Annotated in this window: 197 protein-coding genes and 3 tRNA genes (2 of these 200 running past the window's edge); 135 read left to right on the forward strand and 65 right to left on the reverse strand. The window is 63.1% G+C overall.

Translation table 11 applies throughout. The features are described from left to right. The 3 genes from IRI77_RS26890 to IRI77_RS26900 form a co-directional block, all read left to right on the forward strand. Window positions 1–269 carry the final stretch of a hypothetical protein gene (locus IRI77_RS26890; protein ID WP_194448075.1) on the forward strand. The gene continues 352 nt to the left of window position 1, outside the view, so only the last 269 of its 621 coding nucleotides appear in the window; its start codon lies off the left edge, out of view; it ends in the stop codon at window positions 267–269. 504 nt (window positions 270–773) lie between these two features. Beyond that, window positions 774–1,931, forward strand: coding sequence for a DUF6531 domain-containing protein (locus IRI77_RS26895; RefSeq protein WP_194448076.1), 1,158 nt, complete (start codon window positions 774–776; stop codon window positions 1,929–1,931). A gap of 313 nt (window positions 1,932–2,244) precedes the next feature. After that, on the forward strand, window positions 2,245–2,952 hold the full coding sequence (locus IRI77_RS26900; protein ID WP_194448077.1) for a hypothetical protein: 708 nt from the start codon (window positions 2,245–2,247) through the stop codon (window positions 2,950–2,952). A gap of 341 nt (window positions 2,953–3,293) precedes the next feature. On the opposite strand, the gene IRI77_RS26905 is transcribed toward IRI77_RS26900, so the two are convergent. The 9 genes from IRI77_RS26905 to IRI77_RS26945 form a co-directional block, all read right to left on the reverse strand. Further along, a complete protein-coding gene (locus IRI77_RS26905) occupies window positions 3,294–4,046 on the reverse strand; it encodes an SDR family NAD(P)-dependent oxidoreductase (protein ID WP_194448078.1) in 753 nt (250 codons plus the stop codon). Between the two features lie 98 nt (window positions 4,047–4,144). Beyond that, window positions 4,145–4,291, reverse strand: coding sequence for a hypothetical protein (locus IRI77_RS26910; RefSeq protein ID WP_194448079.1), 147 nt, complete (start codon window positions 4,289–4,291; stop codon window positions 4,145–4,147). 5 nt (window positions 4,292–4,296) lie between these two features. After that, a complete protein-coding gene (locus IRI77_RS26915) occupies window positions 4,297–4,686 on the reverse strand; it encodes a cupin domain-containing protein (protein ID WP_194448080.1) in 390 nt (129 codons plus the stop codon). Beyond that, a complete protein-coding gene (locus IRI77_RS26920; RefSeq protein ID WP_194448081.1) occupies window positions 4,683–5,486 on the reverse strand; it encodes an SDR family oxidoreductase in 804 nt (267 codons plus the stop codon). Before IRI77_RS26920 ends, IRI77_RS26915 begins: the two co-directional genes overlap by 4 nt. A 987-nt stretch (window positions 5,487–6,473) precedes the next feature. Then, complete coding sequence (locus IRI77_RS26925) at window positions 6,474–8,006, reverse strand: MFS transporter (protein ID WP_194448082.1); 1,533 nt, start codon at window positions 8,004–8,006, stop codon at window positions 6,474–6,476. Between the two features lie 11 nt (window positions 8,007–8,017). Continuing rightward, window positions 8,018–9,067 (reverse strand): peroxidase family protein, encoded by a 1,050-nt coding sequence (locus tag IRI77_RS26930; RefSeq protein WP_194448083.1) that lies wholly within the window; start codon window positions 9,065–9,067, stop codon window positions 8,018–8,020. 342 nt (window positions 9,068–9,409) lie between these two features. Further along, entirely contained in the window at window positions 9,410–9,997 is a 588-nt protein-coding gene (locus IRI77_RS26935) for a TMEM175 family protein (protein WP_228486335.1), read from the reverse strand. Window positions 9,998–10,174: 177 nt separating this feature from the next. Beyond that, entirely contained in the window at window positions 10,175–10,930 is a 756-nt protein-coding gene (locus IRI77_RS26940) for an SDR family oxidoreductase (protein ID WP_194453805.1), read from the reverse strand. A 79-nt stretch (window positions 10,931–11,009) separates the two neighbouring features. Continuing rightward, window positions 11,010–11,861 carry an alpha/beta fold hydrolase gene (locus IRI77_RS26945; RefSeq protein ID WP_407674001.1) on the reverse strand — a complete coding sequence of 284 codons (852 nt, stop codon included), beginning with the start codon at window positions 11,859–11,861 and terminating at the stop codon, window positions 11,010–11,012. A 590-nt stretch (window positions 11,862–12,451) separates the two neighbouring features. Here IRI77_RS26945 and IRI77_RS26950 point away from each other — a divergent pair. Then, a complete protein-coding gene (locus IRI77_RS26950; protein WP_228486337.1) occupies window positions 12,452–13,417 on the forward strand; it encodes an MBL fold metallo-hydrolase in 966 nt (321 codons plus the stop codon). A 283-nt stretch (window positions 13,418–13,700) separates the two neighbouring features. Here IRI77_RS26950 and IRI77_RS26955 read toward each other — a convergent pair whose 3' ends face one another. After that, a complete protein-coding gene (locus tag IRI77_RS26955) occupies window positions 13,701–15,548 on the reverse strand; it encodes a sigma 54-interacting transcriptional regulator (protein ID WP_194448085.1) in 1,848 nt (615 codons plus the stop codon). A 302-nt stretch (window positions 15,549–15,850) separates the two neighbouring features. On the opposite strand from IRI77_RS26955, the gene IRI77_RS26960 reads away from it, so the two are divergent. Beyond that, window positions 15,851–16,198: a hypothetical protein gene (locus IRI77_RS26960; RefSeq protein ID WP_194448086.1), complete on the forward strand. Its 348-nt coding sequence runs from the start codon at window positions 15,851–15,853 to the stop codon at window positions 16,196–16,198. 83 nt (window positions 16,199–16,281) lie between these two features. On the opposite strand, the gene IRI77_RS26965 is transcribed toward IRI77_RS26960, so the two are convergent. After that, a complete protein-coding gene (locus IRI77_RS26965) occupies window positions 16,282–17,844 on the reverse strand; it encodes an acetate--CoA ligase family protein (RefSeq protein WP_194448087.1) in 1,563 nt (520 codons plus the stop codon). Window positions 17,845–17,945: 101 nt separating this feature from the next. Next, window positions 17,946–20,567 carry a cyanophycin synthetase gene (gene cphA / locus IRI77_RS26970; protein WP_194448088.1) on the reverse strand — a complete coding sequence of 874 codons (2,622 nt, stop codon included), beginning with the start codon at window positions 20,565–20,567 and terminating at the stop codon, window positions 17,946–17,948. A 107-nt stretch (window positions 20,568–20,674) separates the two neighbouring features. Between cphA and IRI77_RS26975 the strand changes: the two genes are divergently transcribed. Continuing rightward, window positions 20,675–22,960 carry a cyanophycin metabolism-associated ABC transporter gene (locus IRI77_RS26975; protein WP_194448089.1) on the forward strand — a complete coding sequence of 762 codons (2,286 nt, stop codon included), beginning with the start codon at window positions 20,675–20,677 and terminating at the stop codon, window positions 22,958–22,960. Beyond that, entirely contained in the window at window positions 22,957–23,418 is a 462-nt protein-coding gene (locus IRI77_RS26980) for a cyanophycin metabolism-associated DUF1854 family protein (RefSeq protein WP_194448090.1), read from the forward strand. Before IRI77_RS26975 ends, IRI77_RS26980 begins: the two co-directional genes overlap by 4 nt. 6 nt (window positions 23,419–23,424) lie before the next feature. Here the strand turns inward: IRI77_RS26980 and IRI77_RS26985 are convergent, their stop codons facing one another. Continuing rightward, window positions 23,425–25,656 (reverse strand): cyanophycin synthetase family protein, encoded by a 2,232-nt coding sequence (locus IRI77_RS26985; RefSeq protein WP_194448091.1) that lies wholly within the window; start codon window positions 25,654–25,656, stop codon window positions 23,425–23,427. Between the two features lie 357 nt (window positions 25,657–26,013). Between IRI77_RS26985 and IRI77_RS26990 the strand changes: the two genes are divergently transcribed. Beyond that, complete coding sequence (locus IRI77_RS26990) at window positions 26,014–26,493, forward strand: hypothetical protein (RefSeq protein WP_194448092.1); 480 nt, start codon at window positions 26,014–26,016, stop codon at window positions 26,491–26,493. A 60-nt stretch (window positions 26,494–26,553) separates the two neighbouring features. Further along, window positions 26,554–27,483 (forward strand): hypothetical protein, encoded by a 930-nt coding sequence (locus tag IRI77_RS26995; RefSeq protein ID WP_194448093.1) that lies wholly within the window; start codon window positions 26,554–26,556, stop codon window positions 27,481–27,483. A gap of 229 nt (window positions 27,484–27,712) precedes the next feature. Here the strand turns inward: IRI77_RS26995 and IRI77_RS27000 are convergent, their stop codons facing one another. From IRI77_RS27000 to IRI77_RS27055, 12 genes are all read right to left on the reverse strand, one after another. Beyond that, complete coding sequence (locus IRI77_RS27000) at window positions 27,713–28,630, reverse strand: glycoside hydrolase family 130 protein (protein WP_194448094.1); 918 nt, start codon at window positions 28,628–28,630, stop codon at window positions 27,713–27,715. Continuing rightward, window positions 28,627–29,664, reverse strand: coding sequence for a glycosyltransferase family 4 protein (locus IRI77_RS27005; RefSeq protein ID WP_194448095.1), 1,038 nt, complete (start codon window positions 29,662–29,664; stop codon window positions 28,627–28,629). Before IRI77_RS27005 ends, IRI77_RS27000 begins: the two co-directional genes overlap by 4 nt. After that, complete coding sequence (locus IRI77_RS27010; protein ID WP_194448096.1) at window positions 29,661–30,515, reverse strand: transglutaminase family protein; 855 nt, start codon at window positions 30,513–30,515, stop codon at window positions 29,661–29,663. The genes IRI77_RS27005 and IRI77_RS27010 overlap by 4 nt, the downstream gene beginning before the upstream one ends. A 16-nt stretch (window positions 30,516–30,531) precedes the next feature. Next, a complete protein-coding gene (locus IRI77_RS27015) occupies window positions 30,532–32,016 on the reverse strand; it encodes a glycoside hydrolase family 130 protein (RefSeq protein ID WP_194448097.1) in 1,485 nt (494 codons plus the stop codon). Window positions 32,017–32,024: 8 nt separating this feature from the next. Next, window positions 32,025–34,313 carry a glycosyltransferase family 4 protein gene (locus IRI77_RS27020; RefSeq protein ID WP_194448098.1) on the reverse strand — a complete coding sequence of 763 codons (2,289 nt, stop codon included), beginning with the start codon at window positions 34,311–34,313 and terminating at the stop codon, window positions 32,025–32,027. A 51-nt stretch (window positions 34,314–34,364) separates the two neighbouring features. Continuing rightward, entirely contained in the window at window positions 34,365–34,997 is a 633-nt protein-coding gene (locus IRI77_RS27025; protein ID WP_194448099.1) for a class D sortase, read from the reverse strand. After that, window positions 34,994–35,992 (reverse strand): VWA domain-containing protein, encoded by a 999-nt coding sequence (locus IRI77_RS27030; protein ID WP_194448100.1) that lies wholly within the window; start codon window positions 35,990–35,992, stop codon window positions 34,994–34,996. Before IRI77_RS27030 ends, IRI77_RS27025 begins: the two co-directional genes overlap by 4 nt. Beyond that, window positions 35,989–36,330 (reverse strand): TraR/DksA C4-type zinc finger protein, encoded by a 342-nt coding sequence (locus IRI77_RS27035; RefSeq protein WP_194448101.1) that lies wholly within the window; start codon window positions 36,328–36,330, stop codon window positions 35,989–35,991. The genes IRI77_RS27030 and IRI77_RS27035 overlap by 4 nt, the downstream gene beginning before the upstream one ends. 10 nt (window positions 36,331–36,340) lie before the next feature. Continuing rightward, the gene (locus tag IRI77_RS27040; protein ID WP_194453807.1) at window positions 36,341–38,044 is read right to left on the reverse strand and encodes an NAD-dependent malic enzyme; all 1,704 of its coding nucleotides are present in this window, start codon (window positions 38,042–38,044) and stop codon (window positions 36,341–36,343) included. 113 nt (window positions 38,045–38,157) lie between these two features. Next, window positions 38,158–38,916, reverse strand: a complete 759-nt coding sequence (locus IRI77_RS27045; protein ID WP_194448102.1) for a hypothetical protein — start codon at window positions 38,914–38,916, stop codon at window positions 38,158–38,160. 287 nt (window positions 38,917–39,203) lie between these two features. After that, entirely contained in the window at window positions 39,204–39,395 is a 192-nt protein-coding gene (locus IRI77_RS27050; protein WP_194448103.1) for a Thivi_2564 family membrane protein, read from the reverse strand. A 182-nt stretch (window positions 39,396–39,577) separates the two neighbouring features. Further along, a complete protein-coding gene (locus IRI77_RS27055; RefSeq protein WP_194448104.1) occupies window positions 39,578–43,372 on the reverse strand; it encodes a chemotaxis protein CheB in 3,795 nt (1,264 codons plus the stop codon). 796 nt (window positions 43,373–44,168) lie between these two features. On the opposite strand from IRI77_RS27055, the gene IRI77_RS27060 reads away from it, so the two are divergent. Then, entirely contained in the window at window positions 44,169–46,289 is a 2,121-nt protein-coding gene (locus IRI77_RS27060) for a sigma 54-interacting transcriptional regulator (RefSeq protein WP_228486338.1), read from the forward strand. Between the two features lie 250 nt (window positions 46,290–46,539). Continuing rightward, entirely contained in the window at window positions 46,540–47,583 is a 1,044-nt protein-coding gene (locus IRI77_RS27065; RefSeq protein WP_194448105.1) for a hypothetical protein, read from the forward strand. Window positions 47,584–47,756: 173 nt separating this feature from the next. Here the strand turns inward: IRI77_RS27065 and IRI77_RS27070 are convergent, their stop codons facing one another. Then, complete coding sequence (locus tag IRI77_RS27070; protein ID WP_194448106.1) at window positions 47,757–47,984, reverse strand: CsbD family protein; 228 nt, start codon at window positions 47,982–47,984, stop codon at window positions 47,757–47,759. A gap of 602 nt (window positions 47,985–48,586) precedes the next feature. On the opposite strand from IRI77_RS27070, the gene IRI77_RS27075 reads away from it, so the two are divergent. The 8 genes from IRI77_RS27075 to groL all read left to right on the forward strand — a co-directional run bounded on the left by IRI77_RS27075 (window position 48,587) and on the right by groL (window position 55,831). Further along, window positions 48,587–49,282, forward strand: a complete 696-nt coding sequence (locus IRI77_RS27075) for a lipid-binding SYLF domain-containing protein (RefSeq protein ID WP_194448107.1) — start codon at window positions 48,587–48,589, stop codon at window positions 49,280–49,282. A 30-nt stretch (window positions 49,283–49,312) separates the two neighbouring features. Beyond that, the gene (locus IRI77_RS27080; RefSeq protein ID WP_194448108.1) at window positions 49,313–51,046 is read left to right on the forward strand and encodes an OmpA family protein; all 1,734 of its coding nucleotides are present in this window, start codon (window positions 49,313–49,315) and stop codon (window positions 51,044–51,046) included. 76 nt (window positions 51,047–51,122) lie between these two features. Next, window positions 51,123–51,902 carry a slipin family protein gene (locus tag IRI77_RS27085; RefSeq protein ID WP_194448109.1) on the forward strand — a complete coding sequence of 260 codons (780 nt, stop codon included), beginning with the start codon at window positions 51,123–51,125 and terminating at the stop codon, window positions 51,900–51,902. An 81-nt stretch (window positions 51,903–51,983) separates the two neighbouring features. Next, window positions 51,984–52,430, forward strand: a complete 447-nt coding sequence (locus IRI77_RS27090; RefSeq protein ID WP_194448110.1) for a DUF6804 family protein — start codon at window positions 51,984–51,986, stop codon at window positions 52,428–52,430. After that, on the forward strand, window positions 52,423–53,118 hold the full coding sequence (locus IRI77_RS27095) for a hypothetical protein (protein ID WP_194448111.1): 696 nt from the start codon (window positions 52,423–52,425) through the stop codon (window positions 53,116–53,118). The genes IRI77_RS27090 and IRI77_RS27095 overlap by 8 nt, the downstream gene beginning before the upstream one ends. Before the next feature lie 332 nt (window positions 53,119–53,450). Continuing rightward, window positions 53,451–53,858 (forward strand): hypothetical protein, encoded by a 408-nt coding sequence (locus IRI77_RS27100; RefSeq protein ID WP_194448112.1) that lies wholly within the window; start codon window positions 53,451–53,453, stop codon window positions 53,856–53,858. A gap of 39 nt (window positions 53,859–53,897) precedes the next feature. Beyond that, window positions 53,898–54,215 carry a co-chaperone GroES gene (locus tag IRI77_RS27105; protein ID WP_194448113.1) on the forward strand — a complete coding sequence of 106 codons (318 nt, stop codon included), beginning with the start codon at window positions 53,898–53,900 and terminating at the stop codon, window positions 54,213–54,215. Between the two features lie 29 nt (window positions 54,216–54,244). Next, complete coding sequence (groL, locus tag IRI77_RS27110; protein WP_194448114.1) at window positions 54,245–55,831, forward strand: chaperonin GroEL; 1,587 nt, start codon at window positions 54,245–54,247, stop codon at window positions 55,829–55,831. A 534-nt stretch (window positions 55,832–56,365) separates the two neighbouring features. Here groL and IRI77_RS27115 read toward each other — a convergent pair. Beyond that, on the reverse strand, window positions 56,366–57,064 hold the full coding sequence (locus tag IRI77_RS27115; RefSeq protein WP_194448115.1) for a GntR family transcriptional regulator: 699 nt from the start codon (window positions 57,062–57,064) through the stop codon (window positions 56,366–56,368). A gap of 164 nt (window positions 57,065–57,228) precedes the next feature. Here IRI77_RS27115 and IRI77_RS27120 point away from each other — a divergent pair, with 164 nt between their 5' ends. The 4 genes from IRI77_RS27120 to IRI77_RS27135 are packed head-to-tail and all read left to right on the forward strand — an operon-like array spanning window position 57,229 to window position 63,408. Next, window positions 57,229–60,246: a TonB-dependent receptor gene (locus IRI77_RS27120; RefSeq protein WP_194448116.1), complete on the forward strand. Its 3,018-nt coding sequence runs from the start codon at window positions 57,229–57,231 to the stop codon at window positions 60,244–60,246. Next, a complete protein-coding gene (locus IRI77_RS27125) occupies window positions 60,236–61,480 on the forward strand; it encodes a sialidase family protein (protein ID WP_194448117.1) in 1,245 nt (414 codons plus the stop codon). Before IRI77_RS27120 ends, IRI77_RS27125 begins: the two co-directional genes overlap by 11 nt. A gap of 45 nt (window positions 61,481–61,525) precedes the next feature. Next, the gene (locus IRI77_RS27130) at window positions 61,526–62,404 is read left to right on the forward strand and encodes a dihydrodipicolinate synthase family protein (RefSeq protein WP_194448118.1); all 879 of its coding nucleotides are present in this window, start codon (window positions 61,526–61,528) and stop codon (window positions 62,402–62,404) included. Continuing rightward, entirely contained in the window at window positions 62,401–63,408 is a 1,008-nt protein-coding gene (locus IRI77_RS27135) for a Kelch repeat-containing protein (RefSeq protein ID WP_194448119.1), read from the forward strand. The genes IRI77_RS27130 and IRI77_RS27135 overlap by 4 nt, the downstream gene beginning before the upstream one ends. A gap of 192 nt (window positions 63,409–63,600) precedes the next feature. Here IRI77_RS27135 and IRI77_RS27140 read toward each other — a convergent pair whose 3' ends face one another. From IRI77_RS27140 to IRI77_RS27160, 5 genes are all read right to left on the reverse strand, one after another. After that, on the reverse strand, window positions 63,601–63,828 hold the full coding sequence (locus tag IRI77_RS27140; protein ID WP_194448120.1) for a hypothetical protein: 228 nt from the start codon (window positions 63,826–63,828) through the stop codon (window positions 63,601–63,603). 363 nt (window positions 63,829–64,191) lie between these two features. Continuing rightward, window positions 64,192–65,325, reverse strand: a complete 1,134-nt coding sequence (locus IRI77_RS27145; RefSeq protein WP_194448121.1) for a GNAT family N-acetyltransferase — start codon at window positions 65,323–65,325, stop codon at window positions 64,192–64,194. After that, entirely contained in the window at window positions 65,322–66,587 is a 1,266-nt protein-coding gene (locus IRI77_RS27150; RefSeq protein WP_194448122.1) for a cytochrome P450, read from the reverse strand. The genes IRI77_RS27145 and IRI77_RS27150 overlap by 4 nt, the downstream gene beginning before the upstream one ends. 2 nt (window positions 66,588–66,589) lie before the next feature. Next, window positions 66,590–68,278 carry a non-ribosomal peptide synthetase gene (locus IRI77_RS27155; RefSeq protein ID WP_194448123.1) on the reverse strand — a complete coding sequence of 563 codons (1,689 nt, stop codon included), beginning with the start codon at window positions 68,276–68,278 and terminating at the stop codon, window positions 66,590–66,592. 10 nt (window positions 68,279–68,288) lie between these two features. Further along, entirely contained in the window at window positions 68,289–69,449 is a 1,161-nt protein-coding gene (locus IRI77_RS27160) for a glycosyltransferase (RefSeq protein WP_194448124.1), read from the reverse strand. A 61-nt stretch (window positions 69,450–69,510) separates the two neighbouring features. Here IRI77_RS27160 and IRI77_RS27165 point away from each other — a divergent pair, with 61 nt between their 5' ends. From IRI77_RS27165 to IRI77_RS27225, 13 genes are all read left to right on the forward strand, one after another. Further along, window positions 69,511–70,212 carry a 4'-phosphopantetheinyl transferase family protein gene (locus IRI77_RS27165; RefSeq protein WP_194448125.1) on the forward strand — a complete coding sequence of 234 codons (702 nt, stop codon included), beginning with the start codon at window positions 69,511–69,513 and terminating at the stop codon, window positions 70,210–70,212. Window positions 70,213–70,247: 35 nt separating this feature from the next. Further along, on the forward strand, window positions 70,248–71,741 hold the full coding sequence (locus IRI77_RS27170; protein ID WP_194448126.1) for a tetratricopeptide repeat protein: 1,494 nt from the start codon (window positions 70,248–70,250) through the stop codon (window positions 71,739–71,741). A 162-nt stretch (window positions 71,742–71,903) separates the two neighbouring features. Then, complete coding sequence (locus IRI77_RS27175; protein ID WP_194448127.1) at window positions 71,904–72,341, forward strand: hypothetical protein; 438 nt, start codon at window positions 71,904–71,906, stop codon at window positions 72,339–72,341. A gap of 7 nt (window positions 72,342–72,348) precedes the next feature. Then, window positions 72,349–73,176 carry a PEP-CTERM sorting domain-containing protein gene (locus IRI77_RS27180; protein ID WP_194448128.1) on the forward strand — a complete coding sequence of 276 codons (828 nt, stop codon included), beginning with the start codon at window positions 72,349–72,351 and terminating at the stop codon, window positions 73,174–73,176. 12 nt (window positions 73,177–73,188) lie between these two features. Then, window positions 73,189–73,608 (forward strand): globin family protein, encoded by a 420-nt coding sequence (locus tag IRI77_RS27185; RefSeq protein ID WP_194448129.1) that lies wholly within the window; start codon window positions 73,189–73,191, stop codon window positions 73,606–73,608. 816 nt (window positions 73,609–74,424) lie between these two features. Next, entirely contained in the window at window positions 74,425–74,568 is a 144-nt protein-coding gene (locus tag IRI77_RS27190; RefSeq protein ID WP_194448130.1) for a hypothetical protein, read from the forward strand. 181 nt (window positions 74,569–74,749) lie between these two features. Beyond that, on the forward strand, window positions 74,750–76,030 hold the full coding sequence (locus tag IRI77_RS27195) for a glycosyltransferase family 4 protein (RefSeq protein WP_194448131.1): 1,281 nt from the start codon (window positions 74,750–74,752) through the stop codon (window positions 76,028–76,030). 102 nt (window positions 76,031–76,132) lie between these two features. Beyond that, the gene (locus tag IRI77_RS27200) at window positions 76,133–76,810 is read left to right on the forward strand and encodes a PIG-L deacetylase family protein (protein WP_194448132.1); all 678 of its coding nucleotides are present in this window, start codon (window positions 76,133–76,135) and stop codon (window positions 76,808–76,810) included. Beyond that, window positions 76,807–77,949, forward strand: coding sequence for a glycosyltransferase family 4 protein (locus IRI77_RS27205; protein WP_194448133.1), 1,143 nt, complete (start codon window positions 76,807–76,809; stop codon window positions 77,947–77,949). The genes IRI77_RS27200 and IRI77_RS27205 overlap by 4 nt, the downstream gene beginning before the upstream one ends. Window positions 77,950–78,006: 57 nt before the next feature. Further along, on the forward strand, window positions 78,007–79,179 hold the full coding sequence (locus IRI77_RS27210; protein ID WP_228486339.1) for a glycoside hydrolase 100 family protein: 1,173 nt from the start codon (window positions 78,007–78,009) through the stop codon (window positions 79,177–79,179). 91 nt (window positions 79,180–79,270) lie between these two features. After that, window positions 79,271–80,041, forward strand: a complete 771-nt coding sequence (locus IRI77_RS27215) for an HAD-IIB family hydrolase (RefSeq protein WP_194448135.1) — start codon at window positions 79,271–79,273, stop codon at window positions 80,039–80,041. A gap of 466 nt (window positions 80,042–80,507) precedes the next feature. Beyond that, on the forward strand, window positions 80,508–81,302 hold the full coding sequence (locus IRI77_RS27220; RefSeq protein WP_228486340.1) for a PRC-barrel domain-containing protein: 795 nt from the start codon (window positions 80,508–80,510) through the stop codon (window positions 81,300–81,302). Between the two features lie 107 nt (window positions 81,303–81,409). After that, on the forward strand, window positions 81,410–83,092 hold the full coding sequence (locus IRI77_RS27225; RefSeq protein ID WP_194448137.1) for a translocation/assembly module TamB domain-containing protein: 1,683 nt from the start codon (window positions 81,410–81,412) through the stop codon (window positions 83,090–83,092). A 59-nt stretch (window positions 83,093–83,151) separates the two neighbouring features. On the opposite strand, the gene IRI77_RS27230 is transcribed toward IRI77_RS27225, so the two are convergent. Then, window positions 83,152–84,573 carry an aldo/keto reductase gene (locus IRI77_RS27230; protein WP_194448138.1) on the reverse strand — a complete coding sequence of 474 codons (1,422 nt, stop codon included), beginning with the start codon at window positions 84,571–84,573 and terminating at the stop codon, window positions 83,152–83,154. Window positions 84,574–84,815: 242 nt separating this feature from the next. Here IRI77_RS27230 and IRI77_RS27235 point away from each other — a divergent pair, with 242 nt between their 5' ends. Both IRI77_RS27235 and IRI77_RS27240 read left to right on the forward strand, forming a co-directional pair. Beyond that, on the forward strand, window positions 84,816–86,297 hold the full coding sequence (locus IRI77_RS27235) for an alpha-L-fucosidase (protein WP_194448139.1): 1,482 nt from the start codon (window positions 84,816–84,818) through the stop codon (window positions 86,295–86,297). 75 nt (window positions 86,298–86,372) lie between these two features. After that, window positions 86,373–87,956: an alpha-L-fucosidase gene (locus IRI77_RS27240; protein ID WP_194448140.1), complete on the forward strand. Its 1,584-nt coding sequence runs from the start codon at window positions 86,373–86,375 to the stop codon at window positions 87,954–87,956. A 328-nt stretch (window positions 87,957–88,284) separates the two neighbouring features. Here the strand turns inward: IRI77_RS27240 and IRI77_RS27245 are convergent, their stop codons facing one another. Together IRI77_RS27245 and IRI77_RS27250 are read right to left on the reverse strand one after the other, a co-directional pair. Beyond that, window positions 88,285–89,529, reverse strand: coding sequence for an alpha/beta hydrolase (locus tag IRI77_RS27245; RefSeq protein ID WP_228486341.1), 1,245 nt, complete (start codon window positions 89,527–89,529; stop codon window positions 88,285–88,287). A 283-nt stretch (window positions 89,530–89,812) separates the two neighbouring features. Beyond that, entirely contained in the window at window positions 89,813–91,411 is a 1,599-nt protein-coding gene (locus tag IRI77_RS27250; protein WP_194448141.1) for a family 43 glycosylhydrolase, read from the reverse strand. A gap of 763 nt (window positions 91,412–92,174) precedes the next feature. Between IRI77_RS27250 and IRI77_RS27260 the strand changes: the two genes are divergently transcribed. Next, complete coding sequence (locus IRI77_RS27260) at window positions 92,175–93,401, forward strand: MFS transporter (protein WP_194448142.1); 1,227 nt, start codon at window positions 92,175–92,177, stop codon at window positions 93,399–93,401. A gap of 358 nt (window positions 93,402–93,759) precedes the next feature. Here IRI77_RS27260 and IRI77_RS27265 read toward each other — a convergent pair. Then, window positions 93,760–93,835: transfer RNA gene (locus tag IRI77_RS27265), tRNA-Thr, on the reverse strand. A 237-nt stretch (window positions 93,836–94,072) separates the two neighbouring features. On the opposite strand from IRI77_RS27265, the gene IRI77_RS27270 reads away from it, so the two are divergent. From IRI77_RS27270 to mutM, 4 genes are read left to right on the forward strand one after another with little or no spacing between them, the layout of a single operon-like run. Next, window positions 94,073–94,834, forward strand: a complete 762-nt coding sequence (locus tag IRI77_RS27270) for an SEC-C domain-containing protein (protein ID WP_194448143.1) — start codon at window positions 94,073–94,075, stop codon at window positions 94,832–94,834. Window positions 94,835–94,843: 9 nt separating this feature from the next. Beyond that, entirely contained in the window at window positions 94,844–96,424 is a 1,581-nt protein-coding gene (locus IRI77_RS27275) for a rhamnogalacturonidase (RefSeq protein WP_194448144.1), read from the forward strand. Window positions 96,425–96,478: 54 nt separating this feature from the next. Beyond that, window positions 96,479–96,775 carry a Rieske (2Fe-2S) protein gene (locus tag IRI77_RS27280; RefSeq protein ID WP_194448145.1) on the forward strand — a complete coding sequence of 99 codons (297 nt, stop codon included), beginning with the start codon at window positions 96,479–96,481 and terminating at the stop codon, window positions 96,773–96,775. Further along, complete coding sequence (gene mutM, locus IRI77_RS27285; protein ID WP_194448146.1) at window positions 96,768–97,559, forward strand: bifunctional DNA-formamidopyrimidine glycosylase/DNA-(apurinic or apyrimidinic site) lyase; 792 nt, start codon at window positions 96,768–96,770, stop codon at window positions 97,557–97,559. Before IRI77_RS27280 ends, mutM begins: the two co-directional genes overlap by 8 nt. Window positions 97,560–97,661: 102 nt before the next feature. On the opposite strand, the gene IRI77_RS27290 is transcribed toward mutM, so the two are convergent. From IRI77_RS27290 to IRI77_RS27325, 8 genes are all read right to left on the reverse strand, one after another. Beyond that, entirely contained in the window at window positions 97,662–98,117 is a 456-nt protein-coding gene (locus IRI77_RS27290) for a CBS domain-containing protein (RefSeq protein WP_194448147.1), read from the reverse strand. 2 nt (window positions 98,118–98,119) lie between these two features. Continuing rightward, complete coding sequence (locus IRI77_RS27295; RefSeq protein ID WP_194448148.1) at window positions 98,120–99,160, reverse strand: 2-oxoacid:ferredoxin oxidoreductase subunit beta; 1,041 nt, start codon at window positions 99,158–99,160, stop codon at window positions 98,120–98,122. Further along, window positions 99,157–101,013, reverse strand: coding sequence for a 2-oxoacid:acceptor oxidoreductase subunit alpha (locus IRI77_RS27300; RefSeq protein WP_194448149.1), 1,857 nt, complete (start codon window positions 101,011–101,013; stop codon window positions 99,157–99,159). Before IRI77_RS27300 ends, IRI77_RS27295 begins: the two co-directional genes overlap by 4 nt. Window positions 101,014–101,123: 110 nt before the next feature. Continuing rightward, window positions 101,124–102,299, reverse strand: coding sequence for a pyridoxal phosphate-dependent aminotransferase (locus tag IRI77_RS27305; RefSeq protein ID WP_194448150.1), 1,176 nt, complete (start codon window positions 102,297–102,299; stop codon window positions 101,124–101,126). Window positions 102,300–102,305: 6 nt separating this feature from the next. Next, the gene (gene purF / locus IRI77_RS27310; RefSeq protein WP_194448151.1) at window positions 102,306–103,739 is read right to left on the reverse strand and encodes an amidophosphoribosyltransferase; all 1,434 of its coding nucleotides are present in this window, start codon (window positions 103,737–103,739) and stop codon (window positions 102,306–102,308) included. Then, window positions 103,720–105,960: a phosphoribosylformylglycinamidine synthase subunit PurL gene (gene purL, locus IRI77_RS27315; protein WP_194448152.1), complete on the reverse strand. Its 2,241-nt coding sequence runs from the start codon at window positions 105,958–105,960 to the stop codon at window positions 103,720–103,722. The genes purF and purL overlap by 20 nt, the downstream gene beginning before the upstream one ends. A gap of 8 nt (window positions 105,961–105,968) precedes the next feature. After that, complete coding sequence (gene purQ / locus IRI77_RS27320; protein ID WP_194448153.1) at window positions 105,969–106,640, reverse strand: phosphoribosylformylglycinamidine synthase subunit PurQ; 672 nt, start codon at window positions 106,638–106,640, stop codon at window positions 105,969–105,971. An 83-nt stretch (window positions 106,641–106,723) separates the two neighbouring features. Continuing rightward, window positions 106,724–106,969 carry a hypothetical protein gene (locus IRI77_RS27325; RefSeq protein ID WP_194448154.1) on the reverse strand — a complete coding sequence of 82 codons (246 nt, stop codon included), beginning with the start codon at window positions 106,967–106,969 and terminating at the stop codon, window positions 106,724–106,726. Window positions 106,970–107,046: 77 nt separating this feature from the next. On the opposite strand from IRI77_RS27325, the gene IRI77_RS27330 reads away from it, so the two are divergent. The 14 genes from IRI77_RS27330 (at window position 107,047) to IRI77_RS27395 (ending at window position 119,729) form a co-directional block, all read left to right on the forward strand. Further along, window positions 107,047–107,964 (forward strand): small ribosomal subunit Rsm22 family protein, encoded by a 918-nt coding sequence (locus IRI77_RS27330; RefSeq protein WP_194448155.1) that lies wholly within the window; start codon window positions 107,047–107,049, stop codon window positions 107,962–107,964. Beyond that, complete coding sequence (gene pdxH, locus IRI77_RS27335; protein WP_228486342.1) at window positions 107,957–108,607, forward strand: pyridoxamine 5'-phosphate oxidase; 651 nt, start codon at window positions 107,957–107,959, stop codon at window positions 108,605–108,607. The genes IRI77_RS27330 and pdxH overlap by 8 nt, the downstream gene beginning before the upstream one ends. A 134-nt stretch (window positions 108,608–108,741) precedes the next feature. Further along, window positions 108,742–109,113 (forward strand): PEP-CTERM sorting domain-containing protein, encoded by a 372-nt coding sequence (locus tag IRI77_RS27340; RefSeq protein ID WP_194448156.1) that lies wholly within the window; start codon window positions 108,742–108,744, stop codon window positions 109,111–109,113. A 233-nt stretch (window positions 109,114–109,346) separates the two neighbouring features. Further along, window positions 109,347–109,949, forward strand: a complete 603-nt coding sequence (gene lolA / locus IRI77_RS27345) for an outer membrane lipoprotein chaperone LolA (protein ID WP_194448157.1) — start codon at window positions 109,347–109,349, stop codon at window positions 109,947–109,949. A gap of 2 nt (window positions 109,950–109,951) precedes the next feature. Further along, complete coding sequence (locus IRI77_RS27350; protein ID WP_194448158.1) at window positions 109,952–111,163, forward strand: type II secretion system F family protein; 1,212 nt, start codon at window positions 109,952–109,954, stop codon at window positions 111,161–111,163. Between the two features lie 10 nt (window positions 111,164–111,173). After that, window positions 111,174–112,796: a GspE/PulE family protein gene (locus IRI77_RS27355; protein WP_194448159.1), complete on the forward strand. Its 1,623-nt coding sequence runs from the start codon at window positions 111,174–111,176 to the stop codon at window positions 112,794–112,796. Continuing rightward, entirely contained in the window at window positions 112,797–113,711 is a 915-nt protein-coding gene (locus tag IRI77_RS27360) for a type IV pilus biogenesis protein PilM (RefSeq protein WP_194448160.1), read from the forward strand. A gap of 3 nt (window positions 113,712–113,714) precedes the next feature. Further along, window positions 113,715–114,290, forward strand: a complete 576-nt coding sequence (locus IRI77_RS27365; protein ID WP_194448161.1) for a PilN domain-containing protein — start codon at window positions 113,715–113,717, stop codon at window positions 114,288–114,290. Continuing rightward, window positions 114,274–115,113 carry a hypothetical protein gene (locus tag IRI77_RS27370; RefSeq protein WP_194448162.1) on the forward strand — a complete coding sequence of 280 codons (840 nt, stop codon included), beginning with the start codon at window positions 114,274–114,276 and terminating at the stop codon, window positions 115,111–115,113. The genes IRI77_RS27365 and IRI77_RS27370 overlap by 17 nt, the downstream gene beginning before the upstream one ends. Beyond that, window positions 115,110–115,862, forward strand: a complete 753-nt coding sequence (locus IRI77_RS27375) for a hypothetical protein (RefSeq protein ID WP_194448163.1) — start codon at window positions 115,110–115,112, stop codon at window positions 115,860–115,862. Before IRI77_RS27370 ends, IRI77_RS27375 begins: the two co-directional genes overlap by 4 nt. After that, window positions 115,859–117,349, forward strand: coding sequence for a hypothetical protein (locus IRI77_RS27380; RefSeq protein WP_194448164.1), 1,491 nt, complete (start codon window positions 115,859–115,861; stop codon window positions 117,347–117,349). Before IRI77_RS27375 ends, IRI77_RS27380 begins: the two co-directional genes overlap by 4 nt. 102 nt (window positions 117,350–117,451) lie before the next feature. Beyond that, on the forward strand, window positions 117,452–117,940 hold the full coding sequence (locus IRI77_RS27385; RefSeq protein WP_194448165.1) for a hypothetical protein: 489 nt from the start codon (window positions 117,452–117,454) through the stop codon (window positions 117,938–117,940). A gap of 12 nt (window positions 117,941–117,952) precedes the next feature. Continuing rightward, the gene (locus IRI77_RS27390; RefSeq protein ID WP_194448166.1) at window positions 117,953–118,312 is read left to right on the forward strand and encodes a hypothetical protein; all 360 of its coding nucleotides are present in this window, start codon (window positions 117,953–117,955) and stop codon (window positions 118,310–118,312) included. Window positions 118,313–118,322: 10 nt separating this feature from the next. Next, a complete protein-coding gene (locus IRI77_RS27395; RefSeq protein WP_194448167.1) occupies window positions 118,323–119,729 on the forward strand; it encodes a sigma-54-dependent transcriptional regulator in 1,407 nt (468 codons plus the stop codon). 136 nt (window positions 119,730–119,865) lie between these two features. Here the strand turns inward: IRI77_RS27395 and IRI77_RS27400 are convergent, their stop codons facing one another. Both IRI77_RS27400 and IRI77_RS27405 read right to left on the reverse strand, forming a co-directional pair. Then, window positions 119,866–121,167: an alpha-L-fucosidase gene (locus IRI77_RS27400; protein ID WP_194448168.1), complete on the reverse strand. Its 1,302-nt coding sequence runs from the start codon at window positions 121,165–121,167 to the stop codon at window positions 119,866–119,868. 47 nt (window positions 121,168–121,214) lie between these two features. Further along, the gene (locus IRI77_RS27405; protein WP_194448169.1) at window positions 121,215–122,879 is read right to left on the reverse strand and encodes a VWA domain-containing protein; all 1,665 of its coding nucleotides are present in this window, start codon (window positions 122,877–122,879) and stop codon (window positions 121,215–121,217) included. A 110-nt stretch (window positions 122,880–122,989) separates the two neighbouring features. On the opposite strand from IRI77_RS27405, the gene IRI77_RS27410 reads away from it, so the two are divergent. The 14 genes from IRI77_RS27410 (at window position 122,990) to folP (IRI77_RS27475) (ending at window position 138,860) form a co-directional block, all read left to right on the forward strand. Continuing rightward, complete coding sequence (locus tag IRI77_RS27410) at window positions 122,990–126,535, forward strand: hybrid sensor histidine kinase/response regulator (protein ID WP_194448170.1); 3,546 nt, start codon at window positions 122,990–122,992, stop codon at window positions 126,533–126,535. A 175-nt stretch (window positions 126,536–126,710) separates the two neighbouring features. After that, window positions 126,711–127,547: a M12 family metallopeptidase gene (locus tag IRI77_RS27415; protein ID WP_228486343.1), complete on the forward strand. Its 837-nt coding sequence runs from the start codon at window positions 126,711–126,713 to the stop codon at window positions 127,545–127,547. A 61-nt stretch (window positions 127,548–127,608) separates the two neighbouring features. Further along, the gene (locus IRI77_RS27420; RefSeq protein ID WP_194448171.1) at window positions 127,609–128,670 is read left to right on the forward strand and encodes a hypothetical protein; all 1,062 of its coding nucleotides are present in this window, start codon (window positions 127,609–127,611) and stop codon (window positions 128,668–128,670) included. Between the two features lie 36 nt (window positions 128,671–128,706). Beyond that, window positions 128,707–129,492 (forward strand): dihydropteroate synthase, encoded by a 786-nt coding sequence (gene folP, locus IRI77_RS27425; protein ID WP_228486344.1) that lies wholly within the window; start codon window positions 128,707–128,709, stop codon window positions 129,490–129,492. Window positions 129,493–129,494: 2 nt separating this feature from the next. Further along, window positions 129,495–129,857, forward strand: a complete 363-nt coding sequence (folB, locus tag IRI77_RS27430) for a dihydroneopterin aldolase (protein ID WP_194448172.1) — start codon at window positions 129,495–129,497, stop codon at window positions 129,855–129,857. Continuing rightward, window positions 129,850–130,314 carry a 2-amino-4-hydroxy-6-hydroxymethyldihydropteridine diphosphokinase gene (gene folK / locus IRI77_RS27435; protein WP_194448173.1) on the forward strand — a complete coding sequence of 155 codons (465 nt, stop codon included), beginning with the start codon at window positions 129,850–129,852 and terminating at the stop codon, window positions 130,312–130,314. Before folB ends, folK begins: the two co-directional genes overlap by 8 nt. Before the next feature lie 117 nt (window positions 130,315–130,431). Next, window positions 130,432–131,139, forward strand: coding sequence for a protein phosphatase 2C domain-containing protein (locus tag IRI77_RS27440; RefSeq protein WP_194448174.1), 708 nt, complete (start codon window positions 130,432–130,434; stop codon window positions 131,137–131,139). Window positions 131,140–131,219: 80 nt separating this feature from the next. Next, window positions 131,220–131,738, forward strand: a complete 519-nt coding sequence (locus IRI77_RS27445; RefSeq protein WP_194448175.1) for a hypothetical protein — start codon at window positions 131,220–131,222, stop codon at window positions 131,736–131,738. Further along, on the forward strand, window positions 131,738–133,474 hold the full coding sequence (locus tag IRI77_RS27450; protein WP_194448176.1) for a hypothetical protein: 1,737 nt from the start codon (window positions 131,738–131,740) through the stop codon (window positions 133,472–133,474). The genes IRI77_RS27445 and IRI77_RS27450 overlap by 1 nt, the downstream gene beginning before the upstream one ends. A 13-nt stretch (window positions 133,475–133,487) precedes the next feature. Beyond that, window positions 133,488–134,285 (forward strand): bifunctional hydroxymethylpyrimidine kinase/phosphomethylpyrimidine kinase, encoded by a 798-nt coding sequence (gene thiD / locus IRI77_RS27455; protein ID WP_228486345.1) that lies wholly within the window; start codon window positions 133,488–133,490, stop codon window positions 134,283–134,285. Beyond that, window positions 134,286–135,473 carry a tyrosine--tRNA ligase gene (gene tyrS / locus IRI77_RS27460; protein WP_194448178.1) on the forward strand — a complete coding sequence of 396 codons (1,188 nt, stop codon included), beginning with the start codon at window positions 134,286–134,288 and terminating at the stop codon, window positions 135,471–135,473. A gap of 7 nt (window positions 135,474–135,480) precedes the next feature. Beyond that, window positions 135,481–136,707, forward strand: coding sequence for an ABC transporter permease (locus IRI77_RS27465; RefSeq protein ID WP_194448179.1), 1,227 nt, complete (start codon window positions 135,481–135,483; stop codon window positions 136,705–136,707). Then, entirely contained in the window at window positions 136,708–137,964 is a 1,257-nt protein-coding gene (locus IRI77_RS27470) for an ABC transporter permease (protein ID WP_194448180.1), read from the forward strand. A 56-nt stretch (window positions 137,965–138,020) separates the two neighbouring features. Further along, the gene (folP, locus tag IRI77_RS27475; RefSeq protein ID WP_194448181.1) at window positions 138,021–138,860 is read left to right on the forward strand and encodes a dihydropteroate synthase; all 840 of its coding nucleotides are present in this window, start codon (window positions 138,021–138,023) and stop codon (window positions 138,858–138,860) included. Between the two features lie 67 nt (window positions 138,861–138,927). On the opposite strand, the gene IRI77_RS27480 is transcribed toward folP (IRI77_RS27475), so the two are convergent. Next, window positions 138,928–139,923 (reverse strand): hypothetical protein, encoded by a 996-nt coding sequence (locus IRI77_RS27480; RefSeq protein ID WP_194448182.1) that lies wholly within the window; start codon window positions 139,921–139,923, stop codon window positions 138,928–138,930. Between the two features lie 214 nt (window positions 139,924–140,137). On the opposite strand from IRI77_RS27480, the gene IRI77_RS27485 reads away from it, so the two are divergent. Together IRI77_RS27485 and IRI77_RS27490 are read left to right on the forward strand one after the other, a co-directional pair. Further along, window positions 140,138–140,455, forward strand: coding sequence for a PadR family transcriptional regulator (locus tag IRI77_RS27485; RefSeq protein ID WP_228486346.1), 318 nt, complete (start codon window positions 140,138–140,140; stop codon window positions 140,453–140,455). A gap of 9 nt (window positions 140,456–140,464) precedes the next feature. Further along, window positions 140,465–143,137: an ADOP family duplicated permease gene (locus IRI77_RS27490; protein ID WP_194448184.1), complete on the forward strand. Its 2,673-nt coding sequence runs from the start codon at window positions 140,465–140,467 to the stop codon at window positions 143,135–143,137. A 36-nt stretch (window positions 143,138–143,173) separates the two neighbouring features. Here IRI77_RS27490 and IRI77_RS27495 read toward each other — a convergent pair whose 3' ends face one another. The 6 genes from IRI77_RS27495 to IRI77_RS27520 all read right to left on the reverse strand — a co-directional run bounded on the left by IRI77_RS27495 (window position 143,174) and on the right by IRI77_RS27520 (window position 148,582). Beyond that, a complete protein-coding gene (locus IRI77_RS27495; RefSeq protein WP_194448185.1) occupies window positions 143,174–144,577 on the reverse strand; it encodes a hypothetical protein in 1,404 nt (467 codons plus the stop codon). Then, window positions 144,574–144,813 (reverse strand): hypothetical protein, encoded by a 240-nt coding sequence (locus IRI77_RS27500; protein WP_194448186.1) that lies wholly within the window; start codon window positions 144,811–144,813, stop codon window positions 144,574–144,576. The genes IRI77_RS27495 and IRI77_RS27500 overlap by 4 nt, the downstream gene beginning before the upstream one ends. Before the next feature lie 73 nt (window positions 144,814–144,886). Next, complete coding sequence (locus IRI77_RS27505; RefSeq protein WP_194448187.1) at window positions 144,887–145,978, reverse strand: amidohydrolase family protein; 1,092 nt, start codon at window positions 145,976–145,978, stop codon at window positions 144,887–144,889. A gap of 2 nt (window positions 145,979–145,980) precedes the next feature. After that, window positions 145,981–146,709, reverse strand: coding sequence for a lysophospholipid acyltransferase family protein (locus IRI77_RS27510; protein WP_228486347.1), 729 nt, complete (start codon window positions 146,707–146,709; stop codon window positions 145,981–145,983). Between the two features lie 39 nt (window positions 146,710–146,748). Then, on the reverse strand, window positions 146,749–148,026 hold the full coding sequence (locus tag IRI77_RS27515) for a bifunctional folylpolyglutamate synthase/dihydrofolate synthase (RefSeq protein ID WP_323745381.1): 1,278 nt from the start codon (window positions 148,024–148,026) through the stop codon (window positions 146,749–146,751). A 46-nt stretch (window positions 148,027–148,072) separates the two neighbouring features. Beyond that, window positions 148,073–148,582 carry a DinB family protein gene (locus IRI77_RS27520; protein WP_194448188.1) on the reverse strand — a complete coding sequence of 170 codons (510 nt, stop codon included), beginning with the start codon at window positions 148,580–148,582 and terminating at the stop codon, window positions 148,073–148,075. A gap of 80 nt (window positions 148,583–148,662) precedes the next feature. Between IRI77_RS27520 and IRI77_RS27525 the strand changes: the two genes are divergently transcribed. The 19 genes from IRI77_RS27525 to IRI77_RS27615 all read left to right on the forward strand — a co-directional run bounded on the left by IRI77_RS27525 (window position 148,663) and on the right by IRI77_RS27615 (window position 169,476). Further along, window positions 148,663–149,616, forward strand: coding sequence for a helix-turn-helix transcriptional regulator (locus tag IRI77_RS27525; RefSeq protein ID WP_194448189.1), 954 nt, complete (start codon window positions 148,663–148,665; stop codon window positions 149,614–149,616). A 537-nt stretch (window positions 149,617–150,153) separates the two neighbouring features. Next, window positions 150,154–150,711, forward strand: a complete 558-nt coding sequence (locus IRI77_RS27530) for an RNA polymerase sigma factor (protein WP_194448190.1) — start codon at window positions 150,154–150,156, stop codon at window positions 150,709–150,711. 25 nt (window positions 150,712–150,736) lie between these two features. Further along, window positions 150,737–151,333 (forward strand): zf-HC2 domain-containing protein, encoded by a 597-nt coding sequence (locus IRI77_RS27535; RefSeq protein WP_194448191.1) that lies wholly within the window; start codon window positions 150,737–150,739, stop codon window positions 151,331–151,333. Further along, window positions 151,333–151,872, forward strand: coding sequence for a hypothetical protein (locus tag IRI77_RS27540; RefSeq protein WP_194448192.1), 540 nt, complete (start codon window positions 151,333–151,335; stop codon window positions 151,870–151,872). The genes IRI77_RS27535 and IRI77_RS27540 overlap by 1 nt, the downstream gene beginning before the upstream one ends. A gap of 2 nt (window positions 151,873–151,874) precedes the next feature. Further along, window positions 151,875–153,512 carry a type II secretion system ATPase GspE gene (gspE, locus tag IRI77_RS27545; protein WP_194448193.1) on the forward strand — a complete coding sequence of 546 codons (1,638 nt, stop codon included), beginning with the start codon at window positions 151,875–151,877 and terminating at the stop codon, window positions 153,510–153,512. A 9-nt stretch (window positions 153,513–153,521) separates the two neighbouring features. Further along, entirely contained in the window at window positions 153,522–154,730 is a 1,209-nt protein-coding gene (locus IRI77_RS27550) for a type II secretion system F family protein (RefSeq protein WP_194448194.1), read from the forward strand. A 36-nt stretch (window positions 154,731–154,766) separates the two neighbouring features. Then, the gene (gene gspG / locus IRI77_RS27555) at window positions 154,767–155,213 is read left to right on the forward strand and encodes a type II secretion system major pseudopilin GspG (RefSeq protein WP_194448195.1); all 447 of its coding nucleotides are present in this window, start codon (window positions 154,767–154,769) and stop codon (window positions 155,211–155,213) included. A 5-nt stretch (window positions 155,214–155,218) separates the two neighbouring features. Beyond that, window positions 155,219–155,713 carry a pilus assembly FimT family protein gene (locus IRI77_RS27560; protein WP_194448196.1) on the forward strand — a complete coding sequence of 165 codons (495 nt, stop codon included), beginning with the start codon at window positions 155,219–155,221 and terminating at the stop codon, window positions 155,711–155,713. A gap of 4 nt (window positions 155,714–155,717) precedes the next feature. After that, on the forward strand, window positions 155,718–156,188 hold the full coding sequence (locus IRI77_RS27565) for a type IV pilus modification PilV family protein (protein WP_194448197.1): 471 nt from the start codon (window positions 155,718–155,720) through the stop codon (window positions 156,186–156,188). Continuing rightward, on the forward strand, window positions 156,185–156,916 hold the full coding sequence (locus IRI77_RS27570) for a PulJ/GspJ family protein (RefSeq protein ID WP_194448198.1): 732 nt from the start codon (window positions 156,185–156,187) through the stop codon (window positions 156,914–156,916). Before IRI77_RS27565 ends, IRI77_RS27570 begins: the two co-directional genes overlap by 4 nt. After that, window positions 156,906–157,919, forward strand: a complete 1,014-nt coding sequence (locus IRI77_RS27575) for a type II secretion system minor pseudopilin (protein ID WP_194448199.1) — start codon at window positions 156,906–156,908, stop codon at window positions 157,917–157,919. The genes IRI77_RS27570 and IRI77_RS27575 overlap by 11 nt, the downstream gene beginning before the upstream one ends. Next, window positions 157,907–159,250 (forward strand): hypothetical protein, encoded by a 1,344-nt coding sequence (locus IRI77_RS27580; RefSeq protein WP_194448200.1) that lies wholly within the window; start codon window positions 157,907–157,909, stop codon window positions 159,248–159,250. Before IRI77_RS27575 ends, IRI77_RS27580 begins: the two co-directional genes overlap by 13 nt. Continuing rightward, window positions 159,247–159,837 (forward strand): type II secretion system protein GspM, encoded by a 591-nt coding sequence (gene gspM / locus IRI77_RS27585; protein ID WP_194448201.1) that lies wholly within the window; start codon window positions 159,247–159,249, stop codon window positions 159,835–159,837. The genes IRI77_RS27580 and gspM overlap by 4 nt, the downstream gene beginning before the upstream one ends. After that, entirely contained in the window at window positions 159,834–160,619 is a 786-nt protein-coding gene (locus tag IRI77_RS27590) for a hypothetical protein (protein ID WP_194448202.1), read from the forward strand. Before gspM ends, IRI77_RS27590 begins: the two co-directional genes overlap by 4 nt. A 30-nt stretch (window positions 160,620–160,649) precedes the next feature. Then, on the forward strand, window positions 160,650–161,102 hold the full coding sequence (locus IRI77_RS27595; RefSeq protein WP_194448203.1) for a hypothetical protein: 453 nt from the start codon (window positions 160,650–160,652) through the stop codon (window positions 161,100–161,102). Window positions 161,103–161,118: 16 nt separating this feature from the next. Then, entirely contained in the window at window positions 161,119–162,315 is a 1,197-nt protein-coding gene (locus IRI77_RS27600; protein ID WP_194448204.1) for a secretin N-terminal domain-containing protein, read from the forward strand. A gap of 11 nt (window positions 162,316–162,326) precedes the next feature. Further along, a complete protein-coding gene (locus IRI77_RS27605) occupies window positions 162,327–163,421 on the forward strand; it encodes a type II secretion system protein GspD (RefSeq protein WP_194448205.1) in 1,095 nt (364 codons plus the stop codon). A 655-nt stretch (window positions 163,422–164,076) separates the two neighbouring features. Then, entirely contained in the window at window positions 164,077–165,801 is a 1,725-nt protein-coding gene (locus tag IRI77_RS27610) for a hypothetical protein (RefSeq protein ID WP_194448206.1), read from the forward strand. A gap of 171 nt (window positions 165,802–165,972) precedes the next feature. After that, a complete protein-coding gene (locus tag IRI77_RS27615; RefSeq protein WP_194448207.1) occupies window positions 165,973–169,476 on the forward strand; it encodes an Ig-like domain-containing protein in 3,504 nt (1,167 codons plus the stop codon). Between the two features lie 87 nt (window positions 169,477–169,563). On the opposite strand, the gene IRI77_RS27620 is transcribed toward IRI77_RS27615, so the two are convergent. The 5 genes from IRI77_RS27620 to IRI77_RS27640 all read right to left on the reverse strand — a co-directional run bounded on the left by IRI77_RS27620 (window position 169,564) and on the right by IRI77_RS27640 (window position 177,941). After that, entirely contained in the window at window positions 169,564–169,935 is a 372-nt protein-coding gene (locus IRI77_RS27620) for a YciI family protein (RefSeq protein WP_194448208.1), read from the reverse strand. A 127-nt stretch (window positions 169,936–170,062) separates the two neighbouring features. Continuing rightward, window positions 170,063–172,645: a family 78 glycoside hydrolase catalytic domain gene (locus tag IRI77_RS27625; RefSeq protein WP_194448209.1), complete on the reverse strand. Its 2,583-nt coding sequence runs from the start codon at window positions 172,643–172,645 to the stop codon at window positions 170,063–170,065. 65 nt (window positions 172,646–172,710) lie between these two features. After that, a complete protein-coding gene (locus tag IRI77_RS27630; RefSeq protein ID WP_194448210.1) occupies window positions 172,711–175,791 on the reverse strand; it encodes a TonB-dependent receptor in 3,081 nt (1,026 codons plus the stop codon). After that, window positions 175,778–177,337 (reverse strand): anti-sigma factor family protein, encoded by a 1,560-nt coding sequence (locus tag IRI77_RS27635; RefSeq protein ID WP_194448211.1) that lies wholly within the window; start codon window positions 177,335–177,337, stop codon window positions 175,778–175,780. Before IRI77_RS27635 ends, IRI77_RS27630 begins: the two co-directional genes overlap by 14 nt. Window positions 177,338–177,341: 4 nt before the next feature. Further along, a complete protein-coding gene (locus tag IRI77_RS27640) occupies window positions 177,342–177,941 on the reverse strand; it encodes an RNA polymerase sigma factor (RefSeq protein ID WP_194448212.1) in 600 nt (199 codons plus the stop codon). 72 nt (window positions 177,942–178,013) lie between these two features. Between IRI77_RS27640 and IRI77_RS27645 the strand changes: the two genes are divergently transcribed. From IRI77_RS27645 to IRI77_RS27695, 11 genes are all read left to right on the forward strand, one after another. Then, the gene (locus IRI77_RS27645; RefSeq protein ID WP_194448213.1) at window positions 178,014–178,628 is read left to right on the forward strand and encodes an outer membrane protein; all 615 of its coding nucleotides are present in this window, start codon (window positions 178,014–178,016) and stop codon (window positions 178,626–178,628) included. 85 nt (window positions 178,629–178,713) lie between these two features. Beyond that, a complete protein-coding gene (locus IRI77_RS27650; protein ID WP_194448214.1) occupies window positions 178,714–179,202 on the forward strand; it encodes a hypothetical protein in 489 nt (162 codons plus the stop codon). Between the two features lie 280 nt (window positions 179,203–179,482). Continuing rightward, window positions 179,483–180,118: a DinB family protein gene (locus IRI77_RS27655; protein ID WP_194448215.1), complete on the forward strand. Its 636-nt coding sequence runs from the start codon at window positions 179,483–179,485 to the stop codon at window positions 180,116–180,118. 49 nt (window positions 180,119–180,167) lie between these two features. Then, complete coding sequence (locus tag IRI77_RS27660; RefSeq protein ID WP_194448216.1) at window positions 180,168–180,650, forward strand: DUF1579 domain-containing protein; 483 nt, start codon at window positions 180,168–180,170, stop codon at window positions 180,648–180,650. 174 nt (window positions 180,651–180,824) lie between these two features. After that, the gene (locus IRI77_RS27665) at window positions 180,825–181,514 is read left to right on the forward strand and encodes a TetR/AcrR family transcriptional regulator (protein ID WP_194448217.1); all 690 of its coding nucleotides are present in this window, start codon (window positions 180,825–180,827) and stop codon (window positions 181,512–181,514) included. Next, window positions 181,511–182,839 (forward strand): TolC family protein, encoded by a 1,329-nt coding sequence (locus IRI77_RS27670; protein WP_194448218.1) that lies wholly within the window; start codon window positions 181,511–181,513, stop codon window positions 182,837–182,839. Before IRI77_RS27665 ends, IRI77_RS27670 begins: the two co-directional genes overlap by 4 nt. A 21-nt stretch (window positions 182,840–182,860) precedes the next feature. Continuing rightward, window positions 182,861–184,039, forward strand: coding sequence for an HlyD family efflux transporter periplasmic adaptor subunit (locus IRI77_RS27675; RefSeq protein WP_194448219.1), 1,179 nt, complete (start codon window positions 182,861–182,863; stop codon window positions 184,037–184,039). An 11-nt stretch (window positions 184,040–184,050) separates the two neighbouring features. Continuing rightward, window positions 184,051–184,962, forward strand: a complete 912-nt coding sequence (locus IRI77_RS27680) for an ABC transporter ATP-binding protein (RefSeq protein WP_194448220.1) — start codon at window positions 184,051–184,053, stop codon at window positions 184,960–184,962. After that, a complete protein-coding gene (locus IRI77_RS27685; RefSeq protein ID WP_194448221.1) occupies window positions 184,949–185,704 on the forward strand; it encodes an ABC transporter ATP-binding protein in 756 nt (251 codons plus the stop codon). Before IRI77_RS27680 ends, IRI77_RS27685 begins: the two co-directional genes overlap by 14 nt. Then, a complete protein-coding gene (locus IRI77_RS27690) occupies window positions 185,701–186,834 on the forward strand; it encodes an ABC transporter permease (protein ID WP_194448222.1) in 1,134 nt (377 codons plus the stop codon). The genes IRI77_RS27685 and IRI77_RS27690 overlap by 4 nt, the downstream gene beginning before the upstream one ends. A gap of 13 nt (window positions 186,835–186,847) precedes the next feature. After that, complete coding sequence (locus IRI77_RS27695; protein WP_194448223.1) at window positions 186,848–187,999, forward strand: ABC transporter permease; 1,152 nt, start codon at window positions 186,848–186,850, stop codon at window positions 187,997–187,999. Window positions 188,000–188,132: 133 nt separating this feature from the next. On the opposite strand, the gene IRI77_RS27700 is transcribed toward IRI77_RS27695, so the two are convergent. Next, window positions 188,133–191,843, reverse strand: coding sequence for a TonB-dependent receptor (locus tag IRI77_RS27700; protein ID WP_194448224.1), 3,711 nt, complete (start codon window positions 191,841–191,843; stop codon window positions 188,133–188,135). A 285-nt stretch (window positions 191,844–192,128) separates the two neighbouring features. On the opposite strand from IRI77_RS27700, the gene IRI77_RS27705 reads away from it, so the two are divergent. Both IRI77_RS27705 and IRI77_RS27710 read left to right on the forward strand, forming a co-directional pair. Further along, the gene (locus IRI77_RS27705; protein ID WP_194448225.1) at window positions 192,129–193,469 is read left to right on the forward strand and encodes a M20/M25/M40 family metallo-hydrolase; all 1,341 of its coding nucleotides are present in this window, start codon (window positions 192,129–192,131) and stop codon (window positions 193,467–193,469) included. A 74-nt stretch (window positions 193,470–193,543) separates the two neighbouring features. After that, the gene (locus tag IRI77_RS27710) at window positions 193,544–194,800 is read left to right on the forward strand and encodes a cation:proton antiporter domain-containing protein (RefSeq protein ID WP_194448226.1); all 1,257 of its coding nucleotides are present in this window, start codon (window positions 193,544–193,546) and stop codon (window positions 194,798–194,800) included. A 7-nt stretch (window positions 194,801–194,807) separates the two neighbouring features. Here the strand turns inward: IRI77_RS27710 and IRI77_RS27715 are convergent. Further along, window positions 194,808–194,883: transfer RNA gene (locus tag IRI77_RS27715), tRNA-Ile, on the reverse strand. A 195-nt stretch (window positions 194,884–195,078) separates the two neighbouring features. On the opposite strand from IRI77_RS27715, the gene IRI77_RS27720 reads away from it, so the two are divergent. Together IRI77_RS27720 and IRI77_RS27725 are read left to right on the forward strand one after the other, a co-directional pair. Beyond that, on the forward strand, window positions 195,079–195,939 hold the full coding sequence (locus IRI77_RS27720) for a hypothetical protein (protein ID WP_194448227.1): 861 nt from the start codon (window positions 195,079–195,081) through the stop codon (window positions 195,937–195,939). 126 nt (window positions 195,940–196,065) lie between these two features. Then, entirely contained in the window at window positions 196,066–196,842 is a 777-nt protein-coding gene (locus IRI77_RS27725) for a thiazole synthase (RefSeq protein ID WP_194448228.1), read from the forward strand. A 33-nt stretch (window positions 196,843–196,875) separates the two neighbouring features. On the opposite strand, the gene IRI77_RS27730 is transcribed toward IRI77_RS27725, so the two are convergent. Next, window positions 196,876–197,439, reverse strand: a complete 564-nt coding sequence (locus IRI77_RS27730; protein WP_194448229.1) for an outer membrane beta-barrel protein — start codon at window positions 197,437–197,439, stop codon at window positions 196,876–196,878. 73 nt (window positions 197,440–197,512) lie between these two features. Continuing rightward, window positions 197,513–198,640: a Gfo/Idh/MocA family protein gene (locus IRI77_RS27735; protein ID WP_194448230.1), complete on the reverse strand. Its 1,128-nt coding sequence runs from the start codon at window positions 198,638–198,640 to the stop codon at window positions 197,513–197,515. A gap of 129 nt (window positions 198,641–198,769) precedes the next feature. Between IRI77_RS27735 and IRI77_RS27740 the strand changes: the two genes are divergently transcribed. The 3 genes from IRI77_RS27740 (at window position 198,770) to IRI77_RS27750 (ending at window position 200,441) form a co-directional block, all read left to right on the forward strand. Then, a tRNA-Gln gene (locus IRI77_RS27740) sits at window positions 198,770–198,843 on the forward strand. Between the two features lie 35 nt (window positions 198,844–198,878). Next, window positions 198,879–199,730: a hypothetical protein gene (locus tag IRI77_RS27745; protein WP_194448231.1), complete on the forward strand. Its 852-nt coding sequence runs from the start codon at window positions 198,879–198,881 to the stop codon at window positions 199,728–199,730. Window positions 199,731–199,964: 234 nt separating this feature from the next. After that, window positions 199,965–200,441 carry a hypothetical protein gene (locus tag IRI77_RS27750; RefSeq protein ID WP_194448232.1) on the forward strand — a complete coding sequence of 159 codons (477 nt, stop codon included), beginning with the start codon at window positions 199,965–199,967 and terminating at the stop codon, window positions 200,439–200,441. A 17-nt stretch (window positions 200,442–200,458) separates the two neighbouring features. Here the strand turns inward: IRI77_RS27750 and IRI77_RS27755 are convergent, their stop codons facing one another. Next, window positions 200,459–200,971: a hypothetical protein gene (locus tag IRI77_RS27755; RefSeq protein WP_194448233.1), complete on the reverse strand. Its 513-nt coding sequence runs from the start codon at window positions 200,969–200,971 to the stop codon at window positions 200,459–200,461. Between the two features lie 871 nt (window positions 200,972–201,842). Between IRI77_RS27755 and IRI77_RS27760 the strand changes: the two genes are divergently transcribed. Beyond that, the gene (locus IRI77_RS27760) at window positions 201,843–202,208 is read left to right on the forward strand and encodes a hypothetical protein (protein WP_194448234.1); all 366 of its coding nucleotides are present in this window, start codon (window positions 201,843–201,845) and stop codon (window positions 202,206–202,208) included. Between the two features lie 123 nt (window positions 202,209–202,331). Here the strand turns inward: IRI77_RS27760 and IRI77_RS27765 are convergent, their stop codons facing one another. Next, window positions 202,332–202,556, reverse strand: coding sequence for a hypothetical protein (locus IRI77_RS27765; protein ID WP_194448235.1), 225 nt, complete (start codon window positions 202,554–202,556; stop codon window positions 202,332–202,334). 1,418 nt (window positions 202,557–203,974) lie between these two features. Between IRI77_RS27765 and IRI77_RS27770 the strand changes: the two genes are divergently transcribed. Both IRI77_RS27770 and IRI77_RS27775 read left to right on the forward strand, forming a co-directional pair. Beyond that, the gene (locus tag IRI77_RS27770) at window positions 203,975–205,465 is read left to right on the forward strand and encodes a hybrid sensor histidine kinase/response regulator (RefSeq protein ID WP_194448236.1); all 1,491 of its coding nucleotides are present in this window, start codon (window positions 203,975–203,977) and stop codon (window positions 205,463–205,465) included. Then, window positions 205,437–206,090, forward strand: a complete 654-nt coding sequence (locus IRI77_RS27775; protein WP_194448237.1) for a response regulator — start codon at window positions 205,437–205,439, stop codon at window positions 206,088–206,090. The genes IRI77_RS27770 and IRI77_RS27775 overlap by 29 nt, the downstream gene beginning before the upstream one ends. A gap of 319 nt (window positions 206,091–206,409) precedes the next feature. Here IRI77_RS27775 and IRI77_RS27780 read toward each other — a convergent pair whose 3' ends face one another. Then, complete coding sequence (locus IRI77_RS27780; protein ID WP_194448238.1) at window positions 206,410–206,829, reverse strand: hypothetical protein; 420 nt, start codon at window positions 206,827–206,829, stop codon at window positions 206,410–206,412. A 379-nt stretch (window positions 206,830–207,208) separates the two neighbouring features. Between IRI77_RS27780 and IRI77_RS27785 the strand changes: the two genes are divergently transcribed. The 22 genes from IRI77_RS27785 to IRI77_RS38180 all read left to right on the forward strand — a co-directional run. Continuing rightward, window positions 207,209–207,751 (forward strand): hypothetical protein, encoded by a 543-nt coding sequence (locus tag IRI77_RS27785; RefSeq protein WP_194448239.1) that lies wholly within the window; start codon window positions 207,209–207,211, stop codon window positions 207,749–207,751. Between the two features lie 104 nt (window positions 207,752–207,855). Continuing rightward, on the forward strand, window positions 207,856–208,386 hold the full coding sequence (locus IRI77_RS27790; RefSeq protein WP_194448240.1) for a hypothetical protein: 531 nt from the start codon (window positions 207,856–207,858) through the stop codon (window positions 208,384–208,386). Between the two features lie 20 nt (window positions 208,387–208,406). Beyond that, window positions 208,407–209,231, forward strand: a complete 825-nt coding sequence (locus IRI77_RS27795; RefSeq protein WP_194448241.1) for a hypothetical protein — start codon at window positions 208,407–208,409, stop codon at window positions 209,229–209,231. 61 nt (window positions 209,232–209,292) lie between these two features. Next, complete coding sequence (locus tag IRI77_RS27800) at window positions 209,293–212,322, forward strand: carboxypeptidase regulatory-like domain-containing protein (protein WP_194448242.1); 3,030 nt, start codon at window positions 209,293–209,295, stop codon at window positions 212,320–212,322. 91 nt (window positions 212,323–212,413) lie between these two features. After that, window positions 212,414–212,947 carry a hypothetical protein gene (locus IRI77_RS27805; RefSeq protein WP_194448243.1) on the forward strand — a complete coding sequence of 178 codons (534 nt, stop codon included), beginning with the start codon at window positions 212,414–212,416 and terminating at the stop codon, window positions 212,945–212,947. A 751-nt stretch (window positions 212,948–213,698) separates the two neighbouring features. Then, window positions 213,699–214,226, forward strand: a complete 528-nt coding sequence (locus IRI77_RS27810) for a hypothetical protein (RefSeq protein WP_194448244.1) — start codon at window positions 213,699–213,701, stop codon at window positions 214,224–214,226. 18 nt (window positions 214,227–214,244) lie between these two features. After that, window positions 214,245–214,898: an isochorismatase family cysteine hydrolase gene (locus IRI77_RS27815; RefSeq protein WP_194448245.1), complete on the forward strand. Its 654-nt coding sequence runs from the start codon at window positions 214,245–214,247 to the stop codon at window positions 214,896–214,898. A gap of 204 nt (window positions 214,899–215,102) precedes the next feature. Next, entirely contained in the window at window positions 215,103–216,374 is a 1,272-nt protein-coding gene (locus IRI77_RS27820) for an epoxide hydrolase family protein (RefSeq protein WP_194448246.1), read from the forward strand. A gap of 68 nt (window positions 216,375–216,442) precedes the next feature. Next, on the forward strand, window positions 216,443–217,255 hold the full coding sequence (locus IRI77_RS27825) for an enoyl-CoA hydratase/isomerase family protein (protein WP_194448247.1): 813 nt from the start codon (window positions 216,443–216,445) through the stop codon (window positions 217,253–217,255). 34 nt (window positions 217,256–217,289) lie between these two features. Further along, window positions 217,290–217,748, forward strand: a complete 459-nt coding sequence (locus IRI77_RS27830) for an organic hydroperoxide resistance protein (protein WP_194448248.1) — start codon at window positions 217,290–217,292, stop codon at window positions 217,746–217,748. Window positions 217,749–217,768: 20 nt separating this feature from the next. After that, window positions 217,769–218,806 (forward strand): redoxin domain-containing protein, encoded by a 1,038-nt coding sequence (locus IRI77_RS27835; protein ID WP_194448249.1) that lies wholly within the window; start codon window positions 217,769–217,771, stop codon window positions 218,804–218,806. 96 nt (window positions 218,807–218,902) lie between these two features. Then, on the forward strand, window positions 218,903–219,913 hold the full coding sequence (locus tag IRI77_RS27840) for an alpha/beta fold hydrolase (protein WP_194448250.1): 1,011 nt from the start codon (window positions 218,903–218,905) through the stop codon (window positions 219,911–219,913). Window positions 219,914–220,259: 346 nt separating this feature from the next. Beyond that, on the forward strand, window positions 220,260–220,580 hold the full coding sequence (locus IRI77_RS27845) for a hypothetical protein (RefSeq protein WP_194448251.1): 321 nt from the start codon (window positions 220,260–220,262) through the stop codon (window positions 220,578–220,580). A 495-nt stretch (window positions 220,581–221,075) separates the two neighbouring features. Beyond that, window positions 221,076–222,560, forward strand: a complete 1,485-nt coding sequence (locus IRI77_RS27850) for a glycoside hydrolase family 30 protein (RefSeq protein ID WP_228486348.1) — start codon at window positions 221,076–221,078, stop codon at window positions 222,558–222,560. Between the two features lie 162 nt (window positions 222,561–222,722). Further along, a complete protein-coding gene (locus IRI77_RS27855) occupies window positions 222,723–223,085 on the forward strand; it encodes an ArsR/SmtB family transcription factor (RefSeq protein ID WP_194448253.1) in 363 nt (120 codons plus the stop codon). Beyond that, window positions 223,082–223,651, forward strand: coding sequence for an SRPBCC family protein (locus IRI77_RS27860; RefSeq protein ID WP_194448254.1), 570 nt, complete (start codon window positions 223,082–223,084; stop codon window positions 223,649–223,651). The genes IRI77_RS27855 and IRI77_RS27860 overlap by 4 nt, the downstream gene beginning before the upstream one ends. Window positions 223,652–223,670: 19 nt before the next feature. Further along, window positions 223,671–224,126, forward strand: a complete 456-nt coding sequence (locus IRI77_RS27865) for a DoxX family protein (protein ID WP_194448255.1) — start codon at window positions 223,671–223,673, stop codon at window positions 224,124–224,126. A gap of 25 nt (window positions 224,127–224,151) precedes the next feature. Continuing rightward, the gene (locus IRI77_RS27870; RefSeq protein WP_194448256.1) at window positions 224,152–224,592 is read left to right on the forward strand and encodes a DUF1801 domain-containing protein; all 441 of its coding nucleotides are present in this window, start codon (window positions 224,152–224,154) and stop codon (window positions 224,590–224,592) included. A gap of 97 nt (window positions 224,593–224,689) precedes the next feature. Further along, entirely contained in the window at window positions 224,690–225,202 is a 513-nt protein-coding gene (locus tag IRI77_RS27875) for a YgjV family protein (RefSeq protein WP_194448257.1), read from the forward strand. 163 nt (window positions 225,203–225,365) lie between these two features. After that, complete coding sequence (locus IRI77_RS27880) at window positions 225,366–226,061, forward strand: VIT1/CCC1 transporter family protein (protein ID WP_194453816.1); 696 nt, start codon at window positions 225,366–225,368, stop codon at window positions 226,059–226,061. Window positions 226,062–226,204: 143 nt separating this feature from the next. Continuing rightward, window positions 226,205–228,670 (forward strand): ABC transporter permease, encoded by a 2,466-nt coding sequence (locus tag IRI77_RS27885; protein ID WP_194448258.1) that lies wholly within the window; start codon window positions 226,205–226,207, stop codon window positions 228,668–228,670. A gap of 241 nt (window positions 228,671–228,911) precedes the next feature. Beyond that, window positions 228,912–230,686, forward strand: the beginning of a protein-coding gene (locus IRI77_RS38180) for an RCC1 domain-containing protein (protein WP_228486350.1). The gene runs 7,546 nt beyond the window's last position; only the first 1,775 of its 9,321 coding nucleotides appear in the window; the start codon lies at window positions 228,912–228,914; the stop codon falls past the right edge of the window.

Raw genomic sequence — 230,686 nt, forward strand, 5'->3', positions numbered from 1 at the left:
GCAATCGACAAGTGTTAAACAAACTTGTTCGAATGTGCATGAGGCATTGCGATCAGGGTGTGAAATGGCCATGCGATGTGCTATTTGATCTATTGTTGGCCATGTCGGATGCAAACATACCGTTGCTCTCGATTCCTGCTCTCGATGGGGTTGCGATGACTGATTACATTGACAAGTGCATGTTGTGCGTAGGTGACGATATGGAGTTTATATCAAAAGGTATAAGGATAAAACATGCGCTGAAAGCGAAAGACACTTATCCAAAGTAGGCGATCGGTGCAAGAGGTGCCCGTTTGTCTGGTGTTAAGTATTCCGCCGATCCGGGGCCTCGCGTCAAACTGCAAACACTGCGATCATAGACTGCGGCCGCTGGCTCTTTCGCAAAGCTGATTGAAGGATGCGGATTTCCCGACCGGCAAGCACTCCATAATCGACGGGGCAGAAATGCGCCAATCTATTACACATCTCTCGCAATACTCGAATAGGCGCTTGAACGTCGGAATCGATACGATATCCTCGCCCGAACATGGAGTAAAGATGTATGATTTCGATGTCGTTGATATCTGTGATCTCAGAGAACTGCATTCGATAAGGTAACACGATCAACTTGCTGAGAGACTCGAGCCAGTCCCGTCGCCGCTCTTCAATGAATGGAAGCACTCCAGCTTGCCCTCTCCAAACACCCTTGTAGATCTCGCCGGTATCACCGTGCAAAGCTGCGACAGCATCGGCCCGCCACCACAGCGGGCTTCAGTGAACCGGGCACCTACCAATTGAAGCTGTCCGCGACGGACGGAGCACTGACTTCCGAAGCGACCGTCAACATCCTGGTGAATCCGCCCGCCGCTGTTTCCGGCGGCTGGATCCTCAGCCCGGCCTTCGACGGGAAAGTGACCGGTCAGGCGCCGGTGACCCTGGTGGCTGGCATCACTCTACAGAGCGGTGTGCTGACCATGTGGCCGGCGTCGGACGAGAATTCGGTCACCACGCTGAATGCGAACACCGTGGGCACGGGCCCGCTGGCGACCATCGACGCCACGCTCCTGCCCAACGGCGAATACTGGCTCCGCCTGCAGGCCGTGAACTCCACGGGCGCCGCGCAGGTGAGCCTGGTGCGGTTCTATGCGACCGGGGAATACAAGCCCGGCCGTGTCACCGCGACCGTCACCGACTTCACAGTCCCCTTGGCCGGCCTGCCCATTCAGATCCAGCGCACCTACGACAGCCTGGAGCGCCAGTTCCAAGGCGACTTTGGCTACGGCTGGAAGCTGGGTGTGAGTGCGTTGCGGTTCGAGGTGGGCCCCAGCAGCGATGTGACGCTCACCATCAACGGCCAGCGCAAGACGTTCTACTTCACACCGGAAGGCTCGATCTTTGCCTGGTACACGCCGAAGTACACGGGCGAGCCGGGTTTCTATGGCAGCCTGACTTCGACCGGCGACACCTGCAGCGGCGTACTGCTGCGGACCGGGAATCAATGGATCTGCGGTCTGGCCGACGACACTTACAAGTCCACGGGCTGGAAGTACACGGATCCGGCGGGCCGGGAATACACGATCGCCGCCGACAAAACGCTGACGTCGCTGAAGGATCTGAACGGCAACACGCTCACGATCGCCGCCGACGGCATCACGTCTTCGGCCGGGAACCTGAAGGTGGCGTTTGTCCGCGACGCGCAGGGGCGGATCACGAAGATCACTGATCCCTTGGGCAAGCAGTATCTGTACGGCTACAACACGACGGGCGAGTTGACCAGTGTCACCTACCCATCGCTGACGACGCCCTCGGGCTACACGTACGATCCGGGCCATCTGCTGAAGACCGAAACCGACCCGCGAGGCAATGTGGCGGGGACCACGATCTACGACGCGGCGGGCCGGCTGCAGTCGGTGACCGATGCGGCGGGCAACACGACGCAGTACGCCTACTAGTAGAGATCTCTCTCTAGGTCTGGATTCTGTCCCCCGGTCATCTCCATACGAGACGCCCGGAACCGCCCCGCGAAAGTCTAGTCCTGATCTTCCTGACGAAGCCCTAAGCCGCGCCAAACCACCGCCCCGACCTCACTTCTCCCCAAATTCCCTCATTAAGGATTCTTCAGTCACCACGGCTGCAACTCTTTTTGCTCTTTCTTTTCAACGTCCGCCTCTCCAAAACAGCCCCTTTCCCCTTGACACTCCCCTTACCCTGGAATCGCGCCGGCCATTGTGCCGGCATTTTTTATGGAAGAAGGAGATTGACATCATGGCTACCGTTGCTCAGATCACCGCCAACCAGGCGAACGCGAAACACTCCACCGGCCCCGTCACCATTGAGGGCAAGGCTCGGTCATCCCAGAACGCCCGCAGCCACGGCTTCACCGCCCAGCACCTCACCATCACGCCCGAAGAGCGCGCCGCCTTCACGGCACTCGAGGCGTCCCTCCGCCTCGACACGAGGCCCGCGAATTGCATCGAGGAGGAGATCTTCCACCGCATCCTCACCCACACCTGGAACCTCCGCCGCATCGAATCCTTCGAATGCATCATCCTCTCCGAAACGGACCCATTGGCTGAAACCAACACCCACGACGGGCAACTCGAGCGCTACGCCCGCTACCGCCGCGACCTCGAACGCGGCCTCTATCGCGCCATCAAGGAGCTCGGCAAACTCCAAACCGAACGCGCCGCCCTCGCCCAGCAACACCCTGACGTCGTCAAAGCCGTCCGCGAAAACGTTCCCCTGGCCGAAGTCACCCGCCTGACCAGCAACACCGACGAACTCTTCTTCTACGAAGGCTTTGGCCGGCCCCGCCGCGCCCTCGAACACCTCACCACCGGCATCGCTACGAACCACCCCGACAACCAGGACCTGATCGCCGACCTCCAGTCGCTCCGCATTCCACGAAACGAAACCAACCCGATGTGCGAAGACGGGCTACCCAACCTGAACTACAACTTCTCGGCCCGCTGAGCACCGCATCCGGACAACGTCGCCGCGTGTCAACGAAACGAAGCCACGGACGGCCTCCACCGCCATTCGCGGCCCAAGCCGGATCGCCCTCCGCGGCAGTTCCTTACCTCGCAAATAGCCTGGCTCACGGCCTACACCAGGCCGGGCGTGTTCTTTGAAATTCGTATATTGACTTCACCGCGCGCGGACACCTCGCTCGGACACCAAGTGTGGATACCAAGTGATCCGAGGCGCTGGGGCGTTCCAGGGCAGGTGGTGACGGTCACCATCTCGCGCTGGCTTCGCGGTTCAGTCGAACCCTTTCCATCGACTGCGCCGCTCCGCCAATCCGGCGCCCGTCCTCAGGTGATGCTGAGCCCGCCGTCAACCGTGATCACTTGCCCGGTGATCCAGTTTGCTACGTCTGACGCCAGCAACACGATCCAGGCCGCCACGTCATCGGGCAATCCCCGGCGTTCCAAGGGAATGCGCCTCCGCTCCTGGGCTTTGACAGACTCTGCCTGTTCCTCGGAAAGCCCCATCCTCTCCCTGAGGAATTCCGTTTCCGTCGGGCCCGCCGCCACCGCATTGACTCGAATCCGATCCTTAGCGAATTCCAGTGCCCAGCAGCGGGTCATGTGCTCGAGAGCCGCTTTACTGGCCGCATAGTGGGAAAGGGCTGCGGCGGCCTTATGCCCGAAGGTGCTGGAAACGTTGACAATGTTGCCGCCCGTCGCCTTGAGATGGGGGACCGCTGCCTTTACCAATAGAGAGGGGCCGAACACATTGACCGCGAATACTTCGGCGATTGCGGCTAAGGATGCCTGCTCAATCGGCAAAATGGCTCCGGCTCCGGCGTTATTGACTAATACATCCAAGCGTCCCCAACGCTCGATCACCGTATCGATCAGTCTCGTTGCGTCATCGGGATTTGCGGCATCCGCCACAACGAAATCCAAACGCGTCCGGCCCTCCACCAGGACCTTGAGTGGTTCCGCACGGCGGCCCGTCACGACCACTCTTGCTTCGGACTCAGCCAGTCGAAGCGCCGCTGCTCGTCCGATTCCGGCGCCGGCCCCGGTAATAATCACCACTTTGTCTTTCAGGGAATTCATAGGCCACCCTCTTGAACCTGGAAGCTGCCATCAAGGAACGCGGACCCACGTGGGAGGGTGGGCCCGCAGCCGAATACAGCCCGAACACCGTAGCCTCATCAGGAGGACGCCTCGGTGGAGGTCAGGCCCTCGATCAGCCGTGCCTCCACTTCGTCAAGATACGTCTGCTCCTGGCTGGCCAGTTGTTCGGAATACTCATCCGTCTGAAATTGCGTGAATTCGTCGATATTCTCTGTGGCTGGCATGATGATCACTTCTCCACAACCAACACTGGAGCGCTCTTGTCCTTTACCAGGAACACGACGAACCGCGCCGCCTTCGTTTTGCTGGCGTTCCGCCCGACAACGTGAATATCGTTGGGGCCTTCATAGAAGGTCTGGCCCGGCGTCAGGGTGGTCTCCTTGCCTCCTTTCACCTGCATCACGATTGAACCCTCCAGTACGTAAATGAACCCGTGCGCATGATGGCGATGAACCGGGTCCGAAGCGCCAGGCGGATACTCAACGGCGATCATCAGCCCTTCCTTGCCGGGGAATTCCACCAGGTCCTTCGACAGCAGCGGACTCACCTTGGCATCCTGCGCCATCACGCCGCTGCCGAGCAGCAGGGCCAGCGCCAACCGTGATCGTGAGCTCGTCATACTTTCATCGCTCCCGTTTCTGTCGTCGGCTGCAGTTTCGCGGCCGTCACCTGTGGCGCGGACTCGCTCAGCCAGTTTGCGAAATAGGTCGTGCCGAACCGCGCGCCTGGGTCGGGGACCAGGGAGTTGTCCGTGACGGCCACACCGTAGTAGCGCGACGTAGGGTCGGCGATCACCTTGCGCGGATCGTTGCGGGCAGCCAGTCCGGTCCGGACAAGCTGATCGAGCCGGAAGCGCTCCGGCCCGCCCACTTCAACGGTGCCATTCACCGGTGTACCAACCACGACGCGCCCCACCGCGCTGGCAACATCGTCCGCCGCCATGGGCTGGATAAACACAGGGGGCAGGCGGATCTCGTTGCCCACCGTGGACAGATCGGCAATACCTCGAACGAACTCGAAGAACTGCGTCGCGCGGACGATCGAATAAGGAATCGATGCGGCCTTGATCAAGTTCTCCTGGGCCAACTTCGCGCGGAAGTAGCCGCTCTCCAGCAGGCGGTCCGTTCCCACAACAGACAGGGCCACGTGGTGTCCCACCCCGGCGGCCGCTTCATAGGAGAGGAGGTTGCGCGTTGACGTCTCGAAGAACCTCATCACCGCGCCGTCTTCCCAGTTAGGGGAATTCGAGACATCGACTACAACCGATGCCCCTTTCAGTGCGTCTGCGAGCCCCTTGCCCGTCAGGGTGTCGACACCGGTGTTTGGGGAGGCCGCCACCGCTTCATGTCCATGCTCACGAAGCTTGGTCACAAGCTTCGATCCAATCAATCCAGTACCACCAATTACCACGATCTTCATGACTGTCCTTTCTATTCAGGCGGAGCATCTTGTTGCTCCGGTCTCGTTTGCACTCACATCTTCAAAGAGGCTTCCGCTTCCGATGCCCGGCAGCCGTGCCCAGGGGCAACAACACGACCCCCCGCCGCGCGGATACGGCCTTTCCCGGCAGCATCCTGTGTTCACCCGTTGCCTTCCTTGCCCGTTCTCCTTCGGTCGGCAATGCACGAAGGGAGACAATAGGAACCGCTACGGCACAGGGCGGATACCACGAAAACATCGTTCTGCCTGATTGAAATACTGCACGCAGGGTGCCAACACGGATGGCGCACCGGATGGTTCCGGCGATCTAGAGAATTGACAGGTACTTCCATGAACCTGCCGGCGGAACCGGGATGATCAACGCCGACGCCATTTCGTGACTCACGGAACGAGCCGCTCGAACCCTCACGAGATGCAGTGACTGGAGTCTCCGTCATGCTGGAAGCCGGCCATCACCACCCGCCTGGCGGATCCTCCGCAGAGGGGACGACGCAACAGTCCGGCCGTTCTGAACGAAGGACTCATTCCTCGGAAGGCCGCGCGACGGATTGGAAGGAGTCCCCATGGCCCAACGAGCCGCCGAAGCGCACGAAGCCGCAAATTGAGCCGCGAACGTGAGTGAGCGGATAGCCCGCTGAAGAGCTGCAACGACCCCATCCCGACGACCCTTTGCCAGCGCATCTTCAACGCAGCGGCCACAAGTCCTCTGCGGACGGCGCACCCGCAGGCGGATCGAAGTCCTCGAGGCTGCCGGTTGATTCCGGACCCGGGCACTGACGCCGCGATGACGCCTCATCGAACAGGCCCGAAAGAACGGATTGCTCCTGTTCATGTCCAGGGGGTGTGGCGGTCAACTCGAAGTCGCCGATCTGCCCGCCATCCGGATCCTGCCACCGGCCGCCGCGATCAGGCTTGCCGCACCGCGGAGAACTCCCGGCCAGGCGGGGCTCCCAGCCTCGTCCCCGCCTATTGGCTGGGACCGGGCGAACGCCGCTCGCTTGAGAGGAATGCCGCCGCGCTGAGCGAACTGGCGGCCGCCAGCGCGACAGCCAGCCACAGCACTGTGCGATAGCCCGACACAAACGACTCCTTGACAGCTTGTTGCGTCGGGATGTCGTCGCTTTCGATGGCAGCGAGCTTCGTGCGCTGGGACTCGATCTTCGCCTGTAACGCCGGTGCCAGCGCAAGCCTGTCCAGCTTCTGGGTGAGAGTGGTCTGAAAGACCGCGTTCAGCAGCATTCCAAAAAGCGCCACGGCCAGCAACGCGGCAATCCGCGAGACAGCATTATTGATGCCCGACGCAACGCCAGCCCGGGCTTGGTCTACGGAATTCATGACGGTCGTCGTCAAGGGGGCAACGCTCGCGGCCATCCCCAGCCCCAGAACGACCACCGCCGGGAAAAACGTCGTCCAATAGGATCCGCCCACCCCGGGGATTGCAAACAGCGCGAACCCCACGGCTGCCACTAACGGGCCGATCACAAGAGGCTTCTTGGCGCCATATCGAGCGACGAGCCCGCCAGACCAACGCGACAACAGGAACATCAGCAATATGAATGGCAGCAACGCCGCGCCTGCCTCAGTGGGTGAGTAGCCTTGTACCTGAATCAAATTCATGGGGAAGAAGATGAGAACCCCGCCCAGCGCCGCATACAGCAACAGCGTGAGCAGGTTGGCGCCGGCGAAATTCCTGGACCGAAACAACTCGAACGGGAGCATCGGCGACGCGGATCGGGCTTCCCAATAGGACAAGGCAATCAAAGCCAAAGCGCCAAGTACGGCCGCCCAGGGCTCCGCTTGAATGAGAGCGAAGACGATCCCGCCGAATCCCAGCGCCGCAAGCAGGCCGCCCAGCCAATCGGGACGCGCTCCCCTCTGGCCGGTCCGGCTCTCCGGGACCTTCCACAACGTCAGGCCGAGGACCGCAAGACCTAGCGGGATGTTGATGAAGAACACCCATCTCCACGATCCGTGTTCGATGAACCATCCGCCCAGGACGGGGCCGATCGCGGCGGTGATCGACGTGAAGCCTGACCAGGTACCAATCGCGCGCCCGCGCCGCTCCTCTGAGAAGTTGGCGCTGATCAGGGCCAGGCTGCCCGGAACAAGCAAAGCGCCGCCCACGCCTTGAAGGCCCCTCGCGAGAATCAACTGCCGGATATCGGGTGCGAATCCACACCACATGGAGGCCAGGGAGAAAACAACAACACCAATGGCGAACAGCCTCCGGCGGCCATAGAGGTCACCGAGAGACCCGCCGGTGAGCAGCAGGGCCGCGAGAAAGAGCGCATAGGCCTCCACCACCCATTGAACCTCCGCAATCGTTGCGGCCATGGCGGACTGCAGCGCCGGCAGTGCGACGTTCACCACGGTGCCGTCGACAAACACCATGCTGGATCCGAGAATCGTAGCGGCGATGATCCAGCCGCCGTTGGCCGGAGCCGGCGCAGCGCACGGACTCGCAAGCATCACTGCTTCATCGCAAGGAGGCTTCATCATGGACCTTGCCTTTAGGAGGCGAGCAGCTCACTGAGTGTCCTGCGCGGGCGCCATTCCTGGTTGTTCCGGCGATACGATGCAGGATCACTATCGATGAGTCCAACCAGTACGTCGGCCACGATTCGGCCGCCGACGGGGCCAAGGCCATCACCGCCCGTACAGGCGTCTGCCTCGCGGAGAATGTAGTACCACAGTGGAGTCTCGCCATGCCAACCTGCGGAGGCAAGGCCCACCTGTTCCTCGGTGAGTGGGGTGGCTCCAATGTGACGCGCCAATGCCTCACCCGATGGCAGCCCGACTCCATGACCCCGCTGGAGATCACGGACAGCCAGTGAATGATAGTCTTCCATCTCGCACTCTCCGGTGATGGCCACCGGTAGTTCGATGAGTGCTCGCACAATCGTTCCGTCGATCTTCTTGCACCGCTGCGCCGGTCGCGCGCCTGGAGCGTCAAAGAAAAGTGTCCAGTCGACCCTCCGCGCGTCCGGCACCGGCCGGAATCCCAGGAGATCAGGAAAGAGGGGCACCGGTTCAGTGTGCGGATTCAATTGGTAGCGGTGGCGAATCTGAGCGTGGCCGTACCGATAGGCAGCATCGGCAAACTCAAGAGGTATGAATCCCGAGGCGCCAGGACGAAACCATTGCGGACCTTCTCGAAGCACCTGGTCAGCGAGCGGCTGCCCGACCAGCCCGGGCAGGAAGTCGTTCAGCACAATCCACTGATAGTGCCACCGCAACTGCGTGGTCGCGGCGTGGAACAGGTCATCGTTCGCGGCTCCGCCGAGCCGGGCTTCATCGACGAACCAGTTGTGAGCTCTGAGCAGGGCCAGATGCAGTTGCGACATCAACATGTGGGAGTCATTGCGCGGGTCCCCAATGATCGCGATGCCCTCTGCATTTCGTTGAAGGTCCGCTCCGTCCGCCCCAAGCAGGAACTTGGCCGGGTCGTCACGCTGGTAGAGGAACGGATGGCCCGTGGGTCCGTCGCCGTAAAGGCATTCAAGATTGAGACGCGGGCTTCGCGCATTGCGCAGTTCCGCCGTATTCGTGTGCGATCGCAAAGCGGATCGGTCAGCCGTTATGTCGTGCGCGAGAAATTGGCCGAATATCGGCCAGCCGGCCGCGGTGTTCCCCAGGCAGTTGGGAGAGTCATCAATCTCTCCGCAATCACACGGGCCGCCTGCACGCCCAATCGCGTGCAGGAGTTTCTCGTCGGCCGTAAATGGTGGGAGGTCCGGAAACATCCGTGCGTAAGTAGCGGGGCCGATGGGGGCATCGCTTGGCCTTTGGGTTTGCGCGGGGAACGGGCAGTGGCTCCGGGCCGCATTGGTGGGCTGATCCATGAGCTCCTCTCTTCTTTGAACTATTGTCGCCTCTGTGGTTGCCCTCTTGCGCCACAGCCTCTATTGATGTTCACTCCTGCGGCCGACTGACCCGGCAAGATGTCTTTCAATGCGCGGGTCCGGAATGAACCAGATCAGCGCGGCGACCACAAACACCGCCTGTGCGATCCACGAGGACCGCAGGGTGGCACAGATCGCGACGATATACAGAACCGGCGATAGCCGGCCCTTCCAATCGCGCCCGATCGCTTCCTTCAGCAGCGAGCCCGGCCCTTGCCTGCGAATGATCGCTGCCTGGAGCAGATAGTACGCGACGCCCGCCATGAGAAGCACCACTCCGTAAAACGCCGTAGGCACCGCCGTGAAATGGTTCTCGCCCATCCACCCCGTCGCGAACGGAAATAGCGAGAGCCAGAACAACAGGTGCAGGTTTGCCCAAAGGATCGCACCCGTCACCGACGTGCAGGCGTGCAGCATGTGATGGTGATTGTTCCAGTAGATCCCGACATAGACAAAACTCAGGACGTAGCTGAGAAACACCGGCACAAGGGCGCCTAGGTCTTCCATGCCGTCCCCATGAGGCACCTTCATCTCCAGCTCCATGATGGTAATGATGATTGCGATGACGGCATCGCTGCATGATTCCAATCGCCCTTTGGGCGTCGACCCTCCAGTGTGCTCCTGCCGAGCGGGAAACGCGAACTCCAGACCGGATGGACACGGCGCCTGAACTCAACGGCCGTAAACGCTGGGCAAGTCAGGCGCCGGGCGGCATGTTTCCGCTCATGTCTGGGGCATTGGAACTAGCCCGCGCGCGTGCCCCTGCTACCGTGCGGCCGTCGCCATGCTAAGCCAGTTGTCGAAGCGCATCTCTCCGATGCTCGCCTCTCCGGACGCGATCAAAGTCAGCTCGCTCAGTTTGGCGCCGAAATAGGGCGTATTCTGATCGACAACCACCTCGCGTGAATCGTTGTGGGCACGCAGCCCCCGTCTGATGAATTCGTCAAAGCGGAATCGCTCCGGACCGGCGACCTCCAGCATGCCATTCAACGGCGACCCCACCGCCACCTTCGCCACTGCGGAAGCCACGTCCTCGGCGGCCATGGGTTGGATGAATGCGGGCGGCACGTGCACCTGGTTGCCGACGGTCGCCGCATCGGCGATGCTCTTGACGAACTCGAAGAACTGCGTTGCGTGGACAATCGAGTACGCAATCCCTGACTCCTTGATCAGCCTTTCCTGCGCGAGCTTGGCGCGCATGTAGGGACTCGCCTGCAGGCGTTCCGTCCCCACCACTGATAACGCGACGTGATGTCTCACACCCGCCTCGGCTTCCTTGGACAGCAGGTTACGAGTGGAGGTCTGGAAGAACGCCATCACCGCCTTCTCCTCGAACGAGGGCGAATTCGAGACGTCAATGACGGCCGACGCGCCCATGAGAACCTCCGACAGTCCCTCGCCGGTGAGGGTGTTGACACCCGTGCTGGGAGCAGCCACGACCGCCTCGTGGCGGCCCGCCTTCAGCTTACCGATGACCTTTGAACCGATAAGACCGGTTCCGCCAACTACAACGATTTTCATACTCATTACGAACCTCCTTGGTTCATGCCATTTGGCTCTCGCATTTCAACTTCACTCGGCCGGTCTGGACCGTGGGCCCTCAAGCGGCTTTCGAGTTCCTGCTGTCCTGCTTCAGGAACTGCAACAGGTCTGCGTTGACTTGGTCCATGTGCGTTGCAGTAATGCCGTGGGGCGCGCCGGGGTAGTAGATTGCCCGCACATCCCTGATCAGTTGGGCCGCCTTACGCGCCGAATCGGTCACCGGAACGATCTGGTCTTCCTCGCCGTGAATGAGCAGGGTCGGGACATCGAACTTCCTGAGGTCGTCGGTGAAATCCGTTTCGGAGAAGGCTTTGATGCATTCATAAACGTTCTGCACACCGGCCTGCATGCTCAAGAGCCAGATCTGATCGAGTAGGCCCTGCGAGACATTGGCTCCGGGCCTGTTGGCCCCATAGAAGAGAACGGCGAAGTCCTTGTAGAACTGCGACGGATCCTTGGCAACACTCGCGCGTAAGCCATCGAACACTTCAATGGGGAGTCCCTCCGGATTCGCAGTCGTTTTGACCATGATTGGCGGAACGGCGGAAATGAGAACTGCTTTGGCTACGCGTCTCGTTCCGTGGCGCCCGATATAGCGGCTCACTTCGCCTCCGCCGGTAGAGTGACCCACCAGGACAGCGTTCCTCACATCCAGATGGTCCATCACCGCTGCCAGGTCGTCCGCATAGCTGTTCATGTCGTTGTGAGCCGGTGTTTGAGTGGAGCGGCCATGGCCCCGGCGATCATGCGCGATCACGCGGTAGCCCTGCTGCGCGAAGTAGAGCATCTGGCCCGACCACGCATCGGAAGACAAGGGCCAACCGTGGCTAAAGACAATCGCCTGCCCGGTACCCCAATCTCGGTAGTAGATCTCTGTTCCGTCCTTTGTTCTTACTGTGCTCATTTGCATATCTCCTCTTCTGGTAATTAGTCGTGCATGCTTCGCGCCGGAGCCTTGACTTGCGGCGCGATTACCTTAAATGCACGCGCCCGGCCAATCGGTGGTGAATCATCGAGCCTTGGCTATCTGCATCTGGACAAAGCATTAAACGCCAATGCCCCAGCCGCCTGCCCTGGAAGCGCAGACGACATCTCGTGAACTGAGAGGTTCCTGCTGCCACGGATTGCGACATGGCGTAGTTGCGGCGCAAGGAGAGCTGGGGATCCGGTGTGCTCCCTCACCGGCATCGCTGCTGGGATCCGGGGACGGCCGGCCGGGCAGGGACGTGTTCGAGTCACCTGAGTCGGATCCCGGGCAATCGATCAAGCAATAGTAGAGACGTCTACGCCATTTCGTGAACCTCGCTTGCCCGCTTCGAATCCGTCACGACATTTCAGCTCCGGCATCGTGGTCTCGCTGGCGCCGGACAGTCGGCGCAACGGGCGTTTGTCCACGTAAGCATTACTGAATAGGCGCTTTCGGAGTTGTGGCCCTCCGTTCCCGCTTCCACAGCGTGCTACGGCGACACAGTTGCAATGAGGAGCTCAGGAGGTTCTTACATGAAGAACACAATGTTGGCTGTTGAGACTGCTCAACAGAAGGATAAGAGCGTGAGCTTGGACAACACCTCGCGCTCCGGCAGACAGGCGTCCGATGACTTGGTGCCGTCGCGCTATGCGGTGAAGGTCGGCGAGATTGAGGTGCTGGTGGTCAGCGATGGGGTCTTGCCGATCTCCGCCATCACCATGACTACCAACGCGGAGCCGGCCGCCCGCGCCGCCTGGCAGCGCGACATGTTCCTGCCGGACACATTCGATTGGCCGCTGAACGCCGTTGTGGTGCGTAGTGGCGATCAGACCATTCTCGTCGACGCCGGTCTGGGGGCGGACCCGGATTTGCACTTGCCGCAGGCCGGGCGGCTGATCCAGCGGTTAGAGTCCGCCGGCATCGATCTTGCCTCCGTTACGGACGTGGTGCTGACCCACATGCACATGGACCATATTGGCGGGCTGCTCGTTGACGGCATGAAGAACCGGCTGCGTCCGGATCTGCGAGTCCACCTTTCGGCCGCCGAGATCGACTTCTGGGCGTCACCCGATTTTTCACGCACCGCCATGCCGCAGGGCTTCCCGGACGCGCTTCGTGCGGCGGCCGCACGGTTTCTGGTCGAGTACCGCAGTAACTTGCGGACGTTCCAGGACGAGTGCGAGGTGGCGCCAGGGGTGACTCTCCGTCGCACCGGCGGCCACACTCCGGGGCACAGCATTGTGCGTCTGTCGTCCGGCGGCGCGCGGCTGACATTTGCCGGCGACGCCGTGTTCCCGGTCGGCTTCGAACGCCCCGATTGGCACAACGGCTTCGAACACGACCCTGAGGAGGCCGCTCGCGTTCGCGTCCGTCTTCTGCGGGAGTTGGCGAACACGGATGAACTGCTGGTGGCCACTCATATGCCGTTTCCGTCCGTCGGCCATGTAGCGGTTGCCGGCGACGCGTTTCGCTGGGTGCCGGCCTTCTGGGACTACTGATCGATCGCTGGTCAGGATCGGCGTAGGCTCTACACGGGACCGCTGTCGCAAAGCGGCATCGGTCCGTGATCCCAATTCCCAACGTGACGAAACACCAGGCGGCATGCCCGATCGAGCGGACTCGGGGCATGCCGCTTCTGCTTGCGCCCCGCCTTCCACTGCTTTCCCAACGCATCTGGATCACGCCTTCCTGGAGTGAGGTGCTCAACTCAGGAATGCTCTCCACTGCCTATAGAAGCGCGCGGAGGGCTGTCCGGCTTCGGCTGTACGAGCGAAGTTTCGACTACGAAGCAGCTTGCAGCGCACGCCGGATCCCAAGCCGGCTCATCAGGCTCCGAAGAGTGTTGGGGTGAATATCCAGAATCGCGCCCGCACCACGAGGTCCACTGATAACCCCATCGGTCTTCTCCAGCACTCGAAGAATATGTTGGCGCTGCACTTCTTCCAATGAGTCGCTGTTTCCATCCTCGGCAATCGCCGCCGCCTCCATGGATGTCTCAGTCTCAGTTGGCAGGAGATCCGGACCGAGTCGGAGGACAGCGCCCCTGGAGAGAACGACGCCCCGCTCGATCACGTTTTGAAGTTCGCGGATATTGCCGGGCCAGGAGTAGTCGACCAGCAGCTTCATCGCATCACGCGAAACCGACTCGATCGGTTTCCCCATCCGCTTGGTGTACTTCTGCAGGAAGGCTTGCACCAACTGCGGGATGTCGGATCTACGTTCCCGGAGTGCCGGCACGTGCAGTGGAATAACATTCAGCCGGTAGTAAAGATCGGAGCGGAAGCTTCCCGCTTGGACCGCCTTCTCGAGATCACGGTTGGTGGCGGCGATGATTCGGACGTTGACCTTGACGGTGTGATTGCTGCCCACTGGCTCGAACTCCTGCTCCTGTAAAACGCGGAGCAGTTTCACCTGCGTTTCGAGCGGCAGTTCGCCCACCTCGTCGAGGAACAATGTTCCGTTGTTCGCCAGTTCGAAGCGGCCAATGCGTCGTTCGGAGGCGCTGGTGAAAGCGCCCCGCACGTGTCCGAACAGCTCGCTCTCCACCAGTCCCGACGGAATGGCGCCGCAGTTCACCTTCACCAGCGGGCTCTTTTTGCGGCCGCTCCGGTTGTGAATCGCTCGTGCGATGAGTTCCTTCCCGCTCCCCGTCTCGCCGATAATCAGGACGTTCGCGTCGGTCGGCGCCGCGGATTCAACCCGATTGAGCAGTCTTAGGAGCTCCGGGCTGTTGCCGAGGATTTCCTCGAAATTGTGCTCCCGGCGAATTTCATCCTGAAGGTAAGTATTCTCGTCGTGCAGACGGTCTCTCAGCCGCCCGATTTCGTTAACGGCTTTTGCTAACTCATCCTCTGCGAGCCTGCGAGCGTCAACGTCCGTCAACAGCAGGTGCCAACGGACGATACGTCCCTCGGCGTCCCGCGCAGGCAGGCCGCGAGCGTGGAACCAGCGGTACACGCCGTCGGCACGCCGCAGACGATGCTCGATATCATACGGTTCCCCGGTCTCGAAGCAATGTTGCCAGGCAGCAACCACGCCAGGTAGGTCGTCGGGATGAACGACGTCGCTGGTGGCCCAGTTCTCTAGTTCCTCAGTCGTCTTGCCGAAGTATTCGAGATTCTGGCGGTTCAGCAGCAGCACTTCCCCACTCGCACTCATGGTTGCGACAAGACCGGAAATGCTGTCGACCACCAGCCGTAAGTTCTGCTCATCCAATCTGGTGGCCTCTTCGGCGCGTTTACGCTCCTCGATATCTGTGCTGGTTCCGTACCATCTGACCGTGTCTCCGGATTCATCACGCAACGGGCTCGCGCGGTTCAGGAACCATCGATAGGCGCCATCAAAACGGCGCAGGCGCGCTTCCATTTCTCCCGATTCACCCGAGGTCAAAATGCTTCGCCAATGATCGATCGCTGCAGGGCGATCGTCCGGATGAACCGCGACCGTCCAGCCCCAATCACGCGCGTCGTCGAAGGAGAGCCCGGCATAGTCGAGCCAGCGCTGGTTGAAGAATTCAGCCGAGCCGTCGGGGCGGGCGGCCCAGACTAGGGCCGGTATGGTGTCGATGACCGTTTGAAGCGTACCTTCCGGAGCTTCCGTCGTAAAGGGGGCGGTTCTGGGCGCATCCATGGATCACCTGTCATCTACTCGCGATTTGAAATTCTCGCGCTTCGATAAAGCTCTGCGCACCAGCAAAGACAAGACAGCCCGGAGTTTCGTGACAGGATTTCCGAAATGTTCAGAAGGGCGCGCTGTTCCGTCCCGGGCCGCGGGCGGTACGGCCGGCCTGCATGACCCCGGAGTCTCAGGTGGGTAAGCCTAAGTCCCGGCGTGGCAACGCGATCCCGGCCAGTTTGCGCGGTCGCACGATCCACAGGGGGTGTCGTGAAAGCTGACGACGCCGGCAATCTGTTGTCGTTCACATATGCCGATTGCTGTCGGAAGCCATTGTCACGGATTCGCACGTATCCACGCTCGATCCGGTGGGCAACCGGCTGAACAGGGCGTCGTCGGTCCCGAGTCTGCCACGGGTTGGCATCACTTATGACAACAATGACCGGCCGACGAGCGGCACCTGCGGCACCAATGGCAACTCGTTGGCGAGCGGGAACAGTTATACATACGAGTGCGAGGACCAACTGACACGCTTCAATGGCGAGGTGCTCATCATGACCTACGACGGTGGCGCGAATCGGATGGCGCGTCCGGAAGGTCGTGTGACGACACGGCACTCACACCCCGGACTTTGTTGGGCGGCATCCACGCTGCGCGGGGCTTGAGCCGCGCCACGTCGAAACACTGGAAGCTCCGGCATTGACCGAATACTGCCCCTGTCCCAACACCGCAACCCCGCCCGGCGCCATCACCGGCAACGCCTGGACAACTCCTGGTCCACCAGGCAAGCCACCGCCGCCTCGCAACCCGGACCCGTCTCGTATGCCCGAACGCTGCCACGGCAAAGCACGCCCACTTCCTCGCGCCAGGGCGCAGAGTCCGGCACCAGCACCACTCCGTCCGACGCCACGCAGCCGATCAGCAGGCGCGCTCCAGGCTCGAGCGCTGGCGAGTCCGTCAGCACCAGGACATCGCATCGATCGAACTCCAGGCCTCGTTCGACAATCGCCTGCTCCGGGAGTTCGAAAACGCCCACCTCGAGCCGGGGATTCAGCAGCAGGGCGCCCGCAACCATTCCGCGGTCCAGCAACGGACCGTGGATCACTCTCACAACGCCGGCGGCGGACGAACCATGCACGGCAACAATGGGAATCCGCCCGTCCGCTCCCTCCGGATACACTTCCCGGACAATGAGATCGGCGACGGGGATGCCGGCGTGCATGGCGAAGCCCGGCATGGGATTCACTTCGAGAAGGGCCCCCGCCTGCTCGGGCAGCGGCACGGCAATGTCCTCCGCGACCAGATCGATGCCGGCAATGTCCAGGCCCACTGTCTCGGCGGCCAACACGCACAGCGCCGCATTCGCAGGATGGACGTTGCCCGTCACGTCGAGCCTCAGATTGCCGTTGCGTTGGATGAGCGCGCGCTCGCCCGGCGCGAGGATCGTCTCCGCCGTGAATCCCTGGCGCCGCAGGGTGGCGGACGTGACCTCATCGAACTCCACCGGGTAGAGCGGGCACTCCGGCCCAGCGCCGCGTGCCGGATCGAGGTTGATTTCCTCGACCAGGGCCCGCAGCGAACGCCGTCCGTCGCCCGCCGCGTACAGGGGATCCCCGCGCAGCGCCGCAATCACGCGTCCGCCCACAACCAGAACCCGATGCTCCGCCCCCATCACGCATCGTTCTACCAACACGGCCCCGCTCTCACCTTCCCCTTGCGCGGCTTGAAAGGCGGCGGCGATCCCGGCTGGATCGGATAAATTGAGGAACACGCTCCGCCCGTGATTCGCGCTCTCGGGCTTGATCACCACCGGCCCGCCGATCTCCGCGGCCGCTTTCACCGCGTCCGCGGCATCCACCGCCAGCCGCCCGTCCGGCACGGGGATGCCGGCCCCTCTCAGCAGCTCTTTGGCCAAAGGCTTGTCCCAGCCGATCATCTCGGCAATCGCGGAAGTCCGGTCGCTGCGCGCCCCCCACAGTCTCCTCTGCCGGATGCCGTAGCCGAGAATCAACAGGCTGCCCTGGCCCATTCGCCTGACTGGGATGCAGCGGCGGCGGGCCGCCTCGGCCAGTGCCCTCGTGTTGGGGCCGAGAACGATGTCGTCCGCCCACTCGCGCAACTGCTGCACTCTTTCAGCGGGCACCGGACACGCTGCCAGCACGGCCGAGAAGCACCGGCGGGCAACCTCTTCGTCTTCCATCTCCACCACGGCCACATGCGTGCCGGGTTCGGCCCCTTCCACGCACCACGCCCGTGAGACGTGCGCTCCGCACTCCGCCTGCAAGCGGAGCGTCTCATCGGCGAGGACCACGGCATCCTCTGGACCGCACCTCACCGTTGCTGCCAGAACCGGCTCGCGTGCCCAGATGCTTGGCCCCCGGAAGCATCGGACCGAGAGGAGCTGCGCCCGGCTCATCTCGCTTCCTGTTCGCCCACCACTTCGGGAACCTGGCTCAGGTAAATGCGCACCAGGGCGATCGCTTCGTCAATGTCGTCGGGCTGCATCACCAGCAGATCGCCGGATTCGACGCGATCCAGCGCGGCTCTCAGGGCCTCGGCGGGATTCGCCACGTCGATAATCTCGCGGGTCCGCGCGCCGCGCTCGACGCCCTGCCGGATCAGTGCCGGGATCTCCCCCGGGGCACGGTCGCGGATCGTGTACGGGTCGTATAGGAAAACGATATCGAACGAGTCGCCAAGCAGTTCGCCCACGTGAATCAGATCGGAATCGCGCCGGTCGCCCGCCATCGCATAGACGGCGGAGCGGCGGCGATGGGGGAATGCCTCCAGGGCCGCGGTCATCGCGCGCAGAGCCGCGGCGTTGTGTCCGTAGTCCAGGATGACCGTTCCGCCGCGTAGCGAGAACACATTCATGCGCCCCGGAACTTCGTCGATCCCGGTGGTGAACGACAGGGCCCGCTCGGCCAGTACAGGCTTCGGAATGCCCAGGGCCCAGGCCCCGGCCAGCGCCGCCAGCGCGTTCTCTGCTTCGAAGCCCACTCTTCCCTGGAAGGTGATCGGAACCTGCTCCAGTTCGAGGAGAACCTCTTCGGAAGCCCCCTCCGCCATCACGATCGCATGGCCTCTTACGAACACGGCGGCGCCGCCGTTGTCCCGGTGCCGCACGAGGATGGGGTTGTTCCCGTCGAGGGCGAAATAGACGATGCGGCCTGGACAGTCCGCCGCCATGGCGGCGACCAGCGGATCCGCGGCGTTGAGAACAGCGGCGCCATCTGGCGAAACCGCACGCACCACCGTGGCCTTCACATGGGCAAGCTCCTCGGCCGTCTCCACGCCGCTTTGGCCGAGATGATCGCCGTCGGCGATGTTCGTCACCACGGCCACCTGGCAACGGTCGAACCCGAGCCCCGCCCGCAGAATGCCGCCGCGCGCCGTCTCGAACACGGCGACGTCCACATTCGGGTTCATCAGGACGAGCCCCGCGCTGATCGGGCCGCTGCAATCGTCCGACGAGATGCGCCGCCCGTTCAGGAAAATGCCGTCCGTGCAGGTCATCCCCACGAAATGACCCTTGCCTTTCGCCAGGTGCGCCAGATAGCGCGTCACCGTCGTCTTGCCGTTGGTGCCCGTCACCGCGGCGATGGGGATCCGTCCGTTTCCTCCGTTCGGGAACAGCATCTCCACAATGGCGCCGCCCACGTCGCGCGGTGTACCTTCGGAGGGAGCGAGGTGCATGCGAAGCCCGGGCGCGGCGTTCACCTCGACAATCACGCCGCTCTGCGGCTCCAGGGGGAGCGAGATGTCGCCTGCGATCACGTCGATGCCCGCTACATCCAGGCCCACCATGGCCGCCGCCGCCACCGCGTGCCCGGCGATCTCCGGACACACGCTGTCGGTCACATCGGTGGCGGTGCCGCCGGTGCTCAGGTTGGCGTTGCGGCGGATCAGGACCCGTTCTCCGCTGGCCGGCACGGAGCCGGGCGTGCATCCCTGCTCACCCAATACCTGCAGCGCGATCTCATCCAGCACCAGTTTGCTGAGTGCCGTCGCATGGTCGTCGCCGCGCCGCGGATCCCGGTTCTTTTCGTCCACCAGCTCCCGCACGGTGCTGCGCCCGTCGCCGATGACGTGCGCGGGCTCGCGGCGCGAGGCCGCCACCACCTTGCCGTTGACCACCAGCAGCCGGTAATCCTGTCCCGGCGCGAACTTCTCCACGATGACGTTCGCGTCCTCTTTGCGTGCCGCCTCGAACGCGGCCTTCACCTGCTCGCAAGTCGACAGATCCGCCGCCACGCCGCGCCCCTGGTTCCCATAGCGCGGTTTGACGACCACGGGCAGCCCGACGTACTCCACCGCGGTGTACCACGCTTCTTCCGCATCGGCCACCGTGAACCCTCTCGGCACCGGCACGCCCACTGCCTGCAGCAGGGTTCTCGTCACTTCTTTGTCTTGGGCAATGCCTTCCGCGGTGGCCAGCGTGCGGTCCGTTTCCGCTGCCCGGATGCGGTGCTGCGCCTTGCCATGGCCGAGTTGAACCAGGGAGCATTCGTCCAGCCTGACGGCCGGTATGTTTCGCACGCGCGCCGCCTGGACTATGCTGTTCGTACTCGGGCCCAGCATCTGGCGACCGGCGGTGGCGCGCAATCGCTCCAGCGTGCCCGCAGCATCAATCGCCTGCCCGGCCGCGACGGCCAGGACCATCTCGCACGCGGCATCCAGGCACTCCCGCGCAAGCTGCTCGTCGACATACTCGAAGGCCGCCAGGTACACGCAAGGCTGCCTGGTCTCGACGGCTTTCGAAAACGACACAGGTGCTCCCGCCAGCTTCTGCAACTCAAGCGTCACGAGCGCCAGATTGTGTATCAGGTCCGCGCCATTGCGCAATTCCGCCCCGCCGGCGCCGTTTGGCTGGGGCTTCAGGTCCGGAAGCCAGCGCCCGATCTGCTCGCACAACCAGGCTGAAGCGGCAGGTAGGCTATCATCCGATCCCCCGAGTTCAATCGTCGCCTCCATCACCGGGCAGAGCCCCCAGACGTTGGGGCCGGGAAGGGATTTTGTTTTGAGCAACCGCATGCGAACTGTTTCCCGCCGCCCGAGCGTAACGGGTTGGGGCTTTGACCTGTGGGGTACGATCAGATTGTAACTTTCTTGACTATCAGATTCATAGACGGAATTGCCTGATGCCGGCGTTTGAGGAAAGCGCCGATATCCCGCGTTGGGTCGCTTTGTTCCTGCAAAGCCGGATCCTGGACGGGGAAACGCCGCTCGCTTCGTTCGAGCCGGATCTCGACTCGCGGATGCGGTACGCCCCCGGCCTCGTCGTCCTCACGGACCAAAGGCTCTTGAGCTTCGAATGGCCGCCAGGTTCGCGCCGCGGTCCCGACGGAGCCATGGCGGAAGCCGAAGCGCGTTCGTGGGCGCTCGCGCCAGGGCTGGATATCCACGTCCACGAGGAACGCGGCCTCGGCTCCCTCGACCTTCGCGACGGCACAGGTACCATCTCGCGCTGGCGATTCACGAATGCGCGCGCCGCGGGGGCGCACCGCCTGGCGGAATGGCGAACCGCCATGCTCAACGGGGCGGTGCCGCCGCGGACCACCCCCCACCCGGATGCCGTGGCGGATTGCGAGTACTGCGGGTTTCCCGTCGGCCCGGGCGCGGCTGCCTGCGGCGAATGCGGCACCCCGGTCAGCAAACCGCCCCTCCAGTCGCTGCTCCGGTTGCTTCCGCTGGCGCGGCGCTATTGGGGCCTTTCGCTGCTGGGATTCCTGCTGACCCTGGCGGGCACCGCCAGCGGCCTGGTTCCGCCCTATCTGACCATGCCCCTGTTGGATGGCATCCTGGTTCCGTACCAGAGCGGTCACCAGCCGGACACCTCCATGGTGAAGTGGTACCTGCTCGGCCTGGCCGGCGCCTCGGTTCTCTCCTGGGCCATCACCTGGGCCCAGATGTACGTGATCTCGTCAGTGAGCGAGCGCGTCGCCGCGGATCTCCGCCTCATGACCTATTCCCACCTCCAGAAGCTCTCCCTCGAGTACTTCGGACGCAGGCGAACCGGCGACCTCATTTCCCGTGTCGGCAGCGACACAGACCGCATCTGCTACTTCCTCTCGGTGCACGCCCTCGATTTCGGAACCAACCTGGTGATGCTGGTCTTAACGTCCATCATCCTGTTCAGCATCGATGCCGGGATGGCCCTGGTCACCCTGCTGCCCATGCCGTTTATCGCCATCGCCGTGTTCCGGGTGCAGGGCCGCCTGGGCCGCGGATTCTCGGTCGGCAATCGCGCCTGGGCCGAACTCACCAGCATCCTGGCGGACACCATTCCCGGAATCCGCGTGGTCAAGGCCTTCGCCCAGGAGGACCGCGAGATCCAGCGCATGCAGCACGCCAACCAGCGCGTCCTGCGCACCAACAATCGCGTGAACCGGGTGTGGGCCTACTTCAACGCGGTGGTGCTGCTGCTGACCGAACTGGGCGTGGTGATCGTCTGGGTGGCCGGCGTCTATCGCGTGTTTCATCACTCCGTCACGGTGGGCGTGCTCGCTGCGTTCGTGGCCTACATCACGCGCTTCTATACGCAACTCGATTCGATGAGCCGCATGGCCTCGGCAACCGAACGTGCTGCCTCCAGCGCGCGTCGCGTGTTCGCGATTCTCGATCGCAAGCCGAAGGTGGCCGATTCGCCCGATTCCATTGAGCCCGGGCGCCTTCGGGGCGCCATCGAGCTGCGCAACGTGAGTTTCCGCTACGGAGCCAGGCCGGTTCTGCGCGGCATCGATCTGTCCATCGCGCCCGGAGAGATGATCGGTTTGGTGGGCCGCAGCGGAGCGGGCAAAACCACCATCATCAACCTGCTCTGCCGGTTCTACGATGTCACCGACGGCGCCATTCTCGTCGATGGCGTCGACCTTCGGCGCTATCGCCTCAACGAGTATCGCCGCAATGTGGGGCTCGTCCTGCAGGAGCCTTTCCTCTTCTATGGCACCGTAGCGGAGAACATCGCCTACGGCCGTCCCGGCGCTACCCCGGGCGAGATAGTCAAAGCCGCGAAAGCGGCGCACGCCCACGAGTTCATTCTCCGCCTCCCGAACGGCTACGATTCGCTGGTAGGCGAGCGTGGCCAGTTCCTTTCCGGCGGCGAGCGGCAGCGCCTCAGCATCGCGCGCGCCCTCCTGATCGATCCTCGAATCCTCATCCTCGATGAAGCGACGTCCTCGGTCGATTCCGAAACCGAACGCGAAATTCAGCTCGCCCTCGAGAACCTCACTCGCGAGCGCACCACCATCGCCATCGCCCACCGCCTCAGCACGCTTAAAAAGGCTGACCGCCTGGTGGTCCTGGAGCGCGGCTCCATCGTCGAGATCGGCCCTCATGCCGAGTTGCTGGCCAAGCATGGTACGTATGCGCGCTTCTATAAATCCCAATTGGAAGGCCTGCAATCCGCGGCGGAGGAGGGCGCATGAGCTTTCATCTCGAGCGCGATAACTTCGGCCGCCTCGTCCTGATCGATGCGGCGGGCGTCCGGCATGTGGACGTCTCGCCTGTTCAGGCGTTCCCTCTCTCCGAACCCGGACGGCACATCTCGATTCTGGACGCCGGCGGCCGCGAGTTGGTGTCGCTCGATTCCCTCGCCGGCCTCGACCCGCGGGTGCGCGCCACACTCGAAGCCGAACTCGCCGAGCGCATGTTCGTTCCCGAGATCGTGAAAATCGTGAATACGCCCTCTGAGATGGAGCCCTCCACCTGGACGGTGGAAACCGATCGTGGTGTGGTGACTTTCACCGTGGAGGGCGAGGACTCCATTCACCTCCGCGACCGCGGCCGCGTGTCCATCGTGGATTCGCACGGCATCCGCTATGAGATCCGGGATGCGCGAAAGCTCGACGCGCACAGCCGGCGGGTCCTGGAGCCGTACCTCTAGCCAGCGCTATCCGAGCCACTGCTTCCGCAGAAAGCCCGCGGTCGGATCGGCCATGTGCGCCTGGGCAAACAGAAGGTGGCCGGCTTCGATGGTCCTCAGCGCGTAGTCGAGGGCGTTCAGCCCGCCCTGCACTTCCTCGATGCGATGCGCGCGCCCGCCCGTGGCCATGCCGCGCCGCAACAGTGCGATCACCTCCCCCGCACTGCGGTCGTACAGGTCGTCGTCCTCGTACAGGATCACGCGGTCGAACGCGGCGCCCAGCAGTTCGCCCATGCGGACAATGTCCTCGTCCCTGCGGTCGCCCGCGGACGAGAAGACCGCGGTCCTGTGCGCCTGCGCGAACTGCTCGAGAGCGCGAATCGCCGCGTTCAGTGCGTCCGGGTTGTGGCCGAAGTCCAGAACAACGGTGGTTCCGCGGATCTCCAGCACGTTGTAGCGCGTGGGATTGTGCTCGAGGTCGGGCGTGAAGTCTTCGGCCTGCCGCTCGATCAACTCCAACGGGACCCCCAGCGCGTAGGCCGCTCCGATGGCGGCCAGCAGGTTTTCGATCTGGAACCCCACCCGGCCGCCAATCGTCAGGGGGACGCGGTCCACTCGCAGCACAGGCCGCTCGTGTTCTCCGTCCGCCACCACGGCCAATCCGTCGCGGACGAAAACCGCCGGGCCGCCTTCGGCTCGGTGCTGGGCAATGACCGGATGGCCGGGGTCGAGGGCGAAGTACAGCACCCGGCCTTTGCACTGGCCCGCCATCCCTGCCACAACCGGATCGGCCGCGTTCAGCACGGCCGTGCCCGCCGGGCTCACGGCCCGGACGATCGTGCCCTTCAGCTTGGCCAGGTCCTCCACGCTCTCGATTTCACCGATGCCGAGGTGATCGCCGCTCCCGATGTTCGTGATCACTGCCACCTGGCACGCGTCAAACGCCAGGCCGGCCCGCAGAATTCCGCCTCGTGCGGTCTCGAACACAGCCAGCTCGGCACGCGGATCCAGCAGCACTCTCATCGCGCTCGACGGCCCGCTGCAATCCCCGCTCGCCACGCGCCGTCCGTCCAGATAGACCCCGTCTGTACAGGTCATCTCCACGCATTGGCCGGTGGCCTGAAGAATATGGGCCAGCAGCCGGGCGACGCTGGTCTTGCCGTTGGCTCCGGTGATCGCCACGATCGGAATGCGCCCGTCGTCTTCCGGCGGGAAGAGCATGTCGATGATGGCCTGGGCCGCCGGATTGGGCATTGCCGCGTCCTGCGCCAGCGGAGCGAGGTCCGCCCCAGGCTGGAGTTTCACGATCTCGATGTGCTGGCCCTGGAGCGGCGAACGGATGTCCTCGGCGCGGATATCGATGGTGGCGATGTCCCAGGCCAGGGCCGCCGCCACCTCTCCCGCCGCCGCGGCGATGCCGGGATGGACTTCGCCCGTCACATCGCGCCGCCCTCCGTCGAATGCCACCGCCAGGCGCCCGTCCACCGTAAGGAGGCGGTATTCGGCGCCCTTGGCTTCGGCTTCGTCCTCCGCGGCGAGCTCCAGCGGCACGCCGGCCGCCAGCAGTTGCTGTTCGAGGAGCTCGCGATCCTCCGCCACCGTGGCGGCGATCGCGCCCAGCCGGTCGGTTTGCGCCCCCGCCATCCGGCGCTGCCGCGCTCCGTAGCCCAACTGCACGATCTGCCCATCCCCGGGCCGCAGGGCCGGGATGTTCCGCCGCGCCGCCGCCTCGATCAAGGCCCGCGCATCGGGCGCGAGCATATGCCGGACCGCCACCTCACGCAGACTGTCGACCGTCCCGGGCACGTCGAAAGGCAGGTCCAGCGCGGCGGCAAGAAAGAGGGCCCGCGCCGCCTCGCAGCACGCCCGGGCGAGCGTCTCGTCTTTGTACTTGAAAACGACCCGATAGACCCGTTCCTGGCTCGTATGGCGCGCACGGCCATACCAGACCTCCACTCCGGCCATGCCGTGCAGTTCCAGCACGACATGCTCAAGAACGTGCGCCGGATAAGTGCCGCGCTCGAGGCGTGTGACGAATCCGCCCCTCACCCCGATGTTGCACCGGTGTTCGACCAGGCCCGGAAGCCATTGCAGCAACCGTTGATTGAAGCCCGGGAGGATTTCAGAGGAGAGATCGTTCCAGCCGCCCAGTTGGACCCAGCATTCCATGACGGGCGCATTGGTCCACTGGTTCGGCCCACGGAGGGCGCGCATGTGAACGATCTCGAGTTCTTCGGCAGCCGGCAGCGCATCGAGCATCCAGTACGGATTCTAGCCCATGCCGTCGAGACGCCGGAAAAGCAGCCCCAGGGCGACTTCCTCCGCTGCAGCGGCTCGCACCCGGAGAACGGAACGCGGGGATGCGTGGGCAGCAGCCAATCCTCGGTTCGTGGCGGCCCGATGAACCAAGCTCACCCAACAATCCGAACCCAGAGACTCACCCGGCTCGCCCAGGGATTCCACTGCTCCCAGAACTCCCCCATTTCCCCGCCTTAAGCTTCTTTCATCACACAACAATCAAAAAAATCTTCTCCCCTGGAATCAACCAATTGCAGACGTTAATCTCCTAAATCCTTGGTCCACCACTCCTAAGAATGGGTATAGAGGACATTTTCCATGTACATCACCGAACCCACCGACTGCGCCTTCCCCGACATCGACCTCCTCACCCGTCACACCGAGGTCGAAGAAGACGGCATCCTCACCGGCCCCAAAGCCACCGGAGCCCTCACCTTCTGCGAACGCAAGGCTTACTACAAGAAACTTCGTGCCGCCGTCCACGAACAGTACAAACCCGCCAACGTCTACCAGCACATCCTCGCCGACCGCATGGCCGACTGCATCTGGCGCGCCGAACGCTACGCCTTCTTCGAGGCCGCCGCCCTCAACTTCCAGATCCAGCGCCAATGGGACAACACCAACGAACTCGTCCCCAAAGCCAGCCCGGGCGTCCACGCCCTGCAGGGCTGGCTCACCATGGACCCCGCCCAACGCAAGTCCCTCCAGGAAGCCCTCAAACTCGAGGAACGCTACTGGCGCCGCCACCGCGTCCTCGCCGCCGAACTGCGCCTCGTCCAGCGCCTCTACCCCAACTGAGCGCCCACCCGGACCCAAACATCACGGACCCAGCCCGGACAGAGCAGAAAGGACCACCCCATGCCAGCAGCCACCATCTCGGAAAAGCGCCTCGCCGCCAATCGCGCCAACGCCCGCAAATCCACCGGCCCCCGCACCGCCGCCGGCAAAGCCGCCTCCTCCGGCAACGCCCGCCGCACCGGAGCCTACTCCGCCCACCACCAGATGCCTGCTCGCATCGAAGCCCACTTCCGCGCCCTCGCCGAAGCCGCCACCCTCTCCATCTCCGATCCGAATCGCCGCGCCCTGTCTTTCGAACTCCACATGCTCCAGGGCCACGCCCGCCTCCACGAAAGCCGCGAACGCGCCCTCTTCAACGCCGGCCTCGAATACGGCCACAGCGACGAAGCCGTCGCCACCCAATGGGTCCTCCGCCAGGTCGGCTTCATCCAGGCCCTCAACCGCTACGCCGGCTGGATCGAAGCCAATACCCGCCGCCTCCAACGCGCCCTCGACGCTCTGCCCGCCGAACCAGTCCCAGCCACCCCTCCAGCCGACCACACCCCACTTTTTGAGGGATCAAACCCACCTCAAGACAACCGCGAATCCGCCGCCCGCCCCGCCGCCCGCCCCGCCGCCCCCCGCAAACCCACTCCAGTTTTTGAGGGAACAAACCCACCAGCGGCCCATCCACCCGGCCCGCCCCAGCAACCCGAACCGCTCCCCCAGCATTACCCCCGGCATCGCCGGCGGCCCATCCCAGTAACAACGACGCCCGAGCCAAACCCAACCCCACTCCAGCCAATTCTCACTGCAGCCAACAGCCACGAACACCAACCGCAAGGCCCCCTGCCAGAACCCGCCGTCGCTGAAGCCGAAGGCGTCACCGAGTCCACCGATACTCACCAATTCGTCCCGCCCCCACAACTCGCCCTCCACCAGCCACTCGAACCCAAAGTCGGCCCGCTGCCTCCGGCAACCGCCCACAGCCCGCCTCTAGTGTGTTCCTGACGCCCTGTACGCCGTCGGGACAAGCGAACCGATAGGCCCCAAGATCCTTGAAAATTGAACCTTTGATGAAGTGGGAGCAATTCTGTTCGAGGCTGGCAGTGTGTCGTCCGGGCCCGGTCCAGCCGGCTCCGGACGCACAGGCGGATCAGCCTCAATCGGACGCCCGCTGTCTTGCGGCTTCTGGCCCCTGGGCCCCGCCGTTGCCAACCCGCCTTCCAGACTCGATCCGTCACTCCAGGCAGAGTTCCACCAGATCGGCGATGTTCGCTTCCCCAACGCACATCACACTGTCCGCGGCGCCCCAATAGATCTTGACCGTGCCATCTGCCTCGGGCACAGCTCCGCACGTGAAGACGACATTGTGGACATAGCCCGTCACTTCCCAGGGATCCTCCGGCTGCAGGATCCAGGAGTCGCTCACACCCAGCAGCTTTGCCGGATCGTGCAGGTCGTGCAAAGCCACGCCGAGCCGGTAGATCGCTCCGTCCATCGTCTTGAAGACGCCGTGATAGATGGACAGCCACCCTTGCGCCGTTTTGAAAGGCGGCGCTCCCGGGCCGATCTTCATCTCATCCCAGTGGTAGGTCTGCGGACGCATCAACAACTGGGAGTCGCCCCAGTACCGCAGGTCCGGCGAGTAGGAGATCCAGATCGACCACGGCGTGATCTCGGAATGCGGGCGGTCCAGCCGGGCGTAGAGTCCGTTGAAGCGCTCGGGGAAGATCACGACATTCCGGTAGTCGGCCTGGGTGATGAGCGAGACCCGCTCCAGCCCGACAAAGTCCGTGGTCTTCGCCAGGGCCACGCGAACGCCGCTGCGTGAGTAGGCGCTGTAGGTGATGAGGTACTCACCTTCGACGCAACTGATCCGCGGATCCTCCACGCCGAACTCCTCGTACGCGGCGAAAGGGCCCTCCGTGGCCGGAGTCAGGAATGGCTCGGGATCGGCGGCGAAGTGAAAGCCGTCGTGGCTGCGGGCGAGACCCAGGATCGACCGCCCGGTTCTCAGATGAGAGCGGAAGAGCATGATGTACTCTTCGCGATGCTTCACGACCGCGGCGTTATGCACGGTCTCTACGGGGTAGGGGATGGCGGCCTTGGTGAGGATGGGATTGCCGCGGTAGCGTCGTATGATGTCTTGATTCATCTCTTCTTCTCGGCCTCCAGGTCAAAGATCTTCTGGTACACGTGCTCGTAGGCCTTCACCATCGCTTCGACGGAGAAGAACTGTTCCACCCGCCTCCGGCAGGCGGCACCGTCTATCTCGGGCAGCCGCCGAAGGCACTGCGCGGCCGCACGGGCGTTCTTGACGAGAAACCCGGTTACTCCATCCTGCAGGACTTCCCGGCACGATCCCAGGTCCATGGCGATCACCGGGACGCCGGCCGCATTCGCTTCCACCAGGACCAGCCCGAAGCGTTCCGGAATCGTATTGAGATGCAGCAGGGCGCAGGCGCCGGCGAACAGCTTGTTTTTTCCGGCTACATCCACGGGGCCGATGTAGCGGATCCGGCTGTTCAGGTGAGGCTCCACCTGTTCGCGAAAGTACCCCTCGTCCTGCACGATGCCGGCGATCTGCAGCGGCAAGCCGCTCAACTGGGCCACCTCGATCGCCAGGTGCACGCCCTTGTCCGGATGGATGCGTCCGAGAAAGACCAGGTCATTGCCGGGCCGTTCCCTGAGCGGGTACAACGAAAGATCGATCCCGTTGTACACGGTGCCCAGGTAGTTCAGGCCCGGCGCGCGATCGGAATCGCTGATCGACACGAAGTAGCTGTCACGGTACTTGTCATACACCGGCATGATCTTTGGGGAGGAGAAGCCATGGATGGTGGTGAGCACCGGAGTCTTCACCAGGCGGGTATAGCAAAGCGCCATGAAGTCGTAGTGGCTGTGAATGAGATCGAACTCCGAGGCGTGCTCGAACGCTTCGGAGATGTGGAGGTACTCGGCCACCTTCGGGTCGATCGTCCTGTCCTCTTCATAGCCATGGGGCACGACGGCGTGAAGACGGCCGCGGGTCGATGAATCGCTGGTGGCGAAGAGCGTGACATCCCAGCCCCGGGCGGCCAGTCCCTCCGTGACGTTGCTGGCGACGGTCTCCCAGGCGCCGTACTGCCGCGGAGGAGTTCTCCACGCGACAGGGGAAAGCACAGCCACTCGTTTCGCCGCGGTCGTCATGTGGTGGAATCCGGGTCGACGTGCATCTGAATCGAGGCTTCCATGCCCGAGGCGATGCCGCCGCTGAACAGGCCGGAAATAGGCGCCGCGAGATTGGAATCGAAACCCGCGGCCACGGCAACATGCGCGTTGGAGACGACGAGACCGCGGGAAGGGTCATAGCCGCGCCAACCGGCGCTGGGTAGATAGACCTCCGCCCAGGCGTGCATGTAGGAATCCTCTCCGCCCGCCGCCGCGCATTCATACCCGCTGACGAAGCGCGCGGCAAAGCCCATCACGCGGCAGATGTCGCAGAACAGGACAGCCAGGTCGCGGCAGGAACCTTCCCGGGCCGACAACGTAAAGTCGGAGGTCCAGGGGGCGCCATCCGGCCTGGTGATATGCCGCGAACGAAGAAACAGGTCCTGGGTCAGCGCGGTGAGGAAGGCCAGCGAGTTCCACTGTGCGTTCGCCGCCACCTGCCTGGCGTACTGCTTCACCGGCTCGCTCACGTGCGTGTCGATGCGGTAGGACGCCAACGCGGTGCAGAGAGGTTCCAGATACCACAAGGGCAGATTCAGGGAAGCCTCGCTGACCGCGAAGTCGAAGGGGTTGTCGCGCAGCATCTCGATGCGGAAGCGGGTAATGACGGTCAACGATTCTGTCGTTGTGTCGAACCAGCAGTTCAACGCGAGGTTGCCGTCCTGGTCGAGGCACTCGGTGGTGCCGGCCGGAACAGGGGTGATTTGCATCTCGAACGCAAGCAGCCGTTGCGTACTATTCGTGCGCGGCCGCAGGCGGAGCGTGTGCGGCTGGAGGCATACCGGAAAGTCATAGCGGTACACAGTGGAGTGCTCGACGGAGATTTTCATTCGGTTATGGGAAGCTTCAGGTGGTGACAGCCAAGTCCGGCTCCATGGCCGCCAGGACTTCGGACAGGGGTACGGTGGCGAAACTAGTAGCATGATCCGCCAAGCCGTAGGGAATGATCAAGTCGCCTTCGTGGATCAGGAAGCCGCAGGTGTACACGACGTTGGGCACGTAGCCTTCCCGCTCCTCCGCATTTGGCTTGAGCAAAGGCTCACGGAGACGGCCCAGCACTTTTGTCGGGTCGTCGCGATCGAGCAGGAAAGCGCCAATGCAGTATTCTCGCATGGGCCCGACACCGTGGCTCAGCACCAGCCAGCCGGCATCCGTCTCGATGGGTGAGCCGCAATTACCCAACTGAACGAGTTCCCAATGGAAGACGGGCTTCAGCAGCAACGTGCTCTCATTCCAGAAGTGTACGTTGTCTGAGAACATGATGGAGATATTCTCATTGTCCTGCCGCGACAGCATCGCATAGCGGCCGCCGATCTTCCTGGGGAACAGCGCCATCCCTTTGTTGATGGCGGCCGGACCATTCAAGGTAATGAATCGGAAGTGGAGGAAATCCGCGGTCTCGACCAGTTCCGGTACGACGATCTTGCCGTCGTAGGCGGTGAAGGTCGCGTAGTAGTCCAGGCTGCCGTCGTCGTTCTGGAAGCAGACGAAACGGGCATCCTCAATTCCGTTCCGCTGGGACGGCGTCGCCGGGAAGATGATGCGTTCTGACAGTTCCTGGCCGGGCTGGAACTGAACTTCGTAGTTTGAACGGGCCAGCATCCAAACACCCTGCGCGGCGGCCTGGTCTTTCTGTGTCATGCCATCCGGCAGCCGGAACTGTTCCGCCTTCAGTGTGGCGCGCAACTCCTCCAGGGTGAAGGAGTCGGGGAGCTTGCCCATGATGCGCCGCGTGAACTCACTGTTGAGATTCAGCTCAGCCAGTTTCCGTTCAAAGAGCGGCTTGTCATAGCCGGGATTGGCGATCTGGCGGGGCTCCGTGAGGAAACCCACCGGGGTGAGTACTTCGATGCTCTTATCGGGATGGATGATGCCGGTCCGGAATGTGATGGAGGAGACATGGCCTTCACCCGTGGCGCGCAGGCTGAGAACAAAGCGCAACGCCCCAGTCGACAGGCCGGTCTGATCAGGGTGCCTGACGATCGAGGGATTGAACAACGCCGCCGACTCCAGTGAGTATTCGGCCAGGAAGTAAGAGCCGATCAACTGCCGCCGGAGTTCAGAGAGCTCCTGGCCTTGCGGCAGGATATCGCAGATCTGCCCATACCGTTCCAGGCAGACCTTCTGAATGTCCTCATGCCGGTGGCAGAACTTATCGCAGATTCCCTGAACCAGGGGGGCAATCTGATCCTCGGGGAGAGCCATGATTCGTCCGATGATCTGGCAGGTGCGCTGCTCGTCTCCAGGGTTGAAGGGACGCAGCAGCACGCGGGATTGGTTGGGTTGAAGAACCGTGGATGTTCTAGTGACGTGGACAGTAGGAATTGTCATATGAGGCTCTAGGTGCCGATGGCGATGGGTTCCTTGAAGCTGGTCATCATGTTTTGTGCTAGCTTCATCTCGGCCAAGGATAGGAGGAATGCGAGCGTGGACTCGGCGCCCTGGTTGCGATTGACGCGGTCCACATGCAATCCGTCGCCGCAAGCTCCGCTCTCAGGCGAGTAGAGTTCCAGTCCGAGGTCGTTCCAGCCGAGGAACCAATCGAACGCGCGCTGGGCTTGTTCGTACCACCAGACGTCCGAGGTGGTTCGATATGCTTCCAGGCAGGCCGAGACCATGGCCTGGGCTTCTATCGGCTGCTGATCGAAGTTGGCGCGAGGTCCGCCTCGTTTGTAGAACCCGTTGCTGCCGATGGGCAGGAAGTGCCCCTTCTCAGAGATCTGGACCTCGTTGAGCCAGCGAAGAGTTTCCAGGCCGCGTTGAACGACTGCCGGTTGACTCGTCGCGCGGCCGGTCAGGATGAGCGCATGCGCAAGCTTCGCGTTGTCATAAGACAGCTCCTGCTCAAACCAGCACCAGTCGGGCGAGGCATTGCGGTCCAGCAGCTCCATCAGCCGCGAAAGCAGCGTCTCCCGCGTTTGATTGACCAGGCTGTCACCGCCCAGGCGGCGCAGGTATTCGTGGATCCCCAACAGGCCAAAGGCCCACGCGCGCGGCGATGTGAACTCCGTCACGACGGGGAGGGACAAGGCGAACAGTTGGCCCGCCATCAGTTGGAAACTGCGGAAAGGAGAGCGGCCCACTCCAGTGCCCAGCGCCCAGATGGCGCGCCCCTGGGAATCCTCAGAGCCCTGCTCATCCAGCCATTGGCGATCGAAGCTCAGGTGGTTGTGAAAGCGGCGGGATTCCGGCTCGAAAGCGTGCTGGAGGAAAGAAGCGTAGGTGGTCGCCAGGGCCCGTACTCCCTCCAGATCCTCACCGAGTTCGCCAAGCTGGACCGCAAGAATGAACGCGCGCGCGTTGTCGTCGGTGCAATACCCTTCAGAGAAGTTGGGGATGCTGAAATTGGCGTGCTGGAAGATGCCCGTGGAATCGGTCATCCGCAGCAGATGGTTCAACTTCAGCGCAGGCAACTCTCGCGGCCTCCGGTCCAGTGTCTTTGTGAGGAGAGACTTCCGGCTGGGCGCTGTGCCCTGCAGGCGGGAGAGTTCGAAGGAGTGCATGTAGAGCTGCGCGACATTGCTCCACACCATGTCCCGGCCCAGGCGATAAGCATTCTTTCGCATCGCGTGCCGGCGGGTGTCATCCCGCAGTAGGGCGGTCACCTCGCGGGCCATCGCCTCCGCGTCCGCGAAGGGAACCAGCACGCCGCGGTCGTCGGCGAGCAGCTCCGCCGCATGCCAGTAAGGGGTCGAGACCACCGCCTTGCCTGCGCCGAACGTGTAGGCGAGAGTGCCTGATGTGATCTGCGCTTCGTTGAGATACGGGGTGATGTATAGGTCCGCCGCGCCGATGAACTCCTTGAGATTCTCCAGCTCGACGAAGTCGTTGTAGAAGATGACGTTCTTCTCGATCCTGCTCTTCTTGGCCAGCAGCTCAAGGCTCACCCGGTAGGCCTCGCCATGTTCGCGAAGCTCGTTCGGGTGAGTGGCCCCCAGTACGATATAGACGACGTCGGGGAACTCCGCCAGCACTTGCGGCAGCGCCTTCAGCACGTATTCGATGCCCTTGTTGGGCGAGAGCAGGCCAAAGGTCAGTAGTACGATTTTGCCTTCGACACCGAACTGGTCTTTGAAGTATGTGGGATCGACAAACCCCACGTCGGGAATACCGTGGGCGATGAGATCGATCTTCGCGAGCGGCGCTTCATAGATCTCCTGCAGCATCTGGCGGCCGCGTTCGGCCATGACCACCACTCGCGTCGAGAGTGAGATCAGCTCCTGCATGACGCGGCGCTGGTCAGATCGCGGCTCCCGCAGGACGGTGTGCAGCGTGGTCACCACCGGCATTCTCAGCTCGCGTAGGAACGCCAGGATGTGGCTGCCCGCCGGGCCGCCGTAGATCCCGAACTCGTGTTGGAGGCAAACAATGTCGACATTGCTGATATTGAGGAAGTCGGCGGCGCGCAGATACGACGACTGGTCCTGCTCGTCAATCTCGAAGCGGACAACCTCCGGGTAGTCGTAGCCGCCTTTGATGTCATTCACCGAGACGCAAAAGCACTGGCTTTGCGGGTGGGCCGTGGCAACAGCGGAGAGCAGGTCGGAGGTAAACGTGGCAATGCCGCACTTGCGGGGAAGATGGTCGCCAACGAAGGCGATCTTGCGGACTTTCGAGGTTTCTTGCATGAACTTTCTCCATCGCGGATCAACCGCGGCAGCATCCAGTGAGAGGGCGATTTACAGCACTCTTTCAGCCCGAACGATGAACCTGTCGGGCGCAGGACCAACAAATGAGAATGGGTAGCAGGTGACCAGGGTGAGGCTCTCGCCTTCGCCCGAGTCCAAAACAGTCACGTCCCGCGGCTCCACCACGCGAGTGGAGACGACGCGGTAGCGGAACTCACCACCCGGTGTGGTGATCTTGATCAGATCGTTGCGCCGCACATCCCGCAATGGGCGGAAGAACGTGTCGCGATGAGCAGAGATGCCAATGTTGCCCAACTCCCCTGGTAGCGCCGTTCCGGGGATGTGCCCCGCGGCGCGGCGCAGGGTCTTTCCGTCAATGCCCTCCGCCACGATTACATCGAGGTCGAGCCTGGAAATTTCTATCCGCCCGATGAGGCCGGGTATCGACGCCGGCGGTAGTGAGGCATTCGTAGCCGTGGGCGCGGCTGGACTCGCATCCGCAAGGTCTGTTGGACGGCTGGCCAGGGCCTGCTGCAGTTGCCGTTGTCCCTGGTGCTGGAAGTACAGGGCGTCGGCCAGAGCCAATCCTGAATAGCCCAGCATCGCGGCGCCTCCCGCAAAGAGCAGGTACTGGCACCATTTCAGGGCTAGCCTGAGGGCGTGGCGCGGTGCGATGATCCTCATTTTGCCTTCCCCGGCGTGACCGTTTGCGGCTCGCCCCTGGCGAGATAGCCTGAGCGTGCGCGCACCGAGAGCTTGCCGTACGCCGCCGATTTGGCGACAACCCGGATGTTGCGATACGCACCGTTTTGGACCGGGTTGGTGGAGACGTACCCCAGCGTGTATTGATTCCGGATCTCGTGCGCGATCTGTTCGCAGATCGTGACAACCTCAGCCATGTGCTCGGGGAAGAACGCGTCGCCACCCGTGGCCCGCGCGAGCTGGCGCAGCACCCCGGGGTTCTTGTCGGGGTCGCCCTCGTCGAAGATCCCGATGGTGTAGACGAGCGCATTGGAACGCCCGGCAGTCTTCAGAATGGCCGGCAGCTTGAGATGGCTGGCGTTGTCTCCTCCATCGCTGATCACGAGCAGGATCTTCTTGTCGCGGTCGCTGCTTTGCAGCCGTTCCAACGCCACGCTGAGTGCGTCGTAGAGCGCTGTCTGTCCGTTCACGGGCGCGCGCAGGATCGCTGACTCGAGTTGGTCCAGCCGGCTGGTGAAGCGAATGGACGGCGGCAGCCCCAGCGTGACGAACTCATTGAAATTGACGACGAACATCCGGTCCTCCTGATTGCTGGACCGGACGAACGTCCTTGCCGCCGCAATGACATGATTCAGCTTCTCCTGCATGCTTCCGCTGTGGTCGACCACCAAGCCCACGGTGACAGGGATGTCCTCGCGGCGGAAGAGCCGGATGGCTTGCGGCACACCGTCCTCGTAGACCAAGAAATCCTGCTGGCGGAGGTCAGGCGCAAACCGGCCATCGCGGTCGCGCACTGTTGCCTGCAGCACCACCAGATCCACATCCACTGAGATTCGGTAGGGATCCGCGGGCTGACTGCCAGGCAGAGAGTGGGTTCGGGGGGAGGCTCCGGTACCAAAGCAGACGAAAAGCAGGAGCAGCCGGGCGAGATCGCGAAGGAGCACGTGCGGCTGTTGATTCGGCGGAAGGCTTGTCACTGGGAGGCTCCCCGCCCGGAGGCGGGTTCCGCCCAGCCCGGCAAGGGAATGAAGAAGTCCGGCCGTTCCGGCGGCCCAACCCGCTGGGGGGCAGCCCGATTGAGCGGTGGCGGATTGGCGGTCAGGCGCGTTTTCTTCCAGTCGTAAGGAATGTGCCGCCCGCACTCCAGGCACACCACATAGGTCTCCTGATCGACGGCCGGGGTGCCGCTATCGCGTTCCCTGTCGGGCAGCGTCAACGGGAATGTGGTCCTCCGATGCTGGCATCCAAACAGCCATTCGATCAGATCGGCCAATCCGATCAGCGCGGCCATCAGAAGAGTGCCAACTTGTTTCATGGCCGCCTCCTCAACTGGCTTGAATCCTTCGGTATTCCGGCTGCCACATTGCGTCCTGCACCTGTTGCACGATGTCGTCGAATTTCACTCCAGCCAGATTCTCCACCACTGCGGCCTCGGCTACCGCCACTGCAACGGTTGCCGATACGCTGCGCAGGTCGTCGATGTGAGGCAGAATGGACGCGCCGGGCTGACGCACGGTCACCAGGCTGGAAACAGCGCTCGCGGCGGCAATAAACATGCCGTCGCTGATCCTGCTGGCCTGCGAGACGATTGCGCCCAGGGCCAGCCCGGGGTAGAGCATGGCATTGTTCACCTGGGCCACCACATAGGTCACGCCTTTATAGGTCACAGGTGAGAACGAGCCCCCCGTGGCGATCAGCGCGCGGCCGTCCGTCCACGCAATCAGGTCGGCCGGCTTGGCCTCGGCCCGGTGTCTCGGATTCGACAGGACGAAGATGATGGGTCGTTCGCAATGCGCCGCCATCTCCTTCACTATCTCTTCAGTGAAAGCGTCCAGCGTGGCGGAAGCTCCAATCAACATCGTCGGATTCACCCGCCGCACCACCTCGGACAAGCCAATGCCCACTCCATCCCCCTCGCGCTTCCATGTCTTTGATTCGGCGGCCGGCCTGGCGTAGATCATTTGATGTTCGCCCAGTTGCTCGCCCATGTCGGCGGTCAGCAACCCCTGGCGGTCCACGCACCAGAAGCGCCTGGCGGCTTCTTCTTTGCTGAGTCCTTCGCGCAGCATGACATTGCGTATCTGATCCGCCACTCCAATGCCCGCCGTGCCCGCTCCGAAGATCACCACCCGCTGGTTGCGGAGGGGTGATCCACTGGCGCGAACGGCGGAAATGGCGGCTGCCAGCGTGATGGCCCCGGTGCCCTGCATGTCGTCGTTAAAGGTGCAGATGTCCCCGCGGTACTTCTCGAGAATGCGGCGTCCATTGGCTGGGGCGAAGTCCTCCCACTGCAGCAATGCGTTGGGAAAGAGCTTTCTCACGACGCTCACATAGGCTTCGATGAACTCGTCATAGCGGACGCCGCGGATGCGGGCATGACGGTTGCCGATGTAAGTGGGATCGTCGCGCAGGTTCTCACGGTTCGTGCCGACATCCAGCATGACGGGAATCACTCTGGTGGGGTCAATTCCGCCGGCTGCGGTATAGATCGCCAGCTTGCCGATGGATACTTCGATCCCGCCCACGCCCCAATCGCCGATCCCCAGGATCTGCTCGGCATCCGTGGCGAGGATCAGGTCGATATCGCTGGGCGCCGCGCCCAGGTTGACGAAGGCCTCTTCGATTCCGTCGATGTGGTCGATGGAGAGATACACGCCGCGCGGAGGGCGGCACTCATGGTGATACTGCTCCATGGCGATGCCGACCGTCAGGTCGTTGACGATGGGGATCATCTCACGCAGATGCTCGGAGAACAGCCTGTAGAACAGCACTTCGTTGCGATCGTGAAGGGCGGTCAGGTAGATGTTCTTGCTGAGTGCATCGGTCAAGCCCTCGTACTGGAGATACGCGCGCTTGACCTGTGCTTCCAACGTGCTGACTTCCGGAGGCAGAAGGCCGGTCAGGCCGAGTGCCTTGCGTTCTTCGGCTGAGAATGCTGTCCCTTTATTCAACATGGGGGAGCTGAGGACGGCTAAGCCGCGCGCCTTTGTCTCATAGCAGCCGTCCCAGTTCCGGCGGTGCTTCGTCATTGGTGCGAGCAGCGGAATTACTCTATGTCGCATGTTGGAGTCTCTTTCTTGGATCCGCGGCTCCTCGCGCAGCGTGCAGGTCGAGGCACGCCGCGCGACGGATCGGGGAGTTCCTACTGGAGCCGTTTGGCGGCTGCACGCGCGGCGACCGCCGCGCCCAGCGCGACCATGCCCAACAGAACACTGAGCGGCAACTCACTGGCAGTTTTCGGAAGTGCGGGGGCTGAGGCGGCGGAGGCGGGAGCCTGCGCGCTGGCAACCAAGGTTTCCGTGGGCGGTGGCGGAGTCACTACCTGGGCCAGTTGGACTTCCTCGCCGGTGGGCTGAATCGCCATGACGGGCGCACGCTTGAGTTCCACGACCAGCGGCGCTTCCGCCAGCTTGGCGGGCTCTGCAACTTCGACGGGGAGTTCGGCGGGCGTGAAGAGGACAGGCGCGTTGGCGGCCTTCGCCAGCACAATCGCCTTCGCCTTCGGGTAAACAAACTCTTCGCCCCAGTTCCTGCCCGGATAGAACCAGGCGCGCAGGGCTTCCGGCTGGCCGGCCGGTCTCTCCCGGAAGGTGACCACTGTCTTGTCGGTTGCCTTCAGACGGTAGTTCGGAATGGCCAGGATCGTGGCGTAGATGGTCAACTCGTCCTTACTGAAGATCTGGACGATGTGGCGGTCGCTCTGCGAATCGACGATCTTGAACACATAGGTGCCGGCCGGCAACACGCCCCACCCGGTGAGATGCACTCCGGGGATTTCAACAGGGCCGCTGAACGTCATCACGGTCTTCTTGTCCCATGCGTCCGCGCACGCGCTTGGCGTCATGATCGCGCCCAACAGCGCGAGGCAGGACACCGTAGTCAATGCTTTCAATCGATACATATACTTCCTTTGCTTAGAACTTGCTGATCTGCCATTCACCATTGGGTTTGGCCAGGTGCAGAGCCAGGCAGATTGGCTCCGCACTCCCGTTACAGCACCCGATGGGCCGTCAGCGTCGAAGGACGGTAAGGCCATCCCCGCGCACGTACCTGGGTTCGCTGAACCCTGGGGAACGGATACGCATGTGACCCATTGCCGTCACGTGACCATATGCGGTCATCTGAGGTTGCCATAGGTCCTACCGATTCGTACTGAACCAAGAGTCGAGGGACGCACTTGGGGACTGCTTATCGCGTCACGCGGTAGTTGCTCACGTTGGTCCAAAGGCCCACTGCCTGAAGCAGCCAAACGCAGACGCAGACTACTACGAGAACATTCAGGATCGTCTTGATGCTGGACGCCATGGGGATGTAGCGGTTGATCAGGTAGAGACCCACACCGACCACGATCAATACGATCACAAGATTGAGTAAAGGCATTTTCTGGTGCTCCTGCCCTCCAGTGAGAGCAATCGACTGCCCACTCGCGGGAAGCCCGGGGAGGGGTGTCCAGTTATGCCGGATGGGACTGAAGGAGTGAGCGCAGTCGGGTAAGCGCCGGCCATTCCAAAGGTCGAATTGGCAGCGCGGGCCTGACTGCGTAGAGAACTTGAATCCAGCCTCTACTCTCCGCTGGTATTTGCGGTGGAGTCGAGTGTCTCGCGTACCTTCTGCGCCAGCACCGCCGGAGTGAAGGGCTTCTGTAGGAAGGCTGCGCCCTTCTGTACTCCGGCCTTCAGTACGACGTCCTGCGTGTGGCCTGAGATAAAGAGGACCTTGAGGTTCGGGCGCAGGATGAGCGCGCCCTCAGCGAGTTCCCTGCCGCCCAGTTCCGGCATGACGACATCGGTTACCAGCAGGTCGATCTGGCCCTCGTGGTTCCTGCAGAACTCGAGTCCCTCGCGGCCGTTGCTGGCCTCGAAGACGACGTAGCCAACCGATTCCAGGATCCTCCGGGCGAGGACGCGCAACATGTCCTCGTCTTCCGCCAGCAGGACTGTCTCAGTACCTCTAGGTGCACTGTTGAGGCTTTGGACCAGGACTGAGCCCGAGGATGCCGCCATGTCGACGGCCGGCAGATAGATCGTGAATGAGGTTCTCACTCCTGGCTCCGATTCGCAGTCGATTACGCCGCCGCTCTGCTCCACGATGCCCAGGACGGTCGCCAAGCCCAGGCCCGTTCCCTTGCCGGTGGCCTTCGTCGTGAAGAACGGCTCGAAGATGTGGGCCCGCACGTCTGAATCAAACCCGATGCCCGTGTCGCGGACCGCCAACGTCACATAGCGCCCGGCTTTTAGAAACGCCTTGCCTGCTTCAGCTTCCGTGAGGGTTACATTCGCTGTTTCGAGGGTGAGCGTTCCGCCGTCCGGCATCGCGTCTCGTGCATTCAAGGTGAGATTCATTACGGCGCGGCCGATCTCACCCGAGTCGACGCGGACGTGCCAGAGACTGGGTTCGCAGCGGATCTGTACCTGTATCTGCTCGCCCACAAGGCGGCGCAGCATTCTGTCAAAATCCTTCACGATGAGATTCAGGTCCAGCACCTTGGGCTGCAGCACCTGGCGCCGGCTAAAGGACAGCAATTGTTGCGTCAGGGAGGCGGCCCGTTGTCCAGCCGCCTTGATCTCACCCACCTGCTGGACCAGTGTCGCCTGGCCCTGCAGCGCGCCTTCCAGAAGATCGCTGTAGCCGATGATGGTCGTGAGCAGGTTGTTGAAATCGTGGGCGATGCCGCCGGCCAGGCGGCCGACCGCCTCCATCTTCTGGGACTGGCGCAGATGCTCTTCGGAATTGTGCAGGGCCAATTGGACCAGCTTCCGTTCGGTGACGTCGTCCATCGCCAGCAGCAGCATCTGCAAGTGTTTGATACAGCAGCCGCCAACGACGAGACTTCTACGTCCCGCCCTGGGGAACTCCTGCTCGACTTCAAGATCAGTGAACGGGCGGCCGCTACGGAGCAAAGAGTCGAGTGACTGCCGGATCACCGGCAGGTCCCAACTGCCGCCGGAGAGCAAATAGAGCGGGCGTCCTTCCGCTTCGAGAGGGGATAGGTGGAATGTTCGATAGAAGGCCTGGTTTGCCATTCTGATACGGAACTCCGTATCCAGTACAAGCAGGGGCTGCCTGACGGTTTCGACGATCGAGACGGCGAAATCGCGAGCCTGCGCGAGCGCCGCGTTCTTGGCCTGTAATTCGTCGTTGACCGTGATGAGCTCTTCATTGGTGGACTGCAGTTCCTCCTTTGCCGTCTCCATCTCCTCGTTCAGGCTCTGCAGTTCCTCATTGGCGGACAGCGCCTCTTCGGTGGTGCTCTGAATCTCTTCCCTGGTCGATTGGTGTGCCTCGAGGGCGGAGAGAAAGCGCTCCTTGGCCTCTGCCAGTTGCTGCTTCAACCTCGTGATCTGAACATCGCGGCTCTGGCTGCCGCTGTCTTCTCCCGCCGGCCGGTCAGCCTGCAGCGCAGGTTCCGCCAGGGGCTCGAACAGGAGCAGCGTCGACCGTTTATGCTCCGACTCCAGCGGTACCGCCTCGACTGTCAGTTCGCCGGCGGTTCCCTGCTGCTCAAAGAGCAAATGCTGCCTGCGCACAGGTTCTCCGGTCGCCTGGGCCTCCTGGATCAATTTCTCGATTTCGAGGAACAGGCCGGTGTCGCGAATCAGCTTGATCAGGTTGAAACTCACCTTGCCTGCCGGCAGGGACAGGTAAGGATTGGCTTGGCCCCGGATCTCGAGAACCTCCAGGTCCTGGTCCACCACTACGCCGGCGGGGCTGTATTTCGACAACAGGATCCGGTCGACTTCCTTACGCAGATCCGTGCCCTTCCAGGTGTCCGCCGCACTCACGGCCGGCTGGTTGCCGCGTGAGGTCGCCCTGCGCAATCCTCGGATCCCCCCGGGGAAGATGTGCGTCTTCAGGGTCTTGTCGTGCTTAACAAAGATCCGGTGCTCGCTGTCCGCCACCGTGAAGAGGTCACCGGAAGCGGCCGCTTCGGACGCGCCCAACAGCAGAAATCCGGAGGGTTTCAACGCATAGTGGAAGAGCGGCAGAACGTCCTTCTGCACTCCGCCGAGATAGATGAGAACGTTCCGGCAACTGATCAGGTCGAGCTTGGAGAAGGGAGGATCGTCCAGAAGATTGTGCCGGGTGAAGACACACATCTCGCGGAGATCCTTATTGATCCGGTAGCCTGATTCGGCTTTCGTGAACCAGGTGTCCAGCCGCGTCTGAGTCAGATCGGATGCGATGTTGGCAGGGTACTTACCGGCTCGGGCTTTGCCGATTGCGTCGGTATTGATGTCGGAGGCAAAGATCTGGACCGGAAATGCGACGCCGGTTTCGTGAAAATACTCGCGCAGCAGGATCGCAATGGTGTAAGCTTCCTCCCCGGAAGCGCAGCCCGCCACCCAGACGCGGACTGTGTCGTCCGGCCTGCGATCCGCGAGCAACTGGGGAAAGACCGCCGTTTTCAGGGCCTCCAACGAGTCCGGATCGCGGAAGAAGGAAGTCACGCTAATGAGCAAATCCTTCTGCAGCGCGATCAGCTCGGCGGGATCCTGGGCCAGACGCACTCCGTACTCTGCGAGGTCGCTGATGCTGCGAAGCGCGAGCCGGCGCAGGATCCGCCGCCGCACCATCTTTTCCCGGTACAGCGAGAAATCGATGCCCGAGGCCTCCCGCAGGATGGAGAGAATCTTTGTGAATTGAGCGTCATCGCCGCCAGGCTTGGATTCGATTGGCGTAGGCGGATTCTGGGCGATGTAGGGGTGCCGGCTGATCCGGGCGAGTTCAGCCGCAATGCGGTCAGGGGGGAGCACAAAATCCACGCAACCGGTGGCCACCGCGGCTTGCGGCATCATGGGAAACTTGGCGCTGGCTTCATCCTGGGCGAAGGTCAGGCCGCCGGCGGCTTTTACGGCTTGCACACCGGTCGAACCGTCGGAACCCGCACCGGACAGGATGACCGCGATGGCCCTGTTGCCGCAATCCAGCGCCAGGGAGCGCAGAAAGCCATCGATGGGCATGTGCAGCCCGGGCGTCTGGGTGCGGGCCGCCAGCCTGAGCGTTCCGCCCACGATTGTCAGGTCGACGTTCGCTGGAATTACGTAAACTTGGTTCGCTTCGACCCGCATCCCGTCGGCTGCCTCGTTCACCGGCATGGAGGTGGCGCGCGACAGAATCTGCGCCAGCATGCTCTGATGGCTTGGCTCGAGGTGCTGGACGAATACAACGGCCATGCCGGTGTCGACAGGCAGTTCGGCGAGCAGGCGCTTGAACACCTCAAGACCACCCGCGGAGGCTCCAATCCCAGCCACGGGAATTGCGCTCAGTTGAGCGTCCCGGGTGTCGTTCGCTGCGGGGCGTCCGGTTTCCTCCGCCGGGCTCTGTGGGGCACCCTTGGGTGTTTCCATGTTGTCCATATCACCCTTTCGATGAATGTCCTACTCCGCGTCTGACCTGTTAGTACTCTACAGTCCTCTGCCGTCTCGCGCCACCGATTTTCGAGACCGAGAGCATTCTGATGTCACCTGAATGGTGGATGCTGCACAAATAGCGATAGCAGCGTGGGTCACTGAATTCGATTCAAAGCAGCCCGTGGACAAGAGCGCGGAGTGAAATGCGAAACATCAGCAATGGCATAACACCAATGGCGGCATTTGATCATGTTCCAAGCGATTTCTTGATTTGTAATTGTGGAATACTGCATATAGTTTACACAGAGAGACCGGGCAATGAGTGGCGCCCGCTGCAGAAGAACCAGGATCAACCGGATTTGTTCGCAACCATGAGACTGCCGTTGAAGAGTTGAGCCAGAAGGGTTTGACCCGAGGCAGCGCAGTAGTCCGATTACGTTCTGATTCTTGATGAATTAGTACACTATGACGAATTAGAGGCACATGAGCCGCAGTGGCGGGGTGTTGGTCAACCGCCGGGCGCAGTCGCCCTGGTTTCCAGCGCCGCTAAGCCGGCCGAGTGGACGGCCCCCATTAAAATCCACCTCCACGAGTCGTGAAGGATCTCCGGGGAGAACGCGCGCTCCGACTGACCAAATTTGGTCACTTTTTCGCCGGTCTGGAATTCTAAATAAGTGTTAACATAGGCTCGGGGTGCCGTTCTCGGCTTCCGACTGTTTTCGAGATTCTTTCGGCTTCCACCGATTTCGTCTCCAACGCGGCCATTGGCTGCCGTGATCGACGGCGGAAAGGGAAACCCACTGTGCTTTCCACAGGCTTGGGATCACAAACGGCCGGTTGGCTCGTGGAAAACGGGCCCAGAGAACTTGAACTGCTCTTTCGGGCCATCGTCTACCACCCCTCCGCGCCGATTCTCCTGACGGACGACAAAGGCAACTCGAGGGATGCCAGTTTCGGCGTGGGCCGCATACTGGGCATTCCGCGTGAACAGATCATCGGCCACTCCATCGACGAGTTTGCGCTTCCAGCCTTCAAGCCCAAGGTTTCGCAGCTCTTTGCCGCGCTGCCCGAGAAGGGCGAACTGGAGGGATCGCTGGGCCTGCTTGGTTCGAATGGCACGGCGAAGCATGTGGCGTTCGCGGCCAAGGCAAATGTCCTGCCGGTTCGTCATCTGCTGGTTTTGCACGAGAAAGCAGTGGCAGAGGCGCCCGCGGATTCCGAAGCTGCGCAGGCAGATGCCCCGCCTCCCTGGGTGAAGGATTTTGCCCTGTTCTTACTGGATGTGGACGGGCTGATTGTAGCGTGGTACGCAGGGGCGGAGCGCATCTACGGTTACCCGGCTGAGAAAGTCATCGGAAAACACGTGTCCTGCGTTTATTCGCCCGATGCGGCTGCGCGCGGCGAGGTCGAGGATAAGCTGAAGCGGGCGGTGGTTGAGGGTCATCTGGGCAGTGAAGGTTGGCACGTAAAGTCCGATGGGGAACGCTTCTGGGCCAACGTCATCATCATGGCCCTGCGACGGGATGATGGAACGCTGCAGGGCTTCGCCAGCATTGTCCGCGATTTCAGCGGCCGGCACGAGCAGGATGAAAAGATCCGGCGCAACCGGGCCAGGACGCGGCTGAGTCCCCTGCAATCCACGATCGCGGGTGTGGTTTCCGGTGAGTTTGACCGGATTCCCGAGGCGAACGACACATTCCTGGAACTGGTGGGCTACAGCCGGGAGGACTTGAAATCAGGGCTCCTGCAGTGGCCGGAACTGACTCCCCCGGAATTTGCGCCGCTGGATGAACTCGCGCACGAGGAAGGACTGCGGTTTGGGGCCTGCACGCCTTACGAGAAGGAACTGGTCTGCAAGGACGGCCGGCGTGTACCGGTGCTGGTGGCCACAGCCGTGCTCAAGCTCTCCCCCTTCCGCTGGATCTCCTTTGTACAGGACCTGCGGGAGCGCGACCGGCGGGAGAGCGTCGAAGAGGAAATCACTGCGCCAACACAGGATTTCGGCGAAATCGTTGGTACGAGTACTGCCCTGAGGCGGGTGCAGAGCCAGGTCGAAGTGGTTGCGCCCACCGACGCGAACGTGCTGATTCTTGGGGAGACGGGTACGGGCAAGGAACTGGTGGCCCGCGCCATTCATCGCATCAGCCCGCGACGGAACCTCCCCTTCGTCACATTGAACTGCGCCGCTATTCCCACGGGCCTGCTGGAGAGCGAACTCTTCGGCTATGAACGCGGAGCCTTTACGGGCGCCCTGTCCCAGAAGATCGGCCGCTTTGAAATGGCGCATCGGGGGACGCTGTTCCTGGATGAGGTGGGCGACATCCCATTGGATCTGCAGCCGAAGCTGCTGCGAGCGCTGCAGGAGAAGTCCTTTGAGAGACTGGGCGGCACCAAGACGATTCCTATCGATGTGCGCCTGGTGGCGGCGACCAACCGGAACCTGACACAGATGATGGGCGACAAGCTCTTTCGCAGCGATCTGTACTACCGCCTGAGAGTCTTCCCCATTTCTACACCGCCTCTACGCGATCACCCGGAGGACATTCCGACCCTGGCCCGGCACTTCACCGTGAAGTATGCGGAGAAGATGGGGCGGCAGATCGACAAGATACCGTCCGAGACGATGAATCTGCTTGTGAGCTACCAGTGGCCCGGCAATGTGCGGGAGTTGGAGAACTTCATTGAGCGGTCCGTCATCCTGTCGAGTGGCTCGAGTCTCCGCGCTCCCCTGGCTGAATTGCAACTGGACCAGGCTCCGTTTGCCGGCAATGTCACGCTGGAGCAGGTGGAGCGGGAACACATCATTCGCGTATTCCGCGAAAGCGGTGGAGTCGTGACCACGACGGCTACGCGCCTGGGGCTGCACCGGACAACACTGAACGCCATCATGCGCAAGCTTGGCATCTCACGCAAGGATCTTTGACCGGGAAATGTCAGTTGACCCCGGGCGGTCACTGGCCGCGGCGGCTTCCGCCCCACAGCCGGCACGTAAGTCGCGGGGATTGAGGCAGCGGCCGGGCGGCTCGTGGCTGGCATGAGCCGTGCACTCAGGAAGATGCAACGGTTCCCAAGTCACGCGGCGTCGAACGCCGTACGTGGCGCGGGCATTGTGGCGGTTGTATTGAGTCATTTTCCTGGCTGCCGCGAGCAGGGAAGCCGGGGCAGGAGTATACATGTCCAGTGCGGCGGTTTTAGCGGGGCTGATGCTGGTTGGGATCACCACAGTCCACGGCCAGACCGCGTTGGAAATGCACCGGTTCTTCCGGAATCAGATCGGCTTGAGCGAGGATCAGATTGCGTCGATCGACCGCGGTAAGGCCGTGGCGAAGGTAATTCCTTCCAGGACGCCCGCGGAGGTCATCGTCTTCGGGGCTGTTTTCGTGGAAGCACCGCCGGAGTCGTACGTCCGCTACGCATTTGACGTGGAGCGGCTACTCAGGTCGCCAAGTTATCTGGGCGTTCGCCGATTCAGCAGCCCGCCGGCCACATCCGACCTGGAGGGCTTCTCACTGGAACCCGATGACATCAGGAGCCTGAAGTTCTGCCGGCCCGGAAAATGCGCCATTCAACTCCAGGCGGATGTCATGCATGAGCTTCAGCGGTCTCTGGATTGGGCGGCGCCGAACCTGGATGCGCAGGTGAACGAACGAATGCGCCGCGCGATGCTCGAAGTCGTGCGGCGCTATCAGGCTGAAGGCAATCGCGTGCTCGGCAGCTACCATGACACCGAGCATCCGTTTGACTTTGACAGCCAACTGCGATCGTTAGTGGGCCGCTCGGAAGCGCTCCCCGTTTATCTCCCTCACCTTAGCCACTACCTGCTGGATTACCCGGGTTCGATGCCGGCCAGCGCGCAATCGATGCTGCATTGGGAGCGGGTCAGTTTCGGACTCAAACCGACGTTGCGCCTGAATCACACGATCGCCTATCAGCCTGGTGGAGTGATGAGCGGGGCCCAGATCGTGGTCGTAAAGCAGCTCTTTGCGAGCCACTATTTCCAATTGGCGCTGGATCTCACCGCCTGCGTCCCCGACAGCGGCCATAAGGGCTTTTACCTGATTACGCTGAAGGGCTCATCCCAACAGGGGTTGACCGGGTGGAAGGGGGCACTGCTCAGGTTGATCGTGGTAAGCAGGACCAGGTCAGCCGAGGAGAAGATTCTCGTCAACATCAAGCAGGTGTTGGAGGAAAAGCAGCAGGCGGCCCGGGTGAACTGAGCCGGCTGAGGGCGGCCCGACGCGCTGATGCGGACTCGAGTTACGGAACCGGGCCGGCCGCCGCACTCATCGCAGAACGCTGAGCTGGCCGGAAAGGCCGCCGCCGCGGAACCGCTACACACGCGCCGGCGCCGATCCGGGCAGCGGCCCTGCTCGCGTCCGGGCCTTAACTGCTACTGAGGGAAACGCGAGCTGTACGCAGCCTTGTGTGTGGCTTCGAAGTCTTTTAGCTGCGTTTCAGCCTCATCCTTGGCCAAGCCGCAGCGCTCCTGCAGCTTGCCCAGCATGGCATCCCTGCGTCCGGCGGCCACTTCCAAGTCATCGTCCGTCAGTTTGCCCCACCGTTGCAAAATACTGCCTTTGAATTGTTTCCAGTTGCCTGCGAGGATGTCGTTGTTCATGTGTTTGCTCCTGTATGTCGCCGTCTGGCTTGGGCTGCCCCAAACGCTACAGGTTCACAGGCAGTTGGATGGCCGTGGTGTTTTGCAGGAATTATCCTGCCGCGGGACTGCGCACAATGAGGCACCCGTGCCGCTGACCGGATTCCTGGCGCCCAGGCCGGGCGGAGGTGGGCGCAATCTACAACTTCGATTGCGGGCTCTCCGATTTGGACGGTTCGGTGCTGCGACTTCCCGGGGAGCATCGGGACAGTGATTTACGGAGAACGCGAAAATGCTGGAGAGGTGGTCCCTTCGCCCGTGCTTTGTCATTGGCCGCGGTCGCCGTTATGTGGCTCTTCCACCAGATTTCATCCCGGCGGCAATTTCGATCCGCAATCTGACCTGATACTTTCCTTCCCTCCGGTTTGAGCCCCATGACCGCGCATGGTCATGTGACGTGGCGCGGTCATTCGTACTCGTCCATCAGTTTCCGAATCCACCACCGCACCCACGGCGGAACCGAATGGGCTCAACAGCAAGGCAGGTTGGCTCGCGCCGTGCAGTATGTTTCTGTGTCACCCACGGCGATTGAAGATAGGCCGGGGTGGAGGAAAAGGTGAACAATGCGAATCATTCTAGTGGCGGCCCTGGCAATATCGCCACTGCTGGCCAAAGACAACGAGCCGGTAAAGCGCCTGGCTGAAGCTTCCGCGGTCTTTTCCGAGATCATGGCCGCTCCCGACAAGGGCATCCCGGAAGATCTACTGGCGAACTCTCATTGCATCGTTATCGTTCCTAACCTGAAGACCGGCGCCTTCCTGGTTGGCGGGAAGTACGGCAAGGGCTACATCTCCTGCCGCAACAAGGTTGGCGTTGGGTGGTCGGCTCCGGGGACGGTCCGCATCGAAGGCGGCAGTGTTGGTTTCCAGATTGGCGGCTCGACGACCGACCTGATCATGCTGGTCATGTCAGAGCGCGGCGCGGAGAAGCTGCTCGAGAGCAAGTTCACACTCGGCGCTGAAGGCTCAGTAGCGGCCGGCCCTGTGGGACGCACGGCGACTGCTCAAACCGACGCTCAAATGCATGCGGACATTCTCTCCTGGTCGCGGTCGCAAGGACTGTTCGCCGGCGTCGCGCTGGAAGGCGCCACCCTGCGGCAGGATCTGGACGACAACGCAACTCTCTACGGCAAGAAGCTGGAGAACAAGCAGATTGTGACCACGCGAGTGCGTACGCCTAAGTCGGCGATGAAGCTGATTGGCCTCCTGAATCGGTACTCAGCCCGCGAGCGCACCGGCGCAACGCCCTCCACTAAATAGTTTCTGAAGAAGGATCGTCAGGTAACACAAATGAAAATGATCGGCGCATTCCTCATGGTTTGCGGTGTTCTGTCGGCACAGCAGCCGCAGCAGCAAGGCGAGAATGCGGCCGTCATGGCCGCCGGCTCCACACCCATCTACCGCGTGACAGTCACAGCGCGGACGGCGAAAGCCATCAACTACCGCCATCGGAGCGGTGCCACAAAGATCGATTTCCGCGGCACAGAGCTTATGGCTAGCGCCCATGGCGAAGCCAAGGTGGAAAGCAAGCAGGGCTACATCGAAATCGAAGTAGAATTCGACAATTTGCAGCCCGCCAACACCCACGGCTCGGAGTATCTCACTTATGTGCTGTGGGCCATCACTCCGGAGGGCCGCACGTCCAACCTCGGTGAGATCCTGCTGAACGGGACGAGAAGCAAACTCAACGTGACGACGGAACTCCAGGTGTTTGGCCTGGTCGTTACGGCCGAGCCCTACTTCGCCGTCACCCGGCCCAGCGACCTCATCGTGATGGAGAACGTGGTGCGTCCCGATACGAAGGGCAAGATCGAAGAGATCGACGCCAAATATGAACTCCTTCAGCGCGGACAGTATCAGCGGCTCTCGAATCCACTTCAGTTGAAGCTCGACACCAAGCAGCCGCTGGAGCTGTATGAAGCTCGCAATGCAGTGCAGATCGCCCGTGCCGTCGGCGCGGACAAGTTTGCCACGGAGAGCTTCCAGAAGGCTGAGAAGAGTCTGGCGCAAGCCGAGGCTTACCAGGCCAGGAAGGCCGGCAGCAAGCCGGTTACCATGACGGCCCGCGAAGCAGTCCAAACCGCCGAAGATGCCCGCGCGATCGCGGTGAAACGCCAGGATGAAGAGGCGCTGGCCGCCGAACGCCAACGCGCATCAGAGCGGGAAGCCGCGGCGGTGAGCGGAAAAATGGCTGCCCAGGCTGAGGCCGATCGTGTCACTCGCGAAGCGGAAGCCGCCCGCATCCGTGCTCAGGCTGATGCCGATCGGGCAACCCGCGACGCCGAAGCAGCGAAGCTCAAGGCAGATGCGAAAACCGGCCGGCTGACGGCGGAGAAGAACGAGCAGGCATTATCCGCGGCCATGGAAGCCGATCGCATCAAGCGCGCGAACGAAGTTCAGGCCGCCGCCGCTGCCGCTCAGTCTGAACGGCTCCGCGCCGAGAGCGACGCGCGGGAAGCAGCAGCGAAAGCCGAAGCCGACCGGCTCCGGTTGGATAATGACGCCCAGCGGGCTGCCGCCCAGCTGGAACTGGACAAGGTCGCCAAGCAGAAGGCGCAGTTGGAGGCGGAGAAGGCCGAATTGCGGATCGAACTGCTGAAGCAGTTTAACGTAATCCTCCAGACACGAGACACGGCGCGCGGCCTTATCGTGAACATGTCGGACGTCCTGTTCGATACCGCCAAGTTCACCTTGCGGCCTATCGCTCGTGAGAAGCTCGCACGCGTCGCCGGCATCGTAGCCGGCCATCCGGGCCTGAGGCTGGATGTGGAAGGCCACACCGATAGCGTTGGCGGCGATGAGTACAACCAGACGCTCTCGGAGCATCGCGGGACTTCTGTCCGCGACTACCTGATGTCGCAGGGCATGCCGGATACCTCGGTTTCGACCAAGGGTTTCGGCAAGACCCAGCCCGTCGCCACCAATGACACAGCGCAGGGGCGGCAACAGAACCGCCGCGTTGAGCTTGTGATCTCCGGCGAAGTGATCGGCACCCAAATCGGGTCACCGATCGCTGCGAGGTAGTAACGACCCGGTGCAATGCGGGGGCCTCCATGGCTCCCGCCGCCAGGGTCTCCAAGGGCGTTTGGGAGAATTTCTCATGATAGATATCTGGATCGTCATCCCGGTCTTCGTAGCTTTGTATCTGTTGGCCTCCATCAAGGTACTCAGGGAATACGAGCGGGGCGTGGTGTTCCGGTTGGGGCGTGTCCTGGCGCAGGCCAAGGGGCCGGGCATCGTTCTTGTTTTTGCGCCGATCGACCGCATGGTACGTCTGTCGCTTCGTATCGAGGCTTTGGAGGTGCCAGCTCAGGATGTAGTGACACGGGACAACGTGACGGTGAAGGTAAACGCGGTCATCTTCTTCCGTGTGGTGGATCCCCGACTGGCGGTGCTGGAGGTGTCCAACTTCCTCTACGCCACCTCTCAACTGGCACAGACCACGCTGCGCAGTGTCCTGGGCGAGGCGGAACTGGACGAACTGCTGAGCCAGCGCGGCAAGTTGAATTTGCGTCTTCAGTCGATTCTCGACCAGCACACGGCCTCCTGGGGCATGAAGGTGACCCTGGTGGAGGTCAAGCAGGTGGAACTGGCCGAGCAGATGATCCGCGCTATCGCACGGCAGGCCGAAGCGGAACGCGAGCGCCGCGCGAAAGTCATCCATGCCGAGGGCGAGTACCTCGCAGCCGAGAAGCTGGCCATGGCCGCGGCGGTCATCCAGCAGCAGCCGGCAGCGATCCAACTGCGGTACCTGCAGACGCTGGTGGAAATCGGCGCGGAGCACAATACGACCATCGTCTTCCCGCTGCCCATTGACCTGATCACCTCCATTACCCAGGTGATGACCGGTTCGAAGACACCGGTTGCGGCATCTGCCTGAAGGCAGCCGCCCGCGCGTGCGTGGTAAGGGACGAAAAGGACTGGCCCGCTCAAACAGGAGCGGCGAAAGAGGAAGTCTGAGATGTCTACATCAACGGAATTGAAGGAAACCCCGCCGAACTGGGTAGTCCCGGAGACCGTGGCACTGAATCAGGTGATGTGGCGCAAGTGGGAGGCCAAGGGGCAATACCAGGATCGTGAAGCGAACCGGGCGCAGAGTAAGGCCATGTATTGGGTTTCCATCGCGGCATTGCTGGCCGCGGTGGCGCTCTGGTCCAGACTGCCGCCTTACGAAGTCGTGGTCCGGTTCCTGGTGTGCATCGGGGCGGTGACCGCCGCTTTTCAATCCTTCCGCCTGCGGCGCTACGCCATGGTTGTCGTATTTGCGTTGGTGGTCGGGCTGTTCAACCCGATCCTGCCCGTGCTCGACTTCACCGGAGAATGGCAGCGTGTGGTGGTGCTGCTCAGCGTACTGCCATTCGGTCTTTCTTTATCGAAGCTTGCAGCGAGGAGAACCCAAAATGCTTAGGACGTGTCCAGTTGGATCCGTCGCGGTCCTGGCTTCATCGCTGCTGTTCGCCATCTTGGCGCCGTCGGCCTCCGCGGGCGAAGTATCGAGGTTCCGGAATTTTCAGCTTGGGTCCGATGTGTCCACGATCGTCAAACAGACTGGCGCCAATCCGGTCGACGTGAAGATCGTACACCGGCGCCCGGCGCTGGTCCAGCTATTGGAGTGGCGTCCCCAATCACTCAGTTCCAGCACTCAACCGGAGCCGGCGCAGGACATTGCGTTCACGTTCTACAACGGCGAGCTGTTCCGGATCTTCGTGAACTATGACAGGTATGAAACCGAGGGCTTGACGTCCAAGGACATGGTGGATTCGTTCAGCGTGAAGTTTGGCGAAGCGTTGAAGCCGACCTCGGTCGCCAAGCAGGCTGCCGCCACTTACGGTGACCAGGAAGAGTACCTTGCGCGTTGGGAGGACTCGGACTATCGATTCGAGCTGATCCGGTCGTCTTTTGGCCCAACCTACAAGCTGACCGGAGTTCTCAAACGGTTAGAGGAGCCCGCCCGGCTCGCGGCACTGGAAGCGGCCAAACTCGACGACAAGGAAGCTCCCCAACGGGAGGCCGATCAGAAAATCAAGGACGAGGCGACAGAACGTGCCAAGCTCGAGAAGGCCAGGCTGGTGAACAAACCGAAGTTCAAGCCTTAGCCGTTGTTGCCCTGCATGGATGGAACGCAATCGAAATACGAGCACGATGAGCACAAACTCTGCCAGTCCGCTCATTCCGGGAATCACCGAGGAAGGGCCAGCGCCGGCTTCCCGGCCTTATGGTGTCCCGGAGTCTCTTCCAGCGGACACGGATCCATCCGGAGCGGATCCTTCAGGCAGCCTTGACGGTGTTCGGGCCCATAGCCCGGTTTGGGTGGCGCCGCTGCGAGCCCGGCCGGGTCTTCCAGTGCCAGCCTCCGCCAATCGCACTTGCACTGCGAGTCAGAGCTCGCCGGGCGGGTCAAGCAGGCGAAAGGTAGGAGGGCACGGAAGTGGCAGACGGATCTGTGATGAGCGGCTTCTTCCAGCGAGCCATCGAGACCTGGGAGGACGACGGCGGCGCACCCGTCTCCACCGGCGATTCTACACAGGTTGTCCTAACCGGCAGTGTCGCGCAGGTCGAGTGGGCGGAACGAATCAGAAGCCTGGTGAAAGCTGATTTCGACCGGGTGGCTTCCGCGTTCCGCCTGGTCGCGGAGAAGCAGAGCGCAGGCAGCCGGGCTGATACGGAGACGATCCTCGAAATTCTGACAGACAAGCGCAACGAGGTGTTGAACCGGCGGCAGGCCGGCTACTTCATCCACGACTGGCAGGAGATCGGTGATCAGGTTCGCCAGTTGATCTTTCACGACGAACGCTACCAGGCGATCAAGCGCAACAGGCCGGCACGTCCCCGGTGAGACGGACGAACCGCTGAACAGAGAGAAGTGAACAACATCATGAACCTCAGACCCTTATACGATCGCATCGTACTGAAACGCATCGAGGAGACCGAAACCTCGCGCAACGGGATCATCATTCCGGACTCCGCGAAGGAAAAGCCCCAGGAAGGGGAAGTGCTGGCCGTTGGTCACGGCAAACGGCTGGAGGATGGCAAGCTCGTGCCGCTCGACGTCAAAGTCGGCGACCGCGTTCTCTTCGGCAAGTACTCCGGCAACGAAACCCGCCTCTCCGGCACAGACTACATCATCATCCGCGAGGATGAGGTTCTAGCCGTCCTGTCACCCGACGCACCGGCCGCAACGAAGACCAAATAGGTCTCGACACATTCAAGAGGAAAATACCCATGGCCAAGCAGATCATTTACAGCGACCACTCCCGCCAGGCAATTCTGCGGGGGGTGAACCAGCTCGCCGAGGCAGTGAAAGTCACGCTGGGACCGCGCGGACGCAATGTCGTTCTCGAGAAGAAGTTCGGCGGACCGACGATCACCAAGGATGGCGTGACCGTCGCGAAGGAGATCGAACTGAAAGACCCGTTGGAGAACATGGGCGCCCAGATGGTGCGTGAAGTGGCGTCCAAGACTTCCGACGTGGCCGGTGACGGCACAACGACTGCTACCATTCTTGCCCAGGCGATCTTCCGCGAAGGCGTCAAGGCAGTAGCCGCCGGAGCCAACCCGATGGCTGTCAAGCGCGGCATCGACAAGTCGGTCGCTCTTGTTGTGGAAGAGCTGCAGAAGCTCTCCAAGCCCGTCTCCGGCGACATGATCGCCCAGGTGGGCCGGATTTCCGCCAATAGCGACTCCACCATCGGCGACGTCATTGCCGAAGCCATGGCCAAGGTCGGCAAGGATGGCGTGATCACCGTGGAAGAGTCGAAGACCATGACCACCGAGTTGCAGACGGTGGATGGCATGCAATTCGACCGCGGTTACCTCTCCCCCTACTTCGTCAGCGATCCGGAGCGCATGGAGTGCGTGCTCGAGGAGCCGTACATCCTGATCCACGAGAAGAAGATCAGCAGCATGAAGGACATTCTTCCGCTGCTGGAGCAGATTGCCCGCGCGGGCAAGCCGCTGCTGCTTCTATCAGAAGATGTCGAAGGCGAAGCCCTGGCGACGCTCGTGGTCAACAAGTTGCGCGGCACGCTCAATGTCTGCGCTGTGAAGGCGCCCGGGTTTGGCGATCGCCGCAAGGCGATGCTCGAGGATATCTCGATCCTTACCGGTGGGAAAGCCATCATGGAAGAGACCGGCATCACCCTCGAGAGCGTCCGCCTGGAGGACCTGGGCCGCGCCAAGCGTGTCACGGTCGACAAGGACACCACGACGATCATCGACGGCGGGGGCGTGCAGCAGAGCATCGAGGGCCGCATCAAGCAGCTCCGCACCCAGATTGAAGACACCACTTCGGACTACGATCGCGAAAAGCTGCAGGAACGCCTCGCCAAACTGGCGGGCGGCGTAGCCATCATCAAGGTTGGCGCTGCGACCGAAACCGAGATGAAAGAGAAGAAGGCCCGTGTCGAGGATGCACTCCATGCCACGCGGGCGGCCGTTGAGGAAGGCATCGTGCCTGGCGGCGGAGTTGCGCTGCTGCGCGCGTCCATCGTCCTGCGGACCCTCAAGCTGGAAGATGACGAGCAGTTCGGTGTCACCATCGTGCGTCGCGCCTGCGAAGAGCCTGTCCGGCAGATTGTGTTGAACTGCGGGACCGAAGGCGCCGTCGTGGCCGCGAAGATCATGGATAGCGACGATCCCCACTACGGGTTCAACGCCTCCACGGAGGTCTACGAGGATCTCGTGAAGGCCGGCGTGATCGATCCGACCAAAGTGACGCGGTCCGCTTTGCAGAACGCGGCCTCCATCGCCTCTCTTATGCTGACGACGGAAGCGATGATCTGCTCTGTGGTGGACGAACCCGAAGTTTAGGAACTGAGGCACGAGCCGGGAAGGGAAGGAAGACGTTGAGCAAACAACTGGATAAACGGCACAAGCGCCAGGTCGCGCGTGCGAAGGCGAAGGTCAGACTTTCCGAGCCCGACGTGCGGACGCCGGAACAGATTAAGGCCGCGCGGGAAGCAAGTGCTCCCGCCGGCGGCTGGCGTAGCGGCCCAAGTGCGGGCTACGCCGGCCATTCTTCCCGGAGCCAGGCGGGCCAAGCCACTGACCCGCGCTCGACAGGTGGGAGCTGAAGCCATGCTCCGCAGCTTGAAGAGTCTCTTCTCCACTCGTTGTCCGCATTGCGGATCCATCGAGTACCGGAGCGTTGGCGTTCGCAATTTCCTGGAGCAGGCCGTTCTCTGGCTGCTCCAGCCTTGCCGGTGTGATTTCTGCGGCCGCCACTACTTCCTGTTCCGGTGGCAACTGCCGGTTGGTGGCGCCGCTTAGTCCGCAGGCCGTGGGATAGGCGCTGGCGGAGGTGAGCCCGTGGCGAGGCAGGGCACCCGGCCTGTAGCATGGCGCTCAGCGCGTAGTGGCCAGAAAGCCGAACAGTTCAGCGGATACACGCGGGCTCTCATCCTGCAGGAATGGTTCGTAGGAGGCGGTGGCGCCACGCTGGAACGCCTCGCTGATGCGCGCTGTGTCCTTGCTCCGCAACGCTTCGATCAGCGGTGTGTGGCTCGCCACCACGGCATGCAGCTTGTGTAAGCCATGGCTGCGCATGATGCTGATGAAGGCGAAGAGTGGAACCGTCACCAGTTCCAGCAGGCCGCACAGTGTGTCGTTCCCTGAGCACTGCCAGATGTAGCGATGGAACTCCAGGTCGGCTTGCGCGGCCTCGTAGTAACGGTCCGATTCGACGCTATCGCCCAGGACGTTGAGCCGCCGCTCCAATTCCTCGAAATCCGCCGCCGTCATGCGTTCCGCCGCGGAACGCGCCGCCAGAACTTCCAGCAAGGCCCGCAAGCCAAGCCGTTCCCGAACGTCTTTTGGGGACAACCGCGTCACTGAGGTGCCCAGATTGCGGCGCCGCGTGACCAGCCCGGCATGCTCCAGGCGTTGCAGGGCTTCCCGCACCGTTGCCTGGCTCACCTGAAGCTCCCGCGCCAGCGTGAGTTCCCGCAGGGGCGCACCTGGGGCGAGCTTGCCCTCGAAGATCGATTCCCTCAATTGGCGAGCTACTTCGGAGACCCGCGACGAGGCCTTGGCAGTACCGGTCACGGGGACGAGGCTACCACACAGAACCCGCCCGATTCAACGATCGATGCAATTTTCGTTTGACTTATCGATTTCATTATCGATAATTTAGACAAGTGGCCTTGCTGCGGCAGCCTACCGCGTTGGGAGCGCCGCCCGCCACGAAGGAGATGACCATGCAGTTCGGAATGCGAGCACGGGCTGGCAGCGCTGCCCTGGCGCTGGTTCTTGGCCTTTGGTTGGCCGGTTTGGCCCCGGCACAGATTGGCGGCGGATCGATTGTGGGCACTGTGCGCGACCCCAGCGCCGCGCCTGTCCCAGGGGTCCGGGTCGTGGCGCACAATCAGGACACGAACGAAGAGCGCTTCGTGGCCACCAACACAGAGGGCTACTACGAGTTCCCCCTGCTGGCGGCCGGACCTTACCGGATCCGCGCCGAGGCTCAGGGTTTCAACGTCGTGCAGGGCGAAGTCTTCACGCTCTCCACCGGAACCCGTCCGCGCATCGATCTCGCTCTCACCGTCGGCGCGGTCAGCGAGAAGATCGATGTCAGCGCCACGGCTCCGCAGATCAATACAACGACGACAGACCTGGGTGTCGTCATGACCCGCACCCGTGCCGACGAGCTGCCCCTGAACGGCCGCAACTTCCAGGAACTGGTGAGCCTGCAGGCCGGCGTGGTCTCCTCGCCTTCCAGTGGAGCAGGCGGGCGCGGCGGCATCTCGTTCCACGGTTCGACCGCGCTGGGCACTAATATGATGCTGGATGGCGTCGACATGTCCTTTGGCGAGGTCAACGGCGCGGCCAGCTTCCAATCGGCCGGCGGCGGAGGCACGCTCATCAACACCGTCAGCGTGGAGGCGATCCAGGAGTTCAAATCCACAGCCAGCGCTTCTTCGGCCGAGTATGGCCGGGCCGGGGGCGGCGTGCTGAACATCACCACGCGCTCCGGCTCCAACGACTGGCACGGAACGCTCTTCGAGTTCTTCCGCAACGACAAGCTGAATGCCAACGACTTCTTCTCGAACAAGAACAACCTCGGCAAGTCGCCTCTCCGCTGGAACCAGTTCGGCGGCAACGTCGCGGGCCCCATCAAGCGCGACAAGGTGTTCTTCTTCTTCAACTACGAGGGCGCCAAGGTCCGCCGCCAGTCGCAGGTCACCGGCAACGTGCCTACTGAGGCGCTGCTGGTGCAGTTGACACCGGAGATCCGAAACACCCTGACGACCATCCTGCCCGCGCCCACCAACGCGACCTCGAATCCACTCATCGGCCAGCACGTGCGGAACGATCGCTCCACCAACGACGAGCAGACCTTCCTGACGCGCGTCGACGTCTTACTGGGCCAGCAGCGCCTGGCCGTCCGGCACAGCTACAACAATCAGGACTACGCCACCCCCAGCCTGTCGCCCACCATGCCCACTACTTACCCCATGCGCTACCAGAACGCGGTGGTGGAGCATACGATGAACCTGGGCTCGGCCATGCTGAATGAGCTCCGCCTGGGCTTCAACCGTGTCGACCTGTTTCGCAATCCGGCGAACTACGAGAAGATCCCCGCGTACATCAGCGTGCAGGGTATTAACGCCTCGATGTCGAACTTCATCCATTTCCTGCCGACCACTTACTCCGTGGCCGACAACTTCACCATCCTGCGTGGCCGCCACTCCATCAAGATGGGCGTGGATCTGCGCGAAGTGCGCAGCGTCCGCTACCAGGGCGGTCCGCCGTCGTACAGCTACACAACCACGGCCGACATCATTGCCCAACGCCCCGTCTCCGTAGGTCTCTCATTCACAACCAGCAAGGGACTAAGGACTCTCAACACCGGCTTCTATATTCAGGACGACTGGAGGCTGTCGCCCAAGCTCCAGGTGAACCTCGGTGTTCGCTACGAGTACTCGCCCCCGCTGCGCGGCGGCTTCAATGTCAATAGCTCCGATCCCTATGGCGCCTACAATGCCGCGCAGGAGCCGATGTTCGCTTCCGATCGCAACGACTTCGGCCCGCGTGTGGGTATCGTTTGGACCCCCGATGCCGCGCAGCGCACCGTCGTGCGTGCCGGCGGCGCGGTCAGCTACATCATGCCGCAGGCGATCCACTACTACGACATGGCGTTCATCAGTCCCAAGCTCTCCGGCGTGTCCAGCTTCGCCGCGGCGGATGTGCCCGCCTCTTACCTGATCTACCCTAATGCCATCGCGTTCCAGACGCTCATCCAGAACAATCCGGACCTGCTGCCGCCCAGCATGAAGCTCTCGCGCAGCGTCGCCGACTACAACCGTCGCGACACTTACGTCGGCATGTGGAATCTTGCGGTTCAACGGCAGGTCACGAAGACTCTCGCCCTACAGGCTGCCTACGTCGGCCAACGTACGCTCAAGCTGATCTCCGTGCGGCCTCTGAATCTTGTGAATCCGGCCACCGGCACGCGCCCGGTCACGAGCCTGGGCCAGGTGAACTTCGAGGAGAACGCGGCCAACATCAGCTACAACTCCCTGGAACTCTCCGCGAACCAGAAGCTGTGGCACGGCCTGAACTACGACGCGTACTTCACGCTGGCCGACGGCCGCGGCTACTACGCTCCGGACGACACCATCACCTTCACCGGTGGCGGCCTGCAGGATCCGCTCAACATCGCCGGTTCCACCGGACCGTTGCAGGGCCTCTCCAAGCGGGTCTTCCGCAACATCTTCAGCTACTCGATTCCCGGCGGCACTCGTCTGCAGAATCGCTACCTGCGCGGCGCGCTCAGCGGCTGGACCTTGCGCTCCATCATCGGCTGGCGCTCCGGCCTCCCGTTGAACCTGACCTCGGGCAACGACTTTGTCGGCAGCGGGCGCAGCGCCGGCCAGCGGCCCGACGTGGTGGCGGGCGTCGATCCCTACATTGGCAGCCACGACACGCAGGTCTGGTTGAACGCCGCCGCGTTCAGCATCACTGGACCCAAGGCAGAGAAGCGCTACGGCAACCTGGGCTACTACGCCCTGCGTGGCCCTTCGGCTTTCACCATGGACTCCGGCCTGCACAAGACATTCCAACTGACGGAAGCGCAGCGCCTCACCGTCCGCCTGGAGTCCTTCAATACCCTGAACCACACTACACTGGGAAATCCGAATACGACGCTCAACAGCGCCACCTTCGGCCTCATCACCGGAGCGGGCTCGCAGCGCCTCTATCAGGTCGCATTGAAGTATGTCTTTTAAATCCATCTCCTCCCAGGGCGCGCTGACGGGTGGCGCGCCCGCCACTACCCGGCGGTCTCTCCTCACCGCCCTCGGCGCGGCCGGCCTCGCTCCCTTCGCTTCCGCCGCCACGCCGGAGCCCGAGTATACCGACCTGTTCGAAGCAGGGCAGGGCGGCTACGCTCTCTACCGGATCCCGGGCGTCGTGGTGACGCGCAAAGGCACGGTTCTCGCCTATGCGGAAGCGCGCCGCTATAAGGGCAGCGACTGGGACGACATCGATCTGGTCCTGCGCCGTTCCACCGATGGCGGCCGGACCTTCAGCCCTCCGCAGACCCTGCCGCACGTGCCGGGTCCGCCGGAACGCAACCCCGTGGCGATCGAGCGCAAGCAAGGCCAGCCGGAGTGGCGGACCTACAACAATCCCGCAGCCATCGCCACGCGTGACGGGAAGGTTCATCTGCTCTTCTGCGTCGAGTACATGCGCGTGTTCTATACACGCAGCGACGACGATGGCCGGACGTTCTCGACTCCGGTCGAAATCACTGCCGCGCTGGAGCCGCTTCGCCAGCAGTACGCCTGGCGAGCCGTCGCGACCGGACCGGGCCACGGCCTGGAACTGAAGCGCGGCCGCCTGATCGTGCCGGTGTGGATCGCACTTGGTACGGAGGGCAACGGGCACGGTCCCTCCGTCAACACAACCATCTACAGCGACGATCACGGCCGCACCTGGCACGCCGGCCAACTCGCCGTGGCCGGACGCCCCGAGTTCCCCAACGCGAACGAAACCGTTCTCGTGGAGCGGCAGGATGGCAGCGTCATGATGAACATCCGTACCGGCGCCCCGCGCAATCGGCGCACCATTTCCACCAGTCCCGACGGAATCTCGCACTGGTCCGAGCCTCGCTTCGACGAAACGCTCACTGATCCCATCTGCGCCGCCGGTCTCCTGCGCCTGCAGAGCGGCAAGCGGCGGCCACTGTTCGTGTTCTCGAACCCCGACAGCGTGACAAGGGCAGATAGGAAGCCGCTGCCCGGGAAAGACCGCCGCAACCTCACGCTGCGCCTGAGCAAGGATGAAGGCGCCACGTGGAGTGCTTCGCGTGTGCTGGAGCCAGGCCCTTCGGCCTACTCCGATCTCGCCGCGCTGCCGGACGGCACCATCCTCTGCCTCTACGAGGTGACAACCCCAGCCGGCGCGCGTCTGCTCCGGTTGGCGCGGCTGCATGCCGAATGGATCGAGGCCGCGAAATAATTGGACGGGGCTCAGCCGCCGCCCGAGCTAAGAATCGAAATCACAATGAACCTCCCCTTAAAGGGCATTTTGCCCGCCCTGGTTACCCCGCTTCACGACGACCTCACCCTGGATGTGTCCGCGCTGGAGAAGCTGCTGGCCCACGTCTATGGAGCCGGCTGCCATGGCGTCTACGTCTGTGGCAGCACGGGCGAAGGACAATTGCTGGACGCCGCCACACGCCGCCGCATCGTCGAGATCGCCGCGGACCACACGCCTTCCGGACGTCAGATGATCGTGCACGTCGGCGCCTGGTCGCCCCGCGAATCTCAGGAACTGGCGCGCCACGCCGAGCAGCACGGCGCCGCCGCCATCAGTTGCCTGCGCCCGCAGAACACATCGTTCCCCGAGACTCTGGCGCACTATCGCGCCCTGGCTGCCGTCACCGCGCTGCCGTTCCTCGCTTACTACTTCCCGGCCCAGGCCGGCGGCACGATGAGCCTAAACGAACTGCAACAGCTCTGCGCGCTGCCGGGTATCGTCGGCCTCAAGTTCACTGACTACGACCTGTTTACCCTTTCGCTGCTCGTGCGCCAGGGCAAGACCGTCTTCCATGGCCGCGACGAGATGCTGGTAGCCGGCTTCCTGATGGGCGCCTGCGGTGGCATTGGCTCCATCTACAACATCGTGCCGGAGTGGTTCGTCAAACTCTACGACCTCTCGCAGGAAGGCCGCTGGGCCGCGGCGCGCGAACTGCAGGACCGCATCAACGACCTCATCCGCGTCCTGGTTTCGTTCCCCTTCATGCCCGCGCTGAAGCGCACGCTGGATTGGCAGGGGCTGCGCTGCGGACCGGCCCTGGCGCCGCGCATGCCCCTCACGGCCCAGGAAGACGCCCGGCTCATTGCAGCGCTGGAAGCTCTTCCAGGTCTGCCGAAGGTATGAAGGCAGTGGCGCTTCTCTGGACGTTGAGTGTAGCCGCGCCGGCGGACTGGCACGACCTGCCCGCCTTGCCCCAGGCGCTGGGTGGGCAGACCGCCGGCGTCAGTCATGGAGCCCTGCTGGTGGTGGGCGGCAGCCGTTTCGACCGCCCGCCCTATGACGGCGGCTCCAAGGAATGGCTGGATCCGCTCCATGTGCTCGTCCCCGGCGAAACCTCCTGGCGCACCTTTTCGATAGGGGGCCCGCGTGCCTACGCCTGCGCGGTCAGCTATGGCGAAGCTGTCTATGTGGTGGGTGGGGCGACTGCCGAAGGGGCGATCGCGAGCGTGCTCCGCATCGAGTGGCAGGCTGGCCGGCCCACGATCGACACTGCCCCGGCCCTGCCTCGCCCGCTCACGCAGCATGCCTGCGCGTTGAGTGGATCCCGGCTGTATGTGCTGGGTGGCCAGGCAACAGCCACGGCGGCGTCCGCCAGCCTGCTCGTGCTCGACCTGTCCGATCCCAAAAAGGGTTGGATGGAGTTGGAGCCGATTCCCGCCGCCGGGCGAGTCCTTCCGGTCTTCAGCGCGCTTGGAGCTTCGCTCTATGTCTTTGGCGGAGCGGAACTGCGCCCAGGGGAAAACGGCCAGCCAGCTCGACGCTACCTGATGGATGGTTGGCGGTACGAGCCGGGCAAGGGTTGGAAGTCGGTAGCGGCGCTACCCCGGCCTGTAGTGGCCGCTCCTTCAGCGGCAATCTCCCCCACGGTGATGGCGATCTTTGGAGGCGACGATGGCACGCTGGACGGCCGCGCTGCAGAGTTGCGCGAGCGGCACCCCGGCTTCAGCCGGACCACGCTGGTCTACGACGCGGCGCGCGATGCCTGGACGGAGGGCCCGGCCCTGCCCGTGGGCCTGGTCACCACGTCCGCCGTGGTATGGCAGGATCGGATCGTGATTCCGGGCGGCGAAGACCGTCCCGGCCACCGCTCCGGCCGGGTCCTGTCCATCGAAGGGTTCAGGCCCTAAGCCGGGCGGCCGATCGGCAGTTGCCACCGGAACAGAAAATAGTGGCGTCCGCAGAAGTCGCAGCGGCACGGCTGCATCAACCATAGAAACGCCTGTTCCAACACGTTGCGGACCCCGACGTTCCGATACTCGATCGAACCGCAGTGCGGGCAACGCGTCGAGAACAGGCTCTTGACGGCCCGCAGCAGCCGTTTAGCTATCACCCTTCGACCTGGTGTCGGATGCCTGGCTCCCCTGGCTGCGCGACGAGGGGCCGGAGTAATTCGCGCCCGGTCCGCTCTTCCAGCCGCCGGCGGGCGCGCTAGCCTCTTTCGCCGCCTTGATCTGTTCCGGCGTGCGCACGTCGGGCTCAGACAGCTTTACCTTCTGCTTCGCTCGCGCCACCTGGCGCTTGTGGCGTTTCACCAACTGCTTGGTCATATGTGTCCTTTCCGGCTGCCGCGCCCTGCCTGCTGCCCCTGCCCGCATCGGTGCGGGCGGCGGAATGTTCCGTACAAGGATCGGCGGCGAGAGAAGGGAAGACTGCACAAATTGCCCGTGCGCGTCAGGTTGGGGATTCGATCCCTTCCGCTTTCACCACTCCCTCGTACATCGCTGTGGAGACGTTGAAGCCGAAGTTCGGATCGCGACTAGCTTTGATCTTCGCTGCGACAACGGCGCTCTCGGTTCCGGAATTCAGCACAATCTGCCGAACAGGCTCCTTGCAAGCGCGACGCCCAATGGTAACACTGAACCGTGGGGCCCCCCTTTCGCCGTCGCCGGGAAAACCACGCCGCACCCGATTTAGAGCGAGCTGTCGCCGTCGAAGCTCGATGGTTCCCAAGCTTCAGGATTGTGGAGCGAGGCCATCAATACCGGATCGTTCGAGTGGAAGAAATTGCACCAGGCGGGCAGCGCCCGGCGGTAAGGCAGGATCGCCTCCCACTCCTCGAACGCGGGCAGTTCACAGCCCACAAGTTCCAGTGCGTGGACCCCCTCTTCACGGCAGACCTCTACCGCCGCGCGGATCAGTGCGGGATTCGAACCTGGGTCCAGGCTCTGGAAGTCCGCGACCCTCATCCGCTTCAGGCCCGATTCCTGATGGTCGCTGCGCACCAGCACGGCGTAAGCGGCCATGCGGCCATCGCTGCCGCTCGCCGTCAGCACCCGCAATCCTCCGGACTTTGCCTTGGCCCCGAAATGCCACTCCAGCACGGACTGCGTGCGGACGCCCAGCAGCTTGCCGGCTTTTGCCTTCTGCAGGTCGATCCAGAATTCGTCGAAGGCCTTGCTGAACTCCCGGCTCCTCGTGACGGTCCAGCCTGAGGGGTTCGCGGGCAGCGCTGCTCCCTTGCCCAGCCGGTCCTTGATCCAGAGGGCCACAGCCGCCAGGGGACTCAGCACCCCAGGGACCTTCTTAAGCCGCAACGCAACATTCGCAAACCCGTTGTAGTTTGTGACACGAAACGCAGCCCGGGCCCAATCACCCACCGGGACTCGTGTCTGTTCGCAGATCGTGTGCGAGGCCTCCGCCAGCCCGTTCACCGTGGTGCTCAGCAGTACATCGGCGTTCTGGTGGATGTATTCATCCAGCAGCAAGGGCGCGAAGACGCGGTAGGCCGGATCCACAGCCCAGCCTCGTCCTGTTGCGGCCAGGATGTGGCGGCCCCGGAACGTATACGGCAGCGGCACATTGCTCAGCGTGCCGACAATGCGCCCCGTCTCCTCGTCTTCCAGTACCCAGCCGATGGGGCACGCCCCGGACAGCGCCGGATAGAGTGGATTCTCCGTCCAGAACCGGGCCCACTCCTCGCGGCTGCGCGGCTTCAAGCCATTGGCCTGCTCCAGCGCGACAATCGCTTCGTAGTCATTCAGGGTGGCTTCGCGCAACAGCGGCATCGAGGTCATCGACGGCGCTCCCGCCGTGGAGGACATCATGCCGGCAGGCCGCCTTCCTTGCCCGAGTTCATACGCAGTTCCTTGAGTCCGCGCAGGCCCAGGTTGTCCCGCCATTCCACGGGGGCGTCGTTCTCCCGCCGCAGGTTGGGGAAACGGGAAGTCAGCAAACCATAAGCGATGTGGGCTTCCATGCGCGCCAACGCGGCGCCGAAACAGAAGTGCGCGCCCCAGCCGAAGGCGACGTGCCGGTTGGGGCTGCGCGTGAAGTCGAGCTCATCCGGATTTGGGAACCGCTCGGGGTCGCGATTGGCCGCGCCCATCACGGCGATCACCGCCTGCCGCTCCTTGATCAGCTTGCCCCCCATCTCGATGTCCGCCGGCGCCAGGCGCGCGGTGTGCTGGCTGGGGCTCTCAAATCGCAGCAGCTCTTCCACTGCCCCTGGAATCAGTGAAGGATCCTGGCACAGCCGCTCATACTGGTCGCGATGCCGCATCAGCGTGAGGATCCCCGAGCCGATCAGGTTCGTGGTCGTTTCCAGGCCGCCGACCATCGTGAGGATGCAGTTGGCGACAATCTCTTCCTCGGTGAAGCGATCGCCATCTGCTTCCGCATCCATGAACGAGCGCACCAGGCCTTCGGTGGGATACTCCTTCTGCACCGCGATCGCGTTGCGGAAGTATTTGATCATGCCGCGCAGTGCTTCCAGCACGGCTTCCGACCGGTCCGGATTGTGCTGGAAGTTGCCCAGCATCTCAGAGAACGTGAACGACCAGTCCTTCAACTGCCGGTAATCCGATGTCGGGACGCCCAGCATCTCCGCCGTGACGATGGCCGGCAGCGGAGCCGCGAAGTCGCCGATCAGGTCGAACGAACCCTTGGCCTCCATCTCCGACACCAGGCGCTCGGCGATCGACTCAATGTGGTCGCGCAGCACCTTGATCCTGGCGGGTGTGAACGCATACGAAGCCAGTTGCCGGATGCGTGTGTGCGCGGCCGCATCCATGAACAGCATCTGCTTCACCATCACTTCCGCGATCTCGCTCAGCTCTGGAGCACCCATTGCTTCCAGCAGTTCCGGAGTCGGTGTGCGGTTGGCGATGAACTTATGCAGCACCTGCACCACATCGTCATAGCGGGTCACGACCCAGGCGTGCAGGAACGGATCCCAGTGCACCGGATCCTCGCTCCGCAGCCGCGCGTAGAGCGGATACGGATTGTCCAGGACCTCCGGGTCCAGCAAATTATATAGGCTCAAGCCCGCGTCATCGACAGCGGGACGGACGTCCGCGATGGTACCCATGTTTACTTCCCTGCCTTCATACCGGCGATCTGCATCGAGAGCTTGTTCACTGTCGGCGCCTGGAACATCTGCCGTAGCGCCATCTTCACGCCGAATGCCGTGTTCACCTGAACCAGGAGTTGCGCCGCCAGCAGCGAGTGTCCGCCCAGGAAGAAGAAATTGGCGTCGGGATCGACTGACGGCTGCTTCAGCAGCGAAGCCACCATGGCGCCCAGCCGCACGGGGATGTCGGTCGACTGCGGCGCCGCCGTGGTGGCGGCAGGCGCGGGCAATGCCTTGTAGTCGCATTTGCCGTTGGCGGTCATCGGCAGCGCTTCCAGTTGAATGTAGGCCGAGGGGATCATGTACTGCGGCAGCACCGGAGCAAGGAACGCCGTCAGTTCGGTGCTCGTCAGCGGCGAACGGGCCACGTAGTAAGCCACCAGCGTTGCGTCATCCACCGCCACGGCCACGCTGTTCCGGATCGCCGGATGCTTCGCCAGCGTCGTCGCGATCTCGTCCAACTCCACGCGGTAGCCGCGGATCTTCACCTGGTTGTCCAGCCGTCCCAGGAACTCATACTCGCCGCTGGGCAACTGCCGCGCACGGTCGCCCGTGCGGTACATGCGCTCCCCATCGATGGTCACGAACTTGCTGGCCGTCATTTCCGGACGATTGCGGTAGCCGCGCGCCACCAGCGGTCCGGCGATGCAGAGTTCGCCATCCAGGATATGGATCCGCGCGCCGTTGGCCGCCATGCCGATTGACGGAGCCCCGTCGCCTGCGGGCGCCACCAACCCGGAAGTAGTGACCACCGTGGCCTCTGTCGGCCCGTAGTTATTGAAGAAGAGAAACGGCAGGTTCGCGGGAGGGCGCTGCTGCAACCGCTCGGCGCCGGTGAGCAGGATTCGTAGTCTCGATTCCGCCGGCCAGTCCATCGCGATCAATTGCTGTGCGATCACGGTCGGCGCGAAGGCTACGGTGATGCCGTTCTCCACCAGCCAGCTCTGGAAGGCTGGAGCAAATGTCCGGATGTCTTCCGAAGGCGCGAGATACAGGCAGGCGCCCGCGCTGAGATGACACCAGATCTCCCACACTGAGGCGTCAAAACCGAGCCCCGCCATCTGGCTGGCGCGGTCTTCGGCCGTGATGGCGAACGCCTGTGTGTGCCATTCGATCAGGGTGTTCAGATTGCCATGTGTGACCTCGACACCCTTCGGTTCGCCGGTCGAGCCCGACGTATAGATCAGGTAGGCCAGGTTCCCGGGCGTGATGTCGCAGGCGGGCGGCTCGTGCGCCATGCCCGCGGTCGACTCAGTGTCGAGATAGAGGACCGTGCAGGGAGGCTCAAGGCCCGCGGCCGCGCAGCGATGCGCAATCAGCAGGGCCGCACCCGAGTCCTTCAGGATACTGGCCGAGCGCGCAGCCGGCGTACCAGGGTCCAGCGGCAGATACGCGCCGCCGGCCTTCATCACGGCCAGGGCCGCTACCACGTAGTCCGCGGACCGGTTCAGCAGCAGCGCCACCGGCACCTCGGCCGTGACACCCGCCTCGCGCAGCCGGTGCGCCAGGTGATTCGCCTTGCCTTCGAGTTCCCGGAAGGTCAGGACAGAAGAGCCGGAAACAATCGCCGCGGCGTTCGGGTTGCGCTCGGCCTGTGCTGCGATCCGACCCGCCGCTGAGTGGATGGACGATGACGTGTTGAGTGGCATGGGTCCCTTTCTAGTGTTGCGTCAGCAATTCGCTGTAAAGCGCTTCCCAACGGTCTGCGACGACCTGCAGGTCGTACTTGGAAATCGTGTGACGGCGAGCGGCCGCGCCCCAGGCGGCCCGTTCGGCCGTGGTCAGCGTGGCAACCTGCCGCATGGCGGCGGTAAATGCGCGTTGGTCTCCCGGAGGCGTCAACAGGCCGGTTTCCCCTGGCTGGATCGCCTCGCGATTGCCCCCCACATCGGTGGCGACAATTGGCAATCCCGTGGCCGATGCCTGCAGGATCACCATCGGTAGTCCTTCTGTATCGGACGAAAGCACGAAGGCGTCGGCGGCGTTCATGACGGCCGGAATGTCTTCCCGCACACCCAGCAGGCGGACCCGCCCTTCGATTCCGAGTTCCTTTATCTGCCGCCTCAGCAGCGGCTCCAGCGAACCGGCGCCGCACAGCACCAGCGTGGCGTCTCGCTGGCCCAGTTCGGCAAACGCCCGCAGCATCAGCGGATAGTTCTTCGGCTTCTCAAAGCGACCCACCGCCAGCCAGGCAAAACCGTCCAGTCCCAACTCCTGTCGCATCCGCCGGCGGGCCTCCGAGTCCGGCCGGTAGACCGACGTATCGAGACCGTTCGGCAGCGACATCAGCTTGTCCGCCGGAGCCGAGTGCGACTCCAGATACGATCGCGTCGCCGCCTCACAGATCGCGGTCGTCCGCTCCGCCAGCGGATCCGTCAACCGATGCCCCAACTCTCGAAACTTCGTGAAGCGCTGGTTCACGCCGTACATCCTGAATCCGTGGAGTGTACTAATCAGCGCCGGTACGCGTGCAAAGATCCGGGCCACGCGGCCCAGCAGGTTGGCGTGCGTCATATGCGTATGCAGAATGTCCGGCCGGAACTCGCGGACCACCTGCACCAAGCGCGGCAGCGCCCGTGGATCCGGCACACCCGCGGTCATGCCGAGATGGCCCACCGGGATGCCCCGCTCGCTGATCTCACCCGGCATGCGTTCCGCTGGAATCATCGATACCAGCCGGGTCCGCCAGCCGCGGCGGTCCAACTCCAGCGCGAGTTGCATGACCTGCTCCTCCGCGCCGCCGCCGATGCCCATCGTGGTGGTGAGCAGCAGTACTTTCCCCTTGCTTGGATCGCGATCCGTCCCCAGAGTGCCCCGCATGTACTCGCTTAGTGTGGCCCGCGCGGCGCATGGTGCGGAAGGTACTCAGTACTCAATCGCGATGGTACGAAGATCATGGACCCTCGTCCGGTCCCTGTGCCATCGTGGAGGGGTGCTGCGGCTGGTAAAGCCTGAGGATGTGCGGGATGCGGACGTACTGGAGCGCTTCCGCGCCTCTCTGTCAGACGACGAACAGGCTCGCATCTCGAAGTTTATTTTCGAGAAAGACCGCCATGTCCGGCTGGTCGCCCGCGGTTCGCTGAGGCAGGCGCTTTCAGATCATGCCGGCGGCGTCCCCCCGTCCGAATTTCGCTTCCGTTACAACGAGTTCGGCAAGCCCTTCATCGAGCAGCCCGCCCATCTGGCCGGGGTTGGTTTCAATCTCTCCCATTGCGACGGACTCATCGCGATTCTGATCGCCGATGGTTCCGAGGTCGGCATTGATGTCGAGCGGATCCGCCCCATGGCGGACCTGCTTGGGGTCGCGCATCGATTCTTCGCGCCCCCTGAAGTGGAAGTTCTCCGCCAGGCCCCTGAGCCGGACCGGCTGGAACGCTTCTTCCGGTATTGGACGCTGAAGGAGTCCTATCTAAAGTCGCGGGGAATAGGACTATCTTTAGGACTAGATCGGTTCTGGTTTGAGCTGGACCCTGGCATCCGGATTCGGTTCTCTGACGGGTTCCATGACGATCCGGCGAGGTGGACCTTCCATCAACAGCGCATCGATCCCCACCACTGGCTGGCCACGGCCGTCGCCTCGTGACTTCCCCCATCGCCGTCTATAATCTGGAGATACGCATGCAGGGGCAGGTCACTCCGCCGCCGCCGGAGGTGCTGGCGGCATTGGAATCCATTCTTCGTTCGCCCCTGTTCACCAGGGCCGAACGCCAGTCTCGGCTGCTCCGCTTCATCGTCGAGAACGCCCTCATTGGCGACCCCAATGCCCTCCGCGAGACGTCCATCGGCCTGGAAGTCTATGACCGTCCGGCCGATTTCGATCCCAAGGAAGACACCATCGTCCGCGTCGAGGCCTCACGGCTCCGCTCGCGTCTGGTCGAATACTACGACGGCGACGGCCGAGATGCCCTCATCCGCGTCTCCATCCCTCGCGGAGGCTACGTTCCGGCATTTGCCTATACGCGAATCGAGCAGCCCGCCGCGGCCAAACTGCCCGAGGCGCCCGCCAGCCCGCCTCCGCCTGTGGTGCGCGCCAAGCCGCACATTCGCTGGATCTTAGCCGCAGCCGGCGGCCTGATGCTGCTGACCCTGGCCGCCTGGCGCTACAACCGTTCGCCCGTGGCCGCACCGGACGACAAGGACGCCGAAGCCCGCAAACTCCTCAGCCTGGCGGCGCCGCTCTCCCACTACTACACCCCAGACAGCCTCGCCCAAGCCCGGAGACTGCTGGAGCGCGCAGCGGAACTCGCGCCGGACTCCGCCGAAGTCCAGGCTGCTCTTGCCGAGGCTTATCTTGATTCGGCCAACACCAACTCCGCCCTCCGCAAAGGGCTGGCGCCCAAAATCCTGAAGGCCGCCCAGCGCAGCCGGGATCTGGCCCCGTCCTCGCCCGTCGGCTATACGGCCCTCATCCGCTACCACCGGGACCTCACCATGGATTGGAATGCCGCCAAGCTGATCTGTGAACAGGCGATCCTCCACTCCCTGAAGGAACAGCCCTTCCTCGGCTCCTGCGCAACGGTGGAAAGCCTGCGGGGGAATCACGAAGTCGCCTGGACCTGGGCCGAACGCTACGCCGAGGCTCAGCCCAACAGTGCCGGCGCCAGGAGAACATTGGGCGAAGTTTACTACCGCGCCGGTCAGCTTGACCGTGCTGCCTCGGCTCTTCGCAAAGCGGCCGCCCTCTCCCCCAAGGGACGCATCTCTCCCTGGGAGTACCTCGCGCTGGTCGCCGTGGCCAAAGGGAAACCGGACGAAGGGCTGGCGGAACTCGACCGGGAAGCCCCCTACGAGTTCTCCAAGCGCGTCGACCTCTACGCCTACCGCGGCTTCGTCGCGGCCAAGGCCGGCAAACGCGCCGAGGCGGAGAAGATGCTCGCCCTCGTCCAGCACGAGGTCACCGCCAACCACGCTGCGCCGGTCTACCTCTCCTGGATCTACCTTGGGTTGGGCCAGCCGGGTCTCGCCATCCAGCACCTGGAGCGCGGGGTCGAACGGCGCGACGACACCGCCGCCGACTTTCTGGCTGACCCGGCCACCATCGCCCTGCGCGGCTTACCTCGTTTTCAGGCCGCCGCCCGCAAGCTTGGGCTCGACCAGCTCACCGGACTCTAACTCATTCCATTCATTGACCGGACCCCGGCGTTACGAGCACGTTACCAGCGCTCGTCACGGGCGAGTTGCCTCGCCGTCACTCCCACCGCACTAGCGCCGCCCGCCAAACTCGGATTCGTTGGAGCGGCCGCCCTGGCCGCCATCACCCGAAAGGATCCACCCATGAAAAACATCTTCCGAGTCCTGCTTCTGGCCGCCGCCGTCACTCTCCCGGCCGCCTACGGCCAATACTCCACGCCGGTCCGCGAGGTCGAAAAGCCGGACAAGCGGCCCGTCACCATCAGCTATGGCTGCACCTCGGCGGCTTCCTGCACCAACCTCCTTGGAGTTACCATCCCTGCGGGCTCCCGGCTTGTCCTGGAGTATGTCTCCGCATTCATCTCCCCAAGTCCGGCGAACACAGGCAGCCGGGCCCTACTCATCCAGGTCAACGGGCAGAATCACTACATCCCGGCAAAGGACCTGACCTTTAGCGGGCAATCGATCCTGTCTGAAACCGTGAAGATCTACTGCGACACAATGCCGTACGTAGCTATCGCAGGCGGCAGTGTCGGTACAACGGTCGACATTACCCTCACTGGCTACTTCGCCACCAAGTAGGCCCCGTATGGCGCGACTTCCTTCTGTTCTCCTGGCCGCCTTCCTCACGGCGGCCACCGCGCCGGCGGCTCCGCTACTCTTGACCATCGGCGGTGACACCAATGGGGTACCCCGCCACCTCGTCGCCTTCGATGCCGGCACCCAAGTGACGGCCGCCCCTATCGTCCTGGGCAGCGGCTCCACCGGCTACGCTGGAGGGCTCGCTCTCAGCAGTGGAGCCTTCTACGGCATCGAATCCGACGGAGTCTCAGATGCCAACCTCGTGAAGATCTCGACCGCCGGCAGCGTCACCGCCCTGTTCTCCGCCGGTCAATATTCCTATGGCGGACTGGCCATCCTGGCCGGCCAACTCTATGGGATCCGTACGGATATGTTCGGCGCCAGCGAACTCGTCACCTTCGACCTGGTGAACCAGATGGTGAACTCCGTCGGGGTCGCCGGCTTACCCGACGGCCTGTATGGAGGACTCTCTGTTGGCCCGTTGCCCGGCAAACTCTACACCGTCCACAACGATGGTTCCGGCGCGTCCACCCTTTACGAGCTGGACTTGGGGACCCTCACCTCGACCCCCATGACCATCAGCCTCGGCAGCGGCTTCACCGGTGGGCTGGCCTTCGACAACGGCCGCTTCTACGCCCTGGCCAGCGATCTCAACGCGTCCAGCACCTTGTACCGCTTCGAACTGACGGACCTGACGCCCACGGCCCAATTCGTCCTGGGTGACGGCTACCTCAACGCATCGCTCACCACGGGGGCCGAGGTGCCGGAACCAGGCACGCTGCTGCTGGCCGCGGGGGGCCTGCTCCTGCTCGGTTTTCGCCGTTGGAGGCGATAAAGAGGCCTGGCCGTGACGCTGGACAGCAATACCCGCAGCGAGATCCGCGAAAGCGTCCGGAACCTCCAGCCCATCGGCGACAGGTTCCGGACCCGCTTCTTCACGCGCCTGGTCCGCCTGGCGCCGCCCCTGGCCGCCCGGCTGCGCCAGCGCCTGGACGGCAACATGGATCTGGTTCGGATGGCCTTACTGAGCCTCGACCACCTGGAAAGCGAGCAACTCCTGGATGCCGTCCTGCGCGAACTGGGCGGCGAGGTAGCGGATGGGCTGGCTCCCGACGACCTGGCCCCGATAGGCTCAGCCCTGATCGGCACCGTCCGTGAGTTTCTCGGAGGCGAGTTCACCCAGGAAAAGGAGGAGGCCTGGGTGAACTTCTACGCCCACTTAGCGCAGCAACTGGAGCGTGGCGCCGCCGGCCGGGAGGGGCAATAGCCGAGCCCGGTCACCGACGGTTCTGAAGACAACTCGATCACTGATGGCCATCAGGCCGGCAGCCCCGAGTTCCCGGTGAGATCGACCGCGGAGTACACGATGCCGCAAAGCCTCCATGCAAGGGCTGCCCGCTGCCCTTACCTTCGCGGACCCCACGGTGAGGTTTTCCAGGAGCAATGCCGGAGCATGGGACCCTCGTGGATTCACACTGAAGCTATGCAGCCGGCTTTCTCAGGTGCGTCGCGCGAGGTTCGCCAAGGCGCGTGACCAAATCACGTCAGGTGGCCGGCTACGGTCATTTGCGGCATTTCTGATCGCCGAATCCTGCGTTCTGGGGAAGGAATCGGAAGGCCGTATCGTGCTCAGGAGCCTGTCGAAACCGCAAACTCGACAGCGGGAACCCACATCTTGTCCGTGAGCTTCCACCAAGAGCGAAGGCTTGGAGAAATGCCCGCACCTGCAAACTGGTTTGTTGAGGGTGCGCCGGCTATGAAGCGGTACGCCGAATCAGTCCGTTCCGCGTGCGGGGACCCGGAAGTGCTTGGCGTGTCTCCATCGAACATTCATTCCTCGGTGCGAGCCGCCCGTCAAATCCACGGGGGTCCGCGCGGTGCATGTTGTGGTGTAGGCCCGGCCGTCTGTTCGGCAGTTCTTACCTGCCGCCGGCCGGCTTTCCTGGAAAAGCAAACAGCTTGAAGAGCTGTTCCCCATCTCTCCAGTTGCTCCCCTAAGCCCCACAAAGAAAAACACTTCTCGACCCATCCGGAGTTCCGCTCCCGCAGGCGCCTCAGCGCGGCTCATTCCTGAAGTCCACTGATGGACTCCGACGTGCACTATCCAATCTCCCGCAACCTGTGGATGGGCCTGGGTGAGTATCCGCTCCAGCCAATCCAGGGCGCCGGGTCCGGAGGGGCGCGATTCGTCCGCCTGGCGATGATCTCATTGACTCCACGGCGCTGATCGTCGCGATGAGCAATGGATCTTTCTGCTTCTGGCGGCTAGCCGGACGACGGAAGGGAGCTCGGAAACGCCGCAACCCGCGTGCGGCGAGTTCCAAAGGGAAGCCGGTCGATTCAGGGCCGAAATATTGCGAAGCCGCCTCAACCGGGACCACGGGCGGACGACTGAAAGGACAGGCCACATGCAAGAAACAAGGTCAATCCGGAAGATTGCATTCGTTGGGGACCACGTACCACGCAAGTGCGGGATCGCCACCTTCACTTCCGACCTGCTGGGCGCCGTTGCCAACACGCATCCCAGAAGCGACTGCCGCGCGGTCTCAGTGACAGACATTCAAGGGGAATACGACTACCCGGCGGTAGTTCGCTGCGAAATCGAGGAACAGAACGAGAGCTCCTATGTGGAGGCCGCACAATACCTCAACAGCAGCGAAGTGGATGTTGTTTGTGTCCAGCACGAGTTCGGAATCTATGGTGGCCCCGCGGGTGCTCACTTGCTGAGCCTGCTGTCCCGCCTAGAAGCGCCGGTGGTTACCACGCTCCACACCGTGCTCCCCCACCCCAACATGGACCAGTTCCGCGTGATGCAGGAGATAGTGGATCGTTCGGCGCGGCTTGTGGTGATGACCGAACGGGGCCAGACCATCCTGCAGGAGACCTATCAGGCGCCGCAGGCCAGAATCGATCTCATCCCACACGGCATCCCGGACGTGCCTTTCGTGGAACCGGAGTTCTACAAGGAACAGTTCGGGCTGAGCGGCAGAAGGGTATTGCTGACCTTCGGACTCCTCTCACCGAACAAGGGCATCGAGACCGTAATCAAGGCTCTGCCTGAGATCGCCGCTGAGTTTCCGGATGTGGTGTACCTGGTTCTGGGCGCCACTCATCCCAATGAGTTGCGCACCCGGGGCGATGCGTACCGCAACCACCTCGAAGCCCTGGTGAAGCAGAACGGGGTCGAGCACAACATTCAGTTCCTGAATCGCTTCGTCCCTCTACACGAGTTAACCGAGTTCATCGGAGCGGCGGATCTTTACATCACGCCCTATCTCGACGAGGCGCAGATCACATCGGGCACTCTCGCCTATGCGTTCGGAGCAGGCAAGGCGGTGATCTCGACGCCTTACTGGCACGCCGCCGAACTGTTGAAGGACCAGCGCGGCGTCCTGGTGCCGTTTGGGAGCCCTTCCGCGATCGCCCAGGAGGCGAAAGCGCTGCTGCGCGACCGGCCGCGATGGAACGCCATGCGCAGGCGGGCCTACGGCCTTGGGCGGGAGATGATCTGGAGCAGCACGGCCAGGCGCTATATGAGCTCCTTCCTGCTGGCTCAGCGGCCGGCGACCAAGGAACTATACGCCGTGGCTCACGCCGCGGCCTCCGGCCAACGCGAGGACGATATGGCGCGTATCAATCTGGAGCCACTCTGGCCCGGGCCCGATTCAACCGTGGCACGCAGGTGGTAGCGGCTCAATGACGCACACTTGTTCCGCGGCGGGAGTGGTCCATCCTCATGGACTGCTCGCCGGACAGCGCCGCCCCGCGCTGGATGGGCCGGGGGCGAACCGATGAGCCAATTGACGTCAGGCGCGGCGCTCGAAGCCGCGCGGGACCAACGTCCGCTGGCGGCCATCATCGTGGCCCATCCCGATGACGAGATCCTCTGGTGCGGCGGCTTCCTGCTCACTCATCCAGAGTTCAGCTGGCGTATCTTTACCCTCTGCCGGGCGCATGACCCGGACCGGGCCCCCAGGTTTCGCCGCGTCCTTCAGCGATTCGAAGCAGTGGGCGCAATGGCCGACCTCGATGATGGCCCGGAGCAGGCGCCCTTGCCGGTGGAGCAACTCAACGCCACCATCGCCGGCCTGCTGGGCGGCGACCGCTATGACTTGATCCTGACGCACGGCCCAATGGGCGAGTACTCCACCCACAGGCGCCACTCGGAGTGTTGCCGGGCCGTCGCTGTGCTGTGGCAGGCCGGCGTCATTGATACGCGGCGCTTGTGGATGTTTGCCTACTCCGACGGTGGACGGGCTTACCTGCCCCGCGTTCGCGCGGATGCCGATTGGCGGGACCTGCTGCCGAGTGATGTCTGGCTTGAAAAACGCAGGCTGATCACTGAGATCTATGGATTTGCGCCCGAAAGCTGGGAAGCACGAACCACACCCGGAGAAGAAGGGTTCTGGTGCTTCGATTCAACGAAAGCAGTTGCGGCGCGTTTGGCCGGTTGGGGACAGAAACAATGAAAGTGCTTGTATTGACGGAATACCCGCCCTCGGCGGCGGGTCTTGCGACCCAGGGGGAGCTGTTCTGCAGAGGCCTGCTGGAGGCCGGGGTGGATGTCCATCCCGTGCATTTCGAGTCGCCGCAGGAGAAGGAGTGGTACTACCGCTGGTTCCGGCCGGATGTTGTGGTCGGCATCGGGTTCTGGGGGCATGTGCCGCACCTGGTCCTGCACCCGCAGCAGTTTGGCTTGACCGCCATCCCCTGGCTGGTTGCGGATGGCTACGTGGCGGCGCATCACGAAGTCCTGGATGCGCTCCCTCTGGTGCTCGTCACCTCCACTTGGGTCAAGGAGACCTACATCCGGGATGGCCTCAGCGGGCACAACATCGAGGTTCTGCCGGTGGGCTGCGACACCGATTCTTTCATCCCGCGCGGCGCCGACGATCCGAAGGTCCAGTCCATTCGTGAAGCGCTGGGCGTGGGCGACGGCCAGCAGATGATCCTGACCGTGGGCGGAGACGCCGCGTCGAAAGGCGCTCAGGAAGTCATGCGGGCGCTGGCACTGATCCAGTCCGAGGCGCCCGATTGGAAGTATGTCTGCAAGGTCTGGCCTCAGCCTCGCACCGTGCAACAGAATCTGGTCGACCTTCAACTGGCTACCCAACTGGGCATCAACGACAGGGTTGTCTATTCCACCAACGTCGTCTCGCACAACTTCATGCCTTACTTGCTGGACGCCTGCGACATCTATGCCGCGCCATCCCGCCTGGAAGGCTTCGGAATGCTGCACGTGGAGGCGAATGCTTGCGGCAAGCCGGTGGTCGCCGTTCGCGCCATGGCATTCCTGGACACCATGGTCCACGGGGAAACGGCATTTCTTGCCGAGGTGGCGGAGGAGATCAAAATCACTGAAGGGATCTTCGGGGAAGGGCACGGCATCGACTCCGGCCATCGCATCGTCTTCCCAACTCCGCGCACCGTGGAGTTCCGCGCCAGCGTCGAAGATCTCGCCCAATATCTTCTGGAACTCATGCGGGATCAGGGCCTGCGACGGCAGATGGGTGAAGCAGGGCGGAAGCGGGTAGTCGATCTCTTCGACTATCGGCGTGTGGCCAGGCGTTTTCTGGAGATTGTCTCCAGCCGGTTGGGGATTCAGTGATCACCAGATTGCGAGGCGCATCTTCCCATGGATGAAAAATCAGCAGCCGCCGTTGAAATGGCCAGGTCGGCAGCGCTTCGCGTACTGCTCCACAATGCGCACGGTCCGTTCGATGGACTTCCGAGGACCGCCGGCTGGGGCTATCCTGAGCCCTACACGCGCGACCTCATGCTCTCCGCCTTCGGGATCCTGGTGAGCGGCAATGAGGTGCTTACCGGTGCGCTGCGCCGCACGCTGAAGGCACTGGCCGCCCACCAGACGCCGCTGGGGCACATCCCGTCCCTGGCCAACGATCCCGACGACCGCGGAGCCAGCGATTCGACTCCGCTCTTCCTGCTGGGCCTGGCCTTGTTCAGGCAATCGGAGAATGAACCGGAGTTCCTGAAAGAGCCTGCGCGCAAGGCATTGACCTGGATGCGGTACCAGAGCCCCGATGACACGGTCATGGTCGCGCAGCTCCCAACCAGCGATTGGCGGGATGAGCAGTGGGTGCTGGGTTATGGGCTGTTCGTGAATACGCTCGTCTACGGCTACCTCATGCTGTATGGCGAGCACGAATCCGCCGCTCGCCTGCGTTTGCTGATGAACAGGTTGGAGGCTCTCAGTGAAGCTCGCGACCCGCACGTGCATGAGGGTCTGGTGATGCCGTCCCGGCCCTACTACGCGCTGTTCTCCTACAAAATCTACAACAGCGACCGATTCGATCTGCTGGGCAACAGCCTGGCCATCCTGACGGGCATTGCCTCCCGCGAGCGGTCGAGAAACATAATCGCCTGGGTGGAGGCTGAATGCCAGACGCTGCGGGAGAAGGGTGACCTGATCGTGAATCTGCCACCCTGTCTGTTGCCCTTCATCCGGCCGGAGGACCCCGATTGGCGGCCGCGCTACGAGATCTTCAACCGGCCCGGCGACTACCACAATGGCGGCGTGTGGCCGTTTGTTTGTGGTGTCTACATAGCCGCCTGCGTGGCGGCCGGACGCATGGGATTGGCTCGCCGGAATCTGCTGGCGCTGACGGAACTGGTCAAGCCATGGCATGAGAACGAGGCCGACTGGGGCTTCAACGAATGGATCAAGGCCCAGACCGGCCAGCCCAGCGGCAGAGACTGGCAGACCTGGTCGGCAGCGATGTATCTTTATGCCGCGGAATGCGTCCGGCTCGAGCGTACACCGTTCTTTGAAGAGGTGCGCCAAAGCAATCGCGGTACGGCAAAACCGCCGGCTGGTTAAGCTCTCTTTACATGGCTGTTGAAATCCTGCGTCCTCTCCACACCGGCTGCACCGTGTACGAAGCGAACAAACTGGAAACTGAGTCACCCGCATGAAGAAACTGATTGTTTTCGACCTGGACGGTACCCTGGCAGAGAGCAAATCGTCTCTCGATACCGAGATGGCGGTACTGCTGCAGGACCTGCTCGGCATCGTCAAAGTGGCGGTGATCTCCGGCGGCGACTGGCCTCAGTTTGAGAAACAGGTACTCGCCCACCTTCCGAATGACGGGAGTCTGGCGAACCTTTCCCTGCTGCCCACTTGCGGGACGAAGTTCTTCCGGCACACCGGCGCTTGGGAGAAGCTCTATTCGGAAGACTTCACCCTGGACGAGAAGACGAAGATCATCGCCTCGCTCAACCAGTCGGTCGCCGAATCGGGCTTCGGTGTCGCGAAGGTCTGGGGTGAAGTGGTGGAGGACCGAGGCAGCCAGATCACTTTCTCCGCCTTGGGCCAGCAGGCTCCGCTCGAGGAAAAGAAGCAATGGGACCCGGATTTCGTCAAGCGGAAACAGATCAAGTCGATTCTCGATCGCCTCATTCCCGGATTCTCCGTGCGGCTGGGCGGCGCGACCTCCATCGATGTCACCAAATCCGGCATCGACAAAGGGTACGGAATCAGGAAGCTGACAGAAGTCCTGGGCATCTCCGTCAAGGAGATGATTTTCATCGGTGATGCCTTATTCCCTGGCGGCAACGACTTCGCGGCTCAGCAGGCCGGTGTCGTTTCGATCTGTGTTCGCGACCCCCACGAGACAAAGCGAGTCATCCAGATGAGCATCGCCTGCCTCTCCGACAAGGGCCGCATGGCCTTGTGCTCATAACTCGCCTAACAGTCTGTGGCGGAAGTCCCGCTAGCCGCGCGGCAAGGGCTTGCGAGCCCAGGGCGCGAAGAGCCGGCCGAACTAGTGCCGGCCACTCGGAGGCCGGCTCGACACTGCCATGGGCCGCAACCCCTTGTCGCCCTTTGGGTTCGCTCCGCCGCCGCCTTCCTCCCAGAAAGAGGCGACTCTCTTTGGAGCGGCTTCGAAGTTGCACTTGAGCTGCCATTCTGGTACCGGCGGCGGTGCGAACGCGGCTGCGCGACTTCCGCCACAGGCTGCTAAGGCCGCTGTGCTTTCTTGCTCCTGTAGGTTGGCCACTCCCGTGCACTCAAAAAGGCAGGGCCAAACCCGCCAACCCATAGTGGCCCGCGGCAATTCGCCCGGATACCTGCCAGTGGTTGGCCTGCGGTTGGCTGCGGCGCAGGAGTTGGTCACTACATACCTCGGGAGGGGGCAATCGATGCTAATGAACACGAAGAGCCTGAAGGGCCTGATCGTGCGAGCCAGCGATGGAGAACTGGGCACCGTGGAGAAGCTCTATTTCGACGACGACACGTGGGGCATCCGCTACCTCACGGTGGCAACCGGCGGCTGGCTGGGCGGCCGTGAGGTGTTGATCTCTCCGATTTCCATCACGGCTGCGGACTGGCAGGCGCAACGGCTGGATGTGTCGCTCACGATGAAGCAGGTGGAGGACAGTCCCGCCATCGATACGCATGAGCCCGTTTCCAGGCAGCACGAGGCGGCGTACCTCGGCTATTACGGCTATCCGGACTATTGGGGTGGGCCGCACATCTGGGGGCCTTCCTTCTATCCGGCCGGCCTGGCTTTGCCCACGGGTGCCGCCATCCAGGCGGTGGCGGACCGCATCAGCAAAGAGCCGATCGACTCCCATCTTCGCTGTACCGAGGCCCTGGAGGGATACTCCATTGATGCGGTGGACGGCGGCATCGGCCACGTCTGCGGCTTTGTCTTCGACGATTACGCCTGGGCGATCCGCTACGTCGAGGTAGCCACGAAGCTGTGGTTGCCGGGCAAACGCGTCCTCTTCTCCCCTGGCTGGGTGCAGCGGGTAAGTTGGCCCGAGTCCAAGTTTGTCGTCGGCCTCACCCGCGAAGCCATCCAGGAGGGGCCTGCCTACGTGGAGTCCATGCCCGTCACCCGCGAGTATGAGAACCAGCTCTATGCCCACTATGGCCGGCCGCCGTACTGGCTGTTTGAAGGCGACCACCGGCCGGCCTTCTCCTACGACAACGTTTGAGTCCGCAGGCAGGCCCCGGTTCAGTGAGCAAGGGCCGCCTGCCTCTCTCCGCTGTCGCAATGCATCGGGCGCCTGGCTGGTGAAAGAACGGAATGGGAGGGTTGACTGTGTCGAGACGCAAACTATGGATTGTCTGGTCGAGTGCTGGCGTTGGCTTCGTTCTACTGGGTCTCACCGGCTTGGGCGTATACTTCTCGCGGCGATTTGAACCCTTTCTCCGCGAGCAGACCATTGCTTACCTCGAAGACCGCTTCGATGCCGATGTCGAACTTGCCGTGTTGAAAGTCCGGATGCCGCTGGCGTCACCCATGGAGATTCTGGCTCGCCGCGGCAAAGGCGCCATGGCCCGCATCTCCGGCGAACGGATCACGTTCAAGCTCAAGTCGATGCCGGACCGGCCCACCTTCATGACGATGCGTAAGTTCTCCTTTGAGGTGGATTTGAACTCCGCCTTCGAGAAGAAGGCTCTTGTCCGCAAGGTCCGGCTGGAAGGACTGGAGCTGAAGATGCCGCCCAAGGGCGAGAAACCTCCGGCGGCCCACGCGGCCCACGCCAGCGCTCCCCAGGTCGCCGTCCACATCGACGAGATCGTGGCCGACGGGACCCGGCTCTCGATCATCCCGCGGGATCCCGCCAGGGATCCACTGGTCTTTGAGATTGCCAAGCTGCGTCTGGAATCTGTTGGAAACGGCGAGCCGATGCGCTACACAGCCGTGCTGACCAACGCGAAGCCGCCCGGGCTCATTCACGCCACCGGCAGCTTTGGACCGTGGAATGCCGAATCGCCTTCCGCTACCCCCTTGTCGGGTCAATACGATTTCCGCAATGCTGATTTGAGCGTCTTCAAAGGGATTGCGGGCAAGTTGGCCGCGACGGGCCAGTTCCACGGCGAACTCGGCCGGTTCGAATCCGACGGAGAAGCCCGCGTGCCGGACTTCCAGCTGACCATGTCGGGCAACCCGATTCCCCTGGCGACGAAGTACCACGCGATCGTCGATGGCACCAACGGGAATACCATTCTCGATCCGGTCGAGGCAAAGCTGGGCCAAAGCACCTTCGATGTGAAGGGTGCGATTGCGAGGTACGCCGGCGAGAAAGGCAAAACCGTCGATTTGGACGCCATCTTCCGGAACGGGCGTTTGGACGACGTGCTGCTGCTGGCGGTCAAGGGCCCGAAGCCCATCCTGCGCGGCGGCCTGGGACTGCACGTGAAGATCCTGCTGCCGCCAGGCAAGGGTGAGGTGGCCGATCGCCTGAAACTGAATGGGAACTTCCGGCTCATCGAGGCGCGCTTCACCAACCCCAGGATTCAGGAGGAACTGGATATCCTCAGCCGGCGCGCGCAAGGCCAGCCTCACAATGAGGAGGTGGATGAGGTCCCCTGGCGCATGGATGGGGTGTTCCACATGAGCGGAGGCCGCGTCGCCTTCGAGAAGTTGAACTTCGCGATTGATGGCGCGAAGGCGGCGATGGCCGGTAGCTTCGTCTTCGCCGGCCAGGAGCTGGACTTCCACGGGACGGCGCGCGTGGATGCACGCCTCTCGCAGATGATGATGACGAGGTGGAAGCGTTGGCTGCTGAAGCCGGTGGACCCAATTTTCGCCAAAGAGGGCTACGGCACGGTAGCCGATTTCAAGATCTCCGGGACGCGCGAAGCGCCTGTTTTCGGCTTGGATCGTAACGGGTCCAAGGATAAGGACCACGACCAGAACGCGAAGCACGCGACACCGCCGCAGCCTCAAGCAGCGCCCGCCCGGCATTCGGCTGTCCGGGCACAGGGCCTCCCCTAAGCCGGGGGAACTCCCTGCTATCGCCAGAGTCCGGCCGGAAGGGCCTCGCGAACACAACTTCAAGCGCGTGCTTGTGGGGGCGCTGGAGACGCCACCACCGTCACGGTGGCATCCCCGATCGCCGATGCCGGTAGCGACACCGACAGGGGCAGTTCATACATCTGCGGCCGGAACGGCAGCGACAGCAGCACCTTGCCGCCGGCCCGGACCTCGTAGGATTGCAGCGGCTCCCGGCCGGCCAGCGCCGTGGTCCATTCCACGATCACCCGGTCGCTGTCGCGCTTCAGGTTCACTGAGACAGGCTGCACCAGCGTGTTCGTCTTCTCCTGGAAGTAGTTCGTCGCCGCACCGTGCCGCGCCTCGGAATCCTTCTCAATCCGGACCCGCTCGATTTCGGAGGGCAGGTCGCTCATCGCGGCCGTCAGGTTGGCCACCATCTGGTCGGCCTCGGGCTTCTCCCGGTTGATCATGCCGGTGCCGATGATGGCGCACGAAACGCCCGGCAGCGATACGGAGTAACGCACCAGGTCGGAGTAGGCGACTGCTTCTTGATTTCCTACCGACAAAATGACGTCATCCGGCGTGCGTGAGAAACGCGGCTGCTTGCCATAGTACGCGCCGTCGGCGAACACTTTCATCGCGATCACGCCCAGCCCGCGTGAAATGGCCAAGGGCAGGACGTTGTTCTGGTGTGAGCTGCACAGCCGGTCATTGGCGTTCAGCGCGACCAGCACGGTGTCGATCACATTCTCGGAATCGCGCCGGATGGCGCTCATCAACACCGGCGAGCTCTGGTGCCCGGTCACGCCGATGTGCTTCACATAGTGCCGGCGCTCGGGATTCAGGCCGGTGTAGTTGGTGCCGTCGCGATAGTCGAGCAGGCCCGCCAGCGCGCCGATTCTCTCCGGCCGCTTCGAGCCGCGCTCGGCAAATCCTTCGTATACCTGGTTCACCTGCTCCAGCGTCGTCAGATTGTGGATCTGGATCGAGTCCACATAGGCGCCCTCGGGGATGAAGCCCTTGCCGTCACCGAAGATCTGCGTGAGCGAGCGTTTCAGCTCGTCGACGGCGGTCAGCCCGGAACCGCTGGGATCCAGGGCCAGGCGCCGACCTGTCTTTGTCGCGACGAAGAGCTTCTGTCGCAGCGCCCGGTCGTAGCTCGTGTCGGAAGGCGTCAGATGCAGGCGGCGGAAGGCCTCGCCGTAATTCATCTGGCTCGGCCCATAGGCATTGGCCGTGTCGAGGTAGTTGAGCCCGAGTTGGACTGCTCTGACGATGATGTCGGCCGGATCGATGCCCGGCTTCGTCCACTGCAGCGACGCCTGGCCGCCCAGGGCGAGCGGTACTACTGTCCGCCCGGTGCGCCCCAATAGCCGCTTGGGAAACGTGGTGGCCGCCTGTGCGAACAGCGGTCCGGGGCCCAGGACTCCTGCGGCCGGAACCGCGCCCAACACACTCAGAATTTCACGTCGAGAGATCATGCTGCCTCCTTCTCTGCCTTTAGCCTCTGCCAATGTCTATTTTAGGCTCTCAATATCGGTATTGGTCTCGTTGTTTCACCACGGTCACACAGGCCCGAAATGCCAGCCAGCCTCGACCGGTATCTCTTGTACTGTAGCGTTTACTTTATCGTTTACAGATTGGCTCTGCAAGCGATACAATGCTCCCACTGCTCACCTCGCGCGGAATCGCGCATGCGGGGCTGGCAGGAAGGAGAGCCGCGGTGAAAACGACCTGGATGGTGCTGATCCCGATGCTGGCCGCGAGTGCCCAGCAGGTACAGCCCGGCAAGCCCGTGGAAGCCACCTGGAGTTCCCTGGCCGCGCACGAAGTGCCCGCCTGGCTCGAGGATGCCAAGTTCGGCATTTATGCGCACTGGGGCGTCTACTCCGTGCCCGCCTTCGGCACCGAATGGTATGGCCGGCGGATGTACGATCCCAAGGACATCTACGGCACTTACCAGCACCACCGCAAGACCTATGGCACACAGGACAGCTTCGGCTACAAGGACCTCGTGCCCCTGTTCAAAGCGGAGAAGTTCGACGCCGCCGAGTGGGCTGCAATCATTCAACAGTCCGGTGCCCGTTACGCCGGCACGGCCGTTGTCCACCACGACGGTTTTCTCTTATGGCGTAGCAAAGTGAGCCGCTGGAACTCCGCGGAAATGGGACCCAAGCGCGACCTCTATGGGGAACTGGTGAAAGCCCTGCGGGCCAGGGGCCTGAAGATCGTCGCCACCGAGCATCACATGCGCACGTTCAATTGGTATCTCCCGGCCGACCGCTCCTTCGTGGACGAGCAGCGCAAAGCAAACTTCGACATCTATGACCCCCGCTATGCCGATCTCTACTGGAATGAGTTCACCGGCCGGAAATCCGACTTCATGGAGAAGTGGCAGGCGAAGCTGCTCGAGTTGATGGACAACTACCGGCCCGACGTCCTGTGGTTCGACGGAGGCGATTTCACCTCACCCGGAGTCGAGACCTACGTCCGGAACTCCCTCGCCCACTACTTCAACGCCGGCGCGAAGTGGCCGGCCCAGGTGGAAGTGCTGAACAAGTTCGGCACGATCAAGGAATACAATTTCCCACGCCAGTTCGGCATGCTCACCTTTGAGGCCGGCCGCGACCGCCCCGCGGAGGTGGATCGCCCCTGGATCGACGACCTGAGCATCGCCAGGGGCACCTGGAGCTACGTCGATGGCATGAAGCTGCTCACCACGCGCGAAGTCCTCCATGGCCTGATCGACCGCGTCAGCCGCGGCGGCGGTCTGCTCCTGTCGCTGGCCCCCAAAGCCAGCGGCGAAATCCCCGCGAATCAGAAGACGATTCTGCGCGAGATGGGGGAGTGGCTGAAGGTGAACGGCGAGGCCATCTACGGCACGCGCACCTGGAAAGTCCACACCGAGGGCTCTACCGAAAAGCTGATCACCAACAACGGACAGCACACCGGCTGGCGGTTCGACGAGTGCGGGGCGGAGGACATTCGCTTCACGCGTAAAGGTGACGCCCTCTATGCCATCGCGCTCGGTTGGCCTCAATCCGGGCATTGGCTGGTGAAGAGCCTGGCAGGCACACAGGTGAAGAGTGTCTCGCTGCTGGGCGGCGTGCCGCTGAAGTGGACGCAGGGCGCCGAAGGCCTCCGCATCGAAGCGCCCGCCACCCAGGCCGGCAAATACGCCTACACCTTCAAGATCGGCCTATGAAGAGGACCACCCACCGCTTGCCGGATCGCCGCCGGTTCACGAATTCTCACCGCTCGTATGTTTTGGAGCATCGACATGTACACAACAACTAGAACTCTCTTGACGGTGTTGGCACTGTCATCCTCGGTCGCTCAGCTTCAGGCGCAGGACCGCAAGCCCGATCCCATCGCCAATCTCCCCATTACCGAAGGCAAGTTCAAACCGAACGACGATTCCTTCCAGCAATACCAGTATCCGGAATGGTTCCGCGACGCCAAGTTCGGCATCTGGTCACACTGGGGTCCGCAGGCCGTACCCCGCCAGGGCGACTGGTACGCCCGCAAGATGTACGATCACGACAGCGTGAACCGCAGGACCGGCGCGCCCGCCGGCCAGGACCCAGACAACAAGTATCACGTCGAACACTACGGCCATCCCTCCAAGTTCGGCTACAAGGACATCATTCCCCTCTGGAAGGCTGAGAAGTGGGATCCGGACCAGCTCATGACCCTCTATAAAAAGGCTGGCGCGAAGTACTTCGTCAGCATGGGCACGCACCACGACAACTTCTTCCTCTGGAACTCGAAGCTCCATCCCTGGAACTCCGTGAACATGGGGCCGAAGAAGGATGTGGTCGGGCTCTGGCAGAAGGCGGCGAAGAAGCAGGGACTGCGCTTCGGAGTCTCTGAACATCTCGGAGCCAGCTACACCTGGTTCCAGGTGAGCCACGGCTCAGACGCCACCGGACCCATGGCCGGAGTCCCCTACGACGGCGCCGACCCCAAGTACGCCGAGCTCTATCACGGCAAGGCCGATCCGGACGACAAGGCCTGGCTCACCAAGAATCCCGTCTGGCAGCGCGAGTGGTTCGATCGCATCAAGGAACTGATCGACGGCTACAACCCGGACCTCCTCTATTCCGACAGCCCCCTGCCTTTCGGCGACGTTGGCCGCAGCATGCTGGCCCATTTCTACAACCACGACATGGCCAAAAACGGGGGCAAACTCGAAGCGGTGTACAACTGCAAGCAGGTCTCCGGCGGCAAATGGGTACGCGATATCGAGCGCGGCGTGGACAAGGGCATCAGCCCCGAGCCCTGGCAGACCGACACCTCCATCGGAGACTGGTATTACCGCACTGGGCAGAAGTACAAGAGCTCCGGCGAGATCGTGCGCATGCTCACCGATATCGTGAGCAAGAACGGCAATCTCCTCATCAACATCGTGCAGACGCCCGAAGGCGACCTGGAGCCGGACATGCTCAAGACTCTCGACGAAATCGGAGCCTGGATCGCCGTGAACGGTGAAGGCATCTACGCCACCCGCCCTTGGAAAGCCTACGGCGAGGGGCCCAGCACCAAGTCGCAGGAAGAGGGCCGGTTTGGCGGTCTCAAGGACGTACCCGACAAGGGCTACACGGCCGAGGACTTCCGCTTCACCACCTCGAAGGACGCCAAAACGCTCTATGCGTTCTGCTTGGGGACGCCGGCGAAGGAACTCCGGATCCTCTCGCTCGGCAGCAACGCGAAACTGGCGGACAAGGCCGTAGCCTCCGTCCATCTGCTCGGAAGCAAAAAGAAGCTCGCCTATAAACAGGAAGCCGATGCCCTGGTAATCACGGTTCCGGCCGCGCTACCGGCATCAGCTGCGACCGGCTTCAAGATCCAGTTCGCCAACTGACCCGTCGTCGAAAGACTGCGGCGTCGATGAAACCCAACTCGCTCCACGCGGCCTCACCGCCGTGTGGAGCGAGTTCTATTTTCATTGGTGGATCGCGGCATAACACACGCTTGCACGATAACCATGCAAGTGTTGTCGTGCTGGCATCTGGTTATGAATCCCGCCTACAGTCTTGCCAGTCGCGTCGAGCATTACTTGCATGAAGTGCTCGGTGATCCCATGTCGAAACCTCAAGAGTGGGAAAGACAAGACGCGCTACCTTGCCACTCGCGGAGCCTCTCGAACCGTAAGGCCCGCGGCCGAATCAACCGCGGGCCTCCTTGCTCTTCTATTCCTGGAAGAGCAGCGGCGCAAACTGGTACAGGCTGCGCCGCCAGGACAACCACTCGTGAGCGGTGTCGGGTGACTCATAAAACACGCTCTTCACCCCCGCTTGTTGTAGAGCTTCCACGTTGGTTTTGCCAGTTGCGCCTCTCTCGCGGCTGCCGTAGCTGACAAACACGAGCTTGACGCTCTTCTTGAAGCCGTCGATGTCGGTTATATCCGAAGACGCGATGCTGCCTCCGCTAAAGATGCCGATGTGCGAGAACTTGTCCAGGTTCGCCAGGGTGATCTGCTTCGTCTGCATCCCGCCCATCGAGAGGCCGGCCATCGCCCTATGCAGCTGATCGGCTTGCGTGCGGAAATTGGCATCAACGAAGGGAATCAACTCGTCGAGGAGTACGCGCTCGAACGCGCTGAAATTGAAGCGGGGCATGCCCCCGGCACCGGCCGGACGCGTCGCTGCGCCGGGCTGGGCGGCTGGAGCCGGCGGCCGGGGCGGGCCCATCTGGGCGCCGGGGACATAGCTGCTGGCCATCACGATGATGAACGGCTTGGTCTTGCCCGCGGCGATCAGGTTATCCATAATCAGCCCGGTTTTCCCCTGGCTGCCCCAGCCCGTTTCGTCTTCGCCTCCGCCATGCTGGAGGTACAGCACTGGATACCGTTTTGCCGGATTCTTCTCATAATCCGGCGGGGTGTAGACGAAGCAGCGCAGCACGGCGTCGGAGCGTTTGGAATAGAACGGAGTTTCCCTCAACTGGCCATGCGGGACGTTTTTCAGGGCATAGAAGTCCTGGTCGGTGGCGGGTACTTCGACTCCACTGCCCCAGCGGCTCGCGCCGTAGAAGTAGAGGCTGTTGGGATCCGGAACCTGAGCCCCATCCACCACGATCTGGTAGTAGTGGAAGCCCGCGTCCTGAGGGATGGACGCCCCCACCCAGGCTCCGTCCTCACCCTTGGTCAGAGGGTACTTGACGGCCCCAATGTCGAGCGCGACGGAGTGGGCATCGGGCGCGACCACACGGGCGCGAATGCGCCGTTCGGAGTTGACGGCGGGAAAGTCCTTGCCCTTCTGGTTCAGGGAGGAGGGCTTGAAATCCTCCACCGGCGGGGCTTTGGCCGCTTCGATGGCCGCCTTGGCCTGCGCTTCTCGCTCTGCAGCCGTCGGCATCCCCGGCGGCGCTTGCGCGGTGACCAGGAAGCCCAACAACAATGGCGCCAGCCCGAGGATGGGCAATAATCTCTTCATTGATCGCTCCTTGCTTAAGTTCAACATCAAGTCACTACTTGCCATTCAGTTCGAGAACGGTGCTGGAATAGGGCGGGAATGTCCGCGTGAAGTCCGGTGTGACCCCGGGCACCACGGCAGTCACCGGCACAATCCGATTCGGCAGTAGACGTTTGGGGCCTTCATCTGTGGTTCCTCACGGCAGAATCGCGCAGCGATTGCCACCCTGTCAGCCACCGGCCGTGGATGTCGCGGCGCATGCGTGAGATTGAGCCTCATCCTGCCGAATCTCCTTCCATGCCCGTTAGCGCTTGGCGTTCTCCACCGCTCTGCCGAAGACGGTGAATTCCAGGACGCCCAATGGCGTTGCGCCCACGTGGGGCCAGTCCGTGATGGTCAGCCGGACATAGCGGCAAACCGTGGGCGGGAGTTCGTCGAATTCCGTGTATCGGGTGACGCTATTGTTGGTCTTGTCGAGGATGGTGTCGAACGTCTTGCCGTCCTTGGATGTCTCAATTCTGTAGCGAAACGCGGGGCTGCCCGTCACCAGCGCGGGCGCGGCTGCACGCGGCCCGAAACCGCCTCGTGGGCCGGTGCCAAACTCGATTCGACTGGAGTCGACGGAGAAATATTGCGGGTCTTCAAACTCGGTGATGGAGCCGAGATCCACCGTGATGGAAGGTTGTTTGTCCTCCTCGGCCGGCTCCCACCAGGCGCCATTGGTGCCATCCACGGCGTAGGCAGCATCGCGGCCCGGGCGCTGGCTGGAAGCACTGCCATGCTGGTTCATGGCGCGCATTTTGTTGACGGTGAGCGGGATGGAACCCGAGTCGCCATCGCGCACGGGATTGGCCACCACCCCGGGCGCCCATTGTGGCGTTTCGGTCACCGCCCGCACGTACATGTTGCCCTGGGCGTCGAAGCCCACCGGATCCATGCCCAGGCGGCGGCCTCCGGGAGGATTCGACATCACAATCGTGTAGAAGACCCACCAGTTGCCGTCCGGCCCCTTCACCACGCAGCCATGGCCGGGCCCGGTGACGATGCCGGTGGTCTTGCGCAGCAGCGGGTTGCGCGGGGAGTACGTGAACGGCCCCAGCGGGCTCCTGGACGTGTAGACGCCGCTGGCGTAGCTCATCCACTGCGTGCCGGACGCGCTGTATTCCAGATAGTAGATACCGTTGCGCTTGAAAACCCAGGGGCCTTCGATCCAGGCCGTGTAGAGGTATTCATTGTTCTCGCCCCACCTTTCCCAGACGTGCTCGGACTGGAAGCCAAACAGGTGTTTGGGTGCAGCGGCAAAACGGGTGAGGTCCTTCGAGTCGAGCGGGGCGACGTAGATGCCGTCGGTGGACCTGCCGGGGAAGTAGAGGTACGGCTTGTTGTCGTCGTCAATGTAGATGTCCACGTCGAAGGCGCCCTTCCAGGACTTGCCGTTCGAGACGCCGGTCCACGGTTCGCCTTTCTCGTTCTTCCAGGGTCCCAATACTTCATAGGGGCCTAGAATGGCGGGGGCCTTGTAGAGCGGCGCATCGTTGCCGGACATGTAGAAGGCGCCGTTGTACTCGACCACGTGGGGGGCGACCGGTAAACGGCCGCCGCGCACCTCAACCGCCTGGTATTTCCAATCCAGGAGGTTCTTCGATACCCAGGCGCCGCCGCCGGTGCCGAAGAAATAATAAAGATCCCGTGACTTCACCACGGTGACGTCGCCGAGATTGACTCCCTGCGGCGAACCGTCCCCGGATGATGCTTCGATGGGCAAGGGATTGATGTAACGGGGAGCCTTGCCAATGACGGGGCCTGGTTTCCGGGCGGCCGGTTGGGCCCACATCGAGACGGCGCAAAGGACAATGGATGCGCCAGTGGCGGCTACCGAACGGAGGACCGAATCAAAACTCATTTGGCGAGACTCCCAGCCAGAATGCCAACCCCGGAGATACTAGGTGCACCCACCAGGGGGATTGCATGCGCTTGCATTCAGGCCAGCAGCGAGTCTATCGCGGTGCGGCGCCGGAGTCAAACGCACTTGACGATGAAGCTCGTGGCGCGAGCGGCTTGCACCCGGCTATCCTATCAGCGGGTCTCCTGAAAGCGCTGCCAGTGGTGCTTCCGTAGTCCAGTGACTGCCTCTGGCAGGCATGCTACCGACTGCCTGCAGGGTTTTGGAACTTCGGTCGCGTCGGGCTTGGCGACGAGCTCTACCAGGAGATTCTGACCCATCCGATCCCGACCGATCTCGAAGCCGTGAAACTGCTGGCCGCCGCGCCGGCCGTCCTCGATCTCTTCATGTGGCTCACCTACCCTTGTTTCACTGCAAAACGACCGGAGGCGATTCCCATCTTCGGAGAGTTCGGGATAGTCAGCCAACTGGGGTCAGTGCAGTACTCTTGCCCACGCCGCTTCCGGGCCGAGTTGGGAAGGTGGTTGTTCCCGATCCGGGTGATTTGGCCGGAGTGCCCGGCTCGGGTGTCGCCCGGAGGCTTCCAGATGGTAGTTGCACCGGCGTTCGCCGTGCACAGCAAGCCGGTTCAGCTCTTCGGAGAACCCAGAACGCACGGATAACTTCATGACGCAGCGTCAATCACAACGGTCTTGCCCGCGCAATTCAGTCGCGTGAGCTGCCGTGCACCGAGCCTCCGCGCGACAATGGGTCCTGCCAACCAATGCTCGATCTCCTTCCCGACCTCTCTCCGCTAAAGCGCTCCCGCGATTTCCGCCTGCTCTACGTCGGGCAGTTGATTTCGGGCTTCGGATCCGCATTGACCTACGTCGTACTTCCCGTCCAGATGTACCAGCTCACCCGTTCCACCGCGATGGTTGGATTGCTCGGCGTCGCCGAATTCGTGCCGATGCTCCTGGTCGCCTTTCTCGGCGGCGCACTCGCCGATCGCCTCAACCGCCGCGACCTCATCCTCGGGGCGGAATCGCTCATGGCCGTCACGATCGCCGGACTCACCCTGAACGCGCTCCTGCCTCGACCTCACGTGTGGCTGCTATTTGTCACCGCAGCTTTGCTCGCTGCACTCAACTCCGTCCATCGCCCCTCCATGGAAGCCATGACGCCCCAACTCTTCCGCTCAGAGGAGATGCCTGCCGTCAGCGCGCTCAATTCAATCCGCGGCACTGCCGCCCACATCCTCGGCCCCGGCATAGCCGGCTGGATCGCAGTCACTTACGGCCCCGCCGCCGCTTTTGGCATCGACGCCGCCACCTACCTCTGCGGCATCGCAGCCCTCCTGGCAATGACACGCAAAGAATTTAGGGGCGGCGAGGAAGGCGCTCTCACCTGGCACACTCTGGCCGAAGGCTGGCGCTACGCCCTCCAGCGCAAGGATCTGCTGGGCACCTATCTCATCGATATGAATGCCATGTTCTTTGGCATGCCCAACGCGCTGTTCCCGGCCTTCGGAGACGCGTTCGGAGCTCAGAACGTGGGCTGGCTCTACGCCGCCGGACCAGCGGGTGCGCTTGTGCTGAGCCTCACCTCCGGTTGGGCCACACGCATCCGGCGCCACGGCCTCGCCATCGCGTGGGCAGCCGCTCTCTGGGGCCTCGCCATCGTCGGCTTTGGCCTGTCGGCCAACCTCTGGCTGGCCTTGCTGTTTCTTGCTCTGGCCGGTGCCGCGGACATGGTCAGCGGTATCTTCCGAATGACCGTGTGGAACCAGACAATCCCTGCCCGCCTTCGTGGACGCACTGCGGCAATTGAGATGGTGAGTTATCTCAGCGGTCCCTATCTTGGCAATGCCGAAGCAGGCTTCGCTGCCCGCCTATTGGGCCTCGGGCCATCCGTCGTTGCCGGGGGAGTCCTCTGCGTGCTGGGTTCGGCGTTGATCACGTGGGCGCTACCGGACTTCCGCAAATATCAGGCGCCTCAATGCACGCCATGAACTCGCCCACGGAGACCACGATAGTTTTGTTCCATCGCCCGCACGAATGAGTATAGCGGCCGCGCTTCAACTTCCTGCGGGAGACCCGGATTTGGTACAACCGGCAGCCGGATCAAGGGGTCCTGGGCGAGGACTTCTAGTGCACTGTAATCGAAATAATATGAGGACGGGTTCTGGGCGAAGGCCGACTCGGTCAATGCGGCGATCGTCAGCACCTTCGTCAGAATCCTCGCGAACATGCTACTCAGTTTAGCGAGGGTGCTTGTTCGTCGCCCCACTCCCATCGGTTGCTGACAAATCTGCCACCAAAAACACCAAAGCCCGCCAATGGCGGGCCGGTAAACCGTAAATATTCAACTGGAGCCACCCGCCAGGATCGAACTGGCGACCTGCTGATTACGAATCAGCCGCTCTACCAACTGAGCTAGGGTGGCCCGCTTTCTTCCATAGTGTACCATCTTCCCCCCTACGCGCCAAAATCGCCCCACGCACCCCCTTATCCCCTATTTCTACATTCGTAGCAAAAGCCAGTCACCACCGTTCCAGATATTTATCTCCTTTAGTTTCTTCATCGCCATGAGAAGAAATGGCGAATCGCCCTTGCCCCACCCAGCTACTGTGGAATCGGGCCGGCAACTACGCCGGCCTTTACTTTTTCCAGGAGATGCCCTATGGCTTCCGCCGCTCAGGTCAGCGCCAATCAGGCCAACGCCTTGCTATCCACCGGACCCGCCTCCCTCGCCGGGAAGGCCCGCTCCGCCCAGAACAACCTCCGTCACGGCTTCCGCTCCCAGTCCGTGCTCCTCCCCGGCGATGACCCCGCCGAATACCAGGCCCTCCACGACGAACTCGTCCATCACCTCGGCCCCGACGACCTCACCGAGCTCCGCTACGTCCGCGAAATGGCCGACGCCGAATGGCGCCTCCGCCGCGCCCGCCTCTACCAGGAACACCTGCTCACCTCCAAGATCGACCAGCTTCGAGCCGCCCACCCCCAGGCCGCCGGCCTCGAACTGCAGGTGCTCGCCCACGACACACTTCTCCGGGAATCCCGCCTGTTCGCACAACTTCTCCAGTTTGAAACCCGCTTTCAGGCCCAATACGACCGCGCCTATCGCGGCTGGTCCAGCTACCAGCACGATCGCGACCGGAAAGACCGCCACCGCGCCGTCACCGAACTCCCCCTCTTGTTTCGGGCCGCCCCTCCAACCACCGGCCCCGCCCGCCTCGAAACCCCGAAATTGACGGACGAACCCAATTCCGAGCCCTCAGCCACCCCGCGCAGCGCCCCGTGCCCCTGCGGCTCCGGCCTCAAGTACAAACGCTGCTGCGGCCAGACCGCCCCGCCCCAACTGGGCTCCGCCGGCCAGCCCACACCCACCCCGGCACGCGATAGGATACCCCCAGCCATCAGCGGACCTTCACGAAAGTAGGACTCATCCATGCGCCTTCATTCCGGACTCCGCCCGCTCGCCCTCGCGCTACTCGCCCTGGCCACCCAGGCCGCCACCTTCAATGTGAAGGACTTCGGAGCCGCCGGCGACGGCAAGACCCTCGACAGCCCCGCCATCAACAAGGCCATCGAAGCCGCGGCCGCGGCCGGGGGCGGCACTGTCATCGTACCCGCCGGAACCTACCTCTCCGGCTCGATCCGCCTGAAGAGCCACATCACGCTCCAGCTCGACAGCGGCTCCGTCATCGAAGCCTCCAGCGACGGACCCGCCTTCGATCCGCCCGAGCCCAACGAGTCCACCAAGTTCCAGGACTTCGGCCACAGCCACTGGCACAACTCGCTCATCTGGGGCGAGTCGCTGGAAGACATCGCCATCACCGGCCCCGGACTCCTCCACGGCAAAGGCCTCACCCGCGGCGAGCGCCAGCAGGGCGGCAACAAGACCATCGCCCTCAAGCTCTGCCGCAACGTCACCCTGCGCGACTTCTCGATCCTCAACGGCGGCCACTTCGGAGTCCTCGCCACCGGAGTCGAAAACCTCACCATCGACAACCTCCGCATCGACACCAATCGCGACGGCCTCGACATCGACTCCTGCCGCAACGTCCGCATCTCCAACTGCAGCGTCAACTCGCCCAATGACGACGCCATCGTCCTCAAGACCTCTCACGGCCTCGGCTCTGCCAAGCCCACGGAAAACGTCACCATCACCAACTGCCTGGTCGCCGGCTACGACATCGGTTCCCTGCTCGATGGCACCAACAAGCGCACCCTCACCCGCGCCCCCGATCGCGACGGCCCCACCGGCCGCATCAAACTCGGCACCGAGTCAGAAGGCGACTTCCGCAACATCACCATCTCCAACATCGTCTTCGACCGCTCCCGCGGCCTCGCTCTCGAGTCCGTCGACGGCAGCCGCATCGAGGATGTCGCCGTCTCCAACCTCACCATGCGCGACGTCTCCAACGCGCCCATCTTCCTCCGCCTCGGAGCCCGCATGCGCGCCCCCGAAGGCACCCCCGTCGGCGCCATCCGCCGCGTCAGCATCTCCAACGTCGTCGTCTCCGATGCCGACCCCCGCTACGGCTCCATCCTCAGCGGCATCCCCGGCCACGAGATCGAGGACGTGAAGCTCAGCCACATCACCATCCACTACCGCGGCGGCCTCACCCTCGACGACACCGCCAAACAGCCTGCCAACCTCGTCAACACCTTCTTCTTCCGGGCCCAGGGCGGAATCCCCCCGCGCGAAGCCTACGCCACGCCCGAGCGCGAGAAGGAATACCCTGAGCCCTCCATGTTCGGCCTCCTGCCCGCCTACGGCTTTTTCCTCCGCCACGCCAAAGGCATCGAAATGGACCACATCCGGCTGACCTTCGCCAGGGACGACACCCGGCCCGCCTTTGTTCTCGAAGACGTCACAGGCATCGAACTCGACCACGTCCAGGCCCAGAAAGCAGCCGGAGCCATCAGCATGCGGTTGAAAGACGTTCGGGGCCTCGTCACGCGCGACTCCTCTGTTGCGCCCGACGGACGCTTCGATCAGCTCGAGTCCAGGGAGCTGAAGTAACCAGGCAATCTAGGACCGCACCCGCCCGCCGTGCCACCATAAAGAGGAATGGCATTGGTCCGCGTAACAACGCTTACTTCTCTCCCGCCGGGCACCATGATCCCGGCCACCATCGACGGCAAGGATCTCGTCATCTGCAACGATCAGGGCACCGTGCACGCCTTTGACGGCCTCTGCCCCCATCGCAACGGACCCCTCTGGCAGGGCAACTTCGTCGACGGCCGCATCGTCTGCCCCTGGCACGCCTGGGAGTTCCGCTGTGACAAAGGTTGCCTCGACTACAACTCCGACATCACCCTGACCCGCTACCCCGTCGTCATCCAGGGAGACGACGTCTTCGTCGATGCCTGAACTCCCCGAAGTCGAGACCATCGTCCGCACGCTGCGCCCGCGCGTAGCCGGCCGCCGCATCCTCGAGGCCCGCTACCTCTCCCCATACGCCGCCGGACATCAGCCCGAAGCCATGGCCGCCGGCCTCACCGGCCGCACCATCGTGGACCTCCGCCGCGCCGCCAAGTATCTTGTGTTCGACCTCGACCAGGGCTTCCTCTCGGTCCACCTGCGCATGACCGGCAAGCTCCTCTTCGACGCCGTCCCTGGACCCTTTGCCCGCGCCATCCTGACGCTCGACCCCGGCACACTCATCTTCGACGACGTCCGCCAGTTCGGCCGCTTCCTCTGGTCGCCCGAGCTCCCCGCCAACGTCGCGGCTCTGGGTCCGGAACCCTTCGACCTCCAGCCCGCCGCCTTCGCCCAGCGCCTCCGCGCCCGCCGCGCACACGTCAAACCGCTGCTTCTCAACCAGCAGTTCATCGGCGGCCTGGGCAACATCTATGTGGACGAAGCGCTCCACCGCGCGGGCATTCACCCGCTGGCGCAGTCCTCCGGCCTCTCTGCCCGCCGCGCGCAACTCCTCCACGCCACCATCATTGAAGTGCTGGCAGAGGCGATAGCGGCGGGAGGATCCTCTATCTCTGACTATGTGGACGCGGAAGGCCGCGCCGGCAGCTTCCAGCGCTTCCATCGTGTCTACGGCCGCGAAGGCGAACCCTGTCTCCAATGCGGCAAACCCATCCACCGCATCGTAGTCGGCCAGCGCGGCACGCACTTCTGCCCGGCCTGCCAGAAGCGCTAGCGCGTGGGGACGTTCATCCCCTGTCCCAAAATCGAATCTGCAGCGGCATTCAACGATGCCCGAAGAGTGGACAGGGCGGGAACGTCCCCCACCCCCCGGGGCCTACGAGGCCACCCCGTACCCCCCCGAAATGTAGTTCGTCAGGTGCGCGATCGTCTCCTCCTGCGCGGAGATCGTCCACTTCACCAGGTCGCCGATCGAAACAACGCCCACCACTCTCTCGCCTTCGAGGATCGGCAAGTGGCGGATCCGCCGCTCCGTCATCAGCCGCATCGCCCCCTCCACCGTATGCTCCGGTGTAGCCGTCGTCACATTGGCTGTCATGATCTCTTCCACCAGTTCCTCTTTGGAGGAGCGTCCCTTGAGGATCACCTTGCGCGTGTAGTCGCGCTCGCTGACGATCCCGGCCAGGCGCCCTTCGTGCATCACCAGCAGTGCGCCCACGCCTCTTTCAGCCATCATGGCGATGGCGTCGTATACAGTCGCTTTCGGCTCCACCGCCCAGATGGCGGAGCCCTTGGCTCCCAAGAGAGACCCGATTTTCGCGGTTGGCTTCATGACTAGCGAAACTCCTCGATGATCTGTTCCAGCACTTGTCTCGTCGGCCGCACCCGTTCCATTGGCAATGTCGCCAGCGGTACATCCACCATGTCCAGCGTCTCGGTGAAGTTGGCGCGTTTGTTGTCCAGGTAGATGATGCCCGTCAGAACCTCCTGCCGCCGTGTGGCCTCATGCAGTACCTCCACGGCGTGGAAGCGGTTCGTCGGGTCGTAGTCGTGCTCCAGCTTGTGTAACAGCACCCGCGAGCCGTCGTGCAATACCACCACACGCGACTCGCCTTCCTCTAGCTCCACTTCGATCTCCGAGAAGCCCGGCACGAAATCCAACTCGTGCAGCGGCTCTTCGTGATCCTTCATCCACGCATACGACTTCGTCGACCCCACGTGATCGTTGAACGTCACGCAGGGCGAAATCACATCGATCACCGACAGCCCGTTGTGCGCGATCGCTGCTTTCAGAATTGCGCTCAACTGCCGTTTATCGCCCGAGAACGACCTCGCTACCAGCGTCGCCCCCAGCTCGATTCCCATCAGGCAACAGTCAATCGGATGCATCTCGTTCACGATGCCCGTCTTCAGCTTCGACCCCACGTCGGCCGTCGCCGAGAACTGCCCCTTCGTCAACCCGTATACGCCGTTGTTCTCGATGATGTACGTCAACGGAACATTGCGCCGCAGCATGTGCATGAACTGCCCGATGCCGATCGACGCCGTATCCCCGTCGCCGCTGATCACTACGCACTGCAGCGTGTGATTCCCCAGCAGCGCGCCGGTCGCCACCGCCGGAGCCCGCCCATGCACCGCATTGAACCCGTGCGACTGGCTCAGGAAATACGCCGGGGTCTTCGACGAACACCCGATCCCCGACATCTTCGCCACCCGCCAGGGCTCCACGCCCATCTCGTAATACGCTTCAATCAGCCGCTCTGTAATCGAGTTGTGCCCGCAGCCCGCGCATAGCGTCGTCCTGCCGCCGCGGTACGGCAATACGTCCAACCCGATCCGGTTCGTCTTTCGCGGTGGTGCCGGAGTTGTACTCATAACCCCTCCTGCCGGACGATCTCGTCTGTCACCGTGCGCGCATCCAGCGGCAGCCCGCCGTAATACCGCACGCTCCGCAGTTTCCCAATGCGCTCCGGAGTCATCTCCATGCGCATCAGCATCAGCAGTTGAGCGTCCCGGTTCTGGTCCACCACATAGACGCGCTCGTGCCGGTCGATGAACTCCTCCAGCTCTTTGCTGAACGGATACGCGCGCAGCCGCAGCCAGCTCGGATTCATCCCGCGCTCCCGCGACAGTTGGTCCCGGCTCTCGCGCACTGCATATCGCGACGTCCCGCAGCACACCAGGCCCACCCTCGCACCTTCCATGTAGTGCACGTCCGGGGCCGGCACCTGCGTCCGCATGTTCTCGAACTTACGGTTCAACCGGTCCATGTTGTGGATCCAGTCGTCCTCGCGCTCGCTATACCCGGCCTTCTCGTTGTGGCCCGTGCCGCGTGTGAAATACGCCGCCGCCGCGTGATTCGTACCCGGCAGCGTGCGGTACGGGATCCCGTCTCCATCCACGTCCTTGTACCGGGCGAAGCCGCCCAACTGCCGCAGCGCCTCCGCATCCAGCACCTTGCCGCGCACCAGCGGTTTCTCCGGGTAAGGGAACGCCTCCGACATCCAATTGTTCATGCCCAGGTCCAGGTCCATGTTCATGAACACCGGAGTCTGGAACTGCTCCGCCAGGTCGAACGCCTCCTGCGCCATCGTGAAGCACTCTTCCGGCGACGACGGGAACAGCACAGGATGATGCGTGTCCCCATGCGACAGCAGCGCATTGTTCAGGATGTCGCCCTGCATCGTGCGCGTCGGCAGCCCGGTCGACGGCCCCACCCGCTGCACATCCACCACCACCACCGGGATCTCCGCGAAGTACGCCAGCCCGATGAACTCCGACATCAGCGACACGCCCGGGCCCGACGTGCACGTCATCGACCGCGCACCCGCCCAGCCTGCGCCAATCGCCATGCCGATCGAGGCCAGCTCGTCCTCCGCCTGCACCACCGCATAGGTGGCCTTCTTCGTCTCTTCGTCGTGCCGGAACCGGCCCAGGTAGCTGATCAGGGCTTCCGCCAGCGAGGACGACGGAGTAATTGGATACCACGTCAGCACCGTGACACCGGCGAACAGGCAGCCCAGCGCCGCGGCGGTATTGCCGTCGAGGATCAGCTTGCCCGCCGTCTTGTCCATCGGCTCCACCCAGTAGGGATCGGTCTTGACCAGGTTCTTTTCCGCGTAGTCGCGCCCGGCTAGCACCGCGCCCCAGTTGAGCTCCGCCGCCTTCTTCTTCTTTTCTCCAAACTGCTTGTAGAGCGCCTTGCGCATCTCTTCCAGATCGATGCCCAGCAGGTGCGCCACCACGCCGTCATAGATCATGTTCCGCACCAGCTTGCGCAGCTTGGCTTCGGGACACACCGGAGCCACCAGCTTGTCGAAGGGCACCGGATAGAAGTGGATGTCATCGCGCAGCTCGTTCAGGTTCAGCGGAGCGTCATAGACCGCCGCCGTCCCCGGAGCCAGGCTCATGACATCCTCGCGAGCCGTCTCCGGATTCATCGCGACCAGGAAGTCGATCTCCTTCTTTCGCCCAATGTACCCCTGCTTGCTGGCGCGGATCGTAAACCACGTGGGCAACCCGGCGATGTTGGAAGGGAAGAGGTTTTTGCCCGAAACGGGCACGCCCATCTGGAAGATGGAACGCATCAACACATTGTTGGCGGTTTGGCTGCCCGAGCCGTTCACGGTGCCGACCTGAATACTGAAGTCGTTCACCACGCGCTGCTCACTGGGCAACGGACCGGACTGCTCCGCCGACATGGACGGGGCAACAGGGCTGGCATGCATCCTTCGCCTGCCTCCTTACCTTAGGTGGGTTGATTATAGGCGACGAATGTCTCAAGATCCAGGGGCAGGATCCGCCAATGCGGAATAAGGTGGAGGGCGACTGCCGGGGCCTAACTCCGCAGTACGGAGACCAGGCGGCTCATCGCTTCTTCCAGAATCGGCCGGTCCACCGCGTAGCAGATGCGGATCGAACCCTCGCCGCCTTCGCCAAACGCTACGCCCGGTGCCAGCCCGACGTTCATGTCCAGCAGCAGCCGCTTGCAGAACTCGAATGAGTCCTTCATGCCGTCGATGCGAGGGAAAAGATAGAACGCGCCCTCCGCCTCGGGCACCGTCACGCCCTTCACTTTGCGCAACGCCTGCAGGCAGAAATCGCGGTTCGACTTGTACAGCGCCAGCATCTTGCGGACTGTATCGTCGCCCCACTCCAGCGCCGTCTCCGACGCTCGCTGCGCAAACGCCGGCGCGCACGACACCATGAACTCGTTCAGCTTCGTCGCCCGGCCGGCCAGATCCTTGCGAGCCACAAGCCAACCCACGCGCCAGCCCGTCATGCAGTAGCTCTTCGAGAACGACTGCACCACCAGCACCGCATCCTCTCGTGTGCACAACCGCAGAATCGACGGCACCGGCTTGCCCAGCGTCCCGTCAGCGGGATACCACAGCCGCTCATACACTTCGTCCGCCAGCAGCCACAGGTTGTGACGCCGCGCGAAATCGAGCAGCTTCTGCTGCTCCTCGACACTGGCCACCCAACCCAGCGGATTCGACGGGGACGTATACACCAGCAGCCGCGTCCGCGGGCTCACCGCGGCTTCCAGCGCGTCGAAGTCCACCCGATACCGGCCGCTCTCGCAGCGCAGCGCCACCATCTTCGCCGTCGCGTTGCACATCTCCGCGATCGACATCTGGTTCTGCCAGGCGGGCGTCAGGACGATGGCTTCATCGCCCGGATTCAGCACGCAGCGGATGCCCAGGTGCAGAGCCTGGACGCCGGAGGCCGTCACCACAATCTCAGACGTCGGGTCGATTGCGACCTTGTGCTTGTCCTCGTAGTAGCGCGCCAGCATGCGGCGCGTCGAAGGCAGCCCGGCGTTCTCGGTGTAGTAGGTGAACCCGTCGGCCATCGCCTTCTGTGCGGCGCGCTTTAGGAAATCGGGCGTCGGCAGGTTGGATTCGCCGAAGTAGAGCCGCAGTACCCCATCGCCCATACCCATGGCGATATCGGCGATTTCACGAATCCGCGAGTGCGGAACAGCGAGCGCGGACGAGGCGACTTCCGGCATGGGCTCTTAGTGATTCGGGCGGGCGACCATCAGCTCTTCAATATTCACCAGGTCGGTGGGGTAGTTGCCGGTGTAGCACGCGTAGCAGAAACGCTGATCGTCATCCACCACGGCCTTGCCCAGGTTCTCCAGCGACAGGTAATCCAGCGTGTCCGAACCAATGAACTCGCGGATCTCGTCCACCGTCTGGTTGGCGGCGATCAGCTCCCGCTTCGTCGGCGTATCCACTCCGTAGAAGCAGGGCGACAGCGTCGGCGGGCACGAGATGCGCACGTGCACTTCCCGTGCGCCCGCGTTCCGCACCATGCGGACAATCTTTTGCGAAGTGGTGCCGCGGACCAGCGAATCGTCCACCAGGACGACGCTCTTGCCCTTCAGCAGTTCCCGCACCGGATTCAGCTTCAGGCGCACGCCGAAGTCACGGATCGCCTGCGACGGCTCAATGAACGTGCGGCCCACATAGTGGTTGCGGATCAGGCCGTGGCGGAACGGAATGCCGGACGCGTGCGAATAGCCCAGCGCGGCGGCTACGCCGGAGTCCGGGATCGGCACCACGATATCGGCATCCACCGGCATCTGCTGGGCCAGCAGCCGACCCATCATCTCGCGCGAATGCTGCACGCTGCGGCCGAAGACCAGCGAATCGGGCCTGGAGAAGTAGACATGCTCGAATACGCACTGCGCCCGCCGCTGCGGCACGGTGTAGAACTCGCGCTGCATGCCGTTGGGCCCGATGATCACCATCTCGCCCGGCTCGACGTCGCCGATGTAGTGCGCATCGATCAGGTCGAACGCGCAGGTCTCCGAAGCGAAGACGTACACCGGGCCGGAGCTCAGGTTCATGCGGCCGATGGCCAGCGGGCGGAAACCGTAGGGGTCCCGCGCGACAATCACACAATCCTTGGCCAGAAACACCAGCGAGAAGGCGCCTTCGATCATCAGCAGCGCTTCCCGCAGCGCGGCCGGCAGCGTCTTCTGGCCGCTGCGCGCCACCAGGTGCAGAATTACCTCAGTGTCGCTGGTGGCCTGGAAAATCGACCCGTGGTCTTCCAATTCCTTGCGCAGCTCGGCGGCGTTCGTCAGGTTGCCGTTGTGCGCCACCGCGATGCTGCCTTTGTTGCAGGTCACCGAGAAGGGCTGTGCGTTCAGGATCGCCGTGTCGCCGGCGGTGGAGTAGCGCGTGTGACCAATGGCGGAGTGGCCCGGCAGCCCGTTCAGGATGCCGGCCGTGAAGATTTCAGCCACATGCCCCATGGACTTGTGGCAGAAGATCTCCTTGCCGTCGCTGGTGGCGATGCCGGCGCTCTCCTGGCCGCGATGCTGCAACGCATGCAGGCCCAGGTGCGCGAGATTCCCGGCCTCCGGATGGCCGTAGACGGCGAAGATGCCGCACTCTTCGTGAAGTTTATCGAAGGGTTCGTCAAACTCGAACGTCGTCATGCAGCAGGGCCTCCAGAGCGGTCGCCCAACGTTCGCGCAGTGCGCGAACGGGGGTTTCAATCAGTACTGCTCCACGGTTGCGGATGACCAGCTTGTTCTCCGCGGTACTACCAATCTTCAGAACTGGAACGCCGTGCTCCGCGGCAATGCGCTCCAAGGCGGCTCCGTCGGCGGTGGAAATCAAAACCCGCGACGGTCCTTCGTGGAACAGCAGCAGCTCCGGCCGCAGCTCGCTGTCGAGCTCGATCTCTGCGCCGATGCCATTCCCAAATGTCGATTCCGCCAAACCCCAGGCCAGCCCGCCGTCACTCAGATCGTGAGCCGACTCGGCCAGCCCACCCGCGACAACGGTCCTCACCACGGTGTGGACGCGCTTCTCAAACTCCATGTCGAGGGCCGGCGGCAGCCCCCACAGTTCTTTGACGATCTGTTTCGCGTATTGGGTTCCACCCATACGCACTTCGTCGGCCGCCCCGATGCCGCCAACCAGGTAGATAGCGCGATCAGCGTTCAGGAACGAGATCCGCGTCGGCATCTCGGTCTTCATCAGGCCGACAATGCCCAGCACCGGCGACGGGAAGATGGGATCGCCCAGCGTCTCGTTGTACAGGCTGACGTTGCCGCCCGTGATGGGCGTCTCGAAGAACGTACAGGCATCGGCCATGCCCTCAATGGCTTCAACGAGTTGAGCCATGATCTCGGGCCGTTCCGGATTGCCGAAGTTCAGGTTGTTGGTCGCGCCGATCGGTTGCGCGCCCACGCAGGCCAGGTTGCGGCAGCACTCGGCCACCATCAGCTTGGCGCCTTCCCTCGGATCCAGGAACGTATACCGCCCGTTGCCGTCCAGCGACATCGCAATCGACGTTCCGTTTTCCTTCACCCGGACAATCGCCGCGTCGCCGCCCGGACCCTGGACCGTATTCGTCCGGACCGTGTAGTCGTACTGCTCCCAGATCCAGCGTTTGTCGCACAGATCCATCGAGCCGGCCAGCCCCAGCAGATCCGCATTCAAATCAGCGGAAGCAAACGCGGGCGCCTCCATCGGCACATTCCGCAGCGGCTTCGTAAACGGACGGTTATACAGGGGAGCCTCGTCGGCCAGCGGGCGCGACGGAATCTCCGCCACCACTTCGCCGTGATTCTTCACCCGCATCATGCCGTCGTCTTTGACTTCGCCGACGATGCGCGCGTCCAGGCCCCACTTCTTGAAGACGTCCAGGACTTCGTTCTCGCGGCCCTTATAGGCCACCAGCAGCATGCGCTCCTGCGACTCCGACAGCATGATCTCGTACGGAGTCATGCCCGTCTCGCGCTGCGGCACGCAGGCCAGGTCGATCTCGATGCCCGTACCGGCGCGGCTGCCCATTTCGCAGGTGGAGCAGGTGAGGCCGGCGGCGCCCATGTCCTGGATGCCCGCGATGGCGCCCGTCTGCATCGCTTCCAGGCACGCTTCCAGCAGCAGCTTCTCCATGAACGGATCGCCCACCTGAACGTTGGGCCGCTTCTGCATGCTGTCTTCCGTGAATTCGCCAGACGCCATGGTGGCGCCGTGGATGCCGTCCCGCCCGGTCTTCGCCCCGACGTAGATCACCGGATTCCCGATGCCCGCCGCCTTGCCGTAGAAGATCTGGTCTTCGCGGAACACGCCCAGCGCGAACACGTTCACCAGGGGATTGCCCGCATAGCTCGGTTCAAACACCGTCTCGCCGCCCACCGTCGGCACGCCGAAGCAGTTGCCGTAGTGCGCGATGCCCGAAACCACGCCTTCCAGGATGTGCCGGTTGCGGACGCCGTTTTCGACATCGTCCAGCGATCCGAAGCGCAGCGCGTCCATCACGGCGATGGGCCTTGCGCCCATGGTGAAGATATCGCGAAGAATGCCGCCCACGCCGGTCGCCGCGCCCTGGAAGGGCTCGATGAAGCTGGGGTGGTTGTGCGACTCGATCTTATAGGCGATGCACCAGTTGTGCCCTTCCGCGTCCGGCCCGATGTTGAGGATGCCGGCGTTTTCGCCCGGCCCGCACACCACCAGCTTCGACCGCGTCGGCAGCTTCTTCAGGTGCACTCGCGAACTCTTATAGGAGCAGTGCTCGCTCCACATCACGCTGAATATGCCGAGTTCGGTGAGATTGGGCTCGCGTCCGAGAATGGCAATGATCCGCTGGTATTCGTCGGGGGTGATGGAATGCGCCGCGACGACTTCCGGGGTGATCTGGCTCATTGGAGTAGTTATTTGTGAGTGGCGAAGGCGTTGACTAACGAGTGGAATACGCCGAGTCCGTCCGTCGAACCCATCAGCGTTTCCGTAGCCCGTTCCGGGTGAGGCATGAGGCCTAGAACATTGCGTTGTGCATTGAGGATGCCGGCGATGTCGCGTTGAGATCCGTTGGGATTCTCCACGTAACGGAAGGCGATGCGATCTTCGGCTTCCAACTCGTCCAGCGTATGCGCGTCAGCGGTGAAGCAGCCTTCGCCATGCGCGATGGGGAAGGTGACTTCTTTGTTCAGTTCCAGGCTGTTGGTGAAGGGGGAATTGAGGGTGCCGGGTACCAGGCGCACCGGCTTGCAGATGAACTTCAGCCCGCGGTTGCGGACCAGGGCGCCGGGCAGCAAACCCGACTCAGTGAGGATCTGGAATCCGTTGCAGATACCCATCACCAGGCCGCCGTCGGCCGCAAACCGCTTGACAGCGGCCATGATGGGCGAAAACTTCGCGATAGCGCCGCAACGTAGATAGTCCCCGTAGGAAAACCCACCAGGGAGGATGATGCAATCGGAACCCTTAAGCTCTGTGTCGCTATGCCACAGATACTCTGCCTGGTGGCCGAGATTATGGCTCGCGGCGTACCAGGCGTCGTGATCACAATTGCTGCCGGGGAAGACGACGACGCCGAATTTCATCGAAGGGAAAACTCAGTTTAACAGAGCCTCGGACTTCATAACAGAGCCGTCGCTCGCAAGGAGCGCAAATTTAATGCGGCTGGTTAGTTCGCGGCGGCCGCGGGTGCTGCGGCGGCGGCCTTTTTCTTGCTCGCACGCTTCTTGTCGGCGGGCGGCTGGCGGTCGATCTTCTTGATGGAGGGTAGAGCGATTTCGAGCACGAACTTGCGTTCGCCCGACTCGTCGAACTTGATCACGATATGCTGGTCAGTGCAAGTCATGACGCTGCCGGGACCGAACTTGGGGTGCTCCACCTGAGCTCCAGTCGCGAAGGCGGGTTTAGCTGCCATAGTTTGTTGGGGGAACCTCGACATTAGTAGCATAGCAAACCGGACCCTTTTGTGTCGAGTAACCCCCTTTCCCAGCCATGTTAACAGCCAGTATTCCTCAAGCTCTGCGTGAAGCCATTCAGCTAGAAGCCTCTGATTTCAAAGGATCGGATCTGGCCTCGGCCGCCCAGGCGCTCTCCATCGCCTACCGCGCCGGCCTGCCCGCCCGGCTCGACTCCGCCGTAGCCCGCGCGGCCTATATCGTCACCCGCCTGCCCGCTACTTCCGGCGCCCTTTCCGCCTCTCTTCGGGAACTCCCGTTCCAGCCGGAATCGTGGCTCGACCTCGGCGCCGGGCCCGGCACCGCCGCCTGGCTGGCCGAGTGTCCCATCACCCTGGTCGAGCAGAACCCCGGCTGGCAGAACTTCGTCGAAGCCCGCTGGATCGAAGCCGACCTGCGGCGCCTGCCCGCCTCCCTCGAACCCCACGACCTCGTCACCATCTGCTACGCCCTGAATGAGTTGAGTGAACGCGACCGCCAACGACTCATCGCCGAGGCCTGGACCCTCGCCAAACGCGCGCTGCTCATCCTGGAGCCCGGCACCAAACCCGGCTTCGAAATCGTCAAAGCCGCGCGTACCCAGCTCCTCGCCGCCGGAGCCCATATCCAGGGACCCTGCCCCCATCCCGAAGCCTGCCCGGTGCCGGCCGGCGACTGGTGTCACTTCGCCGTCCGCGTCGAACGCACCCGCGAACACCGCATCGCCAAGGGCGGCTCCCTCAACTACGAGGACGAGAAATTCTCATACATTCTCGTATTGAAAGATCCGGTGAAGCCGGCCGAAGCCCGGGTCGTCCGCCATCCCGACACCCATCCGCACCTCATTGAGCTTTCGCTCTGCACTCAATCCACCGGACTCCAGCAGGCGCGCATCAAAAAGCGGGACAAGCTCAACTGGAAACAGGCCCGCAAGGCGGACTGGGGCGATCCCTGGGAGACTTTAAGCAATGCCTGACTTGAGTGCGGAACTCGCCCGGCTGCGCGTCGACTACGCCGGCCAGGATCTCGACGAGCGCACCGTCCATCCCGATCCGTTCCAGCAGTTCCGCACCTGGCTGGACCAGGCGCTGGCCAGCAACCTCAAGGAACCCAACGCCATGGCCCTGGCTACCGCCACCCGCGAAGGCGTGCCCAGTTGCCGCATGGTGCTGCTGAAGGGCTTCGACCCGCGCGGCTTCGTCTTCTTTACCAACTACAGCAGTAGCAAAGGGCTCGAGTTGGAGCAGAATCCCCGCGCCGCCCTGACGTTCTACTGGGCCGAACTCGAGCGCCAGGTCAGAGTCACGGGCCCGGTCGAGCGCGTCAGCGCCCGGGAGTCCGACGACTACTTCGCCGTGCGCCCTCCGCTGGCCCGCCTCGGGGCCGCAGCCTCGCCGCAAAGCCAGGTCATCCCTGGCCGAGCCTGGCTGAAGCAGCGCGTCGAGTCCCTACAAGCGCTTCATTCGGATGGAGATATCCCCAGGCCGGACGACTGGGGCGGATACCGCGTCTGCCCCGCCTCCTTCGAGTTTTGGCAGGGCCGGCGCAACCGGCTTCACGACCGCATCCTGTACACCGGCGAAGCCACCGCCTGGAGCATCGTCCGGCTTTCGCCATAGCTTCATGCGCCCCTCGCTGTAACCGGAAAATTATAATTTCTTCATTGACGATCCGGTCTAACAAACGGTACTCTGTAAGTCCTACGTTCCAACACTGTTGGGACGCTTCGGCCTTTGGCCACGTACGGAGGAAAATGCCCAAATTCCATTTCAAGCACTGGTTGCCCGCTATTTGCGTGGCCGTGTGCGTCCTGGCGCCGCCGGGTGCGTCGCTGCAGGCCGCGGTCCTTGCCGAACCCCCTGCGCCCAAGGCATTGAAAAACCTGTTGGTTGAGTCCATGTTGTCCAAGCCCGAGTTTGAGCCGGTGATGGTCCTGATGGCGGACGAGTTCTCCCTGGAATCGGCCGCTCCCCTGCCCATCTGCGGGCGTTGCGACCTCAATGCCCCCGCCCAGCCGGCCGAGTTGGGGATCTTTCCCCTCGTGACCGACGTGCCGGAGCCGGCCTCGCTCGCCTTGGTGGGACTGAGCCTGACCATCGTTTTCGGGCTGCGGCGCAGGAAATAACGATCTCTCGGCGCTGCCGCCCGGCGCGGCCGAGCCACGAGAGGGCCTCCCGATAGTCGAAGGGAGGCTCTGCCAACACCTCCGTCCATCTCTTCCAAATACAATCAGATACGGACATGAGCCAGGCTAGCCCCGCGCGCCGGCCAGCGCCTTGCGTTGGACAGGCTCGATTTCCCTGCACACCTGTGGCGGCTTTGGCGTCTATCCCTTGTGTGAGGGTGTTCTCCCTATTGATGTTGTCGTGCGTCCTGGCTTCGGGACGCGACCTGCAGGAAGTGCTGAAGTCCGTCGAGCAGCGCTACAACCGCGCCGCCACGCTCGAAGTCCGCTTCGAACAGCGCTACCTGACCCAGGGCCGCGCCACGCGTGTCGAGACCGGCGACCTCTCGCTGCGCAAACCCGGCCGCATGAGGTGGCAGTACGCCAACCCCGCCGGGAAGCTCTTCATCAGCGACGGCAAGTGGCTGTGGTTTTACTCCCCTGTCGAGAACCGCGCCGAGCGCAGCCAACTCAAGAACGCAGACGACTTCCGCGCCCCGCTCGCTTTCCTGCTGGGCAAACTCGACTTCCGCCGCGACTTCGGCCAGTTCGAGTTCAAGGAAGCCGCCGGAGACACCAACATCGTCGCCCACGCGAAGACAGACCGGCTGCCCTACACCCAGGTGGAATTCACCGTTACGCCCCAGAATGTCATCCGCCGCCTGGTCGTCACCGGAGTCGACTCCAGCGTCATGGAGTTCCAGTTCACAGCTGAGCGCCTGAACCCCGCCCTCAGCGATACCCTGTTCCGCTATACCCCGCCCAAGGGCGTGGAGATTGTCGAGGCGAACCAGTAACCATGCCCGAGTTTGCCCTCAAATACGCCGACGCGCGCGGCGAGATCAAGCAGCAGGTGATGGAAGCCGGCAGCGAGCAGGAGATCCGCGACAAACTGGCGCAGCAGGGCTACCTCGTCTACTCCGTCAAGCCGCGCTCCGCCCTGGGTGGCCTCTCGGCCGGACTGAGGGGCCGCTCCAAGAAACTCGACGTCGAGAAGTTCCTCATCTTCAACCAGCAGTTCGTCACGCTGTTCCGCGCCGGCCTGCCCATCCTCAAGTGCCTGGATCTGCTGGGCGACCGCCTGACCGACCCCAAGCTGAGCCCCATCGTGCGCGACATCCGCGACGACGTGAAAAAGGGCTCCATGCTCTCCGACGCCTTCAAGCGCCAGGAGGTCTTTCCCGCCATCTACACCACGTCCATCATGGCGGGCGAGAAATCCGGCGCGCTGGGCGAAGTCCTCGAGCGCTATGTGAACTACCAGCGGCTGGCGCTGGCCGTGCGCAAGAAGATCATCCTTTCGCTGCTCTACCCCTCCATCCTGATCACGCTGGTCATCCTGCTGGTGATCTTCCTCATCACCTTCGTCGTGCCGCGCTTCGCTTCGCTCTACGCCACGACGAATGCCCAACTGCCGGGCCCCACCCGCTTCCTGATGGCCGTGGGTTCGGCCGCCGAAAACTATATCGTGGTGGCCGCCATTGGCGTGGTCGGGGCGATCGTCGGCCTGCGCTTCTACTTGCGCACGGAACAGGGCAAGGCTGCGTCCGACAAGGTCAAGATGCGAACGCCCATCCTGGGTGAAATCTGGAGCAAATACCAGGTAGCGCAGCTCGCCCGGCTGCTTTCCACCCTGCTCACCGGCGGCATCCCGCTCGTCCAGGGCATGGAAACCGCGGCCCAGTCCGTCGGCAGCCCGCTGCTCAGGCGTGCCCTCGCCAAAGCGCAGAAAATGGTCAAGGAAGGCCAGCCGCTCTCGGGCGCCCTGGCGTCCACCGGCATCGTGCCCCCGCTGGCCATCGACATGATCGAGGTGGGCGAATCCACCGGCGCCCTGCCCGCCATGCTCAACAGCGTGGCCGAGTTCTACGAGGATGACGTCAACACCCGTATGCAGGCGTCGTTGTCCCTGATCGAGCCGGCCATCATGATCTTCATGGGCTGCTTTGTGGCCTTCGTACTGGTCTCTCTCTACCTGCCCATCTTCTCTCTGGCAGACTCCTTCGGCTGAGGCAAAACCCATGGCGACAGACGTTCTCAGAAGTATCGATCCCGAACGCGAAGCCGAGCAGGCGCGTCAGCTCGCGCTACGCTACCGCTGCGAATTCGTCGACCTCAAGGCCGCCAAGATCGACAATGATCTCTTCAAGTCGATTCCCGTCGACCTGATGTTCCGCTACAACTTCGTGCCGCTGGAAGCTTCCGACGGCAACCTCGCCATCGCCCTGGCCGACCCGCGCCACCTGAACCTGATCGACGAGCTCTCGATCCTGCTGAAGAAGAAGCTGCGCGTCAAGGTAGCCACCCTTTCCCAAATCGCTGACCTGCTCAAGAAGACGGAACAATCCCAGCGCGTCCTCGAAGAGATCACGGAAGGCTTCGCCCTCGACGTCGTGGGCGACGACGAGAACGCCGACGAGACGCTCTCCATCGAGAAGCTCACGGCCCAGGACAGCGAGATCGCCCCGGTCATCAAGCTGGTGGACACCACCATCTTCAACGCCCTGGAGCGCCGCGCGTCGGACATCCACATCGAGACCCGCGACCAGGAAGTGGCCATCAAATACCGCATTGACGGCGTGCTGCACTACGCCATGCCGCCCATTGCGAAGGACTGGCACAGCACCATCATCAGCCGCATCAAGGTCATGTCTGAGCTCGACATCGCCGAACGCCGCATCCCCCAGGACGGCCGCTTCCGCGTGCGCTACAAGGGCCGCCTGATTGACTTCCGCGTCTCCATCATGCCGACGATCCACGGCGAAGACGCGGTGCTCCGCGTCCTCGACAAGGAGTCGATGAGCGAGAAGTTCGCCAAGCTCAGCCTCGATGTCGTGGGCTTCTCCGAGGCCGACATCAACCGCTTCCGGCGCTTCATCAAGGAGCCTTACGGCATGGTGCTCGTCACCGGCCCTACCGGTTCCGGCAAGACGACCACGCTTTACGCCGCGCTCAGCGAGATCAAGAACGACGAAGACAAGATCATCACCATTGAGGACCCGGTCGAATACCAGCTCAAGGGCATCACGCAGATCCCGGTCAATGACAAGAAGGGCCTCACGTTCGCCCGCGGCCTGCGCAGCATCCTGCGCCACGATCCCGACAAGGTGATGGTGGGCGAAATCCGCGACCAGGAGACCGCCCAGATCGCCATCAACGCCGCCCTCACCGGCCACCTCGTCTTCACCACCGTCCACGCCAACAACGTGCTCGACGTGCTGGGCCGCTTCCTCAACATGGGCGTCGAGGCCTACAACTTCGTCTCCGCCCTGAACTGCATCCTGGCCCAGCGCCTGGTGCGCGTCATTTGCGAGCACTGCAAGAAACGGGTGCAATACGACGACGCCTTCCTGGTGGAGAGCGGCCTGGATCCGAACGAATGGCGCGACGTCCCCATGTATGAGGGCAACGGCTGCTTCGAATGCGGCGGCACCGGCTTCCGCGGCCGCAGCGCCATTCATGAACTGCTGGACCTCAGCGAGAAGATCCGTGAGCTGATCCTGGAGAAGCGTCCCGCCACCGAGATCAAACGCCAGGCCAAGGAGGAAGGCATGATGTTCCTCCGCGAGTCCGCCATCCAGAAGGTGAAATTCGGCGTCACCACCCTGCGCGAGATCAACAAGGTGACCTTCATTGAGGGATAGATGAGTATTTTGTCCAAAGTCCGAGCCTTCGTCTCCGATTCGCCGGCTGACTTCGTGTTTGAAGTTTCCGGCGCCGGCATCGCCTGGACGCGGCCCGCGCACCACGCCAGCATCGAGTGGGCGCCCCTGATGCCGGGCGCCATCGTCGTCTCGCCCCTCGAGAACAACGTGCGGGAGCCGGGCGTCTACGAAGCCGCGGTCCGCAACCTCGTGGCCGATCCCTCCGGCAAGGCGAAACAACGCCGCGCCGCGCTGATCCTGCCCGACTACTGTGCCCGCGTCGCCGTCGTCGACTTCGACACCTTTCCCAGCGATCCCCAGGAACAGCTCCAGCTCGCCCGCTTCCGCGTCAAACGTGTGGTGCCCTTCGATATCGAAAGCGCCATCGTCGTCTGCTACCCCCAACAGCGCACTGGCACCGTCAAGAAAGTCGACGTCGTCGTGGCCGTCATCAACATGGAGGTGGCTTCCCACCTCGAGGCGCCCTTCCGAGCCGCCGGCTTCCAGTGCGGTTTTGTCACCCTGTCGGCGCTCTCCGCGCTGGCCCTGCCTGGCGAAGACGGGGATGAGCACGCCTCGCCGGTCGTGGTTGCGAAACTGTGCGGCGACGTCCTGGCCCTGAGCCTGCTGGAAGGCCGTGTCCTGCGGATGTTCCGTTGCGTCCAACTCCACGGCGGCAGCGAGCAGGAGGCCACCGATGTGCTGGCCACCACTTTCGCTTATTCCGAGGACGAGCTCGGCGCCCGCCCCAAGGTCCTGCGGCAGTGCGGCGTGGCGCGCGAGAATGGAGACCTGCTCCAGCACTGGAGCGATGAGTTCGGATTGCCGGTCAGCTCGCTGCGCTCCCGCTTTGGCACCCCCGGCGCCAACAACGCGGGCCTGCATGGCTACCTCGAAACGATGGAGGCCCTTTAAGCCATGAGCGGCGTGAGAATTCCCATCAATCTGTCCCAGGAGCCCTTCCGCAAGGACCGGCCCATTCTCGTGGCCTCGGCCGTCACCGGCATCCTGCTCATGGGCGTGCTGCTGATGCTCGTTTCCATCATCCTGCGCGAGCGCGAAGCAGCCCGCGAAAGCCGCGAAATGATGGCCCGCATCGACCAGCAGCTCTCGGTCGTCAACCAGCAGTATGCCAAGATCGAGGCCCAGCTCCGGCAGCCCGTGAACTCGGCCGTTCTCGACCGCAGCCTCCTGCTCAACGCCCTGCTCATCCGCAAGGGCATTAGCTGGACCCGCCTGTTTGAGGATCTCGAAAAAGTCTTCCCCGGCAATGTGCGCCTGGTGGCCGTCCGACCCTACGTCACCGGAGACAATCTCGTCCAGCTCGACATGGTCGTCGGCGCGCAGTCGCCCGAACCCGTCATCCAACTGCTGCGCCGGCTGGAGGGCTCGAACCTGTTCGGAGCCACCGCCCTGCTCAGCTCCCAGCCGCCCTCCCAGAATGAACCGCTGTACCGCTACCGCGTGAGTGTGAACTATGCCCAGAAGCTTTAACTTCGACATCAAGTCACACACACGCGACCCTCGCCACGTGGTGCGCATCCTGCTGGGTGTCCTGCTGGTGGCAAATCTGGTCGCCGCCTGGTTTGTCTTCCAGACGCCGGGTGGAACCCTGGAACAGCTCGATGCGGACCTCGTCGCCAAACGCAAGCAGCTCATCGGCCGCCAGCAGTCGCTGGAGCGTATGAAGAAGCTGCTCGCCAAAGCCACGCAGGCGCGCGATGCCGGCGATAGTTTCCTGGGCGCGTACTTCCTGCCGCGCCGCAACGCTTACTCCATGCTGGAGGTGGACCTCGCCCTGGCCGCCCACTCCGCCGGCATCCGCGCCAAGGAGCGGTCGTACAACTACGAACCCATTGAAGGCTCCGACACGCTCGGCATGCTCAACATCAACGCCAGCTTCGAGGGCACTTACGCCGACCTGATTGAGCTCGTCAACGCCATCGACCGCAGCAAACGGCTGCTCATCATTGAGCAACTGCAGGCCCAGCCGCAGCAGGGCACCAACGTCCTGGGCATCGTTGTGAAGCTGAACGCGTTCTTCCGCATGGACGGCCCCGAGGCCACCAAGGAAGACCTCTCCACCGTGGTCGAGACCACCCCTGTGTCCGATCCCATGATCCAGCCCAAGCCGCTCACGCCGGTCCGGCAGACCATGGCGCCGCCTCCGCCGCCGCAACCCACTCAGCAAACTGTGAAGCCCATGCAGCAGCCCCCGGTCTCCGAACCGCGATCCGGCCCCCTGCCTACCGGCCCCCGCCAGCGTCCCATTCGCCGCCCACCCTCGCGCGGTGGCCTCCCGGAGCAGGATCAATGAAACCGCGTCTCGAAATGAAGCTCGGCGCCGACCCCAAGAAGACCCTCGTCCTGGGCGCGCTGCTGTTGCTGATCTCGTATCTCATCTACTCGAATATCTACTCGGAACCCGACCTGCCGCCTGGCGCCCGCGACGCCCGGCCCGCCGCCAAGGGTCCGTCCATCCTTAAGAAAGCACTGCCCGCCGTCGATGACGAGGCGCTCAGCACGCCGAAGCAGCCGGGCCTCAACCCCAAAGCGACGCCCAAGGAGTTCCGGCCCTCCCTGAAGCCCAAAAAGGGCGAAGAACGCGCCGCCGCCGATATCGACCCGACGCTCCGCCTCGACCTGCTGGCCAAACTGGCCGCGGTCAAGATCGAACGCGTCGACCGCAGCCTCTTCGACTTCGGTTCGGTGGAGGCCGTCAGGCCGAAACAGCCTGAGCCCACGATTGCCGTCAAGAAGACGGTGGCCAAACGCAGGATCGGACCGGAGCCCCCTCCGCCCCCCGCACCCCCGCCGCCGCCAATTGTGAAACCACCGCCGCCCCCCATCCCTCTAAAGTTCTATGGGAGTGCTGTCCCGGTGAAGGGCGGCACGAAGCGGGTGTTCTGCATGCAGGGGGACGACATCCTGGTGCCCTCCGAGGGCGAGGTCGTCCAGCGGCGCTACAAGATTATCCGCATCAACCCCACCAGCGTGGTGGTCGAAGATCTGGATTACAAGCATCAGCAGACCATACCGATTGAGGAAGCGGCCCAAAACGGATGAGACTGAAACGGCATCGACGGCAGAACCAGCGCGGTTACGCGCTGCTGCTGGTATTCGCCATGGCCGCCGCGGCTGTGGTGATGCTGTATCTCGAGATGCCGCGCGTCGCCTTTGAGCACGAGCGTAACAAGGAAGCCCTGCTTGTCGAGCGCGGCGACCAGTATGTGCGCGCCATCCAGCTCTACTACAAGAAGTATTCGAAGTATCCCCAGACCATCGAGGATCTGGAGACGACCAACAACATCCGGTTCCTGCGCCGCCGCTACAAGGATCCGATGACGAACAGCGATGAGTGGCGCCTCATCCACGTCGACGGCACGGGCCAGTACACCGATTCGCTCATCCACAAGAAAAAAAACGACCAGGAGAAGAGCGGGCCCAGCGTCCTGTCCTCCAACATCGTCGGTGTCGGCGCCTCCGCCGAATATGTCGATCAGGCGAACCAGGGCCAAAGCGCCGCGGCCCTGACCCGCCGCGCCAGCGACCGCATTATTCCCGGCGCGCCCGGTGCCGCTGCCTCCAATGCTCCAGCGGAGCAGCCGGCCGACCCATCCCAGGGCGACCCCAGCACCTCCCGTTCCGGTCCCGCTACGCCGCCGCAGCCCCCTGGAATGCAGGGCGGCAATCCGTTCGCCGTACCCGGTTCCCAGGCCGGCCGCAACACCCTGCCGGGCACGAATCTCCCGCCCGGGGCCAACGGCCAGAACCAGACCGGACAGGGCCAGCAGAGCGGTAACAGCGGTGGTGGTTTCGGCTTCGGCGGAGGGTTCGGCAGCGGCAGCCAGTCGTCCAATTCCTCCAGCAGCAACTCGAACAACAGCAACAGCCAGAACACCAACAACCAGGGCGGCTTCGGAGGTTCCGGCTTCGGTGGTTCCGGCTCCAACAATTCCAGCGGCTCGGGCTTCGGCAACTCCGGCTTCGGCCGCTCGGGCTCTGGCAACGCCGCCCCCAACCAGGCCATCAGCGCGATCCAGAACATGCTCACCAACCCGAATCAGGGCAATAACAACAACTCCGGATTCGGGAGTAGCAACGGCACCGGCAACGGCAATGCCCTGGCAGCCGGAGCCGGCGGCCTGGTGGGCGTGGCCAGCAAGCGCGACATGGAAGGCATCCTGGTCTATAACGAGCGCACCAACGTGAAGGAGTGGGAGTTCGTCTTCGACCAGAAGAAGGCGGCCAACGGCCAGGGCCAGATCAACCCGCAGCAGCAGGGCCAGAACGGGAATCAGCAGAACCAGCAGAACGGCAGCGGCTCCGGGTTCAGCTTCGGCGGCTCCGGCAGCAGTTCCGGTTCCTCCGGCGGCTTCGGCTCCAGCCGTGGTTCCGGCTCCTCCAGCGGCTTCGGATCGAGCGGTTTCGGGTCCGGCGGCTCCTTTGGCAGCTCAGGCAGTTCCGGCTCCTCCGGGTCCTCCTCCGGCGGCTTCGGGTTTGGCGGCAGCGGCACCAGCACCCCGGCCCCTGGCAAGCCTGGCGGACAGTAGCTGTCGCCTTTCGCTGACACTTGAGCGTCAGCCGCCTCCTGTTTTCAACACTTAGCTTGTGGCGGGCAGCGTGCCTTTGTAGGTCCGAAAGGACAATCTCAAATGTACTCCGCCCTTCGAACTTTCCTCCTTCTGGCCATCGCCATCCTGCCGGCCGCCGCCCAGCGCTACAACGGCCACGGCTACTTTTATTACGGAGTCGACGCCCCCAGCAACGGCAACCTCGCCCAGATGATGAGCACCGGCATCGGCGGGGAAGCCTTCGTCTGGAAAGGCCTCGCCGCTGGAGCCGAACTCGGCTACCTGTTCCCGCGTACTGAACCTGGCACCGGCGTTGGACTCTTCGGAGTCAGCGGAGCCTGGCACTTCGTCAACCGCGACAAGCCGCGCAAGTTCGTCCCCTTCGTGACAGCCGGCTACACCTTGGGCTTCCGCGAAGGCACGGCCAACCTGCTCCACTGGGGCGGCGGCGCTTCCTACTGGTTCACACGCCACGTCGGCCTGCGCACCGAATTGCGCCTGTACGAATACGCGGGCACCTACCAGCAGCACTTCGACACCTCGGTCCGCTTCGGCATCCAGTTCCGTTAAGGAGCCTGCCCCATGCGGCGCACTACCCTCCCCATCCCGCCAGGCGTCATCGCCCTGATGCTGCTGCCCGTCCTGCTGCTGGCCGGCACGACCCCCGCTGGGCAGGCCGCCCGCATTCCGCCCGGCTCCACCGTCACCGTCCGCCTGCTGGACCGCACGCATATCCAGGGCCGCCTCCTGCAGGTCCGCGCCGATGACTTCGACCTCCAGACCGCCCGCGGCAACCGCCTCGAAATCGTCACTATCCGCTACGCCGACACCCGCTCGCTCAAGGCCGACAATCCGCAGCTCCGCCGCCGCCTTATCGGACTCCTCATCGCCGGAGGCCTCTTCGGCCTCCTCATCGGCACCGCGGCCACCGGACTGGACTGAGAGGCCCCGCATGGCACTCGCCGCACTCTGGTCTGGCATGATAGGTTCGGAACCCGACATGAAGCCTGTCCTGCTGGTCGTCGACGACGAGGAAGCCGCGCGCTACGCCATCGGCCGCCTGTTCCACTCCGACTTCCGCATCATCGAGGCCGGCAGTGTCCCCGAGGCCCGCCAGCGCCTGCGCACCGATCCGCCCGACGTCATCCTGCTCGACTACGACCTTCCGGGCGAAAACGGCCTCGCGCTGCTGAAGGAACTCGCGCCCGATCCAGCCGCCCCGGCCATCATCCTCATCACCGCCTATGGCGGCGAACGCCTCGCCGTCGAGGCCATGAAGAGCGGCGCCTACGACTACCTGGCCAAGCCCTACGACATCGAGGAGCTCCGTCTGGTCGTCAACCGCGCCACCGAGCGCCAGAGCCTGAAACGGGAAGTCGAGCACCTCCGCTACGCCCGAGCCGGGGAAGGGCAGTTCGGCCGCATGACCGGCGGCAGCCCCGCCATGCGCCAGCTCTTCCAGACCGCTGAACGCGTCGCCCAAAGCGACCTGCCCGTCCTCATCCAGGGCGAAAGCGGCACCGGCAAGGACGTCCTGGCGCAGGAGATCCACGCCCGCAGCCCGCGTTCCGCCCGCCGCTTCGTCGCCCTCAACTGCTCCGCCCTGCCGGAGCATCTGGTGGAAAGCGAGTTATTCGGCTACGAAAAAGGTGCCTTCACCGGAGCCGCCTCCGCCCGCGCCGGCAAGTTCGAGCAAGCCCATCACGGCACGCTCTTCCTGGACGAGATCGGAGATATGGCGCCCGCCACGCAGGCCAAGATCCTGCGAGCCGTCGAGAACGGCGCGGTCGAGCGCCTGGGCGGAGTGAACACCGTCTCAGTAAATGTACGCACCATCAGCGCCTCGAACAAGGACCTCCCGCAGGCGATCCGCGACGGCGGCTTCCGTGAGGATCTCTACTACCGCCTGGCTGCTGTGACCCTCTGGATCCCCCCGCTGCGCGACCGCCGCGACGACATCCCGGCCCTGGTGGATCTCTTCTGGCGCGAGCTCCGCGCCAAGTACAGCCGCTCCGGCCCGGACATGTCGCGCGAGGCCATCGCCCGCCTGCAGGATCACACCTGGCCCGGCAACGTGCGCGAGCTCCGCAACGCCCTGGAGCGCGCCTTCGTCATGGCGCACGGCGACAGCGTCACCGCGGCCGACATTCAGGCCTCCGCGGCCCCTGCCTCCAGCAAGTCCTCGACGTCGCTCGACGAGCCGGATTACCGCGAAGCCAAGCGTCTCTTCGAAATCGAGTACCTGACCCGCAAGCTCCGCGAAAACGGCGGCAACGTCACTCGCACCGCCGAATCCATAGGCATGGCGCGCCAGAGCCTGCAGGAGAAGATCCGCGAACTGGGCCTGGCCCGCCCGTAATCCCACACCCAACGAAGCCCGGACTGGGGACGTTCATCCCCTGTCCCGCAACGCAAACTGATCAGAATCCCAACGGAACCCGAAGGTGGACAGGGCGGGAACGTCCCCCACCCCCGAGCCCCGCCGCGTCCCGCCGCTAAGCCTGCAGCCTGGGCCGCTCTTCCCGCACCCGGTTCATATCCTGCTTCGGCTCCCCATCGCACTCGACGGCTATGGTCGTAATCGGAGAATCCGGAGCATTCACCGGCAACCCCGTAAACTTCACCCGGAACTCCTCCTGTTCAAACTTCACCGGAGCCCCCGTAGCCAGCAGCTTCGCCGACAGCACCTTCGACCGCAGCCCGCCGATCGCCACCTCAGAACCCGGCCAGAAGTGCACGTTCGCGAACAGCGTATTGCCCTTCCGCGTGAAGCTCATGTAGTTCGACCGGCTCACCGAGCACGGATCCGTCCCATACACGGCCGCCCCGTTCTTCGCCGTCCACGCGCCCACCGCGGTCAGGATCTTCACGCTCTCCGGCGGGATCGACCCATCCGCCGTCGGTCCGATGTTCAACAGGTAATTCCCGCCCTGCCGCGCGCAGGTCAGCAGGTTCCGTACACACGCCTTCGGGCTCTTCCAGTTGTCATCCGCCTTGTGATAACCCCAGGAGTCGTTCATGGTCATGCACGCTTCCCAGTTGCGGCCCTTCGACGCCTCGATCCTCTGCTCCGGCGTATCGAAATCCTCGGGCACCTTGCTGCGGTTGTTCATGATGATGTCGGGCTGCAGCTTCCGCACCATCGCGTTCATCTTCTCGCTCTCCCAGCCCTCCGCTGTCAAAGGCCACGGCACGTCGTACCACAGCACGTCGATCTTGCCGTAGTTCGTCATCAGCTCACGCGCCTGCGTATGCACGTAGTCCACAAACCGCCGCCGTGCCTGCTCGTCCTTCACGCAGCGCGCGCCGTCCGGATGATGCCAGTCCATCAGCGAGAAGTAGAACCCCACCCGCAGCCCTTCCGCCCGCACGGCATCGACATACTCCTTCACCAGGTCGCGGCCCGCCGCCGTCTTCGGAGCGCAGTACTTCGTCGTCGACGTGTTGAAGTGGCAGAACCCCTCATGGTGCTTCGTCGTCATCACCATGTACTTCATGCCGGCCTTCTTCGCCAGCGCCGCCCACTCCTTCGCCGGCGTGGGTTTCGGCTTGAACTGCGTTGCCAGCTTCTCATACTCGGCCACGGGAATGCCTTCCTGCTCCATCGCCCATTCATGGCGGCCCAGTACGCTGTACAGCCCCCAGTGAATGAACATGCCGAAGCGTGCCTCGTGCCACCACTTCATGCGGCGTTCACGATCAGCTTCCGACGTGGGTTGCATGGCCAGCGCGCTGGCGGCCGGCGCGGCCGAAACAAGTTTCAGATATTGCCTGCGAGAGAATCCGGGGTGAATCATGGCGCGGCCATCCTATCACCTTTAGCGGTAAAGCTCAACGCAAGCGGCTACTTCCCGGGCTCCGGATAACTCGGAATCTTCGCCGTCGGAATGTCCACCACTCCGTACTGCCCCGTCACCTTATCGCGGATGATCACGCGGATCGTCTGCGCCCCCGGGCTCGGTTTCCACACCCGCTGGTACCGCGCCGATTCCGGTCCCACCCGCCGCGTCTCCCGTCCCGGCGCAGTCACCGATCCATCCTCCGTATGCACCACCACTTCCCCCGTCGCCGCCTTCTCCGCCACGCAGATCTCCACCTGCGCCTGGCCCACTCCGTCCTTCATCTGGAAATAGAGCCCCGACGGCTCCACCTGCGCCGTCAACCCCACCGTGCCCCTCTCCGCGCCCGGCATCATCTCGCAGCGGGCATCCACCACCAGCGCTGTGGAAGGCATCGGATTGTGGATCGCCGACCGCCACTCTTCCGTCGTCCAGGCCACCGCCTTGCTGCGCTGCTTCTCCGACAGGAACCCTTCGCGCACGCTGACATTCACGCCCGGCCGGTTCACTTGCACTTTCAGGGTGTGCCACTTCCCATCCGGTTCGTCTTCCAGGTAAAACGCGGCTGAGTACGACCCCTGCACATCGGCCGTGGCCTTCTTGAGCCCATCCGTGAAATCGTTCGTATTCTGGATCACCCGCCCGCCGGTAATGCCCGCCATCGTCGACGCCGCCGGAAACGGATCCGAGCTGATCTCCTCGGCCTGCTGCTGCTTCTCAAACCGCCCGCGCCCGCGAATCGTGATCGAGCCCGCACTCGACGCCGAGTAGGAAGTATCCCCCTGCAACCCGCGCGAGTTCACGAAGTAAAGCGCTACCCCCTGCTGCGCTAACCGCTGCGCGCTGGCTCGCACCACGCTCTCGAAACTTTGGATCCCGCCCCGCGCGCCAAACCCCATCGACCCCGTAATCGACAGCATCGAGATCCCGCCGCCGATCCAAACCAGGTTCTTCCGCCCAGGCACCCCCGACAAATGCCGTCCCAGCGTCTCCAGGGCGGCCAGCGTCATCTCCATGTTCCGCTGCCGCACCGACGCGTTCGCCTGCATCTCGTTCTCGATTTGCGTGGTCAGCATCTCCAGAATCGCGGGTTCATTGTTAAACATCCGCAACATCTCTTCCGCGTCCCGGACCGTCGCATTCATATCGGACGTCTGCTGCTGCGGCAGCGCCAATCCGGCCTTCGCAATGCGCGCCCGCAACTCTTCCACATCACCCGTAAAATCATGAAGAATGCTCAATTTTGAGCCCAGGTGATACACGGCTACCCTCGTCTGGGGAGCCAGCGCTTTCAAATAACGGGTGAGCTGTGCCCGCACCCACAATATGTCCGCCGGGGCCGTATTCAACGTATCCAGTACTAGCGCCGTCACATTCCGCGGAGGCCCGGGCGTGAACTCCACCCGGTTCGTGAACAGGCCCGGTGGCAGCGCCACCGCCGGCTTCGAGTCTCCTGATCCGCCCTCGAAACGGAAGAACGACAACGCCCGCCGCTTGCCCTTGTCAGATACCTGAATATCCTCCATCTTCAGGTCTGTCACAGGCTTACCGCTCTTGTCCAAGGCGACGAAGCTAAACTCCACCAGACGTGTCGTAGTACTGAATGTCGCGGCGGGTTCCTGTGCCCTGGCCGCCAAAGCGGCCAGCAGCAGCGCGGCTAGAGTCCTCATGTGGCTTGAATTCTATCATTCACTTCCTGAATCAGATTTCTGGATCTTCTTGACGAATATAATTGCTGGAGTTTTTTGAAGGATTGTCGATAAGTTGGGTGTGTAGGCGTATGCGCGCTCTTTCCATCTCAGCCGGCGTCCTGATCTTCGCCACCATCGCGGCCCCGTCGCTGCGCGCGCATCAGTACCAGTTCCTCCTCTATGGCCGCCAGCACGGCCTCGGCAACCTCGCCATCAGCGCCATCACTCAGGATCAAACCGGCTACCTCTGGGTCGGCACCCAAAACGGACTCTATCGCTACGACGGTCATTCCTTCGTCGAAAAGGGCTTCAGCGGCGGCATCCCGCCCGACCCCATCGTCGCTCTCCACGCCGACAAGCAGGGCGGACTCTGGGTGGCCACCCACGCCCGCCTCTTCCACTCCACCCCTGGTGGCTTCCGCGAAGTCGCGTTCGGGCGCAAAGCCCAGTTCCTCACCCACAACGTCATCGGCTCCCGCGCCGGCCGTGTCTATGCCGCCACCAGCGAGGGCCTCTTCGAACTCTCACCCACTACCGGCGAAGACAACTGGCGCGCCAGGGAAATCGTCATGGGCGGAGCCAGGCGCGCGATGCGCGCGGTTCTCTCCGATCCCTCCGGCGCCGTCTGGACCGCCTGCGGTTCCGGCATTTGCCGCTGGAAAGACGGGCAGGCCAAAGTCTATGGCGAGCAGGAGGGCGTCCCTCGCGACCAGTGGGACAGCCTCGCCCTGGATGGCGAGGGTGGCCTCTGGGTCAGAAGCGTCGGCCATCTCCTTCACCTGGCGAACGGCGGCGCCCGCTTCGAACTGGAAGTGCCAGGACCGCCCGATGCCAGCTTCTCCGGCGACCTAGCCCGCTCGTCCAGCGGAACCCTCTTCGCCACCACCAAACGCGGCCTGGCCCTCAAAGACTCCGGACGCTGGCTCATGGTCGGCACGGAAGAGGGGCTGCCCGCCAGCAGCACCACCGCTATCTTTGAAGACCGCGAAGGCTCCATCTGGATCGGGACCTGGGGCGTCGGGCTCTGCCGCTGGCTGGGCGGCACCGCCGTCGAGTCCTGGTCGTCCCGCGACGGCCTGCCCCACGAAAGCGTGAATGCCGTCGCCACCGACAGTTCCAACCGCGTCTGGGTTGGCACCGACACCGGCCTCAGCAGCCTGCGCTCCGGCGAAACCAGCGAGCCGCTGCCGGCCTTGGCCGAAACCAAGGTGCGCGCCCTTCAGATCAGCGGAGATACCCTTTGGGTCGGCCTCTTTCCCGGCGGCGTCGCCAGCGTCAACTTAAAGACCCTGGCCGTCCAGCGCTACCGTGCCGCCCAGGGCCTCAAGGATGAGCGCGTCAACGGTCTCCTGCTCGACCGCGCCGGCCAGCTCTGGGTCTGCACCATGCGCGGCCTGTTCCGCAAAACTCACTCCGGCTTCGTCAATGCTCTGCCTGACCCTGCCCCGGACGAGGTCTTCCTGCGCGCCGCCAGCGATCCGCAAGGCGGCGTCTGGATCGCCTCCAGCAAAGGCCTTCGCCTCTGGCGCGATGGGGGCTGGCGCCTCTACACGACCCATGAGGGCCTGGCGCAGAATGCCGTGACCCTCGTCAAGGCGCCCAAGGCGAACGAAGTCTGGATCTCCTACCGCGGCAGCAAGGGCGTCACCGTCCTCCACCTGGAGAACGACCGTATTCAATCCGTCGAAAACATCCTCGCGCCCAATCTGCCCTCCAACCACGTGCTCTTCGTCGGCCACGACTCGCAGGGTGACGCCTGGGTCGGCACCGACAACGGAGTCGGCCTGCTCCGCAACGGGGTCTGGACTACGCTCTCCAAAGCCGACGGGCTCATCTGGGACGACTGCAACACGAACTCCTTCCTCGCGGATTCAGACGGCGGCGTATGGATCGGAACCAGCCGCGGCCTGACGCATATCCGTCCCGGCGCCAAACCAGGCCTGATCCTCGGCCCGCCGCCCAGCCCCATCTTTTCCTCCCTCCGGTTCGGCGGCCGCCAGCAGGCTGCCCACATCGGCCTCAGCATCCCGTTCGCCAACCGGCTGCTGGAACTCGGCCTCGCCAGCCTCACCTTCCGCCAGGAAGAACACCTCCACTACCGCTACCGTCTCTCCGGACTGGAGGACTCGTGGGTGGAATCTTCCGCGCCGCAACTGCGCTTCCCCAACCTGCCGGCTGGTTCCTATGGGCTGGAGGTCCTCGCCGTCAACGCGGCGGGCCGGCCCAGCCTGTCGCCCGCCCTCGCTCAGTTCGTCATCCGGCCGCCCTGGTACGGCACCTGGTGGTTCTACACAGCCCTGCTGGCTTTGCTCGGCTTGTCCATTGGCCAGCTCATCCGCTGGAGAACCGCCCACCTGCGCCGCAGGAGCTTTGAACTCGAGGCCGCCGTCCAGGCGCGCACCGAGGAGCTCCAGAGCCAGTACGACCTGGCCGACCGCCAGAAAAGCGAGATCGAACGCCTGCTCGAACAGGCCAACCAGCTCCATCGCGCCAAGAACGAGTTCCTGGCCAATATCAGCCACGAGATCCGCACCCCGATGAACGGCATCCTCGGCCTCACGGAACTCGCCCTCCACACCCACCTCGACCCGGAACAACTCGAGTACGTCACGGCCACTCGGAAATCAGCCCAATCCCTGTTGGGCCTGCTCAACGACGTCCTCGACTTTGCCAAGATCGAAGCCGAACGCGTCGAAATTGAGAACGTCCCCTTCCGCATCCTCAGCTGCCTCGATCTGGCCCGCGACACGTTCGCCAGCCAAGCCATCGCGAAAGGCCTGGACGTGCAGGTGGAAGTTCCGCCCACGGTGCCGGCCCAACTGCTCGGCGATAGCCGCCGCGTCGGCCAGGTCGTCATGAATCTCGTCGGGAACGCCGTGAAGTTCACCCACCACGGCTCCATTACCCTCAGCGCCCAGGTGGAAGCGTCCATCGGCGATATTGTCCGGCTGCGGGTCCAGGTCCGCGACACCGGCATCGGCATCCCCGCCGACAAGCAGAAACTGATCTTCGAGCCCTTCCGCCAGGCGGACGGCTCCACCGCCCGCACCTACGGCGGCACCGGTCTTGGGCTCTCCATCTCCGCCCGCCTGGTGGAAATGATGGGCGGCCGTCTCACCGTGGAGAGCACGCCGGGGCAGGGCAGTGCTTTCACCTTCACGCTGCCCCTCCGCTGCCTGGAATCCCCCGCCGCCGCGCCCTCTGAGGTCGTTTCCAATCAGGAGCCCTCCGCCGGCGGCCCGCCGGCCCACGTCCTGCTGGCCGAAGACCACCAGATCAACCAACTCGTCGTCATCCGCCTGCTGCAGAAGCGCGGCCATCACGTGACTGCCGTGAACAACGGGGAGGAAGCCGTGGCCGCCGCCATCTCCGGCACGTTCGATCTCATCCTGATGGATATGCAGATGCCCGTCATGGACGGCCTGGAAGCGGCGCAGCATATTCGGGAGCTCCCCGGCCTCGCCGGCCGCGTCCCCATCGTGGCCCTTACTGCCAACGCCCTCGGCGCCGCCCAGGAGGAGTGCCGCGCCGCCGGCATGGACTCGTATCTGGCCAAGCCCGTCTCGCCCGAAGATCTCTACCGTGTCGTGGAAACTGTCCGCGCCGCGCACACCAACACCATCCCGGCCCTCTAGCGACCGCCGCCACGACCAACCCCCGCGTTTGTCGGACGCCCGCCCTCGTTCTCCATACGCGTCCACAATCCGGCCCAAAATAACTTCGCCGCAAATGCTACGTCCGACGGATTGAAATCACATTCGATCTAGAGTAGCCTGCCATCACACTCGCAGAGGCTTGAAAGGATGTACCGTGAAGAACCTGATTGTCTGCTCCCCCAAGAGCCTGCCCCGGGAACAACTGTTTGCGGCCGCCAAAACCGCGGTCGCCATCAACCCGTTCAACCACGCGCCGCTCGACCGGCTCACCCGCCTCATGCCCTCGTTCCGCCCAACCCGAGAGCATCTCGCCGTCGTCACTACCAAATACTGGGGCGTCAAAGGCGTCAAACTCACCGTCGGCTTTCTCGACGGCGCGCCCACTGATCTGCGCAAACGCATCCTGCTCCACATGAACGCCTGGTCCTCGACAGCCAACGTCAAATTCGTCGAGACTAAAACCGACCCTCAGGTGCGCATCGCCCGCGTCGGCGGCGAGGAGGGTGGCTACTGGTCCTACGTCGGCACCGACATCACCCACATCCCGAAGGGTCAACAAACCATGAACCTCGAGGCGTTCTCCATGACCACGCCTGAGTCGGAGTTCCACCGCGTCGTGCGCCACGAGACCGGCCACACCCTCGGCTTCCCCCACGAGCACATGCGCGCCGCCCTGGTCGCCAGAATCGATCCCGAGAAGGCCATTGCCTACTTCATGCGCACCCAGGGCTGGAGCGAGGACGAGGTTCGCGCCCAGGTCCTCACGCCCCTGGAAGAAGGCACCCTCATGGGCACCGTAGCCGACCCGAATTCCATCATGTGCTACCAGATCCCCGGTGAAGTCACCAAGGACGGCAAGCCCATCATCGGAGGCAAGGACATCGACCCGCTCGATTTCTCCTTCGCCGGCAGCATCTACCCCAAGAAGACCGCCAAGCCCGCGCCGAAACCGGCTCCGAAGACCAAACAGGCCAAGGCTGGTAAACGCTAGACCGTCCGTGGCCTCTCCGGCCTGCCGCTCGCGCATCTGTCCATAGAGAGAGGTCACTACCTTGAAGACAACCGTATTCCTGGGGGCGGGCGCCTCCAAGCCGTTCGGGTATCCCCTGACCGCGGAGATCCTGCCCGCCATCCGGGAAAGACTCGCCGTCGAAGCCGGGCTATTCGGCGGCAACCCGGTCGCCCGCGCTGCGGAAGCCAGGCTCAAGCTCCTGCTGCCCGACGTCCTCCCCGGCTTCCACGACGAAGCACTCGAACTGCCCATGATCACGGACCTCCTGTCCCTGATCGACTACTCCCTCGCCGCCGGACGCACCCTCATTCTCGGCCGCCCCGCCGTCGACCTTCTGGAACTGCGCACCCTGCTCGACTGGGCGCTGCTCTCCGTCATCGAAACCGGCGACAAATCCGGCCTCCCCGCCCACCCGCTGCTCGAGTCCTTCACCAACTGGCTCAACTCGCACCGCGGCGCCTCCGGCGAACCCATCGGAGTCATCTCCACCAACTACGACATCGCCGTCGAAAGGAAGCTCTTCTACGGCTTCAACTCCCACTTCGCCGTCAGCCAGGCCTTCGACTTCGGCATGCGCTGGCGCGACCCCGACCAGTTCGGCCTCTACAGCCCGCCCCTCCAGCCCGCTTACCGCTTCTATAAGCTGCACGGCTCGCTCAACTGGCTGCGCTGCGAGAACTGTGAGCACATCTACATCAACACCTTCGGCGCCATCAGCGCCCTCGCCTTCCAGCAACGCAGCCAGTTCAACACCTGCGACTGCGGCCACGCCCTGCTCAGCACTGTTCTTGTCGCCCCTTCCATGGTGCGCGACGTCCGCGAGCCCAATCTGCTGGGCATCTGGACCCATGCACTGGAACAACTCCGCACCTCCCAGGATTGGGTCATCATCGGCTACTCCATGCCCTCCGAGGACATCGCCATCCGCTCGCTCCTCATCCGCGCCTACAACGGCGCCGGCCCCGTCAAGCCCCGCATCCGCATCGTGCAGCGCGACGAGAGCCGCGCCACCCTCTCGCGCTATAAGCAGTTCTTTCCCGCTTGCGAGTACCTCACCGGCGGCCTCGAAGGGTTCCTGCAGCACGCCCAGGCCGGGTTGTAAACGGAGCCGGGGCCCGTCCTGGCGGTACGATGGAATGTGACCACCGAGATCATGGGCATCCTCAATGTGACGCCCGATTCCTTCTCTGACGGAGGCCGCTTCGCCCACCTGGAGCCGGCCGTGGAACAGGCCTTCCGCCTGGTGGAAGAGGGCGCCTCCATCCTTGATATCGGCGGCGAAAGCACCCGCCCCGGCGCCGCACCCGTCTCCGAGGAAGAGGAGCTCCGCCGCGTGCTCCCCGTCGTGGAGGCCCTCGCCGGACGCATCCACGCCCGCCTCTCTATCGATACCTATAAGCCCGCCGTCGCCGAAGCCTGCCTCCGCGCCGGAGCCGAAATGATCAACGACGTCACCGGGCTCCGCGACGCCCGCATGGCCTCCGTCGCCGCCGCCCACGGAGCCGCCGTCGTCATCATGCACATGCGCGGCACCCCCGCCACCATGAACCAGGAGACCGCTTACTCCGATGTCGTCGCCGAAGTGAAGGCGTTCCTCAGCCGCCAGGCCACCGCTGCCCGAGCCATCGGCGTCGACGAGATCATCCTCGACCCCGGCATCGGCTTCGCCAAAACCGCCCCCCAGAGCTTCGAGCTCCTGCGCCGCCTGGGCGAGTTCGCCGATCTGGGCTGCCCGCTGCTCATCGGACCCTCCCGCAAGTCGTTCCTCGCTACACTGCCCGGTATGGAGAAGCTCGGAGATCGCCTCGAAGGCACGCTCGCCGCCTCCGTCATCGGAGTCATGCAGGGCGCCTCCATCGTCCGCGTTCACGACGTCAAGGAATGCCGCAAAGCCCTCGCCGTGGCCGACGCGGTGAAAGGTTGACCATGGACAAGATCCTGCTCCGCGGCGTCCACCTCACCGTCCATCTAGGCGTCCCGCCCGAGGAGCGCAGCATCCCCCAGGAGATTGTCCTCGACCTCGATGTCGAGTTCGACACCCGCCCCGCCGGCCTCTCCGACGACTTCAAACTCACCGTCGACTATGCCGCCATGCACACCGTCGTGCGCCGCGTCGCCACGGAACGCCACTACTCCCTCGTCGAATGTATGGCCGAACGCATCGCCGCTGCCCTCCTGGCCGAGTTCCCCATCGAAAGCGCCCGCGTCCTGCTCATGAAGCCCGCCGCCCTGCGCGGCCGCAAAGTCGACTACCCCGCCGTCGAGATCCTCAGGCGCCGTGATGGCTGACGTCTACCTCGGCCTCGGCTCCAACATCGGCGATAAGGCCGCCAACCTCCAGGCCGCCCTGGCCCGCCTCGCGGAGTTCTGCGCAGTGCTGGCCGTGTCGTCCTTCCATGAAACCGACCCCGTCGGCTACCTCGACCAGGACCGCTTCCTCAACGCCGCCGCCCACGTCTCGACCCATCTCGAGCCGGCCGTCTTCCTCACCCGTCTTCTTGAAACCGAGCTATCTCTCGGACGGGTTCGCACCCTCGTCAACGGACCCCGCATCATCGACCTCGACATCCTGCTCTGGGACCGGCAGGTGATCGACCTGCCTGGTCTGTCCGTCCCGCATCCCCGCATGCATGAGCGACTCTTTGTACTGGATCCCCTTGTCGAGCTTGCGCCGGAGGCCATCCACCCGCGTCTCGGACGCACGGTCCGGCAACTGCGCGAAACCCTACTCTCCCGCATGGTTTAGCGCGCCTGCCCGTCTTCCGGACTGTTCGCCCCCACTTCGCCTCCGCATCTGGCAGAATAATTTGGGTCTGGGCTGATACACTTCGCTGTCATCGTACGCACTATAATTCAGGGAACCGTGCGCTCATTCATTGGCATCACCGACGTCGGCTGCGTCCGAAAGAATAACGAGGACTCGTATCTCGTCGACCCCAAGCTCGGCTTATATGCCGTCGCCGACGGCATGGGGGGAGCTCAGGCGGGCGAACTTGCCTCGCAAATCGCGATAGAAAGCCTGCGCGAGGCCGTAGCCGCGGCCCCCGTCCGAACCCATGAAGCGCTCATCCACGCCTTCGAACACGCCAACACGGCTGTGCTTGAAACCGCCGCGGCGGACCCCCGCCTCGAAGGCATGGGCACCACCATGATCTGCGCCCTGGAAACGCCCACTGCGCTGCTTGTCGGTAGTGTCGGCGACAGCCGCGCCTGGCTTTTCCAGGACGGCCACCTCTCCCTCGTCTCCAACGACCAGACCTGGGTCAATGAAGTGGGCCGCCCCCTCGGCATCGCCGAGGAGCGCCTCAAAGTTCATCCCATGCGCCACGTCCTCACCATGGCTGTGGGCGTCAGCCAACTCCTCCGCGTTCAGATTTACCCCCTCCATCCCCCCGCCGGCAGCATCCTGCTCCTCTCCAGCGACGGTCTCCACGGCCCGCTTGATGATGAAGATCTCGAAAATCTTCTATCTCAGCCGATATCTTTGGAGGCTCGCGCCCACTCATTTATCGAGGCAGCAAAGAAAGCCGGAGGACCCGATAACATCACCGTCGTCCTCCTCGAGTTCTAAATCACCAAACCCCTCTGCCTCTGGAGGGTCTCGTGCTCCACTTGTGCCTGTTGGCGGCACTCCTCGCGCCCACCGGCGCCTTGACCATTGAGGTCGTCGAAGGCTCCGGCGCCGTCGCCGCCCGCGACTCGGTCAGTCCCCAGCGTTTCGCTGTTCAGGTGAGGGATGCTTCCGGCGCCCCCGCCTCCTCGGTCACCGTCCAGTTCAGGCTCCCCTCGGAAGGTCCGTCCGGCGATTTCGCCAGCGGCTCGAAGTCCGAATCCGTACTCACTGGACCGGATGGAAAGGCGTTCGTGCGGGGCATCCGCTGGAACTCCACGCCCGGCAAACTGGACATCCTCGTCCGGGTGGCGAATCAAACCGAACGGGTCGAAATCATCATTCCTGCCGAGATATCGGCAGCATTGCCGATATCTCGGCAGGTGGCGCCAAAATCGGCAAAAAAATGGATCATTTTAGCCGTCGTTAGCGGTGCAACCGCCGCGGGTTTGGCGGTCGCAAGCGGCGGCAAATCCACGCCTGCAATCACAGCAGTTCCTCCGGCGGCCAGTCTGCCTCCCTCCCTCGGAGCGCCGGTGATCACGATAGGAAAACCGTGATGCGCTATCTTCTTCTTTTCTTCACGCTCTCGGCTTTCGCGCAAACTACCCCGGTCGCCGGGATCTTTCATGACGGAAAAGGTGCCCTTAGGTCCCTCCAAGGCACACGAGGGGCCTGGACCGCGCCCATCCTTGTTCCGCATGGCGTCATCTCCGCCGGCTACTCCGGCAAAACGCTCTGGTACAAGACGGAAACCGAACTCCACGTTCTCGATGGCGAGGAGACCATAGTCCCGGCTCCACACGGTCCGGCAGCAGCCACGTTCAACGAAACAGGCGACTTGGTTGAAATCTACTTTGCTGCCGGAGAACACGCCGCTTGGCACAGGCAGGCCCTGGAGTTTCTCGATCCCGTCGCGGAAGTCCCTTCGTTTCTGGAAGATCTGGGCCCCGGCAGGCTCCTCGTTCGAAACGAGGGCGGCCTCTACGCCTGGACGCCCGGCCTGGCTCCGGTGCTGATCCCTCTGGCGGAAACCCCATCGTTTCAACTCTTTCACCGAACTGGCGACGCGGAAGTGCCGGTCGGGGCGTCCTTCCAGATGCCCGCCGTTGCGGCCGGCGAATCCTCCACGGCCCGTTTCCGGATCCGCAATCCAACCTCTAACCCCATCACCATCAGCCGTTTATCGATTGACCCGTCGCCTTTCCGGACGTTCGATCAGTTCATTCCCCCTTACCTGATTCCGGCCAACGGCCAGGGTGACTTCTCCGTCCGCTTCACGCCCGTGGAGCCTGGTGAGTTCACAACCACCTTGTGGATCAATGATTTGCAGGTGAAGCTCCAGGGCGGCACGGTCGCCTCCACCAGTGTTGAGATCCTGGAAGGCAGCCTCTGGAAACTGTTGACCTCTCCCTGCGACCTGGGTACAGTCGAGCGCAAATCGACTCTGAACCGCCGCCTCCGCATCACCCCGGATGCCCCTCCAACCCTTGCAGGCACAGGGTTTACGCTCTCCTCGTCGGGTTCCGAATGGATCATCAACGTCTCGTCGGATACCGCCCGTACCCTCACCGGAACCCTGAAGGTCGCCAACCGCACCTTCGACCTGAAGGCGGCTTTCACTGAGTTCCCCTCACCTCGCCCCTCGTTCCAGCCTGTTTCCGGCAAACTCACCTCCGGGATCCAGCAGGCGATTGTCCTGCAGTTCGCCCAGCCGGCCAAGGCTACTGTGTTTGGATTATTGAAGTTAGACTTCACACCCAGCACCCCGGCCCTCGGCAACGACGCCGCCATCGCCTTCCTGCCCCGCATGGAACGGACCGTCAACTTCCGCCTGAACGAGGGCTCGACCACCGCTGACTTCAGCGGCTCCAATTCCGTACTCCTGCAGACGGGTTCAACGGCCGGAACGATCGTTCTGACAGCCGACATGGGCGGTTTGACGGAGCAGGCCATGTATCGCATCGACCCCGCCCCGGTCGTCTTCACGGCATCTAAGGCCAGTATTTCCAGCTCTTTAGCGGAGGTTCTGCTCACCGGCGTCGACAACACGCGCTCCACCGGCAAAATCGCTTTCAGCTTCCTCCGGAGCGACGGCCAGCCGGCCTCGCCCGGCCGCATGGAGGTCGACGTAACCTCTTCATTCAACAACTACTTCTCGACCTCAGGCACGGGCACCTTCCAACTTCGGGCAAGCTTCCCCGTGACAGGCGATGCCGCCGGTTTGACTGGTGTCGATGTCGAAATCACGAACGTACAGGGAGCTACCCAGTCAGGACGCCTTCCTCTCAAGTAGTTACACTGGCAATGTGAAGCCCATTGCCCTCACCATCGCCGGCTCCGACCCCAGCGGCGGCGCCGGCATTCAGGCCGATCTCAAGACGTTTCATCAGTTTGGCGTCTACGGCCAGGCTGTCATCACGCTGCTGACTGTCCAGAACACGCAAAACGTCTTCGACGTCCAGGTACTGAAACCCGAGTTTGTGGTGGCCCAGATTCAGGCCATTCTCGACGACATGCCCCCTAAGGCAGCCAAAACCGGAGCCCTCGGCACCGCGGAAGTCGTTGAAGCCGTTGCGGATATGGCGAAGCGCTTCCCGTTCCCGCTGGTCGTTGACCCGGTGATGATCAGCAAGCACGGCGCTCCGCTCATCGCCGCCGAAGCCCGTTCCGCGCTGCTCGAAAAGCTGCTGCCGCTGGCCAGGCTGGTGATGCCCAATCTGCACGAAGCCGCTGCTTTGACAGGACTTACGGTGGAAACCCGCGACCAGATGGAGGCCGCCGCGCGGCGCCTCTTCGACACCTGCGGCTGCCACGTGCTGGTCAAAGGCGGCCATCTCGCCGGAGTCGCGCTGGACCTGCTTCTGCTTGACGGCAAAGCACTTCACGAGTTTCCAGCCGATCGCATCGAGACGGTCCACACGCATGGAACCGGCTGCACTTACTCGGCAGCGGTCACTGCCGGTTTGGCCTTGGGTCTACCCCTGCCCCAGGCCGTTCGATCCGCGAAAGAGTTCATAACAGAGGCGATCCGGACCAATCCCGGTCTGGGTCATGGCTGCGGACCGGTCAACCACCACGCTCGCAACCACCTTTACAATGAATGAGTGGCATTTCTCCCCGTCGACGAGCAGTTGAACTATTTGCGGAAAGGGTTCTCGGAGATCATCCGGGAAGAGGACCTGAAGGAGCGCCTGACCCAGGCGGCCCTGGCGAATCGCCCTTTGCGCGTCAAGGCGGGCTTCGATCCGACCGCGCCCGACCTCCATCTCGGCCATACCGTCCTGCTTCGCAAGATGAAGCATTTCCAAGACTTAGGCCATAAGGTCATCTTCCTGATCGGTGATGCAACCGGCCTGATCGGCGACCCGACCGGCCGCAACGCGCTGCGTCCGCCGATGACCCGCGAAGAGATCAATCGCAACGCCGATACCTATAAGGAGCAGGTGTTCCAGATCCTCGATCCCGAGAAGACCGAGGTTCGGTTCAACTACGACTGGCTGGGCGCGCTGCGTTTTGAGGACATGATCCGGCTGACTTCCAAGTACACAGTCGCCCGGATTCTGGAGCGCGACGATTTCGCGAAGCGCTACCGCGAGTCGGTGCCGATCTCGGTGCACGAGATGCTATACCCGCTGGCGCAGGGCTACGACTCGGTCGCGCTGGAATGCGACGTCGAGCTGGGAGGCACGGACCAGAAGTTTAACCTATTGGTGGGCCGCGACTTACAGCGCGACTACGGCCAGGCGCCACAGATTGTGGGCACGGTTCCGCTGCTCGAAGGTCTGGACGGCATCGATAAGATGTCGAAGTCTAAAGGCAACTACGTCGGCATCCGGGAAGCTCCTGACGTGATGGTGAAGAAGCTGATGACCATCAGCGACAACCTCATGTGGCGCTACTGGGAACTTTTGACGGATGTGCAAATTTCTGAGATTTCGGCCCTGAAATCGAGCGGACGGAACCCGCGCGATATTAAGCTGGATTTGGCTGAACGAATCGCCGGGGATTTCCATCCGGCTTCGGAAGCCAAAGCCGCGCGGGAGCAGTGGTTGCACGATGTGAGCCAGGGCCAGACGCCCGAAGATCTGCCCCTCACGATCGCAGCCGACCCGCGGTTGAAACAGTGCCTGTTGCAGACGGGACTTGCGCCGTCCAGTTCGGAAGCGGACCGGCTCATCAAAGCGGGTGCGGTCGCCGCCGGCGGTGAAGTCATTAAGAGTCCGTCGCACCGGTTTGAAGCAGGGGAGTACATCCTGCGCGCCGGTAAGAAATGGGCCCGTGTGAAGGTCTGACCTGTTTATGTTGTTGGCTCGCGACACGATGGGCCTGAGTCTGGATGCGCTGCGCTCGCACCGCCTGCGTACCGCTCTCACTGTGCTTGGGCTCACGATGGGTGTCGCGACGCTGATCACGGTGGTCACCATTGTCCAGGGCGCCAACGTCTACGTGGAGACGAAGATCGCGAACCTGGGCGCCGATGTCTTCCAGATGGCGCGCACTCCGTTCGCCGTCACCGACTACGAAATCATCCTCAAGGCGTTGCGCTACAAGCGGATCCACATGGAGGATTACGACTTCGTGCGGTCGGCCTGCCCGGACTGCAAGGTGATGGGCGCGTCGGGCTCCGTGACGACGAGGGCGAACCACCTGACCGAGGAACTGACCGACGTCAACATGAACGGCCAGACGGCTTCGATGGCCGAGATTGAGGCGCGCACCATTGAGATGGGGCGCTACTTCACTGAGATCGAGGACCAGCGTTCCGTGCGGGTCGCGGTCATCGGCGCGACGCTGCGGGACAAGTTCTTTCCGGAGCAGGATCCGGTGGGGCAAAAGTTCCGGCTGGGCAGTGAAGAGTTCACCGTGATCGGCCTCTACGAGCGCGGCGGCAGCGTGCTGGGGCAGGATTCGGACAACTTCGTGGTGGTCCCCCTGAACACGTTTCTGCAGTTGAAGGGCTCGCGCTATTCACTGACCATCAACGTGAAAGTCCCGAACGATCCGAAGGGATTCGAGCGGGCGCAGGACCAGGCGCGGCTGGCGTTGCGCGCGCGGCGGCACATCCGGCCGACGCAGGACGAGGACTTTTTCATCGGCACGAAGGACAGCTACATCCAGTTGTGGCAGCAGATCAGCGGAGCGTTCTTCGCCGTCTTCATCCTGGTGAGTTCGATTTCGGCGCTGGTGGGCGGCATTGTGATCATGAACGTGATGCTGGTGAGTGTGACGGAGCGGACGAAGGAGATCGGCATCCGGCGGGCGATGGGCGCGACGGGCCGCGACATCCTGAAGCAGTTCCTGACGGAGAGCGTGCTGCAGTGCATGGTGGGCGGATTTTGCGGCATCACCCTGGGGTTCCTTTGTGCAGAGGCGCTCAACCGGTTCACTTCGTTTCCTGCGTCGGTGCAGGCCGGGGTGGCGGTCCTGGGCATGGTTTTGAGTTCGGCCATCGGGCTGTTTTTCGGGATTTACCCGGCCTCGCGCGCCGCGCGGCTGGATCCGGTGGAAGCATTGAGGGCTGAATAGATGACGCGCTCGGAATTCCGCGAAAACCTGATCGTGAGTCTCGACACGCTGCGGGCGCACAAGGTGCGCAGCGCGCTGACACTGCTGGGCGTCGTCATCGGCGTGACCAGTGTGATCACGGTAGCGGCGATCATCGACGGGCTGAACAAGTTCGTTGCGGACAAGGTGGAGAAGATGGGCTCGCGCAGCTACTTCATCACCCGGTTCCCCTTCGGCACCGATCCGAACCGCATGCCGGAGAAGTACCGGTTGCGCCGATACCTGCAATACAGCGACGCCGACAAGATCAAGGACACGGTGCACAGCATCGACAAGATCAGCGCATTGGGCACGCGCGCCAACTTCTTTGGGGATAAGAACGAACTGCGGTATGCCGGGGAGCGTGTGGAGCGGGCGATCATCCGCGGAGCCAGCGCCGACTACTGCGACGTGATCCCCATGTTCGTGGTGGAGCAGGGCCGCTACTATACGCAGGCCGAGGTGGACCGCGCCGCGGCGGTGGTGGTGCTGGGGCAGGCGATTGCGGATTCGCTCTTCGGGCGGGCTTCGCCGCTGGGCAAACAGATCATGATGAACGGGGCACCGTTCGAGGTGATCGGTGTCTTTGCACATGACGAGGGGCTATTGGGCGGTCCGGGTGTTGACCAGTTCGCGATGATCCCGCTGTCGACGTTCCGCAAGCACTATCCCGAGTCGAAGGAAGTGGTGATCATCTACACGGTGCAGCGGGATGTCGATCCGATGGCGGCGCAGGATGAAGTGGGCGACGTGTTGCGGCGTATCCGCAAGGTTTCGTATAAGTCCGACAACGACTTCGAGATCCTGAGCTCGGACTTCCTGTCGAAGCTGTGGGGTCAGTTGACCGGAGCGATCGTGATCCTGACCTCGGTGATCAGTTCCATCGGTCTATTGGTGGGCGGCATCGGGGTGATGAACATCATGCTGATCTCGGTGACGGAGCGCACGAAGGAGATCGGGATCCGCAAGGCGATCGGTGCGCGAGCGTCGGACATCCGCGTGCAATTCCTGTTGGAAGCGCTGATGCTGACGGTGGCGGGCGGCATGATCGGGATCCTGGGCGGGTTCATCCTGGCCCTGCTGATCCGCACGGCCGCGCCTTCGATTGGGGCCACGGTGAGCCCGTTCTGGGCCACCATGGGTGTGACTTTGTCGGCCATGGTGGGGCTGTTCTTCGGCTACTGGCCGGCGAACCGGGCGGCCAAACTGGACCCGATCGTCTGCCTGCGCTACGAATAAAACACCGGGTGCTCGCGGTTCCGGCGGGGTTCCTGCGAAGATAGGATGAGACCTCAATGAGCCGTAAACGCGTCGATTGGAAGATTAAGAACGAAGTTCTGCACCTGGGTGAGCGCACGTTAATCGTAGGCGCGATGAATGTTGCCCCCGATTCGCCGGTGGATGGCGGGCGCTATGAAGACCCGGACCGGGCGTTCGTGCAGGCCGTGCAGATGGCGGACAGTGGCGCGGACATCATCGAAATCGCGGCCGAGAGTTTTCACTCCGGATCGAAGCGGATCTCGGAAGCGGAAGAGTTGCGGAGGCTGATTCCGATCCTGAAGCGGGTGCGCGGCAAGGTGAGTCCGCTGATCTGCGTGGAGACGTATAAACCGGCGGTGGCCGAAAAGGCGATCGAGCACGGCGCGGTGATCATCAAGGATCCAACGGGTCTGACGCTGGACCAGGAGTTGGCCAAGATCGTGATGCAGCACGACGTCGGGTTCATCCTGCAGCACACACGAGGTACGCCGGATACGTGGCCGAAGCAGCCGTCCATGAAGGGCGCTGTCGGGATGGTGATGGCCGAGTTGAACGCGGCGCTGAACCGTGCGGGGCGCATGGGCGTGGAGCGGACGCGCCTGGCGCTGGATATCGGCCTCGGCATGGGCAAGCGCAAGGAGACGAACAGCGAGCTGATCACCGGGCTGGGCGAGTTCCACGAGATGCGGCTGCCGGTGGAAGTGAGCCCGGAGGGGCATCCCTTCAATGCGGCGATCACGCTGGAGCCGAGCCTGGGGACGACGATCGCGGCGGTGACCATGGCCGTGCTGCGGGGCGCGCACCTGGTGCGAGTCTACAATGTCGAAGCGATCCGGCCGGCGATTCTGGTGGCGGACCAGGCGCTGATCGGGTAGGGGACAAGCGGACGAAAGGGTTCAGCCGGCGGCCGCAGCCCTCCCCGGATCTTCCGGTACGTGCGGTCTATTTGGCGGCCTCCAGCTTCTCGAGGAAGGCCCAAAACTCCTTGTTGCCTTTGTAGGGCAGAAACGAATCGTCTTTGGTCGGTGTGGGTAGCTGCTCGCCTCTGATCATGTTGGCTTTGCGGTCGAAAGCCTGCTGGAGATGAGCCTTCGCGGCCGCAAGTTGGTTCTCGCCGGCATCCGCACAGGCGAGATTGTAGTAGTTCATCGGGTAGACGGGATCCTTGGCCACACCCTCCTCAAAGAGGCTCCGAGCCTTCTTGTAGTTCTCGGCTATCCCATAGGACATTCCAGCCTGATCGCGCATGATTCTCGCCGCTGTGATCGCTGAGGGGAACGGCGCACCATCCGGCGGCACCATCGCTAAACACTTTTCGAAGAGTGGGGCCGCTCCTTTGTACAGATGGTTCTGGAAGAGAATCTGGGCATACAGCGCGACATCCCGAAACCGCGGAACGTAATCCGGGTTGAACTCGATGCCGGAAAAGATCCGCTTCAGCTCCGGATCGTTTTCACTGATCGGCTTTGAGCTGAAAAACGCGAGGTCGCCGCAAAGATTACCGGCGGCGACGAACCCCCGGACCTGATAGTGAGGCGATCCATCGCGATTCCTGTTCGTGTACGCGGCCATGGCCACGGGCAGGCCGGCGGGACGGGCGAGCTCTGAGGTGGACAGGATCTTTATCGTCTTGTCGGCTTTCTGGTCTTCCCTCAGCAGGAAATCGCGGCATGCCGCACTGTTCATGTCCGGGTGCTCGGGGACAAGGAAGAGAAACCCAAGGAAGGTAAGATTGCCAGAGGCATCCCGGCCGCGAAGCCCGATTTCGTTCGCGTTGGGCTTGGCCGAAGACTGCGTGATTTTGAAGCCTTCCATCGGCCAATAGAATTGTCCTTTGTGCTCCGGGAGGGCGAGCCGGTAATCTTCCTTCGCCGCGGGTTGTGCGAGCACTATCCCGCCGCCGATCAACAGCGCAATAACCAGACCCAATTGACGCATAAACATTAGTTTACGCCTGAGCATTCGCAGAAAAGTGGATATCGCCAGACGCGCGGTCGCAACAAGGGGACGCTCAACTATGGTCCACCTTCACCGGAGGTGCCGGTTGCTCGACGATTCGCTTTGCATCTTGACTGCTTTCTGATTCGGATCCAGTATTGTAGGCAGGCGACAATTGTCGGCTACCGACACTACTATGGCCCAGAATGACGATTTGCTTCCCGGCACGCTGGACGTGCTGGTGCTCCAGATACTCTCCGGGGGCACGCTGCATGGGTGGGGCATTGCCCAGCGGCTGAAGCTGCTGTCGCGGGACGTGCTTTCCGTGCAGCAGGGGTCGCTGTATCCCGCTCTGCACAAGATGGAGGGCGAGGGGTGGATTTCGGCCGAGTGGAAGGCTACGGACGAGGGGCGGCAGGCGAAGTTCTATGCCTTGACGGCCCGGGGCCGGAAACAACTGGCCGAGGCTCGAGCCCGGTGGGTGCGGCTGTCTTCGGCGGTTGGCCTGGTTTTGGACATTGCGCAGGATTGAGGAGCGGCCATGCGTTTCTTCCGGCGAAGGATCCCCGACCATGAGATCGATGCCGAGCTGCGGTATCACCTGGATCAACTGATCGCCTCGAATCTACAGGGCGGGATGAGCCCGGAGGAGGCGCGGAGGGCGGCGCTGCTGGAGTTCGGGCTGCCGGAGCCGACGAAAGAGGCTTGCCGGGATTTGCGGCCTTACGCGCTGGCCACGGCCGCGGCCGGCAGCCTGCGGCAGGCGTGGCGGGGGCTGGCGCGGTCGCCGGGATTCACTACTGTCGCCATCCTTACACTCGCACTAGGTACGGGCGCGAATATCGCCCTGTTCTCGCTGGTGAATGCGGCCGTGCTGCGGCTGATCCCGGTGCACGAGCCGGAGCGGCTGGTATGGTTCGCTCCGAAGCCGGATGAGTTCGGGCGGATGCTGAACTACCCGTTTTACCGGTCGTTGGAGGGCGATCCGCGCTTCGACGGGCTGCTCTGCGCCTTTCCCGCGGCCGTCGCGGCCAAGGCCTGGAATGGGGCGACGGAGCGCGTGGAGAGCGAGCTCGTTTCAGGCACGTACTTCGATGTGCTGGGCGTGCGGCCGTACCTGGGCCGGCTGCTGACGAAGGACGACGACCGGGTAAGGCTGGGGCATCCGGTGGTGGTGGCTTCGCATGCGTACTGGACCTCGCACCTGGGCTCCGATCCGAAGGCGATCGGGCGCTCGATTGAGCTGAACGGGGCGCCCTACACGCTGATTGGGGTAGCGGCTCCGGGCTTTGCGGGCATTGAGCAGGGTTATCCGCGGTCGTTGTTTGTGCCGATCCAGATGAAGCCGGCGATTACTCCGGGCTGGGATGGACTGGACAAGCCCCTGATCATCTGGCTTTGGGTGGTGGGCCGTATGAAGCCGGGTGTCGATCGAGCGGCGCTGGGGCAGGAACTCAACGAGCGGCTGCATGCGTTCCAGGAGCCTTATATCCAAGCTGACCGGCAGTTGGTTGCCTCGCAACGGGCGATGATGCGGAAGCGGACATTGACGCTGGAGCCTTTGCGGGACGCGGTGCTGGCTGCGCGGACCCGGCAGCATCTGCGGACCCTGGCGCTGATCGTGATGGCGGTGCTGCTTGTGACCTGCGCGAACCTGGCGGGGTTGTTGCTGGTGCGCGGGCTGCAGCGTCGGAAGGAACTGGCGACGCGGTTGGCGCTGGGGGCCTCGCGGGGCCGCGTCATTGCGCACCTCGTGATGGAGAGCTTGCTGATTGGGGCGTTCGGCGGTGCGGCCGGGTTGGTGCTGGGCGGATCACTGGCTCCGCTGCTGGCGTCGCAGTTCCCCTTGCTGGGCGAGGGTTCGAAATTGACGGTGCCGTTGGATTTCCGGGTTCTCGGGTTCGCGCTGTTGCTGTCGATGGCGACGAGCCTGGTGTTCGGAGTGGCTCCGGCGTGGCAGTCGACGCGGCTGGACCTGATGGCCGCGTTGAAGGGCGGCGAGAGCGGGCCGAGGCATTCGCGGATGAGGCATGTCCTGCTGGCTGTGCAGACAGGCACGGCTCTGTTGTTGCTGGTAGCCGCGGGGCTGTTCGCCACGAACTTACGGAGGCTGTTCGCCTTCGATGCGGGCTTCGCGGTGAACCGGCTATTGATCGCCGAGATGGAGCCGGCGCTGAACGGCTATGACGGAGCACAGCGGCTGGCGTTCTATCGCGGGTTGGACCGGCGGTTGAAGGAGCTGGCGGGCACGGCCGGGTCTGGCATACGGGCGGCGGCGCTGAGCAATGTGGCTCCGATCTCGCCGTACTACTGGTCGATGATGTTCCTGCGGGCCGGGCGGAGGGAAGACAAGGAACTGGTGCCGCGCGCGGTGGCGGTGGGGCCGGGCTACTTCGAGACGATGGGGATCCCGTTGCGGCGCGGCCGGCTGATTACGGAGAGGGATGACGTGGGGGCCCAGCGGGTGGCGCTGATCAGCGAGTCGCTGGCGCGGCGGGCGTATCCGGGGCAGGATCCAATTGGGCAGAGGTTTGTTGGGGATCTGCGCAAGCCGCTCGAGTCCACATTTGAGATTGTGGGCGTGGTGGCGGATGTGCAATTGAGCGATCCACGGCGGCGCGAGGGCTTGTCGTGTGTCTACGTGCCCTACCGGCAGTGGCCGTTTCCGGCCCAGGCGATTGTGGTGCAGTTGCGGCTAGCCGGCGCCTCGGAGGTGCGCGCCTTGGAGTTGCTGCGGGGTGTGGTGCGTGAGCTGGATCCGAAGCTGGGACTTTACGATGTCCGGACTTCGGAGCAGGCCCTGGAAAGGACGTTGAGCACGGAACGGCTGACGTCGTGGCTGTCCGGCTTCTTCGCGCTGCTGGCGGTGGTGCTGGTGGGGACGGGCCTGTATGGCCTGGTGGCCCGGGAGGCGGCGGCTCGCCGGAAAGAGTTCGGGATTCGATCAGCCCTGGGGGCGGATGGTTCGCAATTGCTGTGGACGCTGTTGCGCGGGGTGATGGCGGCCGTGTCGGCGGGGTTGGCGGCCGGGTTGGTTGGGCTGGTTTTGCTGCAGCCGGTGATGAAGGGGCTGCTGGCCGGGCCGGGCTGGGAGGCGGCGGCGGTGGCGGCCGGGGCGTTGGCCGTGCTGGTGGTTGTCGCAGTGGGGGCGACGTGGGGTCCGGGACGAGGGGTGGCCCGGGTGGAGACGGGGGCGGCGCTGCGGTACGAGTAGGCGACGCCGGGTAAACGCCTACCGTGGCCTGCCGCCTCAAGGCTGCTGAGCGCTTGTTGGCGCAATCGGAATCTCCACGCCGGTGCTGATGGACGGATCCCAGGGCGACCGGCCCTTTACCACCGAGATACCGTTGGGCGCGGCTTCGGGAATGCGGATCTTGACGGTGTACCAGCCGTCGTCCTGGGTGATTTCGAAGGGCGCGATGTCGTGGAGCGGTCCGCCGATCCAATCCTGCCAGTACCAGAGCATGAGGGACGGGTCGCGCCCCAGTCCGACCATGTGGATCCAGACGACTTCGCCCGGATGGAGCGGCTCGAACTCGCCGGCCAGCCCGCCGCGCGTGCCATTCTCCAGGTACGGCAGCCACCCGATGCTCTCCGCGCCCGGGATTTCCGCGAGCTTGATGACGCGCGGAGCGATGGCCCGGAGTTCATGGGCGAGCGACGACCGGAATGGGCTGGATTCCTGCTCGAAGGAGAACTCGGCTTGGCCGGGCTCGACAGATTCGGGGACCAGAAACGTGATGGCCGTGTCGGTGGACGCGGCTACTTTTGCGGGTGTGCCATTCACCGAGACCGCGGCGTCCTGCAGGCCGGTGCCTTTCAGGGTGTAGCGGCTGCCCGGGGCAGGGAATTCATCCGGCGTAGCGGCCCACTGGGCGACCTGGGCTGTTTTCCCGACGACGGCGCGCACATCGCCGGATTCCAGGTCGCGGCATTGCAGCATGCCCTCGCTGCCGGAGTAGCAGACGGTCTGGCCGGAACTGGTAATGGCGGCAGCGGCGGCATAGCCAGGGGCGAGGTCTGTGCGCTGCAGGCTGAGGGTGTCGAGCACCCAGACGCCGGGGGCTCCGTCAATCGACCGGGTGGCCACCAGCAGGCGCCGGCCGTCCGCGGAGAGTTGCAGCGGCTCGCAGTTGGGGCAAGTGTCTACCAGCACCGTGATGGTGCCGGTGGCGACGTCGAGCTTCTTGAGCTGGCCTTCGCCGAGAGTAGAGCTACCCGTGTTCCAGACCAGGGTGGAGGCGTGACGGTCCATCAGGATGACCTGGGCGGGACGAATGCCCTCAGGCAGGGGCCGGAACTGGCCGCCCGGCCGGAGGAGGCCGGCGAGGTTGGTCTCCTGGAGGACGACGGTGTCGCCCTCATCGGAGATGCCGGAGGCGATCCGGAATGCGGGTGAGACGTCATACTCCTGGCCGGAGGCCAGATCGAGCGCGCGGGAGGAGGTCCATACCCAGCGCCCGTTGCGGCTCAGCGCGGCTTCGCCTGGAAGCGTCCACTCCCGGCCGTCACTGTTGCGATGGACCACGGTCTCCGGTACGGCCGTGATCGGCATTCCGATCTTCGGTTGCACGCGCTTCGTGGATGAGTACAACCGCAGCAACCGCCGGGTGGTCCAACAGAGGACATCGCCGTCGTCGCTGACCTGGTTCATCCGCAGGGAGACGACCAGGTCCGGGTCCGGCGGATCCAGAAATAGGACAGGGCCGCCGGCCCGGTCTGATACAGCATCGCGGCGGGCGCACCTTCGTCACCTTTCAGGCGCAGGTTGGAACTGAACCAGACGTTGGACGCGGCGCCGTCCACGGCAATGCCTGCAAACTGGGCCTCCGCGGAAAGGCAGAGCAGGGATAGACAGACCAGAATCCGGATAGGAAGAGATAGCGGCATGAGAGCCCTCTCCCTTAAGACTCACGGGCGGGCCATTTGGGCTACAGCCCGGGGCTTTTCTTCCTGGTGTGCGTTATTTGGGGAACGGTTTGGGGTCGATGCCGGGGATCAGCCGCAACGCATTCTTGTAATAGAGCTTCTTCAGCACTTCGTCGGGCAGGCCCAGGCCGTACATCGACCAGAAGGCGTGGCGCTTGCGGTAGTAGGGGAAATACTCGTCCTCGGTCTCGAGCACGCGGAAGTAGGTGTGATACTCCTCGGGGTTCCAGGTGTCCTTGCCGAACAGGACGCGGTCCTGATACTTGATGAACCACGCCTTGGCCGCGCGCGGCTGCCGGCCCAGTTCCGCCAGGACGGCGCCGATTTCGGTGTACATGTTCGGGCACTCGTCCATCAGCTTGCCGAGTTGGGCGAGGTCGCCGCCCAGCCAGCCGAGGTGGGCGTTGATGAAGATGGTTTTGGGATGGCGGCGGAAGAGGTTGTGCTGCTCGCCGATGAGCGTCTCCCAGGAGGCGGTGCTGCCGTTGGAGCGGCGGCGGCCGGGCATCTCCATCATTTCGATCCAGCGCTCGTTGTGCTTGTCGATGGGGTCCCAGAACTGCTTGGGTTCGGCGGTGTGGATGAGCACCGGGATCTTGAGGCGGGCGCAGGTTTCAAAGGCGGCGTCGAAGCGCGGATCGTCGACGTGGATGCGTTCGCCCTTGCCGTCCTTCATGTCCATGCCGAACTGTTTGAAGAACTTGAGGCCGACGGCGCCGTTCTTCACGTCCTGCTCGAGTTGGGCGGCGGCGCGCTTGCCGTAGCCGGGGTCGTCGATGTTCGAGAAGTCGAGATTCGCGAAGACCATGAAGCGGCCGGGCGCGGCGGACTTTTCGCTGTCCACGGCGGACTTCAGGCGGTCGCCGAAGCGGCCGCTGAGATTCACCATTACCTGCAGGTTGAGTCCATCCATGTCGGCGACGAGCTTTTTGTAGGCGTCGGCGGACATGGGGAAGTTCTGGTGGTTGTGGACGTCGATGAACGGGTATTTCGCGCGCGTCCTAGGATGCTGCGGCACGACGAGCGACGACTTCGGCTCGTACTCGCGGATATCCATCGAAGTCGTGGCGGACTGCGCGGCCAGGCCCGCCGGCAGCAGGAGGAAGAGCAGAGATTTGTGATTCATTTTCAGGAGTGTCCCAGGCGCTGCATGGCGAGGATTTCATTGTAAATCCTGGCTGTCAGTTCCGTGCGCGCGGCGCTGGTGAGACCCTCGGTGGGAATGGGGTCGCCGATGCGCAAGGTCACCCGGCCGGGCTTGACGTGATGCGAGTGGATGGGGAGGATGTCGCCGACTCCGATGATGGCCACCGGCACGACCGGTACTCCGCCTTTGATGGCGAGGTAGGCTGCGCCGTCCTTGAACTCGGTGAGGGCGCCGGTCTCTGAGCGGCCGCCTTCCGGGAAGACCAGCATGGACAGGCCGCGCTCTTTCATGGCCTTACCGGCGGCGCTGAGGACTTTCAACGCTCCGCGAGGGTCTTCCAGAGGCACGCTGATGTTGCCCGCGCGCTTGAGGTGGCCGCCGAGGAAGGGGATCGCGAAGAGCTCCTTCTTGGCCAGGAAGCGGAAGTTCACCAGGACGTGGGTGAGCAGGACCGGCGTGTCGAAGTAGCTGACATGATTCGGGCAGACGACGTAGCTGACATTGCGGGCCAGCTTCTCGGCACCCACCACGCCCACCCTGGCGCCGGCGAACCAGAGCAGGGACCGGGCCCAGGCGCGGGCGACGGCCAGTTGTTTCCGGCCCTCGGTATCCCATGGCGCCACGATCAGGCTGATGGAGCCCATCACAATGGTGGACAGAATTATGAGTGGTGCCCGCACCAGCACCGCAATCAGGTAGCTCAACGTCATCCCACTTCAACGCGAATACGAGGCGATTCCGAATCCCGATTATCCCATGAGCAGGCCGCGGACCTCGCCCACCAGGTAGAGCGAACCGGTGAGCAGCAGGACGTCCTGGGGGGCGGCGGCGTCGAGCAGGGCCAGGGCGTCCTTCGGAGAGGGCGCGACGCGGGCGCGCGATTCGCCCGAAATCTCGCGGATCTCCTCGGCCTGGAAGGCGCGGGCCTGGTTGGGGGTGGTGAAGATCAGCTCGGAGGCGAGGGGGAACAGCATGGGGCCGATGACGTGCAAGTCCTTGTCCCGCATGGCTCCGAAGACCATCCAGACGCGTTTGCCGTGGTGAAAGTGGCGCAGGTAGCCGGCCAGGGCTCGGGCTCCGGCGGGATTGTGGGCGCCGTCGAGGAAGAGGTCGGGCTGCTGGCGGACGCGCTCCAGGCGGCCCGGCCAGACGGTTTCGGCGAGTCCGCGCTGGATCTGCGCCGGAGTGTAGCCGAGTTGATCGAGGGCCGACACGGCGGTGAGCGCGTTTTCCACCTGGTGGGCTCCGATGAGCGGGCACTCGACCTCCACGCCGCGGCCGGACCTGGCGGCATGGAAGCGGCTGCCGTAGGCGTGCAGCGCCATGTGGTCCACGCGCCATTCGGAGGCGCGCAGCAGCGGAGCGCCCACTTCGGCCGCGCGCTGTTCCAGCACCTGCATGGCCTCCGGATGCTGACGTGAGACGACCACGGGACGGCGCGGTTTGATGATGCCTGCCTTCTCGAAGGCGATCTGGGGGATGGTGTTGCCCAGGAACTTTTCGTGGTCGAAATCGACCGGCGTGATGACGGACAGCAGCGGGTCGACGACGTTCGTGGCGTCCAGGCGGCCGCCCATGCCGGTCTCGAGGATCGTGACCTCGGCTCCGGCGTTGCGGAAGTGGAGGAACGCCATGGCGGTCACCGTCTCGAAGTAGGTGGGGTGCATGTCGATCGCGCCGTCGCGCAACAGGCGCTCGGCGGTTTCGTGCACTTCCGTGAAGGCGGCGGCGAATTCCTGTTGGGTGGCCGGGACGCCGTTCACGCGGATTCGTTCCGTCGGCTCAACGAGATGCGGAGAGGTGTAGAGGCCTGTGCGGACGCCGGACTCGCGGACGGCGCGCTCGAGCATGGCGCAGGTGGAGCCTTTGCCGTTGGTGCCGGCCACGTGGATGAACCGTCCGGCGCGGTGCGGGCTGCCGAGAGCCTCCAGAATTGCGGTGATCCGCTCCAGGCCGAGTTTGATGGTCTTGTACTCGTTGCCCAGGGCGTAGAGGAATCGAACGGAATCCGGATACAGCGTGCTCAGGAGGGCTCCTACCCCTTTATGTTAGCGGAGCCCCCCGGAACGCTGCTCAGAAGGCGGGTTCGTCGGCGGTGGGACCGTAGATCGCGGGCACCTTGGCTTCGTTCAGCCGCAGGTAGACGGTCAACTGGCCGCGGTGATGGGCCATGTGCTGGAAGACGGCATCGCGGATCATCTGATGGCGGGGCAGGTCGCTGACGACATGGCCGGCGATGCGGAACTGCCAGTTGGTGAGGAGATGATCCTCCTTGGTGGCGGCCAAGGCGGCCTTGGCCTGGGCGACGGAATCGTCGAGCGCGGAGAGGAGTTCGGCCCGGGTGTGGCGCTGGGGCGTCTTGTACTCGGGACCTCCTGGGGGGCGCAGGTCCAGGAAGTCCTGGTTCAGCATGAGGGCGATCCACATGGGCATGGTCGCGACCAGGGTGGCGAGTTCGCTCAGCGGCATCGACTTCTCGTGCGGCTTCCAGCCGGAGCGGCCCTCGGGCACGCGTTCCAGGACGCGCCGGGTGGCGCTGGCTTCGCGGTCCAGTTCTTCAAGAAATAGTCCAGTGAGTTGCATGCGATCTCCTTGTTTCGACAGGGCCAGGATATTCGTAATTGCGGGCAGATTCGGTCCGCAAAGAGTGGGAGACTGGGTGCATGTTACAGACTTCGGCGCGGTTGCTTCGTCTTCTCTCTTTGTTCCAGGAGCGCCGCAACTGGACGGGGTTGGACCTCTGCCAGCGGTTGGAGGTGACGGACCGGACGCTGAGGCGGGATGTCGAGCGGCTGCGCTCGCTGGGGTATCCGGTGCATTCCGCATCCGGCGCGGCGGGCGGGTATCAGTTGGGCTCCGGAGCCTCGCTGCCGCCGCTGCTGCTGGACGATGACGAGGCAGTGGCGGTCGCGGTGGGTTTGCGGACGGCGGCCAGCGGGTCCGTGGCCGGTATCGCGGAGTCATCGGTGCGGGCCTTGGCCAAGCTGGAGCAGGTTTTGCCGGGCCGGTTGCGCCGGCGGGTGGCGGCACTGAGTTCGTTCATCGAGCCATTGTCGAAGACCGGGCCCCAGGTGGATGCGGGGCTGCTGGCCGCCCTGGCCGCCGCCTGCCGCGACCAGGAGGGGGCGGGCTTCGAGTACCGCGATCACACGGGTGTGGCGAGCAGCAGGAACGTGGAGCCGCATTGCCTGGTGCCGACGGGGTTCCGGTGGTACCTGGTGGCCTGGGATTTGGCCCGGGCGGACTGGCGGACATTCCGGGTCGACCGGATGGGCTCGAAACTCACTCGGGGCGCACGGTTTACGGCGCGGCGGCCGCCGGAGGGCGGATTTCCGGCGTATGTGGCGCGCTCGGTTTCGCTGGCTCCGTACACGCACCGGGCGCGCGTCCTGCTGTACGCCACGCTGGAAACCATGAAGGAGCTGATTCCGCCGACAGTGGGGGTGCTCGAGCCGGAGAGGGAGGACCGGTGTGTGTTGTCGACCGGCGCGCATTCCCTGGGGGCGCTCGCGATCCATCTTTCCTGGTTGAGTGTGGATTTCGAAATTCTGGAGCCGGAGGAACTGAAGGATCAGGTCAGGAGCCTGGCGGAGCGGCTGGCGCGGGCCTGCGGGTAAAAGGAGGGGGGCCGGCGGAGGAGCGCCGGCCCCGGCCGTTCCCGCGGTCGTCCAACGCGGGAACAGCCAGCTCGTGCAAGATCGGGCGGATCTCACTCGGGAGAGGAGTCGGAGTGCATTCCTCCCGGGGGTCGGGACTCGTGCAGTTACCCTCCTCGGCCGGCTCTGGGATGTCGTCCGCACAGGTGAAGGCGGTCAATACCTTCAGAGGAACCCTGCGCGCCCGTCGCTCCCTCAGGCGAGCCAGCCGAGCATGAACCTAGTTTGCCCGGATGGCAGGGGAATGCGTATCCCGTCGATAACGTATTTCTGGTCCCGTCCCGGTTGGAGTACGTGAGTACCGTTAGGCCGCCCTCGTTCGCAGGAATAACCACATCTTGTTCATTTATTGAGAGTTATATGGGGTCTGCGAGAATGCTGCAGGGGCGAAGGTCTGGCCGATTGGGAGTATCCCGAGGCCTCTTCGTCTTTTTCGCTCCTGGAATCGTCTTTGCTTCAGAGGAAAGGTTCAGGAACAATGACCAGGGAGACCTGGAGTTGATATTCCGAGAAGTGGAAGACCGCGATCTGGTGCTGCGTGCCCGCAAGGGCAAGGTGGATGCCTACAACGCGCTCGTTTCCCGTTGGGAGACGAAGATGTACAACTACCTGTTGCGGCTCACCTCCCACTCGGAAGATGCCCAGGATCTTTGCCAGGACGTGTTTCTCAAGGCGTATCAACACCTTGCGAAGCTGGACGACCCGGCCCGTTTCGGCCCGTGGCTATATCGCATCGCGCATAACGAGGCGATGAGCCATCTGCGGCGGCAGCGGCCGGAGGACGAGCTGGTGGATCAGGCGGTGGGGTCGATGCCGGGGCGGAGGATGGCTCCGGTAGAGGTGACGCTGGCGGTGGAGTCGGCGCTGGCCCGGTTGTCCTCGGAGCAGCGGGAAGCGGTGATCCTGAAGATCTACGAAGGGTTCAAGTTTGATGAGATCGCCGAGATCCTCGATTGTCCGGCGTCGACCATCAAGTCCCGGGTGTATACGGGTTTGGATTTGCTGAAGGAGATTCTGGCCCCGGTGGTCCGCGGTCCGGTGCCAGGCGCGGAGTGACAGACAGAAGGATGAGGAGCAAGCAATGACTTGTCCCGATTTTGATTGGAAGAGTTATATTCTCGACGAAATCACGGCTCCCGAACGCCGGCAGATGGAGCAGCACCTCACGGGTTGCGCCCACTGCCAGGAGGAGGTGGATGGACTGCGGTTGACCGTCACCGCGCTCCGGCGCCTGCCCGTTCAGGAGATTCCCAAGCGGATTTCGTTCGTCTCGGACCCGGTCTTTGAACCCAGCGCCTGGCAGCGTTTCTGGAACTCCGCGCCCCGGTTGGGCTTTGCCTCGGCCGCCATGCTGGCTGGGGCCATCCTGCTGCACGGTTACATGGCCCGTCCGGTGCCCACCGCCCCTACCGCCCTGGCCTCCGCCCAGATCGAGCAGCAGGTGCAGGCGCGGGTGAACGCGGAAGTGGCGCGGGTGCTGCCCGCCGCGGTCGACCAGCGAATTCAGGCGCAGTTGAAGCCGGCCATGGCGGAGTTTTCCGCCCAGCTGCAAGAGGTACGCGCGCAGTCTGAGAAGGGCCGGATGGCCGATATGCGGCTGGCGTCCGACGCGTGGTCGCTGCTGGAAAAACGGTATAACACGCTCTTCGTGCAGGCGAGCCGGCAGGGAGGAGATTGATGCGCGCCCCGATTCTGATGTTCGCGCTGGCTTTGGCGCCACTCTCCGCCCAACTGTCGGCGCCCTCGCGGACAGAGATCGAAGCGATGGAGCGGAATTTCGACCAGAAGCTGCAGCGCTTCAGCATGGACGCTCCGGTGGAGGTGCTGGGCCTCACGCGCGGCTTGTACCTGCAAGGCTATGGCGCGGCTTTCACGGCGGAAGTGAATCTGGTTCAGACGCCTGGTATTTCGCCGTTCCGGCCCACGCTTAGCAAGGAAGACATTGCCAAGGTGCGGGCCGCCAAACTGCGCCGCCTGCCCGAGATCAAGAACCTGATGCGGGACATGCTGGTGACCTCGGCCGGCTCGATGGACCGGGTTCCTATGAACGAGCGTCTGGTGCTGGGGTTGTTCCTGTTCTATAACTCGTGGGAAGACGCGACCGGCATGCCGCACCGGATCACGATGCAGGCGCCGCGGCGGGGTCTGCTGGATGTGGCCACCAACCGTCAGCCGCGCACCGCACTCGACAGCATCATTCAGGTGCGGGAAGAGTAGTCATGCGGCTGGGTGAAATACTGATACAGCGCGGGCAACTGGCGCAGGAAGAGTTGGACCGCGCGCTGGAGATGCAGAAGGAGCGCGGCGACAAACTGGGCCGCATCCTGGTAGATCTCGGGTACGTTGCCCAGCGGGACATTCTCGCGGCGCTTTCCGAGCAGTTGAACGTCGCGATTGCGAAACTGGATGGCCCGCCGCTGGTCTCCCCCGAGACGGAGCGGCTGTCGGCCCGCTTCCTGCGGCAAGCCAAGGCCCTGCCATTGCGCATGGACGGCGGAGCGCTGATCCTGGCTGTGGCCGATCCGCTGGACTTCGAGACGCTGGCCGCCGCCAAGTCGGCCACCGGGCTGCGCATCCGGCCCGAGCTCGCCATGGAGTCGGAGATCGTCGATGCGATCGATAAGTTCTACGGCGAGGAAGAGAAGCAGGACGCCGCGTTTGCGCAGGATGGCGAGGAGAATGCCGCCGACCTGGAGCATCTGCGGGACATGGCCAGCGAGGCGCCGGTCATCCGCCTGGTGAACGCCATGATCGCCCAGGCCGTGGAGAAGCGCGGCAGCGACATTCACATCGAGCCGTTTGAGAAAGAGTTCCGCGTCCGGTTCCGGATTGACGGTGTGCTGCACGACCAGGAGGCTCCGCCGCGGGAGCTGAAGGCGGCCGTGATTTCGCGCCTGAAACTGATGGCGAAGCTGAACATCGCGGAACGGCGCCTGCCGCAGGACGGCCGTATCAAGATCAAGACGATGGGCCGCGAGGTCGATTTGCGCGTGTCCACCTTGCCGACGCTCTACGGCGAGAGTGTCGTGATGCGCCTGCTGGACCGTAGCGCCGGCGACTTCTACGACCTGCTGAATCTCGGCTTCGACGACCACATGCTGCGCCGCATGGAGCACTTCACCGCTCTGCCGCACGGCATTTTCCTGGTGACCGGCCCCACCGGCAGCGGCAAGTCGACCACGTTGTATTCGGCGCTGAAGCGGATCAACCAATCGGACAAGAAGATCATCACCATCGAGGATCCGGTGGAATACCAGATGGACGGTATCAACCAGATCCACGTGAATACGCAGATCGGGCTTACGTTCGCGATGGGGCTGCGGCACATCGTGCGCCAGGATCCGGACGTGATCATGGTGGGCGAAATCCGCGACCGCGAGACGGCGGATGTCGCCATCCGCTCCGCTTTGACCGGCCACTTCGTCTACTCCTCGCTGCATACGAACGACGCGCCCAGCGCCGTCACCCGCCTCACGGATATGGGGGTGGAGAATTACCTGATCTGTTCGTCGCTGGTGGCTGTGCTGGCCCAGCGCCTGGTGCGGGTGGTCTGTCCGGGCTGCCGCCAGGAGGCGGGCGAGAGGCTGACGCCGTTGGGCGATACGATCCCCACATTTCGAGGAACGGGCTGCGAGCGCTGCTTCGGCTCCGGCTACAAAGGCCGGGTGGGCATCTTCGAACTGATGGAGATGAACGATGAGCTGCGCAAGCTGGTGATGCGCAATGCGGATGCGGCCGAGATCACGCAGGCCGCGCGTTCCAACGGTATGCGCAACCTGCGCGAGGATGGCTGGATGAAGGTGGCCAACGGCGTCACCACGGCCGATGAGGTGCTGCGTGTCACCCAGGAGTTCTAAAGCGTGGCGATGACCACCTATCATTTCCGGGCTGTCAGCAGCGACGGGAAGGCGCGCACGGGCACGCTTCCGGCCGAGGATGAGAAGCGTGTCGCCCAGGAGTTGCGGCGGCAGGGCCTGATCCCGCTCTACGTGGGGCCGGCTCCGCAGGGCCGCGGCGAGATTAAGCTGCCCAAGCTGCAGTTTGGACGCAAGCGGGACGTCCTCTTCTTCACGTCGGAGCTTTCGACGCTGCTCAATGCCGGAGTGCCGCTGGACCGGGCGATCTTCATCACCAGCGAGCTGAGCGAACACGCCGAGTTCCGCGGCGTGATCAACGACATCCTGCGCCTGGTGAAGGGCGGCAAGTCGCTGGCCGATGCGCTGGCCACCAAGCCGGATTACTTTCCGGCGATTTATACGAACATGGTGCGCGCCGGTGAGGCCTCGGGCTCGCTGTCCGCGATCTTCGAGCGCCTGGCCGATTACGAGAAGAATCGCGACGAGTTGCGCGGCTACATCATCAGTTCGATGGTGTATCCGACGCTGCTCACGGTGGTGGGCTTCGCGTCGATCACGACCCTGCTGTACTACGTCGTGCCGAAGTTCGCCGGCGCTTTTGCCACGTCGAATGCGCACATCCCGGCCATGACGCAGGCGATGCTGGACCTCAGCAATTTTGTGCGGACCTTTGGCCCATGGATTCTGTCGGGTGCTGTCGTGGCCTTCGCCGCGTTCCGCTACTACATCAGCACGTCCGATGGCCGCTACTGGTGGGATTCGTTCCGCCTGAAGTTGCCGGTGCTGGGCGATGCGATGCGCAAGGAGCAGACGGCGCAGTTCACGCGGGCCATGGGTACGCTGATCGCGAACGGGGTGCCGCTGGTGCAGAGCCTCAGCATCTCGCGCGGCATCATGACGAACCGGAAAATGTCCGATGCGCTGGAGCTGATCGCGCAGGGCATCAAGCGCGGCGAGGGTATTTCGCAGCCGCTGATCGCCTCGGGCCAGTTCCCTCCGCTGACCGCGCATCTCATCTCGATCGGCGAAGAGACCGGCCGGCTGGACACGATGTTCCTGCGCGCGGCCGACATCTTCGATGCCGATACGCGGGTCGCGATCAAACGCTTCACCTCTTTGTTCGAGCCTCTCATCATCCTCATCATGGGCGTGGCGGTAGGCTCACTGATCCTCAGCATGCTGCTGGCGATTACCGGAATCAACGAAATGGCGATGTAATGGGGATAAGCCGAGTTAGACCTTGAGACCAATCCAATGACCCGCAGAAACAAACTTCAAAACCGCGGCCGGCGCGGCATCACGCTCATCGAGATGCTGGTCGTGCTCACGATTATCGCGCTCTTCTCCGCCCTGGTCGTGCCAAGAATGCTGGGCCAGGGTGACAAGGCCCGTGTCACCGCTGCCCACGCGCAGGTCAGCTCGTTCATGACTGCCCTGGGCGCCTACAAGCTCGATACGGGCAACTACCCCAGCACGGAGCAGGGTCTGCAGGCGCTGCGGGTCCGGCCCCAGAACGTCAACCAGTGGCAAGGTCCGTACCTGCCGCAGGAGATCCCGCTGGATCCGTGGAAGAACGCCTACATCTATAAGTTCCCCGGCGAGCACGAGCCCAGCGAGCCGGAGATCATCAGTCTCGGCGCGGACGGCCAGCCGGGCGGCGAAGGCATCGCGGCCGACATCGTGAGCTGGAAGGCTCAGTAGCCCACATGCGCAGGCGGCGCGCGGAACGCGGCATCACACTGCTGGAGATGATGATCGTGATGACGATCGTCGCTCTGATGGTCGGGGTCATGTACCCGAACATCGCCGCCGGCCTCGAATCGATGCGCATGCGTTCCGCCACCGATTCCGTGGCCGCTTTCCTGAACCAGGGGCTGCTGCGGGCGGAACGAACCCAGGAGCCCGTGGAACTGATTGTCCAGCAGGGCTCGGGCCGCATGGAACTGCGCGGCGCGCTGCCCGGCTTTCAGCGCACGCTGCTGCTGCCCGACGGCATCACGATTCTGCACGTTTTCCCCGAGCAGCCAGGGGAACTGCCGGAGGAGCGCAGCATCCTCTTTCTGCCTGCCACCACCGTGCCGGCCATCGGGATCGAGCTGCTGAACCGCCGCGGCCTGCGCCGGCTGGTTCGAATTGATCCGCTAACTGGTACGCCGCTCGTCGAAACGCCCTCCGCCAGCGTCTCTGGAGAGGAGCGCTAGCCACATGCATCGCCGCCGCGGGTTCACCCTGCTCGAAGTGTTGGTCGCCACCCTGATCATGGGCATTGCCGTCACCGGCTTGCTCAGCGCTTTGCGGACCTCGCTGCGCAACGCCGCCCGGGTGAGCGAGACCGACCGCGCCGCCTCGCTGGCCCGCCGCCAGATGGATGAACTGCTCGCCACGCGGTTTCTGCCGAAGGGCAGCCCGTTTGGAGGCCTGTTCCCGCCGGAAGTGACCGGTGGAGTTCCGGCCGGCTGGCAGGCGCGCGTCGCGCCCATGGAGAGCGGAGTGATGCCGGGCCAGATGCCGCCCATCGGATCGCGCATGATGGAGCGGATCCAGCTCGAGATCTGGTGGGGCGAGAATCAAAGCCGCCGTACCCTGAATATTGAGGCCTACCGGGGCGCGCGCGTCACCGACGCCGATCTGCCTTTCTTCCAGGTGGGTGGATTCGCGAATGGAGGCCAGCCATGAGGGGCCGTCGCGGCATGACGCTGATTGAAGTGATGATCGCCGTCACCCTGGTGAGCCTGCTGGCGGTGGGCATGCTGTTCGCGATCCGTGTCGGCCTGACGGCCATGGAATCGACGACGCGACGGTCCAACCTGAACCGTCGGGCGCTGGGTGCGCAACGGATCCTTTCGGCGGAGGTGGCCGGGTTCCTGCCTGTGATCGCCCGCTGCGGCGGATCGGCTGTCTCCGAAGGCGGCTCCAATACGCCGTTCTTCGAGGGCTTGCCCACGGTGATGAGGTTCGCCTCCACTTACTCGTTGCAGGGTGCATCGCGAGGGGCTCCGCAGGTGGCGGAGTTGTTCATCGTGCCCGGCCAGAATGGCGAAGGACTGCGGCTGCTGTTGAATGAGATCCCGTTCACCGGTCCGGTGGGGGCAGGGTTCCTGTGCCAGCCGCCGGTTGCGGATCCGGCGACCGGCCAGAGCATGGTGCGTTTCGCTCCGCCGGCCCCGACTCCGCGCAGTTTTGTCGTGGCTGACAGGCTCTCGGCCTGCCGCTTTTCGTATCTGCAGTCGAACGACGTCGAGCCCGACCGCTGGGTGCCCGCCTGGACCAGGCAGGATCTGTGGCCAGCGGCAGTCCGTATCGATATCCTGCCGCTGGAGCGCGACAGCTCGCGCGTGCCGCCCATGACGTTTACGGGACGGTTCCGTCCTAACCGCCGTCCGGGAGAGCAGTTTGAGTACTAACGGCAGCGTCTCGAAAAAACGGTCCCGGCGCGGCAGCGCGCTGCTGATGATCCTGTGGCTGTCGGCGGCGCTGTCGGCGATCGCATTCTCGGTGGCTTTGACCGTTCGGAATGAGCTGAACCGGGCCGATACCAACCTGGACGGACTGAAAGCCTACTACCTGGCCTGCGGTGCGGCCGACCGGGCGGTGAACCACATGGTCTACGGGCAGGCGATGCGCAATCCGGATGGCACACCCCGGTTTTGGGAAGCCGGCATGCCCCTGCGGATCTTCGACTTTCCTTCCGGCCAGGCGGTGGTGGAGATCCGGGCCGAGTCGGCCAAGATGAATATCAACACCATTGGGTCGGATGACCTGTTCAAGTTGCTGTTGGCATTGGGCTTACCGCCGGAGCAGGCGCGCCCGGCGGCGATGGCGATCATGCACTGGCGCGGGGCGGAAGGCGGGCCGTTCGATCAGATGTATTTGGCGCGCACTCCGTCTTTTCGGGCGCCCCATGCGTCATTCCAACAGATCGAAGAGCTTATGGCGGTTGCAGGCATCACTCCCGAACTGTTTTACGGCGGCTACGCGCGCACCCCGCAAGGTGCCCTGGTGCCCCGGTCCGGCCTGCGCGACTGCCTCTCGATTTTCAGCCCGTCCACGGGGTTCGATATCAATTCCGTCGATCCGGCTGTGATGCTGGCGGTGGGTGTTCCGCCTCCGGCGGTGGAGGCTGTGGTGGCGATGCGCCGCCGCGCTCCGATCCTGCGCCAGCAGTTGGGCGCCGTCCTCGCCATGATGGGACCGGCCGCCGGCCGCTTTCGCATGGGGGGCGAGAAGATTTATACGGTACGGGCCACAGGCCGCCTGCGCCGCCAGGACGGGTCGTTGTCGGATCTGCGCCGCAGCGTGGCGATGACCGTGCAGATCTATTCCAAGAATTCACCGGACAATTTCCGCGTCCTCGCCTGGCAGGATAACGCGGCCGGAAGGCAGTTGTTTGACGTATGGCCCAATTGAGATCACCCCTGCTGCGCAGCCTGTTTCGATTCGGCACCGGCGCCGGCATCGTTATCGGCGAGGACAGCCTGACTGTCTACCTGGCGCGCGTCCGGCCCGGCGGCGCCCGGTTGCTGGACACCCTGCGGATCGAAAACTTCCGCGAGCAGCCCGCCGCGGAGTGGGGCTCCGCTTACAACCACTTCCTGGCCAAGCACTCGCAGCAGCATCTCTCCGCCCTGGTGGTCCTGCCCCGGCATGAGGTGATCGTCCGGCTGGTGCACCTGCCGGGCGTGGCCGACCAGGATGCCGCCGCCGCTATTCGCTTTCAATTGGACACGCTGCATCCGTTCCCCGAAGACGAGGTGGTCTACGACTTCCAGCGGGTGGGCGCGGGTGACGGGTTTGTGGTGGCGATCGCCGAGCGGCGGTTCCTCGATTTCTACACGGCGTTGTTTGCCGAAGCCGGATTGAAGACCGCCGGCTTCACCTTCTCCGGCGGCGCCGTATTTCCTTCCCTGCGGTTGTTTGGCGCTCCTCCGGCCGAAGGCTTCCTGGCGGTCCAGGGTCTGCTGGCTGGGGCCGAGGCGCCCTTTGAGCTCTACGGCGAGAGCAGCGCCTATCCGCTGTTCTCGGCCGAGTTGGATACGCCGCTGGACCGGGCCGGCGCCCTGGCCGCGGCGGAACTCCGGCTGCCGGCGGAGACGGAGCCGCGCGATCTGATGGACCTGTTGCCGGCGTGGCAGTCGGCGCCCGAGAGCATGGACTTTTCCGACGCCGGCCGCTCGCGCGCCGCGTTGCCGTGGGCCGCGAGCCTGGCGGCGGCCTGTCCGCGGCTGGGCACGCCCGTGAATCTGCTGCCGCTGGAACAGCGGTTCATCTCGTCGCGGGCCGCCTACATCCCCACCATCCTGCTGTTGGTCATCCTGGCCGGTTTGACCGGCGGCCTGCTGGCGCAGAACAAGGTGATGGACAACAAGTACCAGGCGCAGCTGACAACGGAGATTAAGCGGCTGGAGCCTACTGCCGTGAAGGTGGCCGCGCTCGACCGCAAGATCGCTGACGAGAGCGAGCGGATCAGGGATCTGGACGCCTACCGACTGCGCACCAAGGAGTCGCTGGACATCGTGCTGGAGCTGACCAAGATGCTGCCGCCGCCGTCCTGGATCCTGGCGCTGCAGATCGACCCCAAGGGCGTGGTAATTCAAGGGGAAACGGAGCAGGCCGACGGGCTGCTGAAGAAGCTGGACGCTTCGCCGCGATTTACCGGCTCAGAGTTCTCGGCACCGCTTTCGCGTACTCCGGGAGGAGAGCTGTTCCGGATCAAGGCGAATCGAAGGGGGGCGAAATGAAGCAGCTCAGCCCTCGCGAGAAGCAGGCGCTCGGTTTGTGGGTGATCGGCGTGGCCGTGATCCTGGCCATTTACTACTGGCCCTCCGGCGACTCCGGAGTGATTGGGGCCGTGAGTTCGGTCCAGGCCGACGAGAAACGGCTGACGAAGCTGCGCCGCGTGACCGCGGCCGAACCGGGCCGCCAGGAGATCCTCAAAAAGGTGTCGGCTGAGCTCAGCCGGCGCGAGAAGGGGTTGATCCAGGCCGAGACCGCTCCGCAAGCGCAGGCCCAGTTGTTGCAGATCGCCCGCCGGGTTGCCCAGGCGCAGCAGCCGCCGGTCATGTTCAAGAGTACGGAGTTCGCCGCGCCCAGGCCGTTCGGCTCCGCCTACGGCGAAGTGGCCATGTCGGTGAATATTGAGTGCGGGATCGACCAGATTGTGAACCTGCTGGCGGACATCAGCAACCAGCCGGAGTTGGTCTCGGTGGCCGACCTGCAGTTCGGCCAGGTGCTGAACAAACAGAAGGTTGTTCCGGTGCGCATCACGTTCACGGGTATTGTGCCTCGCAAGCTGGTGCCGGAGAAGAAGGGAGGGTCCGGGTTTTGAGACGGAATCTCATCCTTCTGGACTTGCTGCTGTTGGCGCTGATCGCGGCGGTCTCGTGGCAGCTTTGGAATGGTTATAAGGACCGGGCAGTCAGGCAGCAGGCGTTTTTGACCGCTCCGGCACCCGCGGCGCCTCCGGCGTTGGTCTCCATCCCGCCGGCGCCCGGCCAGGTGTCGGCGTCGAACTACTATGAGGTGGCGTCCGTGCTGCCTTTCAGCAAGGACCGCAATCCGACGGTGATCGTGGACGTGGTGGCGCCCAAGCCGGTGCCGGCGTTCCCGCGCTACTACGGAATGATGAACTGGGGTGGCGGCCCCAAGGTGATCCTCTCGCCGAATCCGGGCGGCGCGCAGAAGAGCTATGTGGTGGGTGACAAGGTGGGCGACTTCAAGCTTGTCAGCATCGCGCAGGCCGGGCTGGTCTTCGAGTGGGAAGGCAAGCAACTGCCGGCAAAGTACGAGGAGATGCGGGATTCCGGCGGCGGTTCGCAACAGGCGACGAATTCCGGGGGCGGCCAGTCGGCGGCGAGCAGCACCGCTTCCGTTGTGAATGTGACAGCGCCCGGCAGTTCAGGCGGCGATTCGCCGGTCAAATCGGTGACCAGCACCGTTGTGTCGGTGATCGGCGGCGACGTACGGCGTCCCGGTCCTGACGTGGGCGCTGGTATCCGCGGCTGCCAGCCGGGTGACCCGACCCCCGCCGGCGTCATTGTTGACGGGTATCGAAAACTGGTGACCGAAACGCCCTTCGGCAAAAGCTGCCGCTGGGAACGGGCACAATAACGGCAACTAGAAGAAAACAGGAGAACTGAGATGAAAAAAACAACTATGGCGGCGCTGGCTTTGGCGGTTTGCGCCACATCGGGGTTCGGACAGCAGAGCAGCAGCACGGCGGACAAGTCAGCGAAAGCGGCCCAGGCGAAGGCGGCGACGAAGCGGGTGCCTGCGGCGGCGGGGACCGAATTGCCGGCCGGCGCGGTTCGGATGCAGGAAGGCGTCTATAAAGCCCAGGACGCGAAGGGCAAGACGTGGATCTATTCGCGGACGCCCTTCGGCTGGACCAAGACGGAGGAGTCGAGTTTCAAGGTAGCGGCCCAGGCTTCGGAAGTGCCCTCCATCCGCGCGATCGCCGTCGAAGGCGACAAGGTGAAGTTCGAGCGGGACAGCCCCTTCGGCAAGTCGGTCTGGACCAAGCCGGTCAGTGACTTGGCTCCGGAAGAGAAGGCCGCGTACGAACTGAAGCTCAACGCCAAGAACGAGAAGTAGTCAAGGAGTGCTCCTGATGCGTGTGTCCCGATTCCGCAGCCCGAAGCTTAGTCTGGTGCTGGCAGTCCTGATGTTGGAACTGCCGCTGGTCTACGCTCAACAGCAGCCGCAACTGCCGCCGGTTGTTGTTCCGCCCGGCTTCGGGCCGCGCATTAACGACATTCAGAATCCGCCCGCCGCCCAGCCTGCGCCCGCTCCGGCGGCTGCCCAGCCCAATCAGCCCGCAGCGCCTTCGTCTCCGCCCACTGCACTGGTGGGCGGCATGAGCCTGCAGAACGTGAACCTGCTGGAAGTGGTTGATTCTTTGGCTCGTGAGCTGAAGATCAACTACATCATGGACAAGCGGGTGACCGGCGGCGTGACGCTGAATACCTACGGCGAGATCCGGTCAATGGATAAGCGCGCCCTGCTCGACACCATCCTGCGCATCAATGGCGCGGCCATGGTGCAGGCCGGAGACGTCTACCGCATCGTCCCGCTGACCGATGTCGCGCGCATGCCGCTGCAGCCGGAGGTGGACGCCAAGAACATTCCGGAAGACGACCGGCCGATGCTGAACCTCGTCTTCCTGAAGTACGCGAACGTGGATGAGCTCTCCAAGCTGGTGGGCGAATTCCTGGGTCCAGATGGAAAGGCCTGGCCGTACCCGCCGGCCAACCTGCTGCTGGTGCTGGACAGCCGCCGCAACATGCGCCGGACGATGGAGATGATCTCCCTGTTCGACAGCGATGTCCTGGCCAAGCAGCGTGTGAAGCTCTTTGATCTTCGGAACAGCAAACCTTCCGACATGGCGAAGGAGCTGGAAGGCCTGCTGAAGTCGATGTCGCTGAGCAAGGATCTCAGTTCCGTCAAGTTTGTTCCGGTGGACCGTATCAATACTCTGATTGCGGTGGCTCCGAATCCTGGAGTCTTCGATCAGGTCAGTGAATGGATCGACAAGCTCGATGTGAAGGTCAAGAATGCCGCGGGCAAGGTTGACACCTATGTCTATCGGGTGAAGTACAGCCAGGCGCAGCAGTTGGCTTTTTCGATCATGATGCTCTACATGCAGATGATGCCCGGCTACGGCGGGATGGGCGGCATGTATGGCGGCATCGGGGGGATGTACGGCGGCATGGGTGGCGGCATGGTGGAATGTACGGCGGCGGCGGGATGTACGGTGGAGGCATGTATGGCGGCGGTGGGATGTATGGCGGGGGTGCTGCCGGGGTAGGCGGCGCTGCCGTGAATCCGGGACTGACCGGGCAGGCTGCCAACTACAACCCGATCCAGGGGACGAACACCAACGGCACGACGGGGCAGGGCGGCTACGGGATGGGCGGCTACGGCATGGGTGGCATGGACATGACTGGCGGCATGCTCGGCATGGGCGGGATGTATGGCGGCATGGGGATGTATGGCCCCCAAAGCCCCCGAGTGGTGCCTAACTACTCGGACAACTCCCTGCTGATCCTCGCCACGCCGGAACAGTACGAGAGCATCAGCCGCATGCTGATTCAATTGGACATTCCGCCTCGCCAGGTACTGATTGAAGCCAAGATCTATGAGGTCAAGCTGACGGGCGCCCTGAGCTGGGGTGTCTCCCACTACTTGTACAACAAGGACGGCACGGGTTCGGTGGGTGCGCCGGACGGGGCCGGCCGCAAGTTTGTCGGATCGCTGGTGGATGGCACGATCGGCCTTTCGGCCGGCACGATGGTCGGCCACAGCCGGGAGTTGTACTCGGCCATCAGCGCCCAGGAGCTCTCCAGCAAGACGAAGGTGATCTCGGCGCCCAGTGTCATGGCGACGGACAGCATCGCCGCCTCGATCAACGTGGGTGTCGAAGTGCCCACTCTCACCGCCCAGGCGGTGACCGGGGCCCAGTCGGGCGGGAGTTCTCTCTTCGCGAACACGATTTCCAACCGAAAGTCCGGCGTGACACTGGGGATTACCGCCAGGGTGAATCCGAGCGGCATCGTCACGCTGGTCATCAACCAGGAAGTGAGCAGCCCCTCGGCGCCCGCCTCGAGCGCGGCGATCCAGTCGCCCAGCTTCAGCACCCGGACGGTCCAGACCCAGGTGACAGTCCAGGATGGGGACATGATCGCCATTGGAGGCATCATCAACGAGACCACGGGCTCCAGCACGACCGGCATTCCGATCCTGGGCCGGATCCCTATCCTCGGATATGCCTTCTCGAACAGGTCTACCAACCGCGAGCGGACGGAGTTGCTGGTCTTCATCACGCCGCACGTCATCTACGACACCAACGAGATGAACGAAGCCAGCGACGAGATGATGACCAAGATGCGGAAGATCCAGAAGCTGATCAAGTAGCGCAGACGGTAGAAAATCTGGCGCGGCCAACCAAGTGCGGCCGCGCCATTTTTGCGTTTTGGCGGGAAAGCGAGTCGGGTTGCCCCACCCCCTGAGTCACCCAAACCCAACGGTCTCGGACGCGGTCAAATCGCCGCTGGATGTCCGAAATAATCGTGTTTTTGAGCCTTGCGATTGAAACTGAAACACTTCCGGCACGGAAGGAGGCCGCGGGCCTGCTGCAACCGCAATCAGTGGCGACTTTGTGGGCTATCGAATGACGCATGGCACGCGGAAATCCTTGACGGCCTATCACATGCCGTGATTAAATGCCAAGAGTAGGGATTACTGCCGGTACCCGGTAGGGAGTCGGAAAGCTGTTATGCTTGACGGCTGCTATCCGGGGATGGTATGAATGTGCTGACTGCGTCCGGCTGGAAACGGCACTCATGCTGGTAAGAATCCCGCGGGCACAGAAAGATATAACGATCTAAAATGGGGATCCACCTAGGAAGACCGAAGTTGACCGGAAAGGGCAGAGTGGCAATTTTCGAATTCGCACCTCGCACCGTTCTGGCGGCGTCGGCGGCATGGGTCCCGACAACTACTTCCACTGAGGCTCAGGTTGAAGAGTTCCTTCATCAATTCAAATCCGCATCTTCACAAGGAGAAGGAAATGTCAGGTTTTCGTAAAGCATTTCTGCTCATGGCCGTATTGGTCCTCGTGACCGGTATCGCCTTTGCGCAGAGCACCCCCCTCCAGTGCGTGGCCAACTCGGGCACCACTCCTCCGGTTCGGGCCGAGGGCGTTGCCGAGGAAGTTGGTCAGGTGATTATCACCTGCACCGGCGGCACCTCCACCACCGCGAATCAGCCCATTCCCACGTTTAACGTTCAGATCTTCCTGAGCACCAACGTCACCAGCCGGCTGCTCGGCCACACCCAGGCAATCGACTCGGAAGCATTGCTCCTGATTGACGAGCCAGCTTTCTGCAACAACACTACCGCCACCGTTGGTTGCCAACTGGTCGCCAGCACTGTCCCCAACACGCAGACTGTCACTGCCTCCGGAAGTGGTCTCTACTACGGCGGCGCAACTGGCCGTCCCAACGTGTTCGTGGGTCAGGTTGTCGGAACCAACTCGATTGCGTGGCTGAACATTCCGTTCGATCCTCCGGGAACGACCTCGAACCGCGTCATCCGTCTCGCGAACGTCCGTGCGAACGCCAACCAGCTTGGTGTGAGCAGCACCCTGATCCCGACCTCGATCAACATGTTCATCTCGATCTCGGGCACGGGTTCTCTGTCTCTGGCGAACAGCCAGCTGACGGTTGCTTACGTTCAGCTTGGCATGAAGTTCAGCGCGACTCCGGCTACCTACAACCAGTGCGAAGCCGGCACGAAGACCTTCAACATCAAGTTTGCTGAACAGTTCGGCACGGCGTTCCGCAAGAACATCCCTGCCACGACTCCTCAGGCCACCGTTGGCAGCATCTATAACACTGAGTCGATGTTCTACAATCCGAACTTTGCTGGCACGCAGGCTGCTACCGCGGGTCTCGCAACTCAGGCTACCCGCCTGATCGCGCGTTTCTCCAACGTCCCCGGCAACGTGGCCCTCTCGGTTCCGTTGACCATCACGACGGCTGATGGCGACTCCGCAACTCTCGTTGCTGCTCCGACCGACGGTTCCACGGCCTCCACGGCTGACGGTTCTGTTGCTCTCAGCGGCGGCGCCGGCGCAGCGGTTTGGGAAGTCACGGCTTCCAATTCCGGTGCGATCAGCACGTTCACTGTTCCTGTCAGCGTAGCCTACAAGGCCAACCCGCTGCCGGGTCTGGGCACGGCGACCGTCAGCGGCAACTATGCCCCGACGACCACTGTGTTCACGGCTTCCGCGTCGGCTCCGGCTCCTCGGTTCGTCGACAATCCGCAGTCTGCAACCACTTTCACGATCAACTCCTGCCGCACCAACCTGTTGTTCCCCTTCGTGACCAACGTTTCTGGCTTCGACACGGGTCTCGTGATCTCGAACACCTCGTCTGATCCGTTCGGCACCGTTCCTCAGCGTGGCCCCTGCACCCTGAACTACTACGGTTCCACCTCTGGCGGCGGCGCTGCTCCTGGCGTCCAGACCTCTGGTACGGTCAACGAAGGGACCCAGCTCATCTGGACGCTGTCCAATGGCGGTAACCTCGGAGTCGCGGCGACCCCCGGCTTCATGGGTTACATCATTGCTCAGTGCAACTTCCAGTTCGCCCACGGCTATGCGTTCGTGAGCGATCTGGGTGCCAGCCGCGTTGCGGAAGGCTACCTCGCTCTCGTGATGGACAAGGATATGTTCAACACGGGCGACGGCGCCACCCGTACCGGTGCTTCCAGCGAGAAGTTGGTTCACTAATTTCGGTTTAACCACCGATTGGAAAAACGGGAAGGGCTTCGGCCCTTCCCGTTTTTTTGTTTTCGCGCACTAATTTCCCGCGACCCCTTTCCTGGGGTGGTGTTATTATCAAGGTAGTTCCCCGCCGCGTTCCTACCCTCCTTGCGCCCACATTCCTTCTTCGAGGTGATCATGAATCTTCGCAGGATTCTGAGTCCGGTAGCCCTAGGCCTGTTCATGCTGGCCGCTGCCGCAGATGCCAGATATGTCTACGTACTTCCGCCCACGGGTACTTCCAGTGCCCAAATGCTCATCCACAATGAGCAAATTCAACTTGCCGGAACTGTCACCGTTCCAGCCGGGTCATTCCAGGTCCTCACGAATGTCCCGGGCGACAAGGCGATTGTCCTCGCCACCAACAACGTCGCGGCCGTCAGTTTTGCGACCCTGCCCAATGGGCCGGTCACCAGTCTCAGCCTGGACGGGCAACCCGCAACCTTCGGAGCCGTGACTCCGGACGGTCTGCGCTTACTTGTCCTGGCGGGCAGCAGCCCCGGATCGCTTTACATCATCGACGCCGTCAACGGCAACATCCAGACCGGTGGCAAGATATCGATCAACGGGATTCCAAGGGAAGTGGTGGTCACCCAGGATTCCCGCTACGCGTTTATCGTCTCCTCCGGCTCACCCACGGCGCTCCTCACCGTCGTCGATCTTTCCACGAATCAGATCGTGAACCAGACTCAGCTCGCTCAAGTCATCGGCGCCCTGCACGCTTCGATCAGCCCGCTCGGCCAAGTCTATATTACCGGCCAGTACCGGATGATCGAGTTTGATGGGCGGCCACCCTTTGCGGAGCATGCGCGGTCCGAAGTCATCAGCAATCCTGGCCGGCTGCACTTCTCTCCCGATGGCCGCTACGCCATCGCCGCCAACGAACTGCTAAACGGCTATTCCCTTATCTGCATCGACCTGCAGGTAAAAGGTCCTACTACCGCAGCCGGCACAGAAATTTCGAAGATCCTTGTTAGCACCTCGTCGAACACCGCGGTCAGAATTGACGATATTTTCCCTGTCAACGCGACGACCGCAATTGCCTACTCAGCTCTGGACCAGAAGATGTTCGGCATCAGCTATCCGAGTCTCACGGCGAATGAACTGGCGCTGAGCGGTGTAGGCGTTGTCAACGGGGTCACCAGTGTCACGAGGACCGATGAGTTCCCGGCCGCCAGAAACCTGTACTACACCTCTGGTGGAAAACTCTCCCGGTTTGACCTGGTGCAGAATACGGCTCTAGGAATTACCGATGTTGGCAGTGGAACCGCCGTGTTCGTGCCCCAGCCGAACACCGGCGCCACTCCGAAGACTCTCTTCACTTATGGCGGTGGTCTGACGAGTGTGAAGCCTGGCGATCTGGTCCCCTACTCCGTGCGCGCCGTCGATGCCAACGGTCGCCCTGTCTATGGTGCCTCCGTCAGCTTCAGCTCTGAAACCGCCGTCCTAACGAATGCGGCCAGTACTACGAATGTGGACGGTTATGCCTGGGTGGTCGCCACCGGCCCACCCGCGAACGGCGATTTCGTCGTCACTGCGCTGGTTGGATCTCTAACCGCCAACCTGACCAGCACGATCACCGGCGGCACAGGCGGCGGCACAGGCGGCGGCGGGACCACTGATCCCGGCAATGTCGCAAAAGTCATCAAAGTCTCCGGAGACGGCCAGCTTCTTCAAAACCAATTTACAGTCAACGTTCTGCCGCTGGTTGTGAAGGTGGTTGACGCCAAAGGCGCGCCTATCGCCGGCAAGGAAGTGACCTGGAGCGCGTCGCCCGGCATTCAGTTTACGGCTCTGCCAACCCCCACCGATGCGAACGGGGTCACCCAGATGTCCATCTACCCCAACGGAGATTTCCAGGGCGCTACCTACCAGGGGTACATCGCCACCGCCAGCGTCGTCGGTATCGGTAGCACGACGTTCTCCATCAGCGCGTTCCCGAATGGTCAGTTCTACCAGCCCACTATCTTCATCAGGAAGCCGACCCAGGACGTCCGGTCCATCACGATGAAACTGGGCACCAAGCTGGATGGAGCGGTGCATGCGATCGTGTCCAGCGCCACCGGCATCGCCATTCCCAACGTCGGGCTACGAGTCTCCACCCCCTTCACTGATCCCACCCAGGGACCGGTTGTCCACTGCGACGGCCAAACCGCCCTCAACGGTACGGTGCTGACAGCGGCGAACGGCGAGGTGGACTGCAACCTCGTCGCCGAAGGCAAGACCGGCAGCACAAGCCTGCTAATCAATGTGGGCGAACAGCGCGACTTTTCGGGCTACACCATAACCGTTACGCCCGGCGATCCCGTGGCTCCCGTCATCGTCCAGGGTAACAACCAGACCGGAAAGCCTGGAGTGACACTGCCTCTGGCACTCACTGCCCGTATCGTGGATCCGTCCGGCAACGTCCTCGCCGGCACGGCCGTCACGTGGGATCTGGTCACGGCGAACAGCATGACGCTGGTAAACACCATCTCCGCAGCCGATAGCAATGGCCTCGTTTCCACCAAGGTGATCCTTGGGCCGACCCCTGGCAAGTTCAAGGTCCGCCTCAAGGCTGGCGCGAATGAGACCCTGTTCGACGTGACCATCGAAACGTCGGCCACCGGGTTTGCCAAAGTGTCCGGCGACGGCCAGGCCGTTGCGCCCATCAACACCGCTTTCGCCCAGCCCCTGGTCGTCAAAGTGACTGACGCGTCGGGCAATGGCGTGCAGGGCGCCGCTGTCACCTGGACGACCACTGGCTCGGTTACGCTGAGTGCGACCAGTTCCGTGACCGGCGCCGATGGCCGCGCTTCGGTGATCGCGACTGCAGGCTCCGTGCCCGGTGCCATCACCGTCACGGCCGCTGTGAGCAACCTGCCTTCGCAGACCTTCTCGCTGCAATCCCGCCTGCCGGGGCCGAGCGTGACGGCCACCAGCTTTGCCAACTTCGCCAGCGGCGTTGCTGGGGTCTCGCCCGGATTGCTGGTCCAGATCACCGGCGCCGGCCTGGCTCCCGGTGTCACTGGCCAGGTGAATGCCAATATCCTTGCCGGAAGACTGCCTCTGACGCTTTCGGGTGTCACTGTGAATTTCCAGTGGACCGGCGGCTCCGGCTACGCGCCCATCTACCGGGTGGCCAACGAGAACGGCGTAGAGTCCGTTCTGGTCCAGGCGCCCTTTGAGATCACGGGCACCACGGTGAATGCCGTGGTGAACGTCTCAGGCGGCAGCACGAATGTTTTGGCCATTCCGGTCAGCCTGGTTTCCCCGGGCGTGCTGGAAGACGTCAGCGGTTCGCGCCGCGCGGCGGTGGTCATCCGCTCCGACGGCCAGACCGTCACGCCGGACACTCCGGCGCGGCCTGGTGAAACCCTACGCATGTACGCCATCGGCCTGGGCCAGACCTCTCCGACGGCTTACACGAACCAGGTCGGCACCCCCGACCAGAACGTGTTGGCGAAGATCGCAGTCGGTCTCGACAACGCGGGTATCCAGGTTGTCTCGGCGCAAATGGCTGAGAACCTGATCGGCGTCTACGAAATCGTGTTTGTGGTCCCGGTCGGCACAACGAACGGCGACCACCCGCTCGGCTTCGTCATGGAAGCCGTGCCCGGGCAGCCTGCCTACGCCAACGGTTCGATTCTGGCCGTCCAGTAGTCGTCAACCCGATCAACAGAAAAGGGGCCTGCCGCCAATCGCGGTAGGCCCCTTTTCTCATTGCCACATCGCCGCGCAACGGATGCCCTACATCGTGCCTGACGACCCGCAGGGCGCATCCCCAGGCTCGAATATCTGCCGGATCTCCGTTTCGCCATCTCCGGCAATCTCCATGAAGCGCTTGGTGAACCCGATGGCCGCGGCCTTCGACTCCGCCTGGATCAACGCGAAGCCGCCCACCACTTCTTTCGCTTCCGAAAATGGCCCGTCGGTCACTGAGAACTGGCCGCCGGTCATCCTGAGGCGAGCTCCGGCGATACTCGGCAGGCAGCCCTCGGTCGCCAGCAGCACACCGCTTTTGAACGACTCCTCAATGAGCTGGCCCATGCGCATCATCTCCTTCTGGCTGGGCGGAGTGCCCTCCGGTTTGCTGGATCGGTATAAACACAAAAATCGCATCGTACTGTTTCCCTTCTGAGTTGGCAGACTGGCCGCTACCTCTCCAGCCGGCGTTTGGTGCCACTACTATTGCGTCGAACAAGGGGTAGTGCGAATCGACATCCAGTCCGCCGGAATTTTCGCCGCGTCAATCACCCAACTGATGCTCACCCGGGCCCACCCGCCGCTGCTCCGACGTTCCCGGCAAGGTGACCAGCGCCTCGGTGTTGGCCGGAATCGACAGGGTCATTCGAAACTGCCCGGATTCCCTCGTCCAATGCACAGCAATCAAGCCGCGCAGGGTGCGGTACTCCGCCTTTACCCATTGGAGATCTTCCACCGGCCGCGGCTGAACCAGGACCCGCTCAAACCCGGGCTTGCGCGCGTCCGGTGTGATGCCGGCCAGACCCTGCCAGAACCAGCGGCACGCTCCGCCGAACATCGGATGCATGCGCGAACCGCCGCCGTTCCAGTTCTCCCACAACGTGGTGGCGCCAGAGCCCAACATGTGCCCGAAGCCCGGCAGATCGCGTTGGTTCATCAGTCGATACGCCAGGTCCGCACGCCCTCTCCCGGTCAGCACATCGAGAACGAGAGGCGTGCCCACGAAGCCCGTGTCGAAGTGCTCGTGATTGTCCTGCTCCACAATCTCCACGGCACGCGCAAATACCGCGTTTTGCAGGTCCTTAGGAACCAGGTCAAACGCCAGGGGGAAGAAGTTCGCCCCCTGCCGCCCGTCAACGTACTGCCGCTTCGCCGCATCGTAGTAACGCGCCTGCAGGGCCGCGCTGGTCCGGTGGACAAGTCCGGCCAGGGTGGCGGCCTCTTCCTCGCGCCCCAATACCCGCGCAGCCCGGCCCAGCAGATCCGCACAGTGCCCGTAGTGGCAGGTGGAGACGAACTCAGGCGGAATCGCGATCTTCTGCGGAGGGCACCAGTCGCCCAGGAACCATCCGCCGGGCTCTTCTTTCACCACGATGCCCTGCGCATCCATGCGGCTCTCCAGGTACCGCACCCAGGCGCGCATGGCTTCATAGTGACGAGCCAGCACCACGCGGTCGCCGTAATAGAGATACAGATACCAGGGCATCAGCACCATGGCCGAGCCCCAGGGCGGGCCGCCGCCCCCGCCCTCAAATGGTGCGGTGTGCGGAACAAAGCCAGTCTGGTGATTGCGGGCGTCGGCGATGTCGTCGGTCCACTTCGAGTAGAACCGGGCCATGTCCAGGGCGTAGATCGCCGCCTGGGCCGCCACCTGGCCGTCGCCGGTATAACCCAGCCGCTCACGATGCGGGCAGTCGCTGGTCACGCCACCGTGCATGTTGGCCAATTGCGTCCTGACGAACGCCGCGTGAATCTGATTGAACAGCGGATTCGAGCACTCGAAGCGGCCGGCGCTCTCCACCGCGGAATGGACCGAGCGTGCCTCCAACCGCGGAGCCTCTTCCACGCCCGTCACATCCACATACCGGAAGCCATGCCAGGTGAAGCGCGGCTCCCAGGTCTCCGCTCCGCCGCCCTTCAGGACGTACGTATCGCGCTGGCCGTAGTCGCGCCCGCTGTCCTCCCGGAAGCGGAGAGTCACCTTGCGGCCGCGCGGCCCGCTGGTGTGGAGTCTTACCCAGCCCGCGAGGTTCCGTCCCGCATCGAATGTGAACAGGCCCGGCGACACCTGGACCGCCTGGCCCGGGATCACTTCCGTCACGCGATCCGGCGGTGCGACCTGCGCGCACAGCGGGCCCGCCGGAGCCCGTACGAGAGACGCCTTCATCCATGAGGAATCGTCGAACCCCGCGGCATTCCAGCCAGGCATCTCGAGACGGGCATCGTACTGCTCACCCGTGAAGAGCCCACTGTGCAGGATGGGACCCGCGGTCGTCACGCGCCACTGCTCATCGCTCGCGACCAGGGGCGCGCCGTCCTCCCCCTCGATCTGCACAATCATGCGCGGAGCGCCGTACCACAGCCACCCTTCCTCCACGCGGTCGCGCTGGTTGTACCAGCCGTCACCCAAGACGACGCCCGCCACGTTCGCGCCGCTTCGCAGATACGATGTGACGTCGTATGTCAGGTAGTTCACTCTCTTCGCCGTGCGGTCGTCGAACGGGTACAGCACACGACGGATGCGGCGACGGTCGTAATCGGTCTGCGCCGGTGCGAGCACATCCTCGCCCACCTTCCGCCCATTCAGATGGAGCTCAAAGAAGCCCAGGCCGCAGACATACGCTCGCGCGCTTTTCGGGATCGATGCCAGTTGGAACTCGCGCCGGAACCAGGGACAGGGATCCGTATTCACGCCTGAGTCGCTGTCCGCGTCCGCGGTGCCCACCCACCTGGCCCGCCAGTCCGAAGCCTGCAGCAGGGCCATCTCGAACCAGGCCGCATCGCTCCATGCGGAGGGTGCGCCGGCTTCGTTCCAGACGCGTACCTTCCAGGAGCAACGCTGCCGCGAGCGCAGCTCCGCCCCTCCATAGGGCACGTGGACCGATTGTGTTGAGGCGATCCTGCCGGAATCCCAGACCTGTGTGCCGCCGCTCTCCACGACGATCTGATAGGCGCCCTGCAGGCCCGCGGTCAACTGCCACGAGAAGCGAGGCGCCGTGACGTCAAGGCCCAGCGGGTCCTTCAGATATTCGCAACGCAACGCGACCGCGCCAACAGCATCAGGGGCAAAGGCAGAGGCGGCGGGCAGTGTGGCACCGGCCGCCAGAAAACTACGTCGAGACAACATGACCGATCAGCCGCCGCACACCGGCAGCGGCTGCAAGCCGTAGTATATTCCAGGGCGCGGGCCCATTAGAATTTCAGACGCAGCTCCAACTCCGCCGAGCGCGGTCCGCCGGTCTGGAACAGCGGTGTCAGCCCGGAGTTGGGGGTGCCGCCGCCAAACATCAGGTTCTGCATCGACGCCGAGCGCCCGAAGAGCGGGCTGGCCAGGTACCGCACCGGATCCGCGAACGCCGGCCGGTTCGCCACATTGAAGATCGACACAGCCAGGTCCAGCGACCACCGTCCGGAGAAGCGGAACTCGCGCCGCGCCGACGCATCGATCTGCAGCACTCCGCCCCCCGGGATGGCATTGCGGCCCAGCGAGCCTTGCTGCGACTGCGAAGGCATCCCAAACGCGCCCGGGTTCAGCCTCCTGCCGCCTGGAGCCGAGCCGTCCTGCAACCAGATCGGAGCCCCGAATACCAGGTCGGGCCGCCCCAGGTTGCCGGGCGACACACCCACCCCTCCATCCATGGTCGCGACATCGATGGGAAACCCCGTATGCGCCCGCACGACCGTGTTCAGCCGCCAGCCTGCGAACGGCCGCCGCAGCGCCTCCCGCATCGCACGTCCCGGCACTTCATAGGTCAGGCCAAACGACAACGCATGGCGCACGTCGAAGCTCGACGACCCGCGTTCCTCCGCTCTGGCCGCATCGGGCCGTGCCAGCAGCACCGCCGAATCCTGCGAGCCGTCGTCGATGGAGTGGGACCATGTATAAGCGGCCAGGCCGAACAGGCCCGGCAAGATCCGCCCACTGTAGCGAGTCTGCAGCGAATGGTAGTTCGACCGCCCCTCCGTCCTGGCGAGGATGTACCAGAACAGCCCGCTATCCGGCGCGATGCCCGCCTCCCTGTGCAGCAGGTTGCGGCCGGAGGATCCGACATAGGCCACTGAGGCTGTGCCCCCGGTTACCTGCTTCTCCAGCGAGGCCTTCCATTGCGTCGTTCGCGGCAGCCGCAACGGGCTGAGCGGCTCCACCTGGAGTGGGCTGTCCTTGAAAGCAACAGCACTGCCTCTTGGGATGGACTTGGTCTGTGCACCCACACTTCCAAACTGCCAACTGTTGAACGGCGCGCCGTTGAACGGATTGATGGCCGACCCCAACCCCGCGTCGTAATAGATGCCCGCACCCGCGCGCAGGACCACCGCCCCGGGCGCCTGCCACGCCACGCCCACGCGCGGAGCAAACTGCGTGTAGCTGGGCTTCCAGATCCACTGGTCCAGCCATCCGCTTCTGAAGTTCGTCAGCCCTCCGCCGGGATCCCCATTCCACAGGCCCGAAATCACGTGATTCGTGGCCGAATTGAGGGGCGGCGTGCCCAGCCACCGGATGCCGTACACCAGGCTCACGCGCTCCCCCAGCCGTACCGTATCCTGCGCAAAGAGCGAGAGCGTGTGCATCGGCCTGCTGCCGCGCGGCAGCTTCGTCACGGTGACCGCCAGCGGCTCCCTGTTCAATATCGAATCCACACTGGCGCTGGAGAGGGCGATGGCGTCGATCGCCCGGTCGCGCGAGGGTGACAGCCGCACGAAATCCGCGCCCGCGGAAAACTGGTGCCCGCGCATCGTTTTCGAGACCGAATCCACCACCTGCCACTGTGTCTGCGAGGCCGTCGCGCCGCGTCCCGACACCAGTTGCCCCACTCCGCCGATGGCGAACCCGAGGATCGAGGATTCGCTCTCGATGGGCAATCCCAGCAGGGAGCGGATCTCTCCGGGCACGAGGATCGCCAGGTCCACTGGAGCGCCCAGCGACGCATCGGCGCCCCAGTCCGAGCTGAACACTGAGCGTGAGAAGTTGAATCGCGCATCGTGGATGAGCCCGCTACGCCCAGCCACCGTGGCGCCCAGGGTGATGCTGCGCCAGCCATACCGGCCGGAACTGGTGCTGAGCTGCCGTGCTTCGGAGGACGAGGGCGTGTTGCTGAAGCGCGCAAACAGCATCGCGGCGGACCCCAGCGCGTGGTCGATCCGCAGGCTCTGCGCCGCCACCGTGGCGCGCCGTTCGAGTTCCAGCGTACTCATCGCCAGGCCCGCTCCGAACTCAGGCTTCATGGGCAGCGGAAATGCCCAAAGCGCCGCCTTGAGCAGTTCGGGGGCCGACGCGCGGGCGTCCCAGGAGGGAACCACCGTGGTCTGCATCGCCGTATCCGTCATCGACAGCCGGCTGGCGGAGGCGAAGAAGAACGTGCGGTCCCGCCGGATGGGCCCGCCCAGCGCCGCGCCGAAATCGTAGTACGACGGCCGGGGGAAGGGCACACCCAATGAATTCGCAAACCAGTCGCGGGCGCTCCAGCCGTTGTCCCTCATATGGGAATATGCTTCGCCGTGAAGCGCATTCGTGCCGGGACGCGTCCGCACCACGACATCGGCGCCCGGCCGCTCACCGGAGGCAGCCAGGAAGTCCGGAGTCCGCAGTTCCACCTCCTCCAGTTCCTCGGCCTGGCCGAGGCTTTGGATACTGCCAATCGCGGTCATCGCCGGCAGCGAAGCGCCCGGGGCGGCGCCCGGCAGGCTGCTGCCTCCGATGCCGTTGTTCACGCTGACCCCATCCACCCGCACCACGTTTGTGTTGGGCCGCTGGCCGTTGGCGCTGAACTGCCCTCCGTCGCTGCTCGCCGCGGCCGTCTGCACGATGCCCGGCAACAGGTCGAAGGCGGCCCGCAGGTCCCGGCCGTTCACCGGCAGGTCAGCGCCCGGCCCGCCGCGATGCATCATCAGGCCCGCTCCCGGAGCGGCGCTCAACTCGCCCGCATTGCTCTCGATGCGAATCTCTTCGTGCTGGCCCACCACCTCCAGGACGAAATCGATCCGCTCCAGGTGGCCTTGCCGGATCGCCACATCCAGCCGCGCCACCGTATGGAATCCCGGCTTCGAGGCGGTGACCTTGTAGCGGCCGTCGGGCAGGCCCGCGACGTGGAAGCTGCCGTCCGGCGCGGTCTCAGTGAAGCGCATCGCCCCGGTCTCATCGTGCTGAACGCGGATCCGGGCACGTTGCAGGATCGCGCCCGAAACATCCATGACAGAGCCCTGGATCTGCCCCGGCCACTGCGCCGCCAGCGCCAGCGGCAGCAGCGCCAGAACCAGCAGGCTAGCGCCGCGCATTCGAGTCCAAGGCGATCGCCCTGCGCAGGTCCTGCAGGTCGGGCCGCAGCGCGCGGATCGTCCGCTCGCCTTCAGTCTGGCTATACGAACCAGCAAATAGCAGGCTCAGGTCCCGGTTGAGCCGCCGTGCCGCGGTCATCATCCGCACCTGGCGCGTGTCGTGCAATTCAATGCCATCGCCCACGAGCGGTCCCAGCAGAGTCTCCATCCGCCCGGCTAACCTCCTCAAGGCCGCGTAGTGTTGTTCCCGCAGCGATCGCAACAGGCGCTGGTCCGCATCGGGCAGTTCCGTCTCCCTTGGGACTGGAATCCACTGCGACAGCACTTCCAGCGCATGGGCGCGCGCCAGGCTTTCACCGCTGGCCTCCAGTACTTCTTCCGTGACGCTCTGTAGTTTGAGTGGGCCGCCCAGCCGTTCCTCGAGCAAGGCCACAATCGGTCGCGGCCGCTGGTCCGAGACCTGCGTGGAAGAATCCGATGGACTGCCGCCGGCGCGCGCGCCGCCCTGTCCCTGGAGCCGCAACTCCACTCTCGACAGTCCCGCCAACTCACTCTCTACTCGACGCTGTACCGACTCGCTCAAGCCATTCGAGCTGACGATCAGCTTTCGCCCCTGGTCATCCTTGCTCAACTCCAGCGGTTCTCCCACATCGGCTCCGGCGCGATTCAAGGCGGCCAGTATGTGCAGCGCATCCTCCGGCCGCAACTCCCTGGTCTCGTCTTCGCGCGCAGTCGGTGGAGCGAGCCTGGGCGCCGGGGCTGGCCGCGCCGGTGGAGTCGCCGGCTCCGCGGTCTCACTGATCTCGACGCTGCCCAGGTTCCCGAATTCAAAGGAGCCCGCTACCGGCCGCAGATCGCCGGCCCGCAAGGTGAGGGAAGCCGTTCGCAGCGAACTCGCGTCCGTCTCGGTCCGTACGATGTAGGTTTGATCCCGTGCCGCCGGCCCGCCTTTCACCAGTACCGCATCGTGGCGCCGGGCCAGCTGTCCACGCCACGAGAGGTAGGCCTTCGCGCTCAGGGGCTCGCCCCAATCGTAGCGGGCGTTGACGAACATCGTCCGCACGCGCCCGTCGTCGTAGCCGGAATTGGCGGCATCCAGGAGCACGGCAGGCCGGATCACGGCCCCACCAAATGCGTTCACACGGACATTGCGTCTGGCGGACTGCGGAGCGTGCGCGGCCCGCGCCAACACCTCATCGACAGTCCTCTCCGTTCCTGCGGTCTGCCGGAACAGGATCACACCCAGGACGACACTCGCCGCCAGCGCCAACACGCCAGCCGTACCCCAGCGGAGTGTCCGCTGCCTGGCCAGTTCCTGGTCCACGGCGTCCAGCCGCGGGGCCAGATCAGACCACATCACGGGGGTGGCTCGCACTGCCTGCTGCTCGAAATCATGGAATGCGCTAGAAGCCGCGCGGAGGCCCGCCAGCCGTGCCCCGCACACCGCGCACTCCTGTGTATGCGCCCGCACGACCCGCGCTTCCGGATCGCCCAGTTCGCCATCCAGGAACCCCAGCAGCTGGTCTTCCTCTACGTGTACCGACATCCGGCTACTCATTGAGCGCCCTCCGCAGCTTGCAAAGTCCACGCCGCAGGAACTCGCTGACGGTGGAACTGCTAATCCCTATGGCCTCCGCAATTTCGCGATACCGGAGCCCCGCCGCCCGCAGATGCAGGCACTCTTTCTGTTGTGGTGAGAGCAACGCCACCGCTTCATTCAAGCGCGACATACGCTGGCGCTCGATCAGGGATTCTTCGGGGTTCTTGCCGCCGGCCTGAATAGTCCGGTCGAGATCAGGATCGATGGCAAGAAACGCCGATTCACGCGCCCGCGCCTTCAGCGCCAGATTCCTCGCCACGCGGAACAGCCAGGGCCGCACAGCCAGAATCTCCTGGCCCTTGGACAGTGCCCGGTAGAGACAGACGAAAGCCTCCTGCGTCAGATCCTCCGCCTGGCTCGCCGGCAGCCGGAAGCACAGGAGATAGAGGTGCAGATCGGTGCGTGTCTCCTCATAAATCCGCTCCACCTGGCTGCGCAGATTCACGCCGGCCACGAGTCGGACGCTCCCTGCCTGCGGCTCGGCGCTGCTCCGCTCATCCGGCACCGTCTGCAATCGCAACTGCACACCGCTACGGTCTGGAAATCTCACTTTTCCCTACGGCGCCGGAGAATATTTTCGCGGTGTAGGGAAATCCCGGGCACCACCGACCATGTAGACGACATGCGATTCCTATTCCTGTTTCTCCTGCTTCCGGCCGCGGCCTGGTGCCAGGTCGCAACCTTCGGTGTCAAAGGCGGAGTTCTGTTCGGGCAGCCGGCGGACGACTTCGGCCATCTCAAAATCCACTCCGAACACTGGACGGTCGGCCCCACCGTCGAGTTTCATCTGCCCGCCCGGTTCAGCCTGGAACTCGGCGCTCTTTACACCGGTTACAACACAAAGTACGACACAAATTTCTCGTTTTTGTCGCCAGTGCCTTTGCTCAATTTTCGACTGGAAGGCCATGGCGACACCAGAGCCTGGGACTTCCCGGCCGCCATCAAGTACCGGTTCCACTCACAGGGCTTCACTCCCTTTGTGCTGGGTGGCGTCAACTACCGGCGTGAGAGCTCCGACGTTCGCGTCACGTGCACTGCCGACGACGGTAGTAGCTGCGGCGCGAGTATCACCTACCTCGCGAACTACAGCACCAGCCAGGATCGCATCGGCCCCACGTTTGGCGGCGGCCTGGAGTGGCGCTTCGGCCGGCTGCGCGCCGCGCCGGAGTTCCGCTATACACACCTGAACCGCACCGGAGCCAACCAGTACAACCTCCTGTTCGGCCTGTCCTTCTGACCCGCGGAACCGTCAAACGGAGCCGCGCGCTATCGCCATTCCTCTACCCTGCCATTCAACTCAAAACCACAAGGAGACAACACGTATGAAAACCCCCACGGTAACCCGTGCCCTCTTCGCCCTCGCCGCCGCACTCATGCTCTGCCCGGCCGGCGCCTCAGCCGCTGAGAATACGGTGCTGGAGCGCTACACGTTCTCCATCGCCCAAGCCGGAGCGAAGGACCAATCCTCGGGCGGGGAAGTCCGCTTCCGCGACCGTTTCTTCGGCAACGGTACGGCCACCAGCCGGCTGAACCTGTTGGAAGAGAGCAGTTCCTCCGACCGCACCAACCGGCCGCTGATGCTGTCCCTGAATGTGGACCGGCAAGTGGGAGAAGGCGAGATCGTCTTTGCGCTGCTCGTCTTCCGGGTGGAAGTCGTAGGCCGCGACCTCGACGGCAACATCGTCTTCCAGCGCGAGTTCCCGGGCTTCCAGTTCGGTGACAGCGCCTCCGGCCATTGGCATGAGCGCATGGGCGGGCTCCCCACCAACCTCGCCCAACTCACGGTGACTTACTTCGGCAATTACGAATAGGAGCAGGGCCGCCCTCTCCACTCGCTCCGTTCCTGTTGCACGTGTAAACAACCAACCCATCGCTCGATGGCCTGTCGATTCCCTCCCGCATGGATCGACGCACAGTTGAGTACGGAATACCGAAGCAGGAGCGGAGCGAGCAATGAAGACTACGTGGAGAACCACGATTTGCGCCGCCGCCCGGACCTCCCCAACGGGACCGGCGCTGAATGACTTCCGCGAGAACCTCATGACCTACCAGCGGCTTGTCCACTCCCGGCTTCATATAGGAGAACTGAAAATGAAATCCCATCACCATTGGACCGCTGCTGCCCGCCTGGGGCTGCGCGGCGCGGCCCTCATGCTGCTGACTTTGAGCGTCCTTCCGGCCGCCGACGGCCTGAGTAATTCCGACCGGCAGGCCGGCATCGCGCAGTTGGAACGAACCCGCCAAGGCGTCATCGCCGCTACGAAGGGTCTGTCTGAGGCCCAGTGGAAGTTTAAGGCGGGCCCGGAGCGCTGGTCTGTCGCCGAGACGCTCGAACACATCGCGCTCTCCGAGGATTTCTTCCTCGACATGATCTCGAAGAAGATCATGCAGGCGCCCGCGGGTAAGCCCGATCGGGACTTCCAGGCCACCGACAAACTGGTGCTGCAGCAGATCGCCGACCGCTCTCACAAAGCCCAGGCGCCCGGTCCGCTGTCCCCCACCGGGCGCTGGTCGCCGCAGGAGACCCTGGACCATTTCCTGAAGACCCGGGCCCGCACCGAGGACTTCCTCAAGTCCACCGGGGGTCTGCGCGATCACGTGGCCGACTCCCCCCTCGGGCAACCTCTCGACGCCTACCAGTGGCTACTCTTCTCTTCGGCTCATAGCGAAAGGCACACCGCGCAGATGTTGGAAGTGAAGGCGGATCCCGGTTTTCCGGCGAAGTAGCCACACTCCCGGGGCCGATGGTTTGAACGGAAGAATTCCAGGAGGAAGCATGCAAACCCAAAGACAAAAAGAACACGAATGGCTCCACCAGTTGATTGGAGAGTGGCAGTTTGACGCGGAGGCGTCGATGAAGCCGGGGCAGCCGCCCGACCACTCCAAAGGCACTGAGGTGGTGCGATCCCTGGGCGGACTCTGGATCCTGGCCGAAGGCGAAGGCGACATGCCCGGCTGCGGACCAGCCACGTCCCTCATGACGCTCGGCTTCGACACACGGACCAATCGGTTCACCGGCACCTGGATCGGGTCGATGATGACCCATCTCTGGCTCTACGACGGCGAACTGAACCTGGTGGGCAATACTTTGACCCTCGACAGCCAGGGCCCGGCCATGAAGGACCTGACGCAGTTGGGCCGCTACCGCGACGTGATCGAGATCGTCAACGACGGCCATCGCACGCTCACCTCCCACTTCCTGGACGACGACGGGCTCTGGCGGGCCTTCATGCTGGCCAACTACCGCCGGACCAGGTAGTCGTTGCGCGGCGATCCTCCTCATTCCCTCGGGGGCTCGCCGCATTTTTCCTTCCCCCCTCGCCCTCCGCCGTGGCTTCACCGCCTGACATCGCCAAGCGATTTGGAGTTTACATCGAATCGCTGAAGCCGACTTGACAGTCGTTTCAAACGATCGTATGATTCAAACAGTCGTATGAATCAAGCGATTGAAACGGTTGACCAGGGAAACCGGGTCCAGGACACCAAGGAACGGATCCTGGACGCCGCTGAACGGCTCTTCGCGGAAAACGGCTTTGCCACCACCTCCCTCCGGCAGATCACCGCCGAAGCTCAGGTGAACCTGGCTGCGGTGAACTATCACTTCCAAAACAAGGAATCCCTGATTCGCGCGGTCCTGCACCGCCGCATCGGTCCCATCAATCAGCGGCGGTTCGACCTGATGGATGCGCTCGAGTTCGCGGCCGGTGAAAGCGGGCCCATGGTTCTCGAAGATGTCCTGCGCGCCTTCCTGCTGCCCGTGCTGGAGGCCCGGACATCCTGCCCCGAAATGCGGCACTGGCCGCGCCTGCTCGGGCGTCTCTATACGGAGCTGCACGGCTCACTGATGGAGCTGTTCCAGCGTGAAATGGCGCCCGCCGCCCAGCGGTTCACCGCCGCCATTAACCGCGCTGAACCCACGCTGAGTCCGGAAGGGCTGGCCTGGGGTCTCCACTTCGGCATCGGCTCCATGGCCCACTTCCTGGCGGCCGGCGAACTGTTGAAATTCATCTCTCGCGGCATAGTTGACCCCGACGACCACATGGAAGCTCTCAAGCATCTGGTGGCCTACATGGCCGGCGGCCTGCGCGCACTGCGAACTGAAAACAAGGAGGCTGCGCAATGAGCGCACCGCGTCTCGTCCTGTTGGTTGGATTGGCGGCCTGGACCTGTGTCGCGCAGGAGCAGAAAGCTCTGTCGTTGAGCCTGGGTAAGGCCGTCGAAATCGCCACGGCTCCCGATGGAGCCACCCGTGTCCGTCTCGCCGCGGAACAGATCAAAGCCGCCGATGCCCGGCGGGCCCGCGCGCTGGGCCTGCTGCGGCCCACCGTCGACGGCAGCTATACGTTCCGTAGCTTCACCAACAATCTGCAGGCCATGGGCATCAGCTTCCCATCGATCCCCGGTTTCCAGATCCCCACCCTGGTGGGCCCCATCGAAACCAGCGACTACCGCGTCTCGGCCACGCAGAGCCTCTTCGACCTGCCTTCCATTAAGCGTTATCAGTCCTCCAAGGCGCAGGTCTCTGCCGCGCGGGCCGATAACGAGGCCCAGGTGAACCAGACCAAAGGCACGGTGGCCAAGGCCTATCTGAACGCCCTGCGCGCCGATGCCGCCTGGAATACCGCCCAGGCCAACGTCGCGCTGGCCGAGCGCCTGGTCAAACAGGCCCAGTCCCAGAAGACGGCCGGCACCGGCACGGGCATCGACATCACCCGCACCGAGGTCTCGCTGGCCAACGAGCGCCAGCGCCTGATCGTCGCACAGGAAGACCGCGAAACCGCGCGCCTGAACCTGCTGCGGGCCATGGGCGTGAACCTCGACGTCGCCCTCGATCTCACTGATCCGATGACTTACGTGCCCGCCGAGGTGCCCGAACCCGCCAAGGCCGTCACCGCCGCGCGCGAGCTGCGCCCCGAGCTCAAGGCCCAGGCCGAGCGCGAACGCTCAGCCAAACTCAGCTACGACGCCATGAAGTACGAGCAGCTCCCGCGCGTCTCAGCCTTCGGGGATTACGGAGTCCTGGGCCGCGCCACCGAGATGCTGCTGCCCACGCGCTCCGCCGGACTCTCGATGAAGCTGCCCATCTTCGGCGTGAACCGCAAGGATCCCGAACGGGCCGAATCCGCCTCGCTGCTTCGCCAGGAAGGGATCAAAACGCATGACACCGCGCAGCAGGTGGAACTCGAGATCCGTGTCGCCGTCACGGCCCTGAAATCGGCCGAGAGCCAGGTGGCGGTGGCGATGGAAGCCCTCACCCAGTCGGAGAAGGAGCTTGCTCAGGCGGAGCGCCGCTACGAGGCGGGGGTCGCTATCGGCGTCGAGGTCACCGACGCCCAGGCGCGCGTCGCCAGGTCTCGCGAGAACAACGTGGCCGCAGTATTCAAACAGAAGTCCGCGCGCATCGATCTGGGCGTCGCGGTAGGCAACATCGATCTGATGCTGCAGTGAGATTTCCGGGAGAAGATGAACGTGGATAAGAAGAAAGTAATCATCCCTGTGATCCTGGTGGTGGCGGCCGGCGGCGCCCTGGCGTGGCGGGCAACCCATCCGGGAGAGGATCCCAACGTAATCAGGATTAGCGGCAACATCGAGTTGACGCAGGTCGACCTGTCGTTCAAGATGCCTGGCCGGATGGTGGAGCTGAACGTCGACGAAGGCGACACGGTGAAGCCGGGCCAGGTCGTGGCGCGCACCGACACCAACGAGCTGAAGCAGCAGTTGAACCGCGAGATGGCCGGCGTCGATTCCGCCCAGAGCGCGCTGACCCAGCTCCACACGTCCATCCAGTTCCAGAAGGCCAGCATCGAGGGCGACGTGGCCCTCAAACGCGCCGACCTCGCCGCCGCCGAGGCCCGCCTGCAGGAGATGCTCAACGGCAGCCGGCCCCAGGAACTGGAGTCCGCCCGCGCGGCCATGGCCGAGGCCCTGACGCAGAATCAGCAGGCCCAGCTCGACTGGCAGCGCGCGCAAACCCTCTATAAGAACGACGACATCTCCACCGCCCAGCGCGACCAGTTTAAGACCAAGGCGGAAGCCACGGCCGCCGCGCTGAAACGCGCGCAGGAGCAGTTGGGCATGGTCCAGGAAGGCCCCAGGAAAGAGCAGATCGAGCAGCAGAGGGCCCAGGTCGCCCGTGCCCGGGCTGCTGTCCAACTGTCCGAGGCCAATCGCATTGACCTCAAGCGCCGCGAAGAGGAAGTCGGCATGCGGCAGGCCGAGATCCAGCGCGCCAAGTCGCAGACCGGCGTCCTCGACGTGCAGATGAACGACCGCATCCTGGTCGCGCCCGTCGGCGGAGTCGTGCTCTCCAAATCGGCCGAGATGGGCGAGATCCTGGCGGCCGGCGCCACGGTGGTAACGCTAGGCGACGTTGACAAGCCGTGGGTTCGCGGCTACGTCAGCGAGAGCGACCTCGGCCGCGTCAAGCTCGGCATGCCCGCCGTGGTGAAGACCGATTCGTTCAAAGGCAAGGAGTACAAGGGCAAGGTCACCTTCATCTCCGCCGAAGCGGAATTCACCCCCAAGCAGATCCAGACCACGGAAGAACGCCAGAAGCTCGTCTACCGCATCAAAATCGAAGTCGAAAACCCCAATCACGAGTTGAAGTTGAACATGCCCGTGGACGCGGAAATCGTCCTCGGCCGCTAGTGCCCACGTCCATGATTCGCATCGACAAAGTAACGCGACGGTTCGGTCCGCTCGAAGCCGTGAAGGACCTCAGCCTGGACATCGCCGAAGGCGAAATCTTCGGGCTGGTCGGGCCGGACGGCGCGGGCAAAACCACCACCCTGCGCATGCTCGTCGGCCTGATGGATCCCACCCAGGGCAGCCTCTCCGTGGCCGGCCTCGACGTGGGTAAAAACCTCGATGCCGTGAAGGACCAGATCGGCTACATGGCGCAGAAGTTCGGCCTGTATGGCGATCTCACCGTGGAAGAGAACATGTTCTTCTACAGCGACCTCTTCGGCATCGACCACGCGGAACGCGATCGCATGATGGCCGAGTTCCTGGACATGACCCGCATGACGCCGTTCCGCCAACGGCCCGCGGCCAAGCTCAGCGGCGGCATGAAGCAGAAGCTGGCCCTCATGTGCACGCTGCTGCACCGGCCCCGAGTCCTCTTCCTCGACGAGCCCACCAACGGTGTCGATCCCCTCTCTCGCCGCGACTTCTGGGAGATTCTGTACCGCCTCGCGTCGGAAGGCATGACGATCCTCGTCTCCACCGCCTACCTCGACGAAGCCGAGCGCTGCAGCCGCGTGGGCCTCATGCACAAGGGCCGGCTCATCCGTTGCGACAAACCCGCCATTTTGAAACAGCAACTCGCGCCGCAGTGTTTCCGGGCGGAATCGGCTGACCTGCGCGCCGCCCGCGGCCGCCTCCAGAACACCCCCGGAGTGCTGGGTGCCGAGCCCGCCGGCGCAGCCCTGCACGTCTATCTCGAGGCCGGCACCGCAGCCGCCGATGTGGAGCGCGCGGCCGGCGATGTCCGCCTGAACCCGCTGGATCCGGCTCTCGAAGACGTCTTCATCGCCCTCATCCGCACGGAGGAACGCCATGCAGCCGCATAACGGTTCCACTGTCATCGTCGAGAACCTCGTCAAGCGCTTTGGCGACTTCGTTGCCGTCGACAATGTGACCCTCAGCGTCTCCAAGGGCGAGATCTTCGGCTTCCTCGGCCCCAACGGCGCCGGCAAGTCCACCACCATCCGTATCCTCTGCGGCCTGCTGGGCCCCACCTCCGGCCGCGCCGAAGTCTATGGCTTCGACGTCGCGAAAGAGCCCGAGCGCGTCAAAAAGTCCATCGGCTACATGTCGCAGAAGTTCTCCCTCTACGACGACCTCACCGTAGGCGAGAACATCGACTTCTTCAGCGGCGTCTACGGCGTCCCCAAGGACAAACGGGCCGAACGCAAGGCATACGTCCTCAAAATGGCCGGCATCGAGGGCGAAGTCGCCCGGATGACCCGCCAACTCGCCGGAGGCTGGAAGCAGCGCCTGGCGCTAGGTTGCGCCATCCTGCATGAGCCGCCCGTGGTCTTTCTCGACGAGCCTACCTCCGGCGTCGACCCCATCGCTCGCCGCCAGTTCTGGGACCTCATCTACGACATGGCTGCCGGCGGCACCACCGTCTTCGTCTCCACGCACTACATGGACGAGGCCGAGTACTGCCATCGCCTGGCGCTGATGTATCGCGGCCGCATGATCGAACTCGGCACCCCGGCCGAGTTGAAACAGAACGAAGGCGAGGGAGCCACAATGGACTCGGTCTTCATTGCCAGCATTGAACGCGAGGAGGCTCGGGAGCAATGAACTGGCGCCGCTTCTACGCGATCTTCCATAAGGAAGCCCTGCACATCCTGCGCGACTGGCGCAGCCTCATGATGGCCCTGGCTGTCCCGCTGATGCTGTTGCTGCTGTTCGGCTATGCGCTGACGCTCGACGTCGATCAGATTCCGACGGTCGTCTACGACCAGGACCAGACCCCGCAAAGCCGTGAGGTGGTGCAGCGCCTTCGCGGCTCGCGTTACTTCAAGATCGTCGAATCGCAGGGCGACTACCGCAAGATTGTCGACCGCATCGACAAGAGCACCGCCCTCATGGGCATCGTGATCCCCAATCGCTTCGCGCACAAGATCGAGGCCAACGAAGAGGCCCAGATCCAGATCCTGGTGGACGGCAGCGACTCGAACACCGCCGGCATCGGCGCCGGCTACGCCGAAGCGTTGATCATGGCGTACGCCCAGGAACTGCGCGAGGCGCGCATGATCCGCCAGGGCATGAGCCGCCCGAAGTTCCCCATCGATGCCCGTGTGCGCGTCCTCTATAACAATGAGATGAAGTCGCGGAACTTCATTGTGCCCGGCCTCATCGCTGTCATCCTCATGATCATCGCGGCTCTGCTGACGTCGCTCACAGTGGCCCGCGAATGGGAGAACGGGACCATGGAGCAGTTGCTTTCCACGCCCGTGCGGCCCACGGAACTGCTGCTGGGCAAGCTGTGTGCCTACTTTGTCCTGGGGATGTTCGACATGGCCATCGCCCTCTTTGTCGCCGTGGGCATCTTCGCCGTCCCCCTGCGCGGCAGCACCCTGCTGCTGGTCTCGTCCTCGGCGCTCTTCCTCTTCGGCGCTCTGTGCTGGGGCATCTTCCTGTCCACCGTCACGCGCTCACAGTTGCTGGCCTATCAGCTCTCGCTGCTCAGCAGCTTCCTGCCGGCCTTCCTGCTGAGCGGCTTCATCTATGCGATCGAGAACATGCCCACCGTCATCCAGCAGTTCACACGCATCGTACCGGCTCGCTACTTTGTCTCCATTCTGCAAGGCGTGTTCCTGAAAGGCATCGGACTCTCGGTGCTCTGGAGCGACATGCTGTTTCTGCTCATTTACGGCGGACTGATCTTTTCACTGGCTGCGCGCAAGATGCGGCAGAAGATGGCCTAGGAGGGCGATGGCAATGTGGGAACGTGTACTGGAAATCATCCGTAAGGAGTTTCGCCAGACGCTGCGCGAACCGCGTATGCGCGGCATCCTCATCGGGCCGCCCCTGCTCCAGATGATCATCTTCGGCTTCGCCGTGAACCTCGATGTCGAGCACGTCCGGCTGGGCTGGATGGACCTCGACAAATCGGTCGAAAGCTTCGAGCTGCGCAAGCGCTTCGACGGCAACCGCACCTTTACCATCACCGCCGAGGCAGGCAGCGAACAGGCCGCCCAGGACCTGCTGGACCGCGGCAAGGTGCAGTGCCTCGTGCGCATCCCCACCCGCTTCGGAGCCGATGTGCTCGCCGGACGCCAGGCCGAAGTGCAGATCCTGCTCGACGGTTCGAACTCGAACACAGCTTCGATCATCTCGAACTACGCCAACGGCATCATCGCCACCCGCAACCAGCAACTGCTGCGCGAGCAGCAGATCAAGAAACTGGTGGGCCGCACACAGAATGGACCCGTCCTGCTGCGCATCCCGGGCATTCGAGTGGAGCGGCGCATCTGGTTCAACGAGGAGTTGCGCAGCCGCAACTACTTCGTCCCCGGCGTGGTCGTGAACATCATCATGCTCGTGACACTGATGCTCACCTCACTCTCCATCGTGCGCGAGAAGGAGATCGGCACGATGGAGCAGATCATGGTGACGCCCATCCGGCCCATTGAGCTGATGCTGGGCAAGACCATCCCCTTCGCCATCATCGGCTTCTTTGACCTGATCCTGGTGGTGACCATCGCCCTCACCATCTTCCACGTCCCTTTCCGGGGCAGCTTCCTGACCCTCGCCGGCGCGAGCGCCCTGTTCCTGCTGTCCACCCTCGGGGCCGGCCTCTTCATGAGTACGATCTCCGACACACAGCAGCAGGCCATGATGGCCTCGTTCTTCTTCTTCCAGCCGGCCTTCATGCTGAGCGGCTTCACGTTCCCCATCCGCAACATGCCGCTGCCGGTGCAGTGGATCACCTACCTCAATCCCCTGCGCTACTTCATGGACATCGTGCGCGGCGTCTTCCTGAAAGGCAGCGGAGTCTCGGTCCTATGGCCGCAGATGTGCCTGCTGGCCCTCTTCGGAGTCACCATCCTGACGCTCAGCGCCCTGCGCTTCCACAAGCGGCTGGACTGACAGACCCGTAAGCGAGCGGGTGAGCAGTCAATACTCCCCAACCGTTCGGAAGGAAGGTTGTCTGCCCGAAAAGGAAAAGGCCCGCGCACGCCATTGGGCGCCGCGGGCCTTTTCGTCTTCGCTCTGCTGCCAGCTAGAACTGGAACCGCAGGTTGAACTGAATCACGCGGGACAGCCCGCGCTGGCTGGTTACCCGGCCAAAGTTGCTGCTCGTCGGATCCAGGTTCGGACCGCTGAAGTTGGAGTGATTCGTCGCGTTCAGCAGGTCCACAGAGAGGCGGGCGCTCATGCCCCGCTCCGGCTTGATCGGGAACACGCGCTCCACCTTGGCGTCGATGTTGAAGATGCCATCGGCACGGATCGCATCCAGGCGGATGGGGAACACCCGCTCGTGATAGCTGCCGGGCTGGGCGGAGGAACGGCCCTCAAAGCCGACGAAGCCGCTGGGCGGAGCACTGGTTGAGGTGGTCCAGGCCAGGGACTTGTCAAACCACTGCAGATAGTCCTTGCTGTGCACTTCGTCGTGTTTGAAAAGGGATTCCAACTGGTTCTGGTCGCCGTAGAAGAAACGGTTCCCCCAGTCGCCCGTGGCCGGACCGCTTTGGATCTGCAGCACGCCGGAGACATTCCAGTTGCCAATCAGGTAGGCCAGAGGGCCGTTCTTGACGAAGCTGCGGCCTTTGCCGAAAGGCATCTCGTACACACCGGTCCAGGCGATGCGGTGCGGCAGAACGTTGTTGTTCGGACGCTCCGTCGGCAGCAGGTCGTACTCGTTGGCGTACCAGTCGCGAACCTTTGAGGTGGCGTAGGTATACATGAAGCTGGTCTGGAAGCCCTTCGTGAAGCGGCGCTCCACCATCAACTCCAGGTCATGATATTTCGTATAGCCCGTGCGCAGGCTCTGGCCCGGCAGGTTCATGCCGCGCAGAATGCCATACTGGCCGCCGTCGCGCAGCAGTCGGTTCCGGCCGATGACCGAACTCGTGAAGAACGAGTTGCCGCTCATCCAGCGGTATAGATCCGGGTTGGACGACTGGACTGCGCCGAGGTTCTTGACCGCCCAGGGGTTAGCTACGTTCGCGTTCAGGGCATTGTCGTTGGCTTGGTCGCGAACCATACCCTTCGTCCAATACTCGCTGGGGAGGTAGTTCAGGCGGCGCTGGATCGGCTGGGTTGCATAGCCGCCGTTGTAGGAGACATCCACCATCAGGTTGTGGAAGACTTCGCGCTGGAAGCCGAAGCGCCACCGGTGCTGGAGGGCGGGCTTATAGTCCCAGGGCAGCGTATTGGTGTCCTGGTTGAAGCGCGCCAAACCAGCCAGCGTCGACCGGAACGGTTCGTCAAAGCGGGTGTTACCGCTGGCCGGGCGGACCGGGAAGGGATCGTTCATTGGAGTGCGGCCGGTCGCCAGCCCATCAATGGTGCCGACGCCGCAGCAGAAGGTGAGGCCCGCGTCGTTGCTGATCGGGGTGCTGGTGGCCTGGTTGAAACCATCCGTGTACGGACGGTCGTTGGAGACATTCAGCGTATCGGCATAGACGCCCCAACCGGCGCGGATGACGGTCTTGTTGTTCAGGCTGTACACGATGCCGGCCTTGGGCAGGAAGTTATGGACACCCTTTGTGGCGGTGTCATATCCGCCCGTGCCGAGATATGGCGTGTAGCCGTTCGCCGAGAACTGGCTTGCCGGCAGGCCGGCGATCGGCGCGGCCGCGTAGGCAGCTTCCACTGCCGACGTGATCGCGCTGGGGCCGTCCACGTAAGCCGCGGAAATGCCGCGGTTGAAGCGCTCGCTGGTGCCGCCTTCGCGCTCATAGCGCAACCCCAGGGAGATGCGCAGCTTATTGCTCAGGCGCCAGTCGTCCTGGAAGAACAGAGCGCGCCGGGGCGTCCGCCAATAGGCCGAATCGTTTGTGTCGATCGACATGCCAGAAGGCAGGCCCATCATGAACGCCGCCCAATCACGGGCATGGTTTACGCTGACGTTGTCCACGTTGGTGGCCTTGGTCCAGCCATTGCTGCGGAAGTCAAAGTAGCCGGTGCTGCTGCCCGGGCCGCTGGACGCATACAGGTTGCGGCGCTCCTGCCAGCCGTACTTGAAGGAATGGTTGCCACGGATGGTCGTCATCGTCGCGCGGAACTCCAAGGTGTTGCTCTTGTCAGTGATGGCCGGATAGCCGCCGCCGACGTCGGAGATGGTGTCGAAATCCAGGCGCGGAAGCTGTGTGTTGCTGCCGGCGCGCTGGTCGATGTAGGCCGGGAGCCCCACCTGTGCGGCCGTGATCTTGGTGCGCGTCGTGTTGCGGCTGCCCTCCTCGAAACGGGAGATGCCGAAGTTGGTGTCCAGGATGTTGGTGGAGTTGATCGTCCACAGGTAGCCGACATTGCCGCCGCGGTTGATGCGGGTGAGGCCGTTGGAGTGCAGGCCGCGGGCCGTCTCGTAGGTCCAGTCGTATTCGTCGGCCAGGCGGTCGTTCCACTGCCAGCGGAAGTTCACCCTGTGGTTCTGGCTCACCGCCCAGTCATAGCGGTTGACGATGGAATTGAACTTCTCGTCCTTCGGCATCGCCGTGGCCAGGTAGTTGTTGGTCAACTCGGCGGTGACCAGGCCCGGAATGTTGTTCGGATTCGGATAAAGCTTCGAGTAGTAGGCGTAGGCGGGGTTCAGGATCGGAACGCCCTTGTTGCCGGGGAATGGAGAGCGTACCACGGTGTTGCCCTGCAGTTGCGCGGAACGCGGATCGTAGATAGTGAAGCGGTTGGCGCCATTGGGAATCCCCAGGAAGTAGGAAAAGTCGCCCTGCTTCATGGCCTCGCTGGGCACGGTGCGGTTCACTTCCGAGGTCGTCTCCGCTTTCGACTGACGGATTCCGTTCCAGGTCAGGGTCCAGAACACCTTGTCCTTGCCGTTGAAGATCTTGGGCAGGAAGACCGGCCCGGAGGCCGATACGCCGTAGTTGTTGGAGCGGCCGGTGGCCTGCTTCTGCCGTTTGCTCGGGTCAATCGTTCCGGTGCGGACGCCTGCGTCGAATGGTTCACGGGTGAAGAAAGGCGTCGCATTCCAGCGCTGTTGCCAGTGCTGGTCGAAGACGGCGCCATGCAGGGAGTTGGTGCCCGACTTCGAACTGACGTTGATGGCGGCGCCCGAGGTGAACCCCTGGCTGGCATCGAAATTGGACGTTTCCAGTTTGAATTCGCCCACAGCATCAGCCGGCGGTGTGAAGCCCACCCGGCGGCCGGTGCCGGTGACGCTCATGCCGTCCATCGTGTACTCGTTCTGGCCCACGCCGCCCATCGTGTTGAACGACGAGGTGCCGCCGTTGTCGAACGGCCGGCGGTACTCGGGCTGCCCGGTCCACTGCATGCCCGGCGCGAGGGCCGATAGCGCGAACGGATTCAGGTCGGAAAAGGGAAGATTGATGAGCTGCTGCTGGTCAAGAACACGGCCGCCGCTGGCCGAAGTGGTTTCGAGCAGCGGAGCATCGGCCGTCACTTCCACGGTCTCGGCCACCGCACCCACTTCCAGCGTGAGATTGATCTCGAGGCGGGCGCTCACATTTACTGTTATGCCAGTACGGTTGAGACGCTTGAAGCCATTCGATTCCACTTTCACCGAGTAAGTGGACGGTTCAAGGAAGTTTGCTTCGTAGTATCCGGTTTCGTTGGTGACGACGCGTCGGGACTCGTTCGTCTGGGTGTTGGTCACTGTGACGACGGCACTGGGGATGATCCCGCCTTGGGGATCGCTGATTCTTCCAGTGATGGCGCCACGAGCTTCCTGAGCTTGCAGAGACAAAGAACAGAGGGCGAGAACGGACGCCGCGGCAAGGAGCTTGAACGACATAGTCAAAAGACCTCCCTTTACGAGTGGGAACCTCCCGGTTCCGAAACTTGAAAGATTAGATCAGACTTCCGATAGGTAGTCAAGATAGCTACTGTAGATAGGTTTTGGAGGATGCATACAGCGACAAAGGGGTTTGAGATCTCAATAGCTGATGGCCGGCTCTGTCTTCGCGCTGACTTTTGACTCATTATCGTTCACTTGAAAGTCAGGTATTGCGAAGCAAGGTGGACCCTCCGACGGCCTGGAGCCGGAACAACATACAATGGCTGAATCCAGGAGTCTCGCATGACCAAACTACTGCTCTCCGCCTCCCTGCTGGCTGCCGCGGTCCTCGCCCAGCAATCGCCCAACGCGCTACACCCCGCCATGAAGAAGATTGCCGCGGAGGTCTCGGAAGACCGGATCACCAGCACGCTCAGGAAGTTGGAGAGCTTTGGTACGCGCGACACCAATGGCGTGATCGAGACGCCCGGGCATGGCGTCAAGGCGGCCCGCGAGTGGATTGCGGCCCAGTTCAAGAGCTACAGTCCGCGGCTCGAGGTCCGGTTTGATCCGCATGCGGTGAAGAAGAGCGCCCGCATAGTAAAGGATACGGATGTCGTCAATGTCGTGGCCGTCCTCAAGGGCAAGACGCAGCCGGACGTGGAAGTGCTGGTCGGCGCGCACTATGACTCGATGAACATGATCTTCAAGTCAGGTACACCGCGCGTGTTTGACGCGGACGCCACCGCCTCCGCGTCCGTCGCACCGGGCGTGTCGGACAACGGCAGCGGGACCGCCCTGGTGCTGGAACTGGCCCGGGTGATGAGCCAATACGAGTTCGACAAGACGATCGTCTTCGTGGCCTTCGCGGGTGAGGAGCAGGGACTTCTAGGCGCCGGCGGCTATGCCGAAACCGCTGAGAAGTCGAAGGAGAAGCTGGAGGCCGTGATCAATGTGGACGTGATTGGCAACGATGTCACGGGCAACGGCATCCAGGCGGGCGGCCGGGTGAACGTCTACTCCGGCGATCCAATGGACTCCAGTTCGCGTTCGCTGGCCCGCTACATGCGCGAAGTGGCCGAGCGGTATCAACCCGACCTGCGCATCAACACGGTTTTCCGCCAGGACCGCTTCGGCCGCGGCGGCGACCACACGCCGTTCCTGACGCACGGCTTCGCCGCCGTGCGTGTGACCACTCCAACGGAGCAACTCGAGTTCCAGCACAACGAGAAGGACACGTTCGACCGCGTCTCGGTGCCGTACATTGCGTCGGTCACCCGCAGTGTGGGAGTTTCGCTGGGTTCGCTGGCCATGGCGCCCAAGCCGCCGTCGGTCTCGCCGCTGGGCCGGGGCGACGGTCGCTATGACGCGGTGATGAAGTGGAAGAACGAAGACTTGGAGCCCGATCTGGCCGGCTACTCCGTGGTGATGAGGTCGACCACCGCCCCGTTCTGGGAACGGGAGATTTACGTCGGCAAGACTGAGCAGTTCACCCTCAAGAATGTGTCGATCGACGAGGTGGTGCTGGGTGTGCGCGCCATCGACACGGAGGGCTTCGCGAGCCTGGTGACGGCCTGGACGCTGCCCGTGAGGAGGAATTTCACCGGCGCGCCGGGCGCCCCTGCCGCGACCCCTGCTCCGTAATTTGGGCGATCCCCCGGAAACCGTCCAAGCCGGCGACTTGAGTCCAGGCGAGTCCTGGGGCACAATTGCGAGACATGGCGGAGATCCTCTTTGGTATCGGACTACTGGTCTTCCTGTCGCTGTCGTTCACGGCGATCTTCAAGCGCACTTTGGTGCCCGACGTTCTGCTGCTGATCCTGTTGGGCATTCTACTCGGCCCCGCCGTCCTGGGCTGGGTGAAGCCGGAGGACTTCGGCAAGATTGGCGGCGTGATGAGCACCATCGCGCTGGTGGTGATCCTGTTCGAGAGCGGCACCACCCTGGATATCGACCTGTTGGCCAAGATGCTGAAGACCACGCTGAGCCTGGCGGTTTCCACCTTTGCCTGCACGGTGCTGATCATCGCGGCGACGGCGTACTGGGGCCTCCACCTGGAGGCGCGAACGAGCTTCCTGCTGGGCTTGATCCTCTCCAGCATCTCGCCTGCGGTGGTGATTCCCATCGCCAAGTCACTGAAGATGCGGGAGCCGGCCATGACGGTGCTGATTCTGGAGAGCGGACTGACGGACGTTCTGTCGATCGTCATGGTGTTCAGCATCATGGAGAGCCCGGCGGGGGTGTTTCAAGCGCCGAAGATGCTGGGCACGGTGCTGTCCAGCCTGGTGTTCGCGGGGGTGATCGGCATGGCTGGCGGGCTGGCCTGGGCCGCGGTGCTCAACACGGTACGGCAGTTCCCGAACACCTCGTTCGCGGTGTTTGCCTGGGTGTTCATCCTGTACGGCATCGCTGACATGATGGGCTTCAGCGGAGCGATCGCGGCACTGGCGTTCGGCGCTTCCATGGTGAACTACCACCGGTTGCCGCTGCACAACGTGAAGATCTTCCAGCAGCACGAGTTCGGTTCGCTGAATTCGGCCGATATGGAGTTCTATCACGAGGTGATCTTCCTGCTGAAGACGTTCTTTTTCGTCTACCTGGGCCTGTCGATCAAGTTCGACAATCCGATGTATCTCTTGATTGTGCTGGGTGTCGTGGTGGTGGTTTACCTGGTGCGGCTGGGGATTGTGATGAAAGTGATGCGGGGCGTGAGTCCGGGCTGGGAGGAGAGCTACGAACTCTCGGTGATGGCGCCGAAAGGGCTGGCGGCGGCGGTGCTGGCGAGTGTCCCGCTGGAGCGCGGCATGGCGGGCGGCGAGGTAATCCGGAGCTTCTCTTACTTCGTGGTGCTGGTGAGCATTGTGCTGACGGCGGGCCTGATTCCGCTGATGCGCCGTCCAGCAGTGGGACAGGCGGCGCGCAGGCTCTACGGGTTTGAAGAAACGGAACTGGAAGCGGCGCCCCAGCCGGAGTGAAGGGCGTTGGTGGGCCCTGTAGGACTTGAACCTACAACCAACGGATTATGAGTCCGCTGCACTAACCATTGTGCTAAGGGCCCACGGAGTGGCGCAAGGTTTGCGCCCAGTCCCCAGTTTAGCCGAAAGGGCGGAGGGCGCGGCAGCGGATGGGGTCTATTGACCTGTACATTTTCTGCCTGTATGATCCAGCCCAGAGGGCGGGCCGCATTTTGCCGGAAATCACTATACCAGTTGGCAACTTCATTACGTCGAAAGGCGCACAGGCAATTTCGCCGATGCCGGCGGCCGGCCCGAACCAGCGCGGACCAACCTGCGGATTCTATGCGCTCGCTTTCGTGATGCTGTATTGGTATGAGAGGCAGATGCAATACGGTGGCGACTTCGGGTTGTCCAAACCGCTGGAGGCGCGCACACACAACGCCAAGGCGCCGGAATCGCGAGCAAATATCTTCCAGCAGGGCGCCAAATATGTCTCGGCCAAGACCGGATCTTTCTACTCACTGCGTCACTATGGCAAGCACAATCTACTGACCGCCTACGGGTCGGTCTTCAATGCCGAGAACCTGGTGAAGGTGGCGCGGGGCAATGGCTCCCAGTATGGCGGCCAGTTCGACGGGCATGTCCTGACCCTGACGGACTCTGGCGATTTCGTCGACAAGGTGAAGGCTCTGATCGGCATCGAGTGCCCGGCGATCGTGCCGTTTGACGTGGGCAACACCGGGGATCCGACGAGTACAACGGGCGAGCGGGCCCACTGGGCCACGATCGTGGGTACCTACGATGACGGGGCCGACGAGGCGATTCACTACCACTGGGGCAAGTTCCGCTACTGCCCTCTGGCAGATTTCGGCGACTCAAATGGCCAACTCAGCGGGAATATGTTTCTGTCCTTCCGGAAATGCGAGGCGACCCGGGACAAGCTTCTGGTTCGCGACTTCATGACCGACGGCACCATCAAGATGTACCAGGAGGCCGGCTTCCTCGTGAAGGCCAAACCGGAGAGGGTCACGAACTACGAGTTCTGCAAGCCAAAGAGTATCGACGATCTGAAGTCTCTGGAGAAGCTTAAGTCTTTCTACCCGAAGCTCTCTGAGGCCCTGGCTGACGACAAGCTCAAGGCACACGCCACGAAGTAAGAGCTCCGGATTACCTCGCCGCCCGCCATGCCAGCACTCCAGCGGCAGGACGCCAGCACCGCTGCCGCGGGCGACTTAGCTCCCGGGCGGGCGCTCGCACGGATGGTCCGCGCATACAATAGAACCATGAGCGACCAGTTTTCCATCGCGGGGCGCACGTTCCGTTCCCGCCTGATGATCGGCACGGGTAAGTACCGGAGTTTCCAGGAGATGGTCCGGTGCCACGAAGCCTCCGGCGCAGAGGTCGTCACGGTTGCGGTCCGCCGGGTGAATCTGACGGACAAGAGCAAGGAGTCGATGCTGGACTACATCGACCGCTCGAAGTACTTCATTCTGCCGAATACAGCCGCCTGTTACACGGTGGATGACGCAGTGCGGACGGCTCGCCTGGGCCGTGAAGTGGGCCTCTCCAACTGGGTGAAGCTGGAAGTGATCGGCGATGAGAAGACGCTGTATCCGGACGTGTTCGGGCTGGTGGAGGCGACGCGGATCCTGGCCAAGGAAGGGTTCGTCGTGCTGCCGTATACGAATGATGATCTGATCACGGCCCGGCGGCTGATCGATGCAGGCGCCGCGGCTGTCATGCCGTTGGCCGCGCCGATCGGTAGCGGCTTGGGTATCCAGAATCACGCCGCGCTGCGGATTATGCGGGAACAGATCACGGAAGTGCCGCTGATTGTGGATGCGGGCGTGGGTACGGCTTCGGATGCGTGTGTCGCGCTGGAGATGGGTTTCGACGGAATCCTGATGAACACGGCGGTGGCCGCGGCGCAGGATGCGGAGAAGATGGCGCTGGCCATGAATCGCGGGGTGGAAGCGGGCCGGTTGGCGTTCCTCGCCGGACGCATGGAGCGGAAGCTGTACGCTTCGGCCAGTTCGCCGCTCACGGGCGTTATCCGCTAGGTGGGATTGGGGCGCCGCGGCGCCCCAGTTGGACTAGAAAGTCACGCCGACGAGGAACTCGATCTGGTTTCGCTTCGAGTTCAAGGTGTTGCCAGAGGCGGCGCTGACGTTGAAGACATCATTATTCCAGCGGGTATAGCGGAGTTCCGGGCTGATCTTGATCAGCCGTAGATCGTAACGGATCCCGCCGCCCATGACGAAGCCCTGGGAGCTGTTCTTGTCCAGCCGCAGGACATCGGTGAGCGCGCGGAAGGAATAACCCGCATCGACATAGACCCGTGCCAGTTTGCCGGGGAACTTGTACTTCACCAGCAGCGGGAATGACCAGGCGCTGGAGTCGAAGACGCCGCCATTGGTGAGGCTGGTGTCCGTATAGCCGATTTTGCGGTAGAGCATATCGGCCTCGATTCCGAAGCCGGCGGGCAGGTTGAGTTCCACCATGGGCCCGAGGGTCCAGCGATGGAATTCGGGGTTGAAGGTGCCAGCGGCCTTCACCGCATCATTCAAGGGCACGCCGCCCTTCACACCCCAATTGAGGAGTTGAGCGGAGAGCGGCGCCCCCGCGATGAAAAGGAGAAATGTACAGAGTTTTAGCATGAGTTTCCGCAGCCAGTCTGTGCCTAAGACCCTGTGATTCCCTGAACTGCTACACGCGGACAGGATCCCGGTATCAGGAGACGGTCACCATGTCATCGGCCAACTTCGCGAGCCGGCCTTCCGACATAGCTATATTCCCGAGATGCGGCCCGGCGACGGCGCGTTGCGCGATCTCGACGGGGCAGTTCGGTTGTTTACGGCTGACGATGCAATCCAGGAAGTTCTGGATGTGGGTTTCGATGGGTACAGGGGCCTGTTCCTGGATGATGGGCTCGCGGTTGTCCTTCCACTGTTCCTTCCAGACGACGAAGCCGGCGTCGTTGAGGCGCATGGTGGCCTGGTCGCCCATGAAGAGGATCGACCAGCTGTCCTCGAAGTCGTTGCAGTAATTTAAAGTCCATGTGGTCATGAACTTGCCGTGGTCGAAGATGGTGGAGAAGATCTCCGGATGCTCGGCGCCTTCGTTCTTGGCGACATAGCCCATCGCCAAGGCGGACTTGGGCGGCGGGGCGTTGGTGAACCACTGCACCACATCCATGAGGTGGGTGCCCTGGTCGGTCATATTGCCGCCAGCGTAGTCGCGGAAGAGGCGCCAGTAGCGCAGGCGCATGGGCTCGATGTCGCGTTTGGGGGCGTTGCCCAGGAAGCGGTCCCAGTCAACCTTGCCGGTGAGGGGCGAATTGTTGAGCGGCTTGGCGACGTTCCAATGCCACTGCGCCTTGACCATGGTGATGCGGCCGAGCATGCCGTCGTCGACCAACTTCTTTGCTTTCATGATCATGGGTGCGCTGCGGCGCTGCATGCCGACCTGTACGACCTTGCCGCTCTTCTTCACGGCGTCGACCATGAGGGCGCTCTCTTTGAGGGACTTCGAAAGAGGCTTCTCGGTGTAGACGTCTTTTCCGGCTTTCAAACCGTCTAAGAGATGTTGGCAATGCCAGTGATCGGGACCCGCACACACGACAAAGTCGATGCCCTTCTGGGCCAGCAGCTCTTCGTGATGGAAGTAGGACCTTGCGCCCGGGTTGAGCTGCAGCGCCTGTTGGATATTGGGTTCGTAGACGTCGCAGACGGCCACGCACTGCGCACCCAACTTATTGAAATTAGTACTCAAATACCGGCCGCGCCCACCGGAGGCAATCAGCCCGTACGTGGGGCGGTCGTTGGCGCTCAAACGGCTCGTGATCAGGGGTGCAGCCATGGCAGCGGCCCCGCGTAGAAAGGATCTTCGGTCGGAACTCATGCACAAACCTCTGGGACTACTTTATCCGAATTCAAATCTGATTGCGCCCGACCCTGAGGGTCATGGTATATTGAGATTTCGCCTCACTGGGAGGTCGTCTAATGGTAAGACTGCAGTCTCTGGATCTGCGTATCGGGGTTCGAGTCCCTGCCTCCCAGCCAATCTAATTCCTCCTTCCCGTCTGAGAATCCCCTTCATGATTGCCCATCGCCTAGTACTATCACTGGCCCTCATTCCGTTCGGGATCACGGCCGTTCATGGGCAGGACGCCGGCGCCGCCTTCAACCGGGCACCGGCGGGTGTTGAGGAGTCGCTGCGGGACCGTGTGAAGCAGTTCTACGCGCTGCACCTGGAGGGCAAGTTCAGGCAGGCCGAGGTGTTCGTCTGCGCGGACAGCAAAGACACCTTCTATGACAGCGACAAGCGCCGTTGGCAGAGCGCGGACATCCTCAAGATCAACTTCGAGAAGGACTTCAAGTCGGCCACGGTGGTGGTGACCCTGGGATCGGAAATGCGCACACGCGTGGGGACAATCCCGGCGGCGTTCCCCATGGCGACCTCGTGGAAGCAGGAAGGCGATTCCTGGTGCTATCACGTGCTGCCGCCGAACAAGGCGGTGGTGGCCAGTCCCTGGGGCGCGATGCAGCAGAAGGGCCCGGAAAAGGGTGACTCGGCGGCCGAGGCTCCGGTGCGGCCGGATCCGAGCAATCTGATCAATGCGTTCAAGTTATCCAAACGCGAATTCCTGTTGAAGGGGTATGAGGACTCCACGGACACGGTGGAGATCTACAACGGCATGCCGGGGCAGGTCCGTTTGGACGTGCAGGCCGCGCAGATGGGCGGTTTGAAGTGGGAGCTGTCCAAGAAGGTTCTGGAGAGCGGCGAGCACGGGACGCTGAAGCTCACCTACGCTCCGCCGGACAAGTCGCCGAAGTCGTTCTATAACATTAACCTGCTGGTGGAGCCGCTGGGTGCGGTGATCGCCCTGCGGGTGGTTTTCGACATCCCCGAAGACGTCAAAAAGCAGCTGCCGTTCATCCAGAAGTAGGCTTCCGCGGAGAGAGCAGAGGAGTGGCCGGGGAAGTGCATCTACTTGTGTGGTTGTGCCATGCGAGTAGACAATTCCAGCCACACATTGACGCGCTTTCTGGAAGCAGCCGCTTCCAGTCCTGGCGGCCGTTCCAGCACGTACGGGGCGCAAAGTACTGATTTCAGAGAAGAACTGGCGGTGTCCCGGCAAGCGGCCAGCCGTTCTGGCGGTGAATCCCGGCACGCATCGAGTGTGACCAGGCAGGCAGAGACGGTCAGTTCGCCCGACGAGTGTTCCGTTCCGGCACCGGGTGTACCGGAGTCCGGTACAGCGGCGAGTCCGGCCAAGACGGCTGATTCGAGTCCCCCCGCGCCGGCTGCCGAGCAGCCCAAGACCATGGCGGCTACGGCATCCGCGGTTCAAACTGAGTTGGACCCGAGTCCGGCGGCACCCTGGCCCATGACGATTGTGACTCCGGCGAATCCGCCGGCACTGGCCGCGGACACGAAGTCGGCCCTGGCTTGCGCACTGACGCAAGCCGGCATCGATCCAGCGACAGTGAAGGTGTCCTACTGGGAGGAGTTGGTCTGGTTTCCCGGTGGGAACTGGATCAACCGCAGCATTACGGTGCAGACCCCGAATGGGCAGAAGATGGATTTCGACGCCGCCGCGACGCTCAGAAGTCCTTATGTCACTGCAAATTCCGTGCAGGAGATGTTGAACGCCTGAGCGCCGGCGGCGCCGGTTTAGACAGGCACGTTCAGCTTACGGGCGACTGCTTTGAGCAGTTCCCGGTCCTGGGGCGTGAAGCCCACTGGAGCGTTGCTTTCGATGAGCGTCTTGTTCCGGACGAGCACGATGCCGCCGAAATCGAAGAAGAGCTCCTCGTCGGGATCCAGTTCCCGGAGGGGAATCTGGGCCGCAGGCTTCTCCGTGCCCGGTTCGTTGGCAGCCATCTGCATGGGAATGTTAACGGTCCCCGCTTCCAGCTTCAACATCACGACCGGTTCGAAGTAGGGGCGGCCGTTCTCATCCTGCAACGGCACCCCTTTCTCGTTCACGGCCAGGATGTTCTCGTAGATCACTGAGCGCTTCGTCGATTTGAGCGCCTCGGGATCGCACCAATATTGCGGCGGCCGCTGTTCGTCGAACGGCGGCGGCTCCTCACCCGTAGCCTGGGTGTACTGAGCCCGCGTCTGGTAGTAGGGGAACAAGTACAACTTGTCCAACCCGTATTTTGGCAATGGCAGTGCAGCCATATAAACGCCTCCTGCGCGAGATCATCCACCACGATTTGCGCGCTACAGGGCCCATTGCTGCCAAACGGCTGAAAGCAAAGACAAAAAAAAGCCATTTCGATGGGTAATGAAGAATTCATAATGCGCAAATTGGGGGAGAAGTGAGTCCGGGGCGGTTGGGATTGGGCGCCGGAGGGCCTGTGTTCCGTGGCCGGAACTGCCCGGCTAGCGCGTCGGACCCAGGCGCCGGTGTTGGCTTTGATCCCTCGCGGGGAGTGGATTGTTGAGGTGCGTTCGGTGCTTTGAGGTGCTGAGTCCGCGTTGCCGGTGAAGAGTCGCGGCTGGTGATTGGGCTTCGTGTGATTGCCGTTTGGAGCCTTGTCGTGGCTTCCCCGCTCCTTTTAGTTGAGGCTCCGAGCGCGGAACGGAACGCGGGGCCGTTTGTGTTCGCGGGGTGTTGGAGATTGCGGAGTTTGGTGGGTGGGGGAACGGGCGGCGATGCGGGATGGTTGGTTGGGGATTCTCGGTTGGCTAACCGCTCGTTGACACTCGTGGCTCTGTTTGCTCCGTTGGGTTCGTTTACCGGGGCGGGCTTGCGGGACTTGTTGAGAAAGCGGAGGCTTAGGCCGGGCACCGTGGGTGGACGGATGGCCTTTACGGGTTGCGGGGCTGGGACCGGGCGGACGGGGCGGCAGGCTCCTTTCCCCCTTTCGAGAAGTTGGAGGCCCGGGGACGGCGGAATGAACTGGCGATTGCCTGACGCCGGCTCCTGGTCTTGCGCACTCACTGGGGTCGTGCGGGTTGTACCAGCTTGCACGGTTAACGCTATGGGTCTGGTGGAACCTGCGGCCGAGGCGAAGAGGGCCTGGACCCGGGCGGGGATGGCGGCTTGATGGGCCTTGTCTCCCGTCAGATAGGGGAAAGCGGATTTCTGGATGGCCCGGATGCGGACACAGATCCAGGCGTGGTAGCGGCCCAGGGCCTGCACGACTTCGCCCTGATTCTCGCGGATCCAGAGCGCCGCTTGAGGGATGGCCTGGTTGTTGATTCGGAGGGCTTCGGCCCAGAGCTTGCCTTCGAGTTGGAAGAGGCGGCGCTCGTGGCCCCGGAGGATCCAGCGGTGGACCAGGAGCGAGCGGAACTTTGGGTCGGCGATGTCCGCAGTCTGCTCCAGCGCCTGATGGTAGAGGCGCGCTTCGATGTCTTCCGGCAGGCGGTGCGGGCCGGAGTAGAGGTTGTGAAGGGTGGCGTTCCCTGAGACCCGGAGCTTGCCTTCGGGGGTGCGGGGACCGGTCGATTTTTGGGCGTTGGCGCGGTTAGCGGCGAGGCGGCGCTCGGAGATGGGTGGTTTGGTCATGGGTGTGGTTTCCCGCGCCGGGCCTCAGCGGGGTTTGCTCCTCAACGCCGGGAGGGCGGCGATGGAGCCGGTCCTGAACTGTTTGAGGCGCGTGGCGGGGGTGAAGTGGTGGTGGGCGTCGTCCCGCAGCCTCGAGGACAGGGACTGGTCCTCGACACACGTGATGAGGTTGGCGTTGCCGGCGCCGGCGGTTGTGAGGAAACGGCGCAATCGTACCATGTCGTCCGCATTCTTATTGAAAATCTGCATCGTTGTTCTCCTGTCGCAAAGTTATACACGCCGGACCTAGAGATTTTGGGCCTCTTTTCCGTAACCTATTGATTCGAAGGCGACGATAAACTTCGAACTCTTGAACTGCTTCTGGCGGAGGGGCGGAAATGGGGGAGAAGTCCAGCGGGTGGGGTGCTGCCGCGGGTTCGAACGACCGTTTCGGGTAGGGTGGCGAGAACTAGTCCCGAGGAGAAGATCCGAGTTGATCCAAGCTGCCGGTCTATGGGTGAGGAGGCCCAATCGGAACGCGGATTCGGATTGATTGCGGCGGGTCAGGGCTGAGTGCTTCCCTCTTACCGCCTGGCGTTTAGCTGATTCTGAGCAGGCGTTTTGGGAAACCGCGCACGAGGCGGTATGGCCGTCGAGTCGCGCGTAGTGTGGCCGATCAAACCCAGCCACTAAGTTCGAGGAGTGCCTGAGCCACTCGAACTCGATTGATGCGATCCCGCTGGTGTGGGCGATTGAGCATGGCTTTGGCGATGGAGGCAAGGCCCAGCCGCCTGTCTTTGGCTGGGCGGCCCATGCGACTTTTCCAGAGCCGGGAGCTGTTTCTGTTGTGTGACTTGGACCAATTGCAGAAGAACTTGGCGAGAGGCCATTTCCTTTCCCCTAACTCCATTCCCTCCAGTGCCTTTGGTTTCAACGCGGAGTTTTGCAAACGGCTCTGGTGGCTGAAGAGAGCTGCCTGCGGGAGGTGGTGGGGCTGTGGCGACAGAGAGCGGGTCGTGGATATTGATTCCAAATCTACTTAAAAGCCATGCAGGGAGTGGGTGTCAGTTATTCAGCATCTATTTTTCTGCCAGGTGCTGATTGTCGGAGCGAAGATCTTTCTATGGCTTGTGTGAACAACGAATTTTAATGCAGGAGCAGACGCAATTCAGAGCGGCAGGAGGGAGTTCGGAGGATCGCCGATCTGCCATTTGGCGTCGAGCGGCATCGATGCCGTCCTAAATTGGAACTGCGCCGGTCCCGCTCAACGGGGCAAGCGAGACAGCCGGTGTGGAGTGCGATGATAGCGCAAGCGGTGAACGGACAGTGTTTGCGAGAGTGAGATGGTGCCAGATTCTGCGTGGCGCTCTAAACGCTGACTCGCGCCAAAGCGACCGCTGAGCGAACCTGGCAACCAGAGAGCCGCTTCAAGGGCCTTGCCTGGCATACTTGGCGGACCTGGCAGTTGCGACTGATGATCGGGCAATCGGGGCAACGTAGCGAACCTGAAAACCTTGATTTGAGGCAAATGTTGGTAAAGTGCGCGGGGATAAAGCAAGCGATTACACTTTAGCTTCGTGTGGCGAGGGCTCTTTTGAGACACCAGTTAAAGGGAAAAATATTCCCGGGCGCAGTTCCTAAGTAAATTCCGCAACACAGCCGATTGATGCGCAGGTACACAAGAAGAAATGAAGGGCGGGGTCATCCATGTGCTTCTCATTGAGGACAACGCTCTCGATGCGCTCTTTGTGCGGGGATCTCTCACTGGGACATCGAACCCCAAGTTCGAGTTGCGGCGAGCAGACGGGCTCGCCACCGGCCTGAGCCAGCTGGCGGCAGGGGGAGTGGACGCTCTTCTACTGGATCTTTGCCTCGCCGACAGCGAGGGGCTCGAAACATTTCGAAAGGTGCAAGCCGCTGCCCCAGAGATCCCTGTGGTGGTGCTGAGCAGCGAGGACAACGGCGAAATGGCCGTGGCCGCAGTGGCTGACGGCGCGCAAGACTATCTGGTGAAGGGCCACTACAGTACGGACCTGCTCACGCGGTCTCTTCGCTATGCTATCGAGCGGAAGCGGTCTCAACGGACGTTGCATGAGTTAGCGGAACGGCTCACGCATCACGTTGAAAATTCCCCGATGGCGGTCATCGAATGGGGGGCCAATCTGGACATCATTCGCTGGGCCGGCGAGGCCGAGCGGATGTTCGGTTGGACGCCAGAGGAGGTACTGGGGAAACAGCGGGGCGCTTTCCCGTTGGTCTACGCCGAAGACGAGGCGTCTGTGGCGGAGGTTTTCGCGAGGCTGTACTCGGGCGGAAATCAGAAGTGCTTCTCGGCCAACCGCAACTGCCGCAAGGACGGATCGGTGATTCATTGCGAATGGTATAACTCTTCACTCATGGACGCCCAGGGCAACCTGCGTTCGATCCTGTCCCTGGCATTGGATGTGACCGAGCGGAAGCATGCGGAAAGTGGGCTCAGCCTGGCCAACCAACAACTTCAGCGGCTATCCACCGACCTGCTGCGTTCCCAGGATCATGAAAGGAGGCGAATCGCTCGAGAGCTGCACGACAGCACGGCCCAGATTCTCGCCGCCCTGAGCATGAACCTAATCCGGTTGCAGAAGTCCGGGGGCGAACCACTGAAGAAACAGGCGTTGCTCGCGGAATCCATCGAGTTGGCCGCCTCCAGTTCCAGAGAGATCCGGACGCTAACTTATCTGCTGCATCCGCCGCTTTTGGACGAGATTGGGCTGGTGAGTGCCCTGCAGGCGTATGCGGAGGGGTTCAACCAGAGAACCGGAATCGATATTGAACTGATCCTGCCGTCTGATTTCGGGCGGCTTCACAGCGATCTGGAATCGGCTCTTCTCCGCATTGTGCAGGAGGGATTGGCCAATGTCCACAGGCATTCGGGCAGTCCGGTGGCGACTATCCAGCTTGAGCGAGATCTGACAGAGGTCTGCCTGGTCCTGCAAGATCGTGGCTGCGGCCTGCCCTCGAGCCTGACTGCCCCGGACAGCGGATTTGTGGGGCTGGGCGTCGGCATCCTGGGGATGCGCGAACGAGCGGAACAACTCGGCGGGCGGCTCGAAATCACCTCAGCCGGGAAGGGCACGAGAGTGACCGTAAAGTTTCCTTTGGCTGTACAAAATGAGCAACTTGCGCATATTAGTGGTTGATGATCACCAGCTTGTGAGAAGGGGAGTCGTAGCCGCCATTCGGGACGAGCGACCGGAGTGGGAGATCTGCGGGGAAGCCTCGACCGGACGCGAGGCGGTGGCCGCAGCGGAACGGCTTGACCCCGACATCATTGTGATGGACATCTCCATGCCGGACATGAACGGATTGGATGCGACGCGGCAGATCCTGAAGGAAGGCCCACGACGGCAAGTATTGATCCTCTCGATGCATGAATCCGAACAAATCCTGCATGACGTGCTCGAGTCCGGAGCGCGAGGTTACATTCTCAAGAGCGACGCGGGCACAGACTTGCTGGGCGCCCTGGATGCACTACGAAACAACAAGACGTTCTTCACCTCCAAGCTAGGGGATGTACTGCTACGCGGGTACCTGAAAGGCAACGGAGGAGAGAAGGCCAGTCCCAGCCGCATGGTAAGCCCTCGTGAGCGAGAGATCATTCAATTGATCGCAGAAGGCAAAGCCAACAAAGAAGTGGCGACAACACTGAGTATCAGCGTAAAGACCGTTGAAACCCACCGGGCGCGAGCCATGGCCAAGCTGGATCTCCACTCTGTGAGCGACCTGGTCCGCTACGCGATTCGAAACGGCATTGTTGAGTGCTGACTGAGCGCCGGGCTTCCTATCCGGCGTAACACCAGGCCGCAGGAGGGTTCAGGGCGGGTCTGCTGTGCGAATTGGCCTCGCCTACTCGTCCCAGTCTCCCCGGATACGCCATGGACAAAGCCGCAGCGGCCGCGAGCCGGCATCCCTTCAAAGGCCAGGGCAATCTGGCGACCGGGTACAGGATCGCATCCGGAGGGATCCGGGTTTCCACTGATTGTGTGCAATGCGTGTTTGGATGAAACTGGCAGCAGAGAAGAAGACGGAACGGAATGAGCGAAGCAGCACGGAAAACTGGCTAGGTTCAACCCCTCTAGAAATCTCAGTCGGGAATCACCAACAGAACCAGAGGCAGGCCAGAAATCGACTCCGGAATACGGATGGGGATGGTGGCCTCGTAGGGGAGACCGGGCATTCTGATGGTGTGTTCGCCAGCATTGACGACGACAATGTACTGCTTACTTCCGCTATTTGCTTTCAGAACACGGATGGCAATTGGTCCGGGTTTCACGGAGAGCCTGAGGCTGCCCCCTTCGGCCGTCCCTTGTCCAATGGTTAGGGATTGTTCCGAGGCCGCCTCGGCGTAATAGGACGCCTGGAGATTGCCGGAAATGGCGAGCCGGCCGGAGGCCTGTTGAGGGCATGCTGGTGAACAGCATCCGGCAATCAGCAAGGCTGCCAGAGACCTGAGGACGAAGGTTGCAATGTCCTCGTTGCTCGTTGCCGTCCTAATTGCCGCCACAGTGCCCTCCGTTACCACGCAGTGTGCCTCAACACACTGCCATCAGCTCTCCCAGCCTATCAGGATCATGCCATGCCCTGGGATGTGGAAAGCCGGCATGGATAAGCATGATCGCCACCAAGTTCTTCCTCCACTCATCCGCCCGAGCGCTTTAAAGAGTTGGCCTAGCCGAGCTGCCATCGCGTGACAGGCTAAGCTGAACGACCTAGAGTTCCAAGGGGTGGACCCCACTCTTTGTAGAAGGCAGCCCTTCGGGCCAGATGCATATTGTCCCTCTAGAAGATCGTGGTTATCACTGATTGTAAGAAATACACAATCCTCCAACAATAGAAACATAGGCGCAATTGATTGCACCTAAATCGAAATTAGGAAAACAACAATGAAAAAGACTTTAGCAATGGCGGCCACGATCGTGATGATGCTCACGGCCACTGCGGGCGCCCAGACCGCGAACACCGGCTCCCTGGCGCTGACCGGACAGGTTGATGGGTCCATCATCCTTTCGTTCCATCAGAACACCTCTGGTGGGTTTACCCTGACCTCCGGCGACGGCACGGCCGCCGCGGGCGCGAACCTCTCGACTGTGTCCATGTACGGCACGGCCACCGGGATTGTTGCCGGCAGCAATTTTGTGAAGACCAACCAGGTTGACGGCTTCACGCTCAGCGGCCCAATGGATGTTCAGGTTGACAAGGCCAATATCACTTCGAGCGGCTATACCCTGTCGGCGCAGCTCACCAGTTCCGACAGCAGCGAGTGGAGCCTCGGCGGAGCTTCCCTGAACAGCACCAGCCCCGTGGTGGTCGTCAGCGAGGGTTCGTACGCCGCGAGGACTCCGCTGACTTTGTCCGTGAAATTTCCGACCAGCATGAACTCCGGCAGTGTCAGCAACACGATCAACTTTGTGGCCACTGCACAGTAATGCGACGCAGGGACTGTACCCGCAGGCCCGATCGTCCTACTTGGGATCGGGCCTTGTGCGCTACCGGTTTGCTCTTCCAGTCCAGGCCAAGGCTGAACTAATCCATGCACTCCCTTTTGCGGATCCCGGCGACACTAGCGCTGCTTGTGTTGCTTCCGTATGCAGTTGCGGCCGAGCAGCGGCCCAGCACGCTGGCCCAGGCGATTGCGGCCGCCATCAACCGTGGAAGGCCGACGGTGACGATATTGGCCGCGGCATCCGGAGCATCGATGCAGGGGCTCGGCACGGCGAACCCTGCATTGTCGTTCGGCCGCACCTCCTACTATGCGGGGCGCGCCGCGCCAGGTGTATCCCAGCAAAGCAGCGGCGGCTCCATTGTTATGACAACGCAATTCGCGCTGAAAGTGGACTGCAGCGACCCGCAGTCGGCGCTGGTGGAAATTGAGATGACATTGAACTCCCAGGATGCTTCCTACACGGTGACCGTGGACGGCACTCCTTTGTCCACTGCGACGTCGGCGACCGTTCAGCGATGCGGTTCAGTGAGTGAACACCGAGTGGTGATTGAGGTACCAAGGACGAGGCCCGCGGGGCCGTTCGGGAGTACTGTTTCGTTTTCCGCGATTGCCAGATAGAGCTACACCGAGGTGTCCAGATGACCACGAGGCCGTTCCGATTCAGTGCCTTTTTCCAATGCCTGCTGCAGATTGCCGTTGCCGGGGTGCTCTACTCCCAGCCGGTTGGGGGTGACAAGCCAGAGGTTGCGCCGCAGCGGGCCACACTCGCGCTATCACCCGCCGTCTCCATGTTGCGGGTGAGGCCAGGCCAGAGTGTGACCCAAACCTTCACCCTTGCCAATCAGTTACCAATCGAGATGCGCTTTGCCATTGAGACGCAGGACGTGGTTGTCCGAGACGGAAAGCGCACATTTGTCCCGGCGGGTCAGATTCCCCTGGGGATCGCGTTCACCGCAATTGCCGCGCCTTCCTCAGTGGTGGTGCCGGCCGGGCAGACGGTGTCGGCGAGCGTGACGGTCACGGTTCCTCCCGAGACCGCCCAACGTGCGGTAGTGGTGTTTTTTAAGGGGCAGATTGCTGCTCCAGACAAGGGTTCTGTCGGCTTCGGCGCATCGTTAGGTGCGCTGATCACCTTCAATATTTCCAATGATTCCAAGGTGTCGGCGAGCGCTTTGGCCGTTTCGCCGCAAACCAGCAGCGCCAACCTGGGGTTCTCGATGGCCCTGGTCAATAGCGGCGTCGAACCCGTGGTGCCCAAGGGCGTCATCGCGATTCTGGATGAGCAAGGGAAGCGCATAGCGAAGGCCACCTTCGAGCCACATCGTCTATTGCCGGGGGAGAGCGGCCAGTTCGCCACGTTATGCCCCGCGGTGCTGAAGCCGGGGCGCTACCGAACGCTATCGTCCTTTGAGTACGAAGGGAAAGTCCTGACCAATGCGGGGGAATTCACAGTTTCCGAGTAGATGGGTGTCCCTTCTGTGGCTAGCCATAGGGTGTGTTGGGCTTGAAGCGCAAACATACAGGGTGGAGGCGCACAAGACCATCACCATCAGCGTGGCCGGCGTGACTGCGGCATACTCCCTGGATTCGACATACGCCGAAGCCACCACGGAGAACGGCCTGGTCATCGTATCGGGAAGGATTGCCGGAGCCACGCATGTGATGGTGGTAACGGCATCCGGCGCCCAGGCATTCGAAATCCTGGTGATCAATGCGCCCGCGAAGCCTAGAACAGATCCCCTGAACCCACTGAACATCAACTCAGGGATTGAGGATGGGTATTCGGAGTCGCGATACGCGTCATCGCCGAGCCAGTTTCAGAGCACGCTCGACCTCTCACGGCGCCAGGGTGACACTACGACTCACCTCCATTTGGTGGGAACCCGCCAACTGGGGTCGCTCTCGAGCGACCAGGACAGAACAGCACTCTCATCAGCCTCCTACCAAATCTCGACGGCGCGCCGCGATGTCACACTCCTGGATCAATACGTGCAGGAATCACCCCTGGGCATCGCCGGCTCCATCGTGCGCGGAATACACATTCGACAAGATGGATGGCTGCTGCACGCGGGCTATACGTCGGTAGCGTCCTTTGAAGGATTATTCCTTCCTACGCGCGCGGAGGGCGTGGTTGAGGTGGGCTACCGGAGGCCATTGACAGAACATTCGTCCCTCACCGCATCGTTCAACCACTTCAGCGTACCTTCCACAGATATGGTGGGCCGCACCGGCAGCGTAGGGGTGGCTACGTACGATTACAGTTCCGGGGAGACCCTGCGCGTGAGCGCGGATGTGGGGCTGAGCCGTGGCGTCGGGGCCTCCGCGCGGCTGGACTATCGCGGTGACCGGGATAGCGTCCGCGGCAGTTTTCGCTACGCGCCTTCGACCTTTGCGTCACTGGGAGCCAACAACATCAAGGGGTTCCATTCGGACCTTTCCTGGACGCGTAAGCTCGTGGGTAAACTCTCAAGTGAAGTGACGCTTTACAGCAACCGCTTAGCGTTGCCCGGCCTGCAGCAAACTACCATGACGGCCTCCGCCAAATTGCAGTACCTGATAGGCGGCCATTGGTCGGTCTTTGGCGGTGCGACAGGCTCCACGTACAAAACCGCGATTCCTCCACGACCGCCGGTGAGCAATGTGAGTGCGCCAGCCGGGCTCAGCTTCAGCTCCCGTCATTTCGGGGCACAGGGGCAATACCAGTTCTCCGAGGTTTCCAAGCAGGATGCGGGGGGGCATCAGTTCCGCGCCTCGGTGCGCGGGGGCGCAGGCGCAATTTCAGTCTCCGCATTCGCCGAAAGGCAGACGCACGCCCCCACGCTCTCTTTTCTACTGGATCAGGCGCACGGTTTGCGACAGGCGATTGAATTGCTGGGCATACAGGCGACTACCATCGAACAGGTCGACAGCCTTCTCAGGGATAGCGCCTACCTGTTTGCCGCTGGTTACATTCAGGGCGCTACCGTCAATATCGCGCCCGTGCGAAGCCAGGTGGGTGGGACGCTGGCCTGGAACGGCCGCGGCCGCAAGCCTCAGGTGAGTTACAACTTCCTCTACAACGACAATCAAGATCTATTAGGCAGCACGAGGAGCACAATTCATTCGGTTGTGTGCACGCAGAGAATTGGCGCAGAGGAGCTTTCTGTCTCCTATTCCGCGGCTGGTATGAAGTTGCCCGGACTGACTCCGATTTACCGGCCGGTGTTCTCGGTAGCCTGGCGACACCCGCTGAATAACGTTCCTTCGTTCATAATTCCTGAGCACCACGGCTCGATCTCCGGCACGGTGTTTCGCGACGACAGCTCGAAGGGCGCCTACGAATCCGGGATGCAAGGCATAGCGGGTGTTCAGTTGGTGCTGGATGGTTCGCGGCGCACACGAACCGCTGCGGACGGATCATTCCGGTTCCTGCGAGTGCCGGTGGGCAAGCACAGTGTGGCCGTGTCCTACCGGACCGACCGGCCGACATTTTTCTCGACACAGTCGGATGTCGAGGTTGCTGAAAACGGGACGGTCAACTTCGGGATCGGATTCTCGCTTTCCGGCCTGATGGGCCGGGTCTCGAATGATGCCGGCGAAGGTGTGACGGGCGTAAACGTGGCGGTCCGGAGCCAGGGCGGGCAGTGGATGGCAACTACGAACGGCGATGGCGGCTTCTTTGTGCGGCAGCTTTCCGAGGGTGTGTATGAGGTGGAAGTCGACGCGGACTCGATTCCGGCCGGCTATCTCACAGCGCAGTTGGAGGTCCAACGAGTTCAGGTCGGGCTCGCTGCGCCAGGCCGGGCGGAGTTCGCCGTGCGCGCGCTCCGATCGATTGGCGGGCGGGTGTTTGCCTTTGATACAGCAGTTGCCAAGGCTCTTCCGGTTGCAGGCAAAGTGGTGACGCTGAAGGGGTCTGAGAAGACCAGCACGACGGATGCCGAGGGCCGGTATTTGTTCCGGGACTTGGCCGCCGGCTCATACACGGTGGCGGTCGAGGCAGGGGCACGAATGGTTAGCAGTACAGTGAAACTGCCGGCCTCCCCGATGACGCTCTCCAACATCGATCTCCAGATCGTTGACGCCGCGCCGGGGCGAGTTGCCCCAACTCCAGCCTTGAAAGGTCCCGTCGAAGGCCCAATCCCAGCGAGTCCCTCACCGCGCGAGACGATATCCGCGACTCCCAAAACGGGCGCCGCGCAACCCGCAGCAAGCCAGCCGCCGCCAAGCGCCTCAGCGAAGCAGCATGATCGCCTGGGACGCCAGAAACTGGCATCCGGGCAATATCGGGAAGCGATTGCGGAACTAGGCGAAGCGATTCGGATGGAGCCGGGGTTTGCTCTTGCTTACAATGCCCGCGGCTTTGCCTGGTACCTACTGCACGACCTCAGCAGCGCCACCGCTGACCTAGACCGGGCGATTGCGCTCAACCCGAACTATGCGAATGCATATCGTAACCGGGCGGTTGTGCGAAGGGCCGCGGGGGACCTTCCAGGTGCTGAGGAGGATCGCCGCCGCGAGGCGATGCTCATGTCGGAAGGGTCTGATCTCGCGAGGAAGAAGAAAAAGAAGTGAAGACGCGGGCCGCGAGTTGCGGCTCAGTTTGTACGGCGAAGAAACGCGCAGCTCCGTGGCGGATACGGAGAATCGAAGTCAGGAGAGAATCATGACCAAAAGAAACCTGGTACTCATCGCGGTGTTCGCGTTGGGACTTGGAGCGGCGGCCGACGCGCAGCAGTCCAGCGGTGGGTCGGTTGCGATCACCGGCGAGGTTGAGGGTTCCATCGCTTTGTATTTCTGGCAGGACCCAGCAGGGTATGCACTGAACGAAGGCGGGGCCAGCGCACTGGTCGAGATTGGCGATGTATCGGCCTATGGAACTCCCAACGGCCTGCTGGCCAACAGGTTCACCAAAGGGATTCAGAGTGATGGTTTCTATCTAAGCACGCCATTTCTAGTGCAAGTTTTGCGCGCCAACCTTCCATCCAGCACCGGGTACACACTGACCGCCCAAGTGGGTGATAACGACGACACAATGTGGTTGATTGATGGCAACCTCCTCAGTACAACTCCGGTTTTGATTTCTGCCACTGAATCCTACACAACCAAACGCCAGCACGTTTTGATGGCGAAGTTTCCATTCACAAAGGCCGCCGGGGGGCTGAGTGATACGATCACGTTTACAGCCACAGCGAACTGATGGAGCGCCCGACGCCGATGGAGGCGCATCATGGGCGCTCGCCCTGGAGCGAATGCCCCTTCGCCTGACCGCGGCCGCACAGGGAGTCCAGCACAAGAAACGAGACGTCCTGAAGGCCCATGACCGGTCCTGCCGGCCCTCCGCACCAGTATTGCGTTTCGCCGGCAACCAACTGCTCTACACGATGACTCCTCCAGCCAGGTGACCTGTGTGCGGGCGTGGATGGCCGCCGAAGGGCATGCTCCCCGCGATCGAGGAGAGCGCGACCGTGTCCGCACTCGATTTCCCCTTGCGCGCGACTGCGCTGATTCAGATTCTCCCGACGATACCCCCGGCCCGGGCGCATGGGCGCTGGAGGCTCGCCACTTTGGGGGAAAAGCGTCTTGACACCGGCCGGACCAGAGGTGGGCGCGCCTCCCTCAAAAGTGGTAGCCGAAGACGAATGCATTGGGGGAGTGGATCGGACTCCATTGGGGGAGGCCCCGAAAGGGGAAAAGCATCAGAATCCAGGTAAGAAGAGAGCGAGCTTGCATTGATCGTAGAAAAGGCGAGGCCAGGGCCCTGGATTGTGCAATTTCAGAGGGACTTCATGCACCGACCTTTCCGCGACGTGAGGCTTGAGGCCGGCGGGACTTCAGTTATGTACGGCCAAGGCTGCGATCCAGCGGGATCTCGCTTTTACTGACAACGGGCAGCGATCTGTGCGCGCCCGCAAGGTTCAACGTCCGAAACTTCAGAGTGGAGCGCGACAGTGGAAGATAACATCCTGGTCCAATCCAGTTTCTCAGCGACCATCCACGCACCGATCGAGAAGATCGACATTCCGACGTGGTGTTTCACCCTGCCCGAGTCGGAGTACCAGGCGTGTTCGCCGGCTCACTGTTCCGCCGGTGCGACGACAGCGCCGGACGGCCGGCGGATGTCGATCAACGTGGAGATTCTTGGGGGCAGCATGATGGTGCAGCACTATGTGGAGGAGGTCGGCCAACCCGATCATCTCAGGCTCGTTTCCAATTCTGATGTGTTTACGCCGACCGGGCGGACGAAGGTCGGGGTGATCTGGGACCTGGCGGTCCGCAAAATCGACGACAAGACCTGCGAGTTCACCAATACGGTGCACAGCAGCGTGACGCCGGAGTTGGCGGAGTTTCTCGGGCAGCAGGGGATCCCGCTGGAGGTCTTCCGGGCCGGACGCAGGCCGATCTCTGAAGCGCACAACCAGCAGGAGACGCCGTTGTTTGCCAAGAGCATCGAGCGTCATGCACTGCGGCAGGGCTGAAGATCCAGCGGAGGCACCATGGGCGCGCTTACCTACGAAAAAGAGATCACCGGTCTTCTGGTGATCGACCCGTATAACGATTTCATCTCAGAGGGCGGCAAGATATGGGACCGCCTCAAAGGGGTTGCGGAAGCCAACCAGTGCGTACCTCACATGAAGGAGGTGCTGGAGGCGGCACGCGAGGCGGGCGTTCGCGTGTTCTACGCCATGCATCACCGCTACCGGCCCGGCGATTACGAGAGCTGGAAGTACATCGCACCCATCCAGAGGGCGGCGTGGTCCCGTAAATCCTTCGAGTATGGGACGTGGGGCGGCCAGTTTCGCCAGGGGTTCGAGCCACAGCCCGGCGATATCGTGGCTTCGGAGCATTGGTGTTCGAGCGGCTTCGCCAACACGGACCTGGATCTGCAGCTCAAGAAACACGGAATACACAAGCTGATCGTCATCGGGCTGATTGCGCATACCTGTGTGGAGGCGACGGTCCGCTTTGCCGCCGAGCTTGGTTACGAAGTCACGATGGTGAAAGACGCCACGGCGGACTACTCCGATCGCGAGATGGAGGCCGCTCTCGAAATCAACATCCCCAACTACGCCAGTGCCGTGGTGACGACGCAGGAGATTGTGGCGCTGATTGGTGCCCCGGCGAGCGTGGCGGCCGCCACCAAAGCGTGATTCCCGAGACTGCGAGGCCCGCCCTGGAAAGATCGTTCCGTTAGTTCTTCAAGCCAGGCTGGTCTGTACCACCTGGAAGCATCTCGTGTGCTCCTGGGCAGCCAGAGGCGCGTCCCGAAACCATTTTTAGAGAAGGCTATCCAGCAAATGACATTTTCCAAAGCACCATTTCGAAGTGGCCGACGCCTTTCGGGCGCAGCGACCATGACCATGCTGATTCTCGCGGGCCCGCTCTGCTCCCAGACCAGCAAGGCCGTGAACCACTATGTTGAGCCCGCAAGCGGGGCAGCCCGGAGCGGCGAGAGCGGGATTCGCCCATTCCGGGTGCATGTTCCCGAAAAGGCGATTGCCGACCTGCGGCGGCGCCTGGCCGCAACAAACTGGCCGGAAGAGGAAACCGTCTCCGATCGCTCACAGGGCGTGCAACTGGCAACGATGAAGAACCTGGTGCGCTATTGGCAGAGCGGGTACGACTGGCGAAAGATCGAGGCGAAGCTGAATGCGCTGCCTCAGTTCACCACCAACATCGATGGACTGGACATTCATTTTATTCATGTCCGGTCGAAGCACCCGAATGCATTGCCGATCATCATCACGCACGGCTGGCCGGGGTCAGTGATTGAGCAGATGAAGATCATTGGACCATTGACGGACCCAACGGCGCATGGCGGTACCGCCGAGGACGCTTTTGATGTCGTGATTCCGTCGCTGCCCGGTCATGGATTTTCCGGCAAGCCGACGGAGACCGGCTGGGATCCCATTCGAATTGCGCGTGCCTGGACGGTGTTGATGAAGCGCCTGGGCTACACGCGCTTTGTGGCACAGGGTGGGGATTGGGGGAATGCCGTTACCGAGCAGATGGCACTGCAGGCTCCGCCGGAGTTGATCGGCATTCACACCAACATGCCCGCGACCGTGCCCGCCGATGTTGCGGCTGCCTTGCAGTATGGCCAGCCGGCGCCAGACGGCCTGAGCGCGGAAGAGAAGGGCGCGTGGGACCAACTGGACTCGTTCTATAAGCACGGATTGGGCTATGCACTGGAGATGGCCAATCGCCCGCAGACGTTGTACGGGCTCGCCGATTCGCCGGCCGGCCTGGCCGCCTGGATGCTCGACCACGACGCCCGCAGCATGGAGCTGATCAGCCGGGTTTTCGCTGGCGAGCCGGAAGGATTGACGCGCGAGGACATTCTCGACAACATTTCGCTCTACTGGTTCACCAACACCGCGGTGTCTTCCGCGAGGCTCTACTGGGAGAGCAAGCTGGCCTTCTTCGCTCCGAAGGGCGTGCGGGTTCCCACGGCAGTGAGTGTCTTCCCGGATGAGATCTACGCCGCTCCGAAGAGCTGGACCGAGAGGGCATACCCCAACCTGATCCACTTCAACCGGCTTCCGAAGGGCGGCCACTTTGCGGCGTGGGAACAGCCGGGGCTGCTCACTTCAGAGCTCCGCACGGCATTTCGTTCGCTGCGTTAGCAGCCCGCGGCACAGGACGGCGTCGCATCGCTGCTGTTCCCATCACTCGTCACGAAGGAGAGTTCGATATGAATTTCGAAAAACTGAATGTCACGCGGGAAGGCGGAGTGTTGTTTGCAGAGATTGCCGCTCCGCCCATGAATCTTCTGGGGCCGGAACTGGTCGGTGACCTGGTTGCGCTGATCCAGCAAGCCGAGGCAGACGAAGCGATCCAGGTGCTGGTATTCAAGAGCGCGGATCCGGACTACTTCATCTCGCACGTTGACGTGACGCGGATCAATGAATACCGCGAACAGGTGATGAAGATGGAGGGCGCCACTTCGCTGGCGCTGCTGTTCCGCCGTATCAGCACGAGCCGCCTGGTGACCATCGCCCAGATCGAAGGCCGGGTACGCGCCGTCGGCAGTGAGTTCGTACTGGCGTGCGACATGCGGTTTGCGGCCCGCGAGTCGGCGATCTTCAGCCAGTTCGAGCCGGCGCTGGGGCTGCTGCCTGGCTCGGGCGGGGCTCAGCACCTGATCCGGCTGATGGGCCGAAGCCGGGCGATGGAAGTCCTGCTGAGTGCCGACGATTACGACGCCGAACTGGCTGAGAAATACGGCTGGATCAATCGAGCCTTGCCGGCCGCCGAGCTAAGCGCGTTCGTCGCCAGGCTGGCGCATCGAATCGCCCGGTTTCCGGCGGCCGGGCATGCCGTCGTGAAAGAGAGAGTCAACGCGGTGGCGCTGGCATCGGCCGAGGAATTCAACCGGGATGGGGACCTGTTCAGTGAAGGGGTCCGCAAGCGCGAGGCGCAAGGCATCATCCAGGCTGCGATGAAGAACGGCCTGCAGACCCGCAGTGGGGAACTGGCTTTGACGGCGATCCTGGGACGCGACTGACAGACCGCAGATTTCACAAGAGGGAGTTCATCCAATGACAAAGCTGGACAAGGTTCTCTATACGGCCAGGGCGCATACGACAGGTGGTCGAGACGGAGGCACCTCACGCACCGATGACGGCCGCCTGAGTGTTGCGTTCTCCACGCCGGGAGGGCCCGGGGGCGGCACGAATCCGGAACAATTGTTCGCCGCCGGCTGGTCTTCCTGTTTTCTCTCGGGACTCAAGCTGCTGGCCGGCAAGCGGAAGATTGTGCTTCCGGAGGATCTCGCCGTTGACGCGGAGGTGGACCTGGGCCTGGTGCATGGCGCGTTTCGCCTCGCGGCGCGCCTGAAGGTCACTCTGCCGGGCGTCGATCGCCAGGTGGCGGAGGAACTGGTGGAGGCCGGGCACCAGGTGTGTCCGTACTCCCTGGCAACTCACGGCAACATCGATGTCGTGACAACGGTCGTGACTGAAGCCGCCATGGCAGCGGCCACGGCGGAGAGCCGGTAGACCCGCCCGGAACCGCCGCCATGGGACGCCGAAGCTTCGTTTGGGTTCCGGCCGCGATTGCCGCGACCGGACTGTTCATGGCCGCCTCCGATACACGGGATGAGGGACGCATGCCGAACCTGGACGTGGTTCCGGGCTGGTTGAACTCCGCACCGCTGAACAGCAAAGCGCTGCGCGGCAAGGTGGTGCTGGTCAATTTCTGGACCTACTCCTGCATCAATAGTTTGCGGGAACTGCCTTACATGAAGGCCTGGGCGGAGAAGTATGGAGACAAAGGACTGGTGGTGGTGGGCGTCCATACCCCTGAGTTCGGCTTCGAGAAGGAGCAGCCGAATGTCCGGACAGCCGTTTCGGCCTTGAAGATCGCCTACCCTATTGCGGTCGACAGCGATCATGCCATTTGGAACAGCTTTCGCAATGAATACTGGCCGGCGGACTACATCATCGACGGGAAAGGGCGAATCCGCTATCACCACTTCGGCGAGGGCGAGTATGAGCGGGCCGAGCGCGTGATTCAAACGCTGCTACGGGAGAACGGTGCGACGGGTTTGGATGAGAGTCTAGTTCAGATCTCGGCGACGGGACCGGAGGCTCCTCCGAGCCGGGCAATCGGATCGCCGGAGACGTATGTGGGCTATGCCCGTGCGGAGAACTTCGTCTCCCCGGAACGGCTGGCGCGCGATGGCCGCAGGATCTACAGCCTGCCGGCGCATCTGGACCTTAACAAGTGGGGCTTCAGCGGGGCCTGGAATGCGGGTCCGGAGCGGTCGACTCTCGAGGTGGCGCCCGGCAAGATTGTGTTCCGATTCCACGGCCGGGATCTCCACATGGTTCTGGGTCCGTCCAAAGACGGGGCGCCGGTTCGTTTCAGGGTGAGGTTGAATGGCGTGCCGCCGGGCGAGCATCACGGGTCCGATTCCGCCGCTGATGGCTCTGGTGTGATTCGAGAGCCACGGATGTACCAGTTGATCCGGCAGACGGGGCCGATCGAGGACGCGGTGTTCGTGATTGAGTTCCTGGATCGAGGGGCGGCTGCGTACTCGTTCACGTTTGGTTAGCGGAGAATGCTGCTGGATTTCGGAGGGCAGTGATTTACCGTGGCGATCGGCTAACGGGCCGTGGCAGGGCAAGCGAACTAACAAAGGAAAATGTCGATGACACACGAAGAAAAAATGACTCCTTCGCGCCGGCGGTTTCTCGCCGAGACAGGATTGTCGGTGGGAGGGGCGCTGCTGGCCGTGGAGCCACTGCGGGCCGCCAGTTCCCCTGGAGAGATCAAGACCGTCGATGCCGGGGTTCTGAACGTGGCGTATGCGGAAGCCGGGCCTGCGAAGGGACCCGCGGTGATCCTGCTCCACGGGTGGCCTTACGATATCTACAGTTTTGCGGAGGTGTCCCCGCTGCTGGCAGCGGTCGGCTACCGAGTGATCACGCCGTACCTGCGCGGTTATGGGGCGACGCGCTTTCTGTCGTCCGAGACCCCTCGCAATGGGCAGCAGGCCGCGTTGGCTGCCGACACGATCGCCCTGATGGATGTGCTCGGCATCGAGTCGGCGATTCTGGGGGGCTTTGATTGGGGCGCGCGAACGGCGGACATCGTGGCGGCGTTGTGGCCGGAGCGTACGAAGGCTCTTGTGTCGGTGAGCGGGTATCTGATCGGCAGCCAGAGCGGCAACCGGCCTCCGCTGCCTCCGCAGGCTGAGCTCTCCTGGTGGTATCAGTTTTACTTTGCTACCGAGCGGGGCCAGGCCGGGTATGAGAAATACCGGAAGGAGTTCTCGAGACTCATCTGGCAGACCGCCTCGCCAAAGTGGAAATTCGACGATGCTACGTTCGATCGCAGCGCCGCGGCCTTCGACAATCCGGACCATGTGGCGATCGTGATTCACAACTACCGGTGGCGGCTGGGCCTGGCGGAAGGAGAGCCGAAGTTCGATGGGTTGGAGAAGCGGCTTGCCGAGGGTCCGGGCATTCCGGTGCCGAGCATTACCCTGGAAGGCGATGCGAATGGTGCGCCGCATCCGGATCCCGCGAGTTATGCGAAGAGGTTCACGGGCTGGTACCGGCATCGGGTGGCGAGTGGAGGGATTGGCCACAATCTGCCGCAGGAAGCGCCGGAGGTGTTCGCGAAGGCGGTGCTGGATTTGGGGGCGCAGAAGAATTGAGGTGGGCCGCATGGGGGCTTTGCGATAACACCTTTCAGTTGCTGGGCCGCCGGATGTCCGCAACGAGATAGAATTGCGGGCGATGGCCAATGTGCGGCTTTTTCTCGCCTTAACCTTACTCGTCCGCGTGGGGCTCCGCGCAGAGCCGCAAGATCAACCGCGAGTCCTTTCGGTCTGCGACGCGCTGAGGAGTGTGGAGCGGCTGAGCACTCGGATGGTAACGATCCGGGGCTTTGTTGGTTGGAGTCGTCCGCACGGTCTCCAAGTGATCGGGCAGGAGGGCATGGGCTCCGCTGAGCTGGTTTGCCCTGGCGCGCAGGGCCATAAGCGGTCCTGGATCCCTGCCATGCAGCTCACAACCCCCGAGGACCTGGAGGCTGACGAAGGATCGGTTTCTTTTCGCGAAAAAGCACCAACATTGTCGGATCTTGGCAGTGTTCTGTGCGAAGAGTTCATTCGTACCGGAACGAGCGGAGCGATTGTCATACTGACCGGCGAACTCAAGACTCGCAAGGGCATTCGGATTGAACGGCGCGGCGACGATATTATTGGAAACGGCTTCGGACAGGGCGGTGCATTTTCAGCACTGCTGGTTGTGCGTACCGTGGTCGCGGTGGAAGACGTGCGGACGCATGCTCCGCGCAGCCTTGAGCGGAAAGGGCCGTAGTCCAGACCGCGGTCGCGAGGGTGGTCGTTGAGGGCAAATCACTTCAACAACGAAGAGGCATATCGCACTTCTGCCGGGTAGAATTGGGGAGCGCCACGCCGTCGCGTTCGATGGCAGACTGGAAATGGTCTGTGAAATCGGACTCGATATGGAATCGATGGCCACCCGGTGCGATGCGTTCCCTGACACCACGACAGAAGAAGGCGCACGTGAGAGGCGGAGGAAGGTGAGAGTTCCTTAGTCCCGACACTCCGATGCTTGGCGGATGAATGGTGATCAGTGGCGAACGAGCGATGCAGCGGACCGGAATGTGGCTCCTGTTGAGTGACTGGTCTTGCTCGAATTCGAGATGTGGCTGTCCCGAGGACTCGGTGAGTAGGGGCTGGCGCGGCATTGCCCAGCATGCTTTCGGTTTCGACTGAGGCAGTGGGCCCGCCGGGCCTGGCGATGATAAGCTCTGAAACACCGAGAGCAACTATGAAACTGGATCGCAGTATGATTTCCGCGCTGATTTGCCTGGCTGCCAGCTTGAATGTGGGCCTGGCCCAGAATCGCGAGCCGGCGCAGATCGAGAGCTGGATCACAAGCCGGGACCGGTCTGCCTTGTTTGCGAAGCAGGCGAGCCCGGCGGCGTTCCAGGCGAATGCTCACGCCCGCGGGCCGGTGATTGTCGTGGATCCGGGCCAGCAGATGCAGTCTGTCGACGGCTTCGGGTTTGCGCTGACAGGTGGAAGCGCGGAACTGCTGTCAAAGATGAGTCCCCAGGCTCGGGCCGACGTGCTGCGGCGGACGTTTGCCACGGATGGCGATCACATCGGGGTCAGCTACCTGCGGCTCACGATCGGCGCGTCGGACCTGAACAGCTTCGTATTCTCCTATGACGACCTGGCGCCCGGCGAGACGGATTTTGAGCTGAAGAAGTTCGACCTGGGGCAGGACCGGAAGGACGTGATCCCGGTATTGAAGGAGATCCTGGCTATCGCTCCTGGGATCAAGATTCTGGGCTCGCCGTGGTCGGCGCCTGCCTGGATGAAGACGAACAACAACGTCCGCGGGGGCGCTCTGGCGGAGCGGTGCTACGCGGTCTATGCGCAGTATCTCGTGCGGTATGTGGAGGAGATGCGGAAGGAGGGGATCGCGATCGATGCGATCACCATCCAGAATGAGCCGCTGAATTCCAAGAACACGCCCAGCATGCAGTGGCAGGTCAGCCAGCAACTGGTGTTCCTTCGGGATCATCTCTATCCGGCGTTCACCAAGGCGGGCTTGAAGACGAAGGTGATCCTGTTCGATCACAATTGCGATCGTCCCGACTATCCGCTGGCGCTGTTGAGCGATCCGGTGATTTCGCGCTTCGCCGATGGCTCGGGGTTCCACCACTACGGTGGAGACCTGGCGGCGATGAGCCTGATGCACCTGGCACGGCCCGACAAGAACGTCTATTTCACCGAGCAGATGATCATCGAAAAACCCGGCAGCCCGACGATCGACATTGCGGCGACCGTCAAGCGGATGCTGATCGACACGACGCGGAACTGGAGCCGGAATGTGATTTTGTGGAACCTGGCCGCCGATCCGGAGAACAAGCCGCATACGGACAACGGAGGCTGTCCGATGTGCCAGGGCGGGGTCACCCTGGACAAGGACGCGGTGACGATCAATCTCGCCTACTACACGATTGCCCACGCTTCGAAATTCGTGCGTCCCGGTTCGGTGCGCATCGGATCGACCGGCGCGGGAGACAGGGCGGTCGGGCTGACCGAGGATGAGGAGCGTCCGGGGGTGAAGCGAGTCGTGGTGATTGAGAGTGCGCAGGTCCTGCCCAATGTGGCTTTCCGGACGCCGGATGGAAAGATCGTTCTGGTTGTCGCGAACGATACGCAGTCGGTGAACGGTTTTGCCATCCAGTATCGAGGGGAAGTGGCCAACCTGCGGCTGAGCCCCGGCGGGGTGGGGACGTATATCTGGGCCGCCGAATGAGGCGGTGATTCCCGTTGTCCGATGCCGCCGGGACCGCGGGTCCCTGTGGGTCCAAATCGCTTAATATGCGCAGGCCGGTGTAGCCCACTACGGCCGCCGGACAGGCGTCGTCTTCGTATATATGCCTTGACAGGTATATGCGGCTCAGGGTATATCAGGAGAGTGGAATCTGTTTTCGAAATCATCGCGGAGCCGAACCGCCGCGCGATCCTGAGCCTGCTGGTCTCGTCGCAACAGTCGGTGGGTGAGATCGAGCGTCATCTGGGGATGCCGCAGCCGACCGTGTCTAAGCACTTGCGGGTGCTGCGGGAGGCCGGTTTCGTGGAATCGACGGTGGACGCGCAGCGCCGTCTGTACCGGCTGAAACCGGAACCGCTGCAGGAGATCGATGCGTGGCTGGCTCCGTTCCGCCGGTTCTGGTCTGTCCACCTGGATGCTCTCGAGCGCCACTTGGATCGCATGGAGCAAGCCGCGCCGGCAGCAGTGAAGAAAAAGACTGGGCGAAGCACAAGGAGAGGAAGATGAACGATCGTGTGCAGTACACACCAGGCCCGGCGAGCGGAGCACGGGTAGAAAAGGACGGAGAGAAGTGGACGCTTGTCCTTGTCAGGGAACTCCGGCACTCACCGGAGAGAGTCTGGCAGGCGCTGACCGAGCCGGCGCACTTGCGCGAGTGGGCGCCTTTCGACGCGGACGGGAGCATGGGTACGGCGGGATCCACAGTGAAGCTCACCACGGTGGGTGCGCCGAAGCCCATGGTTTCCGAGACAAGGGTGACGCGCGCCGAGGCTCCCAGGCTGCTGGAGTATAGCTGGGGCGGGCAGGACATTCGATGGCAGCTGGAAGCCCAGGGTGAAGGCACGCGCCTCACGCTCTGGCACAACATCGATCGCCGCTTCATCGCCTGGGGTGCCGCGGGCTGGCACCTGTGCTTCGATGTGCTGGACCGGCTTCTCGCGGGCGATCCGATGGGGCGCACGGTGGGCCCGGATGCCATGAAGTTCGAAGGCTGGCAGCGTTTGACCACGGAGTACGCGCAGCAATTTGGCGTGGAGTCCCCCGGTTGGCCGTCCGCGGCCCCAAAGTCCTGAGGAGTGAAAGGAGAGACCTATGGAATCGACCCTGCGGAACCCGGCCCTGTTGGGCACTAGAAACATCCCAAGAACGATGACGATCCTCTATTGGACGGCCACCGCGATCTTCTGCCTGCAGATGAGCTTTACCGCCTACGCGCAACTCACCTTGCCGCAGGTGGCGGAGGCGTTCACCCACCTCGGGTTCCCCTCGTACTTCCGGGTGGAGCTCTCCTGCGCCAAGCTCCTCGGCGTCGTGCTGTTGCTGGCGCCAGTGCCGGCACGGCTGAAGGAGTGGGCCTATGCGGGTTTCGCCATTAACCTTGGCTCGGCGCTGATCGCTCATTTTGCGGTGGGCGATGGCTCGGAGGCGTGGGGCTGGGCAGCCGCCACTTCTGTGCTGTGGGGGCTCTCCTACTTCTCCTGGCGCCGCCGACCCGCCATGCGGGCAAGCGTCTGGCTGGGCACTGCCGGCCATCCCGGTACAAACTGAGTCCAGTGAAGAGAGGGGCTGTGGAATGGAATCGAAGACGAAGAAGACTGAACTGGCGGAATCCGCCTCTGTGTTGATCGACGGGCGGATCCAGGAACTGGGCGACTGGCGCGGCGAAATGCTGGCGCGCGTGCGTGCCCTGATCCACGAAGCGGACCCCGAAGTCGTCGAAGAATGGAAGTGGATGGGGACCCCGATCTGGTCCCACGCCGGCATCCTCTGCACAGGCGAGACGTACAAGAGCATCGTCAAGATGACGTTCGCCAAGGGCGCCGCGTTGAAGGATCCGGCCGGCCTTTTCAATTCCAGCCTGGAAGGGAATGTCCGGCGCGCCATCGATATCCACGAGGGCGAGAAGGTGGATGAGGACGCGTTGAAGGACCTCATCCGCGCAGCGGTGGCGCTGAATCTCGAGACCAAGAATAGACCGAAGCCCCGGCGCGCGAGCGGCAAACGGGCCGGCTAGATCCTCGGGCAAGCACGTGTCCAGGTGCCGGTCCTGCCGCGTGTAGCGGATTCGGAGAATGGATGGATTCTCCCCGAAGCTGCGAGAATAGAGGGAAATGGACTATTTTTCACCGGCGCAATGCGCCGGGTATGTGGCTTTGGTGTTGGGCGTAGGGGCGTTTCTGACCAGGGACGACCGGCGGATGAAGCTGCTGCTTTCGGCGGAGAGCGTGGTGTACGGGGCGCATTTCCTCATGCTGGGCAACCTGCCCGCGGCTGGGTCGGCCGGGATCTCGGCCGGCAGGACCTATCTGTCGTTGCGCTCACGATCGCTTTGGCTGGCGGCGGCGGCCATCGCGTTGAACATCTGGGTGGGGTTGCGGGTGGCGCACAGTGGGCTGGGGTGGCTGCCGATTGTGGGGTCGTGCGTGGCGACGGTGGGATTCTTCACGCTGGATGGCATGCGGCTGCGGCTGGTGCTGCTGACGTCGACACTGATGTGGCTGGCGAACGGGTATATCAGCCGTTCCATCGGAGGGACGGTGCTGGAATCCCTGATCGCGACGGCCAATATTACGACTCTCGTGCGGATGGGGCTGGAGAAGGCGCGGCTGCGGGCGGCAGTTTAGCTCGTCTCCCTGGCCGCATGATCTCATGTGGCCCCTGGAATGCAGCTACCATTCTCCTGCCGGGCCCCTGGTTGGGCCTGGCGTGTCAGCCTTTGGCGTGGTGTCCGCCTTCCGCGCGGGGCAGAGCAACGCACCCGACAGCATCAGCAAGGAGTTTCCTGGAATGCCCATAGGTCCTAGAGAACGGCACCGTATCGGACGCATTGGATGGCTGCGCGCGGCCGTGCTGGGCGCGAATGACGGCATTCTGTCCACAGCGAGCCTGATGCTGGGGGTGGCCACCTCGCATGCGACCCAAGCCAACGTTGTGGTGGCCGGCGTCGCGGGGTTGGTAGCCGGCGCAATGTCCATGGCCGCCGGTGAGTACGTATCGGTGCACTCACAGGCGGACACGGAGAAAGCGGAACTTGAGCTGGAGAAGACCGAGCTGAGAGCAGACAGCGCAGCCGAACATGCCGAACTGGCGGCCATCTACGTTGCTCGCGGGCTGGAGCCAGAGCTGGCCAAGGAAGTGGCGATACAGTTGATGGCCCACGATGCGTTGGGTTCCCATGCCCGTGACGAGCTGGGTATCTCGGACGCGTTCAGTGCACGTCCGGTTCAGGCCGCATTGGCTTCTGCGGGTAGCTTTGCCGTTGGGGCGGCGATGCCGCTGCTGGTGACCGTCTTCGCTCCGGAGGCGATGCTACTCCCGCTGATCGCAGGCACTTCTCTGATATTCCTGACTTCGCTTGGGGCCTTGGCGGCACGGGCGGGCGGCGCGGGTGTCGCAATGGGGGCGCTGAGGGTAGGGTTCTGGGGTGCATTGGCGATGGCGGTCACTTCCGGTGCCGGGGCGCTGTTCGGAACCAGTGTGTGACCGGGCGGGGGGCGCAGTGCATCGAGTGACAGCGCGTGGTCACCTGGCATCCGAGCGTCATAACCGCCGCTGCGCCGGTAATCCTGATCCGCCTGCACGACGCGCCAGGCGGCTGCGTCTAGCAGTCACAGGAGCATTGGACGATGCATGCTTGGGCTGGGGCAGTCGAATCCGCATGGCGGGATCTCGTTGTGGGGTTCCGGGTTCTTCGCCGCAGCCCGTCGATCCTCTTCAGTGCATTGGCCGTCCTAAGCCTGACGATGGGCGCATCCATGGCGCTCGTGTCACTATCAGACCGGCTGCTGCTCAAGCCTCTGCCGATTGAGCACCCGGATCGCCTCTTTCAACTGGTGCGTCCCGCAGCCCAAGGCGGATTGACCCAGGACTCGTTTCCCGGCTCGCTCATTGCCCAACTCGAAGGTGCAACGAAAGGGGTTGGCACCATCCTCACGGTGGGCTTTCCGAACGACGAATTCGTGTCCTTTGGAAGCGGAGCGTTCCTGCCAGAGCCGGCCCGGCTCCAGTCCTTGGATGTCAAAGGTTTCGCTCTGCTCGGAGTCCAGCCCGCGCTGGGCAGAGGGTTCGAAGCGGGCGACAGTGAGCCTGGCGCTGAGCCTGTGGCGATTCTCAGCCACGAGTACTGGCAGCGGCGCTTTGGAGGAGCACCCGACGTACTCGGCACACTGCTGCGGCGGCGGGACAAGATCGTCAGGATCGTCGGTGTGCTGCCGGGCGGGTGTCCAGAGCTGGATCTCGGTAGTAGTCCGGATGCATGGTTGCCCGCCGGACGGGGGCAGGGCGGGCGCCTGCTGGTGGTGCTGCGGGAGAACACCGGCCCCCTTCAGTTGGAGGCGGCGCTGCGCCCCGCGTGGGAAGAGTACCTGCGGAGCCAGCCGCCCACCCAAACCCGCCAGGAGAACGCGCGCCTCGCGCGGATGCGCCTTCAGGCCGTGGACGCCTCGAAGGGCCTACGGTCGGACATCCGGAACCGGTTCACAACCCCACTGGCGGCCCTGACGGTAGGGGCCCTGCTTTTGTTGCTGACTGGCTGTGGCAACTCGGGCCTGCTGCTGGCCGCGCTGCACGACCGGCGGCGCGGTGAGATCGCCATTCGAATGGCTCTTGGTGCGAGCCGGTGGCGTCTTGTCCGGCAGGTAGTGGTGGAGACCACGGCCTTGCCGGTCATCGCGTGTCTGCCCGGTGCCATGCTGGCCCCCCTCATTGCCGGAATGTTGGTAGGGTTGGCCTCAGATCCGGACCGGCCGATGCGGTTAGCGTGGCAATGGGACTGGCGGTTCGCCGTGATGGCGGCTGCCTGCTGCGGCATTGCCGCGGCCGTTTCCGCGGCTCTGCCTGCGTGGCGCTTGTCGGGGATTCAACGGCAGGATGCAGGACACAGTCGGCTTTCCTTCCGGCACCGGAATCACTCTGGATTTCAGCCCGCCTGGTTGTTCATCGCGGTGCAAGCGGGGTTGGCTGTCATCCTGCTGGCCGGAGGCGGGCTGCTGCAGACAACCTGGTACAACCTGGAGCGGTTGAACCCCGGCTTTGACCAGCAGCGGCTCTCGATTGCGGAGTTACAGTGGGCACGCGAGGGAAGCCGGGCGTACACAAACTCCGTATACCGGTTGCTGCTCGCACGCATTGCGGAACTCCCTGGAGTGGCGAGGGTCAGCCTGTCGGGCTGGAGCTACTTCGGAGGCAACTCCCGTCGTGCCGCCATTGTTCCCGAGCACCCGCAAGGCGAGGGCGCCACCGAGCCGGCTGAGTTCCTGTCTGTTGCGCCCGGCTTCTTCCGGACGATGGGTGTCCGGCTGATGCGTGGACGAGACTTCAGCCCCGCGGATACCGAGGCGGCACCGCTAGCCGCCATTTTGAATGAATCCGCAACGCGTCTCTATTTTGGCAATGGCCTGGCGTTGGGCCACAGATTCTCCATCTTCGATCCGAAGCAGAAGATTGAAGTTGTGGGAATCGTTGAAGACACCAAGTTAAACGGCCTGCGAGGGCCTGCGCCTCCGTTGGTTTATCTCCCCTTCTTCCAATCCGAGTTTCGAGGGACCAGCGACATGCCGGCCTCGATTGAGATTCAGTCCTTACCCGGGGCTCGCTTGGACGTGCCGGAGTTAACCCGAGTCATACGCACTGCCGCACCCGGTTTGGCGGTCCGCCGTGTACGGACACAGCGCGACCTGGTTGAGCGCTCCCTGTTGCGTGAGCGGCTGCTTGCCGTCGTTGCGGTGGCGCTGGGTTTGTGTGCGTTGCTTCTGGCGGGGCTCGGCCTGAGCGGAGCGATCGCGCACTCAGTCGCCAGCCGGCAGAAGGAGTTCGGCATCCGGCTCGCCTTGGGGGCGACTGCCCGTCATCTAGTTGGAGGTGGCATCTTGCGCGCGCTGGCGCCGGTAGGGATGGGTACTCTCGCCGGAGCCATCGCGGCGTTGTTCCTGGCACGGTTCCTGAAGTCGATGCTGTATGGCATCGAGCCTGCCAACCCTTTCGTACTGGGAGGCGCGGCGCTGGTGTTATTGGCTGCTTCGGCGGTTGCCGCGCTGGTTCCTTTGACGCGTACCCTCAGGGTGAAACCTGCCGTAGCCCTCCGGCAGGAATAGCTGCATCACGGCGCGCGGTGGCCAGTCCACCTGAACATGTGGCTGTGTAGGCAACCACACTCCAGCCCCATCGGATGGATGCCACACGGAGCTCTTCCCGGTGCTGGTGCAAATCTCCTACCGATCGATTCGCTCAAATTGGTGGTGCTCGTTGATTGCGGAACAGCAGCAAGAGAAGACGAAGTTTAATTTGACTGCGAACGTAAGATGACCTACAGTTTCTCAAGATAAAGGAACCTGTATGTCCTCTTCATTTAGTCCCCGAATTAGTGTACTGGGTGCTCTGTCCTTTTCGATTGCACTTGGCGGCATCACGACAGCCGCAGTGGCACAGCCCGGCCGTATCCGGGTGATTGAAGAGTCCGCTGGAGCGGGCTACCAGAGCAGGGAGCTTGGTGCGATCGCGGGGGCGGCGCGAATTGCGATGCCGTCGCAAGGCGCGCACCTGCTGGTGCTTACGAGTTCGCGCCGGGTGTGGGCCTGGGGCGACAATGCCTCAGGTCAGTTGGGGACGGGTGATGTGGAGCGGGTCGAGGGCTGGCATCTGGTGGAAGGGCTGGAGGATGTGGTGGCCGTGGCAGCGGGCACGCAGCATTCCGTCGCTTTGAAGCGAGACGGCACGGTGTGGACATGGGGCTGCAACTATGAGGGTCAGTTGGGTGATGGGTCGTTGCTATGCCATGCCCAGCCGCGCATGGTGGAGGGCCTGTCGGAGGTACAGTCCATTGCGGCGGATGGGGCCTTCACGGCGGCGCTGCGGAGCGACGGTTCCGTGGTGGTATTTGGCGCCAACTGGACGGGGATCGCACCCGGTGAGGCCCGCGGCTTGCTGCTGCGTCCGACCCTGGTGCGCGGTCTCCGACTGAAGGAGGAGTTGGCCGTGCAGGCCGGACGCATCGTCGGATTGGAGAAGAGGCCCGAGGGAGCCTCGGTTTGGCCGGGCAGGATCGGACTGGACCGCAGGGTGTTGGTGACGGACGAGGCGATCTCCGTGGAGGAGGGCGGCCGGGCGGTCTTTACCCTGCCGTTGGAAGAGAAAGCGACTGCGTGGGCGGCTGGTTGGGCGTTGGCCTGGATTGAGGGCGGAGCGGAGATGGAGAGCGGCGACGGCGCAGCCGAACAGGCCGCCTCGGGCAGCGGCCAGAAAGCGGCCGCGGGGATAGCGGCGGCGCGTTTGGCGACTGCGGCGTTGACGGGGGGATTGTCGCGCGCGGCCGTGGGTCCGGGTTGGGTCGCGGCCGGACAGTCTCACAGCTTGAAGCTCAATGCCGATGGCACGGTTTGGGCGTGGGGGCGGAACTCGGCCGGGCAACTGGGAGACGGCACCACCGCACAGCGGAGCCGGGCCGTGCAGGTCTATGGACTCACTGGGGTGGTGGCGCTTTCCGGGGGCAGCGGGCATAGCCTTGCGCTGAAGAGCGATGGGACCGTCTGGTCGTGGGGCCAGAACTGGGCGGGCCAGCTTGGTGATGGCACGACCACCACGCGTCTCACTCCGGTGCAGGTGCAGGGGCTGTCGGGAATCACTGCGATCGCCAGCGGCATGGAGCACAACCTGGCCCGGAAGAACGATGGCACGGTTTGGGCCTGGGGCTACAACTCCGACGGGCAGATTGGAGACGGCAGCAACACAAATCGGACTGTACCGGTGCAGGTGCCGGCGATGACGAATGCGGCCGCGGTGGGCGCCGGCTCCTATTTCTCGCTGGTGGTGAAGAGTGACGGCAGCGTGTGGGGCTGGGGCGCCAACCTGCAGGGGCAGTTGGGCGATGGCACGACGACGTCCCGAGTCTCGCCGGTGCAGGCATCTGGAGTATCCGGAGCCACGGCGGTGGCCGGCGGCAGCAGCCATACGCTGGCTCTGAAGAGCAATGGCACCGTCCTGGCCTGGGGTGCGAACTACTCCGGGTCGCTGGGCGACACGACGTCGGCGCAGCGGCTGACGGCGGTTGCGGTGAGCGGCGTGAGTTCTGCTGTCGCCATCGCCGCTGCCCAGAATCACAGTGAGGCGGTGAA

The sequence above is a fragment of the Paludibaculum fermentans genome (assembly GCF_015277775.1).
Classification (GTDB): Bacteria; Acidobacteriota; Terriglobia; order Bryobacterales; family Bryobacteraceae; genus Paludibaculum; species Paludibaculum fermentans.

Excerpts from the sequence above, each read along its gene's own strand:
- IRI77_RS27665 (WP_194448217.1), top strand. The coding sequence starts at position 180,825 with ATGAATCAAGCGATTGAAACGGTTGACCAGGGAAACCGGGTCCAGGAC.
- groL (WP_194448114.1), top strand. The coding sequence starts at position 54,245 with ATGGCCAAGCAGATCATTTACAGCGACCACTCCCGCCAGGCAATTCTG.
- IRI77_RS27660 (WP_194448216.1), top strand. The coding sequence starts at position 180,168 with ATGCAAACCCAAAGACAAAAAGAACACGAATGGCTCCACCAGTTGATT.
- IRI77_RS27200 (WP_194448132.1), top strand. The coding sequence starts at position 76,133 with ATGAGCCAATTGACGTCAGGCGCGGCGCTCGAAGCCGCGCGGGACCAA.
- IRI77_RS27820 (WP_194448246.1), top strand. The coding sequence starts at position 215,103 with ATGACCATGCTGATTCTCGCGGGCCCGCTCTGCTCCCAGACCAGCAAG.
- IRI77_RS27300 (WP_194448149.1), bottom strand. The coding sequence starts at position 101,013 with ATGCATGCCAGCCCTGTTGCCCCGTCCATGTCGGCGGAGCAGTCCGGT.
- IRI77_RS27625 (WP_194448209.1), bottom strand. The coding sequence starts at position 172,645 with ATGTTGTCTCGACGTAGTTTTCTGGCGGCCGGTGCCACACTGCCCGCC.
- IRI77_RS27500 (WP_194448186.1), bottom strand. The coding sequence starts at position 144,813 with ATGCCGCTATCTCTTCCTATCCGGATTCTGGTCTGTCTATCCCTGCTC.
- IRI77_RS27830 (WP_194448248.1), top strand. The coding sequence starts at position 217,290 with ATGACAAAGCTGGACAAGGTTCTCTATACGGCCAGGGCGCATACGACA.
- IRI77_RS27240 (WP_194448140.1), top strand. The coding sequence starts at position 86,373 with ATGTACACAACAACTAGAACTCTCTTGACGGTGTTGGCACTGTCATCC.
- IRI77_RS27655 (WP_194448215.1), top strand. The coding sequence starts at position 179,483 with ATGAAATCCCATCACCATTGGACCGCTGCTGCCCGCCTGGGGCTGCGC.
- IRI77_RS27155 (WP_194448123.1), bottom strand. The coding sequence starts at position 68,278 with ATGCCACTCAACACGTCATCGTCCATCCACTCAGCGGCGGGTCGGATC.
- IRI77_RS26900 (WP_194448077.1), top strand. The coding sequence starts at position 2,245 with ATGGCTACCGTTGCTCAGATCACCGCCAACCAGGCGAACGCGAAACAC.
- IRI77_RS27165 (WP_194448125.1), top strand. The coding sequence starts at position 69,511 with ATGGTACGAAGATCATGGACCCTCGTCCGGTCCCTGTGCCATCGTGGA.
- IRI77_RS27035 (WP_194448101.1), bottom strand. The coding sequence starts at position 36,330 with ATGAAACAAGTTGGCACTCTTCTGATGGCCGCGCTGATCGGATTGGCC.
- IRI77_RS27480 (WP_194448182.1), bottom strand. The coding sequence starts at position 139,923 with ATGCGTCAATTGGGTCTGGTTATTGCGCTGTTGATCGGCGGCGGGATA.
- IRI77_RS27680 (WP_194448220.1), top strand. The coding sequence starts at position 184,051 with ATGATTCGCATCGACAAAGTAACGCGACGGTTCGGTCCGCTCGAAGCC.
- IRI77_RS27635 (WP_194448211.1), bottom strand. The coding sequence starts at position 177,337 with ATGTCGGTACACGTAGAGGAAGACCAGCTGCTGGGGTTCCTGGATGGC.
- purF (WP_194448151.1), bottom strand. The coding sequence starts at position 103,739 with ATGACGACGTTCGAGTTTGACGAACCCTTCGATAAACTTCACGAAGAG.
- IRI77_RS27125 (WP_194448117.1), top strand. The coding sequence starts at position 60,236 with ATGTCTTTTAAATCCATCTCCTCCCAGGGCGCGCTGACGGGTGGCGCG.
- IRI77_RS27695 (WP_194448223.1), top strand. The coding sequence starts at position 186,848 with ATGTGGGAACGTGTACTGGAAATCATCCGTAAGGAGTTTCGCCAGACG.
- IRI77_RS26920 (WP_194448081.1), bottom strand. The coding sequence starts at position 5,486 with ATGAAGATCGTGGTAATTGGTGGTACTGGATTGATTGGATCGAAGCTT.
- IRI77_RS27490 (WP_194448184.1), top strand. The coding sequence starts at position 140,465 with ATGCGTTTCTTCCGGCGAAGGATCCCCGACCATGAGATCGATGCCGAG.
- IRI77_RS27745 (WP_194448231.1), top strand. The coding sequence starts at position 198,879 with ATGATTGCCCATCGCCTAGTACTATCACTGGCCCTCATTCCGTTCGGG.
- IRI77_RS27770 (WP_194448236.1), top strand. The coding sequence starts at position 203,975 with ATGAAGGGCGGGGTCATCCATGTGCTTCTCATTGAGGACAACGCTCTC.
- IRI77_RS27795 (WP_194448241.1), top strand. The coding sequence starts at position 208,407 with ATGACCACGAGGCCGTTCCGATTCAGTGCCTTTTTCCAATGCCTGCTG.
- IRI77_RS27790 (WP_194448240.1), top strand. The coding sequence starts at position 207,856 with ATGCACTCCCTTTTGCGGATCCCGGCGACACTAGCGCTGCTTGTGTTG.
- IRI77_RS27230 (WP_194448138.1), bottom strand. The coding sequence starts at position 84,573 with ATGATCTCTCGACGTGAAATTCTGAGTGTGTTGGGCGCGGTTCCGGCC.
- IRI77_RS27610 (WP_194448206.1), top strand. The coding sequence starts at position 164,077 with ATGTCAGGTTTTCGTAAAGCATTTCTGCTCATGGCCGTATTGGTCCTC.
- IRI77_RS27765 (WP_194448235.1), bottom strand. The coding sequence starts at position 202,556 with ATGCAGATTTTCAATAAGAATGCGGACGACATGGTACGATTGCGCCGT.
- folK (WP_194448173.1), top strand. The coding sequence starts at position 129,850 with ATGGCTGACGTCTACCTCGGCCTCGGCTCCAACATCGGCGATAAGGCC.
- IRI77_RS26980 (WP_194448090.1), top strand. The coding sequence starts at position 22,957 with ATGAGCTTTCATCTCGAGCGCGATAACTTCGGCCGCCTCGTCCTGATC.
- IRI77_RS27870 (WP_194448256.1), top strand. The coding sequence starts at position 224,152 with ATGGAATCGAAGACGAAGAAGACTGAACTGGCGGAATCCGCCTCTGTG.
- IRI77_RS27775 (WP_194448237.1), top strand. The coding sequence starts at position 205,437 with ATGAGCAACTTGCGCATATTAGTGGTTGATGATCACCAGCTTGTGAGA.
- IRI77_RS27065 (WP_194448105.1), top strand. The coding sequence starts at position 46,540 with ATGTCCAGTGCGGCGGTTTTAGCGGGGCTGATGCTGGTTGGGATCACC.
- IRI77_RS27835 (WP_194448249.1), top strand. The coding sequence starts at position 217,769 with ATGGGACGCCGAAGCTTCGTTTGGGTTCCGGCCGCGATTGCCGCGACC.
- IRI77_RS27510 (WP_228486347.1), bottom strand. The coding sequence starts at position 146,709 with ATGACGTTGAGCTACCTGATTGCGGTGCTGGTGCGGGCACCACTCATA.
- IRI77_RS27020 (WP_194448098.1), bottom strand. The coding sequence starts at position 34,313 with ATGCAAGAAACCTCGAAAGTCCGCAAGATCGCCTTCGTTGGCGACCAT.
- IRI77_RS26940 (WP_194453805.1), bottom strand. The coding sequence starts at position 10,930 with ATGAAAATCGTTGTAGTTGGCGGAACCGGTCTTATCGGTTCAAAGGTC.
- IRI77_RS27650 (WP_194448214.1), top strand. The coding sequence starts at position 178,714 with ATGAAAACCCCCACGGTAACCCGTGCCCTCTTCGCCCTCGCCGCCGCA.
- IRI77_RS27095 (WP_194448111.1), top strand. The coding sequence starts at position 52,423 with ATGCTTAGGACGTGTCCAGTTGGATCCGTCGCGGTCCTGGCTTCATCG.
- IRI77_RS27380 (WP_194448164.1), top strand. The coding sequence starts at position 115,859 with ATGAGACTGAAACGGCATCGACGGCAGAACCAGCGCGGTTACGCGCTG.
- IRI77_RS27570 (WP_194448198.1), top strand. The coding sequence starts at position 156,185 with ATGAGGGGCCGTCGCGGCATGACGCTGATTGAAGTGATGATCGCCGTC.
- IRI77_RS27725 (WP_194448228.1), top strand. The coding sequence starts at position 196,066 with ATGAGCGACCAGTTTTCCATCGCGGGGCGCACGTTCCGTTCCCGCCTG.
- IRI77_RS27405 (WP_194448169.1), bottom strand. The coding sequence starts at position 122,879 with ATGAGGACTCTAGCCGCGCTGCTGCTGGCCGCTTTGGCGGCCAGGGCA.
- IRI77_RS27470 (WP_194448180.1), top strand. The coding sequence starts at position 136,708 with ATGACGCGCTCGGAATTCCGCGAAAACCTGATCGTGAGTCTCGACACG.
- IRI77_RS27180 (WP_194448128.1), top strand. The coding sequence starts at position 72,349 with ATGGCGCGACTTCCTTCTGTTCTCCTGGCCGCCTTCCTCACGGCGGCC.
- IRI77_RS26985 (WP_194448091.1), bottom strand. The coding sequence starts at position 25,656 with ATGCTCGATGCGCTGCCGGCTGCCGAAGAACTCGAGATCGTTCACATG.
- IRI77_RS26990 (WP_194448092.1), top strand. The coding sequence starts at position 26,014 with ATGTACATCACCGAACCCACCGACTGCGCCTTCCCCGACATCGACCTC.
- IRI77_RS27175 (WP_194448127.1), top strand. The coding sequence starts at position 71,904 with ATGAAAAACATCTTCCGAGTCCTGCTTCTGGCCGCCGCCGTCACTCTC.
- IRI77_RS27565 (WP_194448197.1), top strand. The coding sequence starts at position 155,718 with ATGCATCGCCGCCGCGGGTTCACCCTGCTCGAAGTGTTGGTCGCCACC.
- IRI77_RS27000 (WP_194448094.1), bottom strand. The coding sequence starts at position 28,630 with ATGAATCAAGACATCATACGACGCTACCGCGGCAATCCCATCCTCACC.
- lolA (WP_194448157.1), top strand. The coding sequence starts at position 109,347 with ATGTTGTCGTGCGTCCTGGCTTCGGGACGCGACCTGCAGGAAGTGCTG.
- IRI77_RS27840 (WP_194448250.1), top strand. The coding sequence starts at position 218,903 with ATGACACACGAAGAAAAAATGACTCCTTCGCGCCGGCGGTTTCTCGCC.
- IRI77_RS27410 (WP_194448170.1), top strand. The coding sequence starts at position 122,990 with ATGCGCGCTCTTTCCATCTCAGCCGGCGTCCTGATCTTCGCCACCATC.
- pdxH (WP_228486342.1), top strand. The coding sequence starts at position 107,957 with ATGCCTGACTTGAGTGCGGAACTCGCCCGGCTGCGCGTCGACTACGCC.
- IRI77_RS27705 (WP_194448225.1), top strand. The coding sequence starts at position 192,129 with ATGACCAAACTACTGCTCTCCGCCTCCCTGCTGGCTGCCGCGGTCCTC.
- IRI77_RS27630 (WP_194448210.1), bottom strand. The coding sequence starts at position 175,791 with ATGCGCGGCGCTAGCCTGCTGGTTCTGGCGCTGCTGCCGCTGGCGCTG.
- IRI77_RS27305 (WP_194448150.1), bottom strand. The coding sequence starts at position 102,299 with ATGCCGGAAGTCGCCTCGTCCGCGCTCGCTGTTCCGCACTCGCGGATT.
- IRI77_RS27885 (WP_194448258.1), top strand. The coding sequence starts at position 226,205 with ATGCATGCTTGGGCTGGGGCAGTCGAATCCGCATGGCGGGATCTCGTT.
- IRI77_RS27375 (WP_194448163.1), top strand. The coding sequence starts at position 115,110 with ATGAAACCGCGTCTCGAAATGAAGCTCGGCGCCGACCCCAAGAAGACC.
- IRI77_RS27785 (WP_194448239.1), top strand. The coding sequence starts at position 207,209 with ATGAAAAAGACTTTAGCAATGGCGGCCACGATCGTGATGATGCTCACG.
- IRI77_RS27150 (WP_194448122.1), bottom strand. The coding sequence starts at position 66,587 with ATGGGTACCATCGCGGACGTCCGTCCCGCTGTCGATGACGCGGGCTTG.
- IRI77_RS26905 (WP_194448078.1), bottom strand. The coding sequence starts at position 4,046 with ATGAATTCCCTGAAAGACAAAGTGGTGATTATTACCGGGGCCGGCGCC.
- IRI77_RS27685 (WP_194448221.1), top strand. The coding sequence starts at position 184,949 with ATGCAGCCGCATAACGGTTCCACTGTCATCGTCGAGAACCTCGTCAAG.
- IRI77_RS27525 (WP_194448189.1), top strand. The coding sequence starts at position 148,663 with ATGTTACAGACTTCGGCGCGGTTGCTTCGTCTTCTCTCTTTGTTCCAG.
- IRI77_RS27010 (WP_194448096.1), bottom strand. The coding sequence starts at position 30,515 with ATGAAAATCTCCGTCGAGCACTCCACTGTGTACCGCTATGACTTTCCG.
- IRI77_RS27760 (WP_194448234.1), top strand. The coding sequence starts at position 201,843 with ATGGGCCTTGTCTCCCGTCAGATAGGGGAAAGCGGATTTCTGGATGGC.
- IRI77_RS27195 (WP_194448131.1), top strand. The coding sequence starts at position 74,750 with ATGCAAGAAACAAGGTCAATCCGGAAGATTGCATTCGTTGGGGACCAC.
- IRI77_RS27205 (WP_194448133.1), top strand. The coding sequence starts at position 76,807 with ATGAAAGTGCTTGTATTGACGGAATACCCGCCCTCGGCGGCGGGTCTT.
- IRI77_RS27875 (WP_194448257.1), top strand. The coding sequence starts at position 224,690 with ATGGACTATTTTTCACCGGCGCAATGCGCCGGGTATGTGGCTTTGGTG.
- cphA (WP_194448088.1), bottom strand. The coding sequence starts at position 20,567 with ATGCGGTTGCTCAAAACAAAATCCCTTCCCGGCCCCAACGTCTGGGGG.
- IRI77_RS27390 (WP_194448166.1), top strand. The coding sequence starts at position 117,953 with ATGCGGCGCACTACCCTCCCCATCCCGCCAGGCGTCATCGCCCTGATG.
- IRI77_RS27735 (WP_194448230.1), bottom strand. The coding sequence starts at position 198,640 with ATGGCTGCACCCCTGATCACGAGCCGTTTGAGCGCCAACGACCGCCCC.
- IRI77_RS27540 (WP_194448192.1), top strand. The coding sequence starts at position 151,333 with ATGCGCGCCCCGATTCTGATGTTCGCGCTGGCTTTGGCGCCACTCTCC.
- IRI77_RS27395 (WP_194448167.1), top strand. The coding sequence starts at position 118,323 with ATGGCACTCGCCGCACTCTGGTCTGGCATGATAGGTTCGGAACCCGAC.
- gspG (WP_194448195.1), top strand. The coding sequence starts at position 154,767 with ATGACCCGCAGAAACAAACTTCAAAACCGCGGCCGGCGCGGCATCACG.
- IRI77_RS27190 (WP_194448130.1), top strand. The coding sequence starts at position 74,425 with ATGGACTCCGACGTGCACTATCCAATCTCCCGCAACCTGTGGATGGGC.
- IRI77_RS27645 (WP_194448213.1), top strand. The coding sequence starts at position 178,014 with ATGCGATTCCTATTCCTGTTTCTCCTGCTTCCGGCCGCGGCCTGGTGC.
- folB (WP_194448172.1), top strand. The coding sequence starts at position 129,495 with ATGGACAAGATCCTGCTCCGCGGCGTCCACCTCACCGTCCATCTAGGC.
- IRI77_RS26955 (WP_194448085.1), bottom strand. The coding sequence starts at position 15,548 with ATGGATGCGCCCAGAACCGCCCCCTTTACGACGGAAGCTCCGGAAGGT.
- IRI77_RS27025 (WP_194448099.1), bottom strand. The coding sequence starts at position 34,997 with ATGAGGATCATCGCACCGCGCCACGCCCTCAGGCTAGCCCTGAAATGG.
- IRI77_RS27045 (WP_194448102.1), bottom strand. The coding sequence starts at position 38,916 with ATGTATCGATTGAAAGCATTGACTACGGTGTCCTGCCTCGCGCTGTTG.
- IRI77_RS27450 (WP_194448176.1), top strand. The coding sequence starts at position 131,738 with ATGCGCTATCTTCTTCTTTTCTTCACGCTCTCGGCTTTCGCGCAAACT.
- IRI77_RS27865 (WP_194448255.1), top strand. The coding sequence starts at position 223,671 with ATGGAATCGACCCTGCGGAACCCGGCCCTGTTGGGCACTAGAAACATC.
- IRI77_RS27145 (WP_194448121.1), bottom strand. The coding sequence starts at position 65,325 with ATGATGTCCTCCACGGCGGGAGCGCCGTCGATGACCTCGATGCCGCTG.
- IRI77_RS27850 (WP_228486348.1), top strand. The coding sequence starts at position 221,076 with ATGATTTCCGCGCTGATTTGCCTGGCTGCCAGCTTGAATGTGGGCCTG.
- IRI77_RS27080 (WP_194448108.1), top strand. The coding sequence starts at position 49,313 with ATGAAAATGATCGGCGCATTCCTCATGGTTTGCGGTGTTCTGTCGGCA.
- purL (WP_194448152.1), bottom strand. The coding sequence starts at position 105,960 with ATGAGCCAGATCACCCCGGAAGTCGTCGCGGCGCATTCCATCACCCCC.
- IRI77_RS27535 (WP_194448191.1), top strand. The coding sequence starts at position 150,737 with ATGACTTGTCCCGATTTTGATTGGAAGAGTTATATTCTCGACGAAATC.
- folP (WP_194448181.1), top strand. The coding sequence starts at position 138,021 with ATGAGCCGTAAACGCGTCGATTGGAAGATTAAGAACGAAGTTCTGCAC.
- IRI77_RS27170 (WP_194448126.1), top strand. The coding sequence starts at position 70,248 with ATGCAGGGGCAGGTCACTCCGCCGCCGCCGGAGGTGCTGGCGGCATTG.
- IRI77_RS27070 (WP_194448106.1), bottom strand. The coding sequence starts at position 47,984 with ATGAACAACGACATCCTCGCAGGCAACTGGAAACAATTCAAAGGCAGT.
- IRI77_RS27040 (WP_194453807.1), bottom strand. The coding sequence starts at position 38,044 with ATGACGAAGCACCGCCGGAACTGGGACGGCTGCTATGAGACAAAGGCG.
- IRI77_RS27370 (WP_194448162.1), top strand. The coding sequence starts at position 114,274 with ATGCCCAGAAGCTTTAACTTCGACATCAAGTCACACACACGCGACCCT.
- IRI77_RS27325 (WP_194448154.1), bottom strand. The coding sequence starts at position 106,969 with ATGGCAGCTAAACCCGCCTTCGCGACTGGAGCTCAGGTGGAGCACCCC.
- IRI77_RS27880 (WP_194453816.1), top strand. The coding sequence starts at position 225,366 with ATGCCCATAGGTCCTAGAGAACGGCACCGTATCGGACGCATTGGATGG.
- IRI77_RS27465 (WP_194448179.1), top strand. The coding sequence starts at position 135,481 with ATGTTGTTGGCTCGCGACACGATGGGCCTGAGTCTGGATGCGCTGCGC.
- IRI77_RS27350 (WP_194448158.1), top strand. The coding sequence starts at position 109,952 with ATGCCCGAGTTTGCCCTCAAATACGCCGACGCGCGCGGCGAGATCAAG.
- IRI77_RS27615 (WP_194448207.1), top strand. The coding sequence starts at position 165,973 with ATGAATCTTCGCAGGATTCTGAGTCCGGTAGCCCTAGGCCTGTTCATG.
- IRI77_RS27670 (WP_194448218.1), top strand. The coding sequence starts at position 181,511 with ATGAGCGCACCGCGTCTCGTCCTGTTGGTTGGATTGGCGGCCTGGACC.
- IRI77_RS27015 (WP_194448097.1), bottom strand. The coding sequence starts at position 32,016 with ATGACAATTCCTACTGTCCACGTCACTAGAACATCCACGGTTCTTCAA.
- gspM (WP_194448201.1), top strand. The coding sequence starts at position 159,247 with ATGAAGCAGCTCAGCCCTCGCGAGAAGCAGGCGCTCGGTTTGTGGGTG.
- IRI77_RS27505 (WP_194448187.1), bottom strand. The coding sequence starts at position 145,978 with ATGAATCACAAATCTCTGCTCTTCCTCCTGCTGCCGGCGGGCCTGGCC.
- IRI77_RS27805 (WP_194448243.1), top strand. The coding sequence starts at position 212,414 with ATGACCAAAAGAAACCTGGTACTCATCGCGGTGTTCGCGTTGGGACTT.
- IRI77_RS27400 (WP_194448168.1), bottom strand. The coding sequence starts at position 121,167 with ATGATTCACCCCGGATTCTCTCGCAGGCAATATCTGAAACTTGTTTCG.
- IRI77_RS27690 (WP_194448222.1), top strand. The coding sequence starts at position 185,701 with ATGAACTGGCGCCGCTTCTACGCGATCTTCCATAAGGAAGCCCTGCAC.
- IRI77_RS27755 (WP_194448233.1), bottom strand. The coding sequence starts at position 200,971 with ATGGCTGCACTGCCATTGCCAAAATACGGGTTGGACAAGTTGTACTTG.
- IRI77_RS27385 (WP_194448165.1), top strand. The coding sequence starts at position 117,452 with ATGTACTCCGCCCTTCGAACTTTCCTCCTTCTGGCCATCGCCATCCTG.
- IRI77_RS27845 (WP_194448251.1), top strand. The coding sequence starts at position 220,260 with ATGCAGCTCACAACCCCCGAGGACCTGGAGGCTGACGAAGGATCGGTT.
- IRI77_RS27355 (WP_194448159.1), top strand. The coding sequence starts at position 111,174 with ATGGCGACAGACGTTCTCAGAAGTATCGATCCCGAACGCGAAGCCGAG.
- IRI77_RS27595 (WP_194448203.1), top strand. The coding sequence starts at position 160,650 with ATGAAAAAAACAACTATGGCGGCGCTGGCTTTGGCGGTTTGCGCCACA.
- IRI77_RS27075 (WP_194448107.1), top strand. The coding sequence starts at position 48,587 with ATGCGAATCATTCTAGTGGCGGCCCTGGCAATATCGCCACTGCTGGCC.
- IRI77_RS27055 (WP_194448104.1), bottom strand. The coding sequence starts at position 43,372 with ATGGACAACATGGAAACACCCAAGGGTGCCCCACAGAGCCCGGCGGAG.
- IRI77_RS27700 (WP_194448224.1), bottom strand. The coding sequence starts at position 191,843 with ATGTCGTTCAAGCTCCTTGCCGCGGCGTCCGTTCTCGCCCTCTGTTCT.
- IRI77_RS27495 (WP_194448185.1), bottom strand. The coding sequence starts at position 144,577 with ATGAACCAGGTCAGCGACGACGGCGATGTCCTCTGTTGGACCACCCGG.
- IRI77_RS27260 (WP_194448142.1), top strand. The coding sequence starts at position 92,175 with ATGCTCGATCTCCTTCCCGACCTCTCTCCGCTAAAGCGCTCCCGCGAT.
- IRI77_RS27160 (WP_194448124.1), bottom strand. The coding sequence starts at position 69,449 with ATGCGGGGCACTCTGGGGACGGATCGCGATCCAAGCAAGGGGAAAGTA.
- IRI77_RS26975 (WP_194448089.1), top strand. The coding sequence starts at position 20,675 with ATGCCGGCGTTTGAGGAAAGCGCCGATATCCCGCGTTGGGTCGCTTTG.
- IRI77_RS27520 (WP_194448188.1), bottom strand. The coding sequence starts at position 148,582 with ATGCAACTCACTGGACTATTTCTTGAAGAACTGGACCGCGAAGCCAGC.
- IRI77_RS27550 (WP_194448194.1), top strand. The coding sequence starts at position 153,522 with ATGACCACCTATCATTTCCGGGCTGTCAGCAGCGACGGGAAGGCGCGC.
- IRI77_RS27050 (WP_194448103.1), bottom strand. The coding sequence starts at position 39,395 with ATGCCTTTACTCAATCTTGTGATCGTATTGATCGTGGTCGGTGTGGGT.
- IRI77_RS27005 (WP_194448095.1), bottom strand. The coding sequence starts at position 29,664 with ATGACGACCGCGGCGAAACGAGTGGCTGTGCTTTCCCCTGTCGCGTGG.
- IRI77_RS26915 (WP_194448080.1), bottom strand. The coding sequence starts at position 4,686 with ATGACGAGCTCACGATCACGGTTGGCGCTGGCCCTGCTGCTCGGCAGC.
- IRI77_RS27290 (WP_194448147.1), bottom strand. The coding sequence starts at position 98,117 with ATGAAGCCAACCGCGAAAATCGGGTCTCTCTTGGGAGCCAAGGGCTCC.
- IRI77_RS27090 (WP_194448110.1), top strand. The coding sequence starts at position 51,984 with ATGTCTACATCAACGGAATTGAAGGAAACCCCGCCGAACTGGGTAGTC.
- IRI77_RS27580 (WP_194448200.1), top strand. The coding sequence starts at position 157,907 with ATGGCCCAATTGAGATCACCCCTGCTGCGCAGCCTGTTTCGATTCGGC.
- IRI77_RS27250 (WP_194448141.1), bottom strand. The coding sequence starts at position 91,411 with ATGAGTTTTGATTCGGTCCTCCGTTCGGTAGCCGCCACTGGCGCATCC.
- IRI77_RS27105 (WP_194448113.1), top strand. The coding sequence starts at position 53,898 with ATGAACCTCAGACCCTTATACGATCGCATCGTACTGAAACGCATCGAG.
- IRI77_RS27275 (WP_194448144.1), top strand. The coding sequence starts at position 94,844 with ATGCGCCTTCATTCCGGACTCCGCCCGCTCGCCCTCGCGCTACTCGCC.
- IRI77_RS26950 (WP_228486337.1), top strand. The coding sequence starts at position 12,452 with ATGAAGAACACAATGTTGGCTGTTGAGACTGCTCAACAGAAGGATAAG.
- IRI77_RS27210 (WP_228486339.1), top strand. The coding sequence starts at position 78,007 with ATGGCCAGGTCGGCAGCGCTTCGCGTACTGCTCCACAATGCGCACGGT.
- gspE (WP_194448193.1), top strand. The coding sequence starts at position 151,875 with ATGCGGCTGGGTGAAATACTGATACAGCGCGGGCAACTGGCGCAGGAA.
- IRI77_RS27360 (WP_194448160.1), top strand. The coding sequence starts at position 112,797 with ATGAGTATTTTGTCCAAAGTCCGAGCCTTCGTCTCCGATTCGCCGGCT.
- IRI77_RS27600 (WP_194448204.1), top strand. The coding sequence starts at position 161,119 with ATGCGTGTGTCCCGATTCCGCAGCCCGAAGCTTAGTCTGGTGCTGGCA.
- IRI77_RS27330 (WP_194448155.1), top strand. The coding sequence starts at position 107,047 with ATGTTAACAGCCAGTATTCCTCAAGCTCTGCGTGAAGCCATTCAGCTA.
- IRI77_RS27140 (WP_194448120.1), bottom strand. The coding sequence starts at position 63,828 with ATGACCAAGCAGTTGGTGAAACGCCACAAGCGCCAGGTGGCGCGAGCG.
- IRI77_RS27135 (WP_194448119.1), top strand. The coding sequence starts at position 62,401 with ATGAAGGCAGTGGCGCTTCTCTGGACGTTGAGTGTAGCCGCGCCGGCG.
- IRI77_RS27130 (WP_194448118.1), top strand. The coding sequence starts at position 61,526 with ATGAACCTCCCCTTAAAGGGCATTTTGCCCGCCCTGGTTACCCCGCTT.
- IRI77_RS27710 (WP_194448226.1), top strand. The coding sequence starts at position 193,544 with ATGGCGGAGATCCTCTTTGGTATCGGACTACTGGTCTTCCTGTCGCTG.
- IRI77_RS27220 (WP_228486340.1), top strand. The coding sequence starts at position 80,508 with ATGAACACGAAGAGCCTGAAGGGCCTGATCGTGCGAGCCAGCGATGGA.
- IRI77_RS26995 (WP_194448093.1), top strand. The coding sequence starts at position 26,554 with ATGCCAGCAGCCACCATCTCGGAAAAGCGCCTCGCCGCCAATCGCGCC.
- IRI77_RS27825 (WP_194448247.1), top strand. The coding sequence starts at position 216,443 with ATGAATTTCGAAAAACTGAATGTCACGCGGGAAGGCGGAGTGTTGTTT.
- IRI77_RS27245 (WP_228486341.1), bottom strand. The coding sequence starts at position 89,529 with ATGAAGAGATTATTGCCCATCCTCGGGCTGGCGCCATTGTTGTTGGGC.
- IRI77_RS27085 (WP_194448109.1), top strand. The coding sequence starts at position 51,123 with ATGATAGATATCTGGATCGTCATCCCGGTCTTCGTAGCTTTGTATCTG.
- IRI77_RS27270 (WP_194448143.1), top strand. The coding sequence starts at position 94,073 with ATGGCTTCCGCCGCTCAGGTCAGCGCCAATCAGGCCAACGCCTTGCTA.
- mutM (WP_194448146.1), top strand. The coding sequence starts at position 96,768 with ATGCCTGAACTCCCCGAAGTCGAGACCATCGTCCGCACGCTGCGCCCG.
- IRI77_RS26945 (WP_407674001.1), bottom strand. The coding sequence starts at position 11,861 with ATGCAAATGAGCACAGTAAGAACAAAGGACGGAACAGAGATCTACTAC.
- IRI77_RS26925 (WP_194448082.1), bottom strand. The coding sequence starts at position 8,006 with ATGATGAAGCCTCCTTGCGATGAAGCAGTGATGCTTGCGAGTCCGTGC.
- purQ (WP_194448153.1), bottom strand. The coding sequence starts at position 106,640 with ATGAAATTCGGCGTCGTCGTCTTCCCCGGCAGCAATTGTGATCACGAC.
- IRI77_RS27215 (WP_194448135.1), top strand. The coding sequence starts at position 79,271 with ATGAAGAAACTGATTGTTTTCGACCTGGACGGTACCCTGGCAGAGAGC.
- IRI77_RS26910 (WP_194448079.1), bottom strand. The coding sequence starts at position 4,291 with ATGCCAGCCACAGAGAATATCGACGAATTCACGCAATTTCAGACGGAT.
- IRI77_RS27560 (WP_194448196.1), top strand. The coding sequence starts at position 155,219 with ATGCGCAGGCGGCGCGCGGAACGCGGCATCACACTGCTGGAGATGATG.
- IRI77_RS27340 (WP_194448156.1), top strand. The coding sequence starts at position 108,742 with ATGCCCAAATTCCATTTCAAGCACTGGTTGCCCGCTATTTGCGTGGCC.
- IRI77_RS27860 (WP_194448254.1), top strand. The coding sequence starts at position 223,082 with ATGAACGATCGTGTGCAGTACACACCAGGCCCGGCGAGCGGAGCACGG.
- IRI77_RS27365 (WP_194448161.1), top strand. The coding sequence starts at position 113,715 with ATGAGCGGCGTGAGAATTCCCATCAATCTGTCCCAGGAGCCCTTCCGC.
- IRI77_RS27815 (WP_194448245.1), top strand. The coding sequence starts at position 214,245 with ATGGGCGCGCTTACCTACGAAAAAGAGATCACCGGTCTTCTGGTGATC.
- IRI77_RS27730 (WP_194448229.1), bottom strand. The coding sequence starts at position 197,439 with ATGCTAAAACTCTGTACATTTCTCCTTTTCATCGCGGGGGCGCCGCTC.
- IRI77_RS27295 (WP_194448148.1), bottom strand. The coding sequence starts at position 99,160 with ATGAGTACAACTCCGGCACCACCGCGAAAGACGAACCGGATCGGGTTG.
- IRI77_RS27620 (WP_194448208.1), bottom strand. The coding sequence starts at position 169,935 with ATGCGATTTTTGTGTTTATACCGATCCAGCAAACCGGAGGGCACTCCG.
- IRI77_RS27120 (WP_194448116.1), top strand. The coding sequence starts at position 57,229 with ATGCGAGCACGGGCTGGCAGCGCTGCCCTGGCGCTGGTTCTTGGCCTT.
- IRI77_RS27720 (WP_194448227.1), top strand. The coding sequence starts at position 195,079 with ATGCCGGCGGCCGGCCCGAACCAGCGCGGACCAACCTGCGGATTCTAT.